Source organism: Tsuneonella deserti, assembly GCF_014644315.1.
Classification (GTDB): Bacteria; Pseudomonadota; Alphaproteobacteria; order Sphingomonadales; family Sphingomonadaceae; genus Tsuneonella; species Tsuneonella deserti.
Genome location: NZ_BMKL01000001.1, coordinates 838131 through 1067977 on the forward strand (window position 1 = coordinate 838131; position 229847 = coordinate 1067977).

The following is a 229847-nucleotide window of genomic DNA, read 5'->3' on the forward strand; positions in this document are numbered from 1 at the left end:
CGCTGCATCGTCTCGCGGCCGAAGATCCGAGCTTCCGTGTTTCGACCGACCATGAATCGGGCCAGACGATCATCAAGGGCATGGGCGAGCTTCACCTCGACATCCTCGTCGATCGCATGAAGCGCGAGTTCAAGGTCGAGGCGAACGTCGGTGCGCCGCAGGTGGCGTACCGCGAGTACCTCGCGAAGCCGGTCGACGTGGACTATACCCACAAAAAGCAGTCGGGCGGCTCGGGTCAGTTCGGCCGTGTGAAGATCAAGGTCACTCCGGGCGAGCGCGGTCAGGGCTTCGTGTTCGAAGACAACATCAAGGGCGGCAACATCCCGAAGGAGTACATTCCGGCAATCGAGAAGGGTCTGCGCGAGCAGGCTGAGAGCGGCTATCTGGTGGGCTTCCCGATCATCGACTTTACCGTCGAGCTATATGACGGTGCGTACCACGACGTCGACTCGAGCGCGATCGCGTTCGAAATCGCCGGTCGCGGCGCGATGCGCGAAGTAGCGCAAAAGTCGGGCATCAAGCTGCTCGAGCCGATCATGAAGGTCGAGGTCGTCACTCCCGAGGATTACCTCGGCGACGTCATTGGCGACATCAACAGCCGCCGTGGCCAGATCCAGGGCACCGACAGCCGGGGCAATGCCCAGGCGGTCGAGGCAATGGTGCCGCTCGCCAACATGTTCGGGTACGTCAATGAGCTGCGCTCGTTCACTCAAGGGCGCGCGCAGTACACGATGCAGTTCTCGCACTATGACGAAGTGCCCGCGAACGTGGCAGCCGAGGTCAAGGAGAAGCTTGCCTAAGAAAGGGTGAGCGTCTAGGGGCGGCACCCGATTCACCGGGTGCCGCAACCCGACTTGGTGAAATTCAATCCCAGACAGAGGTTAGAGTCAAAATGGCTAAGGAAAAATTCCAGCGGAACAAGCCGCACTGCAACATCGGCACCATCGGTCACGTCGACCACGGCAAGACCACGCTGACCGCCGCGATCACCAAGGTGATGGCCGAACTCCACGGCGGCGCGGCGGTTGATTTCGCCAACATCGACAAGGCTCCCGAAGAGCGCGAGCGCGGCATCACCATCTCGACCGCTCACGTCGAGTATGAAACCGACGCCCGTCACTACGCGCACGTCGATTGCCCGGGCCACGCGGACTACGTGAAGAACATGATCACCGGTGCTGCCCAGATGGACGGCGCGATCCTGGTGGTGAACGCTGCTGACGGCCCGATGCCGCAGACTCGCGAGCACATCCTTCTCGCCCGCCAGGTCGGCGTGCCGGCGCTCGTCGTCTACATGAACAAGGTGGATCAGGTCGACGACGCCGAGATTCTGGAGCTCGTCGAACTCGAGGTCCGCGAGCTGCTCAGCTCGTACGACTTCGACGGCGACAACATTCCGATCGTCAAGGGCTCGGCTCTCGCTGCTCTCGAAGGTCGTGACGACGAGATCGGCAAGAACTCGGTCATCGAGCTGATGAAGGCTGTCGACGAGTACATTCCGCAGCCGGAGCGTCCGATCGACAAGCCGTTCCTCATGCCGATCGAAGACGTTTTCTCGATCTCGGGTCGTGGTACGGTTGTCACCGGCCGCGTCGAATCGGGCGTTGTGAACGTCGGTGACGAGTGCGAGATCGTCGGCATCAAGGACACCACCAAGACGACCGTCACCGGCGTCGAGATGTTCCGCAAGCTCCTCGATCGCGGTGAAGCCGGCGACAACATCGGTGCGCTGATCCGCGGCGTGGCGCGTGAAGCCGTTGAGCGTGGCCAGGTTCTGGCCAAGCCTGGTTCGGTCAACCCGCACACCGATTTCGAAGCCGAAGTGTACGTGCTGTCGAAGGACGAAGGGGGCCGTCACACGCCGTTCTTCGCCAACTACCGCCCGCAGTTCTACTTCCGCACCACCGACGTGACCGGCGAAGTCGTCCTTCCCGAGGGCACCGAGATGGTCATGCCGGGCGACAACGTCACGATCGGCGTCAAGCTGATCGCGCCGATCGCGATGGATGAGGGCCTCCGCTTCGCCATTCGCGAAGGCGGCCGGACCGTCGGTTCGGGCGTCGTGTCGAAGATCACGAAGTAAGTCTCGCGATCTCCAGGATTGGGCCCGCTCTCCCGTTCGGGGAGGGCGGGCCTTTCCTTTTGAAGGGGCCGTCGCCGCTGCCACGCGTCAGCGGAGTGCCGGCAGTGAATTCAACGCAATTCGGGGCTTGCCAGCGTGAGGGCTCCTCCGTATAGGCGCGGCACCGGCGGGGATTCGTCTCCTCCAACGAAATTCATGGGAAGGCCGCCCGTACCGGGGAACCGGATGCAAGCGGGGCGGGCCTTTTCTTTTTTGCGGGTTCAGGGTGTCGGCACCCGCGCTCGCTTGGCTCTTTCGCATCGGTTAGTGGACATGGAAGCTCAGAACATCCGCATTCGTCTCAAGGCATTCGATCATCGCGTGCTTGACCAGGCGACCGGAGAAATCGCGGACACCGCGCGTCGTACCGGCGCGCTCATCCGGGGCCCCATTCCGCTGCCGACGCGTCTCGAGAAGTTCACCGTGAACCGCGGTCCGCACATCGACAAGAAGTCGCGGGAGCAGTTCGAGGTGCGCACCTATAAGCGGCTGCTCGACATTGTGCAGCCCAACGCCCAGACGGTCGACGCGCTGATGAAGCTCGATCTGGCCGCTGGCGTGAACGTCGAGATCAAGCTCGCTTGATTTCACTGCGGACCGCGGTGGTCCGCTGACAAGGGATACCTCCGGCAAGTTGCCGGGTAGCGTCCCCCGTCTCGCCTCCTTCGGGAGGCACTTTGGCCCGGACGGGGCGACGCATGATTTTCCAGGGCCGAAGCACGCACCGGGGATGGTCCTCGGTGCCTCTGTAAGGAGAATGGATCATGCGCTCCGGCGTGATCGCTAAGAAAGTCGGGATGACCCGCCTGTTCCAGGAAGATGGCCGGCACGTCCCGGTCACCGTCCTGGCGCTTGAAGATTGCCAGGTCGTTTCGCATCGTACCGAGGACCGCGACGGCTACTATGCTGTCCAGCTGGGTGCGGGCGAGGCCAAGCAGAAGAACGTCAACAAGCCGCAGCGCGAAGCTTTCGCCAAGGCCAACGTTGGCCTTAAGATGCGCGTCGCGGAATTCCGCGTGGATGGCGAGGATGCGCTGATCCCCGTAGGGTCGAGCATTTCGGCCGAGCACTTCATTGCTGGCCAGAAGGTCGACATCACCGGCTGCACCAAGGGCAAGGGTTTTGCCGGCGCCATGAAGCGTTGGGGCTTCGGAGGCATGCGTGCGACGCACGGTGTTTCGATCAGCCACCGTGCGCACGGTTCGACCGGGCAGCGGCAGGACCCGGGCAAGGTCTTCAAGAACAAGAAGATGGCCGGCCACATGGGTGACAAGCAGCGCACCCAGCAAAACCTCGAGGTTGTCCGCACCGATCCGGCGCGAGGCCTGATCTTCGTAAAGGGCTCGGTCCCTGGCGCGAAGAATGGCTGGCTGCTGGTGCGCGATGCCGTCAAGCTCAAGGCTCCGGCCGAGCTTCCGTTCCCGGCCGCGATCATCGACCGCAACGTTCCCCAGCACGAGGAGGCGCCTGCCGGTCTCGTTGAGGCCGCCGCAGAGCACGAAGTGCACGATCAGGTGAGCCCGGAGCTGCAGGAGCAGCTCGCTCAGGAGCAGCAGGCCGGCGCGGGTGACGAAACCACTCCTGCGGTGGGCGAAGAAACTTCCGAAGGCGGCGCTGCCGGCTCGGACGAGAGCAAGGAGGGCTGATCCCGTGAAGGTGAAGGTCCAGAAACTCGACGGCACCGAGGTCAAGGGCGATCTCGAGCTGAACGACGACGTGTTCGGCATCGAACCGCGGCAGGACATCCTGCACCGCGTCGTCACCTGGCAGATGTGGAACCGTCGCGCGACGGCGCGTCCCACTCGTGAGCGCAGTGAAGTCTCGCGCACCGGCAAGAAGTTCGGCCGCCAGAAGGGCGGCGGTACGGCTCGACATGGCGACCGCGCGGCCCCCGTGTTCATCGGCGGCGGCAAGGCTCACGGTGCTCGTAAGCGTGATTTCAACATCTCGCTGAACAAGAAGATCCGTTCGCTGGGTCTGCGCATGGCGCTGTCGAGCAAGGCCAAGGGCGGCCTGGTGATCGTCGATAGCCTTGTGCTCGACGATGCCAAGACCAAGGCGCTCAAGGGCCAGTTCGACAAGAATGGCTGGGGCGGCAAGGTTCTCGTGATAGACGGGGACTCGGTCGAAGGTTCGTTCGCCCGTGCCGCTGGCAACCTGCCCGGCGTCAATGTGATGCCGGCTGTGGGCGCCAACGTTTACGACATTCTGAAGCACGACACGCTGGTCCTGACCAAGGCGGCGGTCGAAAAGCTGGAGGCGCGCTTCAATGGCTAAGAACCAGCAAATCGCGATCGACGCGCGTCATTATGACGTCATCCTCGCGCCCCACATCACCGAGAAGAGCACGTTGCTGTCCGAGCACAATGGCGTGGTCTTCAAGGTCGCCAACGACGCTACCAAGCCGCAGATCAAGGAAGCGGTCGAGGCGCTGTTCGGTGTCAAGGTGACCGGCGTGAACACCATCGTCGCCAAAGGCAAGACCAAGCGCTGGAAGGGTAAGCCCTACACGCGCACGGACATGAAGAAGGCGATTGTCACTCTGGCGGACGGCGACACGATCGACGTCACCAGCGGGATCTGAGGGCAGGGACAATGGCACTCAAGAATTACAAGCCGACCAGCCCGGCCCGTCGCGGCCTGATCCTGGTCGACAAGTCCGCCCTGTGGAAGGGCAAGCCGGTCAAGGCGCTGGTCGAAGGCAAGCGCAAGACGGGTGGCCGTAATAACAAGGGGCACGTGACGAGCCGCGGCATCGCGGGCGGCCACAAGCAGAAGTACCGCTACGTCGATTTCAAGCGGCGCAAGTGGGATATGCCGGCGACCGTTGAGCGGCTCGAATACGACCCGAACCGCACCGCGTTCATCGCTCTGGTGAAGTACGAGGACGGTGAACTCGCCTACATCCTCGCGCCGCAGCGCCTCGCGGTCGGCGACACTGTGGTTGCTGGCGAGAAGACCGACACCAAGCCAGGCAACGCCATGTTGCTCGGCACGATGCCGGTCGGCACCATTTGCCACAATGTCGAGATGAAGCCGGGCAAGGGCGGGCAGATTGCCCGTTCGGCCGGGACTTACGTCCAGGTCGTCGGTCGTGACCGCGGGATGGTCATCGTCAGGCTCAATTCAGGCGAGCAGCGTTACCTGCGCTCGGATTGCATGGGTACGGTTGGCGCGGTGTCGAACCCCGACAACCAGAACCAGAACTTCGCCAAGGCCGGCCGCAGCCGCTGGATGGGCAAGCGTCCGCTGACCCGCGGCGTTGCTAAGAATCCGGTCGATCACCCGCACGGCGGCGGCGAAGGCCGCACCTCGGGCGGCCGCCACCCGGTCACCCCGTGGGGCAAGCCGACCAAGGGCGCGCGGACCCGTCATAACAAGGCGACGGACAAGATGATCATCCGTTCGCGTCACGCCAAGAAGAAGAGGTAATCGAGATGGCTCGTTCCGTCTGGAAAGGTCCGTTCGTCGACCTCCACCTGCTGAAGAAGGCCGAGGACGCGCAGGAGAAGAACGCGCGCGGTGCGATCAAGACCTGGTCGCGTCGCTCGACGATCCTGCCGCAGTTCGTCGGACTGACCTTCAGCGTCTACAATGGCCAGAAGTTCATTCCGGTCTCCGTCAACGAAGACATGGTCGGCCACAAGCTCGGCGAATTTGCGCCCACGCGCAATTTCCCTGGCCACGCCGCCGACAAGAAGGGCAAGCGCTGATGGGCAAGCAGAAAGCTCCCCGCCGCGTGGGCGACAACGAGGCGCTCGCCGTCGGCACCACGATCCGTGGTTCGGCGCAGAAGCTCAACCTTGTCGCCGCGCTGATCCGTGGCCGCAAGGCCGAGGAAGCGATGAACATCCTCACCTTCTCCAAGAAGGCGATGGCGCGTGACGCTTCCAAGGTGCTCGCAAGCGCGATCGCCAACGCCGAGAACAACCACAACCTCGATGTCGACGCGCTCGTCGTCGCCGAGGCGTCGGTCGGCAAGTCTGTCACCATGAAGCGCTTCCACACGCGCGGACGCGGAAAGAGCACCCGCATCCTTAAGCCGTTCAGCCGGCTACGCATCGTGGTCCGCGAGAGCGAGGAGGCCTGATCCATGGGTCATAAATCAAACCCCGTCGGCCTGCGCCTGCAGATCAACCGCACCTGGGACAGCCGTTGGTACGCCGAAGGGCGCGACTACGCGAAGCTGCTCAGCGAGGACATCGAGATCCGCAAGTATATCGTCGACAGCCTGCCGCAGGCCGCGATCAGCAAGGTCGTGATCGAGCGTCCGGCAAAGCTGTGCCGCGTTTCCATCTATGCCGCCCGTCCGGGCGTCATCATCGGCAAGAAGGGCGCGGACATCGAGAAGCTTCGCGCCAAGCTGGCGACGATGACCAAGAGCGACGTCAAGCTCAACATTGTCGAGATCCGCAAGCCGGAGATCGATGCCAAGCTCGTCGCGCAGGGTATTGCCGACCAGCTTGTGCGCCGCGTGGCCTTCCGCCGTGCGATGAAGCGCGCGATGCAATCGGCCATGCGCCTGGGTGCCGAAGGCATCAAGGTGATGTGCGGCGGCCGCCTTGGCGGTGCCGAAATCGCCCGCGTCGAACAGTATCGCGAAGGCCGCGTGCCGCTGCATACGCTGCGCGCGAATGTCGACTATGCCGATGCCGAGGCACTCACCGCCTACGGAATCATCGGAATCAAGGTCTGGATCTTCAAGGGTGAGATTCTTGGCCATGATCCGACCGCCCAGGACCGCCTGATGATGGAGGCTCAGACCTCCGGCGTCCGGCCGGCCCGCTGATTTCGGAAGTAGAGAAAAATCATGCTGCAACCGAAGAAGACCAAGTTCCGCAAGGCTTTCAAGGGCCGGATCAAGGGTGACGCCAAGGGCGGCACGAGCCTGAACTTCGGCTCGTACGGCCTCAAGGCGCTCGAGCCCGAGCGCGTCACCGCTCGCCAGATCGAGGCGGCTCGCCGTGCGATCACGCGTCACATCAAGCGTCAGGGACGCCTGTGGATCCGCGTGTTCCCCGACGTGCCGGTGTCGAAGAAGCCTGCCGAAGTCCGCCAGGGCAAGGGCAAGGGCTCGATCGAATACTGGGCCGCCCGTGTGAAGCCGGGCCGCGTGCTGTTCGAACTCGACGGCGTTCCTGGCCCCCTTGCTGCCGAGGCGTTCAGCCGTGCGGCGATGAAGCTGCCGATCAAGACCAAGGTTATCGCCCGTCTGGGTGACACCAGCCACCTGGGAGCCGAGTGATGGCGAAGAAGCCCACCAAAGCACCCGCCGGCAGCAAGGCCGAGGATATGCGCACAAAGACCGATGACCAGCTCGGCGAGCAACTCGTGGAGCTGAAGCGCGAGGCGTTCAACCTGCGCTTTCAGGCCGCGACCAACCAGCTGGAGCGCCCGGCGCGCATCCGCGAGGTGCGCCGCGACATCGCGCGTATCAAGACGCTGCAGGGCGAGCGTTCTCGCGCTGCCGAAGCGAAGTAAGGAAGTAGCGATGCCCAAGCGTATCCTGGTCGGGACAGTCGTCTCCGACAAGACCGACAAGACCGTGACCGTGCTGGTCGAGCGCAAGGTGAAGCACCCGCTCTACGGCAAGATCATCCGTCGCTCGAAGAAGTATCACGCGCATGATGAAGCCAACGAGTTTCATCCTGGCGACGTGGTGCGGATCGAGGAAACCCGGCCGATCTCCAAGACCAAGACCTGGACCGTGAAGGACCGGGTACTGGCTGGCGGCGTCCAGGCGGTCGAAGCCGACATCGAAGTTGCCGAAGCCGGTAACTGAGCCAAGTTTTTTAGGAACTGCCGGACTGGTTCCGGCAAGCCGAACGAGAAGGAACCGGATCTATGATCCAGATGCAATCCACGCTCGACGTCGCTGACAACAGCGGCGCCAAGCGCGTCCAGTGCATCAAGGTGCTGGGCGGGTCCAAGCGCCGCACCGCCGGCGTGGGCGACGTCATCGTCGTCTCGGTGAAGGAGGCGCAGCCGCGGACCCGCGTGAAGAAGGGCGACGTTCATCGCGCGGTTATCGTGCGCACTCGCAAGGATGTGCGTCGCGCCGATGGCAGCGTCATTCGCTTCGACAGCAATGCCGCCGTGCTGGTGAACAAGAACGAGGAGCCCATCGGCACCCGTATCTTCGGGCCCGTGGTTCGTGAGCTGCGCGGTCGTGGCTTCATGAAGATCATCAGCCTTGCTCCGGAGGTGCTGTGATGGCTGCCGCCAAGATCAAGAAGGGCGATAACGTCGTAGTGCTTTCGGGCAAGGACAAGGGCCGCACCGGCACCGTCCAGGCCGTGATGCCCAAGGATGGCAAGGTTGTCATCGATGGCATCAATGTGTCGGCCCGCCACCGCAAGGCGAGCCAGACCAACCCGCAGGGTGGCATCGATCGCAAGCCTGCGCCGATGCACATCTCGAAGGTTGCGCTGGCCGATCCGAAGGATGGCAAGCCGACCCGCGTCCGCTTCGAAACGAAGGACGGGCGCAAGGTTCGCGTTGCCGTTAAGTCCGGGGAGACCATCGATGGCTGATCAGCAGTATACTCCGCGTCTGAAGGCCAAGTACGAAGCCGAGATCGCCAAGGCGATGACGGAGAAGTTCGGCTACAAGAACGCGATGGAAGTGCCCAAGCTTGAGAAGATCACGCTCAACATGGGCGTGGGCGAAGCGAGCCAGGACAAGAAGAAGGTCCAGACCGCCGCCGAGGAAATGGCGCTCATCGCTGGCCAGAAGCCGGTCATCACCAAGGCCAAGAAGTCGATCGCCCAGTTCAAGCTGCGTGAAGGCATGCCGATCGGTACCAAGGTGACCCTTCGCCGCGAGCGGATGTATGAGTTCCTCGACCGGCTCGTGACCGTCGCGATGCCCCGCATCCGCGACTTCCGCGGGCTGAACCCGAAGAGCTTCGACGGGCGCGGCAACTATGCAATGGGCCTCAAGGAACAGATCATCTTCCCGGAAATCTCGTACGACAAGATCGAGAAGGTCCGCGGGATGGATATCATTGTAACCACCACGGCGAAGACCGACGACGAGGCGCGCGAGCTGCTGCGCCTGTTCGGCTTCCCGTTCCCGCGCGAAGAAGCCGCTGCTCCGGAATCGACCGGCGAGCAGCAGGCCGCGTGACTCAGATTTAAGGAAGAGAGCTTAAGTCCATGGCGAAACTGAGTTCGATCAACAAGAACGAGCGGCGCAAGAAGCTCGTGAAGAAGTATGCCGGCAAGTACGCCCGGTTGAAGGCTATTGCCGATGACAAGTCGCTCGACGATGGCGAGCGTCTGATGGCTCGCCTGAAGCTGGCGGAAATCCCGCGCAATGCAAACCCGACCCGGGTGCGCAACCGCTGCTCCACCACCGGCCGCCCGCGCGGCTACTACCGCAAGTTCGGGCTCAACCGCATCGAGCTCCGCGATCTCGGCAACAAGGGCCTCATTCCGGGCCTGACCAAGTCGAGCTGGTGAGGACCTAAAGATGGCATTGACCGATCCCCTGGGTGATATGCTCACCCGCATCCGTAACGGCCAGCAGGCGAAGAAGGACTCGGTCCTTACTCCCGCCAGCAAGCTGCGCGCCAACGTCCTGGAAGTGCTGAAGCGTGAAGGCTTCATCCGCGGCTTCACCGAGGACGAAACCGGCAAGCACCCCGCACTGCGGATCGAACTGAAGTATTTCGAGGGCGAGCCTGCGATCAAGCATCTCGCTCGCGTCTCCAAGCCGGGCCGGCGCGTCTATTCGGGGTCGAAGGACCTCCCGAACGTTCGCAACGGACTTGGCATCACCATCGTCTCGACGCCGCGCGGCGTGCTCTCGGATGCCGAGGCGCGCAGCCAGAACGTCGGCGGCGAAGTGCTGGCGGAGGTATTCTGATGAGCCGCATCGGCAAACGGCCGGTGGCGATCCCCAGCGGGGTCACCGCCGACATCAGCGGGAACACGTTGTCGGTGAAGGGGCCCAAGGGCACCCTCGCGATGGGCATGTCCGACCTGATCGATTACAAGGTCGAGGACGGCGCGATTTCGATCATGCCGGCGAACGACAGCAAGGCGGCGCGTGCTTTCTGGGGCATGCAGCGCACGCTGGTGTCGAACCTGGTGGAGGGCGTAACCGCCGGCTTCACCAAGACGCTCGACATCAAGGGTGTGGGCTACCGCGCAGCAGCGCAAGGACGCAAGTTGAAGCTGCAGCTCGGCTACAGCCACGACGTCGATCTCGATGTGCCCGAAGGCCTCGAGGTGAAGACGCCCGATCAGACCACGGTCGAGATCTCCGGCATCGATAAGCAGGCGGTCGGGCAGTTCGCCGCCGAAATCCGTCGCTGGCGCAAGCCCGAGCCGTACAAGGGCAAGGGTATTGCCTATCGCGGCGAGTACATCTTCCGCAAGGAAGGGAAGAAGAAGTAAGATGGCCAAGCTTTCCCTCTTCGAGCGCCGCCGTCGCCGCGTGCGCACCGCGATCAAGGCCCGCGCCGGCGATCGTCCGCGGCTTTCGATCCACCGTACCGGCCGGCACATCTATGCGCAGGTCATCGACGACAAGCAGGGCCGCACGCTGGCCGCTGCCAGCACGCTGGGCATCTCGTCCAGCGGTGCCAACGTCGATGCTGCCGCCCAGGTCGGCAAGACCATCGCCGAAGCGGCCAAGCAGGCCGGTGTCAGCGCGGTGGTGTTCGACCGCGGCGGGTTCCTGTTCCATGGCCGCGTGAAAGCGCTGGCCGACGCCGCCCGTGAAGGCGGGCTGGAGTTCTGATGATGCCTGAAAACGAAAACAACGAAGCCGTGACTGCCGAAACGCAGAACGCCGTGGTGAACGAGCAGCCGGCAGTCGCCGATACTCCCTCGGAGGCCGCGCAGACGCAGAATGTCGAGAGCGGCGATCCCACGCAGCCCCGTGGGCGTGGCGCTCGCGGTGGTGACCGTGGCGGCGATCGTGGTGGGCGCGGCGGTCAGGGCGGCCGTGGCGGCAACCGTGGCGGCCGGCGCGACGACCGTCGTGGCGGACGCGAGGAAGAAGACGACGGCATCATCGAGAAGCTGGTGCATATCAACCGCGTCTCCAAGACCGTGAAGGGCGGCAAGCGCTTCGGCTTCGCGGCGCTCGTCGTCGTTGGCGACGGCGCCGGCCGCGTGGGTTTCGGTCACGGCAAGGCGCGCGAAGTGCCGGAAGCCATCACCAAGGCTACCGCTTCGGCCAAGAAGAAGATGATCCGCGTTCCGCTCAAGGAAGGCCGGACCCTGCATCACGACGGCAAGGGCCGTTTCGGTGCGGGCAAGGTCAACGTCCGTAGCGCGCCCGCTGGTACCGGCATCATTGCCGGCGGCCCGATGCGCGCGGTGTTCGAGAGCCTTGGCGTGGCCGACGTGGTGACCAAGTCGGTCGGCACTTCGAACCCCTATAACATGATCCGCGCCACGTTTGACGCGCTGCAGGACCAGACTTCGCCGAAGTCCGTCGCCCAGCGCCGCGGCAAGAAGGTAGCGGATCTGCTCGGCCGTGGCGGCGCGAGTGACGCCGAGGCGGAAGCCGAAGCTGCCGCGATTGTGGAGTAAGCCAGATGGCGAAGATCAAGATCAAGCAGATCGGCAGCCCGATCCGCCGTCCCGAAAGCCAGAAGAAGGTCCTCATCGGCCTTGGCCTCGGCAAGATGCACCGCGTGGTGGAGGTCGAGGATTCGGCTGAAGTCCGCGGCGCGATTGCCAAGCTGCCCCACATGGTGGAAGTGGTCGAAGGATAACTTCGAAATCGACCGTCAGACGCGACGGTCTGCGGTGGGCATCGTCTCACCGGCGCGAACTAAGCGAAAGCGAGTGCTTTGACATGAAACTGAACGACATCCGTGACAACGAAGGCGCGCGTCATCGCAAGATGCGCGTCGGCCGGGGCATCGGCTCGGGTAAGGGCAAGACCGCAGGCCGCGGCCAGAAGGGTGCCAAGGCGCGCTCGGGCGTATCGGTCGCCGGCTTCGAGGGTGGCCAGATGCCGCTCCACATGCGCATTCCGAAACGGGGCTTCAACGCGCTCAATCCGAAGGACTACGCTGAAGTTAATCTGGGCATTGTCCAGAAGTTCATCGACGCGGGCAAGCTCGATGCTTCCGGCGTGATCGATCACGAGGCGCTGAAGAACGCTGGAGTCGCGAGGGGCTCCAAGCATGGCGTGCGTCTGCTCGGCAAGGGCGAACTGACCTCCAAGGCAAGCTTCCGCGTCGCCGGCGCGTCGAAGGGTGCGCTGGAAGCGGTGGCGAAGGCCGGCGGCTCGGTCGAAGTTATCGCCAAGCCGCAGCCCGAGCATGAGAAGAAGCAGGCCCGCCGCGAGGCGAATGCCGCCGCCAAGGCCGCGAAGTAGCGAATAACGGACAGCGGGGGTTCGACATCCGGACCCCCGCTTCCTATGTAGCCTCCCTGTGCCGGGAGGGAGCCTAACACCCCTTGGCGCCAAAACAGGATTTTCGGGTAATCCCATGGCATCACGCGCCGACAACATCGCCAGCTCGCTGAGCCTGGCGAACTTTTCCAAGGCCACCGAGCTCAAGAACCGCATCTGGTTCACGATCGGTGCCCTGATCGTCTTCCGCTTCCTGAGCTTTGTACCTCTTCCGGGCGTGAACCCGCTCGTGCTCGAACAACTTTACGCGCAGACTCAGGGCGGCATCCTCGACCTGTTCAATACCTTCTCGGGCGGCAGCCTTGAGCGCATGAGCCTGATTGCGCTCGGCATCATGCCGTACATCACGGCTTCCATCGTGATCCAGCTGGCAGCATCGCTCCATCCCGCACTCGCGGCAATGAAGAAGGAAGGTGCTTCGGGGCGCCAGAAGCTCAATCAGTACACTCGCTACGGCACGGTGTTCCTGTGTGCAGTGCAGGGCTGGTTCCTTGCTTCGGGGCTGGAGGCATACGGCGCTTCCAGCGGACTCCAGGCGGTCGTTTTTCCCGGTCTGACGTTCCGCATCACCGCGGTGATCAGCCTGCTCGGCGGTTCCATGTTCCTCCTTTGGCTGGGTGAGCAGATCACCAGCCGCGGGATCGGAAACGGCGTGTCCCTGATCATCATGGCAGGAATCGTGGCCCAGTTCCCCAGCTTTGGGGCAAACCTGTTCGAGGGTGGCCGCTCGGGGTCGATCAGCCCGTTCGTGATTGTCGGTTTCACGGTCATGATCGTTGGACTGATCATTTTCATCTCGTTCATGGAGCGCGCGCAGCGCCAGCTACTGATCCAGTATCCCAAGCGCGCCAGCCAGCGCGGAATGATGCAGGCCGATCGCAGCCACCTGCCGCTCAAGCTGAATACCTCGGGCGTGATCCCGCCTATCTTCGCAAGCTCGCTGCTGCTCCTGCCACTGACGATCAGTCAGTTCGCGGGTCAGGCAATCGATCCGGAAGGAACCGCGGGCGGCGTCATCAACACCCTGAACTTCTATCTCCAGCACGGGCAGCCGCTGTACCTGCTGCTCTACGCGGCAGGGATCATCTTCTTCACGTTCTTCTACACCGCGGTGGTCTTCAATCCGGAAGAGACGGCGGAAAATCTCAAGAAGAACGGCGGCTTCATCCCGGGCATCCGTCCGGGCAAGCGGACGCAGGATTACCTCGACTACGTCCTCACCCGCATAACCGTGATCGGCGCAATCTACCTGACGCTGGTGTGCGTCATTCCTGAATACATGATCGCGCAGACGGGCATTCCGCTCTTCCTCGGCGGCACCAGCCTGCTCATCGTGGTGAACGTGACGGTCGATACCATCAGCCAGATCCAGTCGCACCTGCTTGCGCACCAGTACGGCAACCTTATCAAGAAGGCGAAGCTCAAGGGCCGTCTGCGCTAGGGCGAGCCAACAGGGGATCGGGGGACGCGCGTGAACATCATCCTTCTCGGACCGCCCGGAGCGGGCAAGGGCACCCAGGCCCAGCGGCTCGTCGACCGGCACGGGATGCGGCAGCTTTCGACGGGCGACATGCTGCGCGCCGCGGTCAAGGCCGGCACCCCTGTCGGTCTGGAAGCCAAGGCGGTGATGGAGCGGGGCGAACTGGTGTCGGACGACATCGTTTCCCGGCTGATCGACGCCGAACTCACCGCAATGGGGGCGGGGACAGGCGCTATCTTCGACGGCTATCCGCGTACTGCCGCCCAGGCGGAGGCGCTGGACGTGATTCTCGCCGCGCATGGTCGCCGGCTCGATCATGTAATCGAGCTGGAGGTGAACGAGGACGCACTTGTCGAGCGGATCACCGGCCGTTTTACCTGTGCCAACTGCGGCGAAGGCTACAACGATAACTACAAGCGGCCGGTTCAGCTGGGCCTGTGCGATCGCTGCGGCTCGACCGAATTCAAGCGACGTCCGGATGACAATGAGGAAACGGTGCGCACTCGCATGGCCGAGTACCGGGCGAAGACGGCCCCGATCCTCCCGATTTACGAAAACCGCGGTATCGTGCGCCGGATAGATGGCATGGCCGATATCGAGCAGGTGACCAGCGCCATCGAAGCGATCCTCGCGGGTTAAGCCTTTTCGCTTCCCTCGCTCCGTGGAATAAGGCGGAGGGGAGGGATGCGATGATCACGATCTTGCGCGGCGCGTTGGCCGCTCTTGGGGGCATGACTTTGGCCTGTGTCCCCGCGCGAGCCGAAGTGGTGGAAAGCTCTGCCGATCACTTCGTGACGCGCGATAGCGTCGTCGTCGCCGCGGCGCCCAAGGCTTCCTGGCTGGCACTCATCGATCCCGCCGAATGGTGGGATGAGAGCCACACCTGGTCGGGCTCGGCTGCCAACCTGTCGCTGGCACCTCAGGCTGGTGGATGCTTTTGCGAAAGATTGCCAGAGAAGGACAGCGCGACCGAAGTCGGTCTTGCCGGGAGCGCACAGCACATGACAGTCGTTATGGCCGAGCCCATGAAAGTCCTGCGGATGCGGGGCGCTCTTGGCCCGCTACAGAGCGAGCCTGTGGACGGGGTCCTCACGATAACGATGCAGCCGGTCGCTGGTGGTACCAAGCTGGTCTGGGAGTATGTCGTCGCCGGTCACATGCGGTATCCGGTGCCCAAGATATCCGCTTCGGTTGACGAGGTGATGAGCCAGCAGTTGGGTCATCTGGCCGACAAGCTGCGTAGAGCCGGCGCTCCCCCGGCCAACCAGGCGCCGGTCGCCAAGCCCGCGCCGAAAGGGGTCGGTGAGCAACGAACGTCCGATGATGTGGGCGCCGCAATCGACGCACTCGATGAAGGGAAGGGCGATTGACCGGTTTGACCGCGCCTGTCCTCGGTCTGCTGCACTTGGTTGCAGTTGGCCCCATTGAACCGATAACGAGGTGGCATGAAGCATCCGCGAGCGATTTCGCCTTCGCGACGGTTGACGGGATGATCGAATCGTCCTAAGCGCGCGCCCTATTCGACACATCGGCAGCAGTCCGGCAGGCGCGTCAACGCATGCGCGCCATCCGGGCTTTTTGCCGTAATGGCCCTAGGCCTTCTGTCGAGTAACAGCGATGAGATAGGGGCCGCCCCCGTCACCAGACGGACCGGTCAAGCCCCTGTGGAGCATGGAGAATAAAGTGGCTCGTATTGCCGGGGTAAACCTCCCCACCAACAAGCGCGTGATCATTGCGCTCACCTACATTCATGGAATCGGCCGCACGACCGCGGTGAAGATCGCCGACAAGCTCGGCATCGATCACACGCGTCGCGTGTCCGACCTGTCCGATGCCGAAGTGCTGCAGATCCGTGAAACGATCGATGGCGAGCATCAGGTCGAGGGCGACCTTCGCCGCGAAACCGCGATGAACATCAAGCGTCTGATGGACCTGGCCAGCTATCGTGGCCTGCGTCACCGCAAGGGCCTGCCGGTCCGCGGCCAGCGCACGCACACGAACGCCCGCACCCGCAAGGGCAAGGCCAAGGCAATCGCCGGCAAGAAGAAGTAAGCGTCGCGCCTTTCAGGCGTCACGACTTTTTCTCTTTTCGAGCTAGTTACAGGATAACAGGATCATGGCACGCGAACCCCAGCGCATTCGGCGCCGCGAGCGGAAGAACATTTCCAGCGGCGTCGCGCACGTCAACGCCAGCTTCAACAACACGATGATCACCATCACGGACGCCCAGGGCAATGCCATCAGCTGGTCCTCGGCCGGCATGATGGGCTTCAAGGGCAGCCGCAAGTCGACTCCGTACGCCGCGCAGGTTGCTGCCGACGACGCCGGCAAGAAGGCTGCGGAACACGGCGTCCGCACCCTCGAGGTCGAGGTCAAGGGCCCGGGCTCGGGCCGCGAAAGCGCGCTGCGGGCACTGCAGGCAGTTGGCTTCACGATCACTTCGATCCGCGACGTGACCTCGATCCCGCATAACGGTGTGCGGCCCTCCAAGCGCCGCCGCGTCTGATCCGTACCTGCCCGGCGCAGGGTCGCTCCCTGCGCCGCCTTTCACGGACCGGACGCGCCGCCAGCGCCGGTCCGAAACGCATTTGAACCCCAGGGGATATCCATGGCCGTCAACACCAAGAACTGGCAGGAACTCAAGAAACCCAACAGCCTCGAAGTGAAGGACGCCGCGAAGGGCCGCAAAGCCACTTTCGTCGCCGAGCCGCTGGAGCGCGGCTACGGCCTCACCCTCGGCAACGCGCTGCGCCGTGTGCTCCTGTCGAGCCTGCAGGGTGCGGCGATTACCTCGATCAAGATCGAGAACGTGCTGCACGAATTCTCTTCGCTCGCCGGCGTGCGCGAGGACGTTACCGACATCGTCCTTAACGTTAAGCAGATCGCGCTGCGGATGGAAGGCGAAGGCCCAAAGCGGCTGCAGCTTGCCGCCACTGGTCCGGGCGAAGTCACCGCCGGAGATATCGCTGTTTCGGGCGACATCGAGGTGATGAACAAGGATCTCGTGATCTGCCATCTCGACGAGGGCGCCAATCTCAACATGGAACTGACCGCCGACACCGGCAAGGGCTATGTCCCCGCGGTTGGCAATCGTCCGGTCGATGCGCCGATCGGGCTGATCCCGGTGGACAGCCTCTACTCGCCGGTTCGCCAGGTCAGCTACAAGGTCGAGAACGCCCGCGTCGGTCAGGAGCTTGATTTTGACAAGCTCTCGCTCTCGGTTGAAACCGACGGCACCGTCACTCCGGAAGACGCCGTGGCCTATGCCGCGCGCATCCTGCAGGACCAGCTCGCGCTCTTCGTCCACTTCGAAGACGGCATCCCGCAGTCCTCGAGCCCGATGATCGGTCTCGCGGCGCAGCCGGAAGAAAGCGACGCCAACCAGCTCAACCGCTACCTCCTCAAGAAGGTCGACGAGCTGGAACTGTCGGTTCGTTCGGCCAACTGCCTCAAGAACGACAACATCATTTACATCGGCGACCTGGTCCAGAAGACCGAGGCCGAGATGCTCCGTACGCCAAACTTCGGCCGCAAGAGCCTCAACGAGATCAAGGAAGTCCTGAGCTCGATGGGCCTGCGCCTTGGCATGGACATCCCGGGCTGGCCGCCCGAGAACATCGAGGAAATGGCCAAGAAGCTCGAGCAGGAGCTGCTCGGCTAATCAGGCGACAAGGGGCATCGGCCGGACCCCTTCTTCCGGCCTGCATCGGGTTACCTGACACGGACCCCCTACGAACGGAGTACTGAACATGCGTCACGGACATTCGGGCCGTAAGCTGCAGCGCAAGAGCGGCCACCGCGCCGCGCTGCTGCGCAATCTCGCCGCCTCGCTCATCAAGCACGAGCAGATCCTTACCACCACGCCCAAGGCGAAGGAGCTGCGTCCCTACTTCGAGAAGCTGATCACGCTCGCCAAGCGTGGCGGGCTCTCCAACCGGCGTCTGGCGATGGGGCGCCTCGGCGACGAGACCCAGCTCAAGAAGCTGTTCGAGGTTCTGGCCGAGCGTTATGCCGGTCGCGATGGCGGTTACACCCGTGTCATCAAGGCTGGCATCCGCGCGAGCGACGCCGCGCCGATCGCGATCATCGAACTCGTCGATCGCGATGTGGAAGCCAAGGGCCAGGACTCGGGCCCGGTGATGAACGCCGACGCGGACGAGTTCGAAGCCGCCTAAGTCGCGTAACCAATCGAAAACGAAGGGCCGGGGGCAATCCTCCGGCCCTTTTCTTTTGCCTGCGCGGGTCAGAGCGGTTGATGGGGCGGGCGCCTTGGGTAGAGTGGTGTGATCGATTCCAGGGAAGCTTCAGCATGATCCTCCGCCCCACCGCGCTTGCCGGCGCCGTTTCCGCACTCGTCCTCGCCGCACCGGCTTTCGCGCAGTCCGTGACCGGCCATCATCCTACCGGAGAACACATGTCCACCACCGCGGTCGATCCCGCCAAGCCGGCCTATCCCAACACCGAGCGGGGCGACACGGTCGAAACGTTGTTCGGCGAGGCGATCGCCGATCCCTATCGGTGGCTTGAGAACGACGTGCGCAGCGACCCCAAGGTTGCCGAGTGGGTGACGGATCAGAACAATGTCACCGAAGGGTATCTAGCCACGTTACCGGGTCGCGAATGGTTCAAGCAGCGCATTGCGGAGTTGATGGACTACGAGCGCTTCGGCATCCCGGTAAAGAAGGGCACTCGCTACTTTTACACTGGCAACTCGGGCCTGCAAAACCAGAGCCCGCTCTATGTGCAGGAGGGTCTCGAAGGTGCCCGCCGGATCCTCATCGACCCGAATACATGGGCCGAGGACGGCGCCACTGCACTGAGCGACTGGGCTCCATCGCCGCAAGGCAAGTACCTCCTCTACAGCGTCCAGGACGGCGGAACCGACTGGCGCATCTTCAGGGTTCTCGACGTGACCACCGGCCAGGAAACCGGTGACGAAATCCGTTGGGCGAAGTTTACCGGACTCGCCTGGGTGGGCGAGGAAGGCTTCCTCTATTCGCGTTTTCCGGAGCCCGAGCAGGGCAAGGATTTCCAGGCGCTCAATTACAACCAGGCCATCTACTACCACAAGCTGGGCGCCCCGCAGTCTGATGACCAGCTGGTGTTTTCCACCCCCGACCACCGCGAGTATGGCCACGGCATGAGCGTGTCGGACGACGGACGCTGGGGCTTTGTCACCAGCACCATTGGCACCGATGCCCGCAACGAAGTGCAGGTGATCGACCTATCGCAGCGCGAAAAGCTGGGGTGGGCCTCCCGCCCTCTCGTCACCGGATTCGATAATGCGTGGTTCCCAGTCGAGACGATCGGCACCACGGCATGGTTCATGACCAACGCCCGCGCGCCGCGCTACCGCATCGTCAAAGTGGACCTGGCAGCTGAAAAGCCCGAGTGGACGACGGTGGTGCCTGAGCGGCCCGAGCCGATCAACGGCGCCTCCATCGTGGGCGACAAGCTGATCGTCACTTATCTCAAGGACGCGACGAGCCAGGCGGAAGTCTTCGCTCTCGATGGCAAACCCCAGCGCAAGATCGCGCTCGATGGCCTGGGCACCGCGGCTGGCTTCAACGGCCGCCCGGGTGATCCGGAGACGTTCTATTCGTTCTCGAGCTTCAATCGTCCGAGCACGATCTATCGGCTCGATCTGGCCAGCGGTCAAAGCACTCCGTTCGCGACGCCCAAGCTGACCTTCGATCCCGCTCGCTACACGGTCGAGCAGGTGTTTTATCCTTCGAAGGACGGGACGAAGATCCCGATGTTCATCGCCAAGCGCAAGGATCTCAAGGGCCCGGCGCCGACATTGCTTTATGGCTACGGCGGGTTCGATGTGTCGCTGACGCCGGGATTTTCGGCAACGCGCATGGCCTGGATGGAAGCCGGCGGCGCGTTTGCGCTCGCGAACATTCGCGGCGGCGGTGAATACGGCAAGGAATGGCACGACGCCGGCAGGCTCGCCAACAAGCAGAACGTGTTCGACGATTTCGCCGCCGCGGGAGAGTGGCTCAAGACAAACGGGGTGACGACAGCGAAGGGCCTCGCGATCGAAGGCGGTTCAAACGGCGGGTTGCTGGTCGGCGCTGTGGTCAACCAGCGGCCGGACTTGGTCGATGCCGCGCATGCCGCTGTCGGGGTGATGGACATGCTGCGGTTCGATCGCTGGACCGCGGGCCGTTACTGGGTGGACGATTACGGGAAGCCAAGCGTCGAAGCCGATTTCAAGGTCCTGCGTAAGTACTCTCCATATCACAACATTCGCTCCGGAGTGGATTACCCGGCGGTCCTCGTGACCACCGCCGACACCGACGACCGCGTGGTGCCCGGCCACAGCTTCAAATATGCCGCAGCTCTCCAGGCGGCCGACGCGGGCGATAAGCCCCATCTGATCCGGGTGGAGACCCGCGCCGGACATGGAAGCGGCAAGCCGACTGACAAGGCGATCGAGGAAGGGGCGGATGTGCTCACCTTCCTGGGCAAATGGACGGGCCTGAAATTGCCGCCGCCCCCTGGCGATGCCGAGCCGATCATGGGGGAATAGTTGTTCAGGAAGCTGGTAACTTACCTTAACGAAAGCTGTCACGGCAATTCAGGAGCACCTCACGGCGAATCGCCTACTACGGTGGTCCAAGGCGAGAGAGACTTCTCGCCCAACCTGTGAGGTAAGCCATGAAGACCATTTCCAAAGCCCTGGTCGGAACCGTCGCGGCTGGCGCGATGGCTCTGGCTTCAGCCACTCCCGCGATGGCTCGCGACCGTCATGACGACGGCATCGACGCCGGTGACATTATCGCTGGCGCGCTGGTGATCGGCGGCATTGCTGCTGTTGCCAGTTCGATCGGCAAGGACCGCTACAACGACTACGGCTATAACGGCACGTATGGCGGGCCGTACTACGGCGGCGGCCGTTACGACGATCGCTACGGCGACCGGTACGGCTACAACTACAACCGCTACGGCAATTCGCGCCAGGCGGTTCAGCAGTGCGTCAATGCCGCCCAGCGCAGCGCCCGCGGCGCGCGGGTGACCGACATCCGCGATATCGACCGCAACCGCTACGGCTACCGCGTGAAGGGGACGGTCATCGTCAACGAACGCGGCCGCGGCTGGGGCCGTGACTACAATTACCGCTACAATGGCCGCAACTACGATCAGGGCCGTTTCACCTGCGATGTCCAGTATGGACGGGTGGTGGACCTCGATTTCAGCGGCCTGCGCGGTTACCGCTAAGCGCCAAGACGCCGCAGAGGCACGACAGGCGGTTCAGGCTGTTGCAAGCCTGGACCGCCTATTTTTTTGGCATCATGCGGCGCTGGGCCGCGCGACCTGGATTAGGGATCCGCCGGTCATGTTCTTTCGCTTCGCCAACGCCGCCGCCATCGCCGCGGTAGCCTCCATGACTGCGGCGCCGCTGGCTGCTGCAGATTTTCCGCGCACGAGTGTACCGACTGCATCGGGTATTTATGGCACGAACGCGGTAAACGCCCAGGATCACCGCTGGCACCGGCGCGACCGGGTCGATGCGGGAGACGTGGTGGCCGGCGTGCTGGTCCTTGGGACGATCGCCGCAATCGCCAGCGCGGCGACGCGGGACAACCGGCGCGGCGATTACCGGTATCCGGAGCGCTATCCCTATCCAGACGATCGGTACGATTACCGCAACCGGCCGCTCGATTCGCGCTATGGCGACAGCCGCGGTATCGACCGGGCAGTGGACATGTGCGCGCGGGAGGTCGAACGCAATGGGCGACTCGATACCATCGAAGGCGCGGACCGCACCGCGACCGGTTGGCGAGTGACGGGGCGCTTGGCCAACGGGCAGGACTTCACCTGCTCGATCGGCAACGATGGGCGGGTCGAGACGGTCGACTACGGCGCGCGGGGCGCTTTTGACGACCGGCAGTGGGATGACGACAGCTACGCCGCGGCCCGCCGGGCCCAGGATGGCAACGCTTCGCCTGCATACCCCGGCGGTTCCGTCCCGGGAGATGCGCCCGACGGGGACGTTTATTACGGCGAATCCGCCTCTGGCAATTGAGGCTCAGTCTTCGCGCTGCTCGCGATAGGCGGGCAGCGCGAGATGAAAGCGGATGGCAGCGCCGCGAAGGGCGAAACCGCCAGCCCATGCCGCTCCCCAGGTGATGGCATCAGCCAGGTTGGCGAGCGAGCCGGCCACCGTGATGGCCGCTGAGAACGCGGCCGCCGTCACATAGAGTTCCGGGCGCATGATGATCGAGGGCACACCCGCGATGACATCCCGGGCCACACCCCCCGCGCAGCCGGTGACCACACCCAGCACGGCGGCAGGCACTGGCGCCACTCCATAGGCGAGCGCCTTTGCGGTCCCGAGGACGGCGAAGGCGGCAAGGCCGGCCGCATCGGCCCACTCGAGCAATTCTCCTTCCCACCACTTGCGGGGGGTGAACCAAGCGATGAGCGCGGTGGCGAAAATGACCTGCGCTACCCAGGGGTTGTGCAGCCAGAATGCCGGAGCGCCCAGCAGCATGTCGCGCAAGGAGCCGCCGCCGACCCCGGTGACGAGGGCAAAAAAGCTCATCGTCACGAAAGTCTGTCGCAAGCGCGCCGCGAGGAGCGCGCCCGTGAGCGCGAAGATCGCCGTCCCGATGAGATCCAGCGCGGGCGGAAGGACGGCGGGCGTCATGCCACCACCCTGGCCCTGCGCCGCCGGAACATCAGGATTGTGCCGAGAACCGCGCCGATCAGCGCCAGAAAGCCGAACACCACCACGAAGGCGTTGTGGCTGTCCTCGCGGGTCTGCAGGTCCATGATGTGGAGGCCCCACATCAAATCATAGAAGCGCCACCAGGACGTTCGCACCGCTTCGATCTCGCCGGTGTCGCGGTTGACGTAGACATGCGTTCCGTCGGCCAGGCTGACAAGCCAGGTCGCAATCGGTTCGCGCAGTTCGAGCGGTGCTTCATCGGCAGAAAACGCCCGGACGCTTTCTACCCGCTCGCCTCCCCGGATCGAGCTTGCGACCAGTTCGCGCGCTTTGGCGGCATCGATCGATGGAAGGACCGTTCCTGTCGCTGCGTCGACCCGTGAAACCTTCCCGTCGAAATGGGTCACGAGGGCGATGGCACGGCCTCGATCCATGAACGTCCTGACTTCGCTCACGTCCGTGGTGCCGGGCAACGGCAAGGCCCGCTCCTCAATCCTCAAGTCCTGCCCGCGCACAGTCTCGATGGGGCGCGCGACCATCACCAGGCCGCTTACGGTCCAGATGAGAACCGGGATGGCAGTCAGCCACGCAAGCCAGATGTGCCAGCGCGCAAACCGCGTCATCCACCGCTGCCGGGCCATTTCAGGCGCCGAGCAATTCGCCGATTGCTCCCGCGGCCGCGATGCAGTCAAGGTCGCTCCACTCGCGCCCCATCACTTGCATCCCGCATGGCAACCCGCCGCTTTCTCCGACTGGCACAACGGTGGAGGGCAGGTCAGGAAACGTCGCCAGCCCGGCCCAGGCCAGGGCGTTCGCAAAGGGGCTGTCTTTGCCGTTAATGGTGATGCGCCGGTCGCGGATCGGAGTGTCGTCATGCGCATAGGCGACGAAGGGGAGGGGCGGGGCGAGCACGAAATCGTACTCTTCGAACAAGTCCGCCCACGCGTAGCGATTGCGTGCCTGGATATCGAGAAGGAGGTAATAGTCCGCCAGGTTCATGCTCTGGCCATCGGGCCCGGGCCGTCCGCGCGCCATCGCGGCGTTGAGCAATCGCATGTAATTGGCGTGCTGTTCCGCGAGATCGGGGATCAGGTCGCTGCTACGATCGACCTTGGCTCCCGCCTGCTCGACTGCTCCCAGCGCCGCTTCGATCGGATCACGCACGGAGGCGTCGACCTCGCTGACCGGGTGGTCGAGAATGGCCAGAAAGCGCATTTCCTTCAGCGTCCTCGTTCGCCGCGGCATTGGCTTGTCCGCAGTCACCTCCAGCAGGAGAGCGAGGTCCTCGGCAGAACGGGCGAGCGGACCCACGACCGACAACGGGCCGTCGTGCACCTCGCGCCCGCCAGTCATCGGATGCGCATGTCCCCGGCGGCTGACGAGCCCGAAGGTTGTCTTGTGCCCGAAGATGCCATTGAAATGGGCCGGGTTGCGGATCGAACTGCCTATGTCGCTGCCGTATTCGGCGGGCACCATGCCGCTGGCCAGCGCGACGGCCGAGCCGCCGGACGATCCGCCAGAGACGCGCGAATGGTCGAACGGGTTGTTGGTGCGCCCGTACACCGGATTGTTGGACTGCAGGTCGGCGAGATCGGGCGGGACGTTGGTCTTGCCGACTATGATCGCGCCTGCCTCCCTGAGCAGTTCGACCACCCGCGCGTCGCTGTTCACGATGTAGTCCTTGAACTGCAGATGCCCGAACGTTGTCGGCAGGCCGGCGACGTTGAAGCTTTCCTTCACCGTCATCGGCACACCGAACAGGGGCCTGTCTTCGGCGTCCTGGCCTTCAAGTGCCCGAGCAGCATCGCGCGCGCGGTCAAAATCGCGGACCACCACGGCATTCAGTGGGCCGTCGAGCGCCTCGATGCGCTTGATGCAGGCGTCCACCGCCTCGAGCGGCGACATTGCGCCCGAGCGGATTTGCGCCGCGGTCTCGATCGCGCCGGGCTCTTCGGTCAGTTTCGGAATCATGCGGCTCTCCCTTTGGCGCAGGGATGCGCGCACGATGCCCGTGCGTCAAATGGGAGCGTCAAATATGGATCGGCTTGCCCTGGACGCCCATCGCCGCTTCCTTGAGCGCTTCGCTGTGCGTGGGATGCGCGTGACAGGTGTAAGCGATGTCCTCGCTGGTCGCGCCGAACTCCATCGCCAGCGCGGCCTCCGCGATCATCGTGCCCGCGACGCTGGCGATGCACCATACTCCCAGCACCCGGTCGGTCGAGGCGTCGGAGATGACCTTCACGAAGCCTTCGGGCTCGTGGTTCGTCTTCGCGCGGCTGTTGGCGAGCATGGGGAACTTGCCGACCTTGATCTCTCCCTTGGCCTTCGCCTCTTCTTCGGTCAGGCCCACGCCGGCCATCTCCGGCCAGGTATAGACCACGCCCGGGATCACCGCGTGGTTCACGATGCCGGTCTGGCCGGCGACGTTCTCGGCGCAGGCGATGCCTTCATCCTCTGCCTTGTGCGCCAGCATCGGGCCGGGGATGACGTCGCCGATCGCCCATACGCCGTCGACGCTGGTGCGGAAGTCGTGATCGGTCTCGATCTGGCCGCGCTTGTTCACTTCCAGGCCGATGTTCTCGAGGCCGAGGCCCTCGGTGTTCGGCCGCCGGCCGATCGACACCAGGACGCAATCGGCCTCCAGTGTCTGGCCATCACCACCCGCCGCTGGCTCGATGGTCAACGTGGCGCGCTCGCCATCGACGGTGCAGCCAGTGACCTTGGTCGAGAGCATGAGGTTCATGCCCTGCTTCTTGAAAATCTTGGCCGCTTCCTTGCGCACGTCCATGTCCATGCCCGGCAAGAGCTGGTCGAGGAATTCGACGATGGTGACTTCGGCACCGAGGCGCCGCCAGACCGAGCCGAGCTCCAGACCGATCACGCCGCCGCCGATGACGACCATCTTTTCGGGCACCTTGCGCAGTTCCAGTGCGCCGGTGCTGTCGACGACCACCTGCTTCTCGTTGTCCACTTCCACGCCATTGAGCGGGGTGACGGAGGATCCGGTAGCGATGATGACGTTCTTCGCTGTGATCTGCTCACCGTCCACGTCCACGGTGTGCGCATCCACAAAGGAGGCGCGGCCCTTCTTCCAGTCGACCTTGTTCTTCTTGAACAGAAACGCGATGCCGCCGGTCAGTTGCTTGACCGCGTCGAGACGCTGGGCGTGCATTTGTTCGAGATCGAGACTGGGTTCAACGACGACGCCCATCTTCGCCATCATGCCGTTCTTCGCCGCGTCGTAGTACTCGCTCGCGTGAAGCATCGCCTTCGACGGAATACACCCGACATTGAGGCACGTACCGCCCAAGGTTTCCCGGCTTTCGACACAAGCGGTCTTCAGCCCGAGCTGCGCGGCGCGGATCGCGGCCACGTAGCCCCCGGGACCGGCACCGATGATGAGGACGTCGTAGTCGTATTCAGCCATTGTAACCTGTTCCTCAGAGATCGATCAGCATCCGCATCGGGTCTTCGATCGCTTCCTTGATCGTCTTCAGCGCCGTCACTGCCTCACGACCGTCGACCAGGCGATGGTCGTAGGACAACGCAATGTACATCATGGGCCGGATCACGATCTGGCCGTCGCGCACGACGGGGCGATCCTCGATCCGGTGCAGGCCGAGCACCGCGCTCTGCGGCGGATTGATGATCGGCGTGCTCATGAGCCCGCCGAACACGCCGCCGTTGGAAATGGTGAAGGTGCCGCCCTTCATGTCTTCCATCGTCAGAGTGCCGTCCTTGGCGCGGCGGCCGAAATCGGCGATGTCCTTCTCGATCTGGGCGAACGACTTGCTGTCGGCATCGCGCACCACCGGCACGACAAGGCCGTTCGGCGCGCTGACCGCGACCGAGATGTCGACGTAATCGAAATAGACGATTTCATCACCGTCGATCTGCGCGTTGACGCTCGGCAGGTCCTTGAGCGCGAGGCAGGCGGCCTTGGCGAAGAAGCTCATGAAACCGAGCTTGATGTCGTGCTTCTTGGCGAAAGTGTCCTTGAACTTCTCACGCGCTTCGATGACTGCGGTCATGTCGACATCGTTGAAAGTCGTCAGCAGTGCAGCCGTTTCCTGCGCGCTCTTGAGCCGCCTCGCGATGGTCTGCCTCATGCGCGTCATCTTGACGCGTTCCTCTCGGCGATCGCCCTGAGCGGGGGCCTGGGTAGCCGCAGTGGCAGCGGGCGCCGGGGCAGGAGCCTCAGCGCTCGATGGAGCTTTCTTGTTCTCGGCGGCGGCGAGAACGTCCTCCTTGGTCAGCCGCCCGTCCTTGCCGGTGCCCTTGATCCGCGTTGGATCCACGCCGTGCTCCAGTACCGCGCGGCGCACGGCTGGCGACATCGTCTGGGTCGCTTCGGGATCGTGTATCTTTGCCTGGGCAGGAGCGGCGTCTTCCAGCGTTCCATCGTCCGCACGCGCACCTTGTCCGTCCGAAGCCGGGGCGGCTTGCTTTTGCGCGGGCGACTCTTCCCGCGGCTCGACATCGGTGTTCTCGCCTGCGGCCACGTCGTCCTCGATCGTCGCAAGCAACGCGCCGACCTCGACCGTGGCGCCAACTTCGACCGCATGCGCGCCCATGACGCCGGCGACCGGGCTGGGGACTTCAACCGCGACCTTGTCGGTTTCCAGGCTGACGATCGGCTCGTCGACATTCACCGGGTCGCCGGGGTTCTTGAGCCACTCGCCGATGGTGGCCTCGGTGACCGATTCGCCCAGCGTGGGGACCATGACTTGCTTGGACATCTGCTTTCCTCAGGCGGGTTTCTTGGCGGCAGTCTGTGTCGGGACCTCGGACGGGAGCCCGAGCGCTTGCGCGACCAGCGCGCGCTGCTGTTCTTCGTGGCGCTTGGCGAAGCCGGTGGCGGGCGACGCGGCAGCCTCGCGGCCGGCATAGACCGGGCGCATGCCGTTCTTGCCGGCACGGCCCAATGCGGCCTCGATGTGGCTTTCGACGAAGAACCAGGCGCCGTTGTTCTTCGGCTCCTCCTGGCACCAGACGACTTCCTGCAGACCGGTCATGCGCTGCAGGCGCACGGTCAATGCCTCTCCGGGGAAGGGATAAAGCTGCTCGACGCGCACGACCGACACATCGTCCAGTCCCGCTTCGTCGCGCCGCGCGATCAGGTCGTACGCGACCTTGCCGCTGCACAGGACGAGGCGGCGGATCTTCGCATCGGCAATCTCGGCGGTGTCGCTGACGATGCGCCGGAAGTGGCTCTGGCCGGTGAATTCGCCCACCGCGCTTTTCGCCATCGGGTGCCGCAACAGGCTCTTCGGAGTCATGATGATCAGCGGCTTGCGGAACGGACGCAGCATCTGGCGGCGCAATACGTGGAAATAGTTGGCCGGCACGGTGATGTTGCACACCTGCATGTTGTCGTTGGCGCACAATTGCAGGAACCGTTCCAGCCTTGCGCTGGAGTGCTCCGGTCCCTGGCCTTCGTAACCGTGCGGCAGCAGCATCACGAGACCGTTCGCGCGCAGCCACTTGGCCTCGCCGGCAGCGATGAACTGGTCGATAATGATCTGCGCGCCGTTGGCGAAATCGCCGAACTGCGCTTCCCACAGCACCAGCGATTTGGGATCGGCCATCGCGAACCCGTATTCGAAGCCGAGCACGCCGTACTCGGACAGCGGGCTGTCGTAGACCTCGAACTTGCCGTGCGGCAGCTGAGTGAGCGGGATGTACTTGTGCTCGTCCTTTTGGTCGATCCACACCGCGTGACGCTGGCTGAAGGTGCCGCGCCCGGAGTCCTGGCCCGAGAGGCGGACCCCATAGCCTTCCGTCACCAGGCTGCCGAACGCCAGTGCCTCCGCAGTCGCCCAGTCGAAGCCTTCTCCACTGGCGAACATCGTCCGCTTCGCTTCGAGCACGCGCTCGAGCGTCTTGTGCACTGTCAACCCTTCCGGGACGGTGGTCAGCGTGCGGCCGAGGCTGTCGAACAGCTTGCCCTGGATCGCGGTATCGACGTTCCGGCGCGCTTCTTCCGGGTCGAGCGGCCTGTTCAGGCCGGCCCAGCGCCCGCCGAACCAGTCAGCCTCGTTGGGCTTGTAATCAGCCGCGCCGGCGAACTCGGTCTCGAGGTGCTCGACGAATTCGTTGCACATCGCGTCGGCATCGCCGGGCTTGACCACGCCCTCCTTCTGCAGCCGCGCATCGTAGAGGGCGCTGACCTTCGGGTGCTGGCGGATCGCTGCGTACATCAGCGGCTGCGTGAAGCTCGGCTCGTCGCCTTCGTTGTGACCGAAGCGGCGGTAGCACCACATGTCGATCACGATGTCGCGCCTGAACAGCTGGCGGTATTCTATCGCCAGCTTGCAGGCGAATGTCACCGCCTCAGGGTCGTCGCCGTTGACGTGCAGGATCGGAGCCTGGATGCCCTTCGCGACGTCGGAAGGGTAGGGCGAGGATCGGGCAAACTGCGGACTGGTGGTGAAGCCGATCTGGTTATTGATGACGAAGTGGATGCAGCCGCCGGTGTTGTAGCCGCGCACGCCGGAGAATCCGAGGCACTCCCACACGATGCCCTGGCCGGCGAAGGCTGCATCGCCGTGAATCAGCACGGGCAGAACCTGCTGGTGCTCGTCAAGATCGCCGCGCACCGCCTGCTGGGCGCGCGTCTTGCCGAGGACGACCGGATCGACCGCCTCGAGGTGGCTGGGGTTGGGGACGAGGCTCATGTGAACCGTGATCCCGTCGAACTCACGGTCGGTGCTGGTGCCGAGGTGATATTTCACGTCGCCCGAACCGCCGACGTCTTCCGGGTTGGCGCTGCCGCCCGAGAACTCGTGGAATATGACGCGGTAGGGCTTGGCCATCACGTTCGCGAGCACGTTCAGCCGGCCGCGGTGGGCCATGCCGTAGATGATCTCGCGCACGCCCATCTGGCCGCCATACTTGATCACGGCTTCCAGCGCCGGGATCATCGATTCCCCGCCGTCGAGCCCGAAGCGCTTGGTGCCGACGTATTTCTTGCCGAGGAACTTTTCGTACTGCTCACCACGGATAACCGCGGACAGGATTGCGCGCTTGCCCTCGGGCGTGAAGGTGATGACCTTGTCCGGCCCTTCGATGCGGTCCTGGATGAAGCGGCGCTCCTCCACGTCGGCGATGTGCATGTATTCGAAGCCGACATGGCCGCAGTAATTCTTGCGCAGGATGCGCACGAGTTCGGCCATCGTCGTCCACTCGAGCCCGAGCGTCCCGCCGACATAGAGCGGGCGTTCGAGCGCGGATCCGGTAAAGCCGTGATATTCGGGCGTCAGGTCGGCGGGCAGCTCCCGATGGCTCAGGCCGAGCGGGTCGAGTTCGGCCGCAAGGTGGCCGCGAACCCGATAAGTGCGCACGAGCATCATCGCGCGGATCGAATCCCCGGCGGCCTGCTCCACCGCCTTCTCGTCCATCGCCTTGCCGGCCTTCGCCGCCGCCGCCTTGACCGCGAGCGTCATGGCGGTGGGATCGAGTGCCTGGGTGAGCTCGTCCTCGCTCTCGCCGCCCACCAGGGGCCAGCGCGGGTTGTCCCACGACGGCCCCGGCTGGGGATCATCCGGCAAGAAATCGTGTGCTTCGTTACCCATCGGGGTGCCTACCTTCGGTGAGGTAATGCCCGGGCCGGTCCGGCGCTCCCGGGGAGGAGACGCGCCGGTCCTGCCGTCAGGCGAGTTCCTTCAGCAGCGCGTCGAGCGTGGTGCCAAGCTCGGAAGGGGAGGGGGATACGCGAATGCCCGCGGCTTCCATCGCCGCGATCTTGTCTTCCGCGCCGCCCTTGCCGCCCGAAACGATCGCGCCGGCATGGCCCATCCGGCGCCCCGGAGGAGCCGTGCGGCCGGCGATGAAGCCGACGACCGGCTTCTTGCGTCCGCGCCTCGCTTCGTCGGCAAGGAACTGCGCGGCTTCTTCTTCCGCGCTGCCGCCGATCTCGCCGATCATGACAATCGACTTGGTCTCGTCGTCCTTGAGGAACAGCTCGAGCACATCGATGAAGTTGGTTCCGTTGACCGGATCGCCGCCGATGCCGACCGCGGTGGTCTGGCCAAGCCCGACCTGGGTGGTCTGGTGCACCGCCTCGTAGGTCAGCGTGCCCGAGCGACTCACGATGCCGACGCTCCCCTTCTGGAAGATGCTGCCGGGCATGATGCCGATCTTGCACTCGTTCGGCGTCAGGACGCCGGGGCAGTTGGGGCCGATCAGGCGGCTCTTGCTGCCCGTGAGCGCGCGCTTCACGCGCACCATGTCGAGCACCGGGATGCCCTCGGTGATGCAGACGATCAGCTCGACTTCGGCGTCGATGGCCTCGAGGATCGAGTCCGCTGCGAACGGCGGCGGGACGTAGATGCAGCTGGCAGTGGCGCCGGTAGCCTTCTTGGCCTCGAGCACCGTGTCATAGACCGGCAGGCCGATGTGCGTCGTCCCGCCCTTGCCGGGGGTGACGCCGGCGACCATCTGGGTGCCGTAGTCAAGCGCCTGCTGGGTGTGGAAGGTACCGGTTTCGCCGGTCATCCCCTGCGTGATGACCTTGGTATTCTTGTCGACCAGAATGCTCATGCCAGGTCTCCGTCCAGGTTCTTGCAGGCCACCAGCAGTTCCTCGACCGCGTCGGTCGAAGTCTTGAGGTTCGCCTTCTCGTCATCGTTGAGCTTGATCTCGACGACCTCTTCGATGCCGTTCGCGCCGATTACCGCCGGGACACCCACATAGAGGCCGTTGAGGCCATACTTGCCGTCGACATAGGCTGCGACAGGAAGAATGCGCTTCTGGTCGCCAAGGTAGGCTTCGGCCATCGCGATCGCGCTGGTGGCGGGGGCGTAGTATGCGCTGCCGGTCTTGAGCAGGCCGACGATCTCGCCGCCGCCGCCGCGGGTGCGCTTGACGATCTCGTCCATGCGCTCCTTGCTTGACTTGCCCATGGCGACAAGGTCATCGACCGGGATGCCGCTGATCGTGGTGTAGCTGGTGACGGGCACCATCGTGTCGCCGTGGCCGCCGAGGACGAACGCGTTCACGTCGCGCACCGAAACGCCGAATTCCCACGCCAGGAACGTCGCGAAGCGCGCGCTGTCGAGCACGCCGGCCATCCCGACCACCTTGTTGTGAGGAAGGCCGGAGAACTCCCGCAGGGCCCAGACCATCGCGTCGAGCGGGTTGGTGATGCAGATTACGAACGCGTCGGGCGCGTGGGTCTTGATGCCTTCGCCGACCGACTTCATCACCTTGAGGTTGATGCCGAGCAGGTCGTCGCGGCTCATGCCGGGCTTGCGAGGAACGCCGGCGGTGACGATCACCACGTCGGCGCCGGCAATGTCGGCATAGTCGTTGGTTCCGGTGATGCTGGCGTCGAAGCCTTCGATCGGACCGCACTGGCTGAGGTCGAGCGCCTTGCCCTGGGGGATGCCGTCGGCGATGTCGAACAGGACGATGTCGCCCATTTCCTTCTTCGCGGCGAGATGGGCGAGCGTGCCACCGATCATCCCCGCGCCGACGAGCGCGATTTTCTTGCGGGCCATGGGGAAACAAATCCTTCCGTCGCGCGGGACTGGCCATCACAAGGCGCGCAACCCCGTCCCGCAGGCGGAGGCGGCCTGAATTCGAGGCGGACCTAGGCTTGCGGTGGGGCTATTGCAACCGGCAATAGACCGCTTAGTCAAAACTATCTTTGCAAATAGTTCGCAATTGCAGGACGAGGCCTGCCGCTGCTCGATGGCCCGCTGTGAGGCTGGCGGCGGGTCAGGCGCTTGCCCGCATCGGTGCGCCCTCGCGCTCCTGTGCGATCAACATCGCCGCGAGGTAATCGGGCACTGCGCGGCTGAAATAGTATCCTTGGCCAAGGGTGCAGCCGGTCGCCCGGACCGCGCGCACCTGATCGACGGTCTCCAGTCCCTCGGCGACGATTTCCATGTCGAGCCGCGCGCCCATTTCGGCGACCGCGCGGATGATCGCCTCGCTCTTGCGGCCTACGTTGGCGCCGGACACGAAACTGCGATCGACCTTGATCTTGCTGAAGGGGAACTTGTGGATCGAGCCGAGAGACGAATAGCCCGTGCCAAAATCGTCCAGCGCGAAACGTATTCCCGCCGCAGAAAGTTCGTTGATGAAGTTGGCGGTGGACTGGTTATCATCGAGAAACAGGCTCTCGGTCACTTCCAGTTCGAGGCGGGACGGGGCCAGTCCGGCGTCCCGCAGCGCCGTGAGTATGCCGAGCGCCGCGCCCGGCGCCCTGATCTGCATGGGTGAAAGGTTGACGGCGAGGGTCACGTCCTCCGGCCAGTGGACCGCGGCGCGCGCTGCCTGTGCGGTGATCCAGTTGCCGAGTGTGACGATAACCCCCGTCTCTTCTGCCACCGGAATGAATTCGTCGGGCCTCAGTTCACCCTTTTCCGGGTGGAACCAGCGCACCAGCGCCTCGAAAGTTCGGATGCGCCCGGTCGCAAGGTCGATGATCGGCTGGAAGAAAATCGACAACTCGTCACGCTGGATCGCCGCTCTCAGCTCGGCCTCGATCTCCCGCCGGCGCATCAGGTTGCGGCTCATGGATTTCTCGAAGAACCGGCTGTGGTTTTTGCCGCCTACCTTTGCGTGATAGAGCGCCAGGTCAGCTGCCTGCATCAGCGAATCCGCGTCGTCCGCATCTTCTGGCAGGATCGCGATGCCCATCGAACACGGCACCTCCAGGCGGGTTTCGTCGATCCGCAGCGGCCGGGTGACGGTATCCAGGACCCGTGCAGCCAGCCGTTCGCACTCCAGCCTGCTTTCCACGCTGCAGAACATGATGAACTCGTCGCCGCCGAAACGCGCCATCGAGGCATCTGCCGGGGCACTTTCGCGGAGCCTGTGGGCGACCTCGGTCAAGACCCGGTCCCCGACCGGGTGGCCGAGCAGGTCGTTCACTTCCTTGAAGCGGTCGAGATCGAGCCAGAACAGCGCGAGCCGCTCGTCCTGGGAGACCGCCTCCAGCTTCTGCGTCATCGCGTGATTCAGGCCGGCGCGGTTTGCAAGACCCGTGACGACATCGGTCCGCGCGAGCAGCTGCATCTTGGTCGCCAGTTCCGCGCTCGTCTCCGCGGCGCCGATCGCGCCTCGCAAGGTCGTGAAAAGGTTAGTGACGATCGACGACATCGCCCCCATCAGCAGGGTCATCGCGACGGCCATCGCGAAATGGGCGACGGAGCCTTCCCACAGTGCCGCCACCAGCAGCGGCAGCGCCGCAAGTGCCAACTGAGCGAGCGCGATCGCAGGCCGGCCTGCATTGCGGGCGCAAACTCCGACGCCGTACGCGATGGCGTTGACGAGCATCAGCGCCTGGATGCCGGGCTCGGCATGAAGCACGATGGTCAGTCCGGCGAAAATACCCAGGAACAGGGCATAAGTGACCGCACCCGTGGCATAGAGCCGCTCGAGCTTCGTGGTGCTGACGTCCGCATCGTCGGCGCAGATGCCGAACGCGATGACCAGCCGGCCCGCCGCGATGACCGCAAGCATTCCGCACACCGCGTACAGCACGGCTGCGCCGCTCAGGACGGCAGAGACCGCAGCGGAAAGGACGCCGACCGCAACGCCGATCGCGAGACTGATGGGTTGAGTGTAGAGCGAACGCACGAGCGTCCGGCGGACCCGCTCGTTGAGCGCGTCCTTGCGAACAATCCGCCTGTGCAGAAACCGCATCCAGCGGATCGCATGATTAGCAGCCATTAGCCCGCTCTAGACAGGACAGGTCACTGGACGGTTAACGCAGTGCTTACCTTGAGAAATCGCGAAGCGCGGGCGTTTTCGCACTCTCGTCGAGCGGGCGGCGAAGTCTTGCGGCGAGGCGCCGGTCGAATGTGCTGCAGATGTGCTGCCAGTGGTGTGCAACGCGCAGGTCACCGGCAGCCAACGCCTTCTCGGCTTCGATCAGGGCCGCATGCGCCGCGCCGAGCCCATGACGGGCAAAATGGTGCAGGGCCGCGTGCAGCACGATGTCCCGATCTACCGAAGGCAGGTCATCGTTAACCGGCACAGGTGGCGAGTTGGGCCGCTGGAAGGTGCGGGCTGCTGCGGAACGTTGCTGCGAGCGAATTGGCTGCGACCGGACGGGCATCGAATACTTCCTGCGGCGGTGGTCCCAGCCTGTTAGACCCGCGGCAGCTAACGCTTGGTTCGGCTACAGGGTTACGGAACGATTCACCAAGCCTGACCGCACCTGCCGAAATCGTATCCTGGTTATGTTGCCGGTTCGGCAGCTGCCTGCCGTTCGCTTCGCTCGCGCTCGAAGCGCAGGCAGTCGAAGATCTTGGCGCCGCCGAGAAAAACGGAGCCCGTCGCTGCAAGGAACAGCAGCTTCCCTCCAAAACCCGGATATTGGTGCAGATAGACCGAGCCCCGTTCGATCGCTCCGAGGCCAAGCGCGTAGATGATCAGGCACGCTTCGAACTTCGTCTTGATGACAAACAGGCGCTTGATCTTGCTCAACATGTGTCCACGCTTTTCCTTAACGCCAGTGCCAGCAATATCCGTGCCATTGCCGGAATCGCGTGCCTGGCGAAGTTAATGCATGACCAAGTGTAAAGCTCCGCGACAGCGGGTCCAGCGCGTTAACCCAGCTGGAGAAGATCAAGCGTCTGGAGCAGGGCAAGCCGGGCGGCGGTGACGCTCCGCGCGAGGGTTGGGCTGGCGAGGTCAGTCGGATCGATCTGGGACGGCCAGTAATTCCGGATCACCGACTCGATCCGCTCGGCGACTCGATCGTGCAGGAGGAAGCGTGGATCGACCGTTGCGGGATCGGCGACGACGCGAAGCCGCAGGCACGCGGGACCACCGCCGTTCGCCATCGATTGCCGCAAGTCGACCGGCAGCACCTGGCGGATGGGGCCGTTGCTTGCCAACAGGCTCTTCAACCATGCCGTGACGGCAGAATTTTCCATGCACTCGCTCGGCACGACCAGAGCCATTTCCCCCTCTGGCAGGGTAACGAGCTGTGCATTGAACAAGTAGCTCTGCACGGCATCTTCCAGCGACACTTCGGAGGCCGGCACCTCCACCACCTCGAGCGCCGGGAAGACCTCCCGGATCGCCTGGTAAGCCGCTACCTGGCTGGCGAAGGCGGCCTCATGCGTGAACAGGACATGCTCGTTGGCCACGGCGACGACGTCGTTGTGGAAAGCCCCGGCCGCGATCGCGGCGGGGTTCTGCTCCAGGAACACGGTGCGCGCCGGGTCGAGGCCATGGAGCCGGGCGACGGCCCGGCTCGCCTGTTCGTGCTGGCGCGCGGGGAAGGGGCCGCCGCTCCTGCCGTAGACGAAGACTTCCACGCCAGCGGCCTGGTGACGTTCGCACAGCCGCATGTGGTTGGCCGCCCCCTCGTCCCCGAAGCTGGGCGGCACCGGATCGTGCAAAGCAAAGCTCGTCCGGTCCGCGAAGGCGAGGGCGAGCTGGCGCGCCGTGTCGGGCCACTCCTGCGCCCGGTGCGCCATCGTGACGAGATTGGCGGGCGTCAGGTGACAGCGGCCGTCGCTCGTATCCGGAGGGGGACTGACAGTGGCGGCGTTGGCGGTCCACATCGACGACGCGGACCATGAAGCCGCCGTGAGGGCCGGGTCAGTGCTGGCGTCCGCGCCCAGCCGGTCGAGGAAAGCGCCGTTCGGGCGGGGAAGCGGGACGAAGAAGCCCTGGCGCAATCCGAGCGCCATGTTGTGCCGCATCTTGGCGAGGCCCTGGAGCGCCCCCGCGCGAGGGTAGCTGACATCGCCCGCATGGGCGCTCGCGGCGAGGTTGCCGAGGCTCAGGCCGGCGTAGTTGTGACTGGGGCCGACGATGCCGTCGAAATTGATCTCGACCAGGTTAGCCCCTGCGCTCATCGGGCGACGCTCCAGGCCTCGTCGCCCTCAGAGATACCCAGCGCTGCGGCGGAGATGCGGTCGATTTCGATGCTGCCATCGGGCCGGAAGTCGCGCATGCCGAAGGCAGAGCGGAATGTACCCAGCGTACCGGTTGCGATTATCGCGCGCTCGCCAAGGTCGAGATTGGTGGATGCCACCCGGGCAGGACGCGCCTCCCGGATCGACTTCACGTCATTGGTGCGGGCCGTCATGGTTGGCCCGCCATCGAAGATGTCGACGTACCCGTCGTGCCGAAATCCCTCGTCCTCCAGCATCCGCATCGCGGCACGGCCGGTCGGGTGGGGCATGCCGATTGCGGTGCGCGCCTCATCGTCCAGCATGGCCACGTAGACCGGGTGCTTGGGCATGAGATCGGCGATAAACTGGTTGCCGTTGATGGCGTTGAAGTAATCGGCTTCCTGGAAAGTCATGCCGAAGAAGCGCCCGGCTACCCCGTCCCAGAACGGCGAACCGCCGCGCGCGTCGATGATCCCGCGCAGCTCCGCGAGGATCCGGTCGGCGAAACGCGAGCGGTGCATGGCGATGAAGAGGTAGCGGCTCCGCGCGAGCAGCAGGCCGAGCCCACCGGCCCGCTCGTTGGGATGGAGGAACAGGCCGCCCACTTCACTCGAGCCTTCGAGGTCGGTGACGAGGCTCAGCAGATCGGCCCGCACGGTCCGTTCCAGCTCCTGCGAATGCTGGGTCAGCGTGTTGAGGCGATAGGAATAGAACGGCCAGCGCTGTCCGACCTGCGTCATCAGCTGGCAGGTCCCCCGCACATCCCCGGTGGCGGTGTTTTCCAGGACCAGGACGAACTGCTCATCGGCAAGACTGTCCTCGTCGCGGGCGAACGAGACCTCCGCCCGCTCGAGCTTGCCGGCCAGCGCATTGCGATCGGCCGGAAGGTTGGTGAACCCGCCGCCGGTGAGCTTGGCCATTTCGTACAGCGGCTCAAGGTCGCCGGGGTGCGCGGCGCGCAGGCGGAAGGTCAAGTCAGGTCTCCGGATGCAAGGCGGGTGAGGACGAGCGCCGACAGCGATGCGCGCTCGGCTAGGCTGGGCACGACCAGGTACTCGTCGGAAGAATGAATCGAGCCGCCCCGGACGCCCATGGTATCGACCACCGGCACTCCGCAGGCGGCGATGTTGTTGCCATCGCACACGCCGCCAGAGGACTGCCAGCCGAACTGCTGGCCCAGCTCCGCGCCGCAGGCCTGCACCAGGTCGAACAGCTTTTGCGCCCTGCCGTCGACCGGCTTCGGAGGACGCGTGATACCGCCGTGAAGCGATAGCGTGACTTCATGGCGCTTCGCGACTTCGCCAATCAAGTCATTGAGATATTGCTGGAATGATTCCGCAGCCTCACTTGTCCGCGGGCGTATATTGAAACGCACCACGGCGTGATCGGGCACGACGTTGTTGGCCGACCCGCCGTCGATGCGGGCGGGGTTCACGGAGAGTGCCTCATGGCCGAGCGCCTTGACCCGGACGGCGAAATCCGCCGCCGCCACGATGGCGTTGCGCCCTTCCCGGGGATTGCGCCCGGCGTGTGCCGCGCGGCCAGACACGACGAGACTGTAATTCCCGCTCCCCCCACGGGCATGAGCGAGCGTGCCGTCGGGCAGCGCGGAAGGCTCGTACGTCAGCGCCGCATACTTGCCGCGCGCGAGCCGGTCGATCAGCGCGGAGGAAGACAGCGATCCCGTCTCCTCGTCGGAATTGATCATGACGTCGTAGCCGATCCTCCCCGCACTCTCCGATGCCTCGAACGCCAACAGGGCGTGGAGGATCACGGCGATGCCGCCTTTCATGTCGGCAAGACCGGGACCGCACAGGGTCTCGTCGTCGATCCAGGTCTGGTGCTGGAACGGGTGGTCGGCGGGAAACACGGTGTCCATGTGCCCCGTCAGGAGTAGCCGGCGCTCGGCTTCGGGGCGCACCCGCACCACGAGGTGCCGGCCATGCGCTTTCTCGACCTCGCGCCCGTCGGTGTCGATCGTTGAGACCGGGGCCGGTTGATGCAGCTCGATCTCGCCCGGAAGCGATGCGAAAGCCTCGGCAAGCACGGAAGCCTGGTGCGAAAGGCCGGCGAGGTTTCCGGTCCCGGTATTGATCAGGCTCCACGCGCGGGCCTGCTCCAGCATCGCCTCCGGGTCGATCGAGGCGGATATATGGTCAGCCGTTCGTTTCATCTGCAACCGCTCCTAGCCGCCCCGCGCTTTCCCGCGCAACCTGCCGAATGTTGCATTGCACGACGCCGTTCGCCATAGGCGCCGCTCGCTTCCTCCCCGGATGTCAGGCTAAACCGAGGTTTGCGCCGATTCTGGCGCTGCCGCATCGTGCGAGGGAAGATGAGCGAGTATCTGGACAAGGCAGGGCTGCAGGTCGATCACGGACTGGCGGAGTTCGTCGACAGCGAGGTGTTGGCCCCGCTTGGCCACGACAGCGCGGCTTTCTGGCAGGGCTTCGCGGCGTTGCTGGCGGACTACGCCCCTCGCAATCGCGCCTTGCTGGCGCGGCGCGAGGAACTCCAGGCGCAGATCGACGACTGGCATCGGTCAAGGGCGGGGCAACCGCACGACGCGCTCGCCTACGTTCGCTTTCTTGAGGAGATCGGGTACCTGGTGCCCGAACCCGGTGAGTTCACGATCGGGACGGAAAATGTCGACCCGGAAATCGCGACGATGGCCGGGCCCCAGCTTGTCGTTCCCGTATTGAACGCGCGGTTCCTCCTCAACGCGGCCAATGCGCGCTGGGGCAGCCTCTACGATGCATTCTATGGCACCGACGCGCTCGATGCGCCGGCTGCACGACCGGGCGGCTACGACGCCGACCGCGGCGCTGCGGTGATCGCGGAAGCTCGCCGGTTCCTCGATCAGGCGCTGCCCCTGCGCGAGGGGAGCTGGACTGACCTGCGCGGCGAGCCTGTTCCCCTGCTCGCGGATGAAGCGCAATATCGCGGCCGGACCGAAAAGGGATTGTTGTTCCGCAACAATGGCCTGCACATCGAAGTTGTCATCGATCGCGAGCATCCGGTCGGGCGCGACGATCCGGCGGGCATCGCGGATGTCGTGCTCGAAAGCGCGCTGACCACGATCGTCGATCTCGAAGACTCGATCGCCGCGGTCGATGCGGCGGACAAGGTCGCTGCCTACCGCAACTGGCTCGGTGTCATCCGCGGCGACCTGGAGGACACGTTCGAGAAGAACGGCCGCGCACTCACTCGGCGACTGGCCGGCGACAAGACTTGCCAAGGCGAGGGTGGGCCTGTCTCACTTCCCGGGCGCAGCCTTCTGTTCGTTCGGAACGTCGGCCACCTGATGACCAATCCCGCGATCATCCTGCCCGACGGGTCCGAAGTCCCCGAAGGCATCATGGACGCGGTGATCACGAGCGCAATCGGCGCGCACGACGTTGCCGGCCTCGGCCGGTACCGCAACAGCCGCGCAGGCTCCATCTACATCGTCAAGCCAAAGCAGCACGGGCCGGAAGAGTGTGCGTTTACCAACGACTTGTTCGACGCGGTTGAGGACCTGCTCGAGCTGCCCCGGCACACGGTCAAGGTCGGCGTGATGGACGAGGAACGCCGCACCAGCGCCAACCTGGCGGCGTGCATCGAGGCGGTGCGTGACCGTATCGTGTTCATCAACACCGGGTTTCTCGATCGCACCGGCGACGAGATCCACACCTCGATGCAGGCCGGTCCGATGACCCGCAAGGCGGAGATGAAGAGCAGCACGTGGCTCGCCGCGTACGAAGCGCGCAACGTGGCCATCGGCCTGCGCCACGGGCTGTCGGGCCGCGCCCAGATCGGCAAGGGCATGTGGGCCGCGCCCGACATGATGCGCGACATGGTCGAACAGAAGATCGTCCATTTGAAGGCAGGCGCGAACACCGCCTGGGTGCCGAGCCCGACGGCCGCGACGCTCCACGCGCTGCATTACCACCAGCTCGACGTGTTCGCCCGGCAGAAGGAGCTTGGCGAAGCGCCGGGTCTGGACAAGCTGCTCAAGATTCCCCTCGCGCACGGGACCAACTGGTCCGAGGAAGAAGTGCGCGAGGAACTGGACAACAACGCACAGGGTCTACTCGGCTACGTCGTCCGCTGGATCGAGCAGGGCGTGGGTTGCTCCAAGGTCCCCGACATTCACGACGTCGGCCTGATGGAGGACCGCGCGACGCTGCGGATCAGCTCGCAGCACATGGCCAACTGGCTGCTTCACGGCGTGTGCACGCGCGAACAGGTAATGGATTCGCTCCGCCGCATGGCGGCGAAGGTCGACGCGCAGAATGCCGGCGATCCCGCCTACGTTCCGCTCGTCGGAAACGAGGACGGACCGGCTTTCAGCGCGGCTTGCGATCTGGTGTTCAGGGGCGTCGAGCAGCCTTCGGGCTATACCGAACCGCTGCTGCACGCATGGCGGCAGAAGGCGAAGGAAATCTCCGCCTAGCCAAGCTCCCGCGCGATCGCGACGAAGTCCTCGACCGAGAGGGTTTCGGCGCGGCGCTGCGGATCGATGCCGAGCGAGGCGAGGGCATCCAGCGCGCCGGGCACGCCCTTTAGGCTCTGACGCAGCATCTTGCGGCGCTGGCCGAAAGCCGCTTCGGTCACCCGCCCGAGCGTGCGCGCATTCACCCCTGGCGGCATCGCCCTGGGCACGATGTGGACGATCGCGCTCATCACCTTGGGCGGCGGGGTGAACGCGCTCCGGTGCACCTTGAGCGCGATGCGCGGCACGGCGCGCCATTGCGCGAGGACGGCCAACCTTCCGTAGGCGTCGCTGCCCGGCTCCGCTACGATGCGCTGGGCCACTTCCTGCTGGAACATGAGCGTCAGGCTGGTCCACCGGGGCGGCCATTCCTGCCCGCCCAGCCAGCGAACCAGCAGCGCCGTGCCGACATTGTAGGGCAAGTTGGCAACCACGGCATAGGGGCCACCCATGAGGCTGTCGTGATCGAGCGTCAAGGCATCGCCCTCGATGACCCTCAGGCGACCCGGAAAGGCGCCTTCCAGCTCGCCCAAGGCTGGCAGGCAGCGGCGATCCATTTCGATTGCGGTGACATCGGCGCCGGCGCGAAGCAGGCCTCGCGTGAGGCCACCAGGACCGGGGCCGATCTCCAGCACCCTGGTCCCGGCGAGGTCGCCAGGGATGGCAGCGATGCGATCGAGCAGTTGCTCGTCGAACAGGAAGTTCTGCCCGAGCGCCTTCGAGGCGCTCAGGCCGTGGCGCGCCACGACTTCGCGCAAGGGCGGCAGGTCAGGCAATGCTGGCCCGCCGCGCCGCGCACTCGCCCGCCATGCGGATCGCGGCGATGGTCGCGCCGGGGTCGGCCTGGCCGCTGCCCGCGATGCCGAACGCGGTGCCATGATCCGCACTGGTCCGCACGATCGGCAGGCCCAGGGTCACGTTCACCCCTCTGTCGAAGTCGAGCGCCTTGAGCGGGATCAGCGCCTGGTCATGGTACATGCACAAGGCAACATCGTAATCGCGCCGTGCGCGGGGCGCGAACAAGGCGTCGGCGGGGTAGGGCCCGGTCGCCTCGATGCCTTCGCCGCGCAGCGCGGCGATGGCTGGCGCAATGATGCGGATTTCCTCGTCGCCCATTCGCCCGTCCTCTCCGGCATGGGGGTTGAGGGCGGCCACCGCGATCCGGGGGGCGGCAATGCCGAAGTCTCGCTGCAGCGCCGCCGCAGCTATCCGGCCTCGTCGAACCAGCAGGTCGAGCGTGATCTGGCCCGGCACCCGGGCCAGCGGGAGGTGGACGGTGAGGGGGATCGTCCGCAACTGCGGTCCGGCCAGCATCATGACGGCGTCCTGCGCCGCGATCCCGCAGGCGTGGGCGACGAACTCGGTCTGTCCCGGAAAATGGAAGCCGACTTCCCCCAGCAGGGACTTGGCGATCGGGCCGGTGACGAGCCCGCCAGCCTCGCCCGACACCGCGAGAGCGGTCGCCCGCTCCAGCGAGGCAAGCGCCAGCGCCGCGCCATCCTTGTCGGGCTCCCCCGGACGCCATGGCGCGTCGAGATCGCCCAGCACCGGCAGGGCGCGGCCGAAGGCATCGGCAACTTCGTCCAAGGAGGCTACCGGCTCGACGGGAAGGGCATGTCCCCGAGCCGCGGCGGCGGAGGCCAGCAGGCGCACGCCGCCGACGACCGCGAACGGCGGCAGGGCTTCACGATCCCGGGCAATCCACGCTTCGGCGACCAGTTCGGGGCCTACCCCCGCCGGATCGCCGAGCGAGACGACGAGCGGCTTCAATTGTACTCGATCACCGCGTCGTTGCGCAGGTCGCGAAGATAGCGCTGGGCCCGCTTGTTGACCCGGTCGTCTTCGAGCTGCGCCATCAGGTCGTCGAAACTCGGCGCGCCCGAGGTCTGCGGATCGTCGCGGCCGCACAGCATGAGCACACTCACGCCGTCCTGCGCCGATCCGAACGGCGGGGTGGTCTGGCCGACCTGCAGATCCGCCAACAGCGGCTGGAGTTGCTCGGGCAGCGAGCGCAGGACGATCCCGTCGTTCGCCGCCACTTCGGCGCCGATCGCGGCCGCGCCCGATTCCGCATCGCCGCAGCCGCGCATCGCGCTGACGGCGGACGTGAACGAGGCAAGCTTGGCCTTCGCCTCGGCCTCGCTGAGCCCTTCGGGGAACTTGAGCGAGATCTGCTTGAGACTGAGCACCGCATCGCGCGGGTCCGCGGTCAGCACGGCCTTCTTGTCGATGAGGTAGAGGATCGAAAACCCGCCCGAGTTCTCGATCGGACCCACGAGCTGACCCGGCTGCATCTGGCGCGCGGCGACCGCCAGCTCGCTCGGGAGCATTTCGAGCCGCACGAACCCGAGATCGCCGCCCGCAGCGGCAGTCGAGGACTGCGAAAACTGGCGGGCGTAGCCGACGAAGCTGCCGCCCTGCTTGAGCTGTTCGATGATCTTGCCGAGGTTGGCGAGAACCTGTTCGCGCGTCTCGGGGGTTGCGGCCAGCCAGATTTCGCCGAGACGGTATTCCTCGGTGCCGCGGCTCGCCTCGAGGCGGGCCATCATTTCGTTCACTTCCTCGGCCGAGACGTTGACGAACGGCGCGACGTTGCGGCGCAGCAGCCGCTGCCACGACAGCTCGCCCAGGATCTGGCGCTTGAGCGAAGCGGGCGAGGAGCCGATTTTCGCCAGGTACTCGTCCATCGCATCGACATTCTGGCCGAAATTCTGCGCCGCCAGGCGGGCGTAGGTCTGATCGACTTCGGCCGGAGTCACCGCGATGTCCTGAGCTTTCGCCTCCTGGATCTGCAGCGTCTCGTCGATAAGGTTGCGCAGGACCTGGGTGCGCAGGCGCTGCATCTCCTCGTCCTCGATCTTGCCCTTCGACGCAGCAACGACCAGCGCCGCGCGCTGATCGACGTCGGTGCCGGTGATGATCTGCCCGTTCACGACCGCCGTGGGCTTGCGGACATTGGGATCGCTCTTGCCCAGGATCGTGACGTTTGCGGGAATGTCGAGCGCGTTGCCGTTCGATGCCGCGGCGGCCTGGGCCGAGGCGGCAACCGGCGAAACTACGAGCGAAAGCGCGGCGATGCCGCAAAGCAGTCTGGAAACGGTCTTGTCGATCACGCTGTCATCCGTCTTGGTCAAGGCACATCGCGCGCCCTTCATCGGCCCCGCGGGTGCCGCCAAACGGCTGAACCCAAGCTGAGTGCGCGCCGGATAGCGCGTTTGCGCCATGCTGCCAACGGCCTAGCGGAAGCCGAGATTGCGCAGGGCGAAATAGAGCTGGAAGGTATTGCCGCGCCGCGCGTCGCCCTGGTCGAGATAGTCGCGGCGCCAGGTCACTCCCATCTCGAGGCAATCGTCCTGGTAGGCAAGGCCCAGGCGGGTGCGGATCGGGTCGAAGCCGTCGGAGGAGAAGGTGGGATCCTCGGTCCGGTCGGTCAGGTTGAACACGCCAGCGCCGAACACCGACCAGTAACGGGCGAACGCGACCCGCGCGGCCACTCGCATTTCCTCGCGGTCGCGCAGGTCTTCGATGGTGGGGGAAATGTCGCGGTTGAGGCGCAGGTAGCCGACCTCGGCATAAGTGCGACTCGATCCCACGGTCGCGTCGATCTCGTTCCGGCGCACGGCAAAGTTGTCCTTGTCGAGGCGGAAGCGGTGAGTCAGCTTGACGAAATCCCTGTAACGGATGTCCGTTCGGCCGACGAAGTCGGAGACGCGCTCGGACAGGCCGGTCCCGTCGGGCAGGATCGAGCCGCCGTTGTTCAGCCGGTACGACTGGCCGACGGTCGTGCTGATCCGCCAGTTCGGGCGCGTGAATTCCCAGTCCACCCCGTAGGTGATCCGCGGCCGATCCTCGATCCGGTCGTATCCGGGGAAGCGGTTGAGCGCGAAAAGGTTGGAATCCTCCAGGTCGATCGCGCGCGAATCCTCGTTAGGAATCGCCAGGTTCTTGATCTTCGGACTGAGAACCAGCTGGACCCGCGGAGTGAGCACCTGGGTGCCCCCCAGGAAATGCCCGACGAGCGGCCACTCGATATCCGCTGCGGCGAGCGCGACCCCGCGGGTTTCCCACCCCGGGTTGCCGCGATAGATAGCCGTCGCGGTGAGGCCGTTTTCGTCCGAGTGATAGACGTCACCGCGGACAAGCGCGGTCAGCGTGATCAACTGGCCCCAGCCGGTGATGCGCCGGAAGTCCCAGCGCGCGCCGGCCAGCGCACGCTGCGTGTCCTGCCCTTCGGGACGGTACAGAGCGAGGCTGTTGGCCATAAGTTCGACTTTCCCGCCCAGGAACGGGTCGTCGAAACGCTTGCGGTAGTCGATCAGCGGCAGCGCGATCGGCACCTGTCCCTGCGGCAGGCCCAGCCGGAGGGTCTGCGTGGCGAAGCCGGAGATGGCGAGGTACGAATCCGGATCGATCCGCTCCACTTCGATCATCGAGCGCAGGCGATCGTCGCGGCTGATGTCGTACCGGCGCAGGAAGGTCCGGTCGGTTGCCCTCCTCAACGAAAAATTCGCGTTCCAGTTGGGATTGAACTGGAAGCGGCCGTTGCTGAAGATGTATCCGCGGAACTCGTCCTCCGGCGCAGGCATCGCGGTGGTCGGATCGAACCGGCGGCTGACCGTGCCGTACCCGGTTACCTGGTACGCACCCTTGTCGGTCAGGTGCCGCCACTGCGCGCTGGCCATCGGCGGCGCATCGGTGAACGCATAGGCGCTGACCGTTAGGTCCTTGTTCGGCGCGAGGTTGAAGTAATAGCTGCCGCTGACTTCGAATCCGTTGTTTTCCGAAAGCTGCACGTCGGGGACGAGAAAGCCCGAGACTGGACGTCCGTCGGTCCGGATTGCCAAACCTGGCAGCGGCAGGAGACGCGCCCCGAACAGCTCGAGATAGGCGCCGCGGAAGCGGACCCGCTTGTCGGCCGGAGAGTAGACGACGCGGTCCGCGGTGATCCGCCAGCTCGGCTCCTTGGGACAGCCGTCAGGCGTGACCACCTCGCACCCGGTGTACGCGGCGCGAGTAAGCTCGATGGTGCCGTCCGCCTGCCGCGACCCGGTTGCGGCAGCCAGCCGCCCGCCTTCGCGCAGGGCCAGAAGCAGGTCCTCCATCGCCCCGGCCTCGAACTTGTCGGTCAGCTCGATGCGGCTGGTGTAGAGCTGGTTGCCGTCCTCGTCGACGAAGCGCACGTCGCCGCTGGCGACGATCTGGCCGGTCGTCCGGCTCCAGGTGACCTGGTCGGCGCGAACCGAGCGGTCTTCGCTCCTGAGCACGACATTCCCCGAAGCGGTGACGGTATCGGCATTGTTGTCGTAGGCGACCTCGTTCGCCTCGAAATTGATCTGCCGCTCTCCCGTGGGCGCGGGCGGCAAGCTTGCTTCGTCGACCGGCTGAACCGGGGTCGAGAGCGAAGGCGGCTCGCCCTGCGGCTCTTGCGGAGTGCCCATGCCGGAAGCCGGTCCATCCTGGGCCATCGCAGGCGCAACCATCAGCGCGAGCGACAGCGCAATCGCGCTCGCAGCGCAGCGGAACAAGCGGCGTGGCGTGGCTTGCTGCGAACCGGTCGGAGCGGGGAGCATCGCTTGCCTATCGCAGCACTGCCGCCTAATCGCAATCGCCATCGCCGCCCCTGCCGTTTCGCTGCGCCGAACCGTTCGGACCAAGCCTTTGCCGGAGTTTTCATGAAGATCGAATTCGCCTCCACCGTCCCTGCCGGAACAACCATCGTCGTCCGGGTGGTCGATCAGGATGTCCTGCCCGAGGGCTTCGAGCCCACGCTGGCCGCGGGCGCCCGGGCCGCGCGGTTCAAGGGGCGGGCGGGTCAGGTGTTCGACGGTTTTGCCGAACGTGGCGGCGAAGTGGTCCGCGCCGTTTTGGCCGGCGCTGGGGAGAAGGGCGACGAAGGCCGCCTTGCCAATCTCGAAAAGGCCGGCGGCGCGCTGGCCGCCAAGTTCCTTTGCTCGGGTGCCGAATCGCTGGCGATCGAAGCTGACGGCCTGGCCGTCGAGGAAGTCGCCGCGGTCGTGATGGGCCTGCGCCTGCGCGCATGGCGTTACGATGTCTATCGCACGCGCATGAAGGACGAGCAGAAGATCACGCTCACCCGCGTTGTGGTGGTCGGCGCGCCTGAGGGCAGCGAAGCGGCCTGGGCCGATGCGGCCGCTTTGGCGGACGGCATCGAGCTGACCCGCGAACTGGTGACCGAGCCGGCGAACGTCATCTACCCCGAATCGTTCGTCGAGCGCGTGCGCGGCCGGTTCGAGGAAGCCGGGCTGGAAGTCACCGTTCTCGGCGTAGAGGAGATGACCGCGCTGGGCATGGGGGCGCTGCTCGGTGTGGGCCAGGGCTCCGAACGTCCCTCGCGACTGCTGGCGGTCAAGTGGAACGGGGGAGAGAAGGGCGCCCGTCCGATGGCCTTCGTGGGCAAGGGCGTCACGTTCGATACCGGCGGCATCTCCATCAAGCCCGGACCGGGCATGGAAGACATGAAGTGGGACATGGGCGGCGCCGGCGCGGTCGCCGGGGCCATGCTGGCGCTGGCGCGGCGCAAGGCGAAGGCGAACGTCGTCGGCGTCATGGGCCTCGTCGAGAACATGCCAGACGGCAAGGCAATGCGCCCGGGCGACGTCGTCACCACGATGAGCGGGCAGACGGTCGAGGTGCTCAACACCGACGCCGAAGGCCGCCTGGTTCTGTGCGACGCGCTGTGCTGGGTGCAGAAGGAGCATGACCCGGTGGCGATCGTCGATCTCGCGACCCTGACCGGGGCAATGATCATCAGCCTGGGCACCGAGCAGGGCGGCATCTTCTCGAACGATGATACTCTTGCCGAAGCGATGCTGAAAGCCGGGCGCGAAACGGGCGACAAGCTGTGGCGGATGCCGCTCGGCCCCGCCTACGACAAGCTGATCGATTCCCCGATCGCCGACATGAAGAACATCGGCCCGCGCGAAGGCGGTTCGATCACCGCGGCGCAGTTCCTCCAGCGCTTCATCGACAAGGGGCGCCCATGGGCACACTGCGACATCGCGGGCATGGTCTGGTCGTCCAAGCCGGGCGCGACGTGGGACAAGGGCGCGACCGGTTATGGCGTGCGCCTGATCGACCGCTATGTGCGCGACGTGCTCGAAAGCTGATCGAGGGCGAGTGCTTCGGCCACAGGTGGCGAGATAATGCAGCTCGATTTCTGGCAGTACTCGCAGGGGCCGGTTGAGCGCATCGTCGTTCTGATTGCCGAGCGTGCGATCAAGGACGGCCAGCGAGTGCTGGTGGTGGACGGCGATGCCGAGCGGCGCGCCGCCACCATCCGCGCCTTGTGGGAGGCGAGCCCCGAGGCGTTCCTCGCCAACGGAGAGAGCGGCGATCCCCACGCCGAACGCCAGCCGATCCTCCTGTCCGATACCTGCACGTCCGCCAACGGCGCCCGCTTCGCTATCCTCGCCGATGGCAAATGGCGCGAAGGAGGCGAGGCGTTCGACCGCACCATCCTACTGTTTGGCCAGAACGAGGTCGCGGAGGCCCGCAAGGTCTGGCGGCAATTCGACGGGCGGGAGGACGTGACCCGCGCCTATTTCGCGCAGGAAGATGGCAAGTGGGTGAAGAAGGTCTGACCCTTGCGTGGCAGGCGGCGCATCGCTAGGGGCGCGCGCAACTCCCCACACCCTCATTGCAAGGATCTTTCCCATGGCGGTTACCCGCACATTTTCGATCATCAAGCCCGATGCCACCCGCCGCAACCTGACCGGCGCGGTCACCAAGATGCTCGAGGATGCGGGCCTTCGCGTCGTAGGTTCGAAGCGCATCAAGATGACCCGCGAACAGGCCGAGGGCTTCTACGCCGTCCACAAGGAGCGCCCCTTCTTCGGCGAGCTGTGCGATTTCATGACCAGCGGTCCGGTGGTGGTGCAGGTCCTTGAGGGCGAAGACGCCGTGAAGCGTAATCGCGACATCATGGGCGCGACCAACCCTGCCGACGCAGCCCCCGGCACCATCCGCAAGGAGCTCGCCGAGAGCATCGAAGCCAATTCGGTCCACGGGTCCGATTCGGAAGAAAACGCGCGCATCGAGATTGATTATTTCTTCAAGCCGGAAGAAATTGTCGGCTAATCCTGTCGCGTTACGACGGACTTCGCTTTACGAGGGTAGCAATGCGGGTGGCGCTTTCGGGCGTCCCCGTGCTACTGGCTGCGGATGCTTTGGCGTCGCGGACAGAAATGCAAGGCTTTGGCCGAGAAGTTCGTCGCGGCCGTGAACGCGCATGACGCCGACGCCATGCGCGCGCTAGTCACCGCGGATTTCACCTACATCGACAGCTGGCGCGAAGGCGTGACTGGCCGCGAACAGGTGATCGAAGGCGCCAGGCTCCTGTTCGCGAGCGATCCCGGCTTCGGGATCGAGGTCGAATCGATCAGCTTCAGCGATCCGTTCGCATTGATGCGCGGCTGGGTTACCAGCGACAATCCCGAAGTCGGTCGCCGCAGGGCCGTGTGGCGCGCGCGGTGCGAGGACGGACTGCTCGCCGAATGGCAGGCCTGGGCCGAAGGCGGCCCGCCGCCGCTCAATCGCACCTACTCACCCGAAGCGACAGTCGACATGTCGGACCGCGCGCCGGCTAAGCCGGGCTCATCCTGAGGCGGTCTTAGAACTCGTCGGCGGCGTCGATGAGGCTCGTCAGCCTGCGGGGCGCCACCGTGCGCCAGCTGCGCGCCAGCCAGCCATCTATGTCTTCCCAATCCGTGTCGCCCAGATCGAGGCGGATGGCGATCCAGTCCGCACCGAAATAGGCGGGCCGGTAGTATCGCTCGGGATCGTTCTCGATCAGCTGCGCCTGCTCGTCCGGTCCGCTGACCCGCACCAGCAAGGCCGTCTTACCGTCGCCGTGATGGTCGGATGACACCCAGGCGAACCTCTTGCCTTTCACGATGCCGAAGCAGGCCATGCCGTGGCTGACGGTCTCCTCGCTTTGCGGCTGTGCCAGCGCCCGCTCGCGGACCTGCGCGGTCAGCCACTCGGCGTGGTAGGGGCGGGAGACATACCCGTTCAGGATCCGCGGATAGAGCTGGTGTTCGGCGATCCGCACGCGGGCGGCGAGGGTCTCCTCGTCGTCGTCGGGCAGCACCGCGACCGACGCCTGGCCAAGAACTTCGCCCGCGTCGAGCTCGTCCGTCACCAGGTGCACGCTGCACCCGGCCCACGTGTCGCCCGCCTCCAGCGCAGCGCGGTGCGTATGGAGGCCGCGGTATTTGGGCAAAAGCGATGGGTGGACGTTGAGCAGCCGGCCCTTCCAGCGGGCTACGAACTCGCTGCCCAGCACCCGCATGTAACCGGCAAGCGCGACGTACTCGGCGCCGCTGGCCTCCACCGCATCATGCATTGCTGCGTCGTGATCGGGGCGGGACATGCCCCGATGGTCGAGCGCGAAGGTCGCCACGCCCTCCGCTTGGGCAAGCCGCAGGCCGGGCGCACGCGGATCGTTGCTGGCGACGAGCACGATTTCGTAGGCCGTCCCTTCCAGCCGGCTGGCGTAGAGGAGCGCGGCCATGTTGGTGCCGCTGCCGGAAATCAGGACGGCGACTCGCGCGGGTCGCCGCCGCGCGGGCCCCTCGTCAGGCAAGGTGCCGCGCTTCCCACGCTTCGCGCGCGCTCCAGGTGCCCGCGCTGCCGCGCACGGTGCAGCCCCTGGGCCCTGCGATCACCTCGCCGATGCGCGTGACGCCTTCGCCTTCCGCCTCCAGTTCCGCCGCCACTTCGCGCGCCAGGTCGGGCGTGACGGCGAGCACCATGCCCACACCGCAGTTGAAGGTGCGCGCCATTTCCGCCGGTTCGATCGCGCCCTGCGCCTGCAGGAACGCCATGAGGCCCGGCTGGGCCCAGGCATCGGCGTCGATCACCGCGTGGGCGCCGTCCGGCAGCACGCGGGGAATGTTCTCGAGCAGCCCGCCGCCGGTGATGTGCGCCAGCGCGTCGATCCTGCCCGCGCGGACCAGCGGCAACAAGGCTTTCACGTAAATCCGGGTCGGAGCGGAAAGCGCGTCGACCAGCAGCGTCTCTGGATCGAACAGGGCGGGGCGGTCCATCCGCCAGCCCTTGTCAGCCGCCAGGCGCCGCACGAGCGAATAGCCGTTCGAGTGCACGCCGCTGCTGGCGAGTCCGAGCAGGACGTGGCCTGGCGCGACCTTGTCTCCGGTAACCTGCTCTCCGCGCTCGACCGCGCCGACGCAGAAACCCGCGAGGTCGTAGTCCCCTGCCTGGTACATGCCCGGCATCTCGGCGGTTTCCCCGCCGATCAGCGCGCAGCCCGCCTGCTTGCAGCCCTCGGCGATGCCCGCGATCACGCGCTCGGCAATGCCGTTCTCCAGCTTTCCGGTAGCGAAGTAGTCGAGGAAGAACAGCGGCTCGGCGCCCTGCACGATCAGGTCGTTGACGCACATCGCGACGAGATCGATGCCCACGGTATCGTGCCGGTCATGCTCGATCGCGAGCTTCAGCTTGGTGCCGACCCCATCGTTGGCGGCCACCAGCAGCGGGTCGCTGTAACCCGCCGCTTTCGGATCGAAGAAGCCGCCGAATCCGCCCAGCTCGCTAGTCGCGCCTGGCCGTGCGGTGGCCTTCGCCAGCGGCGCGATCGCGCGCACCAGCGCGTTGCCGGCATCGATGGACACGCCTGATCCGGCATAAGTGTACGAGTTGTTGCGGCGTGTGTCGTCGCTCATTGCGCTCGCCTAGTGACATCGCGCTTGGATTTCCATGACCGTTTCGGCAAAAGGCCCCCGTTTTCCCCTATGGCCAGTTCACCCACCCTCCCACGCGATCCGCGCCGCGCCGCCCTGATCGCCGTTGTCGCGCTTGCCGCGATCGTCCTCGCCGCGCTCGGCGCACAGGCGCTGATCGCGCAGATCGCGGGCGACCGCGGCATCGCGCCGGTGGCCGCATCGGGCGATATCCAGGTTGGCGGTGTGGAGGTCGACGTTACCGCCAAGACTGCGGAAGAAGCGCGCGAGGAGGGCTGGCGCGAGGCGATGAAGCTCGCCTGGAAGAAGATCGGCGGGCCGGCCATTCCCGATGGCCAGCTCTATTCGATGGTATCGTCCGTTGTCATCGAGAGCGAGGAACTGGGAGCCAACCGGTATATCGCGCGGCTCGGCGTCGTGTTCGACCGGGCGCGTGCCGGAGGCCTGCTCGGGCGGGGCGAGGCGGTGCAGCATTCGGCTCCGCTCCTGCTCGTCCCCGTGCTGGTGACCGGCGGGACGCAGACCGTGTACGAGATTCGCAATCCCTGGCAGCGCGCGTGGGCCGAGTACCAGCCGGGCGCCAGCCGGATCGATTATGTCCGACCCACCGGAGCGGGCAGCGATTCGCTGCTGGTGACATATGGCCAGACCACTCGCCGCAGCCGCACCTGGTGGCGCAACGTCCTCGATCAGTTCGGCGCGAGCGACGTGCTGATCGCGATTGCCGATCTGGATTACCAGTATCCCGGCGGTCCGGTCCGCGGAACGTTTACCGCGCGGTACGGTCCGGACGACACTTTCCTGGGCAGCTTCTCGATGACAGCGCCCAGCCAGGCGGCACTGCCCAGGATGCTCGACCAGGCAGTCCTGCGGCTGAATTCGATGTACGAGCAGGCGCTGAACGACGGGAAGCTCAAGCCCGATCCCACGCTCAACCTGGGCACCCCGCAGATCGATCCTGCCATCCAGCGGCTGATAGAGCTTGGCCGCGCAGCGGACGCGCAGGAGCGAGCGCGGGCAGCCGCGGCGGCGGCGAACGACGTTGCCGCCTCGCCTGCTCCCACGCCATCCGAAACCGGCGCTCCCGCCGTGGTCAACAGCTTCACCGTGCAGTTCCCGTCTCCGGATGCAGCCGCGTTCGAAGGGGCGGTCGCATCGATCCGGGCCGCTATCGGGGTACGCGGCGGGGCGGTCACCAGCACTGCGATCGGCGGCGTCTCGGTGATGAACGTCAGCTTCGCCGGCGATGCCGCGGGGCTCGCGGCGGCGCTGAAGGCGCGCGGTTACAATGTGCGCCAGTCCGGCAACACGTTGTCCATCAGCCGGTAGGACAGGGGCAGGGTGAGCCAGATTGCGCTGCCGCTGACCACGCGGCGGGCGGACGACCCGGCGCGGATCGTCGTCGGCAACGCCAACCGCGCTGTGATCGAGGCGCTGGGCGATCCTTCCGCCTGGCCATTCCGCACCGCGATCCTGGCCGGGCCACCGCGGAGCGGCAAGTCGCTGCTCGCCCGCTGGGCCGAAGGACGCCACGGGATCGAGATCGTCGACGATGCGGACCGCTGCGAGGAAGTCGCGCTCTTCCACCGGTGGAACGCCGCGCAGGAGAGCGGCCGTCCCTTGCTGCTGATCACCGGCAGCGATCAGTGGGACATCGCGCTGCCCGATCTGCGCAGCCGGCTCGGCGCGGCTCTTCACCTTGCCATCGGACTGCCCGACGATGAGATGATCGCCGCGCTGATCGATGCCCACGCGCAGGCGCGTTCCCTTGCGCTCGGGGAAGGCGCGCTTACCTATCTCGTTCCCCGGCTCGAGCGCAGTTTCGGCGCGATCGAGCAGGTCGTTTCCGCGATCGACCGGCTGAGCCTTGAACGCAAGACACCGCCGACGCTGTCGGTCTGGCGCGACGCGTTGGAGGAGGTGCAGGGGGCCGAGCAGCCGCGCTTGCTTTGAAGCGCGATTGGTGGGAGTCTTGAAGGCAATGCTGGATCGCCTGACCGAGTACCTCGACTCCATCCGTGCGCGCGATCCCGCACCGCGCACGCGATGGGAAATCCTGCTTTATCCCGGCGTGCTCGCGGTTGGCCTCCACCGGGTGGCGCACTGGCTGTATGAGGCGAAGCTCTATTTCCTCGCGCGGCTGGTCAACCATTTCAGCCGCTTCCTGACCGCGATCGACATCCATCCGGGCGCGGTGATCGGGAAGAACCTGTTCATCGACCACGGCTTCACCGTCATCGGCGAAACCGCCGAGATCGGGGACAACGTCACCATCTACCAGTGCGTCACGCTGGGCGGCACCAATCCCACTAACGGCGTGGGGGGAAAGCGGCACCCGACGGTGCGCGACAACGTGATCATCGGTTCCGGCGCGCAGGTTATCGGCCCGATCACGCTTGGCGCCCGCGCGCGCATCGGCGCCAATGCCGTGGTGACCGACGAAGTGCCCGAAGGCGCGACGATGATCGGCCTCAAGGCCCGCTCCACGCTTGTCCCCGCCGACCAGTGGCTGAAGGAGTTCATCCCCTATGGGACGCCCTGCGACGAACCCTGCGCCCCCAGCCGCGATTGCGTCGAGAAACTGGAAACCGAACTGGGCGCGCTCAAGGCCGAGATCGCCCAGCTGAAGGCTGCCCTGCCGGCGAAGGCCGCACCTGAAAAGGCTCCCGCCGCCCGGCGCAGCGGAGCCAAGCGCGGATGAAGCCGGGTGCAGGCGCTTCGCCGACCGGCGTGGTGCTGCCTTTTCCGGGTCGTGCCCCCAGCCAGGTCGGTTTCGCGCGGGAGGAGCTTTCGCGCATTCTCGACCTTTATGGCCGGATGGTCGCGGCGGGGGAATGGCGCGATTATGCGATGGACTTCACGAAGGAGTACGCGACCTTCGCCGCCTTCCGCCGCACGGCAGAGCGGCCCCAGGCGCGGATCGAGAAGCGCCCCGCGCTGCGCGCCCGTCAGGGCATGTGGACCCTGTTCGGCGAGCACGGCCAGGTGCTGAAGCGCGGGCACGAGCTTGCCGGTGTGCTCGCCCCGGTCGAGCGGCGCCTGCTGAAGGCGGTGGGCGAATAGCAGCCGCCCACCGTAGCGGGTCAGCCGCGCGTGCTCTTGGGTGCGGCGTCGCCCATGACTTTCTGCATAGCCTTGAGGATCGCGCCCGACTGCTCGGAGCCCGAATTGGGCGCATGCAGGTTGGTCTGGGCCGAGATCTCGTCCCAGTGCGCGGCGAAGCCTTCGACCGTCCGCTCGTTTTCGGGCAGCCAGACGGCGTCGTTCATCATCACCCAGGCGGAGTGGAAGCCGCCCGCGCCCGCGCCGACGATGGCATTGGTCGGCGCGTCTTCGCTGACGAGGAAGAGAGCGGCGGGAACGACGTTCTCCGGCCCGAACATCTTGAATGCCTGCTCGGGGAACAGGTCCTCGGTCATGCGGGTGCCCGCCACCGGCGAGAGCGTGTTGACCTTGATGTTGTACTTCGCGCCTTCGAGCTGGAGCGTCTTGGTCAGACCCGCGAGGCCGAGCTTCGCAGCGCCGTAGTTGGCCTGGCCGAAGTTGCCGAACAGGCCGGTCGAAGACGCGGTCATGAGGATACGGCCATAGGCCTGCTCGCGCATCAGTTCCCAGCACGCCTTGGTCACGAACGCGCTGCCGGTGAGGTGTACCTTGAGCACGAACTCGAAGTCTTCCGGCGTCATCTTGGCGAAAGTCTTGTCGCGCAGCACGCCGGCGTTGTTGATCAGGATGTGGACGCCGCCCCACTTCTGCTTGGCGTCGGCGACCATCTTTTCCATCTGGTCGTACTCGGTGACGCTGCCGCCGTTCGACATCGCCTCGCCGCCCATCTTCTCGATTTCCTCGACGACCTTGAGCGCCATGTCCGAATGGCCGGTGCCGTCGCGCGCGCCGCCGAGATCGTTGACCACCACCTTCGCGCCGCGCCGCGCCAGTTCGAGCGCGTATTCGCGGCCCAGCCCGCCGCCGGCGCCGGTGACGATGGCGACCTTGTCCTTGAACGAGATGGTCATGGCAGTGTTCTCCCGAGTTGACGGCGCATGAGGTTTACGCGCCCGTAAAGTAGCGCCCCGGCGTTGGCACCATCCGTGGCGCGATGCAACCGGGCTAGATGCTTTCGAGCGTCGGTATCAATTCGTCGAGCGACTGGATGACCGCATCGCCGCCCAGTTCGTCAGGCGGAAGGTCGCAATATCCATAGCCCGCGACCACCACCGGCACCCCGGCGGCCCGGGCCGAGAGCACATCGTAGCTGCTGTCGCCGACATAGGCGAAGCGTCCACCGCCGAGCCGGGCGCGCGCCTCGATCAGCGGATCGGGCGCCGGCTTGGACCGGCCCTTGCCCAGGGTGTCGCCGCCAAGGATGATCTCGAAACGGCGGGCCAGGTTGAGCTGCGTCAGGATCGTGCGGGCGAAGCTTTCGAACTTGTTGGTGATCAGCGCCAGCCGAACACCGCGTTCGGCGAGCAAATCGAGCGCTTCATTCGCACCTTCGTACACGCGGGTGTGTACGCAGTTGTTCTCCGCGTAGAACGCGAGCAAGGCTTTGTAGAGCACGCGGAATTCATCGTCGGGCAGGCCCCCGCGGCTGTCGACGACCCGCTTCAGCATCATCTTCGCGCCCCCTCCGATGAGGTCCTCGATGCCCTCGACCGGCACCGGTTCGAACCCGCCCACCGAGAGCGCGTGGTTGACCGCGGCGCCGAGGTCGCGGTGGGTCTCGAGGAGCGTGCCGTCGAGGTCGAAACCGACGATGTCGAATGGAAAGCGGGTCATCGGCAGTGGCGATACCCTGCATTCTTCCAACCGCAACCAATTGGTGCCATTGCCCCGCAAATGAGAGATTTCGCCGCCATCATCCTCGCCGCGGGGCAGGGCACCCGCATGAAAAGCTCGCTGCACAAGGTCCTTCACCCGATCGGCGGGCGAGCCATGTTGCATCACCTGATGGCGAGCGTCGACGAGCTTGGCCCGCAGCATACCGTGGTCGTCGTCGGCAGCGGCCGAGAGCAGATCGAAGGCGCGGTTTCCGGCCGCGCCGTCACCGCGCTGCAGGAACCGCAGCTGGGCACCGGACACGCCGTGCAGCAGGCGCAGGCGAGCCTTGCGGGCTTCAGCGGCGATGTCCTCATCCTCTACGGCGACGTGCCTTTTGTGCGCGCGTCCACGATGCGGAAGATGCTCGACCGGCTGCATGCCGACGATGCCCCTGCAATCGTCGTGCTGGGGTTCGAGCCGAAGGACACGTTGCAATACGGCCGCGTCATCGCCGGCGCCGACGGCACGATCGAGAAGATGGTCGAGCACAAGGATGCGAGCGAATCCGAGCGCGCGTGCCGCCTGTGCAACTCGGGCCTGATGGCCGCGCGGGCGGACGATCTGTTCGACCTGCTCGGCCGGGTCGGCAACGACAACGCAGCGGGCGAATACTACCTCGTCGATGTCGTGAACGTCGCGCGGGCCGATGGACGCAAGAGCGCGGTGGTGATCACCGACGATGCGAACGAAGTCGCCGGGATCAACTCACGCGCCGAACTGGCGCGGGCCGAAGCGCAGTGGCAGGATTTCAAGCGCGAGGAAGCGATGGCGAACGGCGCCTCGCTCCGCGCGCCGGAGACGGTCTTCTTTAGCTGGGATACCGAGTTGGGCCGTGACGTGACGGTCGAACCGAGCGTCGTCTTCGGCCCCGGAGTGAAGGTCGCCGACCGCGCGACCATTCGCGGCTTCTCGCATCTCGAAGGCGCGATCGTGGGCGAGGGATGCGAGGTCGGCCCCTTCGCACGGCTGCGCCCCGGCGCGGTCATGGAGAGGGGCGCCAAGGTCGGCAATTTCGTCGAGATGAAAAAGGCGGTTCTCGGTGAAGGAGCCAAGGCCAACCACCTGACGTACCTTGGCGACGCGGAAGTGGGCGCGGGCGCCAACATCGGCGCGGGCACCATTACCTGCAACTACGACGGCTACTTCAAGTATAAGACGGTCATCGGACCGCGTGCCTTCATCGGATCGAACAGCGCGCTGATTGCTCCGGTGAGGATCGGGGCGGATGCGATCGTCGCGGCCGGCAGCGCGGTCAGCCGCGATGTCGCCGATGGCGAACTTCGCATGGTGCGCGCCGAACAGCTTGTGAAGCCCGGCTGGGCGGACCGTTTCCACGACACGATGAAGAAGAAAAAGGCCGAAAAGAAAGCCTAGCGCCGGATCGGCTTTTCTCTGGCGAGATGGTTGCGGATGGTCGTGGCCGCGACTCCCGCCTGACCCATGGCGTTGCTTATCTGGTCGAGGCCCTTGACCACGTCGCCCGCGGCGAAGAGCCCGGGGATAGAGGTTTCATAGTGATCGTCGGTGATGACGCAGCCGTCCTCGCTCGTGCGGGCGCCGATGAGGCCGATCAGTTCTGACCGCACGTGGCTCCCGAGCGCCGGATACACGCTGTCGAAGGCGAGCCGTTTGTCGGCGGTATCGAACGCCAGCCTTTCGCCTTCGATTGCATAGCCGCCGCAGGGGCCGTTCTCGACCACGACTCCTGCATCCGCAAGCTGGGCCGAACAATTTTCGTCGAGATCGTGATCGCCTTGCGGGCAGACCAGCGTGATGTCTTTCGTGAACCCGCGCAGGAAAATCGCTTCCGCGGTGCCGTGCTTGCCCGATCCAATGACGGCAACGCGCTTGTCGGTCACCTCGTAGCCGTCGCAGACCGGGCAGTAGCGCAACAACCCGCGGGCCAGCGCCTCATCGTGGACCTCGTCCGGAAGCGCGTCGGGCCGCCGGTTGACCACCCCGGTCGCCAGCAGCACCGAGCGGGCGCGGTAAGTGCCGCTGTCAGTGCCGACGATGAAGTGGTCGCCGACCTTGGCGAGATGGTCGACCTGCTTCTCCTCGCGGATCGCGCCGTATTTGCGCGCCTGTTCGCGCATCCGGGCGAGCAGCTCCTTGCCCGCAATTCCGTCAGGATAGCCGGCGTGGTTGTGCGTGCAGGGAATCCACGCCGCGCGGCTGGTCCCGCTATCGAACAGGCGGATCGAAAGATGATAGCGCGCAAGGTAGATCGCCGCCGTCAGGCCGGCGGGACCCGCGCCGATGATGATGCAATCGTCCGGCGTCTGGTCTTCGGTCATTCTTGCCATGCCCTCCGCGCTTGCGCATGGGGCGAGGGCAATGACCTTCGCCGCCACCGTCTTAACGCTCTATCCCGAGATGTTTCCCGGCCCGCTCGGTATTTCCCTCGCCGGTCGCGCGCTCGAACGCGGCGACTGGTCGCTCGAGACGGTGCAGATCCGCGATTTCGCGAAGGACAAACACCGCACAGTCGATGACACGCCCGCGGGCGGCGGGGCGGGGATGGTGTTGAAGGCCAATGTGCTCGCCGCCGCCGTCGACAGCGTGGCCGATAAGCGGCCTATTCTCGCGATGACGCCGCGCGGTGCGCCGCTTACCCAGGCGCGCGTCCGCGATCTGGCAAGCGGACCGGGCGCGGTCATCCTGTGCGGCCGGTTCGAAGGGTTCGACGAACGCCTGTTCGAGGCGCGTTCCCACATCGAGCAAGTGTCGCTCGGCGACATCGTGCTGTCGGGCGGAGAGCCAGCGGCCATTGCCTTGCTCGACGCTTGCATTCGCCTCATTCCCGGCGTAATGGGCGCGGCCTTGAGCGGGGCCGAGGAATCCTTCGAAGAAGGGTTGCTCGAATACCCGCAATATACCCGACCATTCGAATGGGAAGGGCGCACGATCCCCGAAGTGCTGCGATCGGGGGATCATGCGAAGGTCGCGGCTTGGCGCAAGGCCATGTCCGAAACCGATACTCGGCTACGCAGGCCGGACCTTTGGGAACGCTATGGTAGCGTTCGGGGCCGACCTGCCTCTGGTGCGCGGCATGAAACGAAGGACAAGGACCAGTGAACCTGATCCAGACGCTCGAGGCCGAGGCCGTCGAGGCTCTTACCCAGGGGAAGGAAATCCCCGCTTTCCGCGCCGGCGATACCGTTCGCGTGGGCGTGCGCGTGGTCGAAGGCACCCGCACCCGTACCCAGAACTTCGAAGGCGTGTGCATCGCGCGCTCGAACCGGGGCATCAACAGCAATTTCACCGTCCGCAAGATGAGCTTCGGCGAAGGCGTGGAGCGCGTGTTTCCGCTCTACTCGCCGAACATCGAGAGCGTGACGGTCGTTCGCCGCGGCATCGTGCGCCGCGCGAAGCTTTATTACCTGCGCGGCCGGACGGGCAAGCGCGCCCGCATCGCCGAACGGCGTGACACCGCGAGCCAGTAACGGCGCTCGCCGCAAGTGTCGGCAAGCATTCAGGGGCGCTTCGGTAACCGGAGCGCCCTTTTTGCTGCCCCGAGGAAAAAATGCGGCGGGACGGCGCCGGGGGGCCAGTGGTGCCGTCCCGCCAGTCGAGGCATTATGCTGTCAGGACAAGACGGCCTGCGACGCCGTCTGGATCCTCCCGCTCGAAGGCGGACGGCTCGCAATTATTTTGACGCGGCCGGGTTCCATGCCGGTGCCAAGCGAAGCAAGCGAGCTTCCTTCAACCGGCCGGGCAAATCTGCGCCTCGCGCGTTAGGCAAATCTCAAGGAAATGGGTCAACGGCGATTTAACCACGGCCCAGGACCGCTTGTCCTGTCCGCCCGTTGCGCTTTGCTGCGAGAGGCGTAGAGACCTCGGCGCTTATTGCAGGTGCGAAGGAGACGGCAGTGGGATACCGGGTGGCAGTTGTCGGAGCGACCGGCAACGTCGGACGCGAAATGCTCGCGGTACTCGCTGAACGCGAATTTCCATGCGACGAGGTAGCTGCTGTGGCCAGCTCGCGCTCGACGGGAATGGAAGTCGAGTTCGGCGATACGGGGCGCATGCTCAAGTGCCGCAATCTCGAGCACTTCGATTTTGCGGGCTGGGACATCGCATTGTTTGCAGCTGGCAGCGGCCCGACCGCAGAATACGCGCCCAAGGCGGCGGCCGCAGGCTGCGTCGTGATCGACAACTCCTCGCTCTATCGCATGGATCCGGACGTTCCGCTCATCGTGCCCGAGGTCAATCCCGACGCAATTGCCGCTTATTCAAAGCGCAATATCATCGCCAATCCGAACTGCTCGACCGCGCAGATGGTGGTCGCGCTCAAGCCCTTGCACGACGCTGCCGGTATCAAGCGGGTGGTCGTCTCGACCTACCAGTCGGTCAGCGGCGCCGGCAAGGCGGGCATGGATGAACTGTTCGAGCAGAGCCGCGCGATATTCGTCGGCGACCAGGCAGAGCCGAAGAAGTTCACCAAGCAGATCGCCTTCAATGTGATCCCCCACATCGACAGCTTCCTCGACGACGGTTCGACGAAGGAAGAGTGGAAGATGGTCGTCGAGACCAAGAAGATCCTCGATCCGAAGGTCAAAGTGACCGCGACGTGCGTGCGGGTGCCGGTGTTTGTCGGTCATTCCGAAGCCATCAACCTGGAGTTCGAGCGCGAGATATCGGCCGAGCAGGCCATGGACATCCTGCGCGAGGCGCCCGGAGTCATGCTGGTCGACAAACGGGCGGATGGCGGATACGTCACGCCGATCGAGTGCGTGGGCGATGCGGCAACGTTCGTGTCGCGTGTGCGGGAGGATCCGACCGTCGAAAACGGCCTCAACATCTGGTGTGTCTCCGACAACCTGCGCAAGGGCGCGGCTCTCAACGCGGTGCAGATCGCCGAGCTTCTGGGCCGGCGATACCTGCAAAAGGGGTAAGCGTGCGCACGCTCACCGCGATGGCGCTGGTTCTTCTCGCCGGTTGCGGCACACAGCCCGGCAAGGCCCCTTCCGCTCCGGTCAGCACTGCGGCGACGGCCCCAGTGCCTTCAGAAACAGCTGGGCGCGAAATTCGGACAACGCCAAGGCCGGCGAACAAGGCCGTGCTCGACGCGCAAGGCGTCATATTCGATTCGCCGGCTGGCAAGACACGGGAGTTCGTGTTCGGCTCGCTTCGCACGGAAGTGGACGGGTTGGCCGAGCGTATGTTCGGCCACCCCGACGAACGGTCACGGAACGATGAGTGCGGCGCCGGCCCGATTGAGTTTTCGCGCTATGGTCCGCTGACCCTTAATTTCCAGGATGGGAAGCTGGTCGGCTGGCTCGCACATGAAGGCGCGCAGGTCGTCACCAGCGACGGCATTCGTCCGGGGACAAAATTGCGCGATTTGAGAGTGGCCCGCAGCGTCAGGATGATCCCCGATAGCACCCTCGAAGGCGAGTTCGATTACCTGGCCGCCGACGGGCACCCCATCGGTGGTTTCGTGAAGGGGCAGGGGCGTGACGCGACAGTGGACAGCCTGTACGCAGGAGTTAACTGCTTCTTCCGGTGAGGGTGCGCCATGCTGACCGCCGACCTGTTCTTCAGCTTCCGCAGCCCGTACAGCTATCTGGCCGTGGGCCGTTATCGCCAACTAGCTGAAACCCATACCGTCGAAATCGCGCTTCGTCCCGTCTATCCGCTGGCGATCCGCCAGCCCGACTTCTTCGAGCGAAACCACCCCAACTGGCTGCGTTATACCTTCACCGACATGTTCCGGGTGGCCCAGTTCGAGGGTATCCCGTTCGGCGCTCCTCGGCCCGATCCGATCGTACAGGATATCGCCACCCGGCGAATCGCTGCAGACCAGCCCCATATCTACCGAATTACCCGCCTCGGACAGGCTGCCTCGCGTAAGGGCAAGGGCCTCGCTTTCGCGTCCGAGGCAGCAGCTTTGATCTGGGGCGGCGCGGAAGGTTGGCACGAAGGGGAGCACCTGGCTGGCGCTGCCGAGCGAGCGGGGCTGGATCTTGCCGAACTAGAGGCTGAAATCGAAGGCGATCCGGAACGCCTGGACCAGGAAATTGCCGGCAACCAGGTGGCGCTGGAGGAGGCCGGGCACTGGGGAGTGCCGACCCTCGTGTTCGAAGGCGAGCCCTTCTTCGGGCAGGACCGTATCGCGATCGCCCGCTGGCGCATGGAGCAGAAAGGGCTAAAAGCCCGATAGAGACTGGCTAATGCTCCATCGGCGGAGGCGCAGAGCCCGCTTGCTGGCGTGACTTGCGCATGAAGACAGTCAGCGGCACCGCCGCCAGCGCCAGCCACATCATCAGGTAGAAATCATCGATGTAGGCGATCATTGCCGCCTGCCTGTTCACTTCGTTGTCGAGCATCCGCATCACCACGTCGGCCGCCGACTGATAGCGATCGATGGTCGCCAGGTCGATCGCGCCTATGCTCGCACTCGTAAGATGACCGCCGATCTCCTCGTGGCTGCGCTGCAGGTTCGAAGCGAGCAGAATGGTCGTGATGGAGATGCCGACCGATGCTCCAAGAGAGCGCGCGAGGTTCAGCAAGCTCGACCCATCGGTCCGAAGCCGCGGCGGTAGCGTGGAGAATGCGGTTACGTTGAGAGGGATGAACACCAGGCCCATGCCCAGCCCCTGGATCAGGCCCGCGATTACGAAATGCCACACATCCGCGGCGAGCGACCAATGGGCCATCTGGTATTGGGAAAAGGCCGTTATGAGAAATCCCGTCCCGACGATGAACCGCGCGTCCGCCCCGCGACGCATCATCAGCCCGGACAATTGCATCGACACGAGAACGCCGACGCCGCGCGGCATCAGGACCAGGCCTGTATCGATCACGCTGTATCCGAACAATCGCTGCAACATCGGCGGCATCAGAGCCATGTTGGCGAACATGACCACCCCGATCGCGACCATGAAACCCAGCGCCAGAGCGAAGTTTCGGTCACCAAAGAGGGCCTTGTCGAAAAGGGGTTTCGATGCCGTCGCGAGATGGACGACGACGGCCCAAGCGGCGCTCAAGCAGACGAAGGCGTAGACCCAAATTTCGCCCGACTCGAACCAGTCGAGCTGATTTCCCCGGTCGAGCATCAGCTGCAAGGATGCGAGCGCCAGCCCGAGCAGCGCAAATCCGAACAGGTCGAACCGCCGGGGGGTCGCATCACGGTGGGGGAGCTCGGCCAGGAGTATGGCCAGGGCGAGCATTCCGAAGGGTAGGTTGACATAAAATACCCAGCGCCAGTTGGCGCTTTCGGTCAGCCATCCACCGAGGATCGGCCCGGCGATGGGCCCGATCATGATGCCCATTCCCCAGATGGCCATCACCTGCGCGTGCCGACTGGGCCGGGAGGTATCGAGCATGAAGCTCTGGCTCAGTGGTGGAATGAAGGCCCCGGCAACGCCCTGGAGCGCGCGGAAGATGACCATCTCCTCCAGGTTCTGAGCCATGCCGCACAGCATGGATGCAACGATGAAGCCGGCGACGGAGAGGATGAACAGGCGCCGCGCACCGACGCGATCGGCCAGCCATCCGGTGATTGGCATGGCGACGGCACTGGCGATGATATAGCTCGTCAGGACCCACGTGACGGTATCCGCCGTGGCACCCAGTGAGCTTTGCATGTGGGGGATCGCGACGTTCGCGATCGTCGTGTCGAGAATCTGCAGCAGCGACGCCGCCATGATGCCGACAAGGAGCAGCGGCTGGTTGCGGACCGGAAGCTGGGGGCGGTCTACCGCCGGGGCGACCGGGGGCGCAGCGTTCCGTCCGGCGGGAGCCGCAGCCGACGCCATGGCTCTAGTGCTTGCGGCCGTCGGTAAAGACCGTCACGTCCGTCGACAGTCCGGCAATCATCTCGCGCGGGGGCGCTTCGTCAATTGCGATCCTGACCGGTACTCGCTGCGTGACCTTGACCCAGTTGCCGGTGGCGTTCTGTGCGGGAAGGACCGAAAACTCCGATCCGGTCCCCGCGCCGATCGATGCGACATGACCTTTTACGACTATGTCCGGGTAGGCGTCGAATGTCATTTCCGCAGGCTGGCCAACCCGCATGTCGGCCAAATCAGTCTCCTTGAAATTGGCCTCGACGTAAGTGCTCTTTGTCGCCACCAGGGTAAGGACGGGTACCCCCTGGATGATTTGCTGGCCGCGCTGGAGCCGGTCTGCTTGCGCGACCCGCCCACTGACCGGCGCCCGCACCTCGGTTCGAGCGAGATTGAGTTCGGCTACGGCTCGCTGGGCGCGGCCCGACGCGACTTGCGGGTTTTCGCCTGGCACTTGCGCGCCGGTGGCCAGCTTGGCGCTTGCTTCCGCCTGCCGCGCCTCGGCGGCACGCAGACGCTCACGCGCCTCGGCCACCGCATGCTGCGCCGCCTCAAGATCGGCCTTGGTGGTGAAACCACGGTTCCACAGAGCCTGCTGGCGGTTCAGGGCCGCCTGCGCGAAACCGATGTCCTCCCGCGCCGCGGAGATGTCAGCCCCGGACAGCGCCGACGAGTTCTGCAGCGCAGTCACGTTCGCTTGAGCCGACGCAATTTGCGCATCAGCCTGCTGGACCTGCAGCCGGAAAGGCTCAGGATCGATGCGGAACAGGAGATCGCCTTGATTGACGGTCTGGCCGTCCTTCACGGCCACTTCGACAATCTTTCCACCGACTTCCGAGCTGATGGAAACCTTGTCCTGCTGGACGTACGCATTATCGGTGGAAACCTTGCCTTGCAGGCTTAGCCAGTAGAGCGCCCCGCCAACGACAAGCGCCAGCGGAAGGGCGATCATCAGCGCGAGTCGTCCAAGCCGGCGCTTGGGCTTCTCGGCCACCGGAAATTCCTCTGTCCTGTCCCCATCGACAGCCGCAGGATGCATCGGATCCGCTTCAGCCATGACGGGTCAGGGGGTTCAGGCCGTAAATCATGGTGCGTCTCAAGCCCAGTCAGTTGCTGAATGCAATGGTCCTCAACGCCTCAAATGCTTTTCGTATTCCGGCGAAGGCCGATTAAGGTCGGCTCGATGAGGCGCATAATCAAGACGGGCGGTTGCCAGTGTCGGCGGATTCGCTACTCCGCCGCGGTCGATCCCGGCGAGGCATACCTGTGTCATTGTCGCATGTGCCAGCGCGCGACCGGTGGCGTCGCCGCGGCGTTCGTAAGCGTTGCCCAAGCGGACGTAGAATGGGAGGGCGAGCCCGATTGGTACGCGAGCTCGCCTATCGCGGATCGGCCATTTTGCTCACGCTGTGGCACTCCGCTCGGTTTCAGGTTCAAGGAAGGGTCGAACAACATGGATTTAACGGTGGGGAGTTTCGACGACCCGGCCGATTTCGTGCCCAAGCGCCACTTCGGTGCCGAAAGCCTGCACGAGGCATGGCTCGATACCAGCGGGTTGCCCCGCATTCGCAGCGATGAATACGACGCGCTCGTGCAGAAGTGGAAGGACGCTGGCTCGCAGCCGCCGGCATGACTGTGCGAACGGAAACGATTACCGCGCGCGACGGCGAACGACTTGCGGTTCACAAGTTGGGCGAAGGTCGCGCCGTGGTCCTGCTGCACGGCCTGTTCTCGGAAGCCAACACCAACTGGATCAGGTTCGGTCACGCCCAGCGCCTGGTGGATGCGGGCTTCGAAGCGATCATGCCTGACCTGCGCGGACACGGTTCCAGCTCGAAATCGCATTCGCCGGCTGCATATCCGCACGATGTGCTCGTGCGCGATGCTTTCGATGTCGTGTCTGGACTCGGCCTGGCCGATTTCGATCTGGTCGGATTTTCGCTTGGATCGCGCACTGCTGCCCGCGCGGTAATCGAGGGGCTCCGCCCGCGGCGGCTGGTCCTGTCGGGCATGGGCTTGCAGGGACTGGCCGGCTGGAGCCGGAGAGCGGCGTTCTTCCTTGATGCGATCGACCGGTTCGACAGCGTCAGGCACGGGGACCCGGCCTTTTTTGCAGTCAGCTTCATGAAAACGCAGAAGGTGGACCGGGTCGCGGCGCGACTGCTCCTGCAATCGGTGGCCGACACCGATGCGGCCGATCTGGCGAAAATCACCATGCCTTGCCTGGTGCTATGCGGGGCGCAGGATCGAGACAATGGCGACCCCCAGGCTCTGGTCGACACGCTCCCCGATGCCCGCCTCGTCGAAATACCGGGCACCCACATGAGTTCGGTGACCGAACCGGCGCTGGGCGAGGAACTGGTCCGCTTCCTCTCGGCTTGATTAACGCTGGGCACAGGCACTATCGGTATCGGCTGAAACCATAACCAGACGTATACCTTGAGGATGCTCCCCATGAGATTTGCTTCCACCGCGCTCGCCGCGCTTGCCGTGGCTCTCGCCGCCCCGTCTTATGCTGAGGACGCGCAGGACGCACATTCCGGGCACCAGATGGCGACCGATCAGGCAGCCGCGTTCCCGATGACCGCAGAAGGCGCCGCGCAATTCGTCGCGGCCGCCGAAAAGGACCTGTTCGATTACACCGTCCAGTCGAGCCAGGTGAACTGGGTCAACAACACCTACATTACCGAAGATACCGACGCGATGGCTGCTCGGATCAACGCCATCGGCACCGAGAAGTCGGTGCGGTACGCACTCGATGCGGCAAAGTATGCCGCCCTGCCGGGCCTGTCGCCGGATGTGAAGCGCAAGCTGGACATCCTGCGCAACGGGATAGTGCTTCCGGCGCCGACCACCCCGGGCGCCGCGACCGAACTCAACGAGATCGCGACCAGCCTCAACAGCCAGTATGGCAAGGGTCAGGGCACGCTCAACGGCAAACCGATCTCGGGTTCGGACATCGAGGCCGAAATGGGCAACCTCGAACACACACCGGCCGAGTTCGCCGAGATGTGGACCAGCTGGCACGACAACGTCGGCGCGCCGATGAAGGACGATTACGCCCGCATGGCAGCGATCGCCAACGAAGGCGCAAAGGAACTCGGCTTCACCGATACCGGCGCTATGTGGCGCTCGGGCTACGACATGACGCCCGAGCAGTTCACGGCCATGACCGAGCGCCTCTGGAACGAGACCAAGCCGCTCTACGAGGCGCTGCACACTTACGTGCGCTGGAAGCTCAATGAAAAGTACGGCGACGCCGTGCAGCCCAAGACCGGCCCGATCCGTGCGGACCTGCTCGGCAACATGTGGGCGCAGGAGTGGGGCAACATCTACCCGCTCGTCGCTCCTGAAGGTTCCGGCGATCTTGGCTACGACATCGGCGAACTGCTGAAGGCGAAGGGCAAGGGGCCACTCGACATGGTCAAGTATGGCGAGGGGTTCTACTCCTCGCTCGGCTTCGCTCCGCTTCCCGAAACGTTCTGGAAGCGCAGCATGTTCGTCAAACCGGCCGACCGCGAAGTCGTCTGCCACGCCAGCGCATGGGATATCGACAACAAGGACGATATCCGTATCAAGATGTGCACCAAGGTGAATGCGGATGACTTCATCACCATCCACCATGAGTTGGGCCACAACTATTATCAGCGGGCCTACAAGGATCAGCCGCTGTTGTATCTCAACGGCGCCAACGACGGCTTCCACGAGGCGATCGGCGACTTCGTCGCCCTCTCGATCACGCCGCAGTATCTTGTCGATATCGGCTTGCTGGACAAGGCTGCCGTGCCGAGCGCGGACAAGGACATAGGCTTGCTGCTGCGCCAGGCGATGGACAAGGTGGCGTTCCTCCCCTTCGGCCTGCTGGTGGACAAGTGGCGTTGGGGCGTGTTCGACGGTTCGATTACCCCGGCGAACTACAACCAGGCCTGGGTCGATCTGAAGAAGCAGTATCAGGGCATCGTGCCGCCGGGCGACCGTCCGGCCAATGCCTTCGACCCGGGTGCGAAGTATCATATTCCGGGCAACACCCCCTACACCCGCTACTTCCTCGCGCGGATCCTGCAGTTCCAGTTCTACAAGGCCGCCTGCGAGATGGCCGGATGGAAGGGCCCGCTTCACCGCTGCAGCTTCTACGGCGACAAGCAGGTGGGCGAAAAGCTCAACGCGATGCTGGAAATGGGCGCCTCGAAGCCGTGGCCCGATGCACTGAAAGTGTTCACCGGCACTCGCGAAATGAGTGCGAAGCCGATGCTGGAATATTTCGCGCCGCTCAAGAAGTGGCTCGACCAGCAGAACAAGGGCAAGCCGAAGGGCTGGTAGGCGATGCGCGCGCGACGCGTTTTCAGGCGTTGCGCGCCATCAACCCTCCATCGACCGGGATAATCGCGCCGGTAATGAAGCTTGCTGCAGGAAGCACGAGGCTGAGCGTGATGTGCGCGACTTCCTCCGGCTCGCCGTAGCGGCGCAACGCGGTGCGGCGATGCGCGAAAGTTTTCTTGGCCTCATCCGGAATGCCGGCGGTCATCGCCGTCCGGATGGGGCCGGGGCAGACGCAGTTGACGGTGATGCCTTCCTTGCCGAGATCGACCGCAAGGCCGCGGGTCAAACCGACGACCCCCGATTTCGCGGCGACGTATGGCGTATCGCCAGGAGTCGCGCCCAGTCCTTCGGTCGAGGCGATGTTCACGATCCGGGGCGCGTCACTGCGGCGCAGGAAGGGCAGGGCAGCCCGCACCATGCGCTGCTGTGCGGTCAGCAGGACGGCGATGGCGCGGCTCCAGGCTTCTTCGTAGTGGTCCGGTTCGTCAAGCGGAGCGAACGCCGAAACGCCGGCGTTGTTGATCAAGATGTCGATCGCTCCGAGCTCCTCGGCAATTCGCGGGACCGTGACGGCAATGGCCTCGGGATCGCTGACGTCGAGAGCGTAAGGAAAGGCGTTCGCACCTGCTTCTCCGGCAACCCGCGCGCACGCGTCCGCGTCTAGGTCGGTCACCGCCACTTTCGCGCCTTCCGCGGCGAGGAGCAACGCCGTCGCGCGGCCCATTCCGCTGGCGGCGCCGGTGACGATGGCGACGCGCCCCGCTACCGAGCGCGAGCGGTTGGGCCGGGTCACCGGAACGGGGGCTCGTTGAACGCGCGCAGCTTCCGCGAGTGCAGCCGGTCGCCTTCGTCCCGCAGCTGGCGGCAGGCGGTGATACCGATTTGAAGGTGAGCCGCGATCGCCTCCTCGTAGAACTTGTTCGCTTGGCCGGGCAGCTTGATCTCGCCATGGAGCGGCTTGTCCGACACGCACAGCAATGTGCCGTACGGCACGCGGAAGCGATAACCCTGACCAGCGATTGTGGCGCTTTCCATATCCACGCCTACGGCACGGCTGAGCGACATGCGTCGCGCCGACTGGGTGTATTGCAGTTCCCAGTTCCGATCGTCCGTGGTGACGACCGTGCCGGTGCGCATGCGCTGCTTGAGGTCGGCACCATGCGCGCCGCTGACTTCCTCCGCCGCGCTGTAGAGCGCTTGCTGAACTTCCGCGATCGCGGGTAGCGGAATTTCGGGCGGGAGGACCGTGTCGAGCACGTTGTCGTCGCGCAAGTAGGCATGGGCGAGGACGTAATCGCCGATCTTCTGGCTTGGACGCAGGCCGCCGCAGTGTCCGATCATCAGCCACGCCTCGGGGCGCAGAACCGCGAGGTGATCGGTGATGGTCTTCGCATTGGAGGGCCCCACGCCAATGTTGACGAGCGTGATACCCGAACGGTTTTCGCCGATGAGGTGGTATGCAGGCATCTGGTGCCGGCGCCACGCCGTGTCAGATAGCTCCAGGCGCGCGTCGCTGCGACGTTCGGTCAACAGCAGTCCACCAGCTCCGGCCAGTGCGGTGCAGCCATTCTCGCCCAACTGCTCCGCCGCCCAGTCGACGAACTCGTCGACGTAGCGATGATAATTGGTGAACAGGATGTAGCGCTGGAAATCCTCGATCCGGGTCCCGGTGTAATGCGCCAGGCGGGCAAGCGAGAAGTCGGTGCGAAGCCCGTCGAACAGTGACAGGGGGATGGTCGCGCCGTCGAGTTCGATCCCGTCGGCCAACTCATCACCAATCAGGGCCAGCTCGGTAGCGGGGAAGTGGCGAGCCAGTACTTGCGGGCTGATACCCGCCATCTCGGCCCCGGCGGCACCGTCGAGAACGTAGGGAAACGGTATTTCCTGCCGCGAACGACGGACTTCCATCTCGACGGGGTAATCGCCGGCGAGATGTTCGAGTTGATCGCGCAGGTAATCTGCGAAAAGCGCGGGCCGGGTGACCGTGGTGGCGTAGACCCCGGGGGCATTGAGACGCCCGAAGGCGCGGCTGCGGCCGGCTCGCGGTTCGCCGCCTTCGTACCGTACGACGAGCTCGGGATAGGCATAGCTGCCGTCAAGGCGACGGGAGCTGGGCGGTATGGTGCCGGCCCGCGCGAACGCCAGGACGTCGTCGCGCAGGGCGCTGACGGCCTGATCGTAGAATTGGGTAAGCTGCTGGATTATCGTTTCGACGGACTGCATCGACCGCCGTTACTCTGCCTGCCGGCAAAGAAAAAGGGGCGCGGACCTGTTGGTGCCGCGCCCCTTGAACTTTCCTGAAGAGTGCGTTCAGCCTTCGCCGGCTTCGGCGCGCTCCTCGAGCAGGTCGGCCGGGATTTCCCCCGGTTCGAGCGACGGATCGACCGCTTCGGTGAAGCCTTCGCTCTCGCCGCGCTCTTCCTCGGCCATCGCGCCGATGACGTCGACGCCCTGGCGCTGAAGCTCGGCCTCGTCGTCCGAACGGGCGACGTTGGCCTTAACCGTCACGTGCACTTCAGGGTGAAGTGCGATGGTGACGTCGTGGATGCCGAGCGTCTTGATCGGATGACCCATCACGACCTGGCGCTTGTCGACCTTGTGGCCTGCAGCCTCCAGACCCTGGACGACGTCGCGGACGTTGACGGAACCGTAGAGCTGGCCAGCGTTCGACGACGAACGGATCAGGACGATCTCGGCACCGGCGAGCTTCTCGCCAGACTTTTCGGCCTCGCCGCGGCGATTGGCGTTCTCGGTTTCGAGGCGCTCGCGGTTGGCTTCGTATACCTTGCGGTTCGCATCGTTGGCGCGAAGCGCCTTCTTCTGCGGGAGCAGGAAGTTGCGGGCGTAGCCGTCTTTGACGGTGACGACGTCGCCCATAGCGCCAAGCTTGGCGATGCGTTCGAGCAGGATGATTTCCATTGGTCTGCCCTCCTTACTTCACGATGTAGGGGAGCAGGCCGATCTGGCGCGAACGCTTGATCGCCTGGGCGAGTTCGCGCTGCTTCTTGCCAGACACGGCGGTGATGCGCGAGGGGACAATCTTGCCGCGCTCGGACATGAAGCCCTGCAGCAGACGCACGTCCTTGTAATCGATCTTCGGCGCGTTCTTGCCCGAGAAGGGGCAGGACTTGCGGCGGCGGAAAAACGGGCGGGCCATCAGTCGCGCTCCTCACGGTCACGGCGGGGCTTACGGTCACGATCGCCACCGCGGTCACCGCGGTCGCCGCGATCGCGGTCGCTCTTGCGCATCATCACGCTCGGGCCAGTCTCGTGCTCATCGACACGAACGGTCAGATAGCGGATGACATCTTCGTTGATGCGGGTCTGACGCTCGAGCTCGGCAACAACGGAGCCGGGGCCCTCGATGTTGAGCAGCACGAAGTGCGCCTTGCGGTTGCGGTCGATCTTGTAGGCAAGATTCTTGAGACCCCAGGTCTCGGTCTTGGTCACCTTGCCGTCGTTCGCTTCGACGATCTCGGTGGCCGCGGCAGCCAGTGCATCGACCTGAGCCTGGCTCAGATCCTGGCGCGCGAGGAAAACATGCTCGTAGAGAGCCATTTCGCGGTCCTTTGGTTATGCCGATCGCTGGCTTGTCCGTCCGGATGACGGGGCCCCTCCGGCTTTCTTCTTTCTCCGGGCTAACCTGGAAAGGGGGCGCTCATAGCGGTTGCGCGCCCAAAAGCAAGTCTTGTGCGCTTGCGAAGGCGCGGGCACTGCCTGCCATGAAGGAGACCCCGATGCCCGGCGGCCTGGTAGCATTGCTTGACGATATCTCGGTGATCGCGCGCGCCGCGGCCGCGTCTGTGGATGATGTGGGCGTGGCGGCAAGTCGTGCGGGAGCCAAGGCCGCCGGGGTGGTGATCGACGATGCAGCGGTCACCCCAAACTACGTGACCGGCCTCACACCGGACCGCGAGCTGCCGATCATTGCCAAGATCACGCGCGGCAGCCTCAAGAACAAGCTGCTGATCCTGCTGCCCGCGGCCTTGCTCCTGAGCGAATTCCTGCCTTGGGCGATAACCCCGCTGCTGATGATGGGCGGCGCTTACCTGAGTTACGAAGGGGCCGAGAAAATCCTCGAGCGCCTAGGGGGCGCGAAGCACGGGGAAACGCTCGAGGATCCGATCGATGATCCGATCGCCTTCGAAAAGGCGCGGGTCGGCGGGGCGGTGCGGACCGACCTTATCCTGTCTGCCGAGATCATGGCGATCACGCTGGCATCCGTCGCGGCGGAAAGCCTGCTGGCGAGGGCGGCCGTGCTGGCGATCGTCGGCATCGGCATCACCGTAGTGGTCTATGGAGCAGTCGGCATCATCGTGAAGATGGACGACATCGGCCTGCACCTCGCCCGGCGGAGTACACCGTGGGTCCAGCGATTCGGCCGCGCGCTCGTCCATGCCATGCCGCACGTATTGGTAGCCCTGTCGGCAGTCGGGACCGTGGCGATGTTGTGGGTCGGTGGGGGAATCATCCTGCACGGACTGACCGGACTCGGGGTTCACGGGCCGGAGCATGTGGTGGAGAGTGTCCGTCACAGCGTGCAGGCTGCGACCGGTGCACTTGGCGGGGTGCTGGGATGGCTTGCCTATGCAGCCTTGTCCGCCATGGTGGGGTTGGTGCTCGGAGCGCTCATCGCGGTCCTGCTCCATTCGGTCCATCTTGTGCGCGGAACGCACGAGAAAGCTGCCTAGGAAAGTCGAGCGAAAAGCTCCTTGGCGAAGTCCGTCAGGGTGTCGTCACGCGCGCCCATCACCAGCACGCGGTCACCCGGCCGGGCGAGTGCCGCGATCCTGTCGGCGATGGCCTCCCGCGCCGGAATATGCTCGGCCCGGCCACCTGCTTCAGAAATCAGCTGGACGACCCGGTCGGCCCCCTCACTCCGGTCGACCGTCCCGCCGAAATAGACCGGGTCGCAGATCAGCGTCACGTCGTCGCCACCGAGTTCGCGGGCGAAGGTTTCCGCCAACTCATGCCCCATCTGGCGCAAGGGGCCGTATCCGTGAGGCTGGAAGAAGGCGATCACCCGTCCGGGATGCTGCTTGAGAGTGCGCAAGGTCGCCGCGCACTTTTCGGGATTGTGACCAAAGTCGTCGATCACGGTGATGCCCGACGGACTGGTTCCGATGACGTCGAAGCGCCTCGCTAGACCGGCGAACGAGCTCAGCGCTTCTGAAGCCTCGGCAACCGGCACGCCCGCGGCGCTGGCAGCTGCGACAGCAGCGAGGGCATTGGAAAGGTTGTGGCGGCCCGGCATGGACAGGCGCAATGGGTGCGTCGTGCCGTCGCGCCGATCGAGGATGGTCGCTTCGAGGCCAGCAGGTAAATCGATCACCGATCCGGCATCGGCAGAGAGCTGCGCATCGGGAGAGTCGATGCCGAAAGCGATCACCTGCCCCTCCTCGCCTGCCAAGGCCCGCGCTTCGGGATCGTCGAAGTTCACCGCCCTTGCACCCGAAAGGGAAAGGAAGTCCCGGAACAACTCCCGCAGCTCGTCCATGCTCTTGTGATCGAGACTGATGTTGAGCAGCACGCCCACCGACGGACGGTAGAGCGCAATTGATCCGTCGCTCTCGTCGACCTCGCTGATGTAGAGATCCCCGCCGCCGACATGTGCGCTCGCGAAAGGATCGGCGGCGGAAACGAAGTTCTTCATCACCGCGCCGTTCATGATCGTCGGGTGCCGGCCAGCCCGGTGCATGATCCACCCGAGCATCGCCGTGACGGTGCTCTTGCCGCTGGTACCCGCAATCGCGATGCTCTGCGCAGCCGAGTTGAACAGGGCGGAGTTAAGCTCCGCCCGCGTCATCCGGCGGCAACCGAGTTCTCCGGCGCGGACGATCTCGGGGACGGTGTCCTCGACCGCGGCGCTGGCGACCACGATCTGGTCGGAAGATTGCACCCCGCTGCCATCCTGGGGGAACAGCGCGAAACCGTTTTCGGCAAGCCACGAGAACTTGGCCGGAGTTCTACCCTGATCGTTGCTGCGGTCGGACCCAGCGACGCTACCGCCGAGCCCGTGGACGATCTGCGCCAGCGGCAACATCCCGGAACCGCCGATTCCGCAGAAGAACCAGGGCTGGGCGGCGGGATCGATCGGCTGCTGCATAATTCAGGCGGATGCCTAGTCGGGGATGCACAAGATGTGAAGCGGCTGCTAGGCCTCCCGCGATGACCCGCGTCGCTATCTGCGCCCCTGCCACTCCGATCACCCGCGACGTGGCGGATGCGGTCGGCGCGCTCGTCACGGCCCATTTTCCCGAAATCAGGCTCGTCTTCCATGAGCAGTGCTTCGCCTCGGATGGCCATTTCGCCGGACCGGATGCGGCGCGCCTCACAGCCCTGCTGGAGTGCGCCAACGATTCGTCTTTCGACGCGGTGTGGTTCGCGCGCGGCGGGTACGGCTCAAATCGCATTGCGCGCGCTGCAATCGAGCGGATGAACGATGCGGCGCGCCGCAAGGGCTACCTCGGCTTTTCGGATTGCGGCTTTATTCTGGGAGGATTGTACCGGGAACGGATAGGCAGGCCGGCGCACGGTCCGATGCCGGTCAACGTGCTGTCGGAAGAGGGACCCGCCGCGGTGCTCCGGTCGCTCTCCTGGCTGGCGGGGAGCGAGGACTGGCTGGAGCCGGGACTGGATGGCAGGCCCACGGTAGCCTTCAATCTCATGACGCTCTCCGCACTCACGGGGACGTCCCTGATGCCGGATCTTACAGGCCATGTCGTGATCGTGGAGGAAGTGGCGGAGCATCTCTATGCAATCGACCGCCTGTTCTTCCATGTAGTCGCGCATTTGAGGGGGGTCGCAGGGCTGCGCCTCGGGACCGTGACCGCGGTGCCGGAAAATGATCGGCCGTTCGGCTCGGAGGCCGAGGACATCGCCCGTTACTGGTGCGATCGTGCTGGCATTCCATACCTTGGCCGGGCGCGGGTCGGCCACGATCCTTCCAACACCATCGTACCCTTCGGCCTTGCCGCCGGAGGCGCCCGCGCATAGTCGCGCGGGCCAAAGGAGAGTCATTGAATGAGAGCGTTCGTGTTCCCCGGACAGGGCAGCCAGAAGGTCGGCATGGGAGTGGATCTTTCCGCCGCCAGCAGCGCCGCACGCGAGGTATTCCAGGAGGTTGACGACGCCCTTGGCGCCAAGCTTTCCGCCATCATGGCCGAGGGTCCCGACGACCAGCTCACCCTCACCGAGAATGCACAGCCGGCGATCATGGCCAACGCGATTGCGGTCCTGCGGGTGCTGGAAAAGGAAGGTGGACTAGCAATAACCGAGGTGGCCAACTGCGTCGCAGGTCACAGCCTTGGCGAATATACCGCCCTGTGCGCGGCGGGCGCGTTCACCCTTGCCGATACTGCGCGGCTTCTCCGCCTGCGCGGGAAGGCGATGCAGGCGGCGGTGCCGGTGGGGGAGGGCGCGATGTGCGCGCTTCTGGGAGCCGATCTCGACAAGGCCCAGGCGCTCGCCCAAGCGGCTGCGGAAGGTCAGGTTTGCCAGGTCGCCAACGACAACGATCCAGGGCAGGTGGTTCTCTCGGGCCACCGCGAGGCGGTCGAACGGGCGGTCGCGCTGGTGAAGGAGCACGGAATCAAGCGCGGCGTCCTCCTGCCTGTTTCCGCACCGTTTCACTGCAGCCTGATGCAGCCTGCCGCCGACGCGATGTCGGAAGCACTGGAGAAGACCCCACCGCATACGTTTCGCCTGCCGTTGTATGCGAATGTGACCGCGGCGGCCGTTACCGATCCGGCCGAGGAACAGCGCCTGCTGGTCGAGCAGGTCTGTGGCCGTGTCCGCTGGCGTGAAAGCGTGCTGGCGATGCGCGCGGCGGGAGTAGAGGAGTTCGTCGAACTCGGCGGAAAGGTGCTCGGGCCGATGATCGGCCGCATCGACCCGCAAGCGAAAGTGACGAGCGTGATCACGATGGCCGACATCGAGGCGTTCGCGAAGGAGATCGGATGATGTTCAACCTTGAAGGAATGACCGCGCTGGTCACCGGCGCGAGCGGCGGGATCGGTTCGTCGATCGCCTACGCCCTCGCTCGTCAGGGGGCGCGGCTTGCGCTGTCCGGCTCCAACGGCGACAAGCTGCGAGTGTTTCGCGAACAGCTCAATCGCGAAGTCGGCGGCGACCACGTGGAGATCACCTGCAATCTGTCGAACACAACGCAGGTGGAAGAGCTTGTCCCCGCCGCCCTCGATACCTTCGGCAAGCTCGACATCCTGGTGAACAACGCCGGGATCACCCGCGACAACCTCGCGATGCGGATGAAGGACGAGGAATGGGACGAGGTGATCCGCATCAACCTCGAAGCCGCGTTCCGCCTCATGCGCGCGTCGGCGAAGCCGATGATGAAGGCGCGCTTCGGGCGCATCGTCACCATCACCAGCGTGGTTGGCGCCACCGGAAACCCGGGGCAGGTCAATTATGCCGCAGCCAAGGGCGGGCTCACCGCGATGTCCAAATCGCTTGCACAGGAGCTCGCCAGCCGGGGCATCACCGTCAACTGCGTCGCCCCGGGCTTCATTCGCACTGCAATGACCGAAAAGCTGCCGGAGGCGCAGAAGGATGCGCTCAATGCCCGTATCCCGATGGGGCGCATGGGCGAGGGCGAGGACATCGGCGCCGCGGTGGTCTATCTTGCCTCGAAGGAGGCCGGATACGTCACCGGACAGACGCTGCACGTGAACGGCGGGATGGCGATGCTCTCGTAAGGGGGCGTTATCCCCAGCGAATCAGGGCGGGCGCTGCTTCATCCTTGCTCCGAACGGCCTCCCCGCTAAGGATATTTCATGTTTTCCGGACGCTCGAGGGCGATTCCGGCCGCCGCGAAGCAGGTGGCCGGCGGGCGAGAGGGGTAAGAGTAGGAACCGATGAAAGCCACGATCGAACGCGCGACGCTGCTGCGCTGCCTTTCCCACGTTCAATCGGTGGTGGAGCGCCGCAACACGATCCCGATTCTCTCGAACGTGCTTCTCGAAGCATCCGACGGCGGATCGCTCAAGGTGATGGCAACCGATCTCGACCTGCAAGTGGTCGAGAACATGGCCGCCGCCAGCGTGGAGCAGGCAGGGGCAATCACTGTTTCGGCGCACCTGCTGTTCGACATCGCCCGCAAGCTGCAGGAAGGCAGCCAGGTCAGCCTGGAGACCGCCGACAACCGCATGACGGTAAAGGCCGGGCGCAGCCGCTTCTCGCTCCCGACCTTGCCGCGTGACGATTTCCCGGTGATCGTGGAAGGCGATCTTCCGACCAGCTTCGAACTTCCGGCGCGCACGCTGGCCGAGCTGATCGACCGGACGCGCTTCGCGATCTCCACGGAGGAGACGCGGTATTATCTCAACGGCATCTTCCTCCACGTTTCCGACGAGGATCAGCCAGTGCTGAAGGCGGCCGCGACCGATGGTCACCGTCTTGCACGCTTCACCATCCAGCGCCCCGATGGCGCAGAGGGCATGCCCGACGTGATCGTTCCGCGCAAAGCGGTCGCCGAATTGCGCAAGCTGCTCGAGGAAGCACTCGACGGGAATGTGCAGGTCGACCTGTCCGCAAGCAAGATCCGCTTCACCCTGGGTGGTGAGGGCGGGGTGGTACTGACCAGCAAGCTGATCGACGGCACGTTCCCCGATTACAGCCGCGTCATTCCGACCGGTAACGACAAGTTGCTGCGGCTGGACCCGAGGAGCTTCTACGAAGGGGTCGACCGCGTAGCGACGATCGCCACCGAGAAGACCCGCGCGGTCAAGATGGGGCTCGACACCGACAAGGTGACGCTGTCGGTCACCAGCCCCGACAACGGCACCGCAGCCGAGGAAGTGCCCGCGGACTATCGTGCCGACGGGATGGAGATCGGCTTCAACGCGAATTACCTGAAGGATATCCTTCACCAGATCGACGGCGACACGGTGGAGCTTCACCTCGCCGATCCGGGCGCGCCGACGCTTATCCGGCAGGACGAGAACAGCCCGGCGCTCTACGTCCTCATGCCCATGCGCGTCTAGACGGCGAACTGTGTGTAAAGTGTAAGGTACGAGTTTCGATGGCGGAAATCAAGGCAAATTAGCGCCTTCGAGATCGATCTCAGTCGAAACGAGCTCTTCTAGTTACGCGAACCTGCTGTATGTAAAATGGCATGGTATCAATCCGTAGATGTCTCATGTCCAACGGAGAGGAAATCCCTCTCCTCCTAGACGAACTTGGTTTGCCGCAAGTTCTACCTAACGCGCATGTTCTCGCCCTGAGCAGAAACAGCGGCAAGTCGCCGTCCAGCCAGGAGCAGAGGCTGCGCGGGATTGATCGAGGCCTCGCTTTCTTTGCAAAAGAAGGCATCGACCTGATTACTCGCGTCGCAAGTGGCGACTTCCTCTCGCTCGACGAACTCAATGACCTGAGCGTTGCCTGTCGTGCCCGCGCGGATGGCAAAGGACAGATTGGAGGAGCCACGGCAGGCTTCTATTGGGACGCTGTTCAAGACTACATCACGTGGCACGCTGACGCGGTCATAGGGCGGGCCCACGGCGCAAATAAGGAGATGCTGGTTCGGCAACGTGATGAATTCAGGAAGCGCAGCAAGGCCGCTCGGCCGAACTCAAGCGCGGGACCAACATACCCAGATAGGCTCGGTTTGAAGCCGCAACTTCGCGAGTTGTTGCTCGAGGTGACCAAACCGGGATCGAAGCACAACCCGTTTCATCCGAAGGTCCAGATCCGCAATCGGGCGCTCATTTTGGTGGGCTTGGAACTCGGATTGAGGGGTGGAGAAGAGCTCTGCCTTAGAGTCTCCGATTACGATCCAAAGCAATGTCCTCCGACGCTCGTCGTTGTGCCCCGAGCACCTGATCCCAACGATAAGCGTAAGAAGAAGCCTCGCGTTAAAACACTTGGCCGTTTGTTAGAACCGCCCGAGTACGTTTGCGCGGCTATCGAAGCTTGGCGCAAAGAGCGCCGCGATATGAGCAAGTATCCGAATGCTCGTCGCCACGGCTATATGTTTGTCGAATGGACCGGAGACGAGCTCGCAGAGCGCTCTCTTCGAAGCATCTATGAGCGTCTCGGGGAGGCGATTGAGGTTCTTGGAGGCATCAGCTCACACATAGTGCGTCACAGCGCGGCCGATCTGGACACTGAATTGGCAGATGCCGAGGGGTGGCCCGAAGACGAGTGGCGACGGCACATGACGTACAAGTTCGGCTGGGCAGCTGAGTCTGTGCAGCCATTCGAGTACGCGAAGGGGGCAACCTCGAGGAAGGTCAACGCTCGGCTACGTGCCCAGCAGAGACGAGACCTCGGCTTGGAGTGATCAGCTTGTAGCCGGGAGAGCCCGGGCTAGTTCCTCACGTTGGAAGCCGAGGCGCTTTGTATTCTCTAGAATCAAAACGAAACGGGCATCATACGCATTTAGCTTCGATCTGAGCGCCTCAATCTCTTGTTCGAGTGATGCAATGCGGCGATCCTTCGGGTCGCCAAGTTTGACGACTTCTTTTCGTTTGGTGCGCTTGCGTTTACGGAAAGCAGCGACGCGGTCATTGTAAGCAGACTTAATCGGTTCGTGAGACTGCAGCGTCTGCCTGGTAAAGTGTTTTCCCACGACGCTCTTACTGATCTCGCGAATCTTCTCCCAATTGATGAGCTCGTCATCCGGCTCACCTCGTACTACGGCCGCTATGGTCGCGACATGCTCAGATGAAAGGCGCAGGGTTCCCATCTAAATTCTCTCGGACTGAAGGTTCAGATATTGGTCGAGCTCTGCATCGGAAAGCTTTGTTAGCTGTACGATCATGCCATCGGGCCTTGCTGGATCGTCATGAACAGCGATGATGCGCTCCAACTGCAGCTTGCGCCGCAACTGTGACCTGATCCAGTTCGAGGCGCCATAGGTGCCCATGTCCGACTCATTTCGTGCGGCTTGCAGCATCTCTTCCACGTCTTGAAGTTCGCTCACGGCTGCAGCACGATCTTCTTGCTTCCCTTTGACGATGCGAATCTTGTCGCAGAGCGCGCACGAGCCGTGCTTGGGGCAAGGCGCCGCATCCCAATCATGCACGCAAAGTCCCATGTCAGTGACATGCGCAGTCGGGACGGTTGCTGCAATAAATTCCGATCGACGGATCGGATCGTTGATGCGGGTAGCAATCTCAGTAACCGGGCCTTCCGACCCATGACGGCTCGCAGTTCGCTCTCGCACTTCGCGGGCGCGCTCTACGGGTGTGACATGATCGTAAGCCGAGTTGTGGGAGAGCTTCGCACGCCCCATCCATCTAGCCTGCTCTAAACCGAGAAACCCGGTTTCGTCGGCCAGTGTCGAGAGCCAGTGCCTGAATTGGTGGGACGTGCCACGCAAGAAGTTGCCCTCTACGTCTCTAAAGCCAAGTCTCTCGAGAATTGACTTTTGCGCTGCGCTCTTCAGCCCCGTTAGATAGACGTTGATCTGGGCGTCAGTGACAAGCTCAACCGTGCCGTTGAAGCCCGCATCCATCCTCCGATCCATAAAACGGGTAGAGATCAGGAAAAGACAGTCCTGAACTTCTTGAACGCCCTCGTCGCGCCGCAGAACGTTGCCGTGGTCCGAGCGATTGTACAAAAACTCCTCTACCTCCAATTGATCAACATAGCGGCGGTCAGAAAGCAGCGTCAGACCATGATTACGTATGATCTGAGCCCCTGCCGATTGGAGGGAGGTTCTCTCGCGCCCCGCGCGAGGTCGACATCCAACGAGTTCCGCCAACTCAAAAGTCGATAAAGGCCCCTTTCTACCCCGGTAAGGTGACTGGAGCAGGGTCTGCCCAGGATGCTTGACCTGGAATTCGGCAACTGCTCGGAAAGGTGTCGAAATCTCTTGGATCTCGGAGATTGCTCGCCGCGCGATGTCTTGCATGGCAGTTGGTATAGGTTTTAGCCGCGTGATCTGATGGCCGCGTTTTTCCGGCCAATAACGTAGCAACATTCTTGTGGCTGGCTTCCCATACCGATCGAGAAGCGGCTTTCCGCGTCTGTCTAGGATGGCTTCTTCTACGATCGGGTCCTTCGGAAGCGTAAGCACCTCGTTGATACGAAAGCCTCCACATACGAGTAGATCGAGGCAACGCTGGAGTATGAGGTCTTGTGGTTCGAGACGCTCTGTTGCCGTGGCCGAAATCTCTGCGAGAGCGTCCAGCACCTCGGGTGCAATCAGTCGTTTGCGTCGTCGCTCGTCTGCCTCTGGGCCGATGCGGCTGTGCTTATCGACAGCCTTGTTAGGGTTCGACCAGGTGAACGGAACGGTCACGAGGCCTCGCCGGCTTACCTCTCGACCGATAAACGCCAACTTCGATCCGATATTCTTCGAACCAGAGCCCATCTTCGAACGAGCCTTGATGGCTGCAGCACTAAGGTGATAACTTTCGATGCGAACTGGATCACCTCCGACGCCCTCAAGCTCATCGAAGAGGTATCGTCCCGCTGCTACCAAGGTCTGAAGCTGAGTGGCGGCGTAGCCACCATCTGATCGGCCGTCGTATATCACGACCATAAGCTTCAAGAACGAAGCGAACGGTTCCGGGAATGGTGTATGAAGACCGGAGCGTGTCACGGATGACCTCGAGAACCAGACACCCCCGTCTCCCGCAGACGAACAGCGAGAGCGCCGTGGCACCGGCCAGTAGTCCAGCTCGAATGACCATCCGGGCTGCCTCTCTTCGTGCTCCTCGACTAGAGAATTGATGCGAGTTCGACACTCAATCTCTGAAGCCGACGAGAAAGTCGTTCCGAAGCCCTCGTTTGTGGTTCTCTGCTTGCGGCTCATGCGGCCTCTGCCGCGAGCGTTTGATCGCAGATCGCTATAACCTCCTTCACCGCAGCGATGGTGCGATCGTTGACCTTGGTCCACTTAGGGTCAGAGCCTTCACGTAATCGCTCATCTCGTGTGTCCAACAACCCGTCGAGGACGCTCCGATGATCAGCCTCCAACCAAGGCTGAAACATGCGACAAGTGTAGCATGCGATCGGAGCATAAAGGTCACAGAAGCTGTGTTCGCCACATGTGCCGACTTTTCTAAGACTCTCCATCGTCTTGCTTTTGTGCGCGATCACGCTGTTAGGATCGCCCCCACGCTCCGCCTCATGAGGGCCGCGTACGATTTTACCTAAGAAAGCCTGAGCGTGCGGCACTAATATCGGACCAATTGTCCGATCGAGTCTATCTACAAGCTCGGAGCCGGCGTTGAAGTAAATAAGCACGTGGTCAGTGCTGCTGTGATCTAACGCATCGGCGACCTCACGTGGAGAAGCGCCGTTCGCAACTAGGCGCGTCGCTAAGGTGTATCTCAGTCTGCGTGGGGTAAGATGGAGCTGCGAGCCGGTTCGGCTGCGAAGGCCGAAGTGTTTCACTATATATTGCAGTGCAAAGAGCGGCCTGTATTTGCGCGGTCGGTATGCATCCCGCTCAAAGAAGGTGCCAATGGCATCCTTGCGGACCTCTCTCTCTCTGAAGAGGGGACGGCTGTAACTTACCTTTATGCCACTACAATCGCGAAAGAAGTCGTTGCTTGGAGGGCAGCGCATTCGATTGTTCGCGATTACCTTGAACAATAACTTTCCGATGAGAGGTTCCACGGTTCGCGTGCGAAACTCAGATCGCTCAAGCGCCTTACGCTTTTTGATCCTGGGCACACGCAGCTCGTAGACCTGAGTACCATCTGAAGCGGTGTACTCCGTGAGATCCTGCTCTTCGAGCAGCCGTAAGTTCTTAGAATTCATTCCGAAGCAAATCATCAACCAAGCTGCTGCCACAGGCTCCAAGGCAACAGCTTCATCTTCGATCGCTATGCGAAGCCGCTCTAGAAGGCTCTCGACCTCTTCAGACGTCAGTGGGCCTTCGTCCTCATCTTGGCTCAACACCGCCTGTCCTCGCGATGGTGAGCGAAGCATGACGGCCTCAAGCTCGGTGGCTACATCTTCGTCGAATTCGCTTATTCCAGCATCGCAGCACCAGAGGTACCAGCGGATGAAAGCCGACTTGAACGCTACAACGGTATTTCCGTTACCCCTCAGGGTGTGTCCGAAGCTTTCGTACACTGAGATCGTGACATGACCGACGACCTGCAACGCCTCAAGCACGGACTTCTTAACATCCGTGAGCGCGAGACGTTCTAACCATTTAAATGAGTTAGCGGTGTATGACGCAGAGCGCGTTCTGATAAGTTGCTCAAGGTAAGACCGGACGGCCAATTCGAGCGGATGGCCAGCGAACACGCTGAAGTTGATCTTATAGTCGATGGATAGGCGCCATATTGGCAATGAGGTATCTATCGGTACTCCAGCGAAACTTAGGACTAGGCGAGGTGTGTTGGCGCTGTCGCCTTCAAGCACAGCATCATTCGTGACTGAATACTTGTTGAGCATGGGTCACCCTCGTCTGTCAGGCCATGGGCTCAACCTCCCGATCCTAGAGCGGCATCAGGCTCCTGTCGCTTCCGTATTAATACGGAAGCGCTTGAGCTTTTCCGATCCTCACCCGTAAGTCTGTCCGAAAAACGGGGCTTTAGCGGATGAACCGGCAGCTGTCCGCAAATCGTGCTTGATGACGGGTTATCGGACAAGCAGAATTATGGACGGATAAACGGACACGAGGAAAGTGTGTGAACTTGATCGGGTATGCGCGGGTTTCGACGTCGGAGCAGGAATTGCATCTACAGGTCGACGCGCTCCGCGCGGCCGGTTGCGAGCGGATCTTTGAGGATTGCGCTTCGGGAGCGAGGACGGACCGGCCTGGTTTGGCAGAGGCATTGGCGTATCTCCGCGAGGGAGATGTGCTCGTCATTTGGAAGTTTGACCGGCTCGGCCGCTCGGTTCGGCACCTCATCGATGTCGTTGGAGAACTTGAGCGTCGCTCTATTGGCCTCCGATCTCTAACGGAGGCAGTGGACACAACGACGCCGGGAGGTCGTTTGTTATTCCACATCTTCGGAGGATTGGCGCAGTTCGAGCGTGACCTCATCATCGAGCGCACGACTGCTGGCCTCCGAGCCGCTGAGGCAAGAGGTCGGAAAGGCGGGCGCCGTCCTGTCATCACCCCTGATAAACTCAACAAAGCGAAGCAGCACATCGCGCAAGGCTTAACCGTCCGCGAGGCTGCGGCTCGCCTGAAGGTCGGCAAGAGCGCCCTTTATGAAGCACTCGCCAGCAGGTCGGGCGCAGCATGAGCGTTTCATCAGATATTCAAGCGACTCTCCACGCGATCATGGCCGAAATGAAGGCAGTTCCTGACCGACAATTGGGCGGACCAGCTGCAGCAACCGCTCGGCTAAATGCCCAGCAGGTCGCTGACTACTTGCGAGGACTTGGGAACACGCCGCTGCCCCGCCATGCCGGCAAGGCGTCACCCGGCAAAGTTGCCAAAGAGATCAGTACTCCAGAACGTCGTTTCAATCGGCAGAACTTCACGACCAATGAATGGTGCGATCGCCTTCTAAACGCCTACGATGAGTGGGAGATCTCTCATGGCCTAAGCAGAATGGAAATGGCTCAGGCCGGAAGGGACGAGAAGGAGGTCACCAATCAGCGTGTGTCCGACCTCGAGCGTGAGCTTCTCTATGCTCAGGCTGAGATTGCCAGTCTCAGGCGCGAATTGGCGTTCCTACGCAATTTCACGGCTGAGACTGGCCAGCTGCCGTGACCATCAAGCCATATACAACTGAGCTTACAGTGACATCCTTCCACCAATCACCTGCCGGTGGTGGAATCCTGATTGGGCGTGATGAGGCTGCAAGGCAGATACGCAGAGCAAGGATCGGAGCTGAAGTGGCTTTCCGTCCGCCAGCGCCTGGCGAATACTGGAGAGTGTCGGGAGATTGGGTCGAAGACCCAGTCCACGGTCCGCAGATCCAAGCAAGAACAGCTCTCCCGATACCACCACAAGGAGAAGCAATTACTCGTTGGATAGCCGCTAGCCGGGCGATACCTGGTGTGGGCAGGGCGACCGCTGCCAAACTTTGGCAGACCCACGGAGTGGACCTGTACCGTCTTCTACGAGGAGGCGACGCCACTCCTTTGGTGCCGCTTCTTGGACCCTCCGCTGCAGTCGCAGTAATTGCCGAGTTTCGCCTCCTCACTGACGAAATTGATGTTCTTGAGCATTTCGATCGCGCTGGCGTCGATGCTGCAACGGCGATCACGGCCTGCCGATTGTGGGGCAGAGGCGCAATCAAGAAGCTAGAGGAGAATCCCTACTGTCTAAACCTTCTTCAGCCGTGGAGGGTAGTGGACGCGCGGGCGGAACGCTTGGGAGTTGGGCCTGATGATAGCCGTCGACTGCTTGCGGCGATCGGCGAGGTGATTTCCCAACGCTATGGGAGCCGGGGACGAGGTGCCGGTGGACACACAGCGGCGACAAAGCAGGAACTTACGAGCAGCGTTGAAAGGCTGCTTGGGTCAGGATCCGCGGCCACTGCTTCGAAAGCGTTCGATTTAGCGCGAGCATCGGGTGAGATCATTCCGATCGGTGACGCTTGGCAGGGGCGTGCACCCTCAATGATGGAACGTAAAATCGAGTCAGAAATCAACTCGCGAGTTGTTGCGCTTCCATCGGAGAGTACTCCCTTCAGAGCGGCAATCACCGAAGTAGAGGCCGAGCTTGGTATTCGACTCGACCACGCTCAAGAAAGCGCAATTCGTATCGCCAGCACGCATCGCTTCGCGGTTATTGATGGGGCAGCGGGTACAGGGAAGAGCCTAGTCACTCGTGCCGTCATGCGAGCAGTCCAGCTCAAAGAGCGCTCATACACCCAAATCGCGCTAAGCGGACGAGCAGCCAAGCGCTTGCGAGAGGCTACCGGACACGAAGCGCTGACAGTTCATCGTTTTCTCAAAGAGATTGCGAACGGCAAGAGAGAGATCAAGCCAGGCACACTCTTAATTGACGAAGCCTCGATGATCTCGACTGCGGACTTGTGGCAAATTCTGAATTGGGTTTCAGCCGACACTGACCTTGTCCTTGTGGGTGACCCAGGCCAGCTGCCCCCGATAGGTGCAGGCAACCCGCTCACCGCCATTGTCGCTCAAGACCACTTGCCAAGAGCAACCCTCGAAATCATTCATCGGCAAAGCGGAGCGAGCCCAATCCCAGTTGTTGCCCGCGAACTACGTCGGGGCGCCATCCCAAGCTTGCCAGCTTTTCGTCCGGACGATGCTACTGCCGAAGGTGTCTTCCTTCTCCCTTGCACTACGGCAGAGGTGCCGACGAAGGTACTAGGAGCCTTCGAAGCATTCGTAGGGCCGCCAGCCTCGCGACCTGATCGTGAAGCGATACGCAGGCTTCACGCAGCCCGAGTCCAAGTGCTCGGTATGACCATCCACGGCCCGGCAGGAGTGCGGACGATATCGGAGTCTATCGAGGCGCGATGGCTTGCTGCTCAACCAGCAATAGCGGGCTGGGGTTTGGCCGAGGGCAGCAAAATCCTTTGGACAAAGAACAGCTACGATCATCCGTCTGGCGCCGTGAGCGATACTGATCCGGTGAAGGTCGATATCATGAATGGCACTCTCGGGATCGTGCAACGACCTTCGCAGGTCGGAGCGAGCGTCCTGTTCGATGACGAGCGCGCAACCAAGGCCGACATTCGTGCGACCGATCTAGATCGAATTTCTCGCGGCTGGGCCGTGACAGTTCACAAGGCACAGGGGTCGGCATTCGAGAGGGTCATCATCCCAGTCGTACCAAGCCGACTGCTTGATCGGCAGATGCTCTACACCGCCATCACGCGAGCAAAGAAGACGGTGGTGCTCGTAGGAGACCCTGAAGTTCTCAATGCAGCTGTGAAACGTCCACCCCGCGCCATGTTGAGGCGGCAATGCTTATTCGGCCATTCCGGAAGTGAGACAGCGGCAGCTTAACTGCGCTTGCTCTTGCGAGGGGCTTCTGCGAAGTCTTTCTAGCCATCAATTAGAGGGTGGTGAGGCGTAGGAACCTCCTGAGCTGTCGGCCGGTCGCGACTTCGTGGCCGGGTGGCCGCCGCGCATGTCCAGGGCTCGCCTAAAGGCGGTGGCGCCTGGGCGACAGCGCAGGTTCCTAACACCCGGCTCACCGCCGGCGCCTCCTTTGAGCATGGAGGCGCGCTATGAAGCCGAAGGGCAATGCCGGATACGGCAAGATGATCGCCGACGCGGTGCTGGCGTCCATCGATGAGCCACCTTTGCCCGCAAAGCACCTATCCTGGCCCGCCACTTGGTTTGAGCCTGGGCGAGCTCGCGATCGAGCACGTAGATGGCTCTCTATGTGGCTAAAGGGTGACCTAAGAGACATTCCAACAGAACAGGCTGCTAGATATCTTGAGGAGATGGCCGAAGACCTTCGGGCCTTCGGAGCGGACAAAGCGGTTGATCGCTTCGTAGACAAGATCCTTCCTCCCCTAATCCGCAACGGGGGCCCTGAAGACCTTGCCAGATGAGACTTACGACGCCGAGCTTCGGCAGTGGGCCTTCGACGTGCAGGCGGGTCTAATCATTGGCGTCGGCCGCGTCTTCAGTGACCGCAAGGGGCGATGGCCGGACGGCTACGCGATCGCCACCTCCAAAGTAATCGGCGGCACCCACCGGGAAGGCTCCATCATCACGACTTTGAATAGCCGCTACCTCCTTTCTGGCCCTGCCGGAGATCTTGCAGAGTGGCAGCAACTGTCCGAGCATCAGGCTGCCAATGCCTTGAGGCGCCGGATCGTAGCTCAGGACGAAACGCTGTTCGATCTGCTTCAGGCGGCTTGGGGCATGGACGATGCCACCTTCGAAGCGGTTGCGAACCTTCCAGCCCAATGGTTGTGGCAGTGGCGTAATCACTATCGTGCCGTCACAGACGCTGAACTAGCGCGCGTTCGACGGCTCATGAGCTTTCATGACGCCATCAAACTAGTGACGTTTGGAGAGCCAGACTACGCGAAGTGGTGGCGCCATCCACGGCGCGGATTCGGCTTCAGCGAACCAATGTCTCCTCTGGATATCATCAAGGCCGGAGGCGATGCCGCCATGGACGAATTAGAGACGCTTTTTAGATCGCAGGCGGGATGGTGAGAAAAGAAGCGTAAGGGAGCTTGCGACTTTGAACTCCGGAGCCTCATCACATCGAGTACGCCGCGTGAGAGCTTAGCGGCCGCTTAGCGCCCATTCATGACGTTCTGCACGCCACGCTACGAGCCCAAAGCGGAAATTCACCGTTTAACATTCATATCTCTTGCTCTTGTTCGTTCGAACGAATATTAGGGGCAGATGGACCATGCTCGCGTTCATCTAATTTCCACGGCGCTCCCGATCTTCGGCAAGAAAGGGTTTGAAGGCGCGTCGACGCGTGAGCTGGCGAAGGCGGCTGGCCGCCCCATGTCCGCGATCACCTACCATTTCAGCGGCAAGGAAGGGCTCTACCTCGCCTGCGCCGAGCATATCCGCGACACGCTTGGCGGCTTTATTGCAGCGGCGGTGGACCAGCAGCATCGCGCAGGCACGCCAACTCCGGAGCAGGCAAAGCAGCAGTTGGCCGAGCTCTTTCGCATCATCACCGCCGCCATGTTGGGCGAAACAGCCGACATCGCCCGCTTCATGCTTCGAGAGCAGCAGGAGCCAACGCAAGCCTTCGACATCATCTACACCGGCATCATGGGCCGGGTCCTCGGCCGCATGGTCGAACTCCTCAAAATCGTAGCGGACGAGCGGCTTACCGAGGTCGAGGTGCGGCTCCGGGTGATTTCCTTGATGGGCCAGGTGCTGGTGTTCCGGATGGCCCACGCCGCGCTGCTTCGCCTGACCGGGTGGGAGAACATGGGCGCCGTCGAGCGCGACCTCATCGACCGTGCGGTGCAGGACAATCTGCGCTGCATTCTCGACGGCTTAAGCTGAAGGGGCATCAATGAATCGCCGTACCATTATCTTGTTTATCCTCGGCGCCGGGCTGCTCATCGCCGCTCTGGCGACGAGTGGCTTTGGCTTGCTCAAGAAGGAGGAACAGGGCCTGACACTCTACGGAAACGTCGACGTGCGGCAGGTCGAGCTTGGCTTCCGGGTTGGTGGGCGAATTGCCGAGATGCCGTTCGAGGAAGGCGCCCGTGTGCGGGCTGGAGCCGTGTTGGCTCGGCTCGACCGGCGGACGTTCGATGATGCGGTGGCGGATGCCTCGGCTCAGGTCGCGCAGGCGGAGGCTGAGCTCGCCCGCCAGCGCAACGGGAACCGCTCGCAGGACATCGCCCGGGCCCGCGCCAACGTATCCGAGCAGCGTGCCTTGGCCGAGAAGGCCCGCATCGATCTCGCCCGCCGCGAGTCCCTTTTTCCGAGCGGCGCGGTCAGCCAGGCGGTCGTGAACGCCTCACGTGGCGAGTATCGGGCAGCGCTCGCCCGGGTGCAGGCGGCGGAGCAGGCGCTCTCCTTGCAGAATGCTGGCTCTCGACCCGAAGACATCCGGGCCGCGTCAGCGCAACGCGAAGCCGCGACGGCGCGCCTCAATCGCGCCCGCACCGACATCGCCGATACCGAGCTGCGTGCGCCCTCCGCTGGTACATTGCTGACCCGCGCGCAGGAACCCGGCGCGATCGTGCAGGGCGGGCAGACCGTCATGACGCTCACCATCGATCGGCCGATGCGTATCCGTGCCTATGTCGCCGAGGAGGACCTGTCGCGGATTGCCCCGGGCACTAGGGCTCAGGTGACCGCTGACGGCAATCCGAGCACTTATCGCGGCACCATCTCCTTCATCTCTCCAACCGCCGAGTTCACGCCCAAGTCGGTGCAGACTGAGAGCCTTCGCGCCGACCTCGTCTACCGCGTTCGCATCCTGATCGAGAATCCGGACGGGCGGCTGCGGCAGGGCCAGCCGGTGACCGTCAGCATCCCGTCCGCCATGCCGCGCAAGGACTGAGGGGTGGCCACAGTCGCCGAAGCCCGCAGAGTCACCAAACGCTTCGACCCGGCGCTGCCCCCGGCGCTGGATGCGGTCGATCTCGTCATCCCTGAGGGCGGCATGACCGGGCTGGTGGGTCCGGACGGGTCCGGCAAGACCACGCTGATCCGCATCCTTGGCGGCCTGATCGATCCGGATGCGGGCGAGGCGCTCGTGTTGGGAGGTCCGGCCAATGACGCCGATCGGTCTCGCATCGGCTACATGCCGCAGCGCTTCGGACTGTATGAGGACCTGAGCGTCCTCGAGAATCTCCAACTCTATGCCGAACTGCGCGGGCTCCCGGCGGTGGAGCGGGGGGAAACCTTCGGCCGCCTCCTCGAGTTCACCCGACTAAACCCATTTCAGTCGCGGCTGGCGGGCAAACTGTCGGGCGGCATGAAGCAGAAGCTCGGCCTTGCCTGCGCGCTCATCCGCCAGCCCAAGCTGCTGCTGCTCGACGAGCCTGGCGTCGGCGTCGACCCGGTCTCCCGACGCGAGCTGTGGGAGATGGTGCGAACGTTGGCAGGAGAGGGAGTCGGGATCCTTTGGTCGACCGCCTACCTCGATGAGGCGGAAAAGTGCGACCGCGTGTTCCTGCTGAGCGAAGGAAAGCTGCTGAAATCGGGCACCCCACAGGACTTCCATGCGCAGGTCGAAGGTCGGACGGTGCGGGTTAGCAGCAAGGGGCCGGCGCGCGAGTTGCTGCCTCGTGCTCTGGCGCAGTCAGAGGTGATGGACGGGTCAGTACAGGGTACGGGTGTGCGCTTGCTCCTCGCTCCTGGCGGGCACGTCGACCAGGCTGAACTGGGCGGGGTTGAGGTAGAGCCTACGCCGCCCCGGTTCGAGGACGCTTTCATTGATCTCCTCGGCGGCGCGGCAGATGGTGGCAGCGCGCTGGCCGAGACCTTTCGCACGATCGAACCCGATGGGACCTGCGCGATCGAAGCGCATGGCCTCACCAAGAGATTCGGCGACTTCACCGCCGCGCGCGACATCAGCTTTACCGTCGCGCCGGGCGAAATCTTCGGGTTGCTCGGCCCCAATGGTGCCGGTAAGTCGACCACCTTCAAGATGCTCTGCGGCCTGCTCACCCCAACTGACGGCGATGGTGCGGTTGCGGGTAACGACCTGCGCAAGGCGCGGGCAGAGGCGCGCCAGTCGCTCGGCTACATGGCGCAGAAATTCTCGCTCTACGGCGACCTCAGCGTCGCCCAGAACCTCGACTTTTTCTCGGGCATCTACGGCCTCTCGGGAGTGGTGCGGAAGCGAGCCATCGAGCGCGTGACCGAAATCTTCCATCTCGGGCGCTATCTCAAGGACAATGCTGGCCCCATGCCACTCGGGTTCAAGCAACGCCTGGCATTGGCCTGCGCCGTGATGCACGAACCGCCCGTCCTGTTTCTCGACGAGCCGACCAGCGGCGTCGACCCGCTCGTACGCCGCGAGTTCTGGGGTCACATCAATGGCCTCGTCGGCAAGGGCGTGGCGGTGCTGGTCACCACCCACTTCATGGATGAAGCAGAATATTGCGACCGGGTCGGCCTCATCTACCGTGCCGAGCAGATCGCCAGCGGCACGCCGGACGAGCTCAAGGCCGACGCGGGCGCTGAAACGATGGAGGAAGCGTTTATCGCCCTCATCGAGCGCGCCGATCGTGACATGGATGAAGCGGCATGAACGGGCGCCGGCTGTTCGCCATGATGCGCAAGGAATGGCTGCAGGTCATCCGCGACCCGTCATCGCTGCTGATCGCGGTTGTGCTGCCAGTCCTGCTCATCTTCCTTTTTGGCTACGGCGTCAGCTTGGATACCGCGAAGACGCGTATCGGCATGTCTTTGCAGGACACTGGCGAGGCGGCCCAGTCGCTCGCCGGCGCCTTCCAGGCGTCACCTTACTTTGAAGTCGCGGAGATTGGTCCTGTGGATCGCCTCGGGAATGCGTTGGTCGCGGGGCGCATTCGCGGGATCATCGTCATTCCCCAGGATTTCAGCCAGGACGCGGCGCGCGCCGGCGGAACCATCCAGGTGATCGCCGATGGCGGCCAGCCTAATACGGCCAGCTTCGTCGCAGCCTATGCCAGCGGCGTGCAGGCCAACTGGGCCGAAGCGCGGTCCACCGAACGCGGCAGGGAAGCCGCAGCTCCGATTACCGTCGAGCAGCGCTTCTGGTTCAATCCCGAGCTTGCCAGCCGCTTCTTCCTGGTGCCAGGCGCGATCGCGGTGGTGATGACCATGATCGGCTCGCTGCTGACCGGCCTGGTGGTCGCACGCGAATGGGAGCGCGGCACCATGGAAGCCATTCTCTCAACCCCCGTCACCATGGCCGAGCTGATCGTCACCAAGGTGCTGCCCTACTTCCTGCTTGGGCTGGTTTCCATGACGGTCTGCACCCTGTTGGCCGTGTTTGTCTTTGGCGTGCCCTTTCGCGGGTCACCGCTCGCGCTGCTAGTGATCGCCTCCTGCTTCCTCATCCCCGCGCTCGGCCAAGGGCTGTTCATCTCCGCAGCGACCAAGAACCAATTTGTCGCCTCGCAGATCACTCTGCTGACCGCCTTCCTCCCAGCCATGATGCTGTCGGGTTTTCTGTTCGAGATCGCCTCCATGCCCGCTTGGGTACAGTGGCTCACCACGATCATTCCCGCCCGTTATCTGATTCCATCCCTGCAGACGGTGTTCATTGCCGGCGACGACTGGGGCATGTTCGCGCGCAATTGCCTCGTGCTGCTCGGCTTCGGGTCGATCTTCTTCCTGCTGACCGCGCGTGTCACGAAGCGGAAGGTCGCCTGATGCGGCTCGTCTCCACCCGCCTCGCGGCGATGATCGTAAAGGAGCTGTGGGCCGTGCTGCGCGACCCACGTGGGCGAATCATCCTGTTCGTGCCGCCGCTCCTGCAGCTGATCCTATTCAGCGCAGCGGCGACGCTGGAGGTCAAAAACGTCGATATCGGCGTGCTCAACCGCGACACGGGTGCGGCCTCGACCGAATTCGTCAATCAGCTGGCCGGCAGTCCGAACGTGCGGCGCATCGTCGCCCTGCAATCGTCCGAGCAGCTCCGCGAGGCGATCAACCGCCAGCAGGTCATCGGCGCCATCGTATTAGGCGAGAGCTTCAGCCGGGATGTAGCGGCCGGCAGACCAGCTACCGTCCAAGCGATCTTCGATGGGCGCCGCTCCAACGCCTCGCAGATTTTGTCCGGCTATATCGGCCAGATTGCCGCTAGCACCGGGGTCGCGCTAAAGCCCGCTGCTGCCCGGCCTTCGGGCGGGGTGATCGCAGTCAACTGGTTCAATCCGAACCTTGACTATTTGTGGTTCATCATGCCGGCGCTGGTGGTGCAGATCGGCGCCATTTCTGCTCTTTCGGTCAGCTCGCAATCGGTCGCGCGCGAGCGTGAGCTCGGTAGCTTCGAGCAGCTGATGGTTTCGCCCTTGCACACCTGGGAGATCCTCGCCGGCAAACTGGTTCCACCTTTTGCAGCTGGGCTAATCAACGGTACGCTTTATCTGCTCGTTATCCCGTTGTTTTTCGGTGTGCCGTTCACCGGTTCTGTGCTGCTGTTCTATCTTGCCCTGATCGCAGGCCTTTACTCAGTTGTCGGTATCGGCCTGGCGGTGTCTGCCATCTCCAAGACCCAGCAGCAGGCGTTCCTAGGCCAATTCGCCGTCACTCCGCCACTGATCCTGCTATCCGGCTTTGCCAGCCCGGTCGATAACATGCCCCGCTGGCTGCAGTGGATCGCCGAAGCCAATCCATTGAAGCATTTCAACGTCGCAATGGAGGGCCTGTTTCTTAAGGCCATGCCTTTGGGCACGCTGCTCCAGACCATCTTTCCCCTGCTCATCATCGGAACCGTGATGCTGGCCGTGGCCGTCTACGAGTTCCGCGCCCGCATGGAGTAGACCGATGCGCCGCTTTTTTATTCTTCTGCTGACTACTGCTGCCCTCACCGGCTGCACGACGGTCGGACCCGACTATAAAAGGCCCGAACTGGCGGGCGTTTCCGGAAGGTGGATCACCCCGCTGCCACCCGGCGAAGTCGATCAGCGCTGGTGGCAGCGGCTTGACGATCCCCAACTCAATGATCTGATGGATGCGGCGCTCGCCACCAATCTCGATATCCGGGAGACGCAGGCCCGCCTCCGGGAAGCACGCGCTAACCGTGACGCGGCAGTTGGGCGATCGCTGCCGGAAGTCCGGGCAATGGGCTCGGCCACCGAGCAACGGGTCAGCGAGAATGGTCAGCTGCCCGTCGGCAACATCCCGGGCTTCGATCCACGCTACAGCCTCTATGACGTTGGCTTCGATGCGTCATGGGAGCTCGACTTCTGGGGCGCCAACCGCCGCTCGGTAGAAGCGGCTGGCGCGCGGGCCGAGCAGGCGTCTGCGCGCGTGGACGACGTCCGGCTGCAGGTCATTGCCGAGGTCGTTCGCAGCTATGCCGATCTGCGCACGGCCCAGCAGCGCGAGCAGCTGCTGCGCGATACGGCAGTGGCGCGAGCCGAAACGGCGCGACTTTACGGCTTGCGGTTTCGTGCCGGAGAGTCGTCCCGCCTCGAAGCGGAGCAGGCGCAGCAGCGTGCCGACGCTGCCGCTGCGGCTGTGCAGGAACCGCGCACCGCTACGGCCGCCGCGATCTACCGGCTAGGCCTGCTCACCGGAAGGGCACCCGAGGCGTGGTTTCCCGCACTCAGCGGCTCAAAGCCGCTGCCGGCCACTCCGGAGATCGTCGCTGCCGGCGTGCGCTCCGAACTCCTCCAACGCCGTCCCGATATCCGCGCGGCCGAAGCCGAACTCGCCGCCGCGACCGCCGATATCGGGGTGGCCACGGCCGACCTCTACCCCCGCTTCTCGTTGCTGGGCAGTATTGGCCGGCAGGCCCGCACGCCCGGCGATCTGCTGGAAAGCGCAAGCACCCGTTTCAGCATCGGCCCGAGCTTCAGCTGGCCAATCTTTTCCTTCGGCCGCGTTCGCGCCCAAATCCGCGCAGCCGATGCGAGCGCCGACGCTGCTATGGCGCGCTACGAGAAAGCCGTTCTAGGCGCACTTGCAAGCAGCGAGTCTGCGGCCAATCGCTACGCCAATGCCCTGCTTACCTTGCGCGACCGGGCAGCGGCGGTGGGTAGGGCGCAGGCCGTCGCTGACTTGGCGGAGCTGCGCTTCCGCCGGGGCGAAGACGACCGCATCCAGGCGCTCGAGGCGCGGGCCGCGCTACTGGCCGAGCAACTGCAGCTAGAGGCGGTCCGAGCCGAGGTAGTCGGGAGCTTCGTTGCATTGCACAAGGAACTTGGCGGAGGGCTCACGCAATCGTCCGGCTTAGGCGAATTGCCAAGTAGTCATAGGTCCGGTCTTACTGAATGAAGACCATCTGCGGACTGGCTGCTTTCGGCAAGATCCGGCCGATCGGAGTGGCAGCGCAGTGAGCTGAACAATGGCAAAGTCGTGGCGGGTTTCAATCAGAGCGGAAACGACTGCGTGAGGTCGGCCAGTAAGAGGCCGGCTTGGTGCTCCGGGTGCCATTGGTTATGCAGGGACTTAACAGGGAGGACACATGAGCGACCATGAGAAGAAGACCTGGACGCCGCAGACGCGACCAGGAAAGCCCCGTGAGCGTGAGCCTTACGCTGACCCGCCGAAGCCTAAGCAGCCCGACGATAAGAAGTAAGGCGCGCAATGCTGCTGGTCCTGCAGATCGCAGGGGGCATCGTGCTAGCCTGGTACGTCATCACCCATTGGAATAAGCTCACCAAGGCGCTTGGAGCGCTCGCTAGCTTCGCACTTGGTGGCATGGTGGTTGCAGGTGGCTTGTGGGCCCTCGCCTACGCTGCGCAGAGATTGTGGAGCAATCTCGACAGCATTGGCTATTGTGCGTTTGTGACGTTCATGTTCGCGCTTGGCATCGCGGGCTTGGTAGGCATGGGCGTGCTGCTCAATGGCCTGTTTCCGGGCACCTTCAAGTTCGCTGACGAAAAGGACGAGAAGAAGCGCGGCGATGGCATCTTTGCCGTGGTGATCTTCGCCTTCTTCATCCACCTCATGCTGCTGGTCACTCTGGTGGGATACGTGTTCCCAGGCATTGACGGATGGAGCCGCGCTAACGGCTACAAGGACACCGGCATCATGTTCGCGGGGTTGCTGGTCTGCCAGTATGTTTGGTGGCCCGCTATCAAGCTTGTTGATAGGCGAGCGTTACGAGCATCCGATTAGACACTGGCTCTTCGTTGTCAGGTGGCAGTATTGGACTGCAAGCCCGCCTTAATTGCAGGCGGCTCGCTGCTTTGATGCTCGCACAACGTCTTCCCAACGTTGATCCGGGACGAAATGACTCCCCATTCGGCGCGCGAGCCGTTCCGCTGCCTCACTGACTTTCTGGTCATAGGGCTTCGCTTCAGCTCTGCTTTCCTGCGCCACGTGGTTCCCCTTTCACACCGAGCGAACGAACGTTACGTTGAATATGTGCCGGTCGTCACGCGAAAAAATGGGGGAGAGAGCTACGTGAGCGACGAGCCGAGAGCACTGACACATCCAGAGCTGATTGTCGGCATAGCTGGACCCATCGGTATCGATATCAACGCCATCTGCGAAGAGCTCGAAAGAGCGTTCGATGACGTCGGCTACCGAACCCTCACGGTCAGGGTAACCGAGGAGATGATGAAATACCCGGCTCAGGGCGTCGTTGCCGAAGGCCCAGATCACTTCAACACCATGATGTTCAAGATGGATTACGCCAACAAGCTCTGCGAAGAGACAAGCGATTCAGCGCGTCTTATGCGCATTGCGGTTCAATCAATCGGGCTGCTTAGGGAACGTGAGCTCGGCGCTGCACAAGTCGGAGGTTCAGATGAAGCTGTTGCTCTCCCGGCGACGGCGTTCGTGATCCGGCAACTTAAGCGACCTGCTGAAGTTGCTTTGCTGCGCCGGATCTATGGAAAGCAATTCATCCTTGTTTCCGCATATGGGGGCGAGGAAGCACGCCGCGACAGCCTACGCGAGAAAATCCGCGATAGTCTCCCCTTATCGACGTTGGATGAGGATATCACATTCAAGGTAGCTAAGATCATCTCGCGTGACCTTGACGAAGGCACCGAAGACCATGGCCAGCATCTGCGAGATACCTTTCACCTCGCAGACGTCTTTGTCGACGGTATCAATCGGGGACCGATGCGGAGCGGGATTGAGCGGTTCGTTCAAGCATTCTTCGGCCGGGTGGATATCGGACCGACCAAAGCGGAATACGGGATGTATGCAGCTAAAGCCGCCTCCCTCAGGTCAGTGGATTTGTCCCGGCAAGTCGGGGCGGCGGCCTTCACCGAAGAAGGTGAAATGATTACCCAGGGTTGTAACGAAGTCCCAAAGGCGTTCGGTGGAACATACTGGGATTGTGAAGAGCCGGACTTCCGTGATGTTCAACTTGGAGCCGACCCCAACGACCAGTTGAAAAAGGAGGTTATGAGGGACCTCCTCGAGCGGCTCGCTAGAGCTAAGCTGCTTGTCGAGGGTGATCCAGAAACAGCATCCTCAGATGAATTTGTTGAGACTCTACTCGGCCGCGGGGATGAGGATAAAGATAAGCCATACTTCGGATGCTTATCTCAGTCTCAAATTAACGACCTTACAGAGTATGGTAGGGTGGTACATGCTGAGATGCTGGCTGTCTGCGATGCCGCGCGATTAGGTAAGTCTCTGCGGGGCGCTCTTTTATACGTTACGACATTCCCTTGTCACAATTGCACCAAACACATTCTGGCTGCTGGTATTAAGCGCGTGGTCTTCATGGAGCCTTATCCCAAAAGCCGGGCGAAACAGTTGCACAAGAACGAGATCGAGATCGAAAAGAAGAGTGAAACTCGCGTGAGCTTCATGCCCTTTCTAGGGATCTCCCCTTAGCGTTACAGGGACATCTTCGAGAAGCGCTCTAGGAAGGAGCGAGGTCGGGCCAAGCGCTGGTACAGGAACGAACCTCGACCGATGCTGGAGGTCTCAGCGCCAGCTTACCTCGATGTCGAGGCTTTGGAGGTGAGCAAGCTGGGCGGGACCATACAGCACCGTCTACCTCTCAAATAGCTGCTCTAGGGGCAAGGGCCACCAAGGTGATTCTGCATTGCGATTAGAAGGTCGCGAAAAAGCCGACATGATGCTTGCAATACGCAAAAAATAGCGTACAAAATCCTCATACAGGAGGAAAACTGTGCCAGATATCCGTCGTATTATCCTCGACGCCTTGCCGAAGGACTTGCTCCTAGATCTGGAGGATCGCCTGCGTGCGGAAGCTCTTCGCGCCTATGAAGTTGTGAAGCGCGAGCTGCCAGTCAATGCGAAACGCGCCCGAGAGGCCGAGGGCCAGATCCGCTTTCGACTTCAAGAGCAGGGATACGAAGAGGTTGTCACTCTGCATGGTGGCCAGCTCATTGTGGACGGCGTGATGATCGGTACCGATCTCAAGATCTTCCAGCCATTCGCGAGGTTTCCAGGCCGGGGGACAGGTGTTGTCCTTGGCTTTGCTGCAATGCCAGAGCCACGGAAAGTGCCGGTCAAGAACCAGTCGCGCGCTGCCGGTGTCAGTCTGAACCTAGCGCTCCAGCCCACAATGTTTGACGACCCTAACAGCGTGCAACCGACCGATATTTTTGCGCTCTTCCTCACTGCGCGAGATCGGCAGCGGGCTGGTCGGATCGAGGAAATCGCAATCGGAGTGATTGGGGCGGAATACAGAGACTTCATCTTCTACGAGTCGCTCGAAGTATTTTTGAGCGGCTACGCTTCCGATGAAGGCGCAGACGAAGTCTCGAGGGAACCGTTGGAGCAGGTTGCTACTGTGAGGCTTAAGGCTTCTCGGCAAATGTTCGTCCCTCCGGAGATAACCCCGGAGAAGAAGCCGGGCGAGGGTGCGTCCGAGTAGATTGAGGGAACAAGAATAGGAAAGTGAGCTCCGCATCTTCCGAGGTGCGGAGCCATCGGGGATTCCAGAAGAATGCGCACCGGTACACCGGGATTCGTCCCAGCCCGACTCACGGAAGCTCGCGAGGCCCGCCGCATCGCGACGAAAACGGCACTGGCCCGACGCCTCGGCGTCAGCCCGACGTCAGTATCGCGGTGGGAGGATGGTCTCTCAGAGCAAACGCCCGATCACGCGACGCTTCTTCGGCTGGCGGGTGAGCTGCAGGTTCGTCCAGAGTACTTCCTGCGCCCGCCTTTTGAGAGCTCACGGCCGACATTCCTGCGCTCGCTGGCGAGTACATTGGTTCGCGACCTCGCCTACCAGAGATCGCAGATGAAGTGGCTGCAAGAGGTCAGCTTCGTCCTAGGACATTATGTCGATCTCCCTCAGCTTGACGTTCCTGACGTATTAGAAGGGGCAAGTTACAGCCAGCTTCGAGATGAGGATATCGAACAGATCGCGTTGCGGCTGCGCGCACATTGGAATTTGGGTGAAGGTCCGTGTCCCGACGTTGTTGGTTTGATGGAGCGTATCGGCATCGTTGTCGCTACGATCCCTATGAACACAACCAAGCTAGACGGCTTGTGCAGCTGGTCACCCATTGACGGCCGGCCACATGTCCTTCTGGCAACTGACAAGATGTCATTTCCACGGCGCCAGATGGATGCCGCTCACGAACTTGCTCACGCGGTGTTGCACCACTCGGTACCTGACGACGAGTTCGAAGCGAATCTGCGCACGATTGAGCAGCAGGCTTTCCGCCTCGCCAGCGCATTCCTCATGCCTTCCACCAGCTATCCACACGAGGTTCGTCATCCGTCGCTTGCGATGTTGACCAGTTTGAAGGAGCGTTGGAGGACTTCAATCAAGGCGCAGATCAAACGATTAGCGGACCTAGAAATCATACCCGAAGACCACGCACGACAGCTCTACAAGCTCTACTCTGCCAAGGGTTGGTCTAAGGGTGAACCTTTGGATCAGCATTGGCCCATTCCCTTTCCAACGGCTCTGCGGAACGGCATGAATCTCATCGTGGACAGTGGAGTGCGTGCGAAGGCTGACCTTCTGGCAACCGAGTTCACTGTCTCAAGTGCTGATCTGGAAGCACTGTGCAGTCTACCACGCGGGTGGTTCGACCGTGACGCGGCGGAGATTGTGTCACTAAAGGTGCGTGAGAACTTTGCGCAGTCGGGTAGCCCAAGAGACGCAGATATCATCCCGTTTCCACAGCGGCATCCACCTAGAGGGCGTTGACGCAATTTGGCGGCAAGCGAGACCCATGCCGCCCTCCGTCACAACACCGCGTACGAATGAGATATGACGTCCATGGCGTTGGCAAGACGGCGGAAGCTTTACAGTTTGAATCCGTCCTGCCGGTCGCATCGACGATCAATTGAGGATAAGGCATTGAAATACGGAGGCCGAAGATGCTCGGTCGGACTGTCAGTTTACACTCGGACCGCCGTTTAAGGGTGTGACGCTCCATTCGTCCCCCATGCGGCACATGTGGACCGCATGGACCACCGTTCAGGGAAATTGACCGGCGGTGCCCCTGGCGCCTCGGATCGCGGCGTTGCGGTGGAAGGCGGACGGCGCTGCATCCGGCAGGACTAGCCTGCCGGGTATGTTGTAGGAAAACGCCAAGCGCGTGGCCCATCCCCGACTCAGATGGCGACAGCGATCTTTCCGAAGTGCTTGTTCGCGATCTGGTGCCGGAAGGCATCGGCGAGGTTGGCCAATTCGAATGTATCGCTGATCACCGGCTTGATGCCGTTGGCTTCCACGCCCGCAATCATGTCCAGCTGCATCGCCCTGCTACCGACCGTCAGCCCCTGCACGCGCAGGTTCTTTGAGAATAGCAGGGCAGTCTGCACCGGACCGGCGATGCCCGTGAGCACGCCGATGAGGGCGATGTGGCCACCGATGCGGGCGGCGAGCATGGACTGGTCAAGCGTCCCGGGTCCGCCCACCTCGACGACGGTGTCCACGCCCTGTCCGCCCGTCAGCTCCAGCGCCTTCGGTCCCCAGGCGGGCACCTCCTTGTAATTGATCACTTCGTCGGCGCCGAGCTCACGCAGCCGCTCGAGCTTCTCGCCGCTCGAACTGGTGGCGATCACCCGCGCGCCCGCAGCTTTTGCGAACTGGAGCGCGAAGATGCTGACGCCCCCGGTGCCCTGCACCAGCACGGTGTCGCCCGGCTTCACGTGTGTGTCGACGAAAAGCGCGCGCCAGGCGGTGAGACCCGCACAGGTCAGAGTGGCGGCCTCGGCGTGAGTCCACCCGTTGGGTGCGCGGGTAAACCAGGTTTCTGGGGCTGTGACGGCCTGGCGGGCGTATCCGTCGATCCCGTCGCCCGGCACGACCCTGAACGAGCTCGTCGGGGGCGCTCCGTCGAGCCATTCGGGAAAGAAGGTCGAGACTACCGCGTCGCCGACGCTGAACATCGTCACCCCTTCGCCCACGGCGGTTACCTCGCCGGCGCCATCGGACATGGGAATGCGTCCCTGTTCGGCAGGGATCATGCCGGAAACCACCGCGAAGTCGTGGAAGTTCAGGGAGCTCGCCCTGATCGCCACCGTGATTTCACCCGGGCCTGGATCGGCCGCGTTGGGAAGGTCCGTCAACGTCAGCGTTTCGAGCGTGGAGGGCGAAGCGCCCGTGCGTATTGCCTTGATATGAGCCTCCGGTCGGTTGGGTTGGGATGGACGCGAGGATACCGGGCGCTGCAGCGCCAGGTCATACTTGCGGGATCAGAATCTACTCCGCTGCTTCGGCAAGCTCCACGCGCTGGGGTCCTCGGATGAGGCCACCCGGCGTCTCGCCGGTCCACTCGCCCTCGCGGAACGTGACCTTGCCGTTCTTGATCGTGCAGAAGTAGCCTTCGGCCTTCTGCAGAAGGCGCTTGCCGCCGGCGGGAAGGTCGAACGCCAGCCACGGCTTGCCGAGTTTCAGCCGATCCATGTCGATGACATTGAGATCGGCCAGGTAGCCCGGTGCGAGCACGCCTCGGTCGTTGAGGCCGTAGAGCCGCGCGGTGTCCTGACACTGTCGTTTTATCGCATGCTCCAGCGAGATCCGTCCGTTCTGCCGGTCCCTGGCACGCTTGCGATCGCGCACCCAGTGCTGGAGCATGAAGGTCGGGCTGGCCGCGTCGCAGATCGTGCCGCAGTGCGCCCCGCCATCCGACAGCGAGTTCACCGTATCGTCGGCGTTCTGCAGGTCCTCGAGGAAGTCGAGGTTGCCCTGCGCGTAATTGAGGATCGGCAGGTAGATGAACCCCTTTCCATCGTCGCGGCACAGGAGATCGTAGGCGTATTCGTCACCCGACATGCCGGCTGCCGCGGCGCGGGCGGCGATGCTCTCGTCGGCCTGAGGCTCGTAGTCGAAATCGGGGTCCATCTCATACTGCATGGCCCATCCACCGCAGACGACCATGATCAGCCCAATGATGTCCCGGTTGACCTCGGAGAAGTCATTCTCCTCCGACAGGAGCTGTTTCTTGAAGGCCGGATCTAGCAACCTGGCTTTCTGCTCATCCCATGGAAGGTCGGCAATCGCCTGCCAGCTCGGCCGCAGGCGGAAGGGGTGGACCGTGCCCTGCCATGCCATCACGATGCCGTTGCCGCGCAGTGCGATCTGGGCGATGATGTTGGCGCCATTGTCGTTTTCGGCGCGCATCGAGGCGATCTGCTCTTCGAGCGGCAGTTCCTTGGCGATCGACTGTAGCGCCGCAAAGGTCACCGGCAGGCCGGTCTCGCGGCTGAGCTGGCCCATCCAGCCGAATTCATCCCACTCGCGCATCATGTCGCTGGCCATCTCGAATACGCCGTGACCCGCGCGGCCCATCGCACGGCCGATGCCGATCAGTTCCTCCGCGGTCGCGGTGGTGCCGGGCACCACTTCGCCATCGATCGAGCGGTGGAGAACGGTGCGCGAGGTGGAGAAGCCCAGCGCTCCGGCGCGGACGCCTTCCTCGACGATCTTGCCCATCGCCTCGATGTCATCGGCGGTGGGGACGGCGCCTGGCCGCTCGCGATCGCCGAGCACGTAAGCGCGCACCGCGCCGTGCGGCACGTGCGTGCCGACATCGACCGTGCGAGGAAGCTTCTCCAATGCATCCAGGTATTCGGGGAAAGTCTCCCAGTCCCACTTCATTCCTTCGGCGAGCGCGGTGCCGGGAATATCCTCGACGCCTTCCATCAGGCCGATCAGCCAGTTGTGCCGATCCGGGTGAGCCGGTGCGAAGCCAACGCCGCAATTGCCCATGACCACCGTCGTCACGCCATGCCAGCTCGACGGCGCCATTTCCTGGTCCCAGGTGGCCTGGCCATCGTAGTGAGTGTGAATGTCCACGAAGCCAGGGGTGACGATCTTGCCAGCAGCGTCAATTTCCTCGGCCGCATCGCCGCGCACTTCGCCCACCTGAACGATCAGGCCGTCCTTGATCGCGACATCGCCGGCAAAGCGCGGGTCGCCGGTTCCATCGACGATGGTGCCGTTGCGGATGATCAGGTCAAATGCGGGCATGTATGGGCTCCTCTCTCCACCGGCGAGAGTTACATGCTGCAAAAGCCGAGTCCAGTTGCTTTGTGCAACCTTGGTCGCTCCGGCGGGGCGGCCTGGCCTAACCCGCGCGCAGCTTTCGCAGCCCCTGGGTGACGGCGAGCGCGATGGCCGCCGCCGGGAAAAGCCAGATCAGTCGGCCCCATCCGGTTAGCGGGTCCACCAGGTCGCGAAGGGCCCAGACGACGAAAGCCGACGCCAGTGGAAGGATAATGAAGTTTGGCCAGGGCGCCTGCCGCAGTTGTGCCCGGCTCCATTCGTCCGCGTCGATCGCGCTGGCGACGGGCGCGCGGACCGATAGCTCGCGCTCCGGGCGGGACTGGTTACGCAAGTCCGCGACTACGAAGGCCGCGATCAGCAGGACGACGGGAATTACGATCCCCAGGACGATAGCGGTCTCGCCAGGGGTGAAGGGCAACTGCGCCATCAGGGGTCCCGCTCCGCCGCCCAGTACAATTGTCGTCACGAGGAGCGCCAGGCGAGCGATGCGCGTCTCTCTCATGTACCGTTGGAGGAAATCGGCCACCTGTTCCTCCGTGACCGGGAAGGCCGGGCCACGCCCGAATCGGCGATAAACCAGCGTGCCGCCTTCGCTAGAGAACTGGCGCATGAAGTGGGATGCAATATCGCTGGAGTTGAATGGCAAGGTTCAGCCCCGGGCTCGGATCATGCTCTCGATATCTACGAACTTCTCGCGCGGGGCGCCTTCGCGGGCGGCTTCCGCTTCGGCTTCCTCGATCCTCTTCCAGTCGCGGAAGGTGACGATGTCCAGTCCGCGCTTGGCGGCGAGCCGGTCGAATCCCGCCCTTCCTTCGCGCGACTTCGCTGGAATGGCGCCGCTCGACAGGTCCTCGTCGATCCGATCGACCACCCCGAACCCGTCGGGGCGGTTGGTGCCGATCGTTCCGCTCGGGCCCCTTCGCGCCCAGCCCACGGTATAAATCCCCGGGAGAATGCGTCCCTCGTCATTGGCGAAGCGGCCCGCACGCTCATCGAACGGAACCCCGGGGATGGGCGAACTTCGATAGCCGATGCAACTGATCACCAGGTCGGCCGGCAGGGTATAGGTCTGGCCGGTCCCGACGGCGCGACCTGCCTCGATCACCGTGCGCTCAACCTCGATGGCGGCGACTTTGCCCTCTCCCAGTAGGCGCATCGGGGAGGCGTACATGTCAAAATCGATCTCGATTGCCTTGTCGGCCCTTTCGCTCTCAGGAATTGCCGCGAAGCTGCGCAGGTGGCTGACCGACTTGCGCAGGCCGGGTTCAAGAACGAGGTCCTCGCCCTGGTCTGGCAGGTCGTTCGGATCGACGCGGGGGCTTGCCCGCGAAAGATGCAACAGCTCTCCAAGCTCCTTGGGCGTCATCATGATCTGGTGCGGACCGCGCCGGCCGAGGATCGTGATCGTGCGGAGCCGCGATGTGCGCAGCGCTTCAAGCGCGTGATTGACGATGTCGCTGCCGGCAAACTCCTCCTCGGTCTTGGCGAGGATGCGTGCGACGTCGAGCGCCACGTTGCCCATGCCAATCACCACGGCATGGCTTCCGGATAGGTCGGGCGCGAGGCCGGCGAATTGCGGGTGCCCATTGTACCAGCCGACGAATGCGGCGCTGCCGAACACGTTGCCCAGTTCCTCACCCGGGATGCCAAGCGGACGATCATGCGGCGCGCCGGTGGCAAACACGATCGCGTCGTAGAAGTCCTGCAGTTCCGCCACGCTGACGTCGGTGCCGACGGTCACGTTGCCAACGAAGCGGACGTTTTCGCTGAGCGCTGTGGTCTCGTAGCGCTTGCTCACGCCTTTGATTGACTGGTGATCGGGCGCGACACCGGTACGGATGAGGCCGTAGGGGACCGGGAGGGTATCGAAAACGTCGACCCGGACATCGTCACCCCACCGCTTTTGCGCCGCTTCCGCCGTGTAGTATCCGGCGGGACCCGAACCCACGATTGCGATGTGATGCGTCATGCAGCCTTGCGCTCCGCTTCTGTGTCATCCGAGCTGTCGAGAAAGCTCCGGATGCAGGAAATCGATTGATCCCGGTGGCTGAGCAGGAACAAGTGCCCGCCACCTTCGAAAATCTCGAGTTCGCTGCGCGGGATCAGCGAATGGAGCAGCCGCCCGTTGATTGAAGGAACGATAGGGTCCTCGTCGCCCATCATTATAAGTACCCGCTTTGTCAGGAAGGGCAGGGCGGGGGCGCTGCTCCATCCGCTCATGGCCAACAGTTGATAGAGGTATCCGATCCTGCTGGGCGGCCTGATCCACCCCAGCTGGGCCGCCTCCCCGCCAGTATCGCGAAGTGACCGGCGGTAAAGGGCTGCGAAGGACTTGTCGGCAAAGGCGGCATCGAGAAACCGCCTGGGATCAGACAAGGCGGCAAAGGCGGCCGGGCTGCCAGGGAAAGTCAGCATTCCAGCTCCGGTCGCACAGAGGATCAGCCGACGCACCACCGCGCTGTGCTGAAGTGCGAACTGCTGGGCCATCGCGCCGCCCCAGCTCACGCCCATCACGTCGACCCGTTCCAGCCCCAGCTGCTGCAATAGCGCTGCAGTGGCCGCGCAAATGGTGAAGGGAGTGTATGGCATCACGGGGTCGGGCGAACCGCCGATGCCGGGCATGTCGAACATGACGAACGGGCGATCGTCCAGCGCATGGGCTAGCGGGGCCACCGCCTCGATGCTTGCGCCAATGCCGTTGAAAAACAGGACGGGAAGGTGGTCCGATGACCCGTCGAGCCGCCAGGTTGCTAGCCGCATCTCGCGCCCCCCAGCCTGCATCATGGAAATCCGGGCGGATTTCATCGGGTTGTTCAACTGGGGGACCCTTCTGAGCTTGATTGCGTACGAAGGGCCTTAAACCACCAGCCGCTTTCGGTGTTCCGACGTGCTCTTGCCCACCGAATCGGGGGCATCGAAGCCGCATGGCAGTCCAGCCCGGTGCTCGTCACACGTCCCCCGCCCGCGTAGATGAACGAAATCATGCACGGGGCCATGCAGGATGGCAAGCGGCTCGCTCGGAAAGGCGCCCGCTCAAAGAAAACCACCCGCTGAAAGACGAATTTCGACTCTGGCGCGGTTGGTTAGCAAAACAGTTATAAATGCGGCGCTAAGCAGTGATCAAAGGCCGCGGCGATGGCGCCAGCAAGGCCAGTCGGGTCCGCACAAGTGAAAGTTCGAAGAACGTGGCACTGAGCGGTATTTTTGCGCGAAGAAGCGGCGATGTCGCCGGGGGTGCGCGCGCGCCCGATAGCAACGCGCAACGGCTCGCGCTGCTCGACCAGTTCGAGGAGTCCGAGATCGGCTGGTTCTGGGCGACGGATGCCGAGGGAAAGCTGAGCTATCTCTCCGCAAGCGCGGCACGGAAACTCGGGAAGGAATCTGCCGACCTCCTTGGCACGCCGGTCGCCATGTTGTTCCTGGCCGAGGAGGACGCAAAGGACGAAGATCGTACCGCGCGTCCCCTCGCGTTCCAGCTTCGCGCGCGCAATTCGCTCACCGAAGTGCCCGTGCGGGTCGATGCGGGGGACGCCGAACACTGGTGGTCGATAAGCGCGAAGCCCCAGGTGACCGAGGAGGGAGACTTTCTCGGCTATCGGGGCAGCGCCAAGGACATCACCTCCGTCCGCGAAAGCCAGCGGGATGCATCTCGCCTTGCCCAGTACGATTCGCTTACCGGGCTGGCCAACCGGCACCGGATGAGCAAGCGGCTTTCGACTACGCTGACGGCATACAAAGCGGCGAAGCGAAGCTGCGCGTTGCTCATGCTCGATCTCGACCGGTTCAAGCAGGTCAATGACACGCTTGGCCACCCGGCGGGAGACGAGCTCCTCAAGCAGGTAGCGCAACGCCTTGAACGGATCATCGCCGGACGTGGAGAGATCGGTCGTCTCGGCGGTGACGAGTTTCAGGTGATGCTGCCCGATATCGACGACCGGGGCCGTCTGGGCGAGATCGCCAACAGCGTCATCCAGATGATCTCGCAGCCTTACTCGCTCAATGGCAGCCGTGCGATCATTGGCACTTCGGTCGGCATCGCGATCGCCCCGTATGACGGCCTGGACCCGGATGAACTGGTCAGCAGTGCCGACCTGGCGCTGTACGCGGCCAAGGGTGGCGGACGAGGGCAGTACCGCTTCTTCTCGAGCGAGCTCAAGGACGGCGCCCGCCTGCGCCGGCAAATCGAGGAGGACCTGCGCGACGCTATTCAGACCGACCAGCTCGAACTGCATTACCAGCCCATCGTGCGGACCGCGGATCATTTGGTCACCGGCGTCGAAGCACTGGTGCGCTGGAACCACCCCGAACGTGGATGGATCAGCCCCGCGGAGTTCGTTCCGGTCGCGGAAGAGACCAATCTCATCACCAAGCTCGGAGAGTGGGTCTTGCGCCGGGCCTGCGGGGATGCGACCGCGTGGCCCGAAACCATGCGGGTGGCGGTGAACGTTTCCGCCATCCAGTTCGCGGCCGACGACTTGCCTCGCGTAGTGCGCACCGCTCTTGACCGCAGCGGCCTCGATCCCGCCCGTCTCGAGCTCGAGATTACGGAGAGCGTGTTCCTCGGAGACCCGCAGGGCACCCAGGCCATGCTCAAGACACTCAAAAAAATGGGAGTGCGGCTGGCGCTGGATGATTTCGGCACCGGTTACTCGTCGCTCGGCTACTTGAGCAGCGCACCGCTCGACAAAATCAAGATCGATCGCAGCTTCGTGGCCGGCGCGACGCAGGACGATACCAACAACGCGGCGATCATCACCGCCATCGTCAGCCTCGCCGAAGCCTTGAAAATGGAGACCGTCGCCGAAGGCGTCGAAGCGATGGACGAATTGGATCTGATTACCCGGCTGGGGGCGAGTCACATCCAGGGCTACATTTTCTCCAAGGCGCTGCCGCAAGAGGAGTTCCTGACCCGCCTCACAGAGGGCGGTCTGAAGTTCGATCCCACCGGGCCCGCGAGACACCGCGCGGACCGTAAGACGATGTACCGCCGCGTCGGCCTCATCCACGAGGATCACCGCTACGAAGTCGTGCTGCGGAACCTTTCACGGACCGGCGCGAGCATTGAAGGGCTGCTCGATGTGCCCCTTGAGACCGAGTTCGTGCTCGATCTGGGCGGTGGTCAGCTCGTTGTGTGCCGGGTGAAGCGGTCGGAAGGCTACACCCAGGGGCTCGGCTTCGAGGTGCCGCTCATAAGCGACGGAGCCGATGGGCTCTGCACCCGGCACCGGATCAGCCCATATGCGCTGGCCGCGGCAGGCATGCCGCTCGCAGCCCTGCCGCCGGGCCACTACGCTCCGCCACAAGGCGACGGCCCGCGCAGCCGCCCGCAATTTCTTCAGGTCGATCCGACATCGATGTCCAGAGCTGCCTGATAGCGACTGCTGACAGGGCGCGACCGCGCCGCTAAGGGCGCGGGCGATGACCGACCTCCGACACATACGCAATTTTTCGATTATCGCCCACATCGACCACGGCAAGTCGACTCTCGCCGACCGCCTGATCCAGGCGACGGGCGGGTTGACCGATCGGGAGATGAGCGAGCAAGTCCTTGATAACATGGACATTGAGCGTGAGCGGGGGATCACGATCAAGGCCCAGACGGTGCGCCTCAACTACAAGGCGCGCGACGGGGAGACGTATGAGCTCAACCTGATGGACACCCCCGGCCACGTGGACTTCGCCTATGAAGTCTCGCGCTCGCTCGCCGCGTGCGAGGGCGCGCTGCTGGTGGTGGACGCGGCGCAGGGGGTCGAGGCGCAGACGCTCGCCAACGTGTACCAGTCGATCGAGCACGACCATGAGATCGTCCCCGTCATCAACAAGATCGACCTCCCCGCCGCCGAGCCCGAGAAGGTCCGCGCCGAAATCGAGGACATCATCGGCATCGACGCCTCCGAAGCCGTGCTCACCTCGGCCAAGTCGGGCATCGGCATCGAGGACACGCTCGAGGCCATCGTCAAGAAGATCCCGCCCCCCAAGGGCGACCGCAACGCGCCGCTCAAGGCCATGCTGGTCGATAGCTGGTACGATCCCTACCTCGGCGTGGTCATCCTCGTCCGGGTGATCGACGGCGTCATCAAGAAAGGCCTGCAGGTCAAGTTCATGGCCGGCAAGACCGAGCACCTGATCGACCGCGTCGGCGCCTTCACCCCCAAGCGCATCGACCTCGCCGAGCTCGGCCCGGGCGAGATCGGCTTCATCACCGCGCAGATCAAGGAAGTGGAGCAGGCCCGCGTCGGCGACACGATCACCACCGTGAAGGGCGGGGCGGCCGAAGCGCTGCCCGGCTACAAGGAAGTGCAGCCGGTGGTGTTCTGCGGCATCTTCCCGGTCGACGCCGCCGATTTCGAGAAACTGCGCGAATCGATCGCCAAGCTGCGCCTCAACGACGCGAGCTTCAGCTTCGAGATGGAATCGAGCGCGGCGCTGGGCTTCGGCTTCCGCTGCGGCTTCCTCGGCCTGCTGCACCTCGAGATCATCCAGGAACGCCTGACGCGCGAGTACGACCTCGACCTCATCACCACCGCGCCGTCGGTCGTCTATCGCATCCAGCTGCGCGCCAGCCGGAATGACGACGCGCGCGAGATCATGCTCCACAACCCGGCCGACTATCCCGATCCCAGCCGGATCGAGAGCATCGAGGAACCGTGGATCAAGGCGACGATCTACACGCCGGATGAATACCTCGGCTCGATCCTCAAGCTGTGCCAGGACCGGCGCGGCATCCAGACCGACCTGACTTATGTCGGCGGCCGCGCGCAGGTGAGCTACGAGCTGCCGCTGAACGAAGTGGTATTCGATTTCTACGACCGCCTGAAATCGATCAGCCGCGGCTACGCCAGCTTCGATTACGAGCAGATTGGCCTGCGCGAAGGCGACCTCGTCAAGATGCAGATCCTCGTCAACAACGAGCCGGTCGACGCGCTGAGCATGATCGTCCACCGCGGCGTTGCCGAAGCGCGCGGGCGCGGCATGTGCGAGCGGCTGAAGGACCTCATCCCCCGCCACCTGTTCAAGATCCCGATCCAGGCCGCGATCGGCGGCAAGGTCATCGCCCGCGAGACCATCGCCGCCCTGCGCAAGGACGTGACCGCCAAGTGCTATGGCGGCGACATCAGCCGGAAGAAGAAGCTGCTCGACAAGCAGAAGAAGGGCAAGGCCCGGATGCGCGAGTATGGGAATGTGAGCATTCCGCAAGAGGCGTTTATTGCCGCGCTGCGGATGGGGGAGGAGTGACCATTCGCCATCAGGCGCCTTCCCGGTCTCCGGCGCAGAAAAAAGCTTGAGGAGTGTTCGGGAGAAATCCTCCCTTCCCCTTCATTTCACCAAATAAGCGAAAAGCCTCGCCGCAATCGGCGATCTCGTCTTCGACGCACCACCGTAGGAGGCGCACAGTCCCAAGCACCCTATCTTGCCCGATCATTTCGGCCGCCGCTTCTCTGGCTTTTCGGTCGTCACAGCAGACTCGAAAATCATTATCGACCGACGCGGCGATACATTCAGTCTCTCCAGCGCCTAGAGAATAGCGGCCGAGAAGTTCGAGATAACGGTCCGCGTCGATTTCAGTGTCATTAAGAAATTCGACGCAACCTTCATCCCGTAGTTCAAGAAGAGATGATGCGCACGAAGGAGCACATTCACCGAACACGAGCGGGGGGATCAGGAACTCACACCTGGCTAGCCGGCAGAATAATTTCAGCGCATCAGCGTTGAAGAGATTGATTACAGAACTTGAGTCAACAATTACCTTCAAAGGGAAGCGCGCCCTTTGTTTGCAGCTAAGACTTCTGCAATTGAGAGACCCAGTCGATCGGTGATCCAGCCGATTGAAACGTTGCCGCCTTCCAATGCTTGCGAGACCGACGCGGACAGCTGCCTTGACAATGCCGGTAGCGCAATGGGCGCTCGGGGAGGGACGCCGAGTTGATCGGCTCGCTTCTCGGCAGACCCATACTCCTTTTTCAGCCTTCCCGAGAGCGCAAAACCCGCGCCTCTCGGAATGAGCTCAAGATCTTCGCATCTCCGTGCGGCAACATCGAAACTCACTCCAAAGAACCTTGCCAAGAGGAGAATTTCGAAGTCGCTGATCGCTGGCACTTGGACGTTATAATGAGCCTTGAACATCCTTAGCGCTTTCGCAACTCCTCGATCCGGGAGCAAAAGGCAGCTCGCAAAGGCGTCAACCATTGCTTCTTGTCGCGAGTGCGCGCCGAACGTTCCGATATCGCCCGCTTTTTCGAATAACGCCTCTCCACCATTCTTGTGATGGGCGATCACATGACCAAGTTCATGACCAAGCGTAAACAACATGCGACCCTGGAAACGTGGTGATACGAAGATAAAGCAGTAATTTCCCGCGATTAGGGATACACCCTCATAACGAGAGTATAGAAGCCGACTGATTATAACTCCGTCGAGCGATCCTAAAACCGCTGGAAGGTCGGACGCTGGATCATCTAAGGGATGTTCGTAGACAATCGCCCTAAATTGCTTGGCTAAGCGATCAGCCTCTTCATATGACGTAGCCTTGGCCTCCAGTCCTTGGAGCCAAGTCGGCAGCGATCTACGTGTCGGAAGTAGTTCTAGTGATGCCTCAACGAAAGTCGCGATTTTTTCAATTGTAACATCGTAGTCTTGGTGCGCGCCTCGAACGGCGCGAAAGAGCGGCGCAACTGAAGACCTTTCGCTGGGCCGTTCTCCTTTAGCGAGAACATGCATCGGTAATCTGAGCCCTGTACCGATTGCCCGTAGCTCAGAGAGCGCTACTTTGCTGCCATCTAGAATCGCAAGAACACGCTCGATTGGTAGCCTAGACTTCTCGGCGATTTCCTTAGCAGGTATTTTTAAGGCGCGAAGGGCATCGGCGACGTTACTCACCACGCTACTCTGCTGTAGCTGCAGCTTTTATGCCCCGAAGCCAGTCTAGCAACCCGTGTACCTGTTGCTCGTCCAACTTCCTCTGACGGCCCATAATGTCAATTGGTCGGTTTCCCTGCCGGTCAAACACCTCGGACAGTTTGCGCAACGTTTGCTCGCGCCCGAGTTCAATCTCCCGCTGGGTTTGAAGCGCTTCAGCTTCGTCGCCGACAATGAAGTTTTTCACGCGCCGCTCAAACGTATCCGGGTCATGATGATCCAGCGGGTGCTGATTCCCGTATTCATCGACAATGATGTTTCCGCGTATCACGCCATTTTCATCGACGCGCAGTCTGTTCTGGGGGAATCGACCGTACGCAGCCAAAGCGTCAATTTTCTCAGCAACCCTCATTCCCCCGATCACGTATTGCGCAGCGCTGGCGGCCTTACCCGACACGACGAACAGGTAGTCGCCCGGGTCAACGAAGTCCCGCAAATTGGTCATGCAGGCGCCTAAGGTTGGCGGGTCACCGAATAAGGGGTCATCGAGGTTGTCGTGCAGCCCTGGGTCGGCGCCGGTGCCTGTAATGTAGATGTATCCCTTCATGCGTTCGCACCCTCAAGTTTCTTCGCAGCCTCTAGCGCGGCCAAGGTTTTGACGAAAGGGTTGCTGACGACCAATCGTCGCCGGCCCGGTGTGGCAAAGTTCGAGCCACACGCCGCACATTCGTGCATGCTCCTCGGCCGAAAAGCAGCATCGCCCTGATCGAATTGAACCGCTCCACAAGTCGGGCAATCGAGCGCAACCACTTTGCCCCGCAGATAAACCAAGGCGTTTTGCGCCATGAAGTGCCTGAGATGCTGTTCGTCCAACTCGATGCCGTCGATTCGGACGGTGTTAAACGTGCCATCAAGCTTCGGTTCCCCACCTTCCTGTGTCCAACCGTGGATATGGATCCCCTCTTCCTCCTGACGGTTTGAAGTCCACAGCAACGCGGGATTGGACGCCCAAATTTGGAGGCCGCCTGGATACATCGCCTGCGTAATATCTAAGTTTCCCTTCGCCCTTCGTTGCTTCCTGTTCGTGTCGCGATCCCCCAGCTTGTGACGAACCGCCTCAAGGGGATTGGAAATGCGCCTTACATCCATTCTGAAGAGCTTGTTGCAACCATGGCAAAGGTGAACTCGATGGGGCTTCACTGCGAACCAGTCCGAATCGAGGTGAGGAGTGTCGCAGTGGGGGCAGAAAATGGTGTCGATCTGTCGATTCAGAAAGCGGCTGAGGTAATACGCAACCGCCGTTTCGCCCGTGATAAGAACCGTGCCCTCGCCAAAGAGGTCTCGGGGGACCGAAAGCTCGACCGCGTCGTAAGTCAGATCGATCTCTTTCTTTCCCCCTGACCGAGACCGAGCATGCACATGTATTCCTCTCTCAGCGGGAACCTTTGAGGTATTGTAGACCGGCTCAACCGCGCCCCAAAGAGCTACGCCGCCCGGATAACGCTCTGGCTCCAGCCGGAATCGCCGAAAGTCCGCGATTGTCCGGTACGCGCCTTCGCACCGCGACATTCGACCGCCGAACCTGGCAGTCGCGGCAGCGCCGTGGGAAATACACCAATACTTCGATTTGCCGTTGCGCGGCTTTGGGACTCGAACTATGTGGCAGTCGTCTTGAGAGGCTAATACCATATCGAATTCTATTTATAGAAATGGATTTGATATTAACTGCTTTACTTGCGCGCGTCAAGGGCAGGCAGCGGTGTGAGTGGCGCTCCGTGCCGTTCCGCTCTTCCCGGCGCTTTCGCCCCTGCGTTTCGGGCTACACCATATCGTAGGTCGACTCTCTCGACGCGCTGACGCGCACCGGCTCCTAGCGCGTCGACTGCTGCGCAATCTTGGGCGCTAGTCCCGTTGGCGCTACGCGCCGTCTTCGACTCCGAGCTCCCTCCAATCATCCTCCTCCGGATCGAACGGCTCCAGCTCGTCGCCGGTCTCGATCACGTCCTCGAGTTCACCCACCGCCTTGAAGTCCTTGTCCTCGCCAAGCTTGAAGAAGTCGGTCTGGGTGTCGCCTTCGGGCGGGCCGTCCATCTCGGCGCGGTGGCGGGCGGCGGCCTGGGTGAGCATGGCCTGCATCGCCTCGATCTCGGGCAGGGACAGGCTCACCGGATCGAAGTGTTCGATCAGCGCGGCGTTCATGTCGTCCTTCTCGGCCTGGGAGAGGGCGGGTTGGTTGATGGAGTATCCTTGTCGCCCTATCGCTGCGCTGCTTGAGGGCAGGAAGCCCCCTCTCCCAACCTCTCCCTCGAGGGGAGAGGGGCTACCTGACAATCGGAATCCGTTCGGGTCGAAGTAGCTGGCGGAGAGGCGGCGGCCGTCGGGACCTCTCGCGTTCATGCGCAGGCAGAACATCAGCAGCCGGTCGTTCTTGATGCGGCGGAAGCCTTTCAGCTTGCCAGCGACGAACACCGGGGAAAGCTGGCCGTTCAACGCGCGGTCGAACGCCTCGTCCTTCAGCCGCTGGACGCCGAAGTCGAGCGCCGCCTCCCACGCGCGGCGGAAGGTTTCGGAGCCGGGCTGGCGGCGGAGCCAGTAGGCGCCCTCGGGGCTCATGTTCACGGCCCGCGCGGCGCGCTTGACGCTGCCGGTATCGGCGAGCGCGGCGATGAACGCCTTCTGCCGCTCGGGCGTCCAGCCATCGTGGCGGTACTTGCGCGGGACCGGCTCGAACTGGGGGAGGGCGTGGCCGGCCGCCTCCATCTCGGCGAGCGGGGTGCGGGTGGCGGCGGGGTCCTTGCGGCGGGTCATGGGCGGGCTCCTGGCTGGCAAACCGGCCAGGAAGCAGAAAAAAGCCGTGTAGGAAAATAGTCGGGGGAAGGGGAGGAAGGCGCCCCGCAACTTCACTTTGCGTTCACCCGAGGCGCGGGTATAGGCACGGCCCTATGCAGACCGTCCCCCGCGCTTCGTTCAAGCTTGCCGCCGCCGCCGTTCTCGGCGCTTCGCTCGCGCTTTCGGCCTGTGCCGGCCGGGGCGGTGGGCCCAGGGACACAGCCTACGTCGCGCGCGATGTGGAAACGCTCTACTCGGCGGCCAAGGACCGGCTCGACCGCGGCCAGCCCAAGATCGCCGCCGCCCTGTTCGACGAGGTGGAGCGCCAGCACCCCTATTCACCGTGGGCCCGCCGCGCGCAGCTGATGAGCGCGTTCAGCTATTACGTGGCGCGCGATTACGACAAGTCGGTCTCGAGCGCGCAGCGGTTCCTCTCGATCCACCCGGGCAACAAGGATGCGCCGTACGCCTACTACCTGATCGCGCTGTCCTATTACGAGCAGATCAGCGACGTGACCCGCGACCAGAAGGTGACCGAGCAGACCCGCACCGCGCTGCAGGAACTGATCCGGCGCTATCCCGCCAGCGAGTATGCCGGCGACGCCAAGCTCAAGCTCGACCTGGTGGAAGATCACCTCGCCGGCAAGGAGATGGAGATCGGCCGCTATTACGAGCGGGTGGGCAACTGGCTGGCGGCGCAGATCCGCTTCCAGAACGTGGTCGACAACTTCCAGACCACCAACCACGCGCCCGAGGCGCTCTACCGCCTGACCGAGACCAACCTCGCCCTCGGCGTGCCGAGCGAGGCGATGAAGTACGCCGCCGTCCTGGGCGCGAACTATCCGGGCAACGAGTGGTACCAGAAGGCCTACGAGCTGGTGCAGAAGAAGGCCCCCGGCGCCTCCGCCAGCTGACGGCTCCTTCCAGTGGCGCCACGGCGCCGGCATAAGGTTACGAATTCTTTTCTATTGCGCCTCTAGGGTGACCGCGAAGGTCGCTTTTCGAGGAGGCATGGCGCGTGACGCGCATGCGAGGTTTGTTCGGCATTAGGCCAATGGGCGCACTGCGTGATGCGGCCGATCGCAGGCGCCTGCGCCGTGCCGCGCGCCGTGCCTCGCGTGCGGACAAGCCACGCAACGCCCGTGCCCGTATCGCGGCTTGGGCGATCGGCCTCGCGCTCCTGGCGGGGACCATCGAACTGATGCTGCCGCTCGATGACTGGTACCGCGCCTTGCGCACGTTTGCGCGCATGCATCCAGCCGATCAGAGTATCGTCGTGGTCACCGTCGACGACCGCACGCTCAATGCGCTCGGTACGAGCGACCCCAAGCGCAGTGACGATGCCCGCGTGCTCGAGACGTTGTTCGCGTCCGGAGCCAAGCGCGTGTTTTTCGATCGCGCCTATGCAGATGCGACGACGCCCGCCGAGGACCAGCAGCTCGTCGCCGCGTTCCAGCGGCACAAGGGGCGGGTGTTCGTCGGCGCCATCACGGGCTTGGATCAGTCCGACGGATCGACAGCCGACATCATCCCTCACCAAGTGTTCCGCGAATCGGTGTTGACTGCCTCAATGGATGGGAAAGAGGCGCCATTCGGCCTCGCCGTCGTCTTCCCGGCCAGCGCCAACGTGCTGGGCGAACGGCGGCCTTCGATCTCCGCCGCGCTGGCGGGGGTCGATCACGATGGCGAATACCGGGTCGATTTCGCCGTCGATTACAAGACGATCCCGACGGTGGAATACGTCGACGTCCTGAACGGACGGGTCGGCGTGTCCCAATTTGCGGGCAAGGACGTGATCGTCTCTCCGTCGAGCCGAGTCGCGTCCGACTATCATCTCATTCCATTGCGGGAGCTCGCGCCGGGCGTCTATTTCCATGTGCTGGGCGCGGAAACACTCAAGAAGGGGTTTCCGATCGATGTCGGCTGGCTGCCTGCTCTTCTGCTGACCGCATTGGTCGTGGCGGTCCAGGCCAGGCGGCAGCAACCGTCCTATCGCTTGTCCACCGCGGCGGCGGCAATGCTTCTGGTCGTGCCATTCGCCCTCGATTTTGCGAGCGTGAATATCGACGTAATGCCGGCAATGCTCTGTCTTGGCATCGCAATGTTCCGGTTCGTGCGATTGGCGCAGACCGCCTATCACGGGGCGACCGGCCTGCAGCGGATCGAAGGCCTGCAAGCTGCGGCAAAAGCCGACCAGTGTGATGTAATCGCGCTCAAGATCCGCAATTTCGCAACGATCAGTGCAAGTCTTTCGCCGGAGGAAATAAACCTCCTCTTGATGAAGGCGAAGACCATGCTGCGCGCGACCGAGCCTGACGCCCAATTCGCCTTTCACAAAGATACGTTCGTGTGGCTCCGCGATGCGTTGCCGGTGGAGGAACTCGAGAACCACGCTCGCGGGCTTCATGCGCTGTTCCGGACCAGCATCACGATCGGTTCCCACGCGCCTGACGTGGCCTCCTCCCTCGGCCTCGACATCAACCGTGACGCTTCTCTACGAGAGCGCACGGAGAGCGCGATCCAGAGCGCAGAAGACGCCGCGCATGGCGGCAAGATCTTCATGGTCAGCGAAGCCGGGGTGGTTCGTGACCGGGCGTGGAAGCTGCAGATCCTTTCCGAGCTCGAACAGGCGATCCGCAACGATGAGGTGCAGGTCGCCTTCCAGCCCAAGGTTCTCCTTTCGACCGGGCGCATCATCGGGGCCGAGGCATTAATGCGTTGGGTTCATCCGACTCGAGGCGCAATCGAACCTGCCCAGGTGGTCGCGAGTGCGGAAGAGCACAACCGGGTCGACATGATTACCAGTTTCGTCCTCAACCGCGCGCTGCGGGAAGGCCGGATGGCGCTCGAACAGGACCCGGCATTTTCAGTGGCGGTCAACATTTCAGCGCTCGATTTGCGCGATCCCAGGTTCGCCCAGCAGGTCGAAAACCTGCTCGCGGCGTATCGCTTCCCGCAGACGAGGCTGATGCTCGAGATTACCGAGACGGCGCCAATCGAGAATGACCCGGTGGTTGCGCGGAACATGGCCGCCCTCAAGGGAATGGGGGTCAAGCTCTCGGTCGATGATTTCGGAAGCGGCCATGCATCGCTGCATTACCTGAGGCAGATTCCCGCCGATGAGGTGAAGATAGACCGCAGCTTCGTCACAGGGATGGATACGTCGCTCGAGGACCGGGCACTGGTGCGCACGTCTATCGAGATGATCCATTCGCTTGGACGGGTTGCTGTTGCGGAGGGAGTCGAGAACCTGGCGGTCGTGAATCTGCTCAAGGAAATGGGCTGCGATGTTGCCCAGGGCTACTATTTTTCAAAGGCAATCCCGATGTCCACACTTGTCCCGAAATTGGCCCAAGGGGCGAAGGCCGCCTAGAAAGCTTGCCAAACGTTTACGATCTGTTAACTCTGCTTGTTACCAAATGGGTAACAGGCAGGATTTCTTATGTGGGCATGGTTTAGGGATGTCTGGGGCGGCCGCTAAGGCACCTTGACGACATCAAAAAAGCCCCGGTTTGCGCCGGGGCTTTTTTCTTGCCTGCGATAGAAGGAAACCGTTCTTGTCGGGCGGGACTCAGGGGCTCACGCCGCCTCCTTCAGTTGCTCATGCCGCCGGACGACGCCGCTCAGCCCCTTGGTGAGCTGGAACAGGCCGTTCAGCCGGCTCCTGGGATCGCCCCAGGCCCGGCTCAGCACCAGCTTCATGTCGGGCCGCAGCTTGGCGTCTTCGCCCACCCGTTCCACCCAGGCGACGAGGCCGGCCGGATCGGGGAAGCTGTCCTTGTGGAAGGTTACCAGGGTACCGCGGGCGCCCACATCGATCTTGGCGATGTTGGCGACAATCGCCTGGTGCTTGATCTCGATCAGCTTGACGAGATTGGCGGTCGGCTGCGGAAGCGGGCCGAAACGGTCGATCATCTCGGCGGCAAGCGCCTCGATCTCCGCCTGGTCTCGCGCATCGTTGAGGCGGCGATAAAGTCCCATGCGCACGGTGAGGTCGGGCACGTAGTCTTCGGGAATCATGATCGGCGCATCGACGGTGATCTGCGGGCTTGGGCCGGCTTCGCGTTCCAGCCCGCTGTCGCCCGCCTTCGCGGCCAGGATCGCGTCCTCCAGCATCGACTGGTAAAGTTCGAATCCCACCTCCCGGATGTGTCCGGACTGCTCGTCGCCAAGCAGGTTGCCGGCGCCGCGAATGTCGAGATCGTGACTGGCGAGCTGGAAACCCGCACCGAGCGAATCGAGGTCACCCAGCACCTTCAGCCGCTTTTCGGCGACTTCGTTCAGCACCGTGTCCTTGGGCGTCGTGAGATAGGCGTAGGCGCGCAGCTTCGACCGGCCGACGCGGCCGCGCAGCTGGTAGAGCTGGGCGAGGCCGAAGCGGTCGGCGCGGTGGATGACGATCGTGTTGGCGCTGGGAATATCGAGCCCGCTCTCGACGATCGTGGTCGACAGCAGGACCTCGTACTTGCCCTCGTAGAAGGCGCTCATCCGCTCCTCGACCTCGGTGGGCGGCATCTGCCCGTGCGCGCTTATCGCCTTCACCTCGGGCACGTATTTGTGCAGCCAGTCCTCGACTTCGGCCATGTCCTTGATTCGGGGCACGACGATGAAGCTCTGGCCGCCGCGGTGGTGCTCGCGCAGCAGGGCCTCGCGCATCACCATGTCGTCCCATTCCATCACGTACGTGCGCACGGCGAGACGGTCCACGGGCGGGGTCTGGATTGTGGACAGCTCGCGCAGGCCGCTCATCGCCATCTGCAGCGTGCGCGGGATCGGCGTAGCGGTGAGCGTGAGTACGTGGACATCGGCGCGCAGCTGCTTGAGCTTTTCTTTGTGCGTGACTCCAAAGCGCTGCTCCTCGTCCACGACGACGAGGCCAAGGTTCTTGAACTGGGTCGACTTCGACAGGATCGCATGAGTGCCGATGACCACGTCGATATCGCCCGATTTAAGGCCTTCGCGAGTCGCCGTGGCTTCCTTCGAAGAAACCAGCCGGCTCAAGCGACCTACCTTCAAGGGAAAACCCGAGAAACGCGCGGCGAAGTTCTCGTAATGCTGCCGCGCCAGCAGGGTGGTTGGTGCGACCACTGCTACCTGCTTGCCGCTCATCGCGGTGGCGAAGGCGGCGCGCAGTGCCACTTCGGTCTTGCCGAAGCCGACGTCGCCGCAGACCAGGCGGTCCATCGGCGAACCGCTGGCCAGGTCGCTCAGCACTTCGAAAATCGCGCGGTCCTGGTCGTCGGTCTCGTCCCACGGGAAGCGATCGACGAAGGGCATGAAGCTCGCCTCCTCGACTTCCACCACCGGCGCCTTGCGCAGGGCCCGCGCGGCGGCGGTGCGCAGGAGTTCATGCGCGATTTCGCGGATGCGCTCCTTCAGGCGGGAGCGGCGTTTTTGCCATGCTTCGCCGCCGAGCCGGTCGAGGCTGACCATCTCCTCGCTCGAGCCATAGCGACTAAGCACTTCGAGGTTCTCGACCGGCACGTAGAGCTTGTCGCCCCCGTGGTACTCCAGCATCACGCAGTCGTGCTGGCTCTTGCCGACGGGGATAGCCTCGAGCCCGAGATACTTGCCGATGCCGTGATCGATGTGGACCACGAGGTCGCCCGCGTTGAGCGCCTGCAGCTCGGCAAGAAAAGCGTCGGCGCTCTTGCGGCGCTTCTTGCGGCGGACCAGCCGGTCACCGAGCAGGTCCGCTTCGGTAAACAGGTCGATTTCATCGTTGGCGAAGCCGGTTTCCAGCGGGACGACGAGCGCGACGGGCTTTCCTTTTGCCGATGCGCCGAGTGCCTCCTGCCAGCTATCGGCCAGCTCCATCGGCGCGCCAGCCTCACCGATGATCGAGGAGATGCGGGCGCGGCTGCCCTTCGAATAGGCAGCGAAAAGCGGTCGCTTGCCCGCCTTGCGCGCGGCCTTGATGTGGTCGGCGGCGGCGGCATAGACGCTGTCGCCCGATCCGCTGGCCTGCCGGGCCCGTTCCGGCGCGAAATCGCGGCCCGACTGGAAGCCGAAATCGATAACGGTGGCGCTTTCCGGTTCCGCGAAGATCGAAGACCTGTGAACCGGGCGGTCTTCCAACGCCGCACCGAACTCGTTCGTGGAGAGGTAGAGCGCGTCTTCGGGGAGGGGGCGGTAGGAGCCGCCCTCGCGCTGGCGGTGGTAGTCGGCGATGTCGGTCAGCCGTTCGTCTGCGGCCTGTAGCGCGGCGCTGTCGATCACCATCAAGTCGCCGGGCGAAAGGTGATCGAACAGTGTGGCGAGGCGGTCCTCGAACAGCGGAAGCCAGTGCTCCATGCCTGCAAGGCGCCGGCCCTCGCTGACCGCCTGGTACAGCGGGTCCTGCGTCGCATTGGCGCCGAACCGCTCGCGGTAGCGTCCGCGGAAGCGCTTGATCGTATCCTCGTCGAGCAGCGCCTCGCTCGCCGGCAGCAGGAGGTGCGAATCGCGCGTGCCGGTGGTCATCTGGGTGGAGGGATCGAACAGGCGCAGCGATTCGAGCTCGTCGCCGAAGAAGTCGAGCCGCAGCCCTGCTTCGAGACCCGAAGGAAATACGTCGAAGATCGAGCCGCGCACCGCGAACTCGCCGTGGTCGATCACCGTGTCGGTACGCGAGTAACCCTGGCGCTGGAGCAGCGCGATGAGATCCTCGCGCGCGATCGTCATGCCCGGCTTCAGCTCCTTGACCGCCTCACGCACGCGGAATGGCGTGAGCACGCGCTGGAGCAGAGCGTTGACGGTGGTGACCAGGAGCTGCGGTCCGCCCGCCTTGCCTTGCAGCCGGTGCAGGGCCGACAGACGGCGCGCGCTGACCGATAGCGCCGGGCTCGCACGGTCATAGGGAAGGCAATCCCATGCAGGAAAGTCGATGACCTCGATTTCGGATGCGAAGAATTCCGCGGCGTCGGCAACCGCGCGCATGGCAGCCTCGTCGGCAGCGACCAGAACCGCGCGGCTGCCCTTGCCGGAATGGGCCGCTGCACGGGCAAGATCCGCCATCACGAGGGGTTGAGCGCCGCGCGGGATCGAGGCGAGCGTCAGCGGCTTCTTCGCGCTCAGGATTTTCTGGAGGTCGGGCATCGGGATCCTGTCTTGGCCACGCGCGGGGGGCACGCGCGGGCGACCCGCCCGAGGAATTCGGGCGGGGGAAGGTGAGGAGTGTCAGATAGGTCGAACGCCCGGTTTGCCAACCGGTTTCCCGGTCAGGCTATGTCGACGTAGTCTAGTTTCCGCATGGCTTCGAGCAGCGGCCCCGCCAGATTGGCTGGAGGCTCCTGCACTCCGAGCGCCCAGGCCATCACGTCCACATCGTCTTCTTCCAGCAGCGCCTCGAACCATGCGAGATCGCTCTCGCCCCAGTCCTTCGCGTAGCGGTCGAAGAAGCCGCCGATCATGTAATCGGCCTCGCGCGTTCCGCGGTGCCAGGCGCGGAAGCGCGCGCGGGCGATGCGCTCGGAAAATGGGATCGGCTCGGCCATGGCGGCAGTCCTTAACCGCCATGGCCGGGTCCGTCATCCGTCTAATCAGCTCGCGTCCGCATCGACCGTGGTCAGTTCGGCCGGAGGCAGGCCGCCCGCTTCTACCTGCGCCTTGAGCTCTTCCTTGCGGGCGAGCATCTGGTCGCGCAGCGCCACGAGATCGATATCGCTGCCGCGCACTTGCGCGAAGTAACCTTCGCCGCGCTGTTCCTCTTCCTTGACGTGGTGCTCGATTTCTTCCTGCAGCACGCCGACCTTCGATTCAAAGAATTCGCCTTCGCCCCCGCTCTCCATGATGTCGTTGATCAGCACCTTGGCGGCGTCGTGCTCTACGAAGGCTTCCTTGTAGAGGTCTTCCTCGACCGCTTCCTTGGTAGCGGGGTAGAAGATCTCTTCCTCGAGTATCGTGTGGATCTTGAGCTCGTTGCAGATCTGCTCGGCGAGCTTCCATTTCCGGTCGGAGCCGCTCGCCTTTTCGAAGTTGGCGAACAGGTCCTCGACCTCGCGGTGGTCATTCTTCAGCAGCGCGATCGCGTCGGTGAATTCCTCGGTGGCCATGATGGACTCCCTCATCGGTTGGACAATTGTCTCTCCCCAAAGCAACGAGGGGGCCCACTCGTTCCACGGCGCGATACCGATCGGTGGATGGCGGGGGTGACGCAGGCGAAGGAACTTGATTTAAGCGCCGCATGCGCCCCGATGTGCTCAATCCGCTTTTCGCCGAAGTCCAGACGCTGGAGGGTGTCGGGCCGAAGCTGATGAAGCCGCTGGAGAAGCTCGGCCTGACGCGGGTGTGCGACGTGGCCTACCACCTGCCCGACCGTTTCGTGACGCGCCGTGCCGTCGAAAACCTGGACCAAGCGAGCGTTGGCGAGCAGGTCGTCGTGCCGCTGACGGTGGTCGAACACAGATCGAGCAGGACCGGGCGGGGACCCTACAACGTGCTGGCGCAGGACGCGCTCGGCAATGTGTGCTCGCTGACCTACTTCGGGAAAGCGAGCTACACCGCCCGAAAGCAGCTTCCGGTCGGGGAGCGGCGGTGGGTAGCCGGACGGCTCGATCAGTACGGCCAGCTGCTCCAGATCGTGCACCCCGACCACGTAGCCGAGGAAAGCAGCGGACTGCTCGCAACGCTCAACGAGCCCGTTTATGCTTTATCCGAGGGGCTGACCCAGCCGAAAGTCGCGGGTCTTGCCGCGCAGGCGCTCGCGCGGCTTCCGGAACTGCCCGAGTGGATCGAGCCCGGTCACTACGAAAGGGCGAAGTGGCCCAGGTGGAGTGACGCGCTGCGGCTGGGGCACAAGGGCGATCACCCGGCCGCACGTGACCGGCTGGCCTACGACGAGTTGCTGGCGAACAGTCTCGCGCTGATGCTGGTGCGCGCAGACAATCGCCGCCGCCGCGGTCAGCCGTTGCAAGGCGACGGAGGCTTGCGCCAACGTCTTTCCCTTCCATTCCCGCTTACCGGCGCCCAGCGCCGTTCGATCGGCGAGATCGAAGGTGACCTCGCGCAGTCCACCCCGATGCTGCGCCTGCTGCAAGGCGATGTTGGCGCCGGCAAGACGGTCGTCGCCTTGGAAGCGATGCTGATCGCGGTTGAGGCCGGGGCGCAGGCCGCGCTGCTCGCTCCGACCGAAATCCTTGCCCGCCAGCATTTCGAGACCTTGCGCACGATGCTCGCGCCCACTGGCGTGGAGATTGCGCTGCTGACCGGGCGCGACAAGGGGCGAGGGCGCGAAGCGATCCTGATGGGGCTCCACGACGGCTCGATCCAGATCGTTGTCGGCACGCACGCGATCTTCCAGGACACGGTTGCCTACCGCAACCTCGGCCTGGTCGTGATCGACGAGCAACACCGCTTCGGCGTTTCACAACGGTTGACGCTCGCCAACAAGGGGCGGGTCACCCCCCACACGCTGGCGATGACGGCGACGCCGATCCCACGCACGCTCACGCTGGCGCAGTATGGCGAAATGGACGTCAGCCGGCTCGACGAGATGCCGCCCGGTCGGCAGGCAATCGATACCGTGGTCATCAGCACTGAGCGGACGGGTGAGATCGTCGAACGCCTCGCCGGCCAGCTTGATGCAGGTGCCCAGGCCTACTGGGTCTGCCCGATGGTGCGCGAACTCGAAAACGAGGACATCGCCGCGGCGGAAGCCCGTTACCTGGCGTTGAAAGAGCGGTTCGGCGACCAGGTCGTGCTGGTCCACGGCCAGCTTCGCCCGGAAGAAAAGGACGCCGCGATGGAGCGTTTCGCGCGCGGAGAGGCGAAGCTGCTTGTCGCCACCACGGTAATCGAGGTGGGCGTGGATGTGCCGAACGCGACCTTGATGGTGATCGAGCAGGCCGAGCGATTCGGCCTCGCACAGCTTCACCAGTTGCGCGGCAGGGTGGGGCGGGGTTCCAAGAAAAGCGTCTGCGTGCTTCTGCGCGGCGAAGCCCTGAGCGAGACGGGCAAGGAACGCCTCGCCCTGATGCGCGAGACGCAGGACGGTTTTCGCCTTGCCGAAGAGGACTTGCGCCTTCGCGGCGGGGGCGAACTGCTGGGTACGCGGCAATCGGGCGATTCCCCGTTCCGAATCGCCGACCTCGAGCAGATCCAGCGCCTTTTGCCGATCGCTCACGACGACGCGCGGCTATTGATGGAACGGGATGGCGGCCTGGACAGCGATCGCGGCCGGGCGGCGCGCATTCTGCTTTACCTGTTCGAGCGCGATTGGGGCGTGCAGCTTCTGCGTGGGGGTTGATCGAAGCGAATGAGGGAGGAAACGTCACCCGGCGCAGCGTCCGAAGAGCCGCGCGGCCCGCGGGCCTTCCTTGCCCGACTGGGGCCGGGCCTGATCACGGGCGCGGCGGATGACGATCCGAGCGGCATCGGCACGCACAGCCAGGTGGGCGCGCAGTTCGGTTTCGGCCTGTCGTGGACTTTCATCCTCAGTTTCCCGCTGATGGTCGCCATCCAGCAGGTCGCTGCGGAAATCGGCCGGGTGACCGGGGCGGGTATCGCGCGCAACTTGCGCAGGCATTACCCGCGGCCCCTGTTGTTCGGCATGGTCCTGCTGCTGCTGATCGCCAACGTCATCAACCTCGGTGCCGATTTGGCGGCGATGGGCGATGTGCTGGCGCTGGTCGCCGGGGGCAGCCCGGTCGTCTACACGCTGGCTTTCGGCATCGTTTCCATCTTGCTCGAAGTGGGCCTGAGCTACTCGCGCTATGCCACCGTGCTGAAATGGACGACGCTGTCGCTGTTCACTTACTTTGGCGTCGTGCTGGTGGCGAACGTGCCTTGGGGGCAGGCTATACGCTCGCTAGTGGTGCCTGAGATCGAATGGACAACCGCATATGCGACGGCAGTGGTCGCCATTCTCGGCACGACGATCAGCCCCTACCTGTTCTTCTGGCAGGCAGCACAGGAGGTGGAGGAGCAGCACCGCCATCACGCCAAGCCGCTGTGCCTTACTCCCGTGGCCTCGGGCCCGGAAATGCGCCGGATCCGCATCGACACGCTGACAGGCATGGCGTTCAGCACGCTCATTTCGCTGGCCATCGTGTTCGCGACCGCGGCGACTCTTCACGCGTCGGGCATCCGCGATATCGAGACATCGGCGCAGGCAGCCGAGGCCCTGCGGCCTCTGGCGGGACAGTTCGCCTTCGCCCTGTTCGCGCTCGGGATCATTGGCACGGGACTGCTCGCGGTTCCGGTCCTGGCGGGATCGGCAGCCTATGCGGTGAGCGAGATGATGGGCATCGCCGGAAGCCTCGATGCCAAGCCGCTTTCCGCGAGGCTGTTCTACGGCGCGATCGCGGTCACGACGCTGGCGGGGGCGCTGCTGACGTTCGTCGGCATCGATCCGGCCAAGGCGCTGTACTGGACGGCAGTGGTGAACGGGGTGCTCGCCGCCCCGCTCATGGCGGTGATGATGCTCATCGTGACCAACTGGCGAGCGATGGGCCGGGTGCGGATATCGCGCGCGCAGAGGATCGGCGGGTGGACCGCAACCGCGACCATGGGCGTCGCGACGATCATCTTCTTCGCTTCGCTGATCGTTGGTTGAGCAAGCCTCGCGGCGCTCTGCAAAGCAGAGGCCCGGCGTATCATGAAGAGAATTGGTCGGGGAAAGAGGATCCCCGACCAATTATCGCGGGCCGCCGGAAGAGGCTGAAAACCGCCGATTTAATCAGCGGCACCAGCGCCGCCGCGCACATTCTTGGGCACAATTTTGGCACAAATCAAGCGTTAGGTTGCAGCCCACCCAATGCGGGAAAACGGCACAACTGAACGACAGGAAAGCGCCCTAATTCCAGTCCTTCATTGTGCCGCTGATTAATTCCGAAAGCCGCCATTCGTTCAGGTTGCATCAGCGGGTCCGAATAGTGGATGGCGTCTCTGCCATTTTCGGGCGGCGGCCGTACGAACGTTTCGTTCCTTCAAGCACCTGCCCATCCATCTGTTTACTTGATAGGCTATCCGCATTGTAACGGGAGGTGCCGTAGCTTAGCATCCAATCGACCGCCAATTCGGTCACCTTGGGGGGACTAGTCGATGCACCGTTCAATCACGCTCAGTTACCTGCTCGCGGGCGCAAGTATCGCCGCAGCCTTTCCCGCGGCCGCCCAGAGCGCTGCACGCGAAGTATTGCCCGATACGGTCGTCCCAAGTCATTACGAACTGGCCATCAGACCTGATCTGGATGCGCTGACCTTCACCGGCACCAACGCAATCACTGTCGACGTAAGGAAGCCCACAAACGACATCGTGCTCAATGCCGACGGGCTGACGTTCGATAGCGTTCGGCTGGACACAGGGGAAACTGCCACCGCGGCGTATGATCAGGAGCTCGGCCGGGCCACGCTTCATTTTGCGTCTCCCGTGGCGCCCGGTCAGCACGTCATCACGATCGACTACCACGGCAAGATCGGCCGCCAGACCCTTGGCTTCTTCGCGATGGATTATGAGGGAGCTGCGGGCAAACGGCGCACACTGGCGACAAATCTGGAGCCGACGGGCGCACGGCAAGTGTTCCCCGGCTGGGACGAACCGGCGATCAAGGCCACCTACACGGTTACGGTCGATGCACCCGCCGACCGGATGGCGCTTAGCAACATGCCGGTGGCACGAACAGTCGCCCTGTCGCCCGTTACTAACCGCGTCACCTTCGCGCAGAGCCCAAAGATGTCGAGCTACTTGTTCTTCCTGGGCATCGGAGACTGGGAGCGGGTCCACCAAACAATCGATGGGGTCGATCTGGGGGTGGTCGTCAATCGTGGTGACACCGACAAGGCTCAATACTCCCTCGCCGAAGCGGGCAAGCTGCTGAATTGGTACAACGACTACTTTGGTGTGGGTTACCCACTCCCGAAGATGGATCTGATCGCAGCACCGGGCCAGATCCAAGGTGGATCGATGGAGAACTGGGGCGCGATCTTCTACTCGCAGGACCACCTTTTGTTCGATCCGCAAGCCGGGACCGAGGGAGACCGCCAACTGGTTTTCCTAGTGGTGGCACATGAGATGGCGCACCAGTGGTTCGGCGATCTAGTGACGATGAGCTGGTGGGACGACCTTTGGCTCAACGAGGGGTTCGCGCGCTGGATGCAGACGTATGTCGCCGACGCCCTGCACCCGGAGTGGCAAACGGGGCTGAAGGCACAGTCCATCTTCGAGAGCGGCAAGGCGGCCGATGCACTCTCTTCGACCCACCCGATCGTACAATCGATCATGACCGCCAACCAAGCAAGCCAAGCCTTCGACAGCATTACTTACGACAAAGGCGCGGCGGTAATCACCATGCTCAAGGACGAGACCGGAGACGCGGCGTTCCGTAGCGGCGTACAGAGCTACATGCGTGCGCACGCATTCGCTAACACAGTCGACGCCGATTTCTGGGGCGTGATGCAGAAGGCGTCCGGCAAGCCGATCCTCGCCATCGAACGCGATTTTACAACCCAGCCCGGCGTTCCACTAGTCCGCGCGACGGCCACCCCAAGCGGGCTACGGCTGGCGGAGGATCGTTTCACTTTTCAGGGTCCGGGGGGTGACGCGAGCAGTTCTCGCTGGCGCATCCCGCTCACTGTCGCACCGCTTGAGGGCAAGGAGCAGCACCTACTCTTGTCCAACGCCGCCACCATGCCAGTGCCTACACCCGCACTTGTGAACGCCGGTCAGACTGCCTACGCGCGCGTGCTATACGACGATGTGGCATTTGCCACCTTGGTCCCAAGGCTCCCACGTATGGCGCCGGTTGATCAGATCGGCTTGCTCCAGGATGCTCGCGCGCTTGGCCTTGCCAACTACGCGCCGACGAGCCGTTTGCTGGCGCTGGCCGCCACTGTTCCGGCAACCGCCGAACCCGTTGTGTGGGAGCGCATCGCCGGGATGCTCAGTGGGCTAGACCGCACTTATGTCGATGGTCCCCAACGTGTCGCTTTCCGGGGGTTTGCGATCGGCGTGCTTCGTCCTGCGCTTGATTCACTGGGACTGACAGCCAGTCCGAGCGAGAGCCCCAACGCGCCCATTGCGCGCGCTACTTTGATCGAGACGCTGGGGAGTTTTGGTGATCCCCAAACAGTAGCGCGCGCCAAGGCCATGATCGAGAAGGATTCCGGCACGCCGGCCGAGCAACGTAGTGCGCTGACCATCGCAGCTGCGAAGGCGAGCCCCGAATTTTTCGATGCACTGCTCGCGCGCGCTCGTTCGACCAACGATCCACTGGTCAAGATGCGAATCTATGAAGCTCTCGCCGGCGTGGAGGATCGCGTGCTCGCCCGTCGCATGGTCGATGTCATCCTGAGCGACGAGGTTCCGGCGGGGACCAACGTCGCGCTGATGTTCCCTCTTGCGATCGCACACCCAAGCCTCGCGTGGGACTTCATCGTACCGCGGCTTGCCGATCCGAAGGTTGGTATCGAAAAGACCACCCAGTGGCGGATTGCCGGGGGCATCGCGGGCCTTTCATCGGACGAGGCCCGGATCGCCGATTTGCAGAAATATATCGACCAGAACGTGCCCGAAGATGCCCGCCAGCCTTTGCAGGGTTCGCTGGAGTCCATCCGACTACGACACCGCTTGAGTACTCAAGTCTTGCCTGAAATGGATGCATGGATTGCTCGGTCAGCAAGGTGACTGTGAAGCTTCGGGGGAGGCCGTTATGCCGAGATGAGCGGAAGCCGAGCTTTTGATGAACATCCGGCGCCAATAATCGTTGCGGCGCAACTTACGCGGCTTACGGTCTCTCAGGTTACTTTGGGGGATCGACAAATGCGCAAAATACTTCTGGCGGCGACGATACTGGGATCGTGCCTCGCCTCCGGCGCCTTCACGACTGGTACGGCGCGGGCGGAAACCATCGTGGTCACCGCCGACCGAATGATCGACGTGCTTGCCGCCAAGGCCGTTGAGCAGCCTGTTGTCGTGATCACAGACGGGCGGATCGTTTCCGTCGCGTCGCAGGGTTCGGCTCCGCCAGCGATCCCTGCCGGCGCCACCCGGATCGACCTTCCTGGGAGGACGATCCTGCCGGGCCTGATCGATATGCACGTCCATCTCGACGCGAACGCGACGATCAGCGGCTATCGAGGGCTCGAATATACCGACAGCTTCTGGCAGGCGGTCGGCGTCAGCAATGCGAAGAAGATGCTGGAGGCCGGCTTCACCACCGTGCGCAACGTCGGATCAAACGGATACAATGACGTCGGTCTGAAGCAGGCGATCGAGGGCGGGTATATTGACGGGCCGCGGATCGTCCCCGCTACCTACGCGATCGGCTCGACCGGAGGCCACTGCGACAATTCGGAAGGGCTGCCGCCTTCCTTCACAAGCCTGCCGCAGCCGGCGGTGATCGACGGTCCCGAGGCGGGCCGCAAGATGGTCCGAACGCTTCACAAGTATGGCGCCGAAGTGATCAAGATCTGCGCCACCGGTGGAGTCCTCTCGCGTACCGACGCCGCTGGGGCGCAGCAGTTGACCTTTGAAGAGATGAAGGCAATCGCCGACGAGGCGCATATGCTTGGCCTCCGCGTCGCCGCGCATGCGCACGGCACCAGCGGCATCAACGACGCGCTCCGCGCCGGCGTCGACACAATCGAGCACGCCAGTCTCGCCGACGATGAGAGCTTTCGCCTTGCCAAAGAGCACGGCGCCTGGTTCTCGATGGACATATACGACGACGATTACATCCTCGCGGAGGGCGCGAAGAATGGGGTTCATGAAGAATCACTCGCCAAGGAGCGCGCGATCGGACGCAAGCAGCGTGAGACGTTTCGGGCAGCCGTCCATGCCGGAGTGAAGCAGGTGTTCGGCACCGACAATGGCGGGGTCTTTCCGGCTGGCCAGAACGCGCTCCAGTTCGCCAAGGAGGTGGAATGGGGGATGACCCCGATGCAGGCGATCCAATCGGCGACCAAGAATGCAGCGGAGGCGCTGGATCGGACCAGCGACGTGGGCGCGATCGCCGTTGGCCGGTACGGCGACATAGTTGCCGTTGCAGGCGACCCGCTCGCCGACGTTCGAGTGCTGCAGCGGGTCGATATCGTCATCAAGGGCGGCAGGGTTGTTACGGGCGGAGGCGCTGTCGCTGGGCAGTAGGGGCGCAGTGCCGCTGCTGTCGCGTGGGCCCGGCAGACTGCAATCGACTGCAGTGCCGGCGACCCCAATTGGTCTGCAAGTGCTGGCCAGGTTTCAGACTGGCCCGCAGACGGGAGCAGTCGCTAGTGGGTGGGGAGCGGACCATCCCGGCGGGGTTGGCGAGAGCCAGAAGAACTACTGCTCTCCGGAAGCAGTTCAGCAGGAGCAGAAGCGAAATGACAGCAAGTCGCAAATAGCGCTATAGAAGACGAGCCGCCTACGCCTGCTCCAGGGAGGTTGATTCTGGCGGACTTCGGCTCTACCCATTACGATCTTTCCCCCCGCGCCGTGGAAGGTTCGCAACGGCCCGATTCCTGCCGTCCGTCGTCCGCTCGTGGCGAATTCAGGGACGCGTGTGAGCGTCTCAAATTGGGTGGAAAGCGGACAATCGTCCGAGCCTTTTTGAACGCCCGGAGTTGTGCCACAAACCGCTAGCCCAAGTAGGGCGAATTGTTCACCTCGGAGGCCATTCCATTGAGCCGTGCGCACAATGCAATCGCGAAGAGCATTCGGAGAGTTAACCTCTCCAGAGGTGATACATGACAGCATTGTTTTCGACCTCGCGCTATTCGATAGGTCTCCTGCGATCTAGCATATCTTCCTCCACGCTTCTTTCGCGCTCTTCAGTGACCTTCTTTTCGATATTAGTTTCGGCAGCTACGTCTTGATGATCCACGGCCATCGTCGCTTTGTCCTCGCCCTTGAATTTCTTACGGAGAGCAGGTGCGCCGCTTCGTGCGATCTCTAGCGGGTGGCCGTGATCAAAGCGGAGACGATAAGTTGGTTCGGGGAGCCCAAAGCCTTGCGCTTCCAGGGCCATCTTCACCGCGCGGATTGCCGCACTTCGGGCCTTGAACCAATCAGTTTCGGTCTGATCGATCCAGCCGAGGAATTTTAGTATTATATTGCTATCGCCAACCTCATCCAGCCGCGCACTCGGCGCAGGATCACGCAGCAAGAATGGTAACTCACTCAAGCGATCGATGCCTACTCTCATAGCCTCACCAGGATCATCTTCGGCATCAATCCCGAGCGTGAATTCAAACCGCCTTTCCGAATTGCGGGTGTAGTTCAGTATCTCGGACATAAAGACGGTGCTGTTGGGAATGCGGAGGTGGTTGCCCTCTAGCGTCATCAGGATCGTAGCCCGGCTGGTTAGACGGATCACAAGCCCCTCCCGGTCTCCGATCACGACATGATCATGGGCACGGAAAGGCTGCCGGATCGATAGCATGATAGAGCTGACGTAGTTGTCGACCGTATCCTTTACGGCGAAACCGATGGCCAAACCGACGACACCTGCCGACCCCAATATCGCGCCAAGTAAGGTCGTCGCACCCAGAAGGTCCAGTGCGATGACAAGGCCCGTCACGATCACCAGCAGTCGCGCGGTCGTCGCCAAAAGGTCGGCAAGGAAGCTGTTGGGTGATATCCGGTTCCAGAAAGACCGCGCGCGTGCAAGCGCGCTTCCCAAGAGCCAGAACAGCACTATGATGATCAGCGGGATCGCTAAAAGGGGCAGAAATTGGACTATCTGATCGAGGCGCTCCTTGAGCCGCGCCACAACCGGAGACAGTGTCTCCGACACGTCTCCAGATTTCTTGAGATTGTTCTGCACCGCGACGACGCCGTCGACCCGTAGCGCGATCTGCCGAGCTCGGTCGATGTCTCCCGGCTGAACAAGCGAGCCGGACAACACGACAACGCCTGAGTCGACCGCCACTTGGGTCGGCTCCAGACCATCCAGCTCGCGGTATATGCCCTGCAGTCGCGAGGCGATGTCGCTGTCCTGGTTTGCGGCCTCAGTTGACGAAATCGTAGCCGTGCCGTCGGGGGAAGACGCAATGGGGGACGGGTCCACTCCCGCCACAGGCCCGCTTTGCGCGCCACAGGGATAACTGACGAGGCTGAAGACAAATGCAGCTAAGATCAGGGCGGACTTCATAGACAGACTTTATCCCATGAAGGATCGTGTGTCGGTATCCCGGAAGCGTGTCGTTGAGCAAACCCGCATTGAAGTAAGCTCCAAGCCAGTCTCACCCACAAGCTGCGAAAGCTGAAGGGATCAGCGCAGCCCGCTATCGCTGGTCCGTTCTGAAGCTCGTCTCGTGGGAAATCTTGGCGTGCCTCAACTGAGGCCACCCGGCCGATTGCTAAACAACTTCGATGTCTAAGCGAAAGTGACAGATTGTGCACGATGCTTAAGGGTTGCTTCGACCAACTTCCCGCGCTCCTGGACGGCGCGCAGCCCTGGGCCATTTAGGCGGTCCTGGGCCTGTTCAATCAGCAGCGTCAACTCTGCATTGAGCTCGTCTATCTGTTCACGGCACAGGCAAGCTTTCGACAGGATGCCGATCACGTCCAGAAAATGCAGGCTCGCAATAACGTCACCGGCTACGTAGCTTCGCAACCTGCTAAAGCTCTCTGCCAGAAATTCTGAAAAGCTGTTGGGCTGCACGATTACACGAGGGCGCCCCGCCTCATCCACCCGCACAGCATCGGGCATTTCGCGACCAGCAAGTTCTGCGCCCCCTGCGCCGAGCCAGTCGAGGCAGGTCACAGCGGTCATCGGGTCATTCACTCCTGGTGACAATGCGCGAGCTGCAATCTCAACAAGCTCGCTCACCAGAAACAGCAAATCGTTCTCAGGCGTGCGCTTTTTCCCGACCGTCAAACACGCGCGTAACTGATCAGACCGCTCTTGGTCCCAGCGCTTCCAATAGGTCACCTCGGCGAGCGTGCGTCCCGCCGAGGTGAAGTCTCCGGGGCCAAGCTCTAGTTTGATGAGTGCGTCGGCTTGGGTGGCGAGGCCAAGAATGCCGTCCTCGTCTATGCTTTGAATGTAACCCGCCTCGTTGCTGAAAACCTGCACGGTGTGGGTGGCCGGCACCGCGTGACCCACGTGGGAGCCGTCGGGCTTTAAACCAATTCGTGCGGGGAACCGCTCCGAGGTATCGGCGATGAGCTGCTCTCCGATGCGAGCTACGACGTGGTTGATGTGGATGCTTTGAGGGACATGATGGATGAAATAAATCAGCACCCCAATCGAGCAGCCTGCGAGAAGCATGGCCACGAAAACGGCATACTGAGGGACGAAGGCATCGTCGCCGCCCCGGATCGTCCGGAGCACTACAAGACAATAGAGAAACGTCGCGATAAACGTGCCCAGCGTAATTGTGTTACCTCGATCGCTCATGAAGTTCGTGAGAACACGTGGGCCGTATTGGCTGGAAGCGTAGGACAGCGCGACGATAGTGATTGAGAAAACCACACCAGCCACGGTTATCATCGACCCGGCGATCGTCGACAGGATTTCGCGTGCGCCTTCAGGCCGCACCTGCTGATACCAACTAAGTCCCTCGATCCACCCGTGACTGAACCGCGCATCGACCCATATCATCACCACGCCGAGCCCGATGGCGATAATGGCCATCATGGATGGGATGAACCAATAGCTTGAGCGCAACATGTAGATACTGGCTCTCAGCCGGCCGTTCATGAAGCATGCCGTTCTTGGGGCCGCCCGAAGGTCGGGGCGTGGAATAATAGACAAGCACCATATCTAGTCACCGACGTCCTCCGCTCGGTTCAAAGCCTTTTACATCCTCCAACGAGGTCAGCTGATCAGATTGCACAGCTGCAATTACGCTCAGGCTGCCATCCGTCTCTAGTATCACGGCCGCAACGTCTGTGGGGTTGCCGATCCCGTGCTTGCGGATGGCCGCCATGCCCTCCGCGAGCGTGACGCGCTCCTCCTGCAAAGCGCCCTCGTCGAACAGCCCGTCTTTCAACAGGAGCCGGGGCTGTGAGCGCACAAGTCTTCCAAACTTATCAGAAGCGATGGACGCACGGCTGATGGCATATTGCAGCCCAAGCAAGATGGCTAACGCCAACAACCCGTCCGCAAATGAAACATCCTTGCTGAGTATGAAGCTTGCAAGGGTGGAGCCCAAGGCGACAGTGATAACGAAGTCAAAGGCGTTAAGTTTTGCGAGCGAGCGCTTTCCAGAGATGCGCAGGAAGATGATCAATGCTGCGTAAGCGGTGATCGCCCCAAGGGTTATCCGGAGTAGTGAATGGAAACCGTCGAATAACATGCTCTCAAAAGGGGTGGACCAGTGAGAGGTTCCAGAGGGGTTCAATTAGCCACCGCCCTCTGGTTCAGGGTTAGCCCACAGGTGCGGTATCACCCGACTGCCAGATGACGGGCGTAATTCGCCAATGATCTGGAGTCGGCTGAATGTCCGCAACGGGGTCGTATGCCGACAGGCAGGTTTTTGACCAGGAGGATTCCGAAGCCGACAGTCGGCTCTCAGGCTCGACAAAGCCGGTCGTCAACGTCGGATACTGGGTGGTTTCACGACAGTCGGCTTTTAGCCCAGGCGGGCCGCAACGCGATAGAGTAAAGGAATGGGGACGACACTTTCGATAGGTCGGAGCTAGATCACCTTTCAAGGGTTCGTATTAGAATGGTCCCCTCTATTCGCAATACCCTGTTCGCCTGCGCATGCTGCGCATCCATGGCGGCTTGCGACATTTCAGATCACAGGGAGAGCGCTTCTGACACAACAGGCGACGAGCAGAGGCGGCTGCTGACATCTTTGCGTGAGATCGAAGGGTTCTGGCTCATAGAGCGGTTCGGAGATTTCGAACCCTCATGGCGAAATGGCACGCCGTGGCGCAGTGCTTATCTCCAAATCGACGATCACCGGTTAACCTACAGCGTCGGGTGCAATCAGTCCGGTAATTCAGCATCTCTTGGACCAGATGGCATCCTGCATGATACTGGCGACGGGTCACGCTCGCAGACACTGCAAGGGTGCGGACCTGTTCGCCAGGCACGCGACGGGCGCTTCTTTGCCTTCTTCGGCAGCAACCCCGAAGTTCGCAAAATGGGACCGGGGCGCGTTTTCCTGAGGAGCGAGGGGGGCGAATTGGTGCTCGTTGAGCCAGATCTCTGGCTTCAGGTCAACAAGCCCGATTTCGGCGAAATTGAAGGGCGCTGGGTCCCGCAAATGTCCACCACTTACGACGGCTGGGGCTCGGCCGGAATCGGAATCGAAGATAGCCAAGGTGTTGTAACGATTGAGCGTAGGCGCCTGTCGTGGTCGCAATGCCCCAACCTGCCGATCCCTATTCGCTGGACCGCAGACGCACGGCTCACAGCAACAGAAGATGTCGACTTAAGTGATTGCCCCACCGTGGCTCGGTCGACAAGAAATGGACCGAGCGCGGTTATGAAAATGCTGACCTCCAACCCGGCAGTGATCCGCACCGGAGCGGACCGGATTGTGCTGGTAGATGGAACAGGCGAAAAAGGCCGTCAGCTCGATTTCCAATCAGAGGAAAGCGTCCTCAATCCCCCTCCACCCTCGCCGATGCCGGAGGGCTACGTTCAGCCCCCGCCGCCCCCGCCGCCTCCTGGGTCGATGGGCGGTTCCCAATAGCCGCAAAAGGCTCGGCTAGGTGCACAATGTCTCTGCTGACATGAACGTCCGCAATGGGGTCGTTTGCGGAAGGTCAGCTTACGATGCTCGGGTCACCAAAAGCGGCCAGTCCGCCACCGGCCCACAACCTGCTGATAGCAGGAACTAAGATCAGTGGCTGGAAGCAGAGACAGCCGCTTTCGCCGGCTCGCGATATCGATCGAACCACGCGAGTATAGCAGCGGCCTTCGCCGCGGCCTGGCTTGGTCGGCCGGCGATGCTGCCGTGGCCTGCTTCGGGCACTTTTACGAGGGCGGTGGGGACGCCAGCAATCGTCAGCGCGGTGTAGTATTGCTCGGCCTCGCTCACCGGTGTCCGGTAATCGTTGCTGCCGACCACCACGAGCGTCGGCGTTTTGACGTTGCCCACCAGACTTAGCGGCGAGTGCTTCCAGTAAGGCTCAGGATCTACCCACGGCGGACTGTCGAACCAGTAACGGCTGGTGAATAGCGCGCCGTCCATCGTCAGCGCCTCGCTGGTCCAGTTGATCACCGGCTTCTGCGCCGCGGCTGCCTTGAAGCGATCGGTTTTGCCGACAATCCATGCCGTCAGGATACCGCCGCCCGAGCCGCCGGTAACGAACAGATTGTCAGAATCGGCGACTCCCGAGGCGATGGCGGCATCGACGGCGGCCATCAGGTCGCCGTAGTCCTCGCCCGGGTACGCGCGGTCGATCGTCTTGGCGAAAGCTTCCCCGTAGGAGGTCGAGCCGCGCGGGTTGGTGTAGAGCACCGCGTAGCCGTGGGCTGCGTAGAGCTGGACGTCGGTCGAGAACATCGGCCCATAGGCGGTGTTCGGCCCCCCGTGGATCTCCAGAATGAGCGGCACCCGCTGACCAACGGCGCGATCCGGCGGCAGGGCTAGCCAGGCGTCGATAGTCTTGCCGTCGGGCGCCGTCACCTCGAGCTTGCGAACCGGCGCGAGGACCTTGGCCGGGAGCCAGCCGTCGTTGAGCCGCGTCAGCCGCTCGCCACTGCGGCCCTTGAGGACGAAGATGTCGGCTGGATGCGCCGTGTCACCCGCAGTATAGGCTATGGTCCCGTTTCTTCCGACATCGAAGTCTCCGCCAGTGTACGGCCGGTCGAGCGAGGCTCCCGCGAGGCCACTCGCCAGTTCCTGCAGCTTGCCATCGAGGCCGAGCCTGCCGAGCCTTTTGACGCCTTCGCGATCGTAGGACACGACAAGCGAGCGTCCGTCGGGGCTCCAGCGGGCATCGTCGATCGAAACGTCGAGGGGTCCGCTCAACGAATGCTGGCCGCTGCCGTCGCGGTTCATGACGTACAACTCGGTGTTCTCGTATGCGCGGCGAGTGTCGTCGTAGCCAAAATAGACGATGCGGCTGCCATCGGGCGACGGCAGAGGGTTGGCGTCTGGCCCATCGCGGGTCGTCAGCGGCTGGATCGCGCCGCTGGCGAGGTCGAGGGCATAAACGTCTTGGTTGTTGAAATCGGTCTGCCAATTGGGGCGCCGGATAGAGTGGAACACCAGGGTTCGGCCGTCGGGAGTCCATGTAACCGGACCATCGTCGTCGAAGGTGCCGAACGATACCTGGCGCGGCGCACCTCCGTCGGAGGCCACCACGAATATGCGTGTGTGGCCCGGCTTGACGTAACCGCCTTCATCGGTTCTGTACGTTGCGCGGTCGTAAACCTCGAGCGGAGGAGCCCAGTGCGCCCCTTCCGGCTTGTCGGGCGCTTCACCGAGCTTCAATACTTCGCCCGGCACGCGCATGGTGTACGCGATCTGCCGGCCGTCTGGTGACCACGCGAGGCTTTCGGGCGGATCGGGCAGGTTGGTGATCCGGCTCGCTGCCCCGGAGTCGAGCCACTTGACCCACAACTGCGCTCCGCCTTCGTCGCTCGACACATAAGCGATGCGAGAACCATCGGGCGACCAGCGCGGACTGGTGTAGCCGCCCGCGCCCGTCACTAGCGGCCGCTGTCGCTCATCGGCGGTATTGACGAGCCAGATCGAAGGGCGATTGCGGTCAGTCATGATGTCGCCGATCTGACGAACATAGGCGACCTCGCGCCCGTCAGGGCTAACCTGCGGAGTCCTGGCAGCTTCAAGCTTAAATAAGTCGGCGCCGGTAAAAGCGCTCACGGGCCCATCTGCGTTCGCCGTCTCCTGAGCGAGTAGAGGCATTGACAGTGCACCAAGCGCAAAGCCGCCGGCGAGCATTACGGAACGCATCATGGTCACCCCCTGGTGCTCCGATCATTACTCGCAACAAGACCAGTGGCAAGCATCGCACGTTACGAATTCGGATTGCGCTGAAACGACTACACAGGGGAACGCAAGGTGGCAGCTTCCGGGACTCTGCCAATCGAAAGCGGACTGGCAGCAAGCGGCCTACTTTCGGACACGCTTGTCCGTTCAGTAACGACGTTGATTGCAGTGATGACGGCCCTGGACATTCAGTTGACGGGGCTGGGATCGGGAAAGACGTCGGCCCAGCAACTGGTTGATCGCAGGCGCAAGCTCTGGCAGTCGTTGGATCAAATGGCCGCGCGAACATCGATGTCACGCGCCACAATCGCAAGCCTGAGATCGGTCCCACTTCGCGGATTAGGGCCACTTGAAATGATCGACAGACAGAGCGTCATCTGCTCCGTTGGGATTACCGCGGAGGTCGAGAGATCCCGCAGCCGTAGTCCGTTAGTGCTGGGATGATTCAACCGACACCATCACCGATCCAGATCGGGGCTGGTGTCCGGTTCGGAAGTCTCGATGGCAGTCGGAACATTGTTCCACCTACCGGTGGAATTTACTTCGAACGCTTCGCCGCTCTGTTGCGTGTTGGCCAGGGGTGAAGCGGTCGGCGAAGCAACTTTGATCGCCAAATAGCTACCGAGGAATGCCAAGGCGAAAGTGGCGGTCAATTCCAAGCCACGGCGGCGCAGCTGCCACCAGATGCTCGCCTGCCGATCGGACCTTTCTTGCATCAGGGTGTAGGCAGCTACAAGGGTAGCCTCGGCCCGAGCAACCTCTTCAGTCGCCGCCATAGCGCTTTGGGCCGCCATGGCAGCAGAGTGGCTGGCGCTGCTGACAACCCGACTGATGTTGTTGAGAAGTTCGCCGACCGAAGGACCAATTCTAAGTAGCGCCTGTTCGTCTGCCTTGAGCGTTTCGGTAGTCGAGTAGATCACCGAAGCGACAAGCATGAACAGCGGGTTCTTCGCCCCCAGCGTCCGCGCGAACCGAAGCACACGCAGCCGTTCGCCCGGTGTGATTTCCCGGCCAAAGTGGTAGGCCCACCACTTATCGACAGGGCTCATCATATGTTCGCCAATTGCTCGCGGAAGGCCTGCACGGCGATGACAAACTGGGCAGCATCACCCGGCTCGGCCTCTTCGCTGGCGCTGCGAAGCGGAAGATACCGCTGGTAGAACCCGTCTTGCAGACCCTTCGGAAGCCAAGGCATTGGGATTGCATCGTCGGAGCTCTCGGCAAACCAATCGACGGGTCGACGAAATATCTTTGGGGAGGGCAGTCCTGTGCGCGACCATTCTTTGGCGAATGCAGCCATTTGTTCGTGTTCGTCTAGCACATACCAGATCATCGTGCGTTCACCGAAAGAGGTCTGGTCAAGCATCCCCTTCAGCATTGGAACTAGTCGCAGCAGGTTCTGGTCAATCAAGATGACCGTCGGCAACTCCGGGTGTGCGAACCGGGCGTTGATTACAGCGCCAGGTTGCATGTCCAGGATCTGCAGATAATTGCGGCGCTCCGCCGCGTGGCTGCGAAACGCGGGTCCTTTCGCACCTCCCACCTGAACGAGCTGAGCGTCCGGGCGTGACATCACAAACAGGGCGGCCAGCGTATCTACCCCGACTCCGCCGGCTCTGCGACAAATGATGACGGTTTCCGGATGCTGTCCCATCGACGGGGGTCGCTGCTCACCTAAGGCTGCTGATATTGTTCTGGACTGCCGGGCAACGAATTGATCGCGATTTGTCGTAAGCTCATTCATCGTCATCATCCTTGAAGAGGTCCGCCATGGTGGGCAGCTTGGGAAGCGAAGGGCCAAGTGATTTCAGTTGATGAAGCGGTGACACGCTCGTCGCCCGCTGCATGTTTTGATCATCTGGGGCTGGCCGAGGCGAGGGGATATCGGCGGCCTCATGATCCGCGCGTGACCAACCTAGCTCCTGTTCGTCGGCATCAGCAGGAGGGACAGCAATTGGTCCCTCCCGGGCGTCTACGACACCCGTCTCGTAGCCGGTCAGATAATGCAGGTGCTCAGGTTTAAACTGCTCGCCCACGAAATGTTCGACAGCTCCGATGCTTTCCGCGTGCTGCTGAGCAATGATGACATGCCGAATTTGCTCGCGTATCGAATCTTCGTCATCGAGCTCGTCAGCATCATACTGTTTGCCCCGCCTGCTCCGCTCCAGAAGCTTAGCCAACAGATGGTTATAGGCCTGCTCGTTCGGGAGTGACCGCGATGCGACCCTATCGCTTTTCAGAGCCTCGGCTGCGAACCTAATTGGCCAGTGTTCATACGGGACATAGTTCCAGTCCAGGTCGTCGATGAACGTGATGAGGTCATAGACAACAAGCGCCAGTTCCTGCTCGTGTTCTGCTTTGTCGTCCGACGCGCGAAGGCACATCACCGCCGAAAGAACGCCTTGAATGTCTTGGATCGAAGTAGGGCTCAGCCCAAGAATGCGCGTGAGATAAACTGCTTGCTTGCTCCAGCGGTGATCGGCGGCGAACCACATCGCTCTCCGTTGGTTCTCCGAAAGATCGCTATGCAGTTGATGTAATCGCAGCAGACCAGCCGCCAGCCGAGGGGACACGTCCAGTGGTTTGCCTCGACGCTTCTCCAGCTCACGATGTGCTTCAAAGGACGCAGGATCTTGCTCGTATTCTGCGATGTCCCCAAGCAGTGTCATCGCATCCTCGCCGATGAGCTCAGTCAGGTCCATGCGTTGGCAGTAGGCCTCGAGGAAACCCGACTGCACCATGCACCGGAGGAGGTTACGAGGGTCTTCGAAGCCGGGATCTTTGGCTGCCCATTTCATTATCTCAGCGATGGGACCAATGACCTCTTTCACAATCCGCGAGAACGCGCTTTGGGGAACGCCCTCTTCCAGCAAGGCTGCTACGAAGGCCTTCGCGTTTGCGTCATGAAGCGTTTCATCGGGCGCCTCTCGCGACTTTGGAACTCCATCTTGAGCTCCGTCGAGCAAGTCGCCTTGAAGACGAATTCGCGAATAGGCCAACTCGGCGGCAACGAAATTTTTGAGGGCGCTGTCTCGCTCTTCCATGGCTTCCAGCGTCGCCAAGTTGTTCAGCTGCTTGACGCGCCCCACGTGGGTCTTGTTCAGAAAACTGTTGCGGAGAGCTTGCCTCGCATTCTTGGCTTTCTTCGTTAAACGACCTTTGGCATCTTTCTCGTGGGCCACATCCACCAATTGGAGATAGTGCTTTTCTTTAGGCTCAAGCCCATTGATAACGCGCTCTATGATCGCGTCCGATAAGCCCAAGGAAGATGTAGATTCATGTCTCATGAATGTGGTTGTAGGAACTTCACATTCAATTTGCCAAATTGGAAATTGCTTTTTTTCTGCGCCTAAAAACTAACAAATAGTTAAAGGTTGCTGCCGGCGTTTAGGAAGTTTGCTTGAGCGAGGCTAACTGGCATGCCCAATTCTGTTCGTCCTCCGCATCCGAAAATATCTTTGCGGTTGAGTGGTAGAGCTAGTATCAGACGAACGGATTCATCCCATTCATTTCGTCTAGTTTTCCCCTTGAAACATCGGACGAACGACGAACTGGGTCCTCATTCGCACTCGTGTTTTAGGCGCAATACCTCAAAGTCATATGCAGACCACTGCATATGACTTTGTTGCTTCCTTGCGCTTCGCTTCAGGGAGCCGGCGCTGCCGGGTGCAGGCGTTGCCTGGAGCGGGCTTGATAGCCCTTTGGCGGGCGGAGCCCTTGTTGTTCTTCAAAAGGCTTTGGGATCGCGCGATGCGAGAGCCCGGTAGGGAGTTGGAAAATGTTGGCAGTCGCCGACGCTCCGCCCGGGCTTCGAACCCAAGGAGAAGTCCGATGAGCTTTCATCGACCACGAGCAGTATTCAACGAAAACAGCCTCTGCGTTCTCGATATCGAGACGATTTGCGGCGAAGAGATGGATGACAATAGCTTCCCTCCGTGGTGCCTGCACACCCCGGTCGTGGCCAGCCTACTCACCGCGGTGAGAGACTCCCACGGCGAGTGGGCATTCGATCTGGAAACTGTCCGTTTTTCGGACCCAGAAGAGGCGCTTTGCCGCGTCGATGACCTGCTACGTGGCCGCGCGTGCATATCGTTCGCCGGCCGGTCGTTCGACCTCAGAGTTTTAATGCTTACTGCACAGAAGTGCCGCCTGATGTCGCTGCCTTCGTTAACCGCAGCAGCGACTGAACCGCGCTACTTGAGCGCGCGGCATTATGATTTGGCAGACGTAATCTCCGGCTATGGCGCGGCTCGTGGAGCCTCGTTGTCGGGCTTGTGCGGAGCGCTCGGCATCCCGGTGAAACAGGAAGCCCACGGCAGCGAAGTCGGAGCGCTTTACGATCGCGGAGACCTCGAGGCGATCGAGAGATACTGCGAAACCGACGTTTGCGCGACACTGCTTGCCTATGCGTACCAGCGCGCGATGGAGACCGGCGATCCAGGCTACCACGCCTCGCTCACCTGGCAGTTCGCGCGGTGGGCGGAGGAGCAATATCTCGACCACCTCGCCCCCTATGCGGAGGTCCGCGACCCGCAGGCGTTGCAGCAATTTTCATTGCTGGGGCAGCTCGATGCGAGCTTGGAGAATGCCCAGCTTGACGCCGACCTGCGTGACAAGCGGGCGGTAGACGACAGCTTCGGCGAGCTCACTCACTACTAAACCCAACACGTGGCGCGCCCGTCCGTCGCAGCTCTCAGCTGCGGCGCGACGTCGCGCGTCTCGTGCAAATCAAAGGAACACTAGCATGACTAACAACGACATCCCGGCGGATCTGCCGCCCATCCAGCTGCTCATCACCGCCTGCCCCGCTACTGACGACCCCGGCGACCGCTACGCCTGGCTTAACGGGTTTTGTCTGCTGACCATTCAGCCCCGGCACCACACCGTCGAACTGACCGGCGAAGTGAGGGTCGGTCATCGCCATGCCGAGAATGCCGCTCTCGTTCGCTACCTCGCCGAGGCGATTGACGAGGAGGCCGTACTGGCCGGCTACGATCTCCACGATACCATCAGTCGGCTCGGTCGCCTGCCGATCGGTGCCGATCAGCCCACTCCAGCAATCGCCCTGCTATCCAAGCTGAAGCGAATGCTCGAGGCACATGTGCCCCTCGATGTTGGCTGGAACGACGACACTCGGAGGACAGTGCACAACCTGTCCGTCGAGCACGACCTGGAACTGAGCGGGGACATCGCCCCATACTGCGAAGCGCGGGTCGTCGGCGACGAGGCGATCGATCGCAGCCACGCCAGAGAGGGTAACGATCCGCTCGCGGTTGAGCTCGCCGACAACGCCGGAGCGTGCCTTCTCGCTCTCGGCGAAACCTACCTACCTGAAGAACTCGGGCCTCAGATTATTGCCGCCTGGCAGCGGTGGCGGCGGTCCCAAGTGCCGGTGTTCCCGCCCTCTCCGACTTTGGTGGTGAGCCGGTGAGGAGCGAAGCCCCGGACAGACTAAACGAAGCAAGCCGTTCAACGGCAACGCGATGTGAGATGAGGTAGGAAAGGAAAAATAGAGAGCCCGGCGAGCCGCATCTCGACCGACCAACAAGAGGGCCCGCCATTGTGCGGGCCTTCATCATATGGAGAATACTAGATGTTTAAGCCTAACAACGACAATCACTCGGGCGCGACCCACTTCGTCGTCCTCGACTGCGAGTTTCTCAAGGATCTGCCGCTCTACGAGCGATACCGCCGGGCCGATCCCGATCCTGCCCGCTGCCGCTGGCCGATGAAGCGGGTGGTCTCGGCTAGCGTAATGGCCCTGGAGGTGCAGGGAAGCGAGCTGACCGTTACAGCCTTCAAAAGTTTCAGCGGCGCGAGCGAGGATCGCCTTTTGGTGCAGTTGTTCGCCTTCCTCGCGGAGCGGCCCCGGCATAAGCTGTGCACTTACGGAGGAGTAGCCACGGATGTGCCGGTTCTGCGCGTCGCTGCGATGGAACACGGTCTGAAGCTGCCGCTGCAGTTGCGCTACAGCGACCGCAGCCGCCATGTTCACCTCGACCTCGCGATCGCGATGAAGGGCGGGGAAGGGGACTACGCGCACATGTCGGAAGTGGCCACCAGGCTGAGAGTGCCTTGCAAGCTTGCAGGCCACGCCGGCAGCGTCCCGCAACTGTTCTCGCGCGGTAACTTCCGGGCAATTGAGGCGCTGTCGGAAGTCGACATCATCAGCACGGGCTTCATCCTGGCATCCTATCTCGGGGTGCAGGGCGAGATCCTCAGCGCCAAGGCCGCCCAACTTGGCATTATCCGGTATGTACGTCCGCTGCGCGGCCGCGCGCGCTACGCTGAGCTCCTCGGCAACGTCGCGGATCGGCTCCGGCGCGAGATCAACCAGGAGTTGAACACCTGGATGGCGCGGGTGGCATAAAGGGCCGCGGGGCTGGCTAAATGGCCAGCCCCGCGCCTCCACGCTGCTGTGCCGGCGGCGCGTTCTTTGCGATGTGTTGCAAGTGGACCAAGCCACTCATAAATCGGGCTTATCGCGCTTCACACGTCCAGATCGCTGGCCGCATGACCGTCTCCGTGAAGTGCTCCATCGTCGACATGGCCCAGCCATGACTCGACATCTGGGGGCGAGGTCATGTGCTTATTCTCGGGTCCGGCCTGGGGCCGATCCAGCATGATCGCGCGCTCCGGCGGAGACCACCATGCGCAGCACTCCACCAACATCGACCAACCATCCTGAACTACAACGTGGGCGCCAAATTCGGACAGCGTGTCCGAATTCAGCCTCCCGGACGTATGTTCAGGAGGAGAGGGCATCGGCGCGCACGCAGATCGACGTGCAGACCTTTCGACGGAGGCTCTGCAAGCTTGACCTAAGCCCCGGCGCGCCGGTTCGACAGAACGCGCGAATGCTCGCCGCCAAGTGCGGTATCGATGCCGCCGAGCTGCTGCACATAGCGATTTGTCGCGCGGCTAAGCCAGGTGCAGCCCGCCCGGACATCGACCTCGTCCCCTATCTGACCATGCTCATGCGCAGCATCGTAAGCGGTATCGCCAAAGCACGCCGCCGAGCGGCGGAATACGGCGTCGCCGTTCCGCTACAGTATGTGAGCGAGCAGGTGCCCTCGTGTCGCTCGATCCTAGATCCGGTCAGAGAGATCCAGCGCGATCAGGAACGCAATTACTTCGAAAGCTTGCTCGGCGAGCTTCACGGAGGCGACCCGCTCATGGTCAAGCTGGTCGATGCGATCGGCATGAACATGCGGGGGACGCGCATTGAGAAGGAGCTCGAGTTAGACACAACGGAATTGGCCAGCTTGAGGCGGAGGCTCAAGCGCAACGCGTTTAAGCTCGCCGCACGGGAGGGCCTACAGTTCCTCTGACCGTGTAGCGACACGACCCTGCTTCTAGCTGTGCGCCACACGCGCCTAGGCCGGGCTAGGGGTGTGGAGCATCAAGGACGTGCGCTGGAATCGTTGCTCCATCCGGGGTAGCCGTGGGTACAACAAGGGGAGCATAGGTGCCGATACTCGACTGGATGACCCGCGGCGAGGACGTGGTGGCGGCGGCGCGGGTGCCATATCGGATGCTCGAGGCGGTGCCCGCTCTCGATGGCGGCGACGGCGATCCGGCGAACATGCTCATCCAGGGCGAAAACTCGTCTGGCATTGGGCGTGTAGCTGCCTGACTGCTTCTGGGCCGGAAGGCGACATTCCGCTTATATCCGGCGCCACGCTCATTACAGCCATTCGCACTGATCCGCTCGGTTTCGCCCCACGCATTGCCATATATCGCAATGCGACATAATAGGACGCCCAGACAGAAGGGCCCGAAATGACCGACATCACCAGCGTGCGATCGACGCGGATCGCGGCGCATCGGCCCCGTCTTGCCGATCACAGTGCCGACAAGCGTATGCTGGTCCTTGCAGCGATGGCGGTCGTCACCGGGACCGGGGGTGCACTTGCTGCCTGGATATTGCTTCATCTGATTGCGCTGGTGATCAACCTGTTCTGGTTTCAGCGACTTTCGGCGCAGCCGGCGGAGATCATCGATGCCGCCAGTGGACCGCTGGTGCTCGTCGTTCCGGTCGTAGGCAGCCTCATCGTCGGACTGATGGCGCGCTACGGTTCGGACAAGATCCGCGGACATGGCATTCCCGAAGCGATCGAGGCGATCCTCTATGGGGAGAGCAAGCTGTCGCCTCGCGTCGCGATCCTCAAGCCACTCTCCTCGGCGATCTCCATCGGCTCGGGCGGGCCTTTCGGCGCCGAAGGGCCCATTATCATGACCGGCGGGGCGATCGGCTCCCTGTTTGCTCAACGCTTTCGGCTGACTGCGGCTGAGCGCAAGACGCTGCTGGTGGCCGGCGCGGCGGCCGGGATGACCGCGATTTTCGGAACGCCCGTCGCGGCGATCCTCCTCGCGATCGAAGTCATGCTGTTCGAATGGAAGCCGCGCAGCTTCGTGCCCCTTATCGTGAGTGCACTTGTCGCGTTTGCATGGCGGCCGTTGCTGGTGGGCCAAGGAGCGCTGTTCCCATTCGACGGCGCTCTTCCCGGCGGAGCCATCGCACTCTTGCTCGCCGCAGGCCTGGGCTGCGTCAGCGGAATCCTCGCCATCTCGCTGTCGAGCGCGCTTTACCGGGTGGAAGACGGCTTTCACCGGTTGCCGATCCACTGGATGTGGTGGCCCGCGCTGGGCGCGGTGGTCGTTGGACTGGGTGGGCTGCTGGAGCCAAGGGTGCTCGGCGCGGGCTATGCCAGCATCCAGGACCTGCTCGACGGCCGCCTGCTGGTCGGGGCCATGCTGCTCCTGCTGACGGCCAAGGGCGCGGTCTGGCTAGTCGCGCTGGGATCTGGCACTTCGGGAGGCGTCCTGGCGCCACTGCTCATCATCGGCGGTGCGCTGGGCGGTGTGGCCGGGCACTGGCTCCCCGGCGGCAGCGGCCCTTGGGCGATGATCGGGATGGCGGGCGTGATGAGCGCCGCGATGCGCGCGCCGTTGACCTCGGCCGTATTCGCGGCCGAACTGACCGACCACTTTGCCGCCCTGCCGATGACGGTCGCGGCCTCTGGCGCGGCCTTCGCGGTTGCGGTGCTGCTGTTGAAGCGGTCGATCCTAACCGAAAAGATTTCCCGCCGCGGGCGGCATATCAGCCAGGAGTTCTCCGTCGATCCACTCGCGCTCGGCATGGCCGGCGACCTTATGACTCGCGACCCAGAGACGCTGTCGGACGGCCTGACGATCACCGAAGCGGTGCGGTATTTCGAATCGTCCGCCCGGCATCGCAGCTATCCCGTTGTCGACGCCGGCAACCGTCCGATCGGTCTCGTCTCGCGCCGTGATGCGCTGCGCTGGCAACAGCACGGGGACGACGATACCACCATCGGCGATCAGCTGTCCGATCGGTCGCTCCCGATAGTCACGCCGGGCACGCCCGCTGACGCCGTCGCGAACCTGATGATCACCGAAGAGACGGGGCGCATTTGCGTAGTGGCCGCGGACACCGGCGTGCTGGTCGGGATCATTTCACGCCAGGACCTCCTCCGGTCGCGGGCGGCGGTTTTGCGCGGCGAAATGGAGCGCAGTCGCTAGGTCCGGTGCAGCGGCGTCCTTGGTACCACCTCGTGGTTCGCGCGATCCCCGCGTGGCTGAACGAGGCGAAGAATGGCCCATACGGTGCTGGCGAGATAGGCGATCCCGGCCGGCACCCACATCATGAGACCGGCCAGTTGCTGATCCGCCAGGCCGCGCTCAGCGTAGTGAGCGTAGATCGGATGAGGCGCCAGAGTGATGAGCGCTGCCATGAGGTTCCCCTGCAGGCCGATCAATGTGACCAGCAGGATCACGCTGGCGCGATCGAGGCGGCGATTGCCCGCCGTCGAGACCATCCGCCAGAAGACCGCGCTGGTGAACAGGAACGTCAGATGCTCGGCGGTGTGCAGCGCCGGCGCCGCGAGCGCCCGGTCGTACATCCCCGGCGCGTGCCACAGCCACAGGCCAAGCATGACGGCAAGTGCGGCAAGGTAGGGAGCAAGGCGGCTCGATGCCCCGCTTCTCACCCCCGGCACCGCGTTGACCGCCCGGCCGATGCGGCGGCGCGGGCCCAGCGGCACGGCGAACAGCGCGATCAGGTGGATGTTCGAGACCGCCAGCAACGGCGCCGCGACCAGCATCAGCAGGAGATGCTGCGCCATGTGCCAGGCGAAGCTCACGTCGGCGCGCGCGTCGAGCGGCGAGAAGAGTGCCAGGACGAGCGTGACGACCGCAGTCCAGTACGCAAACGATCGAGGAAAAGGCGCGATGGCTGCGCGGGCCGGCCGGGACATGCGCAGATAGCCCAGCGTCCACAAGCTCATCGAAAGCGCAAGCAAGCCCAGAGCAAGCGGTTCGGCCTGCCAGCCCGTTCTGTCAGCGTGCTCTCCGCCGTGCGCCCATGCGGCCACGGGCGCGACGGCAAGCGTTGCCGCCGGGCTCAGTTTGAGGATGCGAAACCGAGACATTGCGACAGCGTGAAGATCGAGGTCAACTGCACCAGCACCGCCAGCCCGAACAGCAGGCTGGCGCACACTCCGAAATAGGCGAGGAAGCGGGTGCGTCCCTCGCCCACTTCCTGCAGGCGGCTGTGACCGCCCTCCTTTTCATCGCGGGTCGCACGGAAGTTGGCGATCGCGACCCCGGCACCGCCGAACGTGGCCGCGACGGCGATCAGGTTGACGATTATGAGGAGCACGCGCGGCGCACCTTCGTCGCCGCAACCCAGCGCGGCGACCACGTAGCTGGCAACAACTTGCACGGAGAAGGCCGCGGGTGCGAGCGCGAGCCCGGCCACGAGCCGCCACGCGGGTAGCCCGCCCTTGGCAGGCGAGGGATGTTCAACCGCGGTCGCGAGCGGGTGGAGCGCCGTCATACCATTCTCGGCGAGACGTAGATCGTCAAGAAGACGAACAGCCAGACGACATCGACGAAATGCCAGTACAGGGTCGCGAGAGCCCGGTGTTGTTCATGACCGCCGCCGACTCTACCGGCGATGCTCCACGCGAACAGGACGATCAACGCGGCGAGGCCCAGTGCGACGTGCGCCAGGTGAGTGCCGGTCAACAAGAAGTAGATCGAACTGTAGCTGGAGTCGGCAAGCGCGAACGGCTTGTCGGCCCACTCCTTGAGGCTCAACGCCATGAACCCCGCGCCCATCGCGATCGTTATTCCAAGGCCGATCCGGCCGCGCCCGGCATTGCCCCGGTTCGCGTTGCGCCTGGCCCATTCGAGCACGAAGCTCGATCCGACCAGCAGGATGGTCGCGGGAATCGCCAGGCGCAGCGCCGGAGGGCCCGAAGGCGGCCAGTCCGAATATCCCTGGCTGCCGAGATAGGCGTAGGAAAAAATCAGGTAGCCGAACAGGATGCCTTCAGTGGCGAACAGGCACAGCATTCCCCACCAGGCCGTGCCGACCTGGCCCCGGCCGTGCACGGGAAGCGTCTGGTCGAGCGTGCGAGCCTCAGTCATAGATACGCACCTTCTCGCACGCTTCCGGCGTCGGATGCGGCCGGAACCACACGACCAGCGCGATGATAGCCGCCGCGCCGCCGATCACGGCAATCCAGGCGCTTCCCACGAGCAGGCCGCCGAACAGCACCAGCGCAGCTACGGAGAATGCGAACGGCAGCAGACTGTCGCCGGGCATCTTCAGAATGACGTCGGGCTCTCCGTCGAGCGGGGTGACGCCGAGCGTCTCCTTGCCATTGTCGAGCAGGAACCCGCTTGCGAGCTGGCTGCGCTCGGATCCTTCGTCGAGCTGATCCTCCCACAGCGGGTGGCGTGTGGCCACGAGCGGGATGATCGCGAAATTATAGACCGGCGGGGGCGACGGGATCGCCCATTCCAGCGTCGGCCCGCCCCATGGGTCTGGCCCCGCCGGCCGCCCGGAGCGCAGCGCCGTGGCGATATTGACCAGGAACAGGAGGATCCCGGTCGCAAACACGAACGCGCCGATCGATACGACGAGGTTGGTGGCCGAAAATCCCATGTCGGCGCCATAAGTCCACACGCGGCGAGGCATGCCGATCAGGCCCAGCCAGTGCATCGGCAAAAAGGCCAGGTTGAAGCCGATGAACATGAAGCCGAACACCCACCGGCCCAGCCGCTCGTCCATCATCCGCCCGCTCATCTTGGGCAGCCAGTGGTAGATCGCGCCCACCACGGCGAACAGGTTGATGCCGATCAGAACGTAATGGAGGTGGGCGACGATGAAATAGGTGTCGGTCAGCTGCCAGTCGAACGCGAGGCTCGCGGTCATCACGCCGGAAACCCCGCCGATGACGAACAGCAGGATGACGCTGGTGAAGAACAGGAACGGTACCGTCAGCCGGACGCGGCCGGTGTAAATGGTGGCTATCCACGAGAACACCGACACCGCCGAAGGGATGGCGATGACGAAGCTGGCGGCCGAAAAGAAGCTCAGGGCCAGCACGGGAAGGCCGGTCGCGAACATGTGGTGGAGCCACACCCCGAAGCCCACGACCATCGTCGCGACGGTGGCGGTCGCCACCAGCGTGTATCCCACCAATGGGCGCCGGCAATGGACGGGCAGCGCATCGGACACCATGCCCATCGCGGGCAGGACGATGGCGTAGACCCACGGATGGCCGAACAGCCAGAACAGGTGCTGCCACAGCAGCGGCTGGCCGCCGCCCGCGATGTCGTAGAAATGCGTGCCATGGTTCCGGTCGAGCCACAGCATCAGGCAGGCCAGGCTGACAGCGGGCACCGCAAAGAGGTTCGCGACACTGGCGGTGAGCGTGCCCCAGATGATGATCGGGAGACGGTTGACCGACATCCCCGGCGCCCGCATCCGCAACAGCGTCACGACGAAGTTGGCCGCCCCGACCGTCGTTGAGATGCCGAGGAAGATCAGTCCGAGGCAATAGACGTCGATATTCGGCCCCGGAGAGTACTCTCTGGCGGTGTTGGGGACATAGCCGAACCAGCCGCCATCGGGCGCCGCGCCCAGCGGAAAGCTCGCGTAGAGGAAGATGCCGGCGGCCAGAAACAGCCAGTAGCTCAGCGCGTTCAGTCGCGGGAACGCCATGTCGCGGCTGCCCAGCATCAGCGGCCACAAGTAATTCGAGAAGCCCGACAGTACCGGCATCGCGTAGAGGAAGATCATCGTCACGCCGTGGAGCGAGAACAGCTGGTTGTACTGTTCGGGCGAAAGCGTGGTCGCATTGGGCTGAGCGAGCTGGATGCGCATCACCAGCGCCTCGAGGCCGCCAAGGATCAGGAACACGAACGAGGTTATCATGTAGCGGACGCCGATCGTCTTGTGATCGACCGTTCCGAACCAGCCGCGCAGCCCCGGTGCGTCGCCCCAGATATTCTCGAGCCGCTCGGCGACTTCGGCCGGGTTGGGAGACGCAGGTGGCTTGGGGTCGAGCGGGCCCGTCCAGCGGCCGCCTTGACCCGGGGCAGCGTCCGCGATCGCGCTCATCGCAAGCTCCCGATATATTGTGCGACGGCGCCGCGGTCGGCCTCGTCGAGCGGCACCTGCGGCATCGCGGCCCCGGGCTTCACGCCCTGGGTATCGCCGAGCCATTCCAGTCGCCCGGACACGGTGTTCGGCAGGACCCCCGCAGCGATTGTGGGTCTGCTGGCGAAGTGAGTCAGGTCGGGACCGAGAATGCCCGCCGCCCCGGTTCCCCGCACCGTGTGGCAGGCTGAGCACGCGCTGGTAAACACCGCCGCTCCCCGACCGACCCGGGGAACCTGAGGCTGAAGTTGCTCGCGCCGCCAGCGCCGGAAATCGTTCACCGGCACGGCGGTCACGGTAAACGCCATGCGCGCGTGTTCCAGTCCGCAATATTCGGCGCACTGGCCGCGGTAGAGGCCCGGGCGATCGGCCTCGAGCCAGGTGGCGTTGCTCTTGCCGGGGATCATGTCCATCTTGGGGCCTAGCTTCGGCACCCAGAAATCGTGGATCACGTCGTCGGAGGTCAGGAGCAGGCGCACGGGAATGCCGACCGGGAGAACGAGGTGGTTGGCGGTGACAATCTCGTCGGCTGCCCGCTCCCCGCGGTAGCGGATTTCCCACCACCACCGGTGCGCGGTGATTTCCACGGTGAGAGCCGTCGGACTGGGCGGGTTGGCGACCGCGCGGGTTACGATGAAGGTCCACACGGCGAGTGCGATGAGGACCGGGAACGAGAGGCCGACGCCCCAGTATATCCAGGAAAGGCCGCCAAAATCGCGTCCGACCCCGTCACCCTCGGCCGCGAGCCGCCGCCGTCCGCGAGCGATCGCCAGCCCGATCAGCCCCGCAATCAGAACGACGACGATGACCGACACGGCCGAAAGACCCCAGCCGATCTCGCGGAGCCGGTCCGCCGCGTGTCCGCCGGTCCCGGTCATGTACCCTAAAGGCTGGGCCGCGCAGCCGCTCAGCGCCAGCGCCAGCACGGAGCCGCAGCGCCTCACTGCCCCTCAAGCCCGTTTCCGCCCTCTGCGGCGTTGTCCTGCGCCTTCCGGACGGTCCGGCCGGCCGTGTCGCCGTGCAGCGCCGCTTCGGCCTGCTCGGGCGGCACGCCTCCCCCGAGCGAGCTCACATACGCGGTCAGCCGCCACAGTTGGTCCGCCGGAAGCGCTCGGCCCCATGCCGGCATGCCTTGCGGCCTGCCCTCGTAGATCGACTTGTATATCTGCGCGGGTGCGCCGCCGTAGCGCCAATAGTGATCGTTGAGCGCCGGGCCCATGCCTCCGCCCCCGCTGTAGCCGTGGCAGCCCGCGCAGTTCATGGCGCGGAACAGCTTCTTGCCGGATTCTACCGCCATCGGGTCGTCGCCGAGAGGATTGGGCATGCTGATCGCGGCGCCGAAGCTCGCGGCGCCGGCGACATCGCCGAGCGGCACCGCAGCCGGGCCGCGATAGCCCATGTTGGTCGGGATCACGCCATTGCGCGCGTGGTCGTCCGAACTCAGGATCCAGCCGGTGGTGCTCGCGCCGATCACGGCGGCCGTCAGCGCGATCGCGACGATGGCCGGCGCGCGCACTACGGGCCCCCCCGGCGGGCGGTGGGCTTGCCTCCGTTCACGTCGAGCCCGTCGACCGAGAAGACATACAAGGTCGATCCTCGCGCGGGAAAACCGGGCAGTGCGGATTGCACCATCGCAGCGCCGCCGACCCCGCTCGCCACCGCGACGTACTGCCTGCCGTCGGGGCCAAGGTAGGTGATCGGCTGCCCGATCACGCCGGAGGAGAGCTTCTGGCGCCACAGCAGCTTGCCGTTGCGGGCATCGACCGCCTTGAACCAGCCATCCGTGGTGCCGTAGAACACCAGGTCGCCGGCTGTGGCGATCGTACCCGACATCACCATGAACTTCTCGGGGATCGACCACGCACGTTTGCCCGCGACCGGATCCCACGCGATCAACGCGCCCCAGTCGCCGCCCTTGCCATCGACCGAGTGGCGATACATCTCCATGCCGTCATATGGCGTGCCCGCGATGTAGCTCACCTTGTGGTTGGTCAGGTCCATGCAGATGTTGAAGATGCCCGCGTAGATCAGCCCGGTGCGCGGCGAATAGGACGGCGGCTCCCAGTCTTTCTGCCCGATATCGGGCGGGCAGATGTTCTTCACCTCTTCCCCGACCTTGGGAATTTTGGCGGGGTTGATGATGGGCCGCTTGGTCTTCCAGTCGAAGCCGGTGGACCAGTTCTGCGGAGCGAAAGTATCGGCCTTGAGAACTTCGCCCGTCGCCCGGTCGAGAACGTAGGCATACGTGTTGCGATCGAAGTGGACCAGCGTGTGGCGCAGCTTGCCGTTGATCGGCAGATCGAGCAGCATCATCTCGTTGACGCCGTCGTAATCCCACTGGTCGTGCGGAGTGAACTGATAGGCCCAGACGGCCTCGCCGGTATCGGCGTCGCGGGCGAACACGGCGGAGGTCCACAGGTTGTCGCCGGGACGCTGGCTCGGCACCCGCGGTCCGGGGTTGGACGTCCCATAATATACGAGATTGAGCTCCGGGTCGTAGGAGACGAACCCCCACGAAGAGCCGGCCCCGTGCTGCGCCATCCCGGGGGGCCAGGTCTTGAGCCCGAGATCCTTGCCCGCATACTGCGGATAGAGCGGCTTGAACCGGGGACCGATCTTCACGTCCTTGTCCGAACCGGTCGCGTACGCGCGCCACAGTTCCTTGCCGGTCCCAAGGTCGAGCGCGGCAAACCAGCCCGCAACGCCCATCTCGCCGCCCGAGTTGCCGACGAAGACCTTGTTACCGACGATGAACGCCGCCATAGTCATGGTCGTGCCGCGCGAGACGTCGGCCATCTTGGTGCGCCACAGTTCCTTTCCGCTCTTGAGATCGACGGCGACGACGTGCGCATCCAGCAGGTTGTACACCAGCTTCCCGTCGCCCACTGCCCAGCCGCGCAGCACCGGGTCGCAGCAGGCCTTGCCGATCGCCATCGGCGACGGCGCGGGATCGTAAACCCATTTTATCGGCGCGCCGGGCTTGGTCAGGTCGAGCGCGAAGGCTCGATTGGGAAAGGGAGACACGGTGTACATCGTGTTGCCGCTGACCAGTGGAGCGCCCTCATGGCCGTAGAGGGCGCCATCGGAAAACGTCCAGGCCGCGCGCAGACGTCCGACATTGGACGTGTTGATCTGGTTGAGCGGGCTGTAACGCGAGTTCGCGTAATCGCGCGCCTGGCTGGTCCAGTCTCCGGGAGCTCCGCCGGGAGCGGGGTTAAATGAACCGTGAGTCCCGCGCGCGAAAGCACTGTGCGTCGGCGGTGATGCCGTATCGTTCGGCTGGCAGGCCGCAAGCCCCATGAGACCTGCAATTGCCAATGCAATACGAAGCCGCACCATGGGTGTCCCTCTAAGCCCTCGCACGTCCAATCCGGACGCGAGTAATAAGTTCCCTCGTAATACGAGGTAAATGTTTAGCGAGCGGCTGCGGGGCAATCAACGCCCTTTTCGCCGAGAGCTAGAGCTTGGCCAGTAGTGCCGTCAGCAGAGGGCGCAGCCGCCGCAGTTCGGATCGATGCGCAGACGATAGCGAGGCAAGCATGGCCGAACCGGCATCGGTCAGTACGACTCGCACTTGTCGCGCGTCCTCGTCATCCTGCTGTCGCTGCACCAATTTCGCCTGCTCCATTCTGTCGACCAGTTCAGTGACAGTATGCGGTTTGAGCAACATTCTTTCAGCGAGTTCGCGGATGACCATCCCATCAGGTAGCGCCGCGCAGATCGCCAGCAGCGCCTGGTGCTGGCGCGTTGTCAGACCTTCTTCTCGCGCCGCGCGTTCGCTGAACTTGAGAAAGCGGCGCAATTCGAACCGTATGTCGGCCAGCGTCCGGTATTCGTCTTGGTGCAATTCATCGACCATCGGGCCACCCCAGGAAAGACACTGCAGTAGCACGGAGCTCTCGCAAACAAAGGCGCGTTCGACTTTTGGCGGGACATGGGCGGCTGCCAGCCCCGGCATTCACCCAGCCGCCATTCGTCACGGCGACCGCGATGCTCGCGAACGAAGTCTGCCGAGGCTCTTCGCCAGCTCAGCGCAGGCAGCTCGCACTTCACTTGCGACAGCAACTGCCCTCGACCTTCGAGCGCGTCGGCAAGCCCGTATAGCGCGTCCTCCAGTGGCCTCGTCAGGACATGCTCCCCCAATGCGGAGAGAGACCGCCGGCTGATATCAGCCACCAGAGCGACGTGCTCTGGCGGGACGTATCGCAGGGCAAAGGTCAGCGATCCGTAGACTGACGCGATCGTTTGATGCTGCATGGATTCCGATGCGACGATCGCCAGCGATTCGAATGCGCGGAGCAGATCGGTGGGCACGCTGTCGGGGTAGACGACTGGAAAGCCGGTGTCGCAGCGCTCGACGCCGACCGCGAGAGGTCCGTACCAGATCCCAATCAAGTCCCTCAGATTCCAGCAGGCCAACATGCCGGGCTGAGGGTTTGACTTCGCAGTCGACGTCGAAGTCCAGCCGATCGTGGTCAGTTGTTCGATGCCGTAGCCCGCATCGCTGTCGAGATCGCGCTGGTGGTCGAATTTCAGCGCCTGCAGGAGGAGCTCCGCCGCGCGCTCATCAAGGCCACCTGAGTCCAGGTGTACCTCGAGCAGCTCCTCCCCCACGCTTACGTATTCCCCGATCGAGCGGAGGACAACGATGGCGTTGGCGCGAGGGTGGGTGCGGGCCGCATCGCACAGCGCACTCACGTCGATCGCAGTGAGGTAGCCGCACTCACGCGCCACGATGCCGGCCGACGCCGACGATGCAGCGCCGGGTGGCAGTGCAACCCAGGTCTTTCGAAGAAACTCCAATTGGACGACGCGCGCGTTCGGTATGCCGCCTGATGTTCTCGACGATCATGACCGGGCGCATTTGATCGATTGTCGAATAGATCAGCAGGATGAGTAGATAGAGAGCCACTACCGTGAACACGAAGGCTACAAGCGATCCGCACACCGGCGTATAAGTCCGATGCACGGTTGCCAGGATGATCAGGCAGTAGAGGGCCAGGCCGACGAAGAATCCGAAGTATATCTGGTTAGCGCGCCGCCGGAGAAACTGATCGTATACTTCGCTGGTAAGCGAGGCTGCGCCTTGTTGAACCGCTACGATCAATAACGAAAATGTGATCGACGTTACGGTTATGATGCTGGCGGCGATGGTCCCAAGCAGCGTCTGAAACGACTCATGCGTCCCCGGCACGAACGACGGCCACCCCAACTGAACTCGCAGGTGGTCGAGCCAGATGGATAAAACGGCAAGGCCTAGAAAGCCCGCAATCACGAAGGTTGGAATTGCGAGGAATTCCGCAAATGCTCGTCGAACCACAAGAAGTAGCGCATGCAAGCGTGCGGGTTCTCTTGCATTCGGCCGGGTCATATTTGCGTCGGCGCCCGTTTCCCGGTGGGCGATGGAGCCGGCTCCTTGATCGGTCATGTCACGAGAAGCAGCGAAGCCTGCTGACGGTTCCTTGCCAGGCGTTCTTGAAGGCGCGGTTACTCTCAGACAACGCCTACCGTCGCGAGCGCACGCTTGACAGTTTCCGTCAGATGGCCCGCCGTGCGGACCGTCAGCGGACGCGGGGATGACACGCGGCTACGCTTTGGCCTGCGTCACAGTTTGCACGGCAGTGGAGCAATATCGACGATCAGGCGTTCGGAGGTGCGAGATCGTTGGTTGCGACAAAGACCACGGACCCAGTGCGGGGCACTCGGTGCGTCGAGCAACCAGACCCACCATCGGAGGGGAGCGGTACCATCACCCGCAGACCCCCTGATCGTCGAGCCCGGACAATTGGTAAGGCCAAGAATGAAAGCTGATAGCAGCAGGGTTTTGATCATCGCGCTTGCGGCGAACTTGGCCATAGCGGTCGCGAAGTTCGTCGCTGCCGCCATCACCGGTTCGTCGGCCATGCTGACCGAAGGCGTCCATAGTCTCGTGGATTCGAGCAACCAGTTGCTTCTGATGTACGGGCACAAGCGGGCCGCCAAACCGGCCGATGCCAAGCATCCGGGTGGCTATGGCCGGGAGCTCTATTTCTGGAGCTTCATCGTCGCGCTCCTGGTGTTTGCCATGGGCGCGGGCGTGTCCGTGTACGAGGGCGTCATCCACTTCCTCAGCCCTGAACCCGCGGTCTCACCCTGGATCGCCTATGGTGTGCTGGCCGTGGCGTTCATTCTGGAGGGCGGCTCGACGCTGGCGGCGTTTCAGGAGTTCAACCGGAAGCGCGGCGGCAAGAGCTGGTGGGACGCGCTGGTCTCGACCAAGGACGCAACGACGGTCATCGTCCTTCTGGAAAACGGGGCGGCCATGGCGGGTCTCGTTATTGCTGCGCTCGGCCTGGCCGTGTCCAGGCTTACCGGCGATCCGCGCTTCGATGGCGTGGCATCGATCATCATCGGACTGCTGCTTGGATTGGTGGCAATGTTTCTCGCCCGCGAGGCCAAGGGACTTTTGATCGGCGAGGCGGCGGATCCCAACCTGATTGCCAGCATCCGTCAGAACGTCTCCCGCGAAGGGGTGGTGGGCGTCGGCGAAATCATGACCCTGCACAACGCTCCCGAACAGATCGTTGCCGCGGTCAACGTCGATTTCGACAACCGGCTCGGTGCCAGCGATGTCGAGCGCATCGTGGCAGAGATCGAGCAATCTCTGCGGGCCGACTTCCCTTCGATTTATCGGGTCTATGTTCGACCGCACGAACATGCAGGAGCGAAGTTCGGGGATGCCAGGGGCCTAGTTGAATAGGCGAGCACCCTTGGTGCGTTGCCGGAAGAATTAGAATGTAGCTTCCACTAAAGACCAGAGCTTGGAATTTTCTCGCGAACCCTCTCTTGGCATCTTCGAATGACCGCACCTGCCAGACTGTCAGGTTGATAATATTACTTCCAGTCGCTAACTACGCGTACACATTATCGGTATTATAGGCTTGAATATGATCACATAAAGATTGGAGAAGCTGATGCGAAGGTTAAGGCTAATGCGTCGCTGGGCCCAAGTGGCCGCAATTGGTATCACTTCTGTGGTGTCTGCCTGTTCGGTGGATCCCGTCGCCGACCAGGGAACGGCTACTCAACCCGCCGCGGCGGCCGCTACCGCGACCGCGCCGACGGTCGTGACCGGACCTGCCCGCGCTGCTCCTGCAACACCCACGGTTGAAAGCAGTCCACGCCTTGCCGTAGAACCGGAGGGGCTCCGATGGTTCCTTCAGCCGAGCGGCAGCGCACGCCCCGTGCCCTTCGGTCGTCAGGAGAATGAGGTGCTCGCTTCCCTGGAAAGAGTGCTCGGTCCCGCCACCCAAGGCACCAACCGGGATTGTGGTGCAGGACCAGTCCAAGTCGCAAGCTGGCCGAATGGATTGAGCCTGGTTTTTCAGGATGACCGCTTTGTTGGGTGGGGTCTGGCGCGGTGGCCAAAGGGACAGATTGCGACCGCGGCAGGGATAGCTCCGGGCAGCACCCGTGCCGAGCTGGAGAGTGCGTATGACGCAGACGTGATTCAAACGTCGCTCGGCACTGAGTTCAGCGCCGGAGGCCTTCATGGCGTTCTTGACGGGACCACCGCTGGGGCCCGCATAACGGACATGTGGGCAGGAGTGAGCTGTGTCGCCCGGTAATGGTACCCTCAAAGACCAGCGCGGCCGGGTGCATCGAACGGCTTGATGCCAGCATGCGACCGCGAGTTCGGAAGGCAACGAGGGTCCCATTCCCACGAAAGGACCCCAATTGAGATGCCGTAAATCAGTCGACGGAGGCCGCCTTGGCCGCGACCGACTTGAACGATATCTCGACGACGAGCCCGGGGTTACCTGCGGACAGCGTCAACATCCCACGGTGCACGCGAGCGGCAGCGCTAACGATACTCAGCCCTAGCCCGCTGCCTGGTTGTGAGCGGCTCGCGTCGAGGCGTGCGAACCGCAGCAACGCTTTCTCGCGCAGCTCGGCAGGAATGCCGGGTCCGGTGTCAGCCACCGTCAGCCGGGCGAATTCCTCACCGCTCTCTAAACTAATTCGCACCTCGCCCCCCACCGGGGTGTACTTGATGGCGTTGTCGAGCAGGTTCGTCGCTGCTTGCGCGAGCAACGTCGGCGAACCCATCATTCTAACGGGGTTAATCTGGGCGAGCAGGCGAACGCCTTTGTCCTCGGCCACCGGCTCGAAAAGTTCCACCGCTTCCGCCACGATTGTGTCCAACCGAACCCACTCAAAGCTGGCGCCCCCTGTCTCCTCGGCCCGCGCGAGTGTCAGGACCTTCTCAATCAAGCGGAGCATTCCGTCGAGATCCTGCCGGCTCTCCGTGACAACCTCGCGCAACCGTCCCGTTGTGGCGTTTTCGATCTGAGCTAGTTCCAGGCGCGCCCTGATCCGGGTGAGCGGTGTCTTGAGGTCGTGGGCGAGACCGTCTGTCGCCGCGCGCAGGGAACTCACCAAGCGCTCCACCTCTTCGAAACTGCGATTGATCGTCTCGGCAAGCCGGTCGTATTCATCTCCCACTCCCGAAACGGGCAGGCGCTCTTCAAGGCGTCCGGCGAGGAACCGCTCGCCAGTCGCAGTGGCGGCAGCAAGAAACGCCAATCCCCGGCGGCTGTACCAGAAGCCCAGCAGCAACCCCAGCACGCCGGTGGCCAGGAACGACCAGAGAATAGACGAAACATAGCGTTCGCGCAGCACCCACTGCTCGTCCGACAGGCTGCCGACCAGCAGGCGAAATCCGCCCTCGAGCAGGACTGCTCGTGCCTCCACTCGCCGCTGACGCGGTTGTCCGCCCGTGCTGACCACCTCCGTGGTAAAGGTATGATACCCGGGCTCTTCGACGTTGGCTGGCCAAGCCACAAGATTGCCTGCGAGCGGGGTTCCGGCAGGATCGGCGAGGAGATAGAAGAACTCGTTGATGCGCGGTAGTTTCTGCGCGCGCTCGATCGCCCCTGCCACCCCCAGGACACCGCCGTCGCGGTACCGTCCGAGCAGCGCCGTTGCCTCGTCGTCCACCAGAGCGTGCTGGCGAGCTTCGATCAGCCGGGCAGTCCCCACGTATTGCAGGGTCAGCGCGGCGCCGGTGGTAATCAACGCGATGAGTGTGATCCACAAGGCGCCGCGCAAGGCGGCGCTGCGCGCAAGCGAGCCGGTTTCAGACCGCATCGAGACGATAGCCGGCACCGCGAATGGTGCGGATCATCGGCGTTTCGCCAAGCGCATCGATCTTGCTGCGCAGACGACTGACGTGAACGTCGATAACGTTGGTGCCGGGGTTGAAGCTGTAGTCCCAGATGGCCTCGGTCATCATCGTGCGGGTGACCACCTGGCCCGCATGACGCATCAAGTACTCGAGCAGCTGAAACTCCTTGTTGAGAAGCTCGATTTGCCGACCATTGCGCGAGCCGGTCCGGCTCAGCAGGTCGAGCCTAAGCGAGCCTACGAGGAGCTGAGTTTGAGAGTCGGGCAAACCCCCTCTCCGCCGGACTATTGCCTCGAGCCGCGCGATCAGCTCTCCAAAGGAAAAGGGCTTGGCGAGGTAGTCGTCGCCTCCTGCCCGCAAGCCGGCAATGCGGTCATCGACCTGACCTAGTGCCGAGAGCACCAGCACAGGGGTGGCGTTACCTTGCGCCCTCAGTGCCGTCAGCGCTGCCAGCCCGTCGAGTCCCGGCAGATTTCGGTCGAGAATGATCGCATCATAGCTGCCCGTGAGCGCGGCTGTTAACCCGTCGATGCCGGACTCCGCGTAATCGCAAGGATGCCCGAGCTCGCCAAGCGCCCGCCGGACGTACTCAGCAGTCTGAGCATCATCCTCGACCAGCAAGAGTTTCAAGACGCATTCATCAGCTTGAGAACCACGGTGGTTGGACGCGCCGGACTCCTTGCTGGTTCCCCTGAAGTATGCGGGCCTACGAGTTTGCGGTCCGGTCTGTGCCGATGGGTAGGTCAAACGACAGCAGCCGGCCGTCGCGTAGAACCTTGACAGGTACGTGCGCGCCCACCTTGGCGGCAGCCACCGCACGCGCCAGATCGCGGCTGTCCGCGATCGGTTGCCCAGCGAAGTTCTCCACCACGTCGCCGCTAGCCAGGCCAGCCGAAGCGGCGGGCCCGCCCGGCTCAACCCCGGCGATTAGCGCGCCTTTGCCTTCTTTGACGCCCATTTCCTGCGCGACTTCCGGCGTAAGCGTTTGTAGCGAGACGCCAATGCGGCCGCGCTGCACACTGCCGTGTTCGGCGATCTGCTGTGCCACCTGCCGCGCCATGTGCGCGGGTATTGCAAAGCCGATACCAACATTGCCGCCGGACGGCGAAAGGATAGCGGTGTTAATGCCAACGACGTTTCCACGCGCATCGAACAGCGGGCCGCCGGAGTTGCCCGAATTGATCGCTGCATCGACTTGCAGGAAGTCGTCATAGGGTCCGGCCCCCAGGTCGCGACCGCGTGCCGACAGAATTCCCGAGGTCACTGTGTTACCGAGTCCGAATGGGCTGCCCATCGCGAACACACTATCGCCCACGCGAATATGGTCGCTGTCGCCCCATTGAATGGGCTGGAAACGGCCGCCTCCCTCGATCTGAACTACCGCGACGTCGATCTTTGGATCGCGTCCGAGCACCTTGCCTGGCAGTTCGCGCCCGTCACTGAGTTGGACGGTCACATCGGTCGCACCTTCGACCACATGATTGTTGGTTAGCACCAGGCCCGAAGCATCGATGATGAAGCCCGAGCCGAGCGCGCCCCGTGTAGGAGCCTGCTCCTGAGGCATCCCCTGAGGAAACTGAAAGCCGAAAAGTTGGCCCAGCCGATCCTGGAGTTCGGGAGCCGGGCCAAAGCCGCCGGCTTGCTGATCGCCCGCCTGTGATTTGACCTGAATCTGGACCACGCTGGGTCCCACGGCTTGGACCATGTCGGCCAGCGAGGCGTGGGCACCGGCTGCGGCCACTGCCGCTGCACCAGGCGCCATCAATTGGCGGGCTGCCGGCGGGTCTATGGAGTCGGCCAGCGCAGCGCCGCCGGTTATGCCGGCCACTCCCGCTCCGACCAGTAGCAGCGCAGCGATGCCGGGTCGCAAGGAGATATTTCGATGGGATGTCACGGTCTGTCACCTGTTGTGAGAGTTTGCAGACCTCCGGTTAGCGACGCCGACTGTGGCCAGCCTGTGCCAAGCGTTAAATCGCGTTCATGATGCCGTGGCGGATAGAATGCATCGACATGCCCAACAGGAGCGGACGGGATGCTCGGGTACTTCGGCTAAACGAAAGGAACGCTCGCATCCTTAAAGTAATGCCCAGCGAATAGCCACTGTGGGAGACACGGCGATCCAGGTAAACCCGGCAACGCTGTCAATCGCTCCGTTGCGCCAAATTGGTCGGCAACTTCGTCCACCCGGAGAAGGACACCCTCTCTCACGACTAGAGCGCAAAGATGGCTCCATCCAGGATGCGCCCGATGGCGGTGCCGAATGTCAGCCGCCAGAGATCGGCCAACTCGCGACGACCTCTCCAGTGGCAGGGCTCTCTATTCTCACCTCATCCAACTTTACGGCCACAACACAAATCGGCCGTTGTTCGATGCCGCCTGGTTGAACGCAGCGCACTGGGCCGGCTCCAGGAACCCGACCAATCCGCCCTGACAGGACGAAACGAAATCCCACTGGGGACTTGAACGCGTTCCGGGGGATTCGCTGCACCGATTCAAACGCGCGACCGCTGCGGAGCGCCTCCCGCCGGGTTTCGTCCGTAAAGAACTGCGCCACCGCAACGGTTTGCCCCGCCAGTGTGACGGGTGCGATCCCGGTCGACCGCCCAGCGCTGGAGGCTCTCGGGCAGTCGCTGCCTGATGACCAAGGCCGGGCGATCCAATAGCCTTCGATAGCTTGGAGCTTTGCGGTGTCGGGCAGGCCCCAGCCGGCGAGGGACCACGTAGTGGGTTCTACATGAAGGCGCAGGGTCTCTTCACTCTCATCGTAACGCCAGCGCAGAAGCTCTAGGCTGCCCTGCTCCGCAGGACCGGCGCAACCGAAGGGTACGCTCAGCTCAAAACGCCGCCCTACTGCTGATCTAATTTTCCCTGGGACTGGCGCTCCAGCCACCAACGCGTCGGTCGCAGTAGCGACCATGGCGATGATGTCGGCTCTGCCGAGAACGGGGTCGCTATCGGTTGACGGGCTTGGACCCGGCGTTGGCCGCGCAATCGCACGAGAATGGGCATCCGCAGCCTTCGGTGCACTGGCGCGGCCAACGTAGAAACCTGCGCTCCCAACCACGATCGCCGCGATGTGAACCATGACTGGCACATCACACCCGCTGAACTTGCCTCCGCGGCGCTGATTTAGGCGGCGGAAGCTTTGCCAAGATTTCTCTGCAGGTGGGGAAGCTGCGCCGAAAGAGTACCGGACCGTTGCGCTTCTTGAAAGGAGGCGTTCGCCGGGATTTGAGCGGGTCTTGCTCCCCCCGGCGCAAGCGACGGCAACGGACCGAACGAACTGCTCCGGACCTGGCCTTCGGGCACCGTGATCAAGGGTACACGCGAGCCACCGGCCGGAATCTTTGAGCACCAGTCAAAGGGTGGTCGCCGTGCCGACGGGATGTCATCTCGAAAACCAGATTTTGATAGCTAGCGGCAGGAATCAGCGTCCGCGGAACTTGTGTTAGGCGTGAGGCCCATGCCTTTTAGGCATCGGGCCCATGCCCGCTTTGCACCCCATTTCAGGCATCGATATCGATCCGTGATCTCACGGAGAAGCATGTATGATCTGAGGAGTTCAAGGATAAACCTCGAACGTGCGAGGTGAGGGCGCAATGCTGCTATCTGCGCTAGGCTGAACGAACGGCCGCTTTCGGGGCAATAGTCGCGTCCACTCGAATGGCCGAGATTGGGCGCGGAGCTGAAGAACATCGCTAACGCAGATCACGCAACGACGATGCGCTCTTTCTAAACATTCGCGTTCAGGCGTGCAGATCGTTCCGCGGGCTCAGCGCGAGGCCGCCCCCTTGGGCTGCCGAAACACATCCGCTCGGTAGGCCTCATTTTGAGCGGCATAGGGCGTAGGTGTTCAAAGAAGGCATCCAGACCGGCGATCGCATCTCTGACTAGTGCAAGATCAGGATCTGCCTCGTATACTTCCACTCCGACGGTCCCATCGACGTGACCGGAGATGTAATTACGCATCGGCAACTCAACACCAAAGTCCCGAAGAGCTGTGCGTCCGGTTCCGCGCAGCGAATGGCCGTCCGGAGCTTTGCCATGCAGTTCCAAGCCGGTTCCGCCCGGGAAGTGAAATTTCCGAGCGGGGTCGATGGCTCGCTTCCGCATCATCCAGTCGAAATCCAGCAGTCCATCCGGATGCACGAATTCAGGAAATAGGGCGGCGTGACCAGCTGCTTGAACTGCTCGAACGTAGTCCAAGAAGCCGAGCTCGATAACTTTCTGGCTAACAGCGACCTTCCGCTCCCCTTCATCAACCTTGAGGCCACGGAGGCGGTTTGGGCGCACGTAGATGTATGGAACGGGAGCGTCGGGAAAGACGTCGACGGATTCGAGCCCGGCTCCCTCGCTAGGGCGCCCGCAAATGTTCAAGTTGACCAGTGGCGACCAGTAGACGCCGTCGTGGATCACGTGAGCTCCAGGTTTGAATCGGTTGTCGATCCCGGCGCATCCCTCGTAAACAGGCCCTGAAGTTAGCTTCGCGAACGCTTCCACCGTCCAGTTGGGCCGTTTCTCATTCTTCTTGCGCTTATCAGTTTTCTTCGTTTGCTTTGCGTTATGCCGTAGTCCCTTGAAGTCTAGTGAGTGCTTGGCGAAGCCAGCCGTCGCGGCCCCCTCGATCACAGCTTTCAACCAGCAAAGATGCTTGTTGCGGGTGCCAGAGTGGAGGCCGATTTTTCGAAGGCGCGCGTGCTCCTGGTCCTCGGTTTCCTTGTCCGGCGGCTCCACGGATGCAAGAGCCGCAGCGAACCCTCCCTGGCCCTTGACCATGAAGTGGTTGTAGCGTTTTGGCAGCCGCCCCATCAATTTGACGCATTCGAACAAATGCTGCTGCTTGATCGAGGAGAACGGGATGTCGCCGTTGGCACCGACTAATAGGTTCACGCTAGCGCTGACTTCCCTTGCTCGATCGTCGTCCCACAGGCCTTCCCTTTTCCTATTTTCGATGACGATCTCTGCCACCTGGCTGAAGGGTCCGTCGCGACAACCGTCATTCAAAGGCACTGGGGTGCCGCTTTCGTCCTGGGAGGCCGGGGCGATCGCTTCGCAGATCCATCGCGCGCTCTGGGATCCAAATAGAGCCATTGCTCGCGGTGACGGCACGCCCAGCTTTACTGGTACACCGCTGTCTGACGCAGCTGCGAGGCAAGCCTCCGCCATGGCCGCGGCTGCGGTTGCGCGGGCCCGTGCAATATTGTCGGTGGTAACAGGGTAGCCAAGATTCGTCAGTTGTATGGCGAGCTGGCCATCGCTGATGAGCGAGCTCCGGTCGCCATAAGCTTCGATCGTCTCGATCACATCGAGGATTTCGCGTTCGCTGAAGCCGGCAGCCTGGCCTGCCTCCACCGCCAAGCTACGCGACGGCGGTTCACCATTTTTCGGTGACAAGGCGTACATCCGTGCGTGCGCTAGGTCGATGCGATCGTGAAATGGGGAGGGCTGGCCAAGTCGATCTCCGCGGATACGATCGAGCGCCCTTTCTGCCATCGCTTTGTAAAGCTGGCCGAGCCCATCGTGTCCTACCTGAAAATGCCTCATCGCACGCACCTCTTCCATCCGCGCCTCGAGCTGGACGGAGTAGCGCTGTGCGGTCACCGCGCAGCCCGTCTTGAGGCTGATACGAAGGATTATAGGACATTTTTCTGGCGGTCGGCGGGACGCCCGCCAACGCCACCACCAGGTCCGGCCGCGGAGGTATCGGTCAGCGGCCACAGCACTCACCCGAGCGCGGGTCGCTGCAGCACAATGTTGGACACGATCTTGGGCACAAAATGGGGCACAAATGCCCGAAAAAATCCTCGACCAATTACTCGCCTCCGCCGCTAAGGGACGGAATTCAGGCACTTAGCGGCGATGAGGGCGAAAATTGGTCGGGGAAAGAGGATTCGAACCTCCGGCCCCTGCCTCCCGAAGACAGTGCTCTACCAGGCTGAGCTATTCCCCGACCGATCTCATCCCAACACGTATGGCTGGGCGAGGCAGGTGCGGGCCTATAGGGATGGGCAGGACGGGTGGCAAGCGGGCAATTGCCGGTCTAGGGCGGAGCCATGGCCAGCGCCTCTCCGCTTCGCGATTCTCCGCCTGCCCGCCATCCCGAATGGCAATACCTCGACCTGATGCGCCGAATCTGGAGCGAAGGCTCCGAACGGATCGACCGTACGGGAATCGGCACCCGGTCGGTATTCGGCGCCACGCTGCGATTCGACCTGACCGATCGCGCGATGCCGCTCATCACGACCAAGCGGGTGTACTGGAAGACCGCGACCCGCGAACTGCTGTGGTTCCTTACCGGCGAGACCAACATTCGCCCGTTGGTGCTCCAGGGCGTGCACATCTGGGACGACTGGCCGCATGCACGATACGTGCGCGAGACCGGTGACGAGATTACGATCGAACTTTTTATCGAGCGCATTGCGAATGACGAAACCTTCGCCGCCAACTGGGGCGATCTTGGACCGGTCTATGGCAAACAGTGGGTCGATTGGCCCACCTACCGCTACCGGCCGGACGGGCTCTACGAGCCAGGCGAGGGGATCAACCAGGTCGCCCAGGTCGTCAAATCGCTGAGAACGAATCCCGGCAGCCGGCGCCACATCATCGAGGGCTGGAACGTCGCCGAGCTTGACCGGATGGCGCTGCCGCCGTGCCACAAGACCTACCAGTATCACGTTGCCGACGGAAAGCTGAACGGGTTGCTCTACCAGCGCAGCTGCGACGTCGCGCTCGGGCTGCCGTTCAACCTGTGGTCGGCGGCTCTGCTCCAGAGGATGCTCGCCCAGCAGGCAGACCTCGAGCCGGGCGAGCTGATATGGATGGGCGGTGACGTCCACCTCTACCTCAATCATGCCGAACTGATCGAGGAGCAGCTCGTCCGGGAACCTCAGGGCGTCCCACGGCTTGAAATCCTGCGGCGGCCGGCGACGATCTTCGATTACTCAATCGAGGATTTCGCGGTTTCGGACTACGCGCCGCTCGGGGCTCTCAAGGCGCCGGTGGCGGTCTAGCGGCTTCTTGACTCGCGCCGGGGCTTTGAAATAAAATAACCCGGTCTTATAAGATTGCTTCTAACGCGGGGAGAGCGCGATGGCCACCAGGCCGAGCGGGACGGGACAGGCGGGGCACAATCGCCCGGCGCTGAGCTTCCACGTTCCCGAACCCAAGTACCGGCCGGGCGATGCGGTCGATTTTTCCGATTTGAAGATCAGCGAACCCGGCGCGCAGCCGCGTCCGGACGAGACCTGTCTGGCGATCGAGACCGCGCCGCTCGCCAACGATCTCATCCGCGTGCTGGGCGACGACAACCAGGCGCACGGCCCGTGGGACCCGCGGCTCGATCCCGAAACGCTGCGCGCGATGCTGCGTAACATGGCGCTTACCCGTGCTTTCGACGAGCGGATGTATCGCGGCCAGCGCCAGGGCAAGACCAGCTTCTACATGAAGTGCACCGGCGAGGAAGCGACCTCGATTGCCGCCTCGATGGCGCTGGCCGCCGATGACATGGTCTTTCCCAGCTATCGCCAGCAAGGCATCCTGATCGCGCGCGGCTACCCCCTGGTCGAGATGATCAACCAGATCTACTCGAACCGGGGCGACAAGCTGAAGGGCCGCCAGCTGCCGATCATGTATTCGAGCCGGGCGCACAGCTTCTTCACCATCAGCGGCAACCTGGCCACGCAGACCCCGCAGGCGGTCGGCTGGGCGATGGCGAGCGCGATGCGCGGCGACAGCCGGATCGCGGCGACCTGGGTGGGCGAGGGCAGCACGGCGGAGGGCGACTTCCACGCCGCCTGCCTGTTCGCAACAGTCTACAACGCGCCCGTCATCCTCAACGTCGTGAACAACCAGTGGGCGATCTCGAGCTTCTCGGGGTTTGCCGGTGGTGAGCGGGCGACCTTCGCGGCGCGCGGAGTGGGCTACGGCATCGCTTCGCTGAGGGTGGACGGCAACGACCCACTGGCATGTTACGCCGCCGAGTTATGGGCCGCCAATCGAGCCCGCGCCAACGCCGGGCCGACGCTGATTGAACACTTCAGCTACCGCGCGGAAGGGCACTCCACGTCTGACGATCCGAGCCAGTACCGCAGCGCGCAAGAGCGCGCCGAATGGCCGCTGGGCGATCCGATCATGCGCCTGAAGGATCACCTCATCGCGCTCGGTGAATGGGACGACGAGCGGCAGGAAAAGCTCGACCTGGAAAGCGCCGAGCAGGTCAAGGCAGCGACCAAGGAAGCCGAGAAGAACGGCATCCTGGGTCACGGCCTCCACCACCCGTTCCACACGATGTTCGAGGATGTGTTCGAGGAACTGCCCTGGCATCTCGAGGAACAGGCCGCGCAGGCGATCCGCGAAAGGGAAATCAAGTGGCCACAACCCTGATCGACGATACGCCGGTCGGCCTCGCCGACGCGCCGGCGCGCAACCTCAACATGATCGAGGCGATCAACGACGCGCTCGACATCATGCTCAGCCACGACCCGACCGTGATCATCATGGGCGAGGATGTCGGCTATTTCGGCGGCGTGTTCCGCGCGACCGCGGGCCTGCAGGAAAAGCACGGCAAGAACCGCGTGTTCGACACACCGATCTCCGAATGCGGCATCATCGGCGCGGCGGTGGGCATGGGCGCCTACGGCCTGCGCCCGGTGCCCGAGATTCAGTTCGCGGACTACATTTACCCCGGGATGGACCAGCTCATCAGCGAGGCGGCACGCCTTCGCTATCGTTCGGCGGGCGAATTCATCGCGCCCCTGACCGTGCGCAGCCCGTTCGGCGGCGGCATTTTCGGCGGGCAGACGCACAGCCAGAGCCCTGAATCGCTGTTCACCCATGTCGCGGGCCTGAAGACGGTCATCCCTTCCACCCCGTACGATGCCAAGGGCCTGCTGATCGCGGCGATCGAGGACAACGATCCGGTCATTTTCTTCGAGCCGAAGCGGATCTACAACGGCCCGTTCAACGGCTACTACGACAAACCGGTCGAGCCGTGGAAGAACCACAAGGATAGCCGGGTTCCCGAAGGCTACTATTCCATCCCGCTCGGCAAGGCGCGCACCGTGCGCAAGGGCGATGCGCTGACCGTGCTTACCTACGGCACCATGGTCCACGTCTCCGAAGCGGTATGCCGCGAGAAGGGCGTGGATGCCGAGATCATCGACCTGCGCACGCTGGTGCCGCTCGACATCGAGGCGATCGAGGCTTCGGTCGAGAAGACCGGCCGCTGCCTGATCGTGCACGAGGCGACCCGTACCAGCGGTTTCGGCGCGGAGCTTTCTGCCCTCGTGACCGAGCGCTGCTTCTACCACCTCGAAGCCCCGGTCGAGCGCGTGACCGGCTTCGACACTCCCTATCCGCATAGCCTCGAGTGGGCTTACTTCCCCGGACCGATCCGCATCGGCGAGGCGATAGACAAGATTCTGGAGGCCTGATGGCTCGCTATACCTTCAACCTCCCCGACATCGGCGAAGGCATCGCCGAGGCGGAGATCGTGGCCTTTCACGTCAAGCCCGGCGACCGGGTCGAGGAAGACCAGCAGATTGCGGACATGATGACCGACAAGGCGACGGTCGAGATGGAAAGCCCGGTCACGGGCACCGTCCTCGAAGTCGCGGGCGAGGTGGGCGACGTGATTGCCATCGGCTCGATGCTGGTGGTGATCGAAACCGAGGGTGAGGCGAGCGAAAGCGCGACGCCCGCCGAAGTCGCACCGGCGCCCAAGTCCCCGGAAATCGAGCGGCGGATCGAGGTCGAGAATCCCGACGCGAGCGATGCCGACGATGCGATCGCGGCGGAGCCGAAGGCTTCCCCGCCGCCTCCGGCCGCCGCGCCGGAGCCGGCTCCTGCACCCAAGCCTGCCGCAGCGCCACGGGCTGCACCCGCTCCGGCAATGCCACAGTCGTCGATGAAGGTGCTTGCCACCCCCGCCGTGCGCCAGCGCGCGCGCGATCTGGGCATCGACCTGGCCGAGGTCCGTCCGAGCGAGGAGGGGCGCATCCGCCACTCCGATCTCGATGCGTTCATCTCCTACGGAGCGGCCAGTGGCCATGCCCCGGCCGGGCGCACCCGCGCCGACGAGACCATCAAGGTTATCGGCCTGCGCCGCCGGATCGCGGAGAACATGGCGGCGGCCAAGCGGCACATCCCGCACTTTACCTATGTCGAAGAGTGCGATGTCACCGAACTTGAGCGCCTGCGCGAACAGCTCAATGCAGCGCGCGGCGACAAGCCCAAGCTGACGATGCTGCCGCTGCTGATCGCCGCGATTTGCAAGACGATCCCCGACTTCCCGATGATCAACGCCCGCTACGATGACGAGGCGGGTGTGGTCACGCGGCACGGAGCGGTCCACCTCGGTATGGCGACCCAGACCGATGGCGGGCTGATGGTGCCGGTCATCCGCGATGCACAGGCGAAGAACCTGTGGCAGCTCGCGACCGAGATCCGCCGCCTGGCGGAAGCCGCCCGGAGCGGTTCGGCCAAGTCGAACGAACTGTCCGGCTCGACCCTGACGGTCACCTCGCTAGGACCGTTGGGCGGAGTCGCCACCACGCCGGTCATCAATCGCCCCGAAGTCGCGATCATCGGACCCAACCGCATCGTCGAGCGGCCGATGTTCGTGCCTGATGGCATGGGCGGCGAGCGGGTCGAGAAGCGCAAGCTCATGAACATCTCGATCTCGTGCGACCACCGGGTGGTCGATGGTTGGGATGCTGCCAGCTTCATCCAGGCGGTCCGCAAGCTGATCGAGACGCCGGCTCTGTTGCTGGTCGGCTGACCGGGTTATGCTTTCCCTCCTGGTTGGGGGAGACGCCCGTGAAGACCGACCCGCGCATTGACGCGTACATCGCCAACGCCGCAGAGTTCGCGCGGCCGATCCTAACGCGTCTGCGAGCCCTGGTCCACTCGGCGCTGCCGCAGGCGGAAGAGACGATCAAGTGGTCGATGCCGCACTTCACGGTGCTTGGCAAAAACGTTGCCGGCATGGCCGCGTTCAAGGCGCATTGCGCGTTCACGATCCACGGCGAGGGTCGGGCCGGAACCGAAGGGATGGGGCAGCACGGCAAGCTTGCCTCGGTCGAGGATATCCCGCCCGACGCTGAACTTGTTGCCAAACTCATCGCGGCGACCGCGCGCATCGAAAGCGATGGCAGCGCCACGAAGGCGCGTTCGCGATCCGCGCCGAAAACGGAAATACCGATGCCGGAAGATTTCGCAGCTGCGCTCGCAGGCAACCCGCAGGCGCGCGCGACGCTCGAAGGTTTCGCGCCGTCACACCGGCGAGAATATGTTCAGTGGGTGACCGAGGCAAAGCGCGAAGAAACCCGCGCGAAGCGCATCGCCCAGTCGGTCGAGTGGCTGGCCGAGGGAAAGAAGCGCAACTGGAAATACGAGCGGTGCTGAAGGGTCAGCGAACGATCGCGCTGTAGGTCATCCGTCCCTCCGGCGCCGAAGCAGGCACCCGCAGCCGCAGGTGGGTCACGTCTTCCGCCGATGCGATGCGCTGCCCGAGTCGGAGCGCGCCGAGGCGGCCCCAGGTGCGTCCGTTATCGATCGACACCTGGACCGCTTCACTGCCAGCGCGCTGGAAGGCGAGGGTGCGCGGCACTGCCGCTTCGACGGTGAGTGGGCGGCCAGGCATGGCGGTGCGCCATTCGACGACGAGGACCACCTTGTCGCCACTCTTGAGAGTGGTTGCCGGCTCGAGCGCCCGCACGCCGTCATCGCGCCGTTCGACATAGACCGAGCGATTGACGTCGATCGCCTCGCTCGCCGCGGCCGAGCCCCCCAGCAGGCACGCCAGAGCTCCCAGAACCAGTCCCATGCGCATGATTAAATTTCCCCCAAGGCCCCGCTTTCCGGGCAGGCGGACCTTCGGAGGATATGGTTAATTTTCGGTGCACCATGACGTGTGCGAAAAGGTGCCGGAAGCGCGGTTGACAGCCCCTGTCCGACGCCTTAGTGGCGCGGCTCCCAAGCGGTGCAAGCCCCTTAAATGCGCGGGTGTAGCTCAGTTGGTTAGAGTGCCGGCCTGTCACGCCGGAGGTCGCGGGTTCAAGTCCCGTCACTCGCGCCACTTGGGACTTTTAGCGACAATTCATGCGGTCCGCCTCAACCTTTCGGTTGGGGCGGACGCGCGTCACTCGTCGGCGCGGGGCGGGCTCCAGCGTCCGGTTTCCATCCAGATCAGGAATCGCCTCAGCGGCATCAGCCATACGATGCCGAGGAGAAGGTAAGCGATCGCCTGCGCCCAGGCCGGCCACGTCCCGACCAATTCAGGCAGGTAGCGCGCCACGACCAGTGCGTAGGCGCCGAGCATCGATAGCAGGCCGAGAATCCCGAGCGGGATTCGCAAAGTGGGCTCGGTCCTCACGCGAACGGCCCGTACAGACGGGTCGGAGTGACTACCGCTGCGAGCGGGTGGTCGTGCTCTTCGTGTGGAAGATCTTCCACCAGCTGACAATCCCATGCGAGGCCGATGGCGAGTGTTCCCGGGTTGCTCGCCAACCAGCGGTCGTAGTGGCCGCCGCCCTGGCCGAGCCGGAGCCCGTCGGCGGTGAAGCCTACCAACGGGACGATCAGCACTTCGGGCACCACCGCTTCGGCTTCCGCGAGAGGCTGCAAAACGGTGAACGGACCCGTCTCGAGGTCGCTTTCCTCGAAAGGATCCGAATGGAGCGCGAACTCCATCGGTGCATCACGCATGGCGAAGCGGGGCAGGGCGATACGATGACCGCGCTCGAGAAAGTGGCGGGCATACCCTGCCGCGGGAGCCTCGTTTGGCCCCGTGCGGTAAAGGCCGATAGTCGCCTGCGGCGGGATCAATGCGGATAAAGGAGCGGGAGGCACGCGAAAGAGCAGGGCCCGTGTCACATCGGGCAGGGCTGCGACGTAGCGGCGGCGCTCGGCCTTGAGCGTCTGGCGCAGTTTGGTCTTGGTGGACATCGACCCTCCCTAGACGGACACGTCCCGACAAGTCGAGCAGCGCTCCCACGAACGCGCCAGGGGAAATGTGGCGGAACCACCATGGGTCTTGCCCCAGTATCCTCTGACGCCGAACGTCAGGTGGGGACCATGTACCCCGGTCCCCGGGACGGACCCGGTCGCCAGGGCAGGGACAGCCCCCAGGATGTGCTTATAGCCCCAGGGATATTGATGCGGCTCGTGCCGGGCAGTCCCGCCGAGGTCTATCTAGGGTGCGGGAAGGGCGCGCTCAAGCTTGTCGGCGCATTGTTCGAGCATTTCGGCGAGGCTTTCGAGCGCAGGCGCGAGATCCGCGTGTTCAGCGGAAGGAGTCCCTGCCGCAGCCGACGCGTCAGCGGGGGCGTTGTTCGAGACAAGAGCCTCACGCTCCTGTGTCAGCTCATCGACACGTTCGCGAAGTGCGGCCTCGTTCGACTGGTGCTCGCCGATCCTTTCGTTCAGCTCCGCGATCAGCGCCTGGGCGGTCGCCAGCTCATGCGCGATATCCTGCCGCTCGGTTTGCGCCCGCTCGAACTCGGCATCGCGATTGGCGAGAACGGCTTTGAGCTCGTCAAGCTGGCCGACCGCGGTTTCCGCGGCAGCGCGCGCTTGCGCGATCTCGTCGTCTGCCCGGCTGACGGTGTCCCCGCCCTCGTGCACCTGGTCTGCCAGCAAAAGCGCGGCGAACAGGATGTTCTGCGCCTCGTGTCCCGACAGGTTGCCCATTGAAGCGAGCTTTTCGTTGATGAGCGCGCCGAGCCGGCCCACCCGTTCTTCTTCGCCGGGAGCGCAGGCGACGCGGAACACGCGGCCGCCGATCGAAAGGGCAACTTCGCTCATTGTTCGAGTTCGCCCAGCAGGCTGTCCAGTTCGCCCAGTGCCTGGGCCACCTTCTCACGCAGGCTCTCGTGCCGCTCGACCAGCGCCGATACCAAAGGAGGAGGCGCAGGCCCAAGCTCGCGCGAGCGGTCTGCCGCCTGTGCGATGCGCGCCAGCGCGGCTTCGATCCGCTGCACCGCGGCTTCCGTCCGGTCCCCCGTCATGAACGGCGATTTACCGTCTTTCGCCCGTTCACGCAAAGCTTTGCCGCCACCTGTTGATAAATGGTGCGGGATTGGCGGCGGGTGACGAGGCGAGCGCTCGCCTTGACCTTCCACGACCCGTCCGCGAAGGGGGCGGCGCGCGCCCGAATCGCAATGAAGGAGCCTTCCCGCGATGAGTCTCGACACCGCCCGCCTGGCGCCTATGGCAAACGCCATCCGCGCCTTGTCGATGGACGCGGTGCAGGCGGCAAATTCCGGGCATCCGGGAATGCCCATGGGCATGGCCGATGTTGCGACCGTGCTCTGGTCGAAATACCTGAAGTTCGATCCGGCCGTGCCCGACTGGGCGGATCGCGACCGTTTCGTGCTGTCGGCGGGCCATGGCTCCATGCTGATCTACAGCCTGCTCTACCTGAGCGGCTACGAATCGCCGACGATCGAGGACATCGCCAACTTCCGCCAGCTTGGCAGCGTATGCGCCGGGCATCCGGAGAACTTTCTCATTCCCGGCGTCGAGTGCACGACGGGCCCGCTGGGGCAGGGGCTGGCGATGGCGGTCGGCATGGCAATAGCCGAGCGGCACCTCAATGCCGAATACGGGGACGACCTGATCGATCACCACACCTGGGTGATCGCGGGCGACGGATGCCTGATGGAAGGGGTGAACCACGAGGCGATCGGCCTCGCCGGCCACCTGCGCCTGGGTCGTCTCAAGGTGCTGTGGGATTCGAACCGCATCACCATCGACGGATCGACCGACCTTTCCACCTGCGAAGATATTCCGGCGCGCTATCGCGCCTCCGGCTGGCACGTTATCGAATGTGACGGGCACGATTTTGCGGATATCGACCGCGCGCTTGCGCAGGCTGCGGCGCACGATTCCTCGCCGGTGCTCGTCGAATGCCGCACGGTGATCGGGAAGGGTGCCCCGAACAAGCAGGGTACCAGCGGAGTGCATGGCGCGGCGCTCGGAACGGAAGAAGTGGCTGCCGCGCGTGAGACGCTCGTCTGGACCGACGATCCGTTCGTGGTCCCCGAGCCGATCCTGGCGGACTGGCGTGCCACGGGAGAGCGGGGCGGGGCGACGCACCGTGAGTGGCAAGAGCGGCTCAGGCAATCGACGCGCGGTGCCGAGTTCACGGCGCGTATGGGGGGCGATTTGCCCACCGACACCGGTATCGACGCCTATATCAATGCGTTACTAGCCGAACCGAAGACCGTTGCCACCCGCAAGGCGAGCGAGATGGCGCTTGAGGTCCTGACAGCTTCGTTGCCGGCCATGATCGGCGGATCGGCCGATCTGACCGGATCGAACAATACCAAGACCAAATCGACCACCCCGCTTACCGCCGACGACTATGCCGGGCGCTATATCTACTACGGAATCCGCGAATTCGGGATGGCCTGTGCGATGAACGGCATGGCGCTCCACGGCGGGGTGGTACCCTATGGCGGCACTTTCCTGATCTTCAGCGACTATTGCCGCAACGCGGTCCGCCTCAGTGCGCTTCAGCAGACCCGCGCCATTTACGTGTTCACTCACGACAGCATCGGGCTGGGCGAAGACGGCCCGACGCACCAGCCGGTCGAGCAGCTGATGAGCCTGCGGCTGATCCCTAATCTCAACGTGTTCCGTCCTTGCGACACCATCGAGACGGCGGAATGCTGGGCGCTAGCGCTAGGTGACAAGGACACTCCGTCGGTTCTCGCGCTCAGCCGGCAGAACCTGCCCCAGCTGCGCACCGAGGGCGGCAACCTTTCCGCCAAGGGTGCCTACCGCCTGCGTAGCGCGCAAGCTGAGCGCAGGGTGATCCTGATTGCCACCGGCTCCGAAGTCGAAGTCGCGTGTGCGACGGCGGAGGCGTTGGAGGCTGACGGCATCGGCGTCGACGTGATTTCAATGCCTTGCATGGAACTGTTCGAAGCGCAGCCGCAGGCTTACCGGGATGAGCTGCTGCCCAACGTTCCCCCTGAGCGATTGCTGCGCGTCTCGATCGAGGCGGGAGTCACGCTCGGCTGGGACCGCTATACCATGGCCAACGGTCTGCGTATCGGCCTCGACCGTTTCGGCGCTTCGGCACCTGCGGAGGACCTGTTCGAGAAGTTTGGCATCACCGCGGGTGCCATCGTGCCGCAAATTAAAGCAAAACTAGGTATTTAGCAGGAGCTTCTTACATGGCGACCAAGGTTGCGATCAACGGTTTCGGACGTATCGGGCGCTTGGTGGCGCGCGCGATCCTGGAGCGGAGTGACCACGATCTGGAGCTGGTCTCGATCAACGACCTCGCCGATACGAAGTCCAATGCGCTGCTGTTCGGCTTCGACAGCACCCATGGCCGCTTCCCGGGCACGGTCGAGACCGACGGTAACGATCTGGTCGTGAATGGCCGCCACATCCACGTGACCGCCGAGCGCGATCCCGGCAAGCTGCCGCACGAGGCCAACGGCATCGACCTCGTTCTCGAATGCACCGGCTTCTTCCAGTCTGACCAGGCGAGCCGGCCGCACCTTTCCGCGGGCGCCAAGCGGGTGCTGATCTCGGCCCCGGCGGACGGGGTTTCCAAGACCATCGTCTTCGGCGTGAACCAGGACAGCCTGACCGCCGACGACGTGATCGTGTCAAACGCGAGCTGCACGACCAACTGCCTCGCCCCCGTGGCCAAGGTGCTGCACGAGGCAGTCGGCATCGAGCGCGGCTTCATGACGACGATTCACAGCTACACCAACGACCAGCGCATGCTCGACCAGATCCACAAGGACCTGCGGCGCGCGCGCGGCGGGGCGCAGAACATGATCCCGACGACCACCGGCGCAGCGCGGGCGGTGGGCCTGGTTCTGCCCGAGCTGAAAGGCAAGCTGGACGGCAGTTCGGTACGCGTGCCGACACCGAACGTGTCGCTGATCGACCTCGTGTTCACGCCGGGCCGCGACACCAGCAAGGAAGAGCTGAACGCGGCGCTGAAGGCGGCAGCCGAAGGCCCGATGAAGGGCGTGCTCGACTTCACCGACCAGCCGCTGGTTTCGAGCGATTTCAATCACTACCCGGCCTCTTCTACGGTCGACTCTCTGGAAACGGCGGTGCTCGAAGGCAAGCTGGCGCGGGTCGTTTCGTGGTACGACAACGAGTGGGGGTTCTCGAACCGTATGATCGACACCGCTGGGGTGATGGCGAAGTTCCTCTGAGCTGCGACATGCGAATGAAGCGCTTCATTTAGGACGAAACAGCGCATGAAACGGTTCAAGACGCTCGATGACCTGCCGGACGACCTGACCGGCAAGGTCGCCCTCGTCCGGGTCGATCTCAACCTGCCGATGAATGAGGGGCGAGCGAGCGACGTGACCCGGGTGGAGGCGAGCGCGCCCACGATCCTCGAGCTGGCCGATGCCGGGGCCAAGGTCCTGCTGCTGGCCCACTTCGGCCGGCCGAAGGGCGAGCGTTACTCGACCATGAGCACGAGCGTGGTGCAAGGCGACGTCGAACGCGTGCTGGGCCGCGAGGTGATGTTCATCTCCGAGCTGTCAGGCCCTGTCGTCGAGCAGTCGATCGGCATCCTGCGTCCGGGCGACATCGGCTTGCTTGATAACGTGCGCTTCTGGCCGGGCGAGGAGGCCAACGATCCCGCGTTCGCCAAGGCGATTGCGGCGAACGGCGACTTCTACGTCAACGACGCTTTCTCCGCCGCGCACCGCGCTCACGCCTCGACCGAAGGCCTGGCGCATTTCCTCCCGGCCTACGCCGGACGGGCGATGGAGAAGGAACTGACGGCGCTCGATGCCGCGCTCGGAAATCCGGAAACGCCGGTCGCGGCGGTTGTCGGCGGGGCCAAGGTTTCGAGCAAGCTGGCGGTGCTCGAGCATCTCGTCACCCGCGTCCAGCACCTGATCATCGGCGGCGGCATGGCCAACACCTTCCTCGCCGCGCGCGGGGTCGATGTCGGGAAATCTCTGTGCGAACACGATCTTGCCGCCACGGCGAACGCAATCCTCGACAAGGCAGATCACGCCGGCTGCACGGTGCACCTGCCCTATGACGTCGTGGTCGCGAAGGAATTCGCGGCCAATCCGCCATCCCTGCGGACCTGCAACGTGCATGAAGTGGCGGCCGACGAGATGATCCTCGATGTAGGTCCGCAGGCGGTCGAGGCGCTGGCCGACGTGCTCAAGACCTGCCGGACCCTGGTGTGGAACGGGCCGCTCGGCGCGTTCGAGACTCCGCCGTTCGATGAAGCCACGGTTGCGCTCGCGCGCACAGCCGCGGCCTTGACGCAGGACGGCAGCCTGGTTTCGGTCGCAGGCGGCGGGGACACCGTGGCGGCGCTCAATCACGCGGGCGTGGCGGACCGGTTCAGCTATGTCTCGACTGCGGGCGGCGCGTTCCTCGAATGGATGGAAGGGCGCGAGCTGCCCGGCGTGAAGGCACTCGAATCGGAAGACCCGCGATGAGCGAGGAACAGGCCCAGACATCGCACGGGCCGATCGAGGTCGCCGAAGGCGAGTTCGCCGGGTGGAAGAACTGGCCGCACGACGCGTTCGAAACGCGCGCGGGCCCGTTCTATTTCCGCACCGACGAGAACGGCGAATCGGTCTGCGCATTCCGCGCCGAGCAAAAGCACATGAACGGCGGCGGCTTCATGCACGGCGGCTGCCTGATGACTTTCGCCGACTTCGCGCTGTTCTCGATCGCGCACAACGAGCTGAAGGAAAACTTCGCCGTCACGCTCAGCATGACGTCGGAATTTCTCGATCCCGCCCGCGTTGGCCAGTGGATCGAGGCGCGCGGCGAAGTCACCCGCGCCGGGGGCAAGACGATCTTCGTGCGCGGAACGGTGACGGCCGACGCCAAGCCCGTCTTCACTTTTACCGGGATCATCCGCAAGGTCGGCAAGCGCGGCGCCTGACGCCGGGTCCGCACAGCCAGAAAAACGCAGGGAGCACCATGAATACCGAGGACATGACCCGCCGCATCGCCACCGGCGAAGGATTCATCGCCGCGCTCGACCAGTCGGGCGGCTCGACGCCGAAGGCGCTGACCGGGTACGGCGTGGCCGACGGCAGCTGGTCCGGCGAGGACGAGATGTTCGCGCTGATCCATGCGATGCGCGAACGGATCATCGAAAGCCCCTGCTTCGGCAATGGCAAGGTCGTGGGCGCGATCCTGTTCGAAAAGACGATGGACGGCACCGCCGGCGGGAAGCCGGTGCCCGAGCGGCTGAAGGAACGCGGCATCGTCCCCTTCCTCAAGGTCGACAAGGGGCTGGAGGACGAGGCGAACGGCGTCCAGCTGATGAAGCCGATGCCCGATCTTGAAAACCTGCTCGCCCGCGCGCGCGCCAAGGGCGTTTTCGGCACCAAGATGCGCTCGGTCATCAAGGCGAATGATCCGGTCGGCATCACGCAGGTCGTCCGCCAGCAGTTCGCGGAAGGAGCGCGTATCCTGGCCGCCGGCCTGGTGCCGATCCTCGAGCCGGAATACGACATCAAGGCCGCCGACCGCGCCGAGGGCGAGAAGGTACTGCTGAACGCGATCCTTGAAGGCCTCGATGCGCTGCCGGAAGGGCAGCAGGTCATGCTCAAGCTTTCGATCCCGGTCGAGGCGAACCTCTACAAGCCGCTGATCGAACATCCCGCAGTGCTCCGCGTGGTGGCGCTATCGGGTGGCTATTCGACCGACGAGGCGTGCGAGAAGCTCGGGCAGAACCAGGGCATGATCGCCAGCTTCAGCCGCGGCCTGCTGCAGGACCTGCGCCACTACCAGAGCGACGAGGAATTCGATTCCACGCTGGGCAAGGCGATCGACCAGATCCACCTCGCCTCGGTGCGCTGAGGCGAGCGTCTGCTACCCGCCATGCAGGCACTAGAACCGGACTGTCGGGAGACGACCCATTGCTGACGTCTGCGACTTCTGCTTTTTGGCTTCGCTTGGGGAGCCGATGCCATGGGAATTGTAAGCGGGGCGCAACCTAGGCCAGGCATGTTACGCGCAGCGGCCGCGTTCTTGATCCTATTCGCGGTCTACCAGACTTCCGAAGGGCTGCAGACGGTGTTCGCGCCTGACAGCCCTGTCGGTCCGGCACTGATGATTTTTGCGCTTCTACTGGCTTGGCCATTGGGACGATGGCTCGGATGGCGTGGATACGACGCTTACGGCTTAGACCGTCGACCACAGTCATTCGCGCTTCTGGCCGCAGGCATGATTTTGTCAGCGCTGGCCTTCCTTGCTTCGCGCTCCCTTGGAAGCGCGATGGGGCTCTACTCCCCGAGTGACGGCATTGCTGCGGCGTCGGTCGGCTTCCTAGCTTTCGCGGTGCTCTCGACCTTCATACCCTCCATCACAGAAGACATACTGACGCGCGGCTTCTTGCTGCGAAGCGTGCCAGCCCAACTGACCGCCGTGTCTTATGTAGTCGGGAGCGCGCTGCTCTACACCGTCAACCACATATGGCGCTTCGACTGGGGCATGAGCGAGCAGATCCGCTTGTTTTGCCTTGGCTTGGCATATGGCGCGGCTGCGTGGCGCTGGCGAAACCTATGGGCTGCTGTCGCACTGCACTGGGGCTGGAATCTGACCAACGCTCTCGCCAGCGAACTGATGCCCACCGACACTCTATCCACCGACGCTGCCCGTTACCTCTCTGCAGCTGTAAACCTTGCAATGCTTGCCATCGTGCTCCTGTTGCCGCGCCCTTCGGAACAGCAGAACTCGCAGTGACCCAAAGTCACATGACCAGCGCAGCGTCGGGGACAGGACCTCCTTGCATCCGCTTCTCACCCCAGTTTGCGATCTAGGTGGCAATCATCAGGCAGCCTGAAAGCGGACCAGCCGCAAACGACCCCACTGTCGACGTCGTCCTGAGAACAAATTTAATCTCTCAATCGGAAAGACCTGCTGCCACCTAGTCCCAATCCAACTGATTATGAGCGCCTGTTGCAAGCAGCGAAGCCAACCTATACGCATGCTTCGGATGACCAAGTCGAAAAACATGGCCGTAGCCTTCATGGGGAGCGGTGTGGCGCTGGGGCCTGTTCTGGGACTTGCTCTCGACAACCTGGCACTCGGCATGGGTCTTGGCGTCGCGCTCGGGGCAGGCATCGCAACGGTGTTTCACGCCGCCGCCCGAGTCAAGGATCTGGATTGACGGACTGGCGGCTTTCCACCCGTTTGCGGTTACCAGCGGACAGACCGCAAACGACCCCATTGCGGACGTTCAAACCCGGTGAGACACTGCCGAGATGGCGAGAGAATACATCCTCGATGGCACGAACGTCACGTCACTTGAGTCTTTTTTTGACGAGGTGAGTCGGGCCCTCATTCCGGGAGCATCTTGGGGGAAAAACCTTGATGCTTTTAACGACATCCTGCGCGGCGGCTTCGGCACGCCCGAAGAAGGATTCAGGCTTCGATGGAAGCATTCGGAGTTCTCGCGCGAGAAGCTCGGCTACCCGGAAACAGTGCGACAGCTTGAGAAGAGGCTTGAGCGCTGTCACCCCTCCAACCGAAAAAACGTGCGGAATGCGCTTAACCGCGCTCAGAGCGGTGAAGGATCAACGGTGTTTGATTGGCTGGTGGAGATTATTGGCGTGCACGATGTCGGCGGTGAAGAGTCAGAAGATAACGTGCGGCTAATTCTCGATTGACGGCTTTCCACCCCAAGATCGGACATTTGGGCTGGATTGGGTCCGGCCCGCCAGCAGACGTTCGTAACCCAGTCTGTTGTCTGGCCTTTCGGACGCGCCAGGATCAGCGCGGCTCGTAGGTAAAGCGGTATTCGGCGGGCTGGATTTCGCGGTCGGTGGTCTTTTCCGGGCTCACGCCGACGAGGGCGAAGACCTCTCCGTGGGTGCCGTAGGATTCTCCGAGCGTCAGATCCTTCGTCTCACGCCATCCGGCCCCGTCGATCCGTGTGGTGACGACGACGCGCCCGGCCCAGACGCACCGCGCGTTCATCGGGCAGCGGCTGTCCTCGACGAGTTTTTTCGGAGTGAGAACCAGGTTGCCGACATGCACCGGCACGTCGAACGGCACGGCGTATCCGGCGGGCTGCGGCGTTCCCTCGACGATCGGGGCGTTGGGGACGGCCACGCACCCCGCCAGAAGCGAGGCGGCGGCGAGGGCGACAGGGGCGGCAAGCGCGGCGATTCTGTTCATCGGCCGCAGATATCCGAAGATCAGCTTTCACGCATCTGAATGCTTTGGGGGGAGCTTCTGGCGGATCATCGCGCGCAAGGTTTGCGCATCTTCGATCGCCGCGGCCCCAATGTCGTTGTTGAAATAGGCCCAGAGGGCGCGCCCCTTACTGGCCTGCTCGACCATCCAGTCGGTCCAGGCAAGCAGTCGCTCATCAGGATAGCGGCCCGAATACTTGCCCGTCCCGCCATGGAAGCGGATGTAGGCGATGGGTCCCACAGCTTCGCGAGGGCTGGAGTTTCCGGGCATGTCGTGGACGCAGAAGCTGGCGCCGTAGCGACCGAGCAAGGCGAATACCTCGTCACAATACCAGCTCTGTTCACGGAATTCGAAGACGTTGGTCACGCCGGGGGGCAGCAGGGCGAGAAAGCTTTCCAGCCGGTCGAGGTTCACCTTGAAGCGCGGCGGAAGCTGGTAGAGCATCGGGCCGAGCGCGCCGTCGAGCGGTTTCACTGCGTCCATCATTCGGACCAGGGGCTCCTCGCAATCCTTCAGCTTCTTGGCCTGGGTGATGAAGCGGTTCGCCTTGACGGCGTAGCAGAATCCCTCGGGCGCCTGCCTGCGCCAGGCCTCGAAGGTGCTGGCGGGCGGCAGGCGATAGAAGCTGTTATTGATCTCGACCGTGTCGAAGCTGTCGGCGTACCAGGCGAACCACCGCTTGACGGGGAGCCTTTCGGGATAGAACAGCCCGCGCCAATGCTTGTACATCCAGCCGGAGCAGCCGATGCGCACTGGTGCCGAAGGAGCTGAATCGTGAGCGCGCATACCGAACAGAACGCCGGCGGCGTGCCGCAGTGCCAGCTTTACCTCATCTCCCCGCTGGAAGTGGGCGGCGACTTCCCGTCGCGGCTGGAGCGCGCGCTTGCGGCTGGCGAGGTCGCTGCGTTCCAGTTCCGGGTGAAGGGCATCGACCAGCATGCCGCGGCCGAACTCGCACGACCGCTGCAGGCGATCTGCGCGGCGCATGACTGCGCGTTCATCGTCAACGACAGCATTGCGCTCGCCAAGCGCATCGGCGCCGATGGCGTGCATCTCGGCCAGGGCGACGGCGACGTGCGCGAGGCGCGGGAAATCCTGGGACGCGAGGCGCAGATCGGCGTCACCTGTCACGCCAGCCGCGATCTCGCCCTCGAAGCGGGAGAGGCGGGAGCGGATTATGTCGCCTTCGGCAGCTTCTTTCCGAGCTCGACCAAAGCCAGCGAACACCGGCCCGATCCCGAACTGCTGACCTGGTGGCAGACCATGATCGAGCTGCCTTGCGTCGCCATCGGCGGGATCACGCCGGGAAACTGCGGCCCGCTGGTACGCGCAGGGGCGGATTTCCTCGCGGTGTCGGCAGCGGTGTGGAATGGCGACGAGGCGGAGAACGTGCGCGCCTTCCACCGCGCGATCGAGCAGGCTGCTTCCCAAGCCGCGGCGGATATGCAAACCACCGGCTGATAATACACCCCGGGGGAGGCAAGGATGGCGGAGCGGATCGAGGCAGGGCGGGCGGTGCCCGAAATGACCCTGCGGGCGCTGATCATCGGCGGCCTGCTGACGTTCGTTTTTACCGCGGCCAACGTCTATTTCGGACTGCGGGTCGGCCTCACTTTCTCGACCGCGATCCCGGCGGCGGTGATCTCGATGGCGATCCTGCGCACGCTTGGCGGCTCGTCGATGGTCGAGAACAACATCGTCCAGACGATCGGCAGTGCGGCGGGCGCGGTGGCGACGATGGTGTTTGTCCTGCCCGGCCTCGTCATCGTCGGCTGGTGGACGCGGATCCCCTATTGGGAGACGATGCTGGTCTGCGCGACCGGCGGCGTGCTGGGGGTCATGCTGTCGGTCCCGATGCGCCGCGCGCTCGTGATCGATTCAGACCTTCCTTATCCCGAAGGGGTAGCGGGCGCGGAGATCCTGCGTGTCGGCATGGCCGATGCGGAAGGCGCGCGGGAGAACAAGGCGGGTCTCACGACGATCATGTGGGGCGCGGCGGCAGGGGCGTTCTTCTACCTCCTCACCGCGATCCGCGTCGCCGCGAGCGAAGTGGCGCGCAACTTCAAGTTCGCGGGCGGCGTGAGCGGCGTGGCCGGGTCCATGTCGCTCGGCCTGTTCGCCATCGGCCACCTCATCGGGCTCACCACGGGGATCGCCATGCTGGCCGGCGTGATCACCTCGCGCTTCGTGCTGTTGCCGTGGCTGAGCTTCGGCGTGCCCGGAGCGATCGATGATGTCGCGGGAACGATCTTTTCCGAGCAGGTGAGGTTCGTCGGCGCGGGAGCGATGGCGATCGCCGCGCTCTGGGCGCTGATCCGGATCATGGGCTCGATCATGCGCGGCCTTGCCGGGATCGCCGCCACCGCGCGGGCGCGGCGCGAGGGCGCGGTGATCGACATTACCGAGCGGGATTTACCCGGTGCCTGGGTGCTCGGCGTCAGCGCGCTGATGTTCGGGCCGATCCTCTATCTCGTCTGGCAGTTCGTCCAGGGCGGCCCGCTCGCCGGTTCGATCGGCGCGGTGCTGCTGCTGGCGCTGGCGTTCATCGTCATCGTCGGCGTGTTCACCGCTGTCGTCACGGGATACATGGCGGGCCTCGTCGGTACCTCCAACAGCCCTGTCTCAGGTGTAGGCATCCTGTCGATCCTGATTGCATCGGTGCTGGTGGCCGCGGTCTTCGGCGCGGACGTGGCGCCCGACCAGCGCGCGCCGCTGATCGCCTTCGCGCTTTTCATCGTCAGCTTCGTGTTCGGCATCGCGATCGTGGCCAACGACAACCTGCAGGACCTCAAGACGGGCCAGCTCGTCGGGTCGACCCCATGGAAGCAGCAGGTGGCGCTCATCCTCGGCGTGGTGGCCGGATCGCTGGTCCTGCCGCCGGTCCTGCAGCTTCTGGCGGACAACTTCGGCTTCCTCGGCGCGCCGGGTGCCGGACCGAACGCGCTCGCCGCCCCGCAGGCCTCGCTGTTCGCGGCGATCGCGCAAGGGGTGCTTGGCGGCTCGCTGCGGTGGGATCTCGTCGGCATCGGCGCGGGCATCGGGGTCGTCATCGTCATCATCGACGAATTGCTCGGCAAGACCGGCAAGGGCCGCTTCCCGCCGCTCGCGGTGGGCATGGGCATCTATCTGCCGGTCAGCCTCGTCCTGCCGACTGTGGTCGGCACGGTGATCGGCCACGTGTGGAACAAGATGGCGCTGACCACCGCGCGCCCGGAATACACCGTTCGCCTAGGCGTGCTGCTGGCCACCGGGCTCGTCGTCGGGGACAGCCTCATGGGCCTCGCCTACGCGGGCGCCGTGGGAGCGCTGGGGGATCCGGAGCGGCTGTCGGTTGTTCCCGAAGGGTTCGCTCCGGTATCCGAGTGGATCGCCATCGCCGCGCTGATCGTCCTTCTGGTCGGCGTTTACGCTCGGACCAAGGGGCAGGCGAAACGGTCCGGCTGACGAACCGGATACAATCGCATCATCATGTGTTGTCCTTGGCGAAGGGGCGGGTCGCGTCCCGATGCCTGGGGATTTCAATGCGATTCACGATTGCCGCCGCCTCCCTGCTTGCGCTCGCCGCGTGCGGGCTGAACGGGACCGACCGGTACAAGGACGATGAGGCCGCTGCGGATCGCGAAGCCAACGCGACGACGCGCAACATGGCCGACACGATGGCCTCGCGCGATGGAGCCGATGCTGCGTCCGACGTGCCGAATATCCCCGACAGCGAGCAACGACCCGTGATGCAGGCGCAGGTCGTTCTCGATCGGGTGGGCTTCGGCCCCGGCGTGATCGACGGCAAGATGGGCCTGTCGACCGAGAACGCGCTTCAGGGCTTCCAGGAGGCGAACGGCCTCCAGGTCACCGGCAAGCTGGACGAGCCCACCAAGGCCAAGCTCGCGCAATGGCAGACGATCCCGGCGACCCGCGTGGTGCGGATACCTGCCGACTGGGGATCGGAGCAGTACATGCGCACGCCCGACGAGCCCGAAGACCAGGCAAAGCTCGATCGCCTGGGATACCAGAACCTCGACGAGCGGCTGGCGGAACGCTTCCATACGACCATCGACGTGCTGAAAGCGCTCAACCCCGGCGGCAAGCCGGCGGGTATGAAGGAAGGCGCTGACGCGGGCGCCTCGCCGTCCGTGACGCCCTCTGCATCGCCCACTCCGACACCCTCGGCGAGCGCTTCGGGCAAGCCGGACGCCGCGCCGCTGCCCTCCGCTTTCGCCGCCGGCCAGCTTATCCGCGTGCCCAATATCGGGGCCGACCGGATTGCCCCGGGTGCGATCGAAGATGCCAACTGGCAACAGACGCTGCAGAGCCTGGGCGTGGGCACGGAACAGCCCAAGGTCGCCAAGGTCGTGGTCAGCAAGAGCGAGGATACGCTCAAGGCTTACGATGAAGCGGGCAAGCTGGTGGCGCTGTTCACCGTGACTTCCGGCTCGAGCCACGATCCGCTGCCATTGGGCAATTGGAAGATCACCGGCGTGAGCCACAATCCGCCGTTCCACTACAATCCCGACCTGTTCTGGGACGCGGAGGCGACCGACGAGAAGGCGACCTTGCCGCCGGGCCCGAACGGGCCGGTGGGAGTTGTCTGGATCGACCTTTCCAAGGAGCATTACGGCATCCATGGCACGCCCGAGCCGCAAACGATCGGCCGCACCCAGTCACACGGGTGCGTGCGCCTGACCAACTGGGACGCCGCGCGGCTGGCCCAGATGGTCGGCACCGACACCAAGGTCGTGTTCGAGGCCTGACGGTGCCGCTCCGCGCGCTCGATCGGGTGGTGACGGTACTGGTGACCGCCACCGTCACCTCGGCCGTGTGGATCGCGGCGGGGAGCACGATCCGCGACCGCGCGCGCGAGGCGAGCGGATTTGCCGCGCCCGCGATCGTCGCCCCGCGCACTGCGGCCACCCCGGTAGCGCGACAGGAAGTCGAAGCCAGGCCCGCCCCCGGAGTCGCCCTGATCATTCCGGTGCGCGGGAAAGGACCCGGGGATCTCACCGACACTTTCACCGCCGCTCGTGCTGGCGGCGCGCGGGTGCACGATGCGATCGACATCATGGCCGATGAAGGCACCCCCGTGATCGCAGCCGCCCCGGGTCGGGTCGAGAAGCTGTTCCTGTCGAAACCCGGAGGAAAGACGATCTATGTCCGATCGCCCGACGGGCAGACGATCTACTACTACGCGCACCTCAAGGACTACGCCGCGAACCTCGCCGAAGGGCAACAGGTAGCCGCCGGCCAATCGCTCGGCGAAGTCGGCCATACCGGAAACGCGAGCGTGAACGGACCGCACCTGCATTTCGCAGTCCTGAAGACCACGCCGCAGAACAAGTGGTGGGAGCCGACGACCGCGCTCAACCCATATCCGCTGCTCGGCGGGAAGTGACTTATTGTGTCCGGCCGGTCTTCACGCAGCGCATCTTCGCCAGCGGACCGGTAAGATCGGTCCGCTTGAGCGCCCGGACGCCGGTCCGCTCGAACCTCGCGCCGCGCATCGGGCCGCGGGTGAAAACAACATCGTCCCCGGTAAGGAGGTAAGTCCCGTCGCCACCATCGGTGACGTAGCTGGAGGCGTTGATGATATCGAACCACGCCCCCTCCACCGGTCGCGAAGCGGGGCCGGCGGCATCCCCGGGCAGTTCGCACAAGTAGCGGCCGAGCGGCAGGGTGCCGAGCGGGCCCCCGGCCGCAAGCGGCGCGGCGGCTGCGGCGGCCAGTGCGATGGCAATGGAAGCGGAGCGGAACATCGAAGTCGGGGCTATCACGGCGAGCGCCTTGCCACCACCCACCTTGCCCGCGGCTGACCGAGCGGCTAAGGCGCGCGGCGCGCTTCGGGCCCCGGCACCGCCGGCGCGGCCCGTTTTTTCCGAGAAGGCTCCGAACCCATGAAGATCTCAGGCGTGGACATCCGTCCCGGCAATATCCTCGAATACGAAGGCGGTATCTGGAAAGTTGCCAAGATCCAGCACACCCAGCCGGGCAAGGGCGGGGCTTACATGCAGGTCGAGATGAAGAACCTGCAGGACGGGCGGAAGACCAACGTCCGCTTCCGCAGCGCCGACACGATCGAGCGCGTGCGCCTCGACCAGAAGGAATTCCAGTACCTCTACACCGACGGCGATAGCCTGGTGTTCATGGACAAGGACACTTACGAACAGATCAACCTGCCGACCGACCTCATCGGTGACGCCGCCGCGTTCCTGACCGATGGCATGGACGTCACGCTCGAACTGTGGGACGAAAAGCCGATCTCGGTCGCGCTGCCGGACCAGGTCGAAGCCACGATCGTCGAAGCCGACGCGGTCGTGAAGGGGCAGACTGCTTCTTCCAGCTACAAGCCGGCAATCCTGGACAATGGCGTGCGCGTGATGGTGCCGCCGCACATCGAAAGCGGCACGCGGATCGTGGTCGACGTGTACGAGCGTACCTACGTCGGCAAGGCCGGCTGAGGACTGACGATGGCTGCCGTTTCGGGTCTCATCCGCGTCATGGAAAAGGCCGCGCGCAAGGCGGGCGGCAAGCTGCGGCGCGACTTCGGCGAGGTCGAGCACCTGCAGGTCAGCCGCAAGGGGCCAGCCGATTTCGTCTCCAAGGCCGATCAGGTCGCAGAACGCACGATCTACGACGAACTGCTGCACGCACGGCCCGACTGGGGCTTCGAGCTGGAAGAAGGCGGCACGATCGAAGGCAAGCCCGGGATGCCGAGATGGGTGGTCGATCCCCTCGATGGCACCAGCAACTTCCTTCACGGTATTCCGCACTTCGCGATCTCCATCGCGGCGCAGGAGCCCAAGCTGGACGGATCGGGCTGGGGCGATGTGATCGCAGGGGTCGTCTATCAGCCGATCACCGATGAGACCTTCTGGGCGGAGAAGACCCGCGGCGCCTGGCTGCAGGACAAGCGCCTGCGCGTGTCGAGCCGCAAGCATCTGGGCGACGCGCTGATTGCCACCGGTATCCCTTATGGCGGGCACGGAGACTTCGGCGAATGGACGCGCATCCTCGCGGCGATCGGACCGCAGGTGGCCGGCATCCGCCGGTTCGGCGCGGCATCGCTCGACATGGCATGGGTGGCTGCCGGCCGCTTCGACGGCTTCTGGGAGAGCGATCTTGCTCCTTGGGACACCGCAGCCGGATGCCTGCTGGTGCGTGAGGCGGGCGGCTTCGTGACCGACTACCGCGGCCGTTCGCAGCCGATCTGCGACAGGCAGGTGCTGGCCGCGAACGACGGCCTGCATTCCAAGCTGCACAAGGCGTTGGCGACGGCTCTCAAGGGCTGAAGCCACCTTGCAGCGTAGCCGGGGCGCAGCTATCGCACCCCGCGCAACTCGCCGCGCCCCCGTGGTGGAATTGGTAGACGCGCTCGACTCAAAATCGAGTTCCGAAAGGAGTGCCGGTTCGACCCCGGCCGGGGGCACCAGGTTTTTTGTTCGCTACCGGCCTTTTCCCTGCGTCATCGTGGTTCGGGCCGACTTGGCGCGGGAAAGCTTCCTGACATCAACGCGCATGCGCTGAACGGGGGGTAGCAGCGCCCGTTATCTGCGAATGACGACCGCCGGAAACGGGGGAATTTCCGGCGGCCGTCTCTCCTCCCCAGGAGATCCGTGTCAGGTGTAGCTGCCCAGCCGGTGGTGCAGCGCGTTGATCTTGGCCAGTTCCTCCCGATCGTCGATCGTGCGGGCGTAGGCGGTCAGCGCGGTGCGCAGCAGGCGGAAGTCTGCGGTGGAAAGCAGCGCCCGGGCGCGGCTGGGCTCCGGACTGGGTTCGGCGGTGCGGGTATCCTCGCTCATTGTCTGATCCTTTCGCTCTCAGGCAGCCGCGAACTGGTTCATGGTGTTGGCAGCGCCACCTGCCTTCAACGCGGCTTCCCCGGCGAAGTATTCCTTGTGATCGTCGCCGATGTCGCTGCCGGACATGTTCTGGTGCTTCACGCAGGCGATGCCCTGGCGGATCTCCTCGCGCTGCACGTTCTTGACGTAGCCCAGCATGCCCTGCTCGCCGAAGTATTCGCGGGCGAGGTTGTCGGTGCTGAGCGCCGCCGTGTGATAGGTCGGCAGGGTGATGAGGTGGTGGAAGATGCCCGCCTCCCGCGCAGCGTCGGCCTGGAAGGTGCGGATGCGCTCGTCGGCCTCGGCGGCCAGCTCGGTGCCGTCGTAATCGACGCTCATCAGCTTTGCCCGGTCGTAGGCGGAGACGTCCCTGCCGGCCGCTTCCCAGGCGTCGAACACCTGCTGGCGGAAGTTCAGCGTCCAGTTGAAGCTGGGCGAGTTGTTGTACACCAGCTTCGCGTTCGGGATGACCTCGCGGATACGGCTGACCATTCCGCCGATCTGGCCGATGTGGGGCTTCTCGGTCTCGATCCACAACAGGTCCGCGCCGTTCTGCAGCGAGGTGATGCAATCGAGCACGCAGCGGTCCTCGCCCGTGCCAGCGCGGAACTGGAACAGGTTGGAAGCCAGGCGCTTGGGCCGCAGCAGCTTGCCGTCGCGGGTGATGAGCACGTCGCCGTTGCCGATCTGGCTGGCGTCGACCTCCTCGCAATCGAGGAAGCTGTTGTACAGGTCGCCGAGGTCGCCAGGCTCCTTCGAGTAGGCGATCTGCTTCGTCAGCCCCGCGCCGAGGCTGTCGGTGCGCGCGACGATCACGCCGTCTTCGACCCCAAGCTCGAGGAAGGCGTAGCGGACCGCGCGGATCTTCTGGAGGAAGTCCTCATGCGGCACGGTGACCTTGCCGTCCTGGTGGCCGCACTGCTTCTCGTCGGACACCTGGTTCTCGATCTGGATTGCGCAGGCGCCCGCCTCGATCATCTTCTTGGCGAGCAGGTACGTCGCCTCGGCATTGCCGAAGCCGGCGTCGATGTCCGCGATGATCGGCACGACGTGGGTCTCGTGGTTGTCGATCGCCTGCTGGATGCGCGCGGCTTCGACTTCGTTGCCGCTTTCGCGCGCCTTGTCGAGTTCGCGGAAAAGCCCGCCGAGCTCGCGCGCATCGGCCTGGCGCAGGAAGGTGTAGAGTTCCTCGATCAGCGCGGGGACCGAGGTCTTCTCGTGCATCGACTGGTCAGGCAGGGGGCCGAACTCGCTGCGCAGGGCGGCGATCATCCAGCCGGAGAGGTAGAGGTAGCGCTTCTTGGTGGAGCCGAAATGCTTCTTGATCGCGATCATCTTCTGCTGGCCGATGAACCCATGCCAGCAGCCGAGCGACTGGGTGTAGGCGGCAGGATCGGCGTCGTAGGCCGCCATGTCCTCGCGCATGATCTTGGCGGTGTAGCGCGCGATGTCGAGTCCGGTGGGGAAGCGGTTCTGGAGCCGCATACGCGCGGCGCTTTCGGCGTCGATTCCATTCCACGGGGCACCCGCGCCTTCGATGGTCTGACGGAAGTCGGCGATTGAAGTCTGGTAGGTCATGTCTGGGTCCCGTTTCGGAAGAACACGACCTGGATGACACTTGCGGCAAGGATTCGTCGCGGAAAATTACAAAATTTCTTGTCTCTACGGCGCGGTCAGGCCAAATACCTCTGTGACGTTGTAAAGGAATTGACAATGGTCGAGAGCGCCCTCTTCGCCGGAGCGGCCATCCGCCGCCTGCGCAAGCGCGAAGGATTGACCCAGGCGGCGATGGCCGCCCGCCTGGCGATCTCCCCCAGCTATCTCAACCTGATCGAACGCAACCAGCGGCCGCTTTCTGCGCGGGTGGTCCTGCAGGTGGCCGAACAGTTCGATTTCGATCCGCGCGCGCTGCGGGAGGATAGCTCGATCGGAGGGATCGACGGGCTGGCGAGGCGAATGGCGGACGAACGCTTCGCCGATCTCGGCATCGATCGCGACGAGCTGGGCGAATTCCTTTCCGCCGCCCCGCAAGTGGCCGCTGCCTTCGCCAGGCTTTACGACAACGCTGCGCCCGCTGAGCGGCGCGACGATCCGACCGATGCGGCCCGGCGCGAGATCGAGCGCTGGCGCAATCATTTTGCCGACCTCGATGCCGCTGCCGAGGCGCTGGCGGACGAGTTGCGGCTTTCCCGCGGCGATACCTATGCCGCGCTTGCGGACCGGTTGCGCGAACGGCACCAGCTCGCCATCCGCGTGCTCCCTCGCGAAGTGCTGCCAGATGCTCTGCGCCGGCTCGATCTCCATGCCCGGCAGCTCCAGCTCAACGAGATGCTCGATCCGGCCTCGCGGACCTTTCAGGCGGCGCTGCAGATCGCGCTGCTCGAATTCCGCGGGGAGATCGCCAGCCTTGGGGCAAGCGGCAATTTCTCCGACCCCGCGGCGAGGTCGTTGTTCGAGCGGCACCTGACAGGGTACGTCGCGGCCGCGCTGGTCATGCCCTATGGCCGTTTCCTGCGCGCCTGCGAAAGCACGGGTTATGACTTTCCGGTGCTCATGCGCCGCTTCGGCGTCGGGTTCGAGCAGCTCGCACATCGGCTCACGACGCTGCAGCGGGTCGGGCAACGCGGCCTGCCTTTCTTCATGGCGCGGATCGACCGGGCAGGGCAATTCTCCAAGCGGTTCGCCGGCGCCAGCGGAGCGACCCTGCTCGAAAGCGACGACAGTTGCCCGCTGTGGCACGCACACCTTGCCTTCGAGCGGCCGGGAGAGCTCTGCGTGCAAGCCGTGCTGCAGGACGGGGCCGGAGCGGCGCCTGCGCATTGGCTGACGGTGGCCCGAACCGTGCAGGGCAGGGACGGCGCGCGCTTCGCGGTAGTGCTGGGCATCGAAGCGAGCCTCGCGTCCGATCTTGCGGCGGCGCGAGGAATCTCGCTGCGTCCCGAGGACGCGACCCTGATCGGGCTCGGCTGCTCGCGCTGCCACGTTCACGGCTGCGTCCAGCGCTCGCAGCCCCCGAGGGGCGCGGTGCTGCAGTTCTCTTCCCTGGAACAGGGAATCACGCCCTTCCGTTTCGCCGGTTAACCATTCGTCGCGGAACCGGCACGCGTGGCCGGCCGTTGCCCAGTCATAATTTCAGGGAGAAGCGAACATGGTCGAAGAACGAGTCACCGAGGTGGAAACCCCCTCCGGCAATACGCATACCACTCACACTGTCGTGACCGATGATGGAGCGCGTCGGGGAGGCGGATCGGGCTGGCTCATCGCGCTCGTCCTAATCATCGCACTGATCGCCGGCATCTGGTTCTTTTCCGGGATGAGTAATTCGGAAGCCGCCAAGGACAACGCGATCGCGAATGCGGCCAGCGATGTCGGCGATGCCGCTCAACAGGTCGGCAATGCCGCCCAGGACGCGGCCGACAACGTTACCAACAACCAGTGATCGCTTAACCACTGCAGGCGCCGGTTTTCCGCACCTTGATCGGCGCCTGTAAAATTTACCGACATTTCATTTCTCGGTCGTAGGGCTGTCCGTTCCGACAGGAGCGCGCCCGGACCGGTCCCATGATCCGCCTTTTCAAGCACTATATCCCGCACGCGGTGATGCTGCTGGGGCTGTTCGATCTGCTGCTGCTGCTGGCTGCCGGCGAGATCGCCTGGCAGGTGCGCGCTTCGCAGATTGATACCGACCCCGGCGCGCTTGGCGACCGCCTGGGCATGCTTTGCGGGTTCGCAGGGACCGTCTGGCTGGCGATGATCGCGGTCGGCACATACGGAGCGGAATCGCTTCGCTCGATGCGCTATGCGGGGGCGCGGCTACTGGTCGCCGTGAGCCTGGGAATCATCGCCCTGTCGGTGATCGACTTCATGCTCCCCGGTCACACCTTCTGGCGGTCGACCCTGTTCTACGCGATGTTCCTGTCGATCGGGCTGCTGATTGCCAACCGCATGCTAATCGGAAGCGTGATCGGCACAGCGGCCTTTCGCCGCCGCGTACTGGTGCTGGGGGACGGGGAGCGCGCCCGACGCATTCGCGATCTTGCGGAGCGGCCCGAAAGCGGATTCGCGGTCGTCAGCTTCATCGGGATGAATGAAGGTTCCCCGGTCATCCAGGAGGCGATCCCACGCGCAGCCATCCACGATCTCGGGCGCTTCGTCGAGAACATCGGCGCCAGCGAAGTCGTTCTCGCGCTGGAGGAACGGCGCAACTCGCTTCCGCTCAAGGACTTGCTGCGGATCAAGACCCACGGGGTTCACGTCAACGACTTTTCGAGCTTCCTGGAGCGGGAGACAGGCCGGGTCGATCTCGATACTCTCAACCCAAGCTGGCTGATCTTCTCCGATGGCTTTTCGTCCGGCCGCGCCCTTTCGAGCGCGGCCAAGCGCGTGTTCGACGTTGCCGCCAGCGGCCTTCTGCTGGCGCTGTCGCTGCCGCTGATCCTGGTTTTTGCCGCCCTCGTGAAGCTGGACAGCAAGGGGCCGGCCTTCTTCCGCCAGACGCGTGTAGGGCTCTACGGCCAAAGCTTTCAACTGGTGAAGCTGCGTTCGATGCGGATGGACGCAGAGAAGGACGGCGCGCAGTGGGCGCTCAAGGACGATCCGCGGATTACCCGGCTCGGCCGCTTCATCCGCAAGGTGCGCATCGACGAGCTGCCACAGGTGTGGACGGTGCTGACCGGCAAGATGAGCTTCGTCGGCCCGCGCCCCGAGGTGCCGCAGTTCGTCGGCGACCTCGAGGACAAGCTGCCTTACTACGCCGAACGTCACATGGTGAAGCCGGGCATCACCGGCTGGGCGCAGATCAATTACCCTTATGGCGCAAGTGTAGAGGATGCCCGCGCGAAGCTGGAATACGATCTCTATTACGCCAAGAACTACACGCCCTTTCTCGACCTGCTGATCCTGCTGCAGACCTTGCGCGTGGTGCTCTGGCCCGAAGGGGCGCGGTGAGATGGAAATGACGCCGGCCTGGACGCTCACCGCGTTCGCGCTCAACCTGGTGGCGGCCATCGCGAGCGCGCTGGTCGCCGTCATCCTGTGGCGCAAGGACAGTGGCAGGCGCGAACGTGCCGCGATGATTGTCGCCCTGGCGCTTACCGCTGCCTGGTGCGCCACCAACGCAGCGTGGGGTCCCGGCACCGTTTTCGCGAGCATGCTCGAGACCGCGCGCAACCTGGCCTGGATCGTGGTGGTCTATCGCCTGTTCGCCAACGACGGACGCGATGTCAGCATCGCACCCATCCGCCCGCTGGTGCTGTCGATTGCGTTCGTCGAATGCCTGCAGCCTGCTGTGACGATGCTGGGTCTGCGCCTTGCCGCCACGGAGAAAATCCACGACGTGGCATTTTCGGTTTCGTCGATGCTCCACGCACTGGTTTCGATCGGTGCGCTCGTCCTGCTGCACAACCTTTATGCAGGCGCCTCCGCGGTCTCCCGCCAGATCCTGCGTTGGCCGGCTGCCGCGCTGGGGCTTATGTGGGGGTACCAGCTGAACCTCTACACCATCGCCTGGTTCGCGCAGTCGACACCGGGGGAACTCACTGGCCTTCGCGGCCTGGTGGTGACAGCGGCGGCGCTGCTGTTTGCGATCGGGGCCAATGGCCGCGCGGCAGACATCCGGCTGGCCCCGAGCCGGACGGTCGCTTTCCAGACCCTCTCGCTGCTCCTCATCGGCGCTTATCTGCTGGCGATGATGCTGATCTCGCAGTCGCTGAGCCTGCTGGGCGGCGACTTCGGACGGCTGACCCAGGTTGGCTTTCTGTTGGCGGCGGCGATCGCCGCGCTGCTTTGGCTGCCATCCGCCCGACTTCGCGGATGGGTACGGATGAAGGCTTTGAAGCACTTGTTCCAGCACCGCTACGACTACCGGGCCGAATGGCTTCGCTTCACCGCGACCATCGGCCGCGCGGGGCCTGACGCCCCGGCGCTGCCGGACCGCGCGGCACAGGCTCTTGCCGACATCGCCGAAAGCCAGGGCGCCGTGCTCCTGCTGCCCGGCGATGACGGGGAACTGGAGATAGCCGGCAGTTGGCAATGGCGCGAGATCGCGGTCCCCCCGCAATGCTGCCCTTCCGACCTCGTCGCGATGTTCGAGCGGACGGGGGTTGTCGTCGAGCTCGACCAGGTTCGAGCCGGTTCGGACGAGTTCGGCGAGCAGGCCGCGGTGCCGGCGTGGATGCGGCAGGACCTGAAGATCTGGGCGCTGGTGCCGCTTCTGCATTTCGGCCGCCTCGTGGGCGTAACTATCCTCGCCCGTCCCCCGGTCGCGCGGCAGCTCGATTGGGAAGATTTCGACTTGCTGAAGGTCGTGGGTGGCCAGCTCGCCAGCTACCTGGCCGAGCAGGCGGGGCACGAGGCCTTGACGGAGGCAAACCGGTTCGACGAGTTCAATCGCCGCATCGCCTTCGTTATGCACGACATCAAGAACCTTGCCAGCCAGCTTTCGCTGCTTGCGCGGAACGCCCAAAAGCACGCGGATAATCCGGAATTCCGCAAGGACATGCTGGTAACGCTCACCAAGAGTGCGGAGAAGCTCAACGCCCTGCTGGCTCGATTGGGCCGCTACGGCGCAGCGGGACATGCTGGCCGGTCGCGGGTCGATCTCGTCGCCCTCGCCCGGAGGGTAACCGAGCGATTCAATGGAATTCATCCCGTCGAGCTGACACGGGCGGACGTCTGCCACGTGCTGGCCGATCCCGATGGCCTCGAGCAGGCGCTCGTCCATCTGGTGCAGAACGGGGTCGACGCGAGCGAGCCGGGCATGCCGGTCTATCTCGACGTTACTTGCGACGGGCTGCGCGGCTCGCTGCAAGTCGTCGACGCCGGCCACGGCATGTCGCCGCAGTTCGTTCGCGACAGTCTGTTCAAACCCTTCGTCTCCTCGAAAGACGGAGGCTTCGGCATCGGCGCGTTCGAAGCGCGAGAGCTCGTGCGGGCAATGGGCGGGCGTCTCGACGTGGACTCGCGCGAAGGGCTCGGCACCCGGTTCACCGTGCAGCTGCCCTTGGCGGCGGTTCAGGCACAGCCCAGCACCAAGACAATAGAAAGCGAGGCAGCCTGATGCCGCACGACAAGCCGCGACTGCTGATTATCGAGGACGACGAGGGGCTGCAGGCGCAGCTCAAGTGGGCGTACGAGGACTTCGCCGTCACCGTCGTCGGCGACCGTGACAGCGCAATCGCCGCGCTGCGTGCCGAAGAGCCGGAGGTGGTGACCCTGGACCTGGGACTGCCGCCCGATCCCGACGGCACCAGCGAAGGTTTCGCCGTGCTTGACGAGATCATGGCGCTGAAGCCGGACACCAAGGTAATCGTCGCAAGCGGCCATGGCGCGCGCGAGAGCGCGCTGAAGGCGATCGAGCGCGGAGCCTATGACTTTTACCAGAAGCCGGTCGATATCGATGCGCTCGGCCTGATCGTTCGCCGCGCCCATGCGCTGCGCACGATCGAGGCGGAGAACCGCCGACTCGCCGCCAAGGTGGGCGAGGACAAGACCGTCCTGGGCACGCTCATTACCGCCGCGCCCGAGATGGCGAAAGTCGCCCGAACCATCGAACGCGTCGCCAATACCAACGTGTCGGTCATGCTGCTCGGCGCGAGTGGTACCGGCAAGGAGCTGCTCGCGCGCGGATTGCACGAAGCCAGCGACCGGCGCGGCGGAGCATTCGTCGCGCTCAACTGCGCAGCCATTCCCGAAACCCTGCTCGAAGCGGAACTGTTCGGTCACGAGAAGGGCGCATTCACGGGCGCGGTGCGGACCAACGAGGGCAAGATAGAACTTGCGCATGGCGGCACGCTGTTCCTCGACGAGGTGGGCGACATCCCGCTGCCGCTGCAGGTCAAGCTCCTGCGTTTCCTGCAAGAGCGGACGATCGAGCGGATCGGCGGGCGCAAGCCGATCGCGGTCGACACCCGCATCGTCTGCGCAACGCACCAGGATCTCGAGGCGATGATCGCCGCGGGCACCTTCCGCGAGGACCTGTTCTACCGTCTTGCCGAGATCGTAGTGAAGGTGCCGACCCTGGCCGAGCGGCCGGGCGACGCGGTGTTGCTCGCCAAGGCCTTCCTTGCGCGATTCGCGCGCGAGATGAACCCTTCGGTCAAGGGCTTTGCGCCCGACGCGCTGGCAGCGATCGATGCCTGGCGTTGGCCCGGCAACGTTCGGGAGCTTGAAAACCGGGTGAAGCGCGCGGTGATCATGGCTGATGGCAAGCTGGTCGGAGCAGCGGATCTCGACCTCGAGACGGGAGCGGACGAAGAAGTCGGGGAAGTGCTTAACCTTAAGAGCGCGCGAGAAAAGGCTGACAGGACGGTAATCCGCCACGCGCTCGCCCGCAGCGAGGGGAACATCTCCAACAGCGCCAAGCTGCTCGGGATCAGCAGACCGACGCTGTACGATCTGCTCAAGCAGTATGACCTTCAGGCTTAAGGCAGCGATTGCGCTCGCGCTGCTGCTGACAGCCTGTGGCGCAGACGATGCTGCTGCCCCGATCGATTACAAGACCGCGCTCGCGCAGGGCGACGGTGCTGGAGCGGAACTGGCGCTGAAGCGCGAACTGGAGCGAGGCGTGCCGTCGTCGCGGCTCGCTCCCTTCCTCGGTGAGGCCGCGCTCATGCAGGGCGATCTTGTCGAAGCGCGCCACTGGCTCGCAGAAGCGGCATTCGCCCCCGATGTCGCAGCGCACGGGTTCCACATGCTGGGCAGGCTGAGACTGCGCGAACGGGACCTTCCCGGTGCCGGCCAGGCATTCGATCGCGCCTTGCAGGATGCGCCGGACGAACCGGAGCTGTGGGTCGATATCGCCCGGTTGCGTTACCTCGGAGGAGAGCAGGCGCAAGCGCTGCAAGCGTCGCGCACTGCGCTCGCGCTGGGCCCCGGAAATCCCGCGGCGCTGCTGCTGCGGGCACAGCTCCTGCGCGACTCTGCCGGCAATGCTGCCGCTCTTTCGCTGATCGAGCGTGCCCTGAAGGGGGCGCCGGAAGACCCCGACCTTCTCGCCGAATACGCCGCGACGCTCGGCGAAGTCGGCCGGACAAGGGAAATGCTGGCCGCGGTTCGCCGGTTCGCTGAGGCAGCGCCCCAGGACCGGCGCGCGCTGTATCTCCAGGCTGTGCTTGCCGCCCGCGCGGGGCGGCATGATCTCGCCCGCAGCCTCCTCCAGCGCAGCGGCGACCTCGATCGTGCAATGCCCGCCGCAATCGTGTTGCTCGCACTCGTCGATCTCGAAAACGGCAACCCGGCCAGTGCAGCGCAAGCGCTCGATCGCCTGCTTGTCCGCCAACCCGACAACTTGCGGGTGCAAGCTCTCCTTGCCCGCGCGCTGGCTGCGGCTGGCAACGACCATGAACTCATCGCGCGGTTCGCCGGAAGGGCAGATTCACGTTACCTGGCGCTGCTGGTAGGGCGTGCCTACGAGCACCTGGGTGAACGATCGAAGGCGGCGACTCATCTGGATCGCGCATTCGCCCGGCCGGCTCCGCCCCGTCTCGTGCGACTGGCGCCAGCCGCTCCGCTGAGCGTGACGGCGCTCCGCGATCCCGCTGACGGCCCCGCCGCGGTCGCGCTGGTGCGCGGCCTGATCGCGGTAGGCAGGGCGAATGAGGCTCGCACCCGAGCTTTGTCGTGGTTGAAGCGCCATCCTGGATCGGCCGACGCCATGACGCTTGCCGGGGACGCCGCCCTGGCGGCGAACGATCCCCGAGCGGCGCTGGCGCATTACCGATCCGCCTCGGCGATACGGCAGCCATGGCCCTTGACCAAGCGGATGGGGGCGGCGCTGGAAAGGGCGGGACAGGCAGACGAAGCCGAACGGCTCGTCGCTCGCCATTTCCGGAACGAACCAGCCAATAACGAGGCGGCTGTCATGCTGGCGCGGCGCCTGGATGCACGGGGCGAGCGACACCGAGCGGCCGTGCTGCTGGCTCATGGACGGCTGCACGGCGGCTGACGCTCGACAAAGGGACCGTGCCGCGCCACTGGCCCAATCGTGCTGCGGCTGTTTTCCAACATCGATCCCCTGGTCCGGCTGCTGTTGCTGGCGACCCTGCTTGCCAGCGTCCTGCCGGCCACCGGAGAGACACGGGAAATCGCGCAGAACGTTTCGAACGGGGCGGTTTTCCTGCTGTTCCTGCTCAACGGCCTTCGCCTTTCGCGCAGCGCGGTAAGGCGGGGCATCGGCCACTGGCGCTTCCTCGTTCCGCTGGCCATATGGTGCTTCGCGGCGATGGCGCTGGCAGGTAAGGGCTTTGCACTGGCGTTTGCGCCAGCCCTGCCGCCGATGGTCGCGCTGGGCTTTCTCTACCTTGGCGCGCTCCCTTCGACCGTCCAGTCGGCGACCGCCTATTCATCGCTCGGCGGGGGTAACGTCGCCAACTCGGTCGTTGCGGCCGCCTTGCTCAACGTCATGGGGGTGTTCGTCAGCGCTCCGCTGTTCGCGGCGCTGGGCGGAGGCGGGGCGGCTGACATGGGTGCGGCTGGGCTGACCAAGGTCGTCCTCATCCTGATCCTGCCGTTCGCCATTGGACAGGCGTTGCAGGTGCCATTGGCGCCGTGGATCGGCGATCACCGCGCGCTGGTTACCTGGATGGACCGCCTGTCGATTGCGATCGCCGTCTATGTCGCTTTTTCCGGAGCGGTCGAACAAGGGCTCTGGACCATGGTCAGCGCCGGGGAATGGGCGCTGATCCTCGGCGGGGTAATAGCGTTCCTCGTGGTTGGCTTCGCCGGGGCCTGGCTGCTCGGCGGCGTTATCGGACTGGAGCGGGCGGATCGGATCGCGTTCCTGTTCGCCGGAGCCCACAAAAGCGTTGCGATGGGCGCACCTCTCGCCGCGGTCCTTTTCCCCCCCAAAGTGGCCGGACTGGTGCTTCTGCCGCTGCTGATTTACCACCTGCTCCAGCTGGTGGCATCGGCTCCGATCGCTAGCCGGCTTGCCCGCTCTCCTGCGCCGCCACTTCCGGATGGCGCCGGTTGAAGCGGACAGACCACCATAGCGACAGGCCGATCAGGATCGCACCGATAAGGCCCGTGATGGTCTCGGAGATGTGATAGCGCGCCGACAGCAGCATGATCGCGCCCAGCACGATGATCGCCCAGAATGCACCGTGCTCAAGATAGCGGTATTGGGCGAGGGTTCCCTTTTCGACCAAGTGGATGGTCATCGATCGGACGAACATCGCCCCGATCGACAGGCCGAGTGCAATGACGATCATGTTGTTCGACAGCGCAAAGGCGCCGATCACGCCATCGAAACTGAAACTGGCATCGAGGATGTTCAGGTACAGGAATCCGCCCAGGCCGCTCCGCACCGCCGCCCCGGCCATGCGTTTCTTTTCCTCCGACAGTTCGAGCAGAGTGCTCACACCTTCCACGGCGATGAAGGTGACGAGGCCGAGGAGCCCGGAGACGAGAAACGTCAGTGCTTCGTCGCTCGGCAGCATCAGCGAAATGCCCCACAGCGCAAGCAGCAACAGGCCGATCTCGGCTGCCGGCAGGGCCGCGAAACGGCCGAGGAACTTCTCGATCGATTCGATCCAGTGCACCTCCTTCTCGCCGTCGAAAAAGAACTTCAGCCCGACCATGGCCAGAAATGCGCCGCCGAAGCCGGCGATTCCAACGTGCGCGCTGGAAACCAGGCGTTCGTACTCGGCGGGGTTGCGGAGCGACAGGTTCACCGTCTCGAGCGGCCCGATGCCGGCTGCAATGGCGACGATCGCCAGCGGGAAGACGATGCGCATGCCGAACACCGCGAACAGGATGCCCCAGGTCAGGAAGCGCTTCTGCCAGGCGCGGTCCATGTCCTTCAGGACCGAGGCGTTGACGACCGCGTTGTCGAAGCTGAGCGAGATCTCGAGGATCGAGAGAACCACGATGATCCACAGCAGCTTGGCCGTTCCGGTCACGCTGCCCGTGCTCGATAGGCCGTACCACAGGCCCAGGCCGAGGCAGATGACCGTAAAGATCAGCGATAGGCCGTAAAATCGCTTGAGCGTATCCATGAAAGGTCCAGTCCGGGAAAGTGTGTCTGGGCGCGGGCGCGCTATTTGGGCTGGTAGGTCTGGTCGGCCGTGGGGAATTCCCGGGCGCGCACTTCGGCAGCATAAGTGCCGGCTGCCTTCGAAATGACGCCAGCAAGATCCTCGTAGCGCTTGACGAAGCGCGGGACGCGCTCGAACATTCCGAGCATGTCTTCGGTCACCAGAACCTGGCCGTCGCACCGCGCCGACGCACCAATGCCGATGACGGGAATTTCCAGCGATCCCGTCAAGGCGACGGCGATCGGTTCGATCACGCCTTCAGCCACGACTGCGAAAGCACCGGCATCCTGCACGGCCTTGCCGTCGGCAATGATCTTGTCGTGCTCTTGCTGGCTGCGTCCGCGCGCGCCGTAGCCGCCGAGCGAATTGACCGCTTGAGGGGTAAGGCCGACATGCGCCATCACCGGAATGCCGCGTTGGGAGAGAAAGGCGATCGTCTCGGCCATCGCCTCTCCGCCTTCGAGCTTGACCGCCGCGCAGCCGGTCTCCGCCATGATCCGGCTGGCGCTCTCGAACGCCTTGGCAGGACCGCCTTCATAAGTCCCGAACGGCATGTCGACCACGACGAGGCTGTGATAGCTGCCGCGCACCACCGCGGCGCCGTGAGCGATCATCATGTCGAGCGTGACCTGCAGCGTGGAAGGCAGCCCGTAGATCACCTGGCCGAGCGAATCCCCCACCAGCAGGATATCGCAGTGCTCGTCCAGCAACTGCGCCTGCCGGGCGGTGTAGGCGGTCAGCATCACCAGCGGATCGCGCGTCGCGCCGTCCGCCTTGCGCCCCCTGATCGCCGGAACCGTGAGCCGCCGCATCGGCTGCGGGGTGGGGTGGGCGCGGCTGGTCGCAGTGTCGAGCTGGAAGGTGGTGGACATGGCATTTGGCTCTAGCCGCGCCACGAAGACGGGGAAAGCCCTTGAGATTGCTCTTGCCATGAAAGGAGCGGGCGCTAGCTTCGCGCGCCATAGAGAGAGGCAGGCCGCATTTCGGCCGCCCACAAGAGGGGAATTCGGGTCCATGCTACTCGATCGCGTAAAGCCGCTCGACGCCATCCTGGCGACGGCGGAAAGGAAGTCACTTAAGCGTACACTCGGCTGGTTCCAGCTGACCCTGATGGGGATCGGCTGCGTCATCGGCACCGGCATCTTCGTGCTGACCGCGGTCGGCGCGCAAAAGGCCGGGCCGGGGCTGATGATCGCGTTCGCCATCGCCGGCGCTGTCTGCATCGTCGCTGCGCTCTGCTACGCCGAAATCGCCGCCATGATCCCGGTAGCGGGAAGCGCCTACACCTACAGCTACGCGACCATCGGCGAGTTCTTCGCCTGGACGGTCGGCTGGGCGTTGATCATGGAATACGCGATCGCCGCGAGTGCGGTCTCCGTCGGATGGTCGGGATACTTCTCCGGCACTGTGCTCGGAGGGCTCGGGATAGACTTGCCAACCTGGCTAAGCGCCGGCCCGCTGGCGTTCGGCGGGGTCGAGGGTGGATTGATCAACCTGCCTGCACTTGTGATCGCTCTGCTCGTGACGTTCCTGCTCGTGATCGGCACCAGTGAAAGCGCCAAGGTCAATGCAGTGCTGGTGGCGATCAAGGTCGTCGCGCTGACGGCCTTCGTGGCGCTCACGCTGACCAGCTCTCAATTCGACGCTGAAAAGTTCAACCCCTTCCTGCCTGCCGGCATTTTCGGCGGCTGGGGCACCGGTGTGGGCGCGGTCGGCGCGGCGGCAACGATGTTCTTTGCCTATGTCGGCTTCGACGCGGTTTCGACCGCGGCGGAGGAAACCAAGAACCCGCAGCGTAACGTGCCCATCGGCCTCGTCGGCTCGCTGCTGTTCTGCACCGTGTTCTACATCCTGGTGGCAGCCGGCGCGATCGGCGCGATCGGTGGCCAACCGATCATGGACGCGATGGGGCTTCCACTCGAGGCGGGCTCGCCCGAGCTCGCGCGCCAGTGCGCGATGCCGCAGTACGCGGACGCGCTCGTCTGCTCGAACGAGCCGCTCGCGCACGTCCTCAAGATGCTCGGCTTCACCGGCTTCGGCAACGCGATCGGCCTTGCAGCCTTCCTGGCGCTGCCTTCGGTGATCCTGGTGCTGATCTTCGGCCAGACGCGCATCTTCTTCGTGATGAGCCGTGACGGTCTTCTGCCCGAGCGGCTGAGCAGGGTGCATCCGAAGTTCCAGACGCCGCACGTGGTGACCATCATCACCGGTCTCGCGGTGGCAGTCGCCGCGGCGTTTTTCCCGGTCGGTCAGCTGGCCGACATCTCTAACGCCGGCACGCTCTACGCGTTCATGATGGTGGCAATCGCGGTCATGGTGCTGCGGGTGAAGGATCCGTCGCGCAGGCGTCACTTCAAGGTGCCTGGCGTGTGGATCATTGCTCCGTTGACGATCATCGGCTGCGTGCTGCTGTTCTTCAACCTGCCGAGCGCGGCGATGCTGTTCCTGCCCGGCTGGGGAGTGCTCGGCCTGCTCGTCTATTTCGGCTACAGCCGGAGGCAGAGCCACCTGGGCCGCGGGATCGTCGAAGTGGTCGACGATGTGGCGGGCGAGGAACTGCAGGTGCCAATCCACCCGCCTGCGGAGTAACAGGCTTCAGACAGCGAAAGGGCCGCCCCTCGGAATTGAGGAGCGGCCCTTTTCTTGTCGGATGGGATCAGAGTGCGGCTTCGGCGTGGCTGTCGGCAACCTCGCCGCGGACGTCCATGCCCATTGCCATCTTGGCTGTGGTGAGAATTCCCTGGTCCGCTGCCCATAGTTCGGCATTGCCGAGGTCCATGCGGAGCATCAGCAGGTTGGGATCGTCCTTCCCTCCCGGGAAATAGGCTTCAACGAAATTGGACCACTGCTTGTCCAGCCGTTCGCGGCTGGTTTCTTCGGTCAGGTTGCCTTCGAAGCGCGCGAACATGTCGTGGTCCTTGCTCGCGAAAGTGCACGTCGCCGGGCCCATCTCGGCCAGGTGATTGTCCTTCGAGGTGAAGAACCAGATCGCGCTGTTGGCATCCTTGTCGAGTTGGGCGGTCATCACCACCGCATCGTTGGCGGTGCTTTGCAAGGACACGAAAACGAACGGCGAATCGGCGAACGCTTTCCAGAATTTCTGCTTCAGTTCCTCGGCATTGCCTTGGTCGTATTTCATCGTGATCTCCTTTCGAAATGCGAACGGAGCGAGGGAAAGGTTGTTCCGGTCGTTGCGAATCGGCCGACGATGGAACATAACCGGAACAGATGAGTCGTTTCCGCGCCATGTCCCTGCTTGCCGAGCCTGCCCAACCGCTTCTCTCCGGATCCGGTCTTGCGGCGGTTTCCTCACGTGCGAAGCGATGGCGGCCGGGGATCGCCGCCCCTTATCACAACGAGGTGTTCGCTCCGGGTGGTGAGGCATCGGGGGCGGCTGCCGCGCTGGCTTTTGCAATCGATGCCTTGCGTCATGCCGAAGCCGGACCTGCTGCCGAAGCGGAAGACCGCCGCGCGCTGTTGTGGGTGCAGGACAAGGCCGCTCTCCGGTTAGGTGGGCGCCCCTACCAACCGGGACTACCGGCAGCTTTCCGTCACCGGCTGGTGCACGTGGTCTGCGAAAAGCCCGAGGACGCGCTGTTTGCGCTCGAGGAAGGGTTGCGCTGCCGGGATGTCGCCGCAGTGATCGGCGAAGTCGCGGGCAATCCCCGGGCGCTCGATTTCACTGCTTCGCGCCGGCTTACACTGACATCGGAAAAGCACGGCGTTCCCCTGTGGCTGGTGCGTCTCGATGCCACCCATGACCTGTCGTCGGCGCGGATGCGGTGGAAAGTGCGCGCCGCGCCGTCCCCGCCGCCCCGCTGGAACGCGCAGGCTCCCGGCGCTCCCCACTGGCAGGCCGAACTGTTCCGCGCCCGTCAGCATCCCCCCGGTACATGGACCTTGAGCGATGAGCAGGACCGTCTCGCCGCCGCCAAAGTCACCACCGATGATACCGCCGACAGCGAATCCGCCGCGCCGTATCCTCTCGGCCTGGCTTTCGCGGCTGGCGATCGATCGCTGGCGGCTGGCTGAAGGCTGTGCGCCGGGGGAGGGCGCCGATGCCGAGCCGCTGGCGCTGATCACCGACACCGCGCACGGACCGCGCATCGATGCCGCCAACGATGCCGGTCTCGCGGCCGGTGCGCGCCCCGGCATGATGCTGGCGGACGCGCGTGCGCTGTGTCCGCAAATCGGGGTGAGCCCAAGCGATCCGGCAGGCAATCACGATTTCCTCGAGAAGCTGGCGCTGTGGGCGCTTCGCTGGGGTCCGTGGTCGGCGATGGACGCGCCCGATGGGCTGCTGGTCGATATCACCGCAGTCGCTCACCTGTTCGGTGGGGAAGCGAGGTTGGTTGCTGATGTGCAAGCCCGCTTCGCCTCGCGCGGACTGGCTGCCCATGTCGCCATCGCGCCGACTGCGGGGGCGGCATGGGCGCTGTCGCATTACGGACTGCCGGGCACGATTCTTGCCCCTTCGGATGACACTGCCGCACGCCTTGCCGACCTGCCGGTGGCGGCGTTGCGGCTCGACGGCGACGTGCTCGCGGTGCTGCGACGGCTTGGCCTCAAGCGTATTGGAGACATGACCGATCGGTTTGGCGAAAGCACGGGGCGCGATGCGCTGCATCGCCGTTTTCGCAACCGCAAGTCGCCCGGCGCCAATCCGCTTGTCCGGCTCGACCAATTGCTTGGCAAAGTGCCCGAGCCGCTCCTGCCGGTGGTGCCGACCACAATGCCTCTGGTCCAGCGCCGGCTGATGGAACCCATCCGGCATCGCGCCCTGCTCGATACCGTTGTCGCCGATCTCGCCGCCGACATGGCTCGCACGCTGGAAGGGCTGGGGCAGGGCGCCCGTCGGCTGGAACTGGGCATGTGGCGGATCGATGGCGAAGTGGTGATCCGTCGCCTGGAGCTGGCTGCCGCCACGCGCGAGGCGGCCCATATCGTCCGCCTGTTCGCCGCCCGGCTCGATGACGTCGATGCAGGCTTCGGAATCGAGACCGTCCGCCTGCGCGCCAGCTGGGCGGAACCGCTCGCGCTGGCTCAGGCCGATATCGAGGCGGCGGCGGAGGAGCATGGCACCAGTCTAGCCGCCTGTATCGACCGCCTGACTGTCCGCTTGGGGGCCAATGCGGTGCGCCGGCCGGTGGCCTATGCCAGCCATATCCCCGAACGTGCGCAGCGTTGGCAGCCGCCGCTGGAACCCGAGCCGGCCGCGCAGGGCGAACTGGCGTTCCATGCCCGTCCTCTCAAGCTGCTCGACCGGGCAGAGAAGATCGCGGTGCTCTATTCCACTCCCGATGGCTACCCGCGCGCTTTTCGCTGGCGCGGCCGGGTTCACGAGGTTGCCCGGGTCGAAGGCCCCGAACGGATCGCGCCCGAATGGTGGCGCGAGAAAGGCAACGCCCGCCTGCGCGACTATTACCGGATCGAGGACGAGGGGGGGCGCCGTTACTGGATCTATCGTCTCGGCCTGATCGGCGATGGACGCGGCGGCCCGCCCGACTGGTTCCTGCAGGGGCTATGCGCCTGACGCATCCTTAAGCTCCAGCGCATCGCCCATCGCGGCAGACGAAGCCGTATTGTCGAAGATGCACCACGCCGCGCTCCCGGTCCTTGCTGCTTCGTCAATGGTGGACGCATATGCCGCGATGCGATCGTGGTAGCTCGAACGGTACATCACCGGCGATCCGTGCAGCCGCCAGTAGGCGAGGCCGCTCCAGCCGCCGGGTTCCCCCGCGCCCGGATGGCGTGCGGGATCGGCTGCGACGCGCGCGACGCGCAGACCTGCCAGCAGGGCATCTGCCTCGTCGGTAAACCAGCTCTGATGGCGCGGCTCGCACGCGATCGCCGCATGACTGCGCACTGCCAGATCGGTGAAGAATGCGCGCGCGACCTGTGGATCGAGCGCCAGTTTCGGGGGCAACTGAACGAGCAGCACCGCCAGTTTTTCGCCCAGAGCCCCCACCTCGGCAAGAAAGGTGGCCAACGCTTCCTCATGGTCCGCCAGCTTGAGCTCGTGGGTGATCCGCTTGGGCACTTTGACCGAGAAGTGGAAGCCCGCCGGCACGCTGTCGCGCCACCGCTCCCAGGTCGAAACACGATGCGGGCGGTGGAAGGAACTGTTGATTTCTACCGCGTCAAACACGGCCGAGTAGCGTTCCAGGCTGCTGCCCACCGGGGGGAAGCGGTCCGCAGCCTCGCGCCCGATGCTCCATCCTGCGGTGCCGATGCGGGTCGATCCCATATGCGGCCAAATGCCCGACCCGTGCTGCGGTTGCCTCTTGGCGAATCTGTTGAAGGAACATATGTAGAACGAATGGGCCCGCAAACGATGATCGAAAAGCTCGGAATTCTCGCCGACGCGGCGAAGTACGATGCTTCCTGCGCCTCTTCGGGCACCACGAAACGCAATTCGAGTGGAGGCAAGGGCATCGGCTCGACCGAGGGGATGGGCATCTGCCATGCCTACGCGCCCGATGGCCGGTGTATCTCGCTGCTCAAGATCCTGCTGACCAATCACTGCGTGTTCGATTGCCATTATTGCATCAACCGCAAGAGCTCGAACGTGCGTCGGGCGCGGTTCACGCCGCAGGAAGTGGTGGACCTGACCCTGAGTTTCTACCGGCGCAATTACATCGAAGGGCTGTTTCTTTCCTCTGGCATCGTGAAGTCCTCCAATCACACGATGGAGCAACTCGTCGAAGTCGCGCGGATGCTGCGCGAGGAGCACGATTTCCGCGGCTACATTCACCTGAAGACCATTCCCGAGGCCGACCCGGAACTGGTCCACCAGGCGGGGCTTTATGCCGACCGGGTTTCCATCAACGTCGAGCTGCCCACCGATGCCGGGCTCGTCCGCCTCGCGCCAGACAAGAGCGCGCGCCAGATCGAAGGCGCGATGGGCAAGGTGAAGAGTGATATCGTCGAGGCGAAGGATGCGAAGAAGCGCTTCCAGCACGCACCGCGCTTTGCACCGGCCGGGCAATCGACCCAGATGATCGTCGGCGCCGATGCGGCGAGCGATGCCGACATTGTGGGCAAGGCCAGCCGGCTCTACGACAGCTTCGGGCTTCGCCGGGTCTATTACAGCGCATTCTCGCCAATCCCCGATGCGAGCGCGGTGCTGCCTTTGAAGCGCCCGCCGCTGATCCGCGAGCACCGGCTTTACCAGTCTGACTGGCTGATGCGGTTTTACGGTTACAAGCCGGCCGAGGTGATGCAGGCGACCGAGGCGGATGGAAACCTGCCGCTCGACATCGATCCCAAGCTGGCCTGGGCGCTCAAGTTTCGCGAGCGATTTCCGGTCGATGTCAACCGCGCTCCGAAGGAAGCGTTACTGCGCGTCCCGGGGCTGGGGGTGCGGGCGGTGCAGCGGATCCTTGCCAGCCGTCGCCACCGGACGATGCGCCTCGACGATGTCGCCAAGCTGACGGTGTCGATCGCCAAGGTGCGGCCTTTCATCGTCGCTGCCGACTGGCGGCCCGTTCTGCTGACGGACCGGGCGGACCTGCGCGCGCTGCTTGCTCCCAGGCAGGAGCAGCTCGAGCTGTTTGCGGCATGAGCGCGCCATTCCGCGACATGCGCCTGGCGCATACTTTCAACGTCACTTTGCCCGAATCCGACGACTTCGATTTCTGGCGCGAGCGGGCGCGTGCGCTCGTCCAGTGCGAAGTCCCGCCCGACCGGATCGCATGGGTCGAACCCGGTAGCTCAGGTGATCTTTTTTCGCATGGCGATCGCCGCCTGCCGGTGCCCCCTGCTGATGCCCCACCGGTGCGCGCGAGCAAGGCGTTCGTCCAGCTGGCGAAATCGGCGATTTGCCATTCGGAACCCGAACGCTTCGCACTGCTCTATCGTCTCCTGTGGCGGCTGCAGACGAATCCGCGACTCCTGGAGGATGGGGCGGATCCCGATGTGCGGCGGCTCGACGAACTCGCCCGCACGGTGCGGCGCGACATTCACAAGATGCGCGCCTTCGTGCGCTTCCGGCTGGTTGAGGGAGAGGCTCACGGCGAAGAGCATTACGTCGCGTGGTTCGAACCCGAACATCACATCCTGCGCGCCAATGCGGGTTTTTTCACGCGGCGGTTCGCCAACATGAAATGGTCGATCCTTACGCCGAGAGGATCGCTTCACTGGGACGGCCAGGTTCTGGAGGAAGGACCTCCTGCCGATCGGTCCGACGCGCCGGCGGGGGATGCCGCCGAAGACCTGTGGCGCAAATATTATGCGTCCATCTTCAATCCCGCGCGTTTGAAGATCGGGGCCATGCTCAAGGAGATGCCCCGCAAGTATTGGAAGAACATGCCCGAGGCGGCGCTCATTCCCGAGCTGGTTGCCGGGGCGCAGGCGCGGGAGTCGCAGATGGTCGCCGCCGGCACGCTGGACATGGGTGAACGGCCCGAAACGCTCGCCGCCATCGACAAGGCGATCCACGCCTGCCGGATGTGCCCTATCGGTCTGCTCGATAACAATGCGGTGATGGGCGAAGGACCGCGCGATGCCGCGCTGATGATCGTGGGCGAACAACCAGGCGACCAGGAGGACGAGAGCGGTCGTCCGTTCGTCGGCCCGGCCGGACAATTGCTCGATCGCCACCTTGAACGTGCCGGGATCGATCGGCGCAGCGCTTACGTCACCAATGCGGTCAAGCATTTCAAGTTCGTACAGCGTGGCAAGCGGCGATTGCATCAGTCGCCGACTGCCAAGGAGATCGATATCTGCCGCTGGTGGATGGAAGGCGAGCTGGCGATCGTGCAGCCGAAGCTGGTCCTTGCGATGGGCGCCAGCGCGGCGCGCGGAATGCTCGGCAAGACAGTGAGCATTTCAAAAGCCCGCGGTGCCCCGATGCCGCTCGAAGATGGCAGCGAATTGTGGGTGACCGCCCACCCGTCCTACCTGCTGCGTCTCGATGGTCCGGCGCGCGAGGAACAGGCACGCCTGTTCGATGCCGATCTGGCCGCGGTGAAGGAACGGCTCGAGGAACTCGCTGGGTGATCGCGTGCCGGAAAACGATCTCCTCATGCCGCGCCGGCGGATCGAGCTCGATCCCGATGGCATAGCCCCACCGCCGCGCAGCCCTTTCGTCGAGCTCGGCCTCGTCAGCAACTTCAGCTTTCTGCGCGGTGCATCCGATGCGGTGGATCTCGTGCTTACCGCCCATGCGCTCGGCTATGATGCGATCGGCATCGCAGACGTGAACTCGATGGCGGGCGTGGTGCGCGTGCATACCGAGGCAAAAACGCTGAAGATGCGGCCGGTTATCGGCTGCAGGCTGGAAACGGTCGAAGGTCTCGCGTTCCTTGCCTATCCCGTGGACCGCGCCGCTTACGGTCGTCTGTGCAGGCTGATCAGCGCCGGGCGCATGCGCACGCTGGAGGGGGAGTGGCAGGGCAAGGGGGTATGCGAGATCGATCTCGCCATGCTCGCCTCGCATGCGGAGGGGGTGCAGCTTGTCCTGCTACCCCCCGATGACCTGGCGCGGACGTTCACCGTTCCGGCCTGGAACAGCAACGTGGTGGCTCTCGCCGGCGGAGCGGCGCAAGACAGTGTCACCGGCGAGTTCCAGCACATTATCAGACACCTGGCTGCGGGCCTTCCAACGTTGCGCCATCTTGCCGCCAGCTATCTTCATACCGGCGACGATATCGCCCGGATCGACCGGCTCGACGCCATGGGGCGCGAGAACGGGATGATGCTGCTCGCCACCAACGACGTGCATTACCACGCGCCCGAGCGTCGTCCGTTGCAGGATGTAATGGTGGCGATCCGGCACAAGACCACCGTGGATCAGGCGGGGCACCTGCTGTTCGGCAATGCCGAGCGGCACCTGAAATCGCCGCGCGAAATGCAGGTCCTGTTCGCCCGCTGGCCGCACGCCATCGTGGCGGCACGCGAAGTGGCCGATGCCTGCGCCTTCACCTTGGACGAACTCAAGTACGAATATCCGGAAGAGATCTATCCCGACGGCATGACGCCACAGGAGTACCTGTCGAGCGAGACGTGGAAAGGTGCGGAATGGCGCTATCCCAATGGTTTGCCCGACAGCGTTCGCAGTACGATCGAACGCGAGCTGGCTCTGATCGGCAAGCTCGACCTCGCGCGCTACTTCCTCACCATCAAGGACATCGTCGATTACGCCCGGCACGAGGTCCAGCCGCCCATTCTGTGCCAGGGGCGCGGTTCGGCGGCGAACTCGGCGGTCTGCTATTGCCTCGGCATCACCAACGTGGATCCCGCCAAGCACCAACTCCTGTTCGATCGCTTCATCTCCGAGGAACGGAAGGAGCCGCCTGACATCGACGTCGATTTCGAGCACGAGCGGCGCGAGGAGGTGATTCAGCACATCTATGCGAAATACGGTCGCGAGCGCGCGGGCCTATGCGCCACGGTGATCCACTACCGCCCCCGCATGGCGATCCGTGAGGTCGGAAAGGCTATGGGACTGTCCGAAGACGTCACCAGCGCGCTCGCGCGCACCGTGTGGGGCGGGTGGGGCAAGGAAATCGGCGAGCGCCATGTTGAGGAAACGGGCCTCGACGTGAGCGATCCGCACCTGCGGCGCGTTCTCAAGCTGACCGAGCAAATGATTGGTATGCCACGGCATTTATCCCAGCACGTCGGCGGCTTCATCCTTACCGAGCGAGCGCTGACCGAAACCGTGCCGATCGGTAACGGCGCAATGCCCGATCGCAGCTTCATCGAATGGGACAAGGACGACATCGAGGCGCTCGGCATCCTCAAGGTCGACGTGCTCGCGCTGGGCATGCTGACTTGCATCAGGAAGTGTCTCGATCTGCTTGAAGAAACGCATGGCCGCCGCCTGACGCTCGCCACCGTTCCGCGCGAGGATCCCGAAACGTACGCGATGCTGCGCAAGGGGGATTCGCTCGGCGTGTTCCAGGTCGAAAGCCGCGCGCAGATGAACATGCTGCCCCGTTTGCGGCCACGCGAGTTCTACGATCTGGTCATCCAGGTCGCGATCGTGCGCCCGGGTCCGATTCAGGGGGACATGGTCCACCCCTATCTCAAGCGGCGCCGAGGTGCCGAGCAGGTGGTGATCCCCGCGCCCGGTCCCGCGCACGGGCCGCCTGACGAGCTGTCGAGCATCCTCGAACGCACGCTGGGCGTGCCGATCTTTCAGGAACAGGCGATGAAGATCGCCCTCGACGCGGCGAAGTTCTCGTCCGCCGAGGCCAACCGCCTGCGCAAGGCGATGGCGACCTTCCGCAGCCGCGGGATGGTGGACGAGTTGCAGGACATGATGGTCGAGCGGATGGTCCACCGCGGTTATGACCGCGAATTTGCCCAGCGCTGCTTCAACCAGATTCGCGGCTTCGGCGAATACGGCTTTCCCGAAAGTCACGCGGCGAGCTTCGCGCACCTCGTTTATGTCTCGAGCTGGCTCAAATGCCACTTCCCCGCCGCGTTCGCCTGCGCATTGCTCAACTCGCAACCGATGGGCTTCTACGCCCCCGCGCAGATCGTGCGTGATGCGGCCGAACACGGGGTTCGCGTGCTGCCGGTGGACGTCAACGACAGCGAGTGGGACTGCACGCTGGAGGGACTTGGCGCGGGAAGCGCCTCGGCAGAGGACAACGGCCGTCTCGACCGGCACATTGCGCTCCGGCTCGGTCTGCGACAGATCGACGGCTTGCCCGAACACGTGGCCGCCCGGCTGATCGCCGCCCGGGCGGAGCTTGGACCTTTTGCCGATGTCGCGAGCCTGCGTGACCGGGCGGGATTAAGCCCCGCCCATATCGAGCGCCTCGCCAGTGCCGATGCGTTCCAGTCGCTCCATCTGCCGCGCCGCCAGGCCCTGTGGGACGCACGCAGTCTCGTCGGCGGACCTGACTTGCCGCTGTTCGCCTTTGCGCAATCACGGGATGAGGGCGCCGAAGTCCGGCCCACCGCCCTCCCGCGCATGCCGCTGTCGGAAGAAGTCGTCGCCGATTACCAGACCACCCGCCTCAGCCTGAAAGCGCATCCGATGGCGTTCCTGCGCGCCAGCCTGGTCGAGCGGGGCTTCGTGCGCGCGGCAGATCTGCGATCGCGCAAGTTCCGCTCGATGGTCCAGGTTGCCGGCGTAGTGCTGATCCGCCAGCGGCCGGGCAGCGCCAAGGGCGTGTGCTTCATCACGCTGGAAGACGAGACCGGGGTGATCAACCTGGTGGTCTGGCCGGACCTCAAGGACAAGCAGCGCAAGGTGGTTATGGGATCCCGCCTGATGGAGGTGCGCGGCCGTGTCGAATACGACGATGAGGTGATCCACGTGATCGCCCACCACATGACCGATGCGACACACGAGCTTCACCGTCTGTCGGACGAGCTCATCAAGACCCCGATCGCGCGCGCCGACCACTGCAACAACCCGCTGCCCCCCGGGTTCGGTCCGACCGGTAACTTGCGCGATGGCAAGGATGACCCGCACCGGCCGGTCGAACCTTGGCAGCCTCCGGGGCCCAACAACCGCGAGTGCGGCTTTACTGGAGGCCACCCGCGCGATGTCCGCATCGTGCCAAAGCTCATGCCGTTGCCCCCGTCGCGGGATTTCCACTAGGCTCGTACCATTGCAGAACACCCAAGCGCGCTGAGGCGGCCCGGCGCGCCTGTAGCTCGACCAGAGCTATTGGACTTCCGTCCCGTCCGCCGGCCAGCGCCAATAGGCGCCGGATCCTTGCGCTGCTTGCGTGCGGCGCCGCGATGGGGCAACGGGCGCACCGCGCGCAGGCGCACAACAAGAACAAACGGAGTATCGCTGGTGTTCGACTGGTTTCGCCGCCTGGTTCCGAGTTCCGCCGACTTCTTCGTTCTGTTCGAACGACACTCCAGGGCTACCGTCGCTGCCGGCGAGGCGCTGGCGCAGCTCGTTCGCGGAGAGGGGGACCGCATGGGCCTCGTCGCTACGATTCGTGACCGTGAGCACGATGCGGACGACATCATCCGCGAGGTGCTGACGGAAGTCCGCCAGACGTTCCTTACCCCATTCGATCGCGGTGCGATCACCGGGCTGATCGCGGCGATGGACGACGTGACGGACGAGATCCAGTCCTGCGCCTCGGCCATCGAGACTTACGATTTCGACGATTTCGCGCCGGATATGCGCGAGATGGCGGCCCACATCTGCCGGGCTCTTCACAAGATCGACGAGGCGCTGCCGCTGCTGCGCGACGTGCCGCGGAACGGGAAGCGACTGCACGAGCTGACCGGCGAGATCGTCACAGCAGAAGGCGAGGTCGATATCATTCATACCCGCGGGCTCAAGGCCAACTTCGCCGCCGCCATGAGCAGCGGCCAGACGGTGCCCTTCATCGTCAACCGGGAGATCTTCAAGCACCTGGAGAAGATCGCCGACGCGTTCGAGGACGTCGCCAACCAGATCGACGGCATCGTCATCGATTACGCCTGAAGGGGCGCCGGACATGCACGAACTCGCCTTGCCGCTGCTCGTCGCGCTGATAGCTCTGGCGCTGGCGTTCGATTTCCTGAACGGGCTGCACGATGCGGCCAACTCGATCGCGACGGTGGTTTCGACCCAGCTCCTCTCGCCGCTGATGGCCGTGCTCTTCGCCGCGGCGGGCAACTTCCTCGCTTACTGGATTGTCGGGCTGCACGTAGCCGAGACGGTGGGGAAGGGAATTGTCGACAAGGAAATCGTTACTCCGGCAGTCGTGTTCGGCGCGCTGATCGGTGCAATGTTCTGGAACGTGGTCACCTGGATCAAGGGAATCCCTTCTTCGTCGAGCCATGCGCTGATCGGTGGGTTGCTGGGCGCCGGGATCGCAGCGAGCGGCTTTGGGGCAATACAGGCCGAAGGTACCATCAAGACGCTTGTGGCCATTTTCCTGTCACCGATGCTCGGCTTCGTCATCGCGATGGCTTTGATGCTTCTGACGAGCGTGCTGTTCCAGCGTTCCACTCCGCGAAAGGCGAGCAACACGTTCAAGGTGCTGCACCTGTTCTCTTCGGCTGCCTACTCGATCAGCCATGGCGGCAACGATGCTCAGAAGACGATGGGCATCATTGCCGTCCTGCTCTATTCGACAGGGCATCTTGGAGGTGAGTTCCACGTTCCCGAATGGGTCGTGCTGAGCTGCTATGCGGCGATTTCGCTCGGCACGCTTTCAGGGGGCTGGCGCATCATCCGCACGATGGGCACCGGACTCACCAAGCTCAACCACCATTCCGGGTTTTGCGCCTCCACGGCGGGTTCCATCGTGGTGTTCGGCGCCAGCGCGATGGGCATTCCTGTGTCGACGACTCATGCGATCACGGGAAGCGTTGTCGGCACCGGCGCGGCGCGACGTACTAGCGCCGTACGCTGGACCGTTGCGACGCGGGTGGTCACGGCGTGGTTCATCACCATTCCGGCAAGCGGCCTGGTCGGAGCGGCGTTTTACCTGCTCACGCGGCTGTTCTGATCGCTCGAAGAAATCCCCTCCTACCGGAGGGAGGTTGGTGACCCCTACGGGAATCGAACCCGTGTTTCAGCCGTGAGAGGGCCGCGTCCTAACCGCTAGACGAAGGGGCCATCCTGCTGGACGGCGCTGCTTTCCGATGGTGACCCCTACGGGAATCGAACCCGTGTTTCAGCCGTGAAAGGGCCGCGTCCTAACCGCTAGACGAAGGGGCCACGCCCGGAAGCGTGGCGGGCGCATTAGGGTGGAGGGGGTGCCCGGTCAAGCCTGTCTCGACGTCAATCGACCGGCGGGGCACAACAACCGGATATCGCAGAGGCCGGGCCCCCTGTTCGGGTGCTAGTCGGCCCAGGCGGCATCATCGACATGAAGCTCCGCCTGCGGACGGTCTCCCCAGTCGTCGATCTTGGCGCGGCCCGCCAACCACAGTCTTCGCCCGCTCGATCCGTGCACCAGTGCCTGACCCAGAGGGCTTTCGGCAGCGCGAAAGGCGATCGCCTTGAAGGTCCTTCCATCGGAACCGCTGGCAACAAGCCGGACGTGGTCCGTACCCACTACCTCCGCCCGCACCAGCCGCACGGGCCCAACCGCGATCCGGGGGCCGGGCCAGCCCATTCCAAACGGCCCCGCGCGCTCAAGTGCTTCCACCAGCTCAGGCGTCAGCCCACCCGGGGCGAGCGCCAGATCCATTGGCATCGTGCCGCTCTCCATTGCCCGTGCCACCTGCGCGCCAAGGCGGGCGTCAAGCCAGTCGGCCAAGGCGCCGAGCTTGTCCGCTTCGATCGTCAGGCCCGCCGCCATCGCGTGACCGCCGCCTGCGACCAACAGACCTTCTTCGCGCGCTGCTATGATCGCAGCGCCGAGATCGATGCCCGCGATCGAGCGTCCGGAGCCCTTGCCCGTCCCTTCATCAAGCGCGATGACAACCGCGGGCTTGCCGGTCTTTTCCTTGATCCGGCCGGCGACGATGCCGATCACGCCCGGATGCCAGCCGTGTCCGGCCAGCACGTGCACTGCGCGATTGTGCTGCCCGTCCAGCAAAGCCTCCGCCGCCGCCTGCACTTCGGCCTCGATGGCGCGACGCTCTTCGTTGAGGGCCGAAAGCTGCTGGGCGATGGCGGAGGCTTCGTCAGGATCGTCCGTCGTCAGCAGCCTCACGCCAAGGGTCGATTCGCCTACTCGGCCGCCAGCATTGATGCGCGGGCCGAGCGCGAAGCCCAGGTCGCTGCAGACTGGTGCGCGCTTCAACCTGCTTGCGTCGATCAGCGCTGCCATCCCGATATTACCGCGCCGGGCCATGACTTTCAGGCCCTGTGCGACGAAGGCGCGGTTGAGTCCGCGGATTTGGGCCACGTCTGCGACGGTTCCGAGCGCGACGAGGTCGAGCAGGCTCATCAAATCCGGCTCGGCGCGATCCTTGAAATGGCCGTACGAGCGCAGCGTGCGAACCAGCGCGACCCCAAGGACGAATGCCACACCGACCGCCGCGAGGTGGCCATGCGCGGCGCCTATCTCGCCTTCGTCCAGCCGATTGGGATTCACCAGTGCAGCCGCGAGTGGCAATTCGTGCGCGCACTTGTGATGGTCCACGACGATTACGTCCACGCCGGCCGCGTGCGCCTGCGCCAGCGCATCATGCGCCATCGCTCCGCAATCGACCGTGACGATCAGGCTGGAGCCTTCTTCCGCCAGTCGCACCAGTGCCTCGCCACTCGGTCCGTAACCCTCGAGCAGTCTGTCGGGGATGTAGTAGCGGGCGCCGTGCCCCACCATCCGCAGGAGCCGGATCAGCAACGCCGCGCTCGTCGCTCCATCGACGTCATAGTCGCCGTACACGGTGATGGTCTCGCCGCCCATCACCGCTTGCGCCAGCCTTTCGGCTGCCGCGTCCATGTCGCGAAAGTGGGAAGGGTCGGGCAGGAAGGCTCGCATCGTCGGGTTGCGGTGACGATCGAGGTCATCGCGCTCCACTCCCCGGGAGAGAAGGAGTTGGGTCACGATGTCGTCGAGCAGCCCCGCGCCCCATTGCGCGCTCACGTCCATGTTGCCGCCGCGCCAGTGCCAGGCTTTTCCGGATAAAGATCGGTCGACGCCAAAGACGTGGTTAAGGGAGCGAGTAGGCATTCCGCTCACCTATCCGACCCCGGCGCGGGCGGCAAACCCGCTCGTGGTTGACAACCGGCACCCAGGGGCGATGGTTACCTGTGGAGCGCCATTTGTTGATCGTCTGGCACAGCCGCACCGGCGCGGCGGAGGCCATGGCCCGCGCGGCATTCGAGGCTGCGGAGGGACGTGCGCGAATTCTACCTGCGTACGAGACGCAGCCCGAAGATCTGTTGTCCGCCAGCGGGTACCTGTTCGCCTGCCCCGAAAACCTGGCCAGCATGAGCGGCCTTATGAAGGAGATGTTTGACCGCTGCTATTATCCGGTACTGGGGCGGTTGGAGGGACGCGGCTACGCTACGATGATTGCGGCCGGATCGGACGGCAAAGGCGCCGAGCGGCAGATCGACCGGATCGCCACCGGCTGGCGGCTGCGCAGGGTGGCCGACGGAATCATCGTGAATCTCTCAGCCCAGACTCCCGAGGCAATTCTTGCACCGAAGTCGATCCCGGACCCGGACCTGCAAGCCTGTCGGGTTCTGGGTTGTGCCTTGGCCGAAGGCCTGATGTTAGGCGTCTTTTAGGCGGACTGCCCCGAATCGGAGCGATCTCCTTGTACGAGACTCGACGAAGCGCCTGTATTACTGCACAAAAATTGGCTGGGGGTTTAGTCGAAAAGGGTTGTTTCGATTCCGGGTAGGGATAACGCGCCGACCGTTGCGGAAGATGGAGCTCTTCTGCTGCTGTTCCCCGCCGGGGAGCGGCCGGGCGTAGCCTTGCTCCGGGAAGTCGTCCGCGGCAGCAGGCGGCTCTCTCTGACCGGCGTGCTGGGCGGCAAGGTTGCGGACGAGTTCGAGGGGTTGGAGCTTCTGAGCAACGGGATGACCTACGATCTTGTCGGGGCATCACCGGGGCGGTCATTCGAAGTTCCTGTTCCCATCTACCGGTTCGGCCTGCCTCCCGACACTACTATCGAGGGTTCCGAGGCGCTTTGCATCTATCCGGGACCGCACCTTGCATCGGGCGCCCGCACGGTTCCGGTCGTTCGCACGATGATGAGCGTTGCGGCGATGATCGTTGCCCACTTGCCCCGCCTGCAGGCGATTTCGTGGCCTGCTGCCCGAACAGTTATCGGGGTCGACTTCTTCGTTTCGATCATGACCGCCTGGACTGCTGGGGGCGCCTTTCCCGCGTTGGGGCTCACCGCCTTTGCTGCCGATGCCGACGGAAGCTTACGCAGCGAAGGTCTTGCTTTCTTCACCGGACAGGAACTGCGGATCGAGCCCGCCCTTGCGAAGGATAAGGCGGCTGCCACGCGGCTCGGAATTCGATTGGTCAACCAACTTGTGGGCCGAGGAAGGCTGGAGAGCGCCGAAGCCATCCTTGGACCAGCCGGAGAGAGGCTGACGCTCGAGCCTGTGGAAAGGGACCGCGTAATCGGTGTGCGCCGCAGGTGAGAGAAAGCTGCAGTCTCGTTCGAAGCAATCGTCAGTGAGCGGGCCAGTCGGCGCCCGCGCCAGACTTCCCTTTCGTGCAGTAAACCGCCGCAACAGTGCGAGTTACGATCCCGGACTGCAGCGGCATCACCTGCTGCCGTGCCAACTGCGGACCCGGGGCTGTTTCACGAAGATGTTCTCCCTGCTCGATCCGCTGAGGCTGGGGTTCGACGATTTTCGCCGAAACGGCATGCTGCTGCCGGCACGGAGCGAGGCGGCTCGGCGGCTTGGTCTGCCCTTACATCGCGGCCCTCATCGGGATTACAACGCGATGGTCATGGCCCGCGTCGGCCAGATCGAGGCCGCATGGTCCACGCGTTCACTCCGATCGTCGCGCGAGGCGGGCGAGGAGGCATTGTTCCGGCTGGGATTGCTGCAGCAAACCTTGCGCCGGCGCCTCCTAGACCCTCCCGGCCGGCCACTGCTTCTCAACCGCCACGATCCCGTGGGCACGGGGGTTCGACTTTGCCGAACTCGACGCGATGGCCGACGCGCTATGGGACGGTACTCAGATCATCCTGGCCGAAAGCTCGACCTTGGCGCGTTGATACTCGGCTTCGAGCCGGTCCACCCGCTCGGCGACACTTTCAACCGCCTGCACCATGCCGACACCTTGACCCGAGCCCCAGATATCTTTCCACGCCTTGGCTTCGGTATTGCCGCCCGAGCCGAAGTTCATCGCCGATGGATCGCTGACCGGCAGGTTGTCCGGGTCCATCCCTGCGGCCTCGATCGAGGAGCGCAGGTAATTGCCGTGTACTCCTGTAAAAAGGTTGGAATAGACGATCCCGTCGGCGCGTGCCTCGACGATGGCTTCCTTGTAGCGCTGGTCGGCATTCGCCTCGTGCGTGGCAATCCAGGGAGAGCCGATGTAGGCGAAGTCCGCTCCCATTGCCTGGGCGGCAAGCACCGATCGGCCATGTGAGATCGCGCCCGACAACGCGACGAGGCCATCGAACCAGCTGCGGATCTCTTGCATCAGCGCGAACGGCGACAGCGTGCCTGCGTGCCCGCCTGCGCCGGCGGCCACCGGGATGAGCCCCGTAGCGCCTTTCTCGATCGCCTTGCGAGCGAAGCGGTCGTTGATCACGTCGTGCAGCGTGATTCCACCCCAACCGGCCACCGCGGCGAACACATCCTCGCGCGCACCCAGCGACGTGATCACCATCGGCACCTGCCACTTGGCGCAAACCTCCATGTCCTCGTCGAGCCGGTTGTTCGACTTGTGGACGATCTGGTTGACCGCGTAGGGTGCCGCGGGACGGTCCGGATTGTCGCGATTGTGCGCCGCCAGTTCCTCGGTGATCCGGTGGAGCCATTCGTCGAGCACCCCCGATGGCCGCGCGTTCAGCGCCGGGAAGCTGCCGACAATACCCGCCTTGCACTGGGCAATCACCAGTTCGGGTCCCGATACGATGAACAGCGGCGAGCCGATGACAGGCAGGCGCAGGCGATCGAACGGGGCGGGCAGGTTGGTCGGCATAGTGCGCGCAACTCCGGTTGCTGATTGAAACCTGAGCCGTGCCTATCCTGCCGCGCCCCGGCTGTCGAGCGTCACCCGGGCAGCAGGTGTTCCAGGCCATAGACCCGCGCGGCTGTGCCCGCGAACAGGTCGCGCTTTTCGGCGTCCGAAGCGCCGATGACGAGGCGTTTGAAGGCGTTCCACAGCACCGGGTAGCTCGCGCCCCAGCGATCGACCGGGTAATTGCTCTCGAACATCGAACGCGATGGGCCGAACGCCTCGATGCACGTTTCGATATACGGCCGCCACATCGCGGCAAGCGTCTCAGAGCCGAGGCCCTTGGCCGGGCCTTCGTCGGGCAACTGGCAGAACGCCATCGCCAGTCCGCCCAGCTTGACGGTGACGTTCTGGCATTCGGCGATCGAGCGGACCGCATGACGCCAACGGTCGAAATGCTCGGGCAGCTTGCCGCGATAGCTGGCGATGCCCAGAGGCGTGCCGCAGTGATCCAGCACGATCGGTTGATCGGGGAAGGCGCGCGCGAGATCGAGCACGTCCTCGAGTTGGGGCTCGAGCAGCCAGGCGTCGAAAGTCAGCCCACGCTTGCCGAGCTCGGCAAATCCTTCGCGGAATGCGGCATCGCGGTAGAGCCCCTGGGGTGCATGGAACGGAGGGCCGAGCACTTCGGGATCGGCGTCCCACGCGGCGGCATGGCGAATGCCGACGAAGCGGTGGCTTGCCGCATGCAGCGCGTCGAGCACCTCGCCCGCGCGCGCGCCGAGCGTGAGATCGGCATGGCCGACGATCGCGGCGCAGGGCCTGTAGTCGCCGTATAGTCCGCTCGCCCCCTGGGCGGCGACACCGTTGACGAATTCGACCTCACCGACAACCTTCAGTTCCTCGCTCCGGCTGCCGTCGTAGAACGCGCCGCATTCCATGAACACGGTGCCGACCACGTTGTGACCCGACTGGGTATCTGCGTGGAGCTGGTCGAACGTGTAGTACGCCGCGCCGACCAGCGCCTCGAGGAAGTCGTGCCGAGGCTCGGGAAACGCGGGAATGACCGGCCGCAAGTCCCACAAGTGGTGATGCGGATCGATGATCGGCAGCTCGGGTTCGATGATCGCTTCGGTCATGCGCACAACTCCCTCAGTTCAAAGCTTTTGTAGGATCGGTGGACCACATGGACCACAGTCCTGGAGAAAGTTTCCAGGACAGCTCGCTGGCCGCTTCAGGCGCGCGGATTGGATCACATTCGGTCATTGCGCACATCTATGCAGAAACGGGCTGGGTAGGAAAGCGGGCTGCGGCGCCGTGGATCTGCTCTGCAGGGGCCCGAACCCCTTTTTCCTGCGAGGACCTGCACGCCGCGAAGCGGGACCGCAGCGCCATGCGCCCGTCACGCCATCGGACTAGTCGATCGCGGCATGGGGTAGGTTGCCCGCGCTGCGGCATTAGTAACGCCCGTGGAGGTGGCCCCCGCGGCCTCTGACCCGGTGGCGAGCCGACCGGGGAGGCTCCCGATTACAGCCTGACTTACGTGCGCTTAGCCATCACCGTCGTTCAACTCCCACCGCGGAATTCGCGGCGCTCAGCACCGCGCGCACACTGGCGGTGGCGATGTCGGTGTCGATCCCGCAACCCCAGACACGCTCGCCGGAAGGCAGCGCGCAGAGGATGTAGGCGGCCGCCCGCGCGTCGGAGCCGGTGGACAGCGCATGCTCCGAATAATCGAGCACCTCGAGCTCCACTTCGAAGGCGTCCTTCAAGGTCGCCACAACGGACGAGATCAAGCCGTTGCCGCGCCCGCTGACCGATTGGGCGCGCCCTGCCACCTCGATCGTGCCTGCGAACACTCGGGTGCCGTCGGCGGCGCGGGTTTCCTCGTAACCGACCAGTTCGAAATGATCGCCCGGCGTCTGGACATGGTAGGCGGCGCGGAAGGCCCGCCAGATGTCGGAGGCGTTGAGCTCGCGGCCCAGTTCGTCGGCCATGCGCTGGACGTGCTTCGAGAAATCGGCCTGCATCGCCTTGGGCAACTTGAGGCCCTGGTCCTGCTCTAGCACCCAGGCGAAGCCGCCTTTGCCGGATTGCGAGTTGACCCGGATGACCGCTTCGTAGTTGCGGCCCAGGTCGGCCGGGTCGATCGGCAGATACGGCACGCGCCAACGTTCGTCGTTCTGGCGCTGGCGCGCTTCGAAGCCCTTCTTGATGGCGTCCTGGTGGCTGCCGGAGAAGGCCGTGAACACCAGTTCTCCGCCGTAGGGATGCCGCTGGTGAACCGGAATCTGGTTGCAGTATTCCACGGTCTCGATGATCCGGTCGATGTTGGAGAAATCGAGCGCGGGATCAACGCCTTGCGTGTACATGTTGAGAGCGACTGTCACCAGGCAGCAGTTGCCAGTGCGCTCGCCGTTGCCGAACAGGCAGCCTTCCACGCGGTCCGCGCCCGCCATCAGGCCGAGTTCGGCGGCGGCAACGCCCGTGCCGCGGTCGTTATGGGTGTGGAGGGAGATCACCGCCCGCTCCCGCCCGGGCAGGTTGCGGCAGAAGTATTCGATCTGGTCGGCGTAGATATTGGGCGTCGCCGCCTCGACCGTGGCCGGCAGGTTGAGGATGATCGGCTTGTCCGCAGTCGGCTGCAGCACCTCCATCACCGCCTCGCAGACCTCGATGCTGAAATCGAGCTCTGCGGTGGAGAACGTCTCCGGGCTGTATTCGAACTGCCAGTCGGTGCCAGGGCGCTTCGCCGCCTCGTCGCGCAGGATCCTGGCGCCCTCGACCGCGATCTGGCGCACCTCGTCCTTGCTCATGCGAAAGACGATCTCGCGCCAGGCGGGGCTGACGGCGTTGTAGAGGTGCACGATCGCCGAGCGCGCGCCTTCGAGGCTTTCGAACGAGGTGCGGATGAGATCGGCACGGCTCTGCGTGAGGACCTGGACGGTCACATCGTCGGGAATGCGGCCCGAGCGGACGAGGCCGAAGATGAAATCGAACTCGGTCGCTCCCGCACTGGGGAAGCCTACCTCGATCTCCTTCACCCCTATCTCGACCAGCAGGTCGAAGAAGCGGTTTTTCTTCACCGCGTCCATCGGATCGACAATCGCCTGGTTGCCGTCTCGCAGGTCGGTCGAGAGCCAGCGCGGCGGGGTGGTGATCGTCCGGGACGGCCACTGGCGGTCAGCCAGCGGAACTTGCGGGAAGGGGCTGTACTTGACGCTCGGATTGCGGAGCATGGACATGGCGGAACTCGCGACGCTTCGACTGTGGGGCGGGTGGCCAATCGGCCAGTTACCCTTGGGAGCGCCCGGCGGGCCCCATTTGGCCGCGCGTCAGGTCACGCCCAAGGGCGGATAAGTCGAAGCAGGTCTAGCGCGCGACGGGCCACGCCATGCTGCATGCGCGAAAAGACGCGCCGCCGCAAATGTTACAATTGCAACCGCTTCAGCCGCAACGAGCGGAGCGGATGACGTCGGTTCCCTTTTCCATCGTTACGTTGAGACGATCGGAGCGGTAGTCCATCGTCACGACGCTGTCGGGATAGAGCCAGCGTATCGACTTCGCGCCGGTCGCGGCTTGGACCGCGGCGCGCACCTCGGGAGTCGCTTTCTTGCCGAACCAGGCGTTCGCCTTGTCCGCGCGGCAGGCATTGGCAGGCGGCTCGGCGGCGGGCTCAGGCTCGCCGGCCGTCCTTTCGAACGCGGCGGTGAGATCCAGCTCGACCTCATCGGATACCAAGGGGATGCCGGTGGTGATGCCGAAATCGCTCCGCTTGATGAGGGCGCGTCCCGAAAACCCGACAGTCTCCTTGCCCATCATTGACCCGGCCCCGGTGAACCGCGCCTGGATCGCCACCGGGCGGGTATGTCCGTTTAGCGTCAGGTCGCCGACGATATATGCGCCAAGCCCGTCGACGCTTGGCGAAACGCTGGTCGAGACGAAGCGCGCGGGCTGCGGGGAGGGGCCGAAGAAGTCGGGCTTGCCGCCGTCCTTGCCCGGACGCAGCAAGTGGTCGTGCAGACCCTGGCTCGCGACGACGGGAGCGATCGGGATCGTCACGTCCACCTTGGCCGCGGCCGGGTGCGCCGGATCGAGCGTGAGCGTGCCGGTCACGTCTCCGAACAATCCGAAATAGTCGCTGAAGCCGAGGTGATCGACCCGCCAGCCGACGAGAGTGTGATTGGGATCCGCCTGGTAGGTCCCGCCAGTCACGCGCGAGACATCCATCGCTCCCGGCTTTTCGGTCGGCATCTGGGCGACCGCGACACTGCCGAGGGCGGCAGCGGCGAGGAGTGTGATCGGCAGCAATCGGGGCATCGGCAATCTCCGGCAATGAGGCCGAAGATTGCCGCCGAAACGTGCCCAAGTCCACCGCGTGCTAGTTGACCTCCTTGTCCACCAGCTTGTTCTTGCCGATCCACGGCATCATCGCGCGCAGCTTGGCGCCGACCTGCTCGATCGGATGCGCCGCGGCGGCCTTGCGCGCGGCCTTGAGCTCAGGCTGGCCGGCGCGGTTGTCGAGCACGAAGTTCTTCACGAACCGGCCCGCCTGGATATCGGCCAGAACGCGCTTCATCTCGGCCTTGGTCTCGGCGGTGATGATGCGGGGACCGGTGGTGATGTCGCCGTATTCGGCGGTGTTGCTGATCGAATAGCGCATGTTGGCGATACCGCCTTCATACAGCAGGTCGACGATCAACTTGGTTTCGTGGAGGCACTCGAAATAGGCCATCTCGGGCGCGTAGCCGGCCTCGACCAGCGTCTCGAACCCTGCCTGGATCAGGTGGGTTATGCCGCCGCACAAGACCGCCTGCTCGCCGAACAGGTCGGTCTCGCACTCTTCCTTGAAGTTGGTTTCGATCACCCCGGAACGCGCGCCGCCGAGGCCGCTGGCATAGGCGAGCGCAATGTCGTGCGCGTTGCCGGTCGCGTCCTGGTGGACCGCGATGAGGCAGGGCACGCCGCCGCCACGCTGGTATTCGCTGCGCACAGTATGACCGGGGCCTTTGGGCGCGATCATGATCACGTCGATATCGGCAGGGGGCTCGATCAGGCCAAAGTGGACGTTGAGCCCGTGCGCGAACGCGAGCGCGCTGCCGGGCTTCATGTTCCCCTTGAGATCATCTTCCCAGATCGCGGCCTGATGCTCGTCGGGAGCGAGGATCATGATGATGTCGGCCCATTTCGCCGCATCCTTGTTGGACATGACGGTAAATCCGGCGGCCTGGGCCTTCTTCGCCGTGGCGGAGCCTTCGCGAAGCGCGATCGCGACGTCCTTTACCCCGCTGTCGCGCAGGTTCTGCGCGTGGGCGTGACCCTGGCTGCCATAGCCGAGCACGACGATCTTCTTGTCGATGATCAGGTTCAGGTCCGCATCGGCTTCGTAATGGACTTTCACGTTCTCGAATCCTCACTTTCGCATCCCCGCGGGGGATCGGTTGCAATCGTAGCTGTTCCCGGCCGCGCGGGAATGACGACGTTTGTTTAGTCGCGACCAGCTGGACTTCAGGCTCCCTGCGCCCCCCGCATCATCCCGACGATGCCGGTGCGGCCAACCTCGACCAGACCCAACTCGCGCATGAGATGGACGAAGCTGTCGATCTTTTCCGGCGCGCCGGTAATTTCGAAGATGAAGCTTTCGGTCGTCGTATCCACGGGCTTGGCGCGGAAGATATCGGCAAGGCGCAGCGCCTCGACCCGCTTCTCACCGGTCCCGGCTACCTTAACCAGGGCCAGCTCGCGCTCCACGTGCGGCCCTTCCTCGGTCAGGTCGATGACCTTGTGGACCGGGATCAGACGTTCGAGCTGGGCGCGGATCTGGTCGATTACCGCGGGCGGTCCGTTGGTGACGATGGTGATCCGGCTGATCTCGTGGTTGTCCGAGATATCGGCCACCGTCAGGCTGTCGATGTTGTAGCCGCGCGCGGTGAACAGGCCGGCGATCTTGGCGAGGATGCCCGCCTCGTTGTCCACCGTGATGGCGAGCACGTGACGCTCCGCTTCGGCTTGCTTGATGCGCATCAGACCAGCGCCTTCGCTTCGTCGTCGAGCGTCCCCGCCACCTTGTCTCCGTAAAGAAGCATGTCGGTGTGCGCCGCGCCGCTGGGTATCATCGGGAAGCAGTTCGCCTCTTTCGACACAAGGCAGTCGAC

General features: G+C 63.8%; 214 protein-coding genes, 5 tRNA genes, 1 other RNA gene and 1 pseudogene (2 of these 221 cut by a window edge). 126 read left to right on the top strand and 95 right to left on the bottom strand.

What is annotated here, in order from left to right; translation table 11 throughout:
- The 33 genes from fusA to IEW58_RS04025 all read left to right on the top strand — a co-directional run.
- Positions 1 to 800, top strand: the final stretch of a protein-coding gene (gene fusA, locus IEW58_RS03865) for an elongation factor G (protein WP_188643916.1). It extends 1294 nt beyond the left edge of the window; only the last 800 of its 2094 coding nucleotides appear in the window; its start codon lies off the left edge, out of view; its stop codon occupies positions 798 to 800.
- 92 nt (positions 801 to 892) lie between these two features.
- Positions 893 to 2083, top strand: coding sequence for an elongation factor Tu (gene tuf / locus IEW58_RS03870; RefSeq protein ID WP_188643917.1), 1191 nt, complete (start codon positions 893 to 895; stop codon positions 2081 to 2083).
- Positions 2084 to 2395: 312 nt separating this feature from the next.
- Entirely contained in the window at positions 2396 to 2707 is a 312-nt protein-coding gene (gene rpsJ / locus IEW58_RS03875; RefSeq protein WP_188643918.1) for a 30S ribosomal protein S10, read from the top strand.
- Between the two features lie 179 nt (positions 2708 to 2886).
- Positions 2887 to 3768, top strand: coding sequence for a 50S ribosomal protein L3 (gene rplC / locus IEW58_RS03880; RefSeq protein WP_188643919.1), 882 nt, complete (start codon positions 2887 to 2889; stop codon positions 3766 to 3768).
- Positions 3769 to 3772: 4 nt separating this feature from the next.
- The gene (gene rplD, locus IEW58_RS03885) at positions 3773 to 4399 is read left to right on the top strand and encodes a 50S ribosomal protein L4 (RefSeq protein WP_188643920.1); all 627 of its coding nucleotides are present in this window, start codon (positions 3773 to 3775) and stop codon (positions 4397 to 4399) included.
- A complete protein-coding gene (locus tag IEW58_RS03890) occupies positions 4392 to 4706 on the top strand; it encodes a 50S ribosomal protein L23 (RefSeq protein ID WP_188643921.1) in 315 nt (104 codons plus the stop codon). The genes rplD and IEW58_RS03890 overlap by 8 nt, the downstream gene beginning before the upstream one ends.
- An 11-nt stretch (positions 4707 to 4717) precedes the next feature.
- Positions 4718 to 5554, top strand: coding sequence for a 50S ribosomal protein L2 (gene rplB / locus IEW58_RS03895; RefSeq protein ID WP_188643922.1), 837 nt, complete (start codon positions 4718 to 4720; stop codon positions 5552 to 5554).
- 5 nt (positions 5555 to 5559) lie between these two features.
- Positions 5560 to 5835: a 30S ribosomal protein S19 gene (gene rpsS / locus IEW58_RS03900; RefSeq protein ID WP_067677486.1), complete on the top strand. Its 276-nt coding sequence runs from the start codon at positions 5560 to 5562 to the stop codon at positions 5833 to 5835.
- Positions 5835 to 6212, top strand: coding sequence for a 50S ribosomal protein L22 (gene rplV, locus IEW58_RS03905; protein WP_126175298.1), 378 nt, complete (start codon positions 5835 to 5837; stop codon positions 6210 to 6212). Before rpsS ends, rplV begins: the two co-directional genes overlap by 1 nt.
- A gap of 3 nt (positions 6213 to 6215) precedes the next feature.
- A complete protein-coding gene (gene rpsC / locus IEW58_RS03910) occupies positions 6216 to 6911 on the top strand; it encodes a 30S ribosomal protein S3 (protein WP_188643923.1) in 696 nt (231 codons plus the stop codon).
- A 21-nt stretch (positions 6912 to 6932) separates the two neighbouring features.
- Positions 6933 to 7367 (top strand): 50S ribosomal protein L16, encoded by a 435-nt coding sequence (gene rplP, locus IEW58_RS03915; RefSeq protein WP_126175300.1) that lies wholly within the window; start codon positions 6933 to 6935, stop codon positions 7365 to 7367.
- Positions 7367 to 7603: a 50S ribosomal protein L29 gene (gene rpmC / locus IEW58_RS03920; protein WP_188643924.1), complete on the top strand. Its 237-nt coding sequence runs from the start codon at positions 7367 to 7369 to the stop codon at positions 7601 to 7603. The genes rplP and rpmC overlap by 1 nt, the downstream gene beginning before the upstream one ends.
- Before the next feature lie 10 nt (positions 7604 to 7613).
- Entirely contained in the window at positions 7614 to 7904 is a 291-nt protein-coding gene (gene rpsQ, locus IEW58_RS03925) for a 30S ribosomal protein S17 (RefSeq protein WP_188643925.1), read from the top strand.
- Positions 7905 to 7966: 62 nt separating this feature from the next.
- Positions 7967 to 8335: a 50S ribosomal protein L14 gene (rplN, locus tag IEW58_RS03930; RefSeq protein WP_126175303.1), complete on the top strand. Its 369-nt coding sequence runs from the start codon at positions 7967 to 7969 to the stop codon at positions 8333 to 8335.
- Complete coding sequence (gene rplX / locus IEW58_RS03935) at positions 8335 to 8655, top strand: 50S ribosomal protein L24 (RefSeq protein WP_188643926.1); 321 nt, start codon at positions 8335 to 8337, stop codon at positions 8653 to 8655. The genes rplN and rplX overlap by 1 nt, the downstream gene beginning before the upstream one ends.
- Complete coding sequence (gene rplE, locus IEW58_RS03940; protein ID WP_188643927.1) at positions 8648 to 9250, top strand: 50S ribosomal protein L5; 603 nt, start codon at positions 8648 to 8650, stop codon at positions 9248 to 9250. The genes rplX and rplE overlap by 8 nt, the downstream gene beginning before the upstream one ends.
- A gap of 29 nt (positions 9251 to 9279) precedes the next feature.
- A complete protein-coding gene (gene rpsN, locus IEW58_RS03945) occupies positions 9280 to 9585 on the top strand; it encodes a 30S ribosomal protein S14 (protein ID WP_188643928.1) in 306 nt (101 codons plus the stop codon).
- Between the two features lie 10 nt (positions 9586 to 9595).
- Positions 9596 to 9991 (top strand): 30S ribosomal protein S8, encoded by a 396-nt coding sequence (gene rpsH / locus IEW58_RS03950; RefSeq protein WP_188643929.1) that lies wholly within the window; start codon positions 9596 to 9598, stop codon positions 9989 to 9991.
- Positions 9991 to 10524, top strand: coding sequence for a 50S ribosomal protein L6 (rplF, locus tag IEW58_RS03955; protein ID WP_188643930.1), 534 nt, complete (start codon positions 9991 to 9993; stop codon positions 10522 to 10524). The genes rpsH and rplF overlap by 1 nt, the downstream gene beginning before the upstream one ends.
- Position 10525: 1 nt before the next feature.
- On the top strand, positions 10526 to 10870 hold the full coding sequence (gene rplR, locus IEW58_RS03960) for a 50S ribosomal protein L18 (RefSeq protein WP_188643931.1): 345 nt from the start codon (positions 10526 to 10528) through the stop codon (positions 10868 to 10870).
- Positions 10871 to 10872: 2 nt separating this feature from the next.
- Positions 10873 to 11670, top strand: coding sequence for a 30S ribosomal protein S5 (rpsE, locus tag IEW58_RS03965; RefSeq protein WP_229658422.1), 798 nt, complete (start codon positions 10873 to 10875; stop codon positions 11668 to 11670).
- Positions 11671 to 11675: 5 nt separating this feature from the next.
- Positions 11676 to 11855: a 50S ribosomal protein L30 gene (rpmD, locus tag IEW58_RS03970; RefSeq protein ID WP_188643932.1), complete on the top strand. Its 180-nt coding sequence runs from the start codon at positions 11676 to 11678 to the stop codon at positions 11853 to 11855.
- Between the two features lie 83 nt (positions 11856 to 11938).
- Entirely contained in the window at positions 11939 to 12466 is a 528-nt protein-coding gene (gene rplO, locus IEW58_RS03975) for a 50S ribosomal protein L15 (protein ID WP_188643933.1), read from the top strand.
- Positions 12467 to 12581: 115 nt separating this feature from the next.
- Positions 12582 to 13946, top strand: a complete 1365-nt coding sequence (gene secY / locus IEW58_RS03980) for a preprotein translocase subunit SecY (protein WP_188643934.1) — start codon at positions 12582 to 12584, stop codon at positions 13944 to 13946.
- Between the two features lie 30 nt (positions 13947 to 13976).
- The gene (locus IEW58_RS03985) at positions 13977 to 14624 is read left to right on the top strand and encodes an adenylate kinase (RefSeq protein ID WP_188643935.1); all 648 of its coding nucleotides are present in this window, start codon (positions 13977 to 13979) and stop codon (positions 14622 to 14624) included.
- A 50-nt stretch (positions 14625 to 14674) separates the two neighbouring features.
- Entirely contained in the window at positions 14675 to 15355 is a 681-nt protein-coding gene (locus IEW58_RS03990; protein ID WP_188643936.1) for an SRPBCC family protein, read from the top strand.
- Positions 15356 to 15668: 313 nt separating this feature from the next.
- The gene (gene rpsM / locus IEW58_RS03995) at positions 15669 to 16037 is read left to right on the top strand and encodes a 30S ribosomal protein S13 (protein ID WP_188643937.1); all 369 of its coding nucleotides are present in this window, start codon (positions 15669 to 15671) and stop codon (positions 16035 to 16037) included.
- 64 nt (positions 16038 to 16101) lie between these two features.
- A complete protein-coding gene (gene rpsK, locus IEW58_RS04000; RefSeq protein WP_188643938.1) occupies positions 16102 to 16491 on the top strand; it encodes a 30S ribosomal protein S11 in 390 nt (129 codons plus the stop codon).
- A gap of 102 nt (positions 16492 to 16593) precedes the next feature.
- The gene (locus tag IEW58_RS04005; protein WP_188643939.1) at positions 16594 to 17646 is read left to right on the top strand and encodes a DNA-directed RNA polymerase subunit alpha; all 1053 of its coding nucleotides are present in this window, start codon (positions 16594 to 16596) and stop codon (positions 17644 to 17646) included.
- An 88-nt stretch (positions 17647 to 17734) separates the two neighbouring features.
- Entirely contained in the window at positions 17735 to 18160 is a 426-nt protein-coding gene (gene rplQ, locus IEW58_RS04010; RefSeq protein ID WP_188643940.1) for a 50S ribosomal protein L17, read from the top strand.
- 134 nt (positions 18161 to 18294) lie between these two features.
- Positions 18295 to 20520, top strand: coding sequence for a prolyl oligopeptidase family serine peptidase (locus IEW58_RS04015; protein WP_188643941.1), 2226 nt, complete (start codon positions 18295 to 18297; stop codon positions 20518 to 20520).
- 128 nt (positions 20521 to 20648) lie between these two features.
- Positions 20649 to 21209 carry a hypothetical protein gene (locus IEW58_RS04020; protein WP_188643942.1) on the top strand — a complete coding sequence of 187 codons (561 nt, stop codon included), beginning with the start codon at positions 20649 to 20651 and terminating at the stop codon, positions 21207 to 21209.
- Positions 21210 to 21327: 118 nt separating this feature from the next.
- Positions 21328 to 22017, top strand: a complete 690-nt coding sequence (locus IEW58_RS04025) for a hypothetical protein (protein WP_188643943.1) — start codon at positions 21328 to 21330, stop codon at positions 22015 to 22017.
- Between the two features lie 3 nt (positions 22018 to 22020).
- Here the strand turns inward: IEW58_RS04025 and IEW58_RS04030 are convergent, their stop codons facing one another.
- The 14 genes from IEW58_RS04030 to IEW58_RS04095 form a co-directional block, all read right to left on the bottom strand.
- Positions 22021 to 22641, bottom strand: coding sequence for a trimeric intracellular cation channel family protein (locus IEW58_RS04030; RefSeq protein ID WP_188643944.1), 621 nt, complete (start codon positions 22639 to 22641; stop codon positions 22021 to 22023).
- Positions 22638 to 23285 carry a PepSY domain-containing protein gene (locus IEW58_RS04035; protein ID WP_229658423.1) on the bottom strand — a complete coding sequence of 216 codons (648 nt, stop codon included), beginning with the start codon at positions 23283 to 23285 and terminating at the stop codon, positions 22638 to 22640. Before IEW58_RS04035 ends, IEW58_RS04030 begins: the two co-directional genes overlap by 4 nt.
- A gap of 19 nt (positions 23286 to 23304) precedes the next feature.
- Positions 23305 to 24633, bottom strand: a complete 1329-nt coding sequence (locus tag IEW58_RS04040) for an amidase family protein (protein WP_188643946.1) — start codon at positions 24631 to 24633, stop codon at positions 23305 to 23307.
- Between the two features lie 58 nt (positions 24634 to 24691).
- Positions 24692 to 26089 (bottom strand): dihydrolipoyl dehydrogenase, encoded by a 1398-nt coding sequence (lpdA, locus tag IEW58_RS04045; protein WP_188643947.1) that lies wholly within the window; start codon positions 26087 to 26089, stop codon positions 24692 to 24694.
- Positions 26090 to 26102: 13 nt separating this feature from the next.
- Complete coding sequence (gene odhB, locus IEW58_RS04050) at positions 26103 to 27401, bottom strand: 2-oxoglutarate dehydrogenase complex dihydrolipoyllysine-residue succinyltransferase (protein ID WP_188643948.1); 1299 nt, start codon at positions 27399 to 27401, stop codon at positions 26103 to 26105.
- Positions 27402 to 27410: 9 nt separating this feature from the next.
- Positions 27411 to 30236: a 2-oxoglutarate dehydrogenase E1 component gene (locus IEW58_RS04055; protein ID WP_188643949.1), complete on the bottom strand. Its 2826-nt coding sequence runs from the start codon at positions 30234 to 30236 to the stop codon at positions 27411 to 27413.
- Between the two features lie 76 nt (positions 30237 to 30312).
- On the bottom strand, positions 30313 to 31203 hold the full coding sequence (gene sucD / locus IEW58_RS04060) for a succinate--CoA ligase subunit alpha (RefSeq protein ID WP_188643950.1): 891 nt from the start codon (positions 31201 to 31203) through the stop codon (positions 30313 to 30315).
- On the bottom strand, positions 31200 to 32162 hold the full coding sequence (mdh, locus tag IEW58_RS04065; RefSeq protein WP_188643951.1) for a malate dehydrogenase: 963 nt from the start codon (positions 32160 to 32162) through the stop codon (positions 31200 to 31202). Before mdh ends, sucD begins: the two co-directional genes overlap by 4 nt.
- A gap of 220 nt (positions 32163 to 32382) precedes the next feature.
- The gene (locus IEW58_RS04070; RefSeq protein ID WP_229658424.1) at positions 32383 to 34344 is read right to left on the bottom strand and encodes a putative bifunctional diguanylate cyclase/phosphodiesterase; all 1962 of its coding nucleotides are present in this window, start codon (positions 34342 to 34344) and stop codon (positions 32383 to 32385) included.
- Between the two features lie 46 nt (positions 34345 to 34390).
- Positions 34391 to 34732 carry a hypothetical protein gene (locus tag IEW58_RS04075; protein WP_188643952.1) on the bottom strand — a complete coding sequence of 114 codons (342 nt, stop codon included), beginning with the start codon at positions 34730 to 34732 and terminating at the stop codon, positions 34391 to 34393.
- A 122-nt stretch (positions 34733 to 34854) separates the two neighbouring features.
- Entirely contained in the window at positions 34855 to 35106 is a 252-nt protein-coding gene (locus tag IEW58_RS04080) for a hypothetical protein (RefSeq protein ID WP_188643953.1), read from the bottom strand.
- 119 nt (positions 35107 to 35225) lie between these two features.
- Entirely contained in the window at positions 35226 to 36488 is a 1263-nt protein-coding gene (locus IEW58_RS04085; RefSeq protein ID WP_188643954.1) for an N-succinylarginine dihydrolase, read from the bottom strand.
- Positions 36485 to 37501 carry an arginine N-succinyltransferase gene (gene astA / locus IEW58_RS04090; protein WP_188643955.1) on the bottom strand — a complete coding sequence of 339 codons (1017 nt, stop codon included), beginning with the start codon at positions 37499 to 37501 and terminating at the stop codon, positions 36485 to 36487. Before astA ends, IEW58_RS04085 begins: the two co-directional genes overlap by 4 nt.
- Positions 37498 to 38700, bottom strand: a complete 1203-nt coding sequence (locus tag IEW58_RS04095) for a hydrolase (protein ID WP_188643956.1) — start codon at positions 38698 to 38700, stop codon at positions 37498 to 37500. Before IEW58_RS04095 ends, astA begins: the two co-directional genes overlap by 4 nt.
- A gap of 159 nt (positions 38701 to 38859) precedes the next feature.
- Between IEW58_RS04095 and IEW58_RS04100 the strand changes: the two genes are divergently transcribed.
- Complete coding sequence (locus IEW58_RS04100; protein WP_188643957.1) at positions 38860 to 40959, top strand: malate synthase G; 2100 nt, start codon at positions 38860 to 38862, stop codon at positions 40957 to 40959.
- Here the strand turns inward: IEW58_RS04100 and rsmA are convergent.
- The 4 genes from rsmA to IEW58_RS04120 form a co-directional block, all read right to left on the bottom strand.
- Positions 40956 to 41774 carry a 16S rRNA (adenine(1518)-N(6)/adenine(1519)-N(6))-dimethyltransferase RsmA gene (rsmA, locus tag IEW58_RS04105; protein ID WP_188643958.1) on the bottom strand — a complete coding sequence of 273 codons (819 nt, stop codon included), beginning with the start codon at positions 41772 to 41774 and terminating at the stop codon, positions 40956 to 40958. The genes IEW58_RS04100 and rsmA overlap by 4 nt on opposite strands.
- Entirely contained in the window at positions 41767 to 42768 is a 1002-nt protein-coding gene (gene pdxA / locus IEW58_RS04110; protein WP_188643959.1) for a 4-hydroxythreonine-4-phosphate dehydrogenase PdxA, read from the bottom strand. Before pdxA ends, rsmA begins: the two co-directional genes overlap by 8 nt.
- On the bottom strand, positions 42765 to 44153 hold the full coding sequence (locus tag IEW58_RS04115; RefSeq protein ID WP_188643960.1) for a peptidylprolyl isomerase: 1389 nt from the start codon (positions 44151 to 44153) through the stop codon (positions 42765 to 42767). Before IEW58_RS04115 ends, pdxA begins: the two co-directional genes overlap by 4 nt.
- A gap of 81 nt (positions 44154 to 44234) precedes the next feature.
- The gene (locus tag IEW58_RS04120) at positions 44235 to 46568 is read right to left on the bottom strand and encodes an LPS-assembly protein LptD (RefSeq protein WP_188643961.1); all 2334 of its coding nucleotides are present in this window, start codon (positions 46566 to 46568) and stop codon (positions 44235 to 44237) included.
- A 102-nt stretch (positions 46569 to 46670) separates the two neighbouring features.
- Between IEW58_RS04120 and IEW58_RS04125 the strand changes: the two genes are divergently transcribed.
- The 4 genes from IEW58_RS04125 to IEW58_RS04140 all read left to right on the top strand — a co-directional run bounded on the left by IEW58_RS04125 (position 46671) and on the right by IEW58_RS04140 (position 49620).
- A complete protein-coding gene (locus IEW58_RS04125; protein WP_188643962.1) occupies positions 46671 to 48125 on the top strand; it encodes a leucyl aminopeptidase in 1455 nt (484 codons plus the stop codon).
- A gap of 36 nt (positions 48126 to 48161) precedes the next feature.
- The gene (locus tag IEW58_RS04130; RefSeq protein ID WP_188643963.1) at positions 48162 to 48599 is read left to right on the top strand and encodes a DNA polymerase III subunit chi; all 438 of its coding nucleotides are present in this window, start codon (positions 48162 to 48164) and stop codon (positions 48597 to 48599) included.
- A gap of 73 nt (positions 48600 to 48672) precedes the next feature.
- On the top strand, positions 48673 to 49095 hold the full coding sequence (gene ndk, locus IEW58_RS04135; protein WP_188643964.1) for a nucleoside-diphosphate kinase: 423 nt from the start codon (positions 48673 to 48675) through the stop codon (positions 49093 to 49095).
- An 84-nt stretch (positions 49096 to 49179) separates the two neighbouring features.
- Positions 49180 to 49620 carry a nuclear transport factor 2 family protein gene (locus IEW58_RS04140; RefSeq protein WP_188643965.1) on the top strand — a complete coding sequence of 147 codons (441 nt, stop codon included), beginning with the start codon at positions 49180 to 49182 and terminating at the stop codon, positions 49618 to 49620.
- Between the two features lie 7 nt (positions 49621 to 49627).
- Here IEW58_RS04140 and purN read toward each other — a convergent pair whose 3' ends face one another.
- Together purN and purM are read right to left on the bottom strand one after the other, a co-directional pair.
- Positions 49628 to 50602: a phosphoribosylglycinamide formyltransferase gene (purN, locus tag IEW58_RS04145; RefSeq protein WP_268237096.1), complete on the bottom strand. Its 975-nt coding sequence runs from the start codon at positions 50600 to 50602 to the stop codon at positions 49628 to 49630.
- A complete protein-coding gene (gene purM, locus IEW58_RS04150; protein WP_188643967.1) occupies positions 50595 to 51701 on the bottom strand; it encodes a phosphoribosylformylglycinamidine cyclo-ligase in 1107 nt (368 codons plus the stop codon). Before purM ends, purN begins: the two co-directional genes overlap by 8 nt.
- A gap of 69 nt (positions 51702 to 51770) precedes the next feature.
- On the opposite strand from purM, the gene IEW58_RS04155 reads away from it, so the two are divergent.
- The 4 genes from IEW58_RS04155 to IEW58_RS04170 are packed head-to-tail and all read left to right on the top strand — an operon-like array spanning position 51771 to position 54782.
- The gene (locus IEW58_RS04155) at positions 51771 to 53048 is read left to right on the top strand and encodes a heavy-metal-associated domain-containing protein (RefSeq protein ID WP_188643968.1); all 1278 of its coding nucleotides are present in this window, start codon (positions 51771 to 51773) and stop codon (positions 53046 to 53048) included.
- Between the two features lie 12 nt (positions 53049 to 53060).
- A complete protein-coding gene (locus IEW58_RS04160) occupies positions 53061 to 53672 on the top strand; it encodes a P-loop NTPase family protein (protein ID WP_188643969.1) in 612 nt (203 codons plus the stop codon).
- Positions 53673 to 53700: 28 nt separating this feature from the next.
- Positions 53701 to 54420, top strand: coding sequence for a serine O-acetyltransferase EpsC (gene epsC / locus IEW58_RS04165; RefSeq protein ID WP_188643970.1), 720 nt, complete (start codon positions 53701 to 53703; stop codon positions 54418 to 54420).
- Positions 54417 to 54782 carry a DUF2794 domain-containing protein gene (locus IEW58_RS04170; protein ID WP_188643971.1) on the top strand — a complete coding sequence of 122 codons (366 nt, stop codon included), beginning with the start codon at positions 54417 to 54419 and terminating at the stop codon, positions 54780 to 54782. The genes epsC and IEW58_RS04170 overlap by 4 nt, the downstream gene beginning before the upstream one ends.
- 20 nt (positions 54783 to 54802) lie before the next feature.
- Here IEW58_RS04170 and IEW58_RS04175 read toward each other — a convergent pair whose 3' ends face one another.
- Both IEW58_RS04175 and IEW58_RS04180 read right to left on the bottom strand, forming a co-directional pair.
- Positions 54803 to 55735 carry an SDR family NAD(P)-dependent oxidoreductase gene (locus IEW58_RS04175; RefSeq protein ID WP_188643972.1) on the bottom strand — a complete coding sequence of 311 codons (933 nt, stop codon included), beginning with the start codon at positions 55733 to 55735 and terminating at the stop codon, positions 54803 to 54805.
- Between the two features lie 94 nt (positions 55736 to 55829).
- The gene (locus tag IEW58_RS04180; RefSeq protein WP_188643973.1) at positions 55830 to 56498 is read right to left on the bottom strand and encodes an HAD-IA family hydrolase; all 669 of its coding nucleotides are present in this window, start codon (positions 56496 to 56498) and stop codon (positions 55830 to 55832) included.
- 60 nt (positions 56499 to 56558) lie between these two features.
- Here IEW58_RS04180 and glmU point away from each other — a divergent pair, with 60 nt between their 5' ends.
- A complete protein-coding gene (gene glmU / locus IEW58_RS04185; RefSeq protein WP_188643974.1) occupies positions 56559 to 57914 on the top strand; it encodes a bifunctional UDP-N-acetylglucosamine diphosphorylase/glucosamine-1-phosphate N-acetyltransferase GlmU in 1356 nt (451 codons plus the stop codon).
- Here glmU and IEW58_RS04190 read toward each other — a convergent pair.
- Positions 57911 to 58837: an NAD(P)/FAD-dependent oxidoreductase gene (locus IEW58_RS04190; protein WP_188643975.1), complete on the bottom strand. Its 927-nt coding sequence runs from the start codon at positions 58835 to 58837 to the stop codon at positions 57911 to 57913. The genes glmU and IEW58_RS04190 overlap by 4 nt on opposite strands.
- A 40-nt stretch (positions 58838 to 58877) precedes the next feature.
- Here IEW58_RS04190 and trmD point away from each other — a divergent pair, with 40 nt between their 5' ends.
- The 5 genes from trmD to IEW58_RS04215 all read left to right on the top strand — a co-directional run bounded on the left by trmD (position 58878) and on the right by IEW58_RS04215 (position 62706).
- Positions 58878 to 59618 carry a tRNA (guanosine(37)-N1)-methyltransferase TrmD gene (gene trmD, locus IEW58_RS04195; protein ID WP_188643976.1) on the top strand — a complete coding sequence of 247 codons (741 nt, stop codon included), beginning with the start codon at positions 58878 to 58880 and terminating at the stop codon, positions 59616 to 59618.
- Entirely contained in the window at positions 59615 to 59986 is a 372-nt protein-coding gene (rplS, locus tag IEW58_RS04200) for a 50S ribosomal protein L19 (RefSeq protein ID WP_188643977.1), read from the top strand. Before trmD ends, rplS begins: the two co-directional genes overlap by 4 nt.
- A 426-nt stretch (positions 59987 to 60412) precedes the next feature.
- Positions 60413 to 61438 carry an aspartate-semialdehyde dehydrogenase gene (locus IEW58_RS04205; protein WP_188643978.1) on the top strand — a complete coding sequence of 342 codons (1026 nt, stop codon included), beginning with the start codon at positions 60413 to 60415 and terminating at the stop codon, positions 61436 to 61438.
- 2 nt (positions 61439 to 61440) lie between these two features.
- On the top strand, positions 61441 to 62052 hold the full coding sequence (locus IEW58_RS04210) for a hypothetical protein (protein ID WP_188643979.1): 612 nt from the start codon (positions 61441 to 61443) through the stop codon (positions 62050 to 62052).
- Between the two features lie 9 nt (positions 62053 to 62061).
- Complete coding sequence (locus IEW58_RS04215; RefSeq protein ID WP_188643980.1) at positions 62062 to 62706, top strand: 2-hydroxychromene-2-carboxylate isomerase; 645 nt, start codon at positions 62062 to 62064, stop codon at positions 62704 to 62706.
- Between the two features lie 7 nt (positions 62707 to 62713).
- Here the strand turns inward: IEW58_RS04215 and IEW58_RS04220 are convergent, their stop codons facing one another.
- On the bottom strand, positions 62714 to 64303 hold the full coding sequence (locus IEW58_RS04220; protein ID WP_188643981.1) for an MDR family MFS transporter: 1590 nt from the start codon (positions 64301 to 64303) through the stop codon (positions 62714 to 62716).
- Positions 64304 to 64307: 4 nt separating this feature from the next.
- The gene (locus IEW58_RS04225) at positions 64308 to 65390 is read right to left on the bottom strand and encodes an HlyD family secretion protein (RefSeq protein ID WP_188643982.1); all 1083 of its coding nucleotides are present in this window, start codon (positions 65388 to 65390) and stop codon (positions 64308 to 64310) included.
- Positions 65391 to 65516: 126 nt separating this feature from the next.
- Between IEW58_RS04225 and IEW58_RS04230 the strand changes: the two genes are divergently transcribed.
- The 3 genes from IEW58_RS04230 (at position 65517) to IEW58_RS04240 (ending at position 68653) form a co-directional block, all read left to right on the top strand.
- The gene (locus IEW58_RS04230; RefSeq protein ID WP_188643983.1) at positions 65517 to 65966 is read left to right on the top strand and encodes a GFA family protein; all 450 of its coding nucleotides are present in this window, start codon (positions 65517 to 65519) and stop codon (positions 65964 to 65966) included.
- Entirely contained in the window at positions 65963 to 66715 is a 753-nt protein-coding gene (locus tag IEW58_RS04235) for an alpha/beta fold hydrolase (RefSeq protein ID WP_188643984.1), read from the top strand. The genes IEW58_RS04230 and IEW58_RS04235 overlap by 4 nt, the downstream gene beginning before the upstream one ends.
- Before the next feature lie 72 nt (positions 66716 to 66787).
- The gene (locus IEW58_RS04240) at positions 66788 to 68653 is read left to right on the top strand and encodes a M2 family metallopeptidase (protein WP_188643985.1); all 1866 of its coding nucleotides are present in this window, start codon (positions 66788 to 66790) and stop codon (positions 68651 to 68653) included.
- Between the two features lie 22 nt (positions 68654 to 68675).
- On the opposite strand, the gene IEW58_RS04245 is transcribed toward IEW58_RS04240, so the two are convergent.
- The 5 genes from IEW58_RS04245 to rpsF all read right to left on the bottom strand — a co-directional run bounded on the left by IEW58_RS04245 (position 68676) and on the right by rpsF (position 72211).
- Positions 68676 to 69446 (bottom strand): SDR family NAD(P)-dependent oxidoreductase, encoded by a 771-nt coding sequence (locus IEW58_RS04245; protein WP_188643986.1) that lies wholly within the window; start codon positions 69444 to 69446, stop codon positions 68676 to 68678.
- Complete coding sequence (locus IEW58_RS04250; RefSeq protein ID WP_188643987.1) at positions 69443 to 70876, bottom strand: AMP nucleosidase; 1434 nt, start codon at positions 70874 to 70876, stop codon at positions 69443 to 69445. Before IEW58_RS04250 ends, IEW58_RS04245 begins: the two co-directional genes overlap by 4 nt.
- Before the next feature lie 87 nt (positions 70877 to 70963).
- A complete protein-coding gene (gene rplI / locus IEW58_RS04255) occupies positions 70964 to 71572 on the bottom strand; it encodes a 50S ribosomal protein L9 (protein ID WP_188643988.1) in 609 nt (202 codons plus the stop codon).
- Positions 71573 to 71585: 13 nt separating this feature from the next.
- Positions 71586 to 71810 (bottom strand): 30S ribosomal protein S18, encoded by a 225-nt coding sequence (gene rpsR / locus IEW58_RS04260; RefSeq protein ID WP_188643989.1) that lies wholly within the window; start codon positions 71808 to 71810, stop codon positions 71586 to 71588.
- Positions 71810 to 72211: a 30S ribosomal protein S6 gene (gene rpsF, locus IEW58_RS04265; protein WP_188643990.1), complete on the bottom strand. Its 402-nt coding sequence runs from the start codon at positions 72209 to 72211 to the stop codon at positions 71810 to 71812. Before rpsF ends, rpsR begins: the two co-directional genes overlap by 1 nt.
- Positions 72212 to 72390: 179 nt before the next feature.
- On the opposite strand from rpsF, the gene IEW58_RS04270 reads away from it, so the two are divergent.
- Positions 72391 to 73344, top strand: coding sequence for a DUF808 domain-containing protein (locus IEW58_RS04270; RefSeq protein ID WP_188645660.1), 954 nt, complete (start codon positions 72391 to 72393; stop codon positions 73342 to 73344).
- On the opposite strand, the gene IEW58_RS04275 is transcribed toward IEW58_RS04270, so the two are convergent.
- Positions 73341 to 74759, bottom strand: coding sequence for a glutamate ligase domain-containing protein (locus IEW58_RS04275; protein ID WP_188643991.1), 1419 nt, complete (start codon positions 74757 to 74759; stop codon positions 73341 to 73343). The genes IEW58_RS04270 and IEW58_RS04275 overlap by 4 nt on opposite strands.
- A 62-nt stretch (positions 74760 to 74821) precedes the next feature.
- On the opposite strand from IEW58_RS04275, the gene IEW58_RS04280 reads away from it, so the two are divergent.
- The 5 genes from IEW58_RS04280 (at position 74822) to IEW58_RS04300 (ending at position 79952) form a co-directional block, all read left to right on the top strand.
- Positions 74822 to 75649: an LD-carboxypeptidase gene (locus IEW58_RS04280; protein ID WP_188643992.1), complete on the top strand. Its 828-nt coding sequence runs from the start codon at positions 74822 to 74824 to the stop codon at positions 75647 to 75649.
- A gap of 27 nt (positions 75650 to 75676) precedes the next feature.
- The gene (gene fabD, locus IEW58_RS04285; protein ID WP_188643993.1) at positions 75677 to 76615 is read left to right on the top strand and encodes an ACP S-malonyltransferase; all 939 of its coding nucleotides are present in this window, start codon (positions 75677 to 75679) and stop codon (positions 76613 to 76615) included.
- Positions 76615 to 77367: a 3-oxoacyl-[acyl-carrier-protein] reductase gene (gene fabG, locus IEW58_RS04290; RefSeq protein WP_188645661.1), complete on the top strand. Its 753-nt coding sequence runs from the start codon at positions 76615 to 76617 to the stop codon at positions 77365 to 77367. Before fabD ends, fabG begins: the two co-directional genes overlap by 1 nt.
- A gap of 159 nt (positions 77368 to 77526) precedes the next feature.
- Positions 77527 to 78654 (top strand): DNA polymerase III subunit beta, encoded by a 1128-nt coding sequence (dnaN, locus tag IEW58_RS04295; RefSeq protein WP_188643994.1) that lies wholly within the window; start codon positions 77527 to 77529, stop codon positions 78652 to 78654.
- A gap of 155 nt (positions 78655 to 78809) precedes the next feature.
- A complete protein-coding gene (locus IEW58_RS04300) occupies positions 78810 to 79952 on the top strand; it encodes a site-specific integrase (RefSeq protein ID WP_188643995.1) in 1143 nt (380 codons plus the stop codon).
- On the opposite strand, the gene IEW58_RS04305 is transcribed toward IEW58_RS04300, so the two are convergent.
- The 3 genes from IEW58_RS04305 to IEW58_RS04315 form a co-directional block, all read right to left on the bottom strand.
- Positions 79953 to 80357 (bottom strand): hypothetical protein, encoded by a 405-nt coding sequence (locus IEW58_RS04305; protein WP_188643996.1) that lies wholly within the window; start codon positions 80355 to 80357, stop codon positions 79953 to 79955.
- Positions 80358 to 82169, bottom strand: coding sequence for a hypothetical protein (locus tag IEW58_RS04310; RefSeq protein ID WP_229658426.1), 1812 nt, complete (start codon positions 82167 to 82169; stop codon positions 80358 to 80360). It abuts the gene before it with no gap.
- A 260-nt stretch (positions 82170 to 82429) separates the two neighbouring features.
- Entirely contained in the window at positions 82430 to 84031 is a 1602-nt protein-coding gene (locus tag IEW58_RS04315) for a site-specific integrase (RefSeq protein ID WP_188643998.1), read from the bottom strand.
- A 236-nt stretch (positions 84032 to 84267) separates the two neighbouring features.
- Here IEW58_RS04315 and IEW58_RS04320 point away from each other — a divergent pair, with 236 nt between their 5' ends.
- From IEW58_RS04320 to IEW58_RS04385, 14 genes are all read left to right on the top strand, one after another.
- Positions 84268 to 84831: a recombinase family protein gene (locus IEW58_RS04320; protein WP_188643999.1), complete on the top strand. Its 564-nt coding sequence runs from the start codon at positions 84268 to 84270 to the stop codon at positions 84829 to 84831.
- Positions 84828 to 85304 carry a hypothetical protein gene (locus tag IEW58_RS04325; protein ID WP_229658427.1) on the top strand — a complete coding sequence of 159 codons (477 nt, stop codon included), beginning with the start codon at positions 84828 to 84830 and terminating at the stop codon, positions 85302 to 85304. Before IEW58_RS04320 ends, IEW58_RS04325 begins: the two co-directional genes overlap by 4 nt.
- Positions 85305 to 85681: 377 nt before the next feature.
- Positions 85682 to 87520, top strand: a complete 1839-nt coding sequence (locus tag IEW58_RS14180) for an AAA family ATPase (RefSeq protein ID WP_229658619.1) — start codon at positions 85682 to 85684, stop codon at positions 87518 to 87520.
- A 543-nt stretch (positions 87521 to 88063) separates the two neighbouring features.
- On the top strand, positions 88064 to 88690 hold the full coding sequence (locus IEW58_RS04335) for a hypothetical protein (RefSeq protein WP_188644002.1): 627 nt from the start codon (positions 88064 to 88066) through the stop codon (positions 88688 to 88690).
- A 195-nt stretch (positions 88691 to 88885) separates the two neighbouring features.
- A complete protein-coding gene (locus tag IEW58_RS04340) occupies positions 88886 to 89509 on the top strand; it encodes a CerR family C-terminal domain-containing protein (protein WP_188644003.1) in 624 nt (207 codons plus the stop codon).
- 10 nt (positions 89510 to 89519) lie between these two features.
- Positions 89520 to 90521: an HlyD family secretion protein gene (locus IEW58_RS04345; RefSeq protein WP_188644004.1), complete on the top strand. Its 1002-nt coding sequence runs from the start codon at positions 89520 to 89522 to the stop codon at positions 90519 to 90521.
- Between the two features lie 3 nt (positions 90522 to 90524).
- A complete protein-coding gene (locus tag IEW58_RS04350) occupies positions 90525 to 92219 on the top strand; it encodes an ATP-binding cassette domain-containing protein (RefSeq protein ID WP_373284708.1) in 1695 nt (564 codons plus the stop codon).
- 20 nt (positions 92220 to 92239) lie between these two features.
- Positions 92240 to 93328, top strand: coding sequence for an ABC transporter permease (locus tag IEW58_RS04355; RefSeq protein ID WP_229658428.1), 1089 nt, complete (start codon positions 92240 to 92242; stop codon positions 93326 to 93328).
- The gene (locus IEW58_RS04360; protein WP_188644006.1) at positions 93328 to 94440 is read left to right on the top strand and encodes an ABC transporter permease; all 1113 of its coding nucleotides are present in this window, start codon (positions 93328 to 93330) and stop codon (positions 94438 to 94440) included. Before IEW58_RS04355 ends, IEW58_RS04360 begins: the two co-directional genes overlap by 1 nt.
- A 4-nt stretch (positions 94441 to 94444) precedes the next feature.
- Positions 94445 to 95899 carry an efflux transporter outer membrane subunit gene (locus IEW58_RS04365; RefSeq protein WP_188644007.1) on the top strand — a complete coding sequence of 485 codons (1455 nt, stop codon included), beginning with the start codon at positions 94445 to 94447 and terminating at the stop codon, positions 95897 to 95899.
- 312 nt (positions 95900 to 96211) lie between these two features.
- Complete coding sequence (locus IEW58_RS04370) at positions 96212 to 96745, top strand: hypothetical protein (RefSeq protein WP_188644008.1); 534 nt, start codon at positions 96212 to 96214, stop codon at positions 96743 to 96745.
- A 99-nt stretch (positions 96746 to 96844) separates the two neighbouring features.
- Positions 96845 to 98425 (top strand): anti-phage dCTP deaminase, encoded by a 1581-nt coding sequence (locus IEW58_RS04375; protein WP_188644009.1) that lies wholly within the window; start codon positions 96845 to 96847, stop codon positions 98423 to 98425.
- A gap of 301 nt (positions 98426 to 98726) precedes the next feature.
- Complete coding sequence (locus IEW58_RS04380; protein ID WP_188644010.1) at positions 98727 to 99437, top strand: hypothetical protein; 711 nt, start codon at positions 98727 to 98729, stop codon at positions 99435 to 99437.
- Between the two features lie 72 nt (positions 99438 to 99509).
- Positions 99510 to 100730, top strand: a complete 1221-nt coding sequence (locus IEW58_RS04385) for a helix-turn-helix domain-containing protein (protein WP_188644011.1) — start codon at positions 99510 to 99512, stop codon at positions 100728 to 100730.
- 410 nt (positions 100731 to 101140) lie between these two features.
- On the opposite strand, the gene IEW58_RS04390 is transcribed toward IEW58_RS04385, so the two are convergent.
- The 5 genes from IEW58_RS04390 to IEW58_RS04410 form a co-directional block, all read right to left on the bottom strand.
- The gene (locus tag IEW58_RS04390; RefSeq protein ID WP_188645663.1) at positions 101141 to 102151 is read right to left on the bottom strand and encodes a zinc-dependent alcohol dehydrogenase family protein; all 1011 of its coding nucleotides are present in this window, start codon (positions 102149 to 102151) and stop codon (positions 101141 to 101143) included.
- Between the two features lie 82 nt (positions 102152 to 102233).
- Positions 102234 to 104003, bottom strand: coding sequence for an N-acyl-D-amino-acid deacylase family protein (locus IEW58_RS04395; RefSeq protein ID WP_188644012.1), 1770 nt, complete (start codon positions 104001 to 104003; stop codon positions 102234 to 102236).
- Positions 104004 to 104100: 97 nt separating this feature from the next.
- Positions 104101 to 104649, bottom strand: a complete 549-nt coding sequence (locus IEW58_RS04400) for a hypothetical protein (protein ID WP_188644013.1) — start codon at positions 104647 to 104649, stop codon at positions 104101 to 104103.
- Positions 104650 to 104688: 39 nt separating this feature from the next.
- Complete coding sequence (locus tag IEW58_RS04405; protein ID WP_188644014.1) at positions 104689 to 106008, bottom strand: FAD-dependent oxidoreductase; 1320 nt, start codon at positions 106006 to 106008, stop codon at positions 104689 to 104691.
- The gene (locus tag IEW58_RS04410; protein WP_188644015.1) at positions 106005 to 106844 is read right to left on the bottom strand and encodes an alpha/beta fold hydrolase; all 840 of its coding nucleotides are present in this window, start codon (positions 106842 to 106844) and stop codon (positions 106005 to 106007) included. Before IEW58_RS04410 ends, IEW58_RS04405 begins: the two co-directional genes overlap by 4 nt.
- Before the next feature lie 311 nt (positions 106845 to 107155).
- Here IEW58_RS04410 and IEW58_RS04415 point away from each other — a divergent pair, with 311 nt between their 5' ends.
- Both IEW58_RS04415 and lepA read left to right on the top strand, forming a co-directional pair.
- Positions 107156 to 109411: a putative bifunctional diguanylate cyclase/phosphodiesterase gene (locus IEW58_RS04415; protein WP_229658429.1), complete on the top strand. Its 2256-nt coding sequence runs from the start codon at positions 107156 to 107158 to the stop codon at positions 109409 to 109411.
- Between the two features lie 46 nt (positions 109412 to 109457).
- Positions 109458 to 111275, top strand: coding sequence for a translation elongation factor 4 (lepA, locus tag IEW58_RS04420; RefSeq protein ID WP_188644016.1), 1818 nt, complete (start codon positions 109458 to 109460; stop codon positions 111273 to 111275).
- A 10-nt stretch (positions 111276 to 111285) separates the two neighbouring features.
- Here the strand turns inward: lepA and IEW58_RS04425 are convergent, their stop codons facing one another.
- The 5 genes from IEW58_RS04425 to IEW58_RS04445 all read right to left on the bottom strand — a co-directional run bounded on the left by IEW58_RS04425 (position 111286) and on the right by IEW58_RS04445 (position 115703).
- Positions 111286 to 111792 carry a PIN domain-containing protein gene (locus IEW58_RS04425; protein WP_188644017.1) on the bottom strand — a complete coding sequence of 169 codons (507 nt, stop codon included), beginning with the start codon at positions 111790 to 111792 and terminating at the stop codon, positions 111286 to 111288.
- Complete coding sequence (locus IEW58_RS04430; RefSeq protein WP_188644018.1) at positions 111789 to 112916, bottom strand: ImmA/IrrE family metallo-endopeptidase; 1128 nt, start codon at positions 112914 to 112916, stop codon at positions 111789 to 111791. The genes IEW58_RS04425 and IEW58_RS04430 overlap by 4 nt, the downstream gene beginning before the upstream one ends.
- 4 nt (positions 112917 to 112920) lie before the next feature.
- Positions 112921 to 113502, bottom strand: a complete 582-nt coding sequence (locus IEW58_RS04435) for a hypothetical protein (RefSeq protein WP_188644019.1) — start codon at positions 113500 to 113502, stop codon at positions 112921 to 112923.
- The gene (locus IEW58_RS04440; protein ID WP_229658430.1) at positions 113499 to 114314 is read right to left on the bottom strand and encodes a hypothetical protein; all 816 of its coding nucleotides are present in this window, start codon (positions 114312 to 114314) and stop codon (positions 113499 to 113501) included. The genes IEW58_RS04435 and IEW58_RS04440 overlap by 4 nt, the downstream gene beginning before the upstream one ends.
- Before the next feature lie 498 nt (positions 114315 to 114812).
- On the bottom strand, positions 114813 to 115703 hold the full coding sequence (locus IEW58_RS04445; RefSeq protein WP_188644021.1) for a hypothetical protein: 891 nt from the start codon (positions 115701 to 115703) through the stop codon (positions 114813 to 114815).
- Between the two features lie 134 nt (positions 115704 to 115837).
- On the opposite strand from IEW58_RS04445, the gene IEW58_RS04450 reads away from it, so the two are divergent.
- Both IEW58_RS04450 and IEW58_RS04455 read left to right on the top strand, forming a co-directional pair.
- Positions 115838 to 116638, top strand: a complete 801-nt coding sequence (locus tag IEW58_RS04450; protein ID WP_188644022.1) for an outer membrane protein assembly factor BamD — start codon at positions 115838 to 115840, stop codon at positions 116636 to 116638.
- A 140-nt stretch (positions 116639 to 116778) separates the two neighbouring features.
- Positions 116779 to 119097 (top strand): EAL domain-containing protein, encoded by a 2319-nt coding sequence (locus tag IEW58_RS04455; protein ID WP_188644023.1) that lies wholly within the window; start codon positions 116779 to 116781, stop codon positions 119095 to 119097.
- 206 nt (positions 119098 to 119303) lie between these two features.
- Here the strand turns inward: IEW58_RS04455 and mfd are convergent, their stop codons facing one another.
- The 3 genes from mfd to IEW58_RS04470 all read right to left on the bottom strand — a co-directional run bounded on the left by mfd (position 119304) and on the right by IEW58_RS04470 (position 123757).
- Positions 119304 to 122801, bottom strand: coding sequence for a transcription-repair coupling factor (gene mfd / locus IEW58_RS04460; RefSeq protein ID WP_188644024.1), 3498 nt, complete (start codon positions 122799 to 122801; stop codon positions 119304 to 119306).
- Between the two features lie 122 nt (positions 122802 to 122923).
- Positions 122924 to 123199, bottom strand: coding sequence for an FAD assembly factor SdhE (locus IEW58_RS04465; RefSeq protein WP_188644025.1), 276 nt, complete (start codon positions 123197 to 123199; stop codon positions 122924 to 122926).
- 45 nt (positions 123200 to 123244) lie between these two features.
- The gene (locus tag IEW58_RS04470) at positions 123245 to 123757 is read right to left on the bottom strand and encodes a hemerythrin domain-containing protein (protein WP_188644026.1); all 513 of its coding nucleotides are present in this window, start codon (positions 123755 to 123757) and stop codon (positions 123245 to 123247) included.
- A 131-nt stretch (positions 123758 to 123888) separates the two neighbouring features.
- On the opposite strand from IEW58_RS04470, the gene recG reads away from it, so the two are divergent.
- The 4 genes from recG to IEW58_RS04490 all read left to right on the top strand — a co-directional run bounded on the left by recG (position 123889) and on the right by IEW58_RS04490 (position 131786).
- Entirely contained in the window at positions 123889 to 125949 is a 2061-nt protein-coding gene (recG, locus tag IEW58_RS04475; RefSeq protein WP_188644027.1) for an ATP-dependent DNA helicase RecG, read from the top strand.
- A 9-nt stretch (positions 125950 to 125958) separates the two neighbouring features.
- Positions 125959 to 127257, top strand: coding sequence for an NRAMP family divalent metal transporter (locus IEW58_RS04480; protein WP_188644028.1), 1299 nt, complete (start codon positions 125959 to 125961; stop codon positions 127255 to 127257).
- Between the two features lie 581 nt (positions 127258 to 127838).
- The gene (locus tag IEW58_RS04485; RefSeq protein ID WP_188644029.1) at positions 127839 to 130325 is read left to right on the top strand and encodes a M1 family metallopeptidase; all 2487 of its coding nucleotides are present in this window, start codon (positions 127839 to 127841) and stop codon (positions 130323 to 130325) included.
- Positions 130326 to 130460: 135 nt separating this feature from the next.
- Complete coding sequence (locus IEW58_RS04490; RefSeq protein WP_188644030.1) at positions 130461 to 131786, top strand: Xaa-Pro dipeptidase; 1326 nt, start codon at positions 130461 to 130463, stop codon at positions 131784 to 131786.
- 604 nt (positions 131787 to 132390) lie between these two features.
- On the opposite strand, the gene IEW58_RS04495 is transcribed toward IEW58_RS04490, so the two are convergent.
- The 3 genes from IEW58_RS04495 to IEW58_RS04505 form a co-directional block, all read right to left on the bottom strand.
- The gene (locus tag IEW58_RS04495) at positions 132391 to 133770 is read right to left on the bottom strand and encodes a mechanosensitive ion channel family protein (RefSeq protein WP_188644031.1); all 1380 of its coding nucleotides are present in this window, start codon (positions 133768 to 133770) and stop codon (positions 132391 to 132393) included.
- A gap of 225 nt (positions 133771 to 133995) precedes the next feature.
- Positions 133996 to 135324 (bottom strand): DUF2254 domain-containing protein, encoded by a 1329-nt coding sequence (locus IEW58_RS04500; RefSeq protein WP_160610714.1) that lies wholly within the window; start codon positions 135322 to 135324, stop codon positions 133996 to 133998.
- A 67-nt stretch (positions 135325 to 135391) separates the two neighbouring features.
- Positions 135392 to 135922 carry a DUF421 domain-containing protein gene (locus tag IEW58_RS04505; RefSeq protein WP_160610713.1) on the bottom strand — a complete coding sequence of 177 codons (531 nt, stop codon included), beginning with the start codon at positions 135920 to 135922 and terminating at the stop codon, positions 135392 to 135394.
- A 372-nt stretch (positions 135923 to 136294) separates the two neighbouring features.
- On the opposite strand from IEW58_RS04505, the gene IEW58_RS04510 reads away from it, so the two are divergent.
- Positions 136295 to 137272, top strand: a complete 978-nt coding sequence (locus IEW58_RS04510) for a hypothetical protein (RefSeq protein WP_188644032.1) — start codon at positions 136295 to 136297, stop codon at positions 137270 to 137272.
- A 150-nt stretch (positions 137273 to 137422) separates the two neighbouring features.
- On the opposite strand, the gene IEW58_RS04515 is transcribed toward IEW58_RS04510, so the two are convergent.
- The 4 genes from IEW58_RS04515 to IEW58_RS04530 form a co-directional block, all read right to left on the bottom strand.
- Positions 137423 to 139504: a prolyl oligopeptidase family serine peptidase gene (locus tag IEW58_RS04515; RefSeq protein ID WP_188645665.1), complete on the bottom strand. Its 2082-nt coding sequence runs from the start codon at positions 139502 to 139504 to the stop codon at positions 137423 to 137425.
- Between the two features lie 494 nt (positions 139505 to 139998).
- On the bottom strand, positions 139999 to 140592 hold the full coding sequence (locus tag IEW58_RS04520; RefSeq protein WP_188644033.1) for a hypothetical protein: 594 nt from the start codon (positions 140590 to 140592) through the stop codon (positions 139999 to 140001).
- Complete coding sequence (locus tag IEW58_RS04525) at positions 140589 to 141284, bottom strand: hypothetical protein (protein WP_188644034.1); 696 nt, start codon at positions 141282 to 141284, stop codon at positions 140589 to 140591. Before IEW58_RS04525 ends, IEW58_RS04520 begins: the two co-directional genes overlap by 4 nt.
- On the bottom strand, positions 141277 to 142827 hold the full coding sequence (locus tag IEW58_RS04530; protein ID WP_188644035.1) for a hypothetical protein: 1551 nt from the start codon (positions 142825 to 142827) through the stop codon (positions 141277 to 141279). The genes IEW58_RS04525 and IEW58_RS04530 overlap by 8 nt, the downstream gene beginning before the upstream one ends.
- Before the next feature lie 544 nt (positions 142828 to 143371).
- Between IEW58_RS04530 and IEW58_RS04535 the strand changes: the two genes are divergently transcribed.
- The 6 genes from IEW58_RS04535 to IEW58_RS04560 all read left to right on the top strand — a co-directional run bounded on the left by IEW58_RS04535 (position 143372) and on the right by IEW58_RS04560 (position 149086).
- Complete coding sequence (locus IEW58_RS04535) at positions 143372 to 144199, top strand: ribonuclease H-like domain-containing protein (RefSeq protein WP_188644036.1); 828 nt, start codon at positions 143372 to 143374, stop codon at positions 144197 to 144199.
- Between the two features lie 85 nt (positions 144200 to 144284).
- Positions 144285 to 144971 (top strand): hypothetical protein, encoded by a 687-nt coding sequence (locus tag IEW58_RS04540; RefSeq protein WP_188644037.1) that lies wholly within the window; start codon positions 144285 to 144287, stop codon positions 144969 to 144971.
- A 162-nt stretch (positions 144972 to 145133) separates the two neighbouring features.
- Positions 145134 to 145910: a 3'-5' exonuclease family protein gene (locus IEW58_RS04545; protein ID WP_188644038.1), complete on the top strand. Its 777-nt coding sequence runs from the start codon at positions 145134 to 145136 to the stop codon at positions 145908 to 145910.
- Between the two features lie 487 nt (positions 145911 to 146397).
- Positions 146398 to 146871: a hypothetical protein gene (locus tag IEW58_RS04550; RefSeq protein WP_188644039.1), complete on the top strand. Its 474-nt coding sequence runs from the start codon at positions 146398 to 146400 to the stop codon at positions 146869 to 146871.
- Between the two features lie 137 nt (positions 146872 to 147008).
- Complete coding sequence (locus IEW58_RS04555) at positions 147009 to 147176, top strand: hypothetical protein (RefSeq protein ID WP_188645842.1); 168 nt, start codon at positions 147009 to 147011, stop codon at positions 147174 to 147176.
- Positions 147177 to 147322: 146 nt separating this feature from the next.
- Positions 147323 to 149086, top strand: a complete 1764-nt coding sequence (locus IEW58_RS04560) for a chloride channel protein (RefSeq protein ID WP_229658431.1) — start codon at positions 147323 to 147325, stop codon at positions 149084 to 149086.
- Here the strand turns inward: IEW58_RS04560 and IEW58_RS04565 are convergent.
- From IEW58_RS04565 to IEW58_RS04615, 11 genes are all read right to left on the bottom strand, one after another.
- On the bottom strand, positions 149083 to 149994 hold the full coding sequence (locus IEW58_RS04565; protein WP_188644040.1) for a cytochrome c oxidase assembly protein: 912 nt from the start codon (positions 149992 to 149994) through the stop codon (positions 149083 to 149085). The genes IEW58_RS04560 and IEW58_RS04565 overlap by 4 nt on opposite strands.
- Positions 149967 to 150401, bottom strand: coding sequence for a hypothetical protein (locus IEW58_RS04570; RefSeq protein WP_188644041.1), 435 nt, complete (start codon positions 150399 to 150401; stop codon positions 149967 to 149969). Before IEW58_RS04570 ends, IEW58_RS04565 begins: the two co-directional genes overlap by 28 nt.
- Positions 150398 to 150997 (bottom strand): cytochrome c oxidase subunit 3, encoded by a 600-nt coding sequence (locus IEW58_RS04575; protein ID WP_188644042.1) that lies wholly within the window; start codon positions 150995 to 150997, stop codon positions 150398 to 150400. The genes IEW58_RS04570 and IEW58_RS04575 overlap by 4 nt, the downstream gene beginning before the upstream one ends.
- The gene (gene ctaD / locus IEW58_RS04580) at positions 150990 to 152978 is read right to left on the bottom strand and encodes a cytochrome c oxidase subunit I (RefSeq protein ID WP_188644043.1); all 1989 of its coding nucleotides are present in this window, start codon (positions 152976 to 152978) and stop codon (positions 150990 to 150992) included. The genes IEW58_RS04575 and ctaD overlap by 8 nt, the downstream gene beginning before the upstream one ends.
- Complete coding sequence (coxB, locus tag IEW58_RS04585; RefSeq protein WP_188644044.1) at positions 152975 to 153895, bottom strand: cytochrome c oxidase subunit II; 921 nt, start codon at positions 153893 to 153895, stop codon at positions 152975 to 152977. Before coxB ends, ctaD begins: the two co-directional genes overlap by 4 nt.
- Before the next feature lie 62 nt (positions 153896 to 153957).
- On the bottom strand, positions 153958 to 154533 hold the full coding sequence (locus IEW58_RS04590) for a c-type cytochrome (RefSeq protein WP_229658432.1): 576 nt from the start codon (positions 154531 to 154533) through the stop codon (positions 153958 to 153960).
- On the bottom strand, positions 154533 to 156356 hold the full coding sequence (locus IEW58_RS04595; protein ID WP_229658433.1) for a PQQ-dependent dehydrogenase, methanol/ethanol family: 1824 nt from the start codon (positions 156354 to 156356) through the stop codon (positions 154533 to 154535). The genes IEW58_RS04590 and IEW58_RS04595 overlap by 1 nt, the downstream gene beginning before the upstream one ends.
- Positions 156357 to 156474: 118 nt before the next feature.
- Positions 156475 to 156819, bottom strand: coding sequence for a MarR family winged helix-turn-helix transcriptional regulator (locus tag IEW58_RS04600; RefSeq protein WP_229658434.1), 345 nt, complete (start codon positions 156817 to 156819; stop codon positions 156475 to 156477).
- A complete protein-coding gene (locus tag IEW58_RS13925) occupies positions 156768 to 157751 on the bottom strand; it encodes a DUF2254 family protein (RefSeq protein WP_188644046.1) in 984 nt (327 codons plus the stop codon). The genes IEW58_RS04600 and IEW58_RS13925 overlap by 52 nt, the downstream gene beginning before the upstream one ends.
- Positions 157741 to 158445 carry a DUF2254 family protein gene (locus IEW58_RS13930; RefSeq protein WP_188644047.1) on the bottom strand — a complete coding sequence of 235 codons (705 nt, stop codon included), beginning with the start codon at positions 158443 to 158445 and terminating at the stop codon, positions 157741 to 157743. Before IEW58_RS13930 ends, IEW58_RS13925 begins: the two co-directional genes overlap by 11 nt.
- Positions 158446 to 158621: 176 nt before the next feature.
- Positions 158622 to 158921 (bottom strand): hypothetical protein, encoded by a 300-nt coding sequence (locus tag IEW58_RS04615; protein WP_188645843.1) that lies wholly within the window; start codon positions 158919 to 158921, stop codon positions 158622 to 158624.
- Between IEW58_RS04615 and IEW58_RS04620 the strand changes: the two genes are divergently transcribed.
- A complete protein-coding gene (locus tag IEW58_RS04620) occupies positions 158818 to 159756 on the top strand; it encodes a cation diffusion facilitator family transporter (RefSeq protein WP_188644048.1) in 939 nt (312 codons plus the stop codon). The genes IEW58_RS04615 and IEW58_RS04620 overlap by 104 nt on opposite strands.
- Positions 159757 to 160748: 992 nt before the next feature.
- On the opposite strand, the gene IEW58_RS04625 is transcribed toward IEW58_RS04620, so the two are convergent.
- From IEW58_RS04625 to IEW58_RS04645, 5 genes are all read right to left on the bottom strand, one after another.
- Positions 160749 to 162164: a sensor histidine kinase gene (locus IEW58_RS04625; protein WP_229658435.1), complete on the bottom strand. Its 1416-nt coding sequence runs from the start codon at positions 162162 to 162164 to the stop codon at positions 160749 to 160751.
- Positions 162136 to 162813: a response regulator transcription factor gene (locus tag IEW58_RS04630; RefSeq protein ID WP_188644050.1), complete on the bottom strand. Its 678-nt coding sequence runs from the start codon at positions 162811 to 162813 to the stop codon at positions 162136 to 162138. Before IEW58_RS04630 ends, IEW58_RS04625 begins: the two co-directional genes overlap by 29 nt.
- Before the next feature lie 76 nt (positions 162814 to 162889).
- Positions 162890 to 163864, bottom strand: coding sequence for a S1C family serine protease (locus IEW58_RS04635; protein ID WP_188644051.1), 975 nt, complete (start codon positions 163862 to 163864; stop codon positions 162890 to 162892).
- A gap of 2051 nt (positions 163865 to 165915) precedes the next feature.
- Positions 165916 to 167784, bottom strand: a complete 1869-nt coding sequence (locus tag IEW58_RS04640) for a site-specific integrase (protein ID WP_188644052.1) — start codon at positions 167782 to 167784, stop codon at positions 165916 to 165918.
- 272 nt (positions 167785 to 168056) lie between these two features.
- A tRNA-Pro gene (locus IEW58_RS04645) sits at positions 168057 to 168133 on the bottom strand.
- 103 nt (positions 168134 to 168236) lie between these two features.
- On the opposite strand from IEW58_RS04645, the gene IEW58_RS04650 reads away from it, so the two are divergent.
- The 5 genes from IEW58_RS04650 (at position 168237) to IEW58_RS04670 (ending at position 173586) form a co-directional block, all read left to right on the top strand.
- A complete protein-coding gene (locus IEW58_RS04650; protein ID WP_188644053.1) occupies positions 168237 to 169193 on the top strand; it encodes a thymidylate synthase in 957 nt (318 codons plus the stop codon).
- A 79-nt stretch (positions 169194 to 169272) separates the two neighbouring features.
- Positions 169273 to 170565 (top strand): 3-methyl-2-oxobutanoate dehydrogenase (2-methylpropanoyl-transferring) subunit alpha, encoded by a 1293-nt coding sequence (locus IEW58_RS04655; protein WP_188644054.1) that lies wholly within the window; start codon positions 169273 to 169275, stop codon positions 170563 to 170565.
- A 50-nt stretch (positions 170566 to 170615) separates the two neighbouring features.
- The gene (locus IEW58_RS04660; protein WP_188645669.1) at positions 170616 to 171614 is read left to right on the top strand and encodes an alpha-ketoacid dehydrogenase subunit beta; all 999 of its coding nucleotides are present in this window, start codon (positions 170616 to 170618) and stop codon (positions 171612 to 171614) included.
- The gene (locus IEW58_RS04665; RefSeq protein WP_188644055.1) at positions 171614 to 172960 is read left to right on the top strand and encodes a dihydrolipoamide acetyltransferase family protein; all 1347 of its coding nucleotides are present in this window, start codon (positions 171614 to 171616) and stop codon (positions 172958 to 172960) included. The genes IEW58_RS04660 and IEW58_RS04665 overlap by 1 nt, the downstream gene beginning before the upstream one ends.
- Positions 172961 to 172998: 38 nt before the next feature.
- Positions 172999 to 173586 carry a YdeI/OmpD-associated family protein gene (locus tag IEW58_RS04670; RefSeq protein WP_188644056.1) on the top strand — a complete coding sequence of 196 codons (588 nt, stop codon included), beginning with the start codon at positions 172999 to 173001 and terminating at the stop codon, positions 173584 to 173586.
- 4 nt (positions 173587 to 173590) lie between these two features.
- On the opposite strand, the gene IEW58_RS04675 is transcribed toward IEW58_RS04670, so the two are convergent.
- The gene (locus tag IEW58_RS04675; RefSeq protein ID WP_188644057.1) at positions 173591 to 174013 is read right to left on the bottom strand and encodes a hypothetical protein; all 423 of its coding nucleotides are present in this window, start codon (positions 174011 to 174013) and stop codon (positions 173591 to 173593) included.
- Positions 174014 to 174182: 169 nt separating this feature from the next.
- Between IEW58_RS04675 and IEW58_RS04680 the strand changes: the two genes are divergently transcribed.
- Positions 174183 to 174259, top strand: a tRNA-Asp gene (locus IEW58_RS04680).
- 63 nt (positions 174260 to 174322) lie between these two features.
- Here the strand turns inward: IEW58_RS04680 and IEW58_RS04685 are convergent.
- The 5 genes from IEW58_RS04685 to IEW58_RS04700 form a co-directional block, all read right to left on the bottom strand.
- The gene (locus tag IEW58_RS04685; RefSeq protein WP_308419254.1) at positions 174323 to 174652 is read right to left on the bottom strand and encodes a DUF2842 domain-containing protein; all 330 of its coding nucleotides are present in this window, start codon (positions 174650 to 174652) and stop codon (positions 174323 to 174325) included.
- Entirely contained in the window at positions 174553 to 175128 is a 576-nt protein-coding gene (locus IEW58_RS04690; RefSeq protein ID WP_188644059.1) for a 5-formyltetrahydrofolate cyclo-ligase, read from the bottom strand. Before IEW58_RS04690 ends, IEW58_RS04685 begins: the two co-directional genes overlap by 100 nt.
- 69 nt (positions 175129 to 175197) lie before the next feature.
- A non-coding RNA gene (gene ssrS, locus IEW58_RS14185) (6S RNA) lies at positions 175198 to 175364 on the bottom strand.
- Between the two features lie 10 nt (positions 175365 to 175374).
- A complete protein-coding gene (locus tag IEW58_RS04695) occupies positions 175375 to 175986 on the bottom strand; it encodes a cell division protein ZapA (protein WP_188644060.1) in 612 nt (203 codons plus the stop codon).
- A complete protein-coding gene (locus IEW58_RS04700) occupies positions 175983 to 176189 on the bottom strand; it encodes a hypothetical protein (protein ID WP_188644061.1) in 207 nt (68 codons plus the stop codon). Before IEW58_RS04700 ends, IEW58_RS04695 begins: the two co-directional genes overlap by 4 nt.
- 172 nt (positions 176190 to 176361) lie before the next feature.
- Between IEW58_RS04700 and tkt the strand changes: the two genes are divergently transcribed.
- From tkt to IEW58_RS04740, 8 genes are all read left to right on the top strand, one after another.
- Positions 176362 to 178350, top strand: coding sequence for a transketolase (tkt, locus tag IEW58_RS04705; RefSeq protein ID WP_188644062.1), 1989 nt, complete (start codon positions 176362 to 176364; stop codon positions 178348 to 178350).
- A 14-nt stretch (positions 178351 to 178364) separates the two neighbouring features.
- A complete protein-coding gene (gap, locus tag IEW58_RS04710; protein ID WP_188644063.1) occupies positions 178365 to 179372 on the top strand; it encodes a type I glyceraldehyde-3-phosphate dehydrogenase in 1008 nt (335 codons plus the stop codon).
- 45 nt (positions 179373 to 179417) lie between these two features.
- Entirely contained in the window at positions 179418 to 180632 is a 1215-nt protein-coding gene (locus tag IEW58_RS04715; RefSeq protein WP_188644064.1) for a phosphoglycerate kinase, read from the top strand.
- Positions 180629 to 181087, top strand: coding sequence for a PaaI family thioesterase (locus IEW58_RS04720; protein ID WP_188644065.1), 459 nt, complete (start codon positions 180629 to 180631; stop codon positions 181085 to 181087). Before IEW58_RS04715 ends, IEW58_RS04720 begins: the two co-directional genes overlap by 4 nt.
- Before the next feature lie 38 nt (positions 181088 to 181125).
- The gene (locus IEW58_RS04725; RefSeq protein ID WP_188644066.1) at positions 181126 to 182013 is read left to right on the top strand and encodes a fructose bisphosphate aldolase; all 888 of its coding nucleotides are present in this window, start codon (positions 181126 to 181128) and stop codon (positions 182011 to 182013) included.
- A gap of 147 nt (positions 182014 to 182160) precedes the next feature.
- On the top strand, positions 182161 to 182898 hold the full coding sequence (locus IEW58_RS04730) for a CPBP family intramembrane glutamic endopeptidase (RefSeq protein WP_188644067.1): 738 nt from the start codon (positions 182161 to 182163) through the stop codon (positions 182896 to 182898).
- Between the two features lie 253 nt (positions 182899 to 183151).
- Complete coding sequence (locus tag IEW58_RS04735; RefSeq protein ID WP_188644068.1) at positions 183152 to 183325, top strand: hypothetical protein; 174 nt, start codon at positions 183152 to 183154, stop codon at positions 183323 to 183325.
- Positions 183326 to 183419: 94 nt separating this feature from the next.
- The gene (locus IEW58_RS04740; RefSeq protein ID WP_188644069.1) at positions 183420 to 183824 is read left to right on the top strand and encodes a barstar family protein; all 405 of its coding nucleotides are present in this window, start codon (positions 183420 to 183422) and stop codon (positions 183822 to 183824) included.
- Between the two features lie 103 nt (positions 183825 to 183927).
- On the opposite strand, the gene IEW58_RS04745 is transcribed toward IEW58_RS04740, so the two are convergent.
- Positions 183928 to 184335 (bottom strand): hypothetical protein, encoded by a 408-nt coding sequence (locus IEW58_RS04745; RefSeq protein WP_188644070.1) that lies wholly within the window; start codon positions 184333 to 184335, stop codon positions 183928 to 183930.
- A gap of 27 nt (positions 184336 to 184362) precedes the next feature.
- Entirely contained in the window at positions 184363 to 185139 is a 777-nt protein-coding gene (locus IEW58_RS04750) for a DUF72 domain-containing protein (protein ID WP_188644071.1), read from the bottom strand.
- Between IEW58_RS04750 and thiE the strand changes: the two genes are divergently transcribed.
- The 4 genes from thiE to IEW58_RS04770 all read left to right on the top strand — a co-directional run bounded on the left by thiE (position 185128) and on the right by IEW58_RS04770 (position 189739).
- Positions 185128 to 185814, top strand: a complete 687-nt coding sequence (gene thiE, locus IEW58_RS04755) for a thiamine phosphate synthase (protein WP_229658436.1) — start codon at positions 185128 to 185130, stop codon at positions 185812 to 185814. The two genes, IEW58_RS04750 and thiE, sit on opposite strands and share 12 nt — an antisense overlap.
- Before the next feature lie 24 nt (positions 185815 to 185838).
- Complete coding sequence (locus IEW58_RS04760) at positions 185839 to 187797, top strand: OPT family oligopeptide transporter (RefSeq protein ID WP_188644072.1); 1959 nt, start codon at positions 185839 to 185841, stop codon at positions 187795 to 187797.
- A 77-nt stretch (positions 187798 to 187874) separates the two neighbouring features.
- Positions 187875 to 189101, top strand: a complete 1227-nt coding sequence (locus IEW58_RS04765; RefSeq protein WP_188644073.1) for a L,D-transpeptidase family protein — start codon at positions 187875 to 187877, stop codon at positions 189099 to 189101.
- A 2-nt stretch (positions 189102 to 189103) separates the two neighbouring features.
- The gene (locus IEW58_RS04770; RefSeq protein WP_229658437.1) at positions 189104 to 189739 is read left to right on the top strand and encodes a M23 family metallopeptidase; all 636 of its coding nucleotides are present in this window, start codon (positions 189104 to 189106) and stop codon (positions 189737 to 189739) included.
- 1 nt (position 189740) lies between these two features.
- Here IEW58_RS04770 and IEW58_RS04775 read toward each other — a convergent pair whose 3' ends face one another.
- Positions 189741 to 190118: an elongation factor P gene (locus tag IEW58_RS04775; protein ID WP_229658438.1), complete on the bottom strand. Its 378-nt coding sequence runs from the start codon at positions 190116 to 190118 to the stop codon at positions 189741 to 189743.
- A 120-nt stretch (positions 190119 to 190238) separates the two neighbouring features.
- On the opposite strand from IEW58_RS04775, the gene efp reads away from it, so the two are divergent.
- The 3 genes from efp (at position 190239) to IEW58_RS04790 (ending at position 191773) form a co-directional block, all read left to right on the top strand.
- On the top strand, positions 190239 to 190802 hold the full coding sequence (gene efp, locus IEW58_RS04780) for an elongation factor P (protein WP_188644074.1): 564 nt from the start codon (positions 190239 to 190241) through the stop codon (positions 190800 to 190802).
- A 9-nt stretch (positions 190803 to 190811) separates the two neighbouring features.
- The gene (locus IEW58_RS04785) at positions 190812 to 191633 is read left to right on the top strand and encodes an inositol monophosphatase family protein (RefSeq protein WP_188644075.1); all 822 of its coding nucleotides are present in this window, start codon (positions 190812 to 190814) and stop codon (positions 191631 to 191633) included.
- Between the two features lie 55 nt (positions 191634 to 191688).
- A tRNA-Leu gene (locus tag IEW58_RS04790) sits at positions 191689 to 191773 on the top strand.
- Positions 191774 to 191960: 187 nt separating this feature from the next.
- Here the strand turns inward: IEW58_RS04790 and IEW58_RS04795 are convergent.
- Both IEW58_RS04795 and IEW58_RS04800 read right to left on the bottom strand, forming a co-directional pair.
- Positions 191961 to 192143 (bottom strand): hypothetical protein, encoded by a 183-nt coding sequence (locus tag IEW58_RS04795; protein ID WP_188644076.1) that lies wholly within the window; start codon positions 192141 to 192143, stop codon positions 191961 to 191963.
- Positions 192144 to 192161: 18 nt separating this feature from the next.
- Positions 192162 to 193760: an isocitrate lyase gene (locus IEW58_RS04800; RefSeq protein ID WP_188644077.1), complete on the bottom strand. Its 1599-nt coding sequence runs from the start codon at positions 193758 to 193760 to the stop codon at positions 192162 to 192164.
- A gap of 135 nt (positions 193761 to 193895) precedes the next feature.
- On the opposite strand from IEW58_RS04800, the gene IEW58_RS04805 reads away from it, so the two are divergent.
- The 7 genes from IEW58_RS04805 to IEW58_RS04835 all read left to right on the top strand — a co-directional run bounded on the left by IEW58_RS04805 (position 193896) and on the right by IEW58_RS04835 (position 203151).
- Complete coding sequence (locus tag IEW58_RS04805) at positions 193896 to 195263, top strand: helix-turn-helix domain-containing protein (RefSeq protein WP_188644078.1); 1368 nt, start codon at positions 193896 to 193898, stop codon at positions 195261 to 195263.
- A 67-nt stretch (positions 195264 to 195330) separates the two neighbouring features.
- Positions 195331 to 195621 carry a hypothetical protein gene (locus IEW58_RS04810; RefSeq protein WP_188644079.1) on the top strand — a complete coding sequence of 97 codons (291 nt, stop codon included), beginning with the start codon at positions 195331 to 195333 and terminating at the stop codon, positions 195619 to 195621.
- Positions 195622 to 195743: 122 nt separating this feature from the next.
- On the top strand, positions 195744 to 197129 hold the full coding sequence (locus IEW58_RS04815; RefSeq protein WP_188644080.1) for a TIGR03013 family XrtA/PEP-CTERM system glycosyltransferase: 1386 nt from the start codon (positions 195744 to 195746) through the stop codon (positions 197127 to 197129).
- Position 197130: 1 nt separating this feature from the next.
- Positions 197131 to 199239 (top strand): XrtA/PEP-CTERM system histidine kinase PrsK, encoded by a 2109-nt coding sequence (prsK, locus tag IEW58_RS04820; protein WP_229658439.1) that lies wholly within the window; start codon positions 197131 to 197133, stop codon positions 199237 to 199239.
- Entirely contained in the window at positions 199239 to 200606 is a 1368-nt protein-coding gene (prsR, locus tag IEW58_RS04825; RefSeq protein WP_188644081.1) for a PEP-CTERM-box response regulator transcription factor, read from the top strand. Before prsK ends, prsR begins: the two co-directional genes overlap by 1 nt.
- Positions 200590 to 202125 carry a tetratricopeptide repeat protein gene (locus tag IEW58_RS04830; protein WP_188644082.1) on the top strand — a complete coding sequence of 512 codons (1536 nt, stop codon included), beginning with the start codon at positions 200590 to 200592 and terminating at the stop codon, positions 202123 to 202125. The genes prsR and IEW58_RS04830 overlap by 17 nt, the downstream gene beginning before the upstream one ends.
- Before the next feature lie 39 nt (positions 202126 to 202164).
- The gene (locus IEW58_RS04835; RefSeq protein ID WP_188644083.1) at positions 202165 to 203151 is read left to right on the top strand and encodes a bile acid:sodium symporter; all 987 of its coding nucleotides are present in this window, start codon (positions 202165 to 202167) and stop codon (positions 203149 to 203151) included.
- On the opposite strand, the gene IEW58_RS04840 is transcribed toward IEW58_RS04835, so the two are convergent.
- Both IEW58_RS04840 and panB read right to left on the bottom strand, forming a co-directional pair.
- A complete protein-coding gene (locus IEW58_RS04840; RefSeq protein ID WP_188644084.1) occupies positions 203099 to 204175 on the bottom strand; it encodes a DUF475 domain-containing protein in 1077 nt (358 codons plus the stop codon). The two genes, IEW58_RS04835 and IEW58_RS04840, sit on opposite strands and share 53 nt — an antisense overlap.
- A 41-nt stretch (positions 204176 to 204216) precedes the next feature.
- On the bottom strand, positions 204217 to 205086 hold the full coding sequence (gene panB / locus IEW58_RS04845) for a 3-methyl-2-oxobutanoate hydroxymethyltransferase (protein ID WP_188644085.1): 870 nt from the start codon (positions 205084 to 205086) through the stop codon (positions 204217 to 204219).
- A gap of 142 nt (positions 205087 to 205228) precedes the next feature.
- On the opposite strand from panB, the gene IEW58_RS04850 reads away from it, so the two are divergent.
- Positions 205229 to 206803 carry an amino acid permease gene (locus IEW58_RS04850; protein WP_188644086.1) on the top strand — a complete coding sequence of 525 codons (1575 nt, stop codon included), beginning with the start codon at positions 205229 to 205231 and terminating at the stop codon, positions 206801 to 206803.
- Positions 206804 to 206870: 67 nt separating this feature from the next.
- On the opposite strand, the gene IEW58_RS04855 is transcribed toward IEW58_RS04850, so the two are convergent.
- Positions 206871 to 207353 (bottom strand): pyridoxamine 5'-phosphate oxidase family protein, encoded by a 483-nt coding sequence (locus IEW58_RS04855; protein WP_188644087.1) that lies wholly within the window; start codon positions 207351 to 207353, stop codon positions 206871 to 206873.
- 89 nt (positions 207354 to 207442) lie between these two features.
- On the opposite strand from IEW58_RS04855, the gene IEW58_RS04860 reads away from it, so the two are divergent.
- Together IEW58_RS04860 and IEW58_RS04865 are read left to right on the top strand one after the other, a co-directional pair.
- Positions 207443 to 208246 carry a recA-like protein gene (locus tag IEW58_RS04860; protein WP_188644088.1) on the top strand — a complete coding sequence of 268 codons (804 nt, stop codon included), beginning with the start codon at positions 207443 to 207445 and terminating at the stop codon, positions 208244 to 208246.
- Positions 208161 to 209747, top strand: coding sequence for a DUF6504 family protein (locus tag IEW58_RS04865; protein ID WP_188644089.1), 1587 nt, complete (start codon positions 208161 to 208163; stop codon positions 209745 to 209747). The genes IEW58_RS04860 and IEW58_RS04865 overlap by 86 nt, the downstream gene beginning before the upstream one ends.
- On the opposite strand, the gene IEW58_RS04870 is transcribed toward IEW58_RS04865, so the two are convergent.
- Entirely contained in the window at positions 209736 to 210461 is a 726-nt protein-coding gene (locus tag IEW58_RS04870) for a DUF72 domain-containing protein (RefSeq protein WP_188644090.1), read from the bottom strand. The genes IEW58_RS04865 and IEW58_RS04870 overlap by 12 nt on opposite strands.
- A gap of 87 nt (positions 210462 to 210548) precedes the next feature.
- Between IEW58_RS04870 and IEW58_RS04875 the strand changes: the two genes are divergently transcribed.
- The 5 genes from IEW58_RS04875 to IEW58_RS04895 all read left to right on the top strand — a co-directional run bounded on the left by IEW58_RS04875 (position 210549) and on the right by IEW58_RS04895 (position 218637).
- Positions 210549 to 211778 (top strand): putative DNA modification/repair radical SAM protein, encoded by a 1230-nt coding sequence (locus tag IEW58_RS04875; RefSeq protein ID WP_373284711.1) that lies wholly within the window; start codon positions 210549 to 210551, stop codon positions 211776 to 211778.
- Complete coding sequence (locus tag IEW58_RS04880) at positions 211775 to 213214, top strand: UdgX family uracil-DNA binding protein (protein WP_188644092.1); 1440 nt, start codon at positions 211775 to 211777, stop codon at positions 213212 to 213214. The genes IEW58_RS04875 and IEW58_RS04880 overlap by 4 nt, the downstream gene beginning before the upstream one ends.
- A gap of 4 nt (positions 213215 to 213218) precedes the next feature.
- Positions 213219 to 216776: an error-prone DNA polymerase gene (locus tag IEW58_RS04885; protein ID WP_373284712.1), complete on the top strand. Its 3558-nt coding sequence runs from the start codon at positions 213219 to 213221 to the stop codon at positions 216774 to 216776.
- Between the two features lie 201 nt (positions 216777 to 216977).
- Positions 216978 to 217625 (top strand): DUF47 domain-containing protein, encoded by a 648-nt coding sequence (locus IEW58_RS04890; protein WP_188644093.1) that lies wholly within the window; start codon positions 216978 to 216980, stop codon positions 217623 to 217625.
- Positions 217626 to 217638: 13 nt separating this feature from the next.
- Positions 217639 to 218637, top strand: coding sequence for an inorganic phosphate transporter (locus IEW58_RS04895; protein ID WP_188644094.1), 999 nt, complete (start codon positions 217639 to 217641; stop codon positions 218635 to 218637).
- Positions 218638 to 218672: 35 nt separating this feature from the next.
- Here IEW58_RS04895 and IEW58_RS04900 read toward each other — a convergent pair.
- The 3 genes from IEW58_RS04900 to recJ form a co-directional block, all read right to left on the bottom strand.
- Positions 218673 to 218747, bottom strand: a tRNA-Glu gene (locus tag IEW58_RS04900).
- Between the two features lie 27 nt (positions 218748 to 218774).
- Positions 218775 to 218849, bottom strand: a tRNA-Glu gene (locus tag IEW58_RS04905).
- Between the two features lie 124 nt (positions 218850 to 218973).
- Complete coding sequence (gene recJ / locus IEW58_RS04910) at positions 218974 to 220758, bottom strand: single-stranded-DNA-specific exonuclease RecJ (RefSeq protein WP_188644095.1); 1785 nt, start codon at positions 220756 to 220758, stop codon at positions 218974 to 218976.
- A gap of 134 nt (positions 220759 to 220892) precedes the next feature.
- Between recJ and IEW58_RS04915 the strand changes: the two genes are divergently transcribed.
- The 3 genes and pseudogenes from IEW58_RS04915 to IEW58_RS13800 all read left to right on the top strand — a co-directional run.
- A complete protein-coding gene (locus IEW58_RS04915) occupies positions 220893 to 221321 on the top strand; it encodes a flavodoxin family protein (RefSeq protein WP_188645675.1) in 429 nt (142 codons plus the stop codon).
- Between the two features lie 192 nt (positions 221322 to 221513).
- The gene (locus IEW58_RS04920; RefSeq protein WP_188644096.1) at positions 221514 to 222194 is read left to right on the top strand and encodes a hypothetical protein; all 681 of its coding nucleotides are present in this window, start codon (positions 221514 to 221516) and stop codon (positions 222192 to 222194) included.
- Positions 222195 to 222228: 34 nt separating this feature from the next.
- Positions 222229 to 222513 (top strand): annotated as a pseudogene (locus IEW58_RS13800) (AHH domain-containing protein); the annotation flags it as partial.
- A 228-nt stretch (positions 222514 to 222741) separates the two neighbouring features.
- Here IEW58_RS13800 and IEW58_RS04930 read toward each other — a convergent pair.
- From IEW58_RS04930 to ilvB, 7 genes are all read right to left on the bottom strand, one after another.
- Positions 222742 to 223716 carry an NAD(P)H-dependent flavin oxidoreductase gene (locus tag IEW58_RS04930; RefSeq protein ID WP_188644097.1) on the bottom strand — a complete coding sequence of 325 codons (975 nt, stop codon included), beginning with the start codon at positions 223714 to 223716 and terminating at the stop codon, positions 222742 to 222744.
- A gap of 71 nt (positions 223717 to 223787) precedes the next feature.
- Positions 223788 to 224831 (bottom strand): amidohydrolase family protein, encoded by a 1044-nt coding sequence (locus IEW58_RS04935; RefSeq protein WP_188644098.1) that lies wholly within the window; start codon positions 224829 to 224831, stop codon positions 223788 to 223790.
- A gap of 417 nt (positions 224832 to 225248) precedes the next feature.
- Entirely contained in the window at positions 225249 to 226937 is a 1689-nt protein-coding gene (gene leuA, locus IEW58_RS04940; protein ID WP_188644099.1) for a 2-isopropylmalate synthase, read from the bottom strand.
- A 202-nt stretch (positions 226938 to 227139) separates the two neighbouring features.
- Entirely contained in the window at positions 227140 to 228012 is an 873-nt protein-coding gene (locus IEW58_RS13990; protein WP_188644100.1) for an I78 family peptidase inhibitor, read from the bottom strand.
- A gap of 61 nt (positions 228013 to 228073) precedes the next feature.
- Complete coding sequence (gene ilvC / locus IEW58_RS04950) at positions 228074 to 229093, bottom strand: ketol-acid reductoisomerase (RefSeq protein ID WP_188644101.1); 1020 nt, start codon at positions 229091 to 229093, stop codon at positions 228074 to 228076.
- A 107-nt stretch (positions 229094 to 229200) separates the two neighbouring features.
- A complete protein-coding gene (ilvN, locus tag IEW58_RS04955; RefSeq protein WP_188644102.1) occupies positions 229201 to 229716 on the bottom strand; it encodes an acetolactate synthase small subunit in 516 nt (171 codons plus the stop codon).
- On the bottom strand, positions 229716 to 229847 hold the 3' end of the coding sequence (gene ilvB / locus IEW58_RS04960; protein ID WP_188644103.1) for a biosynthetic-type acetolactate synthase large subunit. It continues 1617 nt past the right edge of the window; the window shows 132 of its 1749 coding nt (coding positions 1618–1749); the start codon falls outside the window, past its right edge; its stop codon occupies positions 229716 to 229718. Before ilvB ends, ilvN begins: the two co-directional genes overlap by 1 nt.

Coding starts and splice junctions, on each gene's coding strand:
- IEW58_RS04495 (WP_188644031.1), bottom strand. CDS start 133,770: ATGAAGTCCGCCCTGATCTTAGCTGCATTTGTCTTCAGCCTCGTCAGT.
- rplB (WP_188643922.1), top strand. CDS start 4,718: ATGGCACTCAAGAATTACAAGCCGACCAGCCCGGCCCGTCGCGGCCTG.
- IEW58_RS04225 (WP_188643982.1), bottom strand. CDS start 65,390: ATGGCTGAAGCGGATCCGATGCATCCTGCGGCTGTCGATGGGGACAGG.
- IEW58_RS04685 (WP_308419254.1), bottom strand. CDS start 174,652: ATGGGATTGTCAGCTGGTGGAAGATCTTCCACACGAAGAGCACGACCA.
- rpsE (WP_229658422.1), top strand. CDS start 10,873: ATGCCTGAAAACGAAAACAACGAAGCCGTGACTGCCGAAACGCAGAAC.
- IEW58_RS04525 (WP_188644034.1), bottom strand. CDS start 141,284: ATGAATGAGCTTACGACAAATCGCGATCAATTCGTTGCCCGGCAGTCC.
- IEW58_RS04615 (WP_188645843.1), bottom strand. CDS start 158,921: ATGGCCGACGAACCGGTGATGGCGGCAGCGACGAACTTCGCGACCGCT.
- IEW58_RS04005 (WP_188643939.1), top strand. CDS start 16,594: ATGGCCGTCAACACCAAGAACTGGCAGGAACTCAAGAAACCCAACAGC.
- IEW58_RS04355 (WP_229658428.1), top strand. CDS start 92,240: ATGATGCGCAAGGAATGGCTGCAGGTCATCCGCGACCCGTCATCGCTG.
- IEW58_RS04370 (WP_188644008.1), top strand. CDS start 96,212: ATGCTGCTGGTCCTGCAGATCGCAGGGGGCATCGTGCTAGCCTGGTAC.
- IEW58_RS03890 (WP_188643921.1), top strand. CDS start 4,392: ATGGCTAAGAACCAGCAAATCGCGATCGACGCGCGTCATTATGACGTC.
- IEW58_RS04125 (WP_188643962.1), top strand. CDS start 46,671: ATGAAGATCGAATTCGCCTCCACCGTCCCTGCCGGAACAACCATCGTC.
- IEW58_RS04235 (WP_188643984.1), top strand. CDS start 65,963: ATGACTGTGCGAACGGAAACGATTACCGCGCGCGACGGCGAACGACTT.
- IEW58_RS04075 (WP_188643952.1), bottom strand. CDS start 34,732: ATGCCCGTCCGGTCGCAGCCAATTCGCTCGCAGCAACGTTCCGCAGCA.
- IEW58_RS04535 (WP_188644036.1), top strand. CDS start 143,372: ATGAGCTTTCATCGACCACGAGCAGTATTCAACGAAAACAGCCTCTGC.
- IEW58_RS04850 (WP_188644086.1), top strand. CDS start 205,229: ATGCTACTCGATCGCGTAAAGCCGCTCGACGCCATCCTGGCGACGGCG.
- IEW58_RS04345 (WP_188644004.1), top strand. CDS start 89,520: ATGAATCGCCGTACCATTATCTTGTTTATCCTCGGCGCCGGGCTGCTC.
- IEW58_RS04520 (WP_188644033.1), bottom strand. CDS start 140,592: ATGATGAGCCCTGTCGATAAGTGGTGGGCCTACCACTTTGGCCGGGAA.
- IEW58_RS04100 (WP_188643957.1), top strand. CDS start 38,860: ATGAGCGAGTATCTGGACAAGGCAGGGCTGCAGGTCGATCACGGACTG.
- fabG (WP_188645661.1), top strand. CDS start 76,615: ATGTTCAACCTTGAAGGAATGACCGCGCTGGTCACCGGCGCGAGCGGC.
- IEW58_RS04665 (WP_188644055.1), top strand. CDS start 171,614: ATGGCTCGCTATACCTTCAACCTCCCCGACATCGGCGAAGGCATCGCC.
- IEW58_RS04035 (WP_229658423.1), bottom strand. CDS start 23,285: ATGACGCGGTTTGCGCGCTGGCACATCTGGCTTGCGTGGCTGACTGCC.
- IEW58_RS04805 (WP_188644078.1), top strand. CDS start 193,896: ATGGTCGAGAGCGCCCTCTTCGCCGGAGCGGCCATCCGCCGCCTGCGC.
- IEW58_RS04810 (WP_188644079.1), top strand. CDS start 195,331: ATGGTCGAAGAACGAGTCACCGAGGTGGAAACCCCCTCCGGCAATACG.
- IEW58_RS04170 (WP_188643971.1), top strand. CDS start 54,417: ATGAAGCCGGGTGCAGGCGCTTCGCCGACCGGCGTGGTGCTGCCTTTT.
- IEW58_RS04155 (WP_188643968.1), top strand. CDS start 51,771: ATGGCCAGTTCACCCACCCTCCCACGCGATCCGCGCCGCGCCGCCCTG.
- IEW58_RS04655 (WP_188644054.1), top strand. CDS start 169,273: ATGGCCACCAGGCCGAGCGGGACGGGACAGGCGGGGCACAATCGCCCG.
- rplN (WP_126175303.1), top strand. CDS start 7,967: ATGATCCAGATGCAATCCACGCTCGACGTCGCTGACAACAGCGGCGCC.
- efp (WP_188644074.1), top strand. CDS start 190,239: ATGAAGATCTCAGGCGTGGACATCCGTCCCGGCAATATCCTCGAATAC.
- IEW58_RS04660 (WP_188645669.1), top strand. CDS start 170,616: ATGATCGAGGCGATCAACGACGCGCTCGACATCATGCTCAGCCACGAC.
- prsK (WP_229658439.1), top strand. CDS start 197,131: ATGGAAATGACGCCGGCCTGGACGCTCACCGCGTTCGCGCTCAACCTG.
- recG (WP_188644027.1), top strand. CDS start 123,889: ATGCGCCCCGATGTGCTCAATCCGCTTTTCGCCGAAGTCCAGACGCTG.
- rplO (WP_188643933.1), top strand. CDS start 11,939: ATGAAACTGAACGACATCCGTGACAACGAAGGCGCGCGTCATCGCAAG.
- IEW58_RS04130 (WP_188643963.1), top strand. CDS start 48,162: ATGCAGCTCGATTTCTGGCAGTACTCGCAGGGGCCGGTTGAGCGCATC.
- IEW58_RS04395 (WP_188644012.1), bottom strand. CDS start 104,003: ATGCCCGCATTTGACCTGATCATCCGCAACGGCACCATCGTCGATGGA.
- IEW58_RS04040 (WP_188643946.1), bottom strand. CDS start 24,633: ATGATTCCGAAACTGACCGAAGAGCCCGGCGCGATCGAGACCGCGGCG.
- IEW58_RS04080 (WP_188643953.1), bottom strand. CDS start 35,106: ATGTTGAGCAAGATCAAGCGCCTGTTTGTCATCAAGACGAAGTTCGAA.
- IEW58_RS04855 (WP_188644087.1), bottom strand. CDS start 207,353: ATGAAATACGACCAAGGCAATGCCGAGGAACTGAAGCAGAAATTCTGG.
- IEW58_RS04550 (WP_188644039.1), top strand. CDS start 146,398: ATGCTCGCCGCCAAGTGCGGTATCGATGCCGCCGAGCTGCTGCACATA.
- sucD (WP_188643950.1), bottom strand. CDS start 31,203: ATGAGCATTCTGGTCGACAAGAATACCAAGGTCATCACGCAGGGGATG.
- rpsH (WP_188643929.1), top strand. CDS start 9,596: ATGGCATTGACCGATCCCCTGGGTGATATGCTCACCCGCATCCGTAAC.
- IEW58_RS04740 (WP_188644069.1), top strand. CDS start 183,420: ATGGCGAGAGAATACATCCTCGATGGCACGAACGTCACGTCACTTGAG.
- dnaN (WP_188643994.1), top strand. CDS start 77,527: ATGAAAGCCACGATCGAACGCGCGACGCTGCTGCGCTGCCTTTCCCAC.
- IEW58_RS04870 (WP_188644090.1), bottom strand. CDS start 210,461: ATGGGATCGACCCGCATCGGCACCGCAGGATGGAGCATCGGGCGCGAG.
- IEW58_RS04220 (WP_188643981.1), bottom strand. CDS start 64,303: ATGGCGTCGGCTGCGGCTCCCGCCGGACGGAACGCTGCGCCCCCGGTC.
- recJ (WP_188644095.1), bottom strand. CDS start 220,758: ATGCCTACTCGCTCCCTTAACCACGTCTTTGGCGTCGACCGATCTTTA.
- IEW58_RS04435 (WP_188644019.1), bottom strand. CDS start 113,502: ATGAAGGGATACATCTACATTACAGGCACCGGCGCCGACCCAGGGCTG.
- rpmC (WP_188643924.1), top strand. CDS start 7,367: ATGGCGAAGAAGCCCACCAAAGCACCCGCCGGCAGCAAGGCCGAGGAT.
- IEW58_RS04745 (WP_188644070.1), bottom strand. CDS start 184,335: ATGAACAGAATCGCCGCGCTTGCCGCCCCTGTCGCCCTCGCCGCCGCC.
- IEW58_RS04830 (WP_188644082.1), top strand. CDS start 200,590: ATGACCTTCAGGCTTAAGGCAGCGATTGCGCTCGCGCTGCTGCTGACA.
- IEW58_RS04505 (WP_160610713.1), bottom strand. CDS start 135,922: ATGTTATTCGACGGTTTCCATTCACTACTCCGGATAACCCTTGGGGCG.
- IEW58_RS04325 (WP_229658427.1), top strand. CDS start 84,828: ATGAGCGTTTCATCAGATATTCAAGCGACTCTCCACGCGATCATGGCC.
- rplP (WP_126175300.1), top strand. CDS start 6,933: ATGCTGCAACCGAAGAAGACCAAGTTCCGCAAGGCTTTCAAGGGCCGG.
- IEW58_RS13930 (WP_188644047.1), bottom strand. CDS start 158,445: ATGACCGATCAAGGAGCCGGCTCCATCGCCCACCGGGAAACGGGCGCC.
- trmD (WP_188643976.1), top strand. CDS start 58,878: ATGACCTTCGCCGCCACCGTCTTAACGCTCTATCCCGAGATGTTTCCC.
- IEW58_RS04575 (WP_188644042.1), bottom strand. CDS start 150,997: ATGACTGAGGCTCGCACGCTCGACCAGACGCTTCCCGTGCACGGCCGG.
- leuA (WP_188644099.1), bottom strand. CDS start 226,937: ATGTCCATGCTCCGCAATCCGAGCGTCAAGTACAGCCCCTTCCCGCAA.
- rpsQ (WP_188643925.1), top strand. CDS start 7,614: ATGCCCAAGCGTATCCTGGTCGGGACAGTCGTCTCCGACAAGACCGAC.
- epsC (WP_188643970.1), top strand. CDS start 53,701: ATGCTGGATCGCCTGACCGAGTACCTCGACTCCATCCGTGCGCGCGAT.
- IEW58_RS04860 (WP_188644088.1), top strand. CDS start 207,443: ATGAGTCGTTTCCGCGCCATGTCCCTGCTTGCCGAGCCTGCCCAACCG.
- lpdA (WP_188643947.1), bottom strand. CDS start 26,089: ATGGCTGAATACGACTACGACGTCCTCATCATCGGTGCCGGTCCCGGG.
- rpsS (WP_067677486.1), top strand. CDS start 5,560: ATGGCTCGTTCCGTCTGGAAAGGTCCGTTCGTCGACCTCCACCTGCTG.
- IEW58_RS04765 (WP_188644073.1), top strand. CDS start 187,875: ATGCGATTCACGATTGCCGCCGCCTCCCTGCTTGCGCTCGCCGCGTGC.
- rpsR (WP_188643989.1), bottom strand. CDS start 71,810: ATGGCCCGCCCGTTTTTCCGCCGCCGCAAGTCCTGCCCCTTCTCGGGC.
- IEW58_RS04715 (WP_188644064.1), top strand. CDS start 179,418: ATGAAACGGTTCAAGACGCTCGATGACCTGCCGGACGACCTGACCGGC.
- IEW58_RS04280 (WP_188643992.1), top strand. CDS start 74,822: ATGACCCGCGTCGCTATCTGCGCCCCTGCCACTCCGATCACCCGCGAC.
- IEW58_RS04880 (WP_188644092.1), top strand. CDS start 211,775: ATGAGCGCGCCATTCCGCGACATGCGCCTGGCGCATACTTTCAACGTC.
- rpsF (WP_188643990.1), bottom strand. CDS start 72,211: ATGGCTCTCTACGAGCATGTTTTCCTCGCGCGCCAGGATCTGAGCCAG.
- IEW58_RS04545 (WP_188644038.1), top strand. CDS start 145,134: ATGTTTAAGCCTAACAACGACAATCACTCGGGCGCGACCCACTTCGTC.
- IEW58_RS04270 (WP_188645660.1), top strand. CDS start 72,391: ATGCCCGGCGGCCTGGTAGCATTGCTTGACGATATCTCGGTGATCGCG.
- IEW58_RS04840 (WP_188644084.1), bottom strand. CDS start 204,175: ATGGATACGCTCAAGCGATTTTACGGCCTATCGCTGATCTTTACGGTC.
- IEW58_RS04230 (WP_188643983.1), top strand. CDS start 65,517: ATGAGGCGCATAATCAAGACGGGCGGTTGCCAGTGTCGGCGGATTCGC.
- purM (WP_188643967.1), bottom strand. CDS start 51,701: ATGAGCGACGACACACGCCGCAACAACTCGTACACTTATGCCGGATCA.
- tkt (WP_188644062.1), top strand. CDS start 176,362: ATGAGTCTCGACACCGCCCGCCTGGCGCCTATGGCAAACGCCATCCGC.
- IEW58_RS04725 (WP_188644066.1), top strand. CDS start 181,126: ATGAATACCGAGGACATGACCCGCCGCATCGCCACCGGCGAAGGATTC.
- IEW58_RS04490 (WP_188644030.1), top strand. CDS start 130,461: ATGCGCAAAATACTTCTGGCGGCGACGATACTGGGATCGTGCCTCGCC.
- IEW58_RS04530 (WP_188644035.1), bottom strand. CDS start 142,827: ATGAGACATGAATCTACATCTTCCTTGGGCTTATCGGACGCGATCATA.
- rpsN (WP_188643928.1), top strand. CDS start 9,280: ATGGCGAAACTGAGTTCGATCAACAAGAACGAGCGGCGCAAGAAGCTC.
- rplQ (WP_188643940.1), top strand. CDS start 17,735: ATGCGTCACGGACATTCGGGCCGTAAGCTGCAGCGCAAGAGCGGCCAC.
- IEW58_RS04650 (WP_188644053.1), top strand. CDS start 168,237: ATGGCCAGCGCCTCTCCGCTTCGCGATTCTCCGCCTGCCCGCCATCCC.
- IEW58_RS04695 (WP_188644060.1), bottom strand. CDS start 175,986: ATGAGCGAAGTTGCCCTTTCGATCGGCGGCCGCGTGTTCCGCGTCGCC.
- IEW58_RS04120 (WP_188643961.1), bottom strand. CDS start 46,568: ATGCTCCCCGCTCCGACCGGTTCGCAGCAAGCCACGCCACGCCGCTTG.
- IEW58_RS04405 (WP_188644014.1), bottom strand. CDS start 106,008: ATGACGCATCACATCGCAATCGTGGGTTCGGGTCCCGCCGGATACTAC.
- IEW58_RS04275 (WP_188643991.1), bottom strand. CDS start 74,759: ATGCAGCAGCCGATCGATCCCGCCGCCCAGCCCTGGTTCTTCTGCGGA.
- IEW58_RS04055 (WP_188643949.1), bottom strand. CDS start 30,236: ATGGGTAACGAAGCACACGATTTCTTGCCGGATGATCCCCAGCCGGGG.
- rplI (WP_188643988.1), bottom strand. CDS start 71,572: ATGGAAATCATCCTGCTCGAACGCATCGCCAAGCTTGGCGCTATGGGC.
- mdh (WP_188643951.1), bottom strand. CDS start 32,162: ATGGCCCGCAAGAAAATCGCGCTCGTCGGCGCGGGGATGATCGGTGGC.
- IEW58_RS04140 (WP_188643965.1), top strand. CDS start 49,180: ATGCTTTGGCGTCGCGGACAGAAATGCAAGGCTTTGGCCGAGAAGTTC.
- IEW58_RS04500 (WP_160610714.1), bottom strand. CDS start 135,324: ATGAACGGCCGGCTGAGAGCCAGTATCTACATGTTGCGCTCAAGCTAT.
- IEW58_RS04410 (WP_188644015.1), bottom strand. CDS start 106,844: ATGAAATCCGCCCGGATTTCCATGATGCAGGCTGGGGGGCGCGAGATG.
- lepA (WP_188644016.1), top strand. CDS start 109,458: ATGACCGACCTCCGACACATACGCAATTTTTCGATTATCGCCCACATC.
- secY (WP_188643934.1), top strand. CDS start 12,582: ATGGCATCACGCGCCGACAACATCGCCAGCTCGCTGAGCCTGGCGAAC.
- IEW58_RS13990 (WP_188644100.1), bottom strand. CDS start 228,012: ATGCCCCGATTGCTGCCGATCACACTCCTCGCCGCTGCCGCCCTCGGC.
- IEW58_RS04760 (WP_188644072.1), top strand. CDS start 185,839: ATGGCGGAGCGGATCGAGGCAGGGCGGGCGGTGCCCGAAATGACCCTG.
- IEW58_RS04465 (WP_188644025.1), bottom strand. CDS start 123,199: ATGGCCGAGCCGATCCCATTTTCCGAGCGCATCGCCCGCGCGCGCTTC.
- IEW58_RS04030 (WP_188643944.1), bottom strand. CDS start 22,641: ATGACGCCCGCCGTCCTTCCGCCCGCGCTGGATCTCATCGGGACGGCG.
- IEW58_RS04360 (WP_188644006.1), top strand. CDS start 93,328: ATGCGGCTCGTCTCCACCCGCCTCGCGGCGATGATCGTAAAGGAGCTG.
- IEW58_RS04540 (WP_188644037.1), top strand. CDS start 144,285: ATGACTAACAACGACATCCCGGCGGATCTGCCGCCCATCCAGCTGCTC.
- IEW58_RS04095 (WP_188643956.1), bottom strand. CDS start 38,700: ATGAAACGAACGGCTGACCATATATCCGCCTCGATCGACCCGGAGGCG.
- panB (WP_188644085.1), bottom strand. CDS start 205,086: ATGTCCACCACCTTCCAGCTCGACACTGCGACCAGCCGCGCCCACCCC.
- rplX (WP_188643926.1), top strand. CDS start 8,335: ATGGCTGCCGCCAAGATCAAGAAGGGCGATAACGTCGTAGTGCTTTCG.
- IEW58_RS04250 (WP_188643987.1), bottom strand. CDS start 70,876: ATGCAGTCCGTCGAAACGATAATCCAGCAGCTTACCCAATTCTACGAT.
- IEW58_RS04675 (WP_188644057.1), bottom strand. CDS start 174,013: ATGCGCATGGGACTGGTTCTGGGAGCTCTGGCGTGCCTGCTGGGGGGC.
- mfd (WP_188644024.1), bottom strand. CDS start 122,801: ATGCCCGACCTCCAGAAAATCCTGAGCGCGAAGAAGCCGCTGACGCTC.
- IEW58_RS04450 (WP_188644022.1), top strand. CDS start 115,838: ATGCAGACCGTCCCCCGCGCTTCGTTCAAGCTTGCCGCCGCCGCCGTT.
- IEW58_RS04930 (WP_188644097.1), bottom strand. CDS start 223,716: ATGCCGACCAACCTGCCCGCCCCGTTCGATCGCCTGCGCCTGCCTGTC.
- IEW58_RS04300 (WP_188643995.1), top strand. CDS start 78,810: ATGTCCAACGGAGAGGAAATCCCTCTCCTCCTAGACGAACTTGGTTTG.
- IEW58_RS04015 (WP_188643941.1), top strand. CDS start 18,295: ATGATCCTCCGCCCCACCGCGCTTGCCGGCGCCGTTTCCGCACTCGTC.
- IEW58_RS04385 (WP_188644011.1), top strand. CDS start 99,510: ATGCGCACCGGTACACCGGGATTCGTCCCAGCCCGACTCACGGAAGCT.
- ilvN (WP_188644102.1), bottom strand. CDS start 229,716: ATGCGCATCAAGCAAGCCGAAGCGGAGCGTCACGTGCTCGCCATCACG.
- IEW58_RS04720 (WP_188644065.1), top strand. CDS start 180,629: ATGAGCGAGGAACAGGCCCAGACATCGCACGGGCCGATCGAGGTCGCC.
- IEW58_RS04690 (WP_188644059.1), bottom strand. CDS start 175,128: ATGTCCACCAAGACCAAACTGCGCCAGACGCTCAAGGCCGAGCGCCGC.
- IEW58_RS04510 (WP_188644032.1), top strand. CDS start 136,295: ATGGTCCCCTCTATTCGCAATACCCTGTTCGCCTGCGCATGCTGCGCA.
- rplR (WP_188643931.1), top strand. CDS start 10,526: ATGGCCAAGCTTTCCCTCTTCGAGCGCCGCCGTCGCCGCGTGCGCACC.
- ndk (WP_188643964.1), top strand. CDS start 48,673: ATGGCGGTTACCCGCACATTTTCGATCATCAAGCCCGATGCCACCCGC.
- IEW58_RS04935 (WP_188644098.1), bottom strand. CDS start 224,831: ATGACCGAAGCGATCATCGAACCCGAGCTGCCGATCATCGATCCGCAT.
- IEW58_RS04025 (WP_188643943.1), top strand. CDS start 21,328: ATGTTCTTTCGCTTCGCCAACGCCGCCGCCATCGCCGCGGTAGCCTCC.
- IEW58_RS04750 (WP_188644071.1), bottom strand. CDS start 185,139: ATGCGCGCTCACGATTCAGCTCCTTCGGCACCAGTGCGCATCGGCTGC.
- IEW58_RS04815 (WP_188644080.1), top strand. CDS start 195,744: ATGATCCGCCTTTTCAAGCACTATATCCCGCACGCGGTGATGCTGCTG.
- IEW58_RS04875 (WP_373284711.1), top strand. CDS start 210,549: ATGATCGAAAAGCTCGGAATTCTCGCCGACGCGGCGAAGTACGATGCT.
- tuf (WP_188643917.1), top strand. CDS start 893: ATGGCTAAGGAAAAATTCCAGCGGAACAAGCCGCACTGCAACATCGGC.
- IEW58_RS04915 (WP_188645675.1), top strand. CDS start 220,893: ATGGCCCGCGCGGCATTCGAGGCTGCGGAGGGACGTGCGCGAATTCTA.
- rpmD (WP_188643932.1), top strand. CDS start 11,676: ATGGCGAAGATCAAGATCAAGCAGATCGGCAGCCCGATCCGCCGTCCC.
- IEW58_RS04620 (WP_188644048.1), top strand. CDS start 158,818: ATGAAAGCTGATAGCAGCAGGGTTTTGATCATCGCGCTTGCGGCGAAC.
- IEW58_RS04305 (WP_188643996.1), bottom strand. CDS start 80,357: ATGGGAACCCTGCGCCTTTCATCTGAGCATGTCGCGACCATAGCGGCC.
- IEW58_RS04595 (WP_229658433.1), bottom strand. CDS start 156,356: ATGGTGCGGCTTCGTATTGCATTGGCAATTGCAGGTCTCATGGGGCTT.
- IEW58_RS04565 (WP_188644040.1), bottom strand. CDS start 149,994: ATGTCTCGGTTTCGCATCCTCAAACTGAGCCCGGCGGCAACGCTTGCC.
- IEW58_RS04560 (WP_229658431.1), top strand. CDS start 147,323: ATGACCGACATCACCAGCGTGCGATCGACGCGGATCGCGGCGCATCGG.
- rplC (WP_188643919.1), top strand. CDS start 2,887: ATGCGCTCCGGCGTGATCGCTAAGAAAGTCGGGATGACCCGCCTGTTC.
- IEW58_RS04735 (WP_188644068.1), top strand. CDS start 183,152: ATGACCAAGTCGAAAAACATGGCCGTAGCCTTCATGGGGAGCGGTGTG.
- fabD (WP_188643993.1), top strand. CDS start 75,677: ATGAGAGCGTTCGTGTTCCCCGGACAGGGCAGCCAGAAGGTCGGCATG.
- IEW58_RS04515 (WP_188645665.1), bottom strand. CDS start 139,504: ATGCGTTCCGTAATGCTCGCCGGCGGCTTTGCGCTTGGTGCACTGTCA.
- IEW58_RS04365 (WP_188644007.1), top strand. CDS start 94,445: ATGCGCCGCTTTTTTATTCTTCTGCTGACTACTGCTGCCCTCACCGGC.
- rpsK (WP_188643938.1), top strand. CDS start 16,102: ATGGCACGCGAACCCCAGCGCATTCGGCGCCGCGAGCGGAAGAACATT.
- IEW58_RS04445 (WP_188644021.1), bottom strand. CDS start 115,703: ATGACCCGCCGCAAGGACCCCGCCGCCACCCGCACCCCGCTCGCCGAG.
- gap (WP_188644063.1), top strand. CDS start 178,365: ATGGCGACCAAGGTTGCGATCAACGGTTTCGGACGTATCGGGCGCTTG.
- IEW58_RS04020 (WP_188643942.1), top strand. CDS start 20,649: ATGAAGACCATTTCCAAAGCCCTGGTCGGAACCGTCGCGGCTGGCGCG.
- rpsC (WP_188643923.1), top strand. CDS start 6,216: ATGGGTCATAAATCAAACCCCGTCGGCCTGCGCCTGCAGATCAACCGC.
- IEW58_RS04240 (WP_188643985.1), top strand. CDS start 66,788: ATGAGATTTGCTTCCACCGCGCTCGCCGCGCTTGCCGTGGCTCTCGCC.
- IEW58_RS04070 (WP_229658424.1), bottom strand. CDS start 34,344: ATGGCTGCTAATCATGCGATCCGCTGGATGCGGTTTCTGCACAGGCGG.
- IEW58_RS04480 (WP_188644028.1), top strand. CDS start 125,959: ATGAGGGAGGAAACGTCACCCGGCGCAGCGTCCGAAGAGCCGCGCGGC.
- IEW58_RS04180 (WP_188643973.1), bottom strand. CDS start 56,498: ATGACCCGCTTTCCATTCGACATCGTCGGTTTCGACCTCGACGGCACG.
- IEW58_RS04730 (WP_188644067.1), top strand. CDS start 182,161: ATGTTACGCGCAGCGGCCGCGTTCTTGATCCTATTCGCGGTCTACCAG.
- IEW58_RS04800 (WP_188644077.1), bottom strand. CDS start 193,760: ATGACCTACCAGACTTCAATCGCCGACTTCCGTCAGACCATCGAAGGC.
- IEW58_RS04455 (WP_188644023.1), top strand. CDS start 116,779: ATGGGCGCACTGCGTGATGCGGCCGATCGCAGGCGCCTGCGCCGTGCC.
- IEW58_RS04785 (WP_188644075.1), top strand. CDS start 190,812: ATGGCTGCCGTTTCGGGTCTCATCCGCGTCATGGAAAAGGCCGCGCGC.
- rplV (WP_126175298.1), top strand. CDS start 5,835: ATGGGCAAGCAGAAAGCTCCCCGCCGCGTGGGCGACAACGAGGCGCTC.
- IEW58_RS04175 (WP_188643972.1), bottom strand. CDS start 55,735: ATGACCATCTCGTTCAAGGACAAGGTCGCCATCGTCACCGGCGCCGGC.
- IEW58_RS03990 (WP_188643936.1), top strand. CDS start 14,675: ATGATCACGATCTTGCGCGGCGCGTTGGCCGCTCTTGGGGGCATGACT.
- IEW58_RS04115 (WP_188643960.1), bottom strand. CDS start 44,153: ATGAAGGGCGCGCGATGTGCCTTGACCAAGACGGATGACAGCGTGATC.
- IEW58_RS04085 (WP_188643954.1), bottom strand. CDS start 36,488: ATGAGCGCAGGGGCTAACCTGGTCGAGATCAATTTCGACGGCATCGTC.
- IEW58_RS04865 (WP_188644089.1), top strand. CDS start 208,161: ATGATACCGCCGACAGCGAATCCGCCGCGCCGTATCCTCTCGGCCTGG.
- IEW58_RS04340 (WP_188644003.1), top strand. CDS start 88,886: ATGGACCATGCTCGCGTTCATCTAATTTCCACGGCGCTCCCGATCTTC.
- IEW58_RS04895 (WP_188644094.1), top strand. CDS start 217,639: ATGCACGAACTCGCCTTGCCGCTGCTCGTCGCGCTGATAGCTCTGGCG.
- rpsJ (WP_188643918.1), top strand. CDS start 2,396: ATGGAAGCTCAGAACATCCGCATTCGTCTCAAGGCATTCGATCATCGC.
- IEW58_RS04215 (WP_188643980.1), top strand. CDS start 62,062: ATGCTGACCGCCGACCTGTTCTTCAGCTTCCGCAGCCCGTACAGCTAT.
- rplF (WP_188643930.1), top strand. CDS start 9,991: ATGAGCCGCATCGGCAAACGGCCGGTGGCGATCCCCAGCGGGGTCACC.
- ctaD (WP_188644043.1), bottom strand. CDS start 152,978: ATGAGCGCGATCGCGGACGCTGCCCCGGGTCAAGGCGGCCGCTGGACG.
- IEW58_RS04400 (WP_188644013.1), bottom strand. CDS start 104,649: ATGCGCCAGTTCTCTAGCGAAGGCGGCACGCTGGTTTATCGCCGATTC.
- IEW58_RS04570 (WP_188644041.1), bottom strand. CDS start 150,401: ATGACGGCGCTCCACCCGCTCGCGACCGCGGTTGAACATCCCTCGCCT.
- odhB (WP_188643948.1), bottom strand. CDS start 27,401: ATGTCCAAGCAAGTCATGGTCCCCACGCTGGGCGAATCGGTCACCGAG.
- IEW58_RS04795 (WP_188644076.1), bottom strand. CDS start 192,143: ATGAGCGAGGATACCCGCACCGCCGAACCCAGTCCGGAGCCCAGCCGC.
- prsR (WP_188644081.1), top strand. CDS start 199,239: ATGCCGCACGACAAGCCGCGACTGCTGATTATCGAGGACGACGAGGGG.
- IEW58_RS04700 (WP_188644061.1), bottom strand. CDS start 176,189: ATGACGGGGGACCGGACGGAAGCCGCGGTGCAGCGGATCGAAGCCGCG.
- IEW58_RS04315 (WP_188643998.1), bottom strand. CDS start 84,031: ATGCTCAACAAGTATTCAGTCACGAATGATGCTGTGCTTGAAGGCGAC.
- coxB (WP_188644044.1), bottom strand. CDS start 153,895: ATGACCGGGACCGGCGGACACGCGGCGGACCGGCTCCGCGAGATCGGC.
- IEW58_RS04470 (WP_188644026.1), bottom strand. CDS start 123,757: ATGGCCACCGAGGAATTCACCGACGCGATCGCGCTGCTGAAGAATGAC.
- rplE (WP_188643927.1), top strand. CDS start 8,648: ATGGCTGATCAGCAGTATACTCCGCGTCTGAAGGCCAAGTACGAAGCC.
- glmU (WP_188643974.1), top strand. CDS start 56,559: ATGAGAGATTTCGCCGCCATCATCCTCGCCGCGGGGCAGGGCACCCGC.
- IEW58_RS04190 (WP_188643975.1), bottom strand. CDS start 58,837: ATGACCGAAGACCAGACGCCGGACGATTGCATCATCATCGGCGCGGGT.